The 229,273-nt window shown below is 55.5% G+C and carries 214 protein-coding genes, 1 other RNA gene, 2 pseudogenes and 1 riboswitch (1 of these 218 cut by a window edge); of the genes and pseudogenes, 96 read left to right on the forward strand and 121 right to left on the reverse strand.

The annotated features are described in order from the left end of the window. Positions 1-261: 261 nt before the first annotated feature. The 3 genes from purC to dapA form a co-directional block, all read right to left on the reverse strand. A complete protein-coding gene (gene purC / locus OCH02_RS14570; protein WP_261431845.1) occupies positions 262-975 on the reverse strand; it encodes a phosphoribosylaminoimidazolesuccinocarboxamide synthase in 714 nt (237 codons plus the stop codon). Positions 976-1,233: 258 nt separating this feature from the next. Next, positions 1,234-2,286, reverse strand: coding sequence for an outer membrane protein assembly factor BamC (gene bamC, locus OCH02_RS14575; protein ID WP_261431846.1), 1,053 nt, complete (start codon positions 2,284-2,286; stop codon positions 1,234-1,236). Positions 2,287-2,302: 16 nt separating this feature from the next. Next, positions 2,303-3,184, reverse strand: coding sequence for a 4-hydroxy-tetrahydrodipicolinate synthase (dapA, locus tag OCH02_RS14580; RefSeq protein ID WP_135317522.1), 882 nt, complete (start codon positions 3,182-3,184; stop codon positions 2,303-2,305). Positions 3,185-3,294: 110 nt separating this feature from the next. Between dapA and OCH02_RS14585 the strand changes: the two genes are divergently transcribed. Then, on the forward strand, positions 3,295-3,900 hold the full coding sequence (locus OCH02_RS14585) for a glycine cleavage system transcriptional repressor (RefSeq protein WP_206194290.1): 606 nt from the start codon (positions 3,295-3,297) through the stop codon (positions 3,898-3,900). Positions 3,901-3,902: 2 nt separating this feature from the next. Then, positions 3,903-4,367 carry a thioredoxin-dependent thiol peroxidase gene (gene bcp / locus OCH02_RS14590; protein WP_261431847.1) on the forward strand — a complete coding sequence of 155 codons (465 nt, stop codon included), beginning with the start codon at positions 3,903-3,905 and terminating at the stop codon, positions 4,365-4,367. Positions 4,368-4,410: 43 nt separating this feature from the next. Here the strand turns inward: bcp and OCH02_RS14595 are convergent, their stop codons facing one another. Together OCH02_RS14595 and OCH02_RS14600 are read right to left on the reverse strand one after the other, a co-directional pair. Next, complete coding sequence (locus OCH02_RS14595) at positions 4,411-5,481, reverse strand: AI-2E family transporter (protein ID WP_261431848.1); 1,071 nt, start codon at positions 5,479-5,481, stop codon at positions 4,411-4,413. 167 nt (positions 5,482-5,648) lie between these two features. After that, the gene (locus OCH02_RS14600) at positions 5,649-6,266 is read right to left on the reverse strand and encodes a LysE family translocator (protein WP_261431849.1); all 618 of its coding nucleotides are present in this window, start codon (positions 6,264-6,266) and stop codon (positions 5,649-5,651) included. A gap of 193 nt (positions 6,267-6,459) precedes the next feature. On the opposite strand from OCH02_RS14600, the gene OCH02_RS14605 reads away from it, so the two are divergent. Continuing rightward, a complete protein-coding gene (locus OCH02_RS14605) occupies positions 6,460-6,921 on the forward strand; it encodes an Lrp/AsnC family transcriptional regulator (protein WP_174355002.1) in 462 nt (153 codons plus the stop codon). Between the two features lie 38 nt (positions 6,922-6,959). Here OCH02_RS14605 and OCH02_RS14610 read toward each other — a convergent pair whose 3' ends face one another. Further along, positions 6,960-8,168: an NAD(P)/FAD-dependent oxidoreductase gene (locus OCH02_RS14610; protein WP_261431850.1), complete on the reverse strand. Its 1,209-nt coding sequence runs from the start codon at positions 8,166-8,168 to the stop codon at positions 6,960-6,962. A 149-nt stretch (positions 8,169-8,317) separates the two neighbouring features. After that, the gene (locus OCH02_RS14615) at positions 8,318-8,860 is read right to left on the reverse strand and encodes an RrF2 family transcriptional regulator (RefSeq protein ID WP_261153126.1); all 543 of its coding nucleotides are present in this window, start codon (positions 8,858-8,860) and stop codon (positions 8,318-8,320) included. 349 nt (positions 8,861-9,209) lie between these two features. Between OCH02_RS14615 and OCH02_RS14620 the strand changes: the two genes are divergently transcribed. The 4 genes from OCH02_RS14620 to OCH02_RS14635 all read left to right on the forward strand — a co-directional run bounded on the left by OCH02_RS14620 (position 9,210) and on the right by OCH02_RS14635 (position 12,020). After that, complete coding sequence (locus tag OCH02_RS14620) at positions 9,210-10,673, forward strand: tetratricopeptide repeat protein (RefSeq protein WP_261431852.1); 1,464 nt, start codon at positions 9,210-9,212, stop codon at positions 10,671-10,673. 20 nt (positions 10,674-10,693) lie between these two features. After that, positions 10,694-11,047, forward strand: a complete 354-nt coding sequence (gene arsC / locus OCH02_RS14625; protein WP_261431853.1) for an arsenate reductase (glutaredoxin) — start codon at positions 10,694-10,696, stop codon at positions 11,045-11,047. Positions 11,048-11,238: 191 nt separating this feature from the next. After that, on the forward strand, positions 11,239-11,484 hold the full coding sequence (locus tag OCH02_RS14630; protein WP_261153128.1) for a hypothetical protein: 246 nt from the start codon (positions 11,239-11,241) through the stop codon (positions 11,482-11,484). Next, on the forward strand, positions 11,481-12,020 hold the full coding sequence (locus OCH02_RS14635) for a helix-turn-helix transcriptional regulator (RefSeq protein WP_261431854.1): 540 nt from the start codon (positions 11,481-11,483) through the stop codon (positions 12,018-12,020). The genes OCH02_RS14630 and OCH02_RS14635 overlap by 4 nt, the downstream gene beginning before the upstream one ends. A gap of 6 nt (positions 12,021-12,026) precedes the next feature. On the opposite strand, the gene hda is transcribed toward OCH02_RS14635, so the two are convergent. Beyond that, positions 12,027-12,728, reverse strand: coding sequence for a DnaA inactivator Hda (hda, locus tag OCH02_RS14640; RefSeq protein WP_026142482.1), 702 nt, complete (start codon positions 12,726-12,728; stop codon positions 12,027-12,029). A 229-nt stretch (positions 12,729-12,957) separates the two neighbouring features. On the opposite strand from hda, the gene OCH02_RS14645 reads away from it, so the two are divergent. Together OCH02_RS14645 and OCH02_RS14650 are read left to right on the forward strand one after the other, a co-directional pair. Next, on the forward strand, positions 12,958-13,473 hold the full coding sequence (locus OCH02_RS14645) for an E3 ubiquitin--protein ligase (RefSeq protein ID WP_261431855.1): 516 nt from the start codon (positions 12,958-12,960) through the stop codon (positions 13,471-13,473). Positions 13,474-13,502: 29 nt separating this feature from the next. Further along, positions 13,503-13,751, forward strand: coding sequence for a GlsB/YeaQ/YmgE family stress response membrane protein (locus OCH02_RS14650; protein ID WP_002487967.1), 249 nt, complete (start codon positions 13,503-13,505; stop codon positions 13,749-13,751). A 50-nt stretch (positions 13,752-13,801) separates the two neighbouring features. Here OCH02_RS14650 and uraA read toward each other — a convergent pair whose 3' ends face one another. Together uraA and upp are read right to left on the reverse strand one after the other, a co-directional pair. After that, entirely contained in the window at positions 13,802-15,094 is a 1,293-nt protein-coding gene (gene uraA / locus OCH02_RS14655) for a uracil permease (RefSeq protein WP_261431856.1), read from the reverse strand. A gap of 121 nt (positions 15,095-15,215) precedes the next feature. Next, positions 15,216-15,842 carry a uracil phosphoribosyltransferase gene (gene upp / locus OCH02_RS14660; protein ID WP_017893631.1) on the reverse strand — a complete coding sequence of 209 codons (627 nt, stop codon included), beginning with the start codon at positions 15,840-15,842 and terminating at the stop codon, positions 15,216-15,218. Between the two features lie 255 nt (positions 15,843-16,097). Between upp and purM the strand changes: the two genes are divergently transcribed. Then, the gene (gene purM / locus OCH02_RS14665; RefSeq protein WP_115184932.1) at positions 16,098-17,135 is read left to right on the forward strand and encodes a phosphoribosylformylglycinamidine cyclo-ligase; all 1,038 of its coding nucleotides are present in this window, start codon (positions 16,098-16,100) and stop codon (positions 17,133-17,135) included. Further along, positions 17,135-17,773 carry a phosphoribosylglycinamide formyltransferase gene (gene purN, locus OCH02_RS14670; protein ID WP_261131476.1) on the forward strand — a complete coding sequence of 213 codons (639 nt, stop codon included), beginning with the start codon at positions 17,135-17,137 and terminating at the stop codon, positions 17,771-17,773. The genes purM and purN overlap by 1 nt, the downstream gene beginning before the upstream one ends. Before the next feature lie 50 nt (positions 17,774-17,823). Here purN and OCH02_RS14675 read toward each other — a convergent pair whose 3' ends face one another. Together OCH02_RS14675 and OCH02_RS14680 are read right to left on the reverse strand one after the other, a co-directional pair. Next, positions 17,824-18,093 carry a type II toxin-antitoxin system RelE/ParE family toxin gene (locus OCH02_RS14675; protein WP_112362990.1) on the reverse strand — a complete coding sequence of 90 codons (270 nt, stop codon included), beginning with the start codon at positions 18,091-18,093 and terminating at the stop codon, positions 17,824-17,826. A gap of 3 nt (positions 18,094-18,096) precedes the next feature. Then, positions 18,097-18,291 carry a hypothetical protein gene (locus OCH02_RS14680; protein ID WP_012146238.1) on the reverse strand — a complete coding sequence of 65 codons (195 nt, stop codon included), beginning with the start codon at positions 18,289-18,291 and terminating at the stop codon, positions 18,097-18,099. A 144-nt stretch (positions 18,292-18,435) separates the two neighbouring features. On the opposite strand from OCH02_RS14680, the gene speG reads away from it, so the two are divergent. After that, positions 18,436-18,990, forward strand: a complete 555-nt coding sequence (speG, locus tag OCH02_RS14685; RefSeq protein ID WP_012146239.1) for a spermidine N1-acetyltransferase — start codon at positions 18,436-18,438, stop codon at positions 18,988-18,990. 78 nt (positions 18,991-19,068) lie between these two features. Here speG and pstB read toward each other — a convergent pair whose 3' ends face one another. Genes pstB through OCH02_RS14700 form a run of 3 tightly spaced genes read right to left on the reverse strand, consistent with a single transcriptional unit; the run spans position 19,069 to position 23,733 of the window. Further along, positions 19,069-19,881 (reverse strand): phosphate ABC transporter ATP-binding protein PstB, encoded by an 813-nt coding sequence (pstB, locus tag OCH02_RS14690; RefSeq protein ID WP_261431857.1) that lies wholly within the window; start codon positions 19,879-19,881, stop codon positions 19,069-19,071. Between the two features lie 28 nt (positions 19,882-19,909). Continuing rightward, positions 19,910-21,562, reverse strand: a complete 1,653-nt coding sequence (gene pstA, locus OCH02_RS14695; protein ID WP_261431858.1) for a phosphate ABC transporter permease PstA — start codon at positions 21,560-21,562, stop codon at positions 19,910-19,912. Beyond that, a complete protein-coding gene (locus OCH02_RS14700; RefSeq protein WP_261431859.1) occupies positions 21,559-23,733 on the reverse strand; it encodes an ABC transporter permease subunit in 2,175 nt (724 codons plus the stop codon). Before OCH02_RS14700 ends, pstA begins: the two co-directional genes overlap by 4 nt. 394 nt (positions 23,734-24,127) lie before the next feature. Between OCH02_RS14700 and ppk1 the strand changes: the two genes are divergently transcribed. Both ppk1 and ppx read left to right on the forward strand, forming a co-directional pair. Then, positions 24,128-26,191 carry a polyphosphate kinase 1 gene (gene ppk1 / locus OCH02_RS14705; RefSeq protein ID WP_261431860.1) on the forward strand — a complete coding sequence of 688 codons (2,064 nt, stop codon included), beginning with the start codon at positions 24,128-24,130 and terminating at the stop codon, positions 26,189-26,191. 10 nt (positions 26,192-26,201) lie between these two features. Continuing rightward, the gene (ppx, locus tag OCH02_RS14710; RefSeq protein ID WP_261431861.1) at positions 26,202-27,752 is read left to right on the forward strand and encodes an exopolyphosphatase; all 1,551 of its coding nucleotides are present in this window, start codon (positions 26,202-26,204) and stop codon (positions 27,750-27,752) included. A gap of 33 nt (positions 27,753-27,785) precedes the next feature. On the opposite strand, the gene OCH02_RS14715 is transcribed toward ppx, so the two are convergent. After that, positions 27,786-30,005 (reverse strand): EAL domain-containing protein, encoded by a 2,220-nt coding sequence (locus OCH02_RS14715; protein ID WP_261431862.1) that lies wholly within the window; start codon positions 30,003-30,005, stop codon positions 27,786-27,788. A gap of 397 nt (positions 30,006-30,402) precedes the next feature. Between OCH02_RS14715 and OCH02_RS14720 the strand changes: the two genes are divergently transcribed. The 4 genes from OCH02_RS14720 (at position 30,403) to OCH02_RS14735 (ending at position 35,582) form a co-directional block, all read left to right on the forward strand. Next, the gene (locus OCH02_RS14720; RefSeq protein ID WP_261093131.1) at positions 30,403-30,582 is read left to right on the forward strand and encodes a YfgG family protein; all 180 of its coding nucleotides are present in this window, start codon (positions 30,403-30,405) and stop codon (positions 30,580-30,582) included. A 189-nt stretch (positions 30,583-30,771) separates the two neighbouring features. Then, positions 30,772-32,205: a magnesium transporter gene (mgtE, locus tag OCH02_RS14725; protein ID WP_261431863.1), complete on the forward strand. Its 1,434-nt coding sequence runs from the start codon at positions 30,772-30,774 to the stop codon at positions 32,203-32,205. 162 nt (positions 32,206-32,367) lie between these two features. Continuing rightward, positions 32,368-34,941 carry a diguanylate cyclase gene (locus OCH02_RS14730; protein WP_261431864.1) on the forward strand — a complete coding sequence of 858 codons (2,574 nt, stop codon included), beginning with the start codon at positions 32,368-32,370 and terminating at the stop codon, positions 34,939-34,941. 290 nt (positions 34,942-35,231) lie between these two features. Further along, a complete protein-coding gene (locus OCH02_RS14735; RefSeq protein WP_261431865.1) occupies positions 35,232-35,582 on the forward strand; it encodes a DNA-binding protein in 351 nt (116 codons plus the stop codon). A 5-nt stretch (positions 35,583-35,587) separates the two neighbouring features. On the opposite strand, the gene alkA is transcribed toward OCH02_RS14735, so the two are convergent. After that, a complete protein-coding gene (gene alkA, locus OCH02_RS14740; protein WP_261431866.1) occupies positions 35,588-37,084 on the reverse strand; it encodes a DNA-3-methyladenine glycosylase 2 in 1,497 nt (498 codons plus the stop codon). Between the two features lie 166 nt (positions 37,085-37,250). Between alkA and yegD the strand changes: the two genes are divergently transcribed. From yegD to OCH02_RS14755, 3 genes are all read left to right on the forward strand, one after another. Next, on the forward strand, positions 37,251-38,603 hold the full coding sequence (yegD, locus tag OCH02_RS14745) for a molecular chaperone (protein WP_261431867.1): 1,353 nt from the start codon (positions 37,251-37,253) through the stop codon (positions 38,601-38,603). Between the two features lie 153 nt (positions 38,604-38,756). Next, positions 38,757-39,320, forward strand: a complete 564-nt coding sequence (locus OCH02_RS14750; protein WP_261431868.1) for a GNAT family N-acetyltransferase — start codon at positions 38,757-38,759, stop codon at positions 39,318-39,320. Then, a complete protein-coding gene (locus OCH02_RS14755) occupies positions 39,314-39,823 on the forward strand; it encodes an AAA family ATPase (protein WP_261431869.1) in 510 nt (169 codons plus the stop codon). Before OCH02_RS14750 ends, OCH02_RS14755 begins: the two co-directional genes overlap by 7 nt. Before the next feature lie 5 nt (positions 39,824-39,828). Here OCH02_RS14755 and OCH02_RS14760 read toward each other — a convergent pair whose 3' ends face one another. After that, complete coding sequence (locus tag OCH02_RS14760) at positions 39,829-40,782, reverse strand: aldo/keto reductase (RefSeq protein WP_261431870.1); 954 nt, start codon at positions 40,780-40,782, stop codon at positions 39,829-39,831. A 270-nt stretch (positions 40,783-41,052) separates the two neighbouring features. Here OCH02_RS14760 and OCH02_RS14765 point away from each other — a divergent pair, with 270 nt between their 5' ends. The 6 genes from OCH02_RS14765 to baeR are packed head-to-tail and all read left to right on the forward strand — an operon-like array spanning position 41,053 to position 52,017. Beyond that, entirely contained in the window at positions 41,053-42,282 is a 1,230-nt protein-coding gene (locus OCH02_RS14765; RefSeq protein ID WP_261431871.1) for an MdtA/MuxA family multidrug efflux RND transporter periplasmic adaptor subunit, read from the forward strand. After that, positions 42,282-45,401: an MdtB/MuxB family multidrug efflux RND transporter permease subunit gene (locus tag OCH02_RS14770; RefSeq protein WP_261431872.1), complete on the forward strand. Its 3,120-nt coding sequence runs from the start codon at positions 42,282-42,284 to the stop codon at positions 45,399-45,401. Before OCH02_RS14765 ends, OCH02_RS14770 begins: the two co-directional genes overlap by 1 nt. Then, positions 45,398-48,478: a multidrug efflux RND transporter permease subunit MdtC gene (gene mdtC, locus OCH02_RS14775; protein ID WP_261431873.1), complete on the forward strand. Its 3,081-nt coding sequence runs from the start codon at positions 45,398-45,400 to the stop codon at positions 48,476-48,478. The genes OCH02_RS14770 and mdtC overlap by 4 nt, the downstream gene beginning before the upstream one ends. Before the next feature lie 10 nt (positions 48,479-48,488). Further along, the gene (locus OCH02_RS14780) at positions 48,489-49,919 is read left to right on the forward strand and encodes an MFS transporter (protein WP_261431874.1); all 1,431 of its coding nucleotides are present in this window, start codon (positions 48,489-48,491) and stop codon (positions 49,917-49,919) included. Next, positions 49,919-51,301: a two-component system sensor histidine kinase BaeS gene (baeS, locus tag OCH02_RS14785; RefSeq protein WP_261431875.1), complete on the forward strand. Its 1,383-nt coding sequence runs from the start codon at positions 49,919-49,921 to the stop codon at positions 51,299-51,301. Before OCH02_RS14780 ends, baeS begins: the two co-directional genes overlap by 1 nt. Then, a complete protein-coding gene (gene baeR / locus OCH02_RS14790; protein ID WP_041418654.1) occupies positions 51,301-52,017 on the forward strand; it encodes a two-component system response regulator BaeR in 717 nt (238 codons plus the stop codon). Before baeS ends, baeR begins: the two co-directional genes overlap by 1 nt. On the opposite strand, the gene OCH02_RS14795 is transcribed toward baeR, so the two are convergent. Continuing rightward, complete coding sequence (locus OCH02_RS14795) at positions 52,014-52,400, reverse strand: type II toxin-antitoxin system VapC family toxin (RefSeq protein WP_261431877.1); 387 nt, start codon at positions 52,398-52,400, stop codon at positions 52,014-52,016. The genes baeR and OCH02_RS14795 overlap by 4 nt on opposite strands. Before the next feature lie 2 nt (positions 52,401-52,402). Further along, positions 52,403-52,666, reverse strand: a complete 264-nt coding sequence (locus OCH02_RS14800; RefSeq protein WP_261431878.1) for an antitoxin — start codon at positions 52,664-52,666, stop codon at positions 52,403-52,405. A 352-nt stretch (positions 52,667-53,018) separates the two neighbouring features. On the opposite strand from OCH02_RS14800, the gene OCH02_RS14805 reads away from it, so the two are divergent. From OCH02_RS14805 to gutQ, 16 genes are all read left to right on the forward strand, one after another. Beyond that, positions 53,019-53,357 (forward strand): YegP family protein, encoded by a 339-nt coding sequence (locus OCH02_RS14805; RefSeq protein ID WP_261153149.1) that lies wholly within the window; start codon positions 53,019-53,021, stop codon positions 53,355-53,357. Between the two features lie 301 nt (positions 53,358-53,658). Beyond that, entirely contained in the window at positions 53,659-55,011 is a 1,353-nt protein-coding gene (yegQ, locus tag OCH02_RS14810; RefSeq protein ID WP_261431880.1) for a tRNA 5-hydroxyuridine modification protein YegQ, read from the forward strand. A gap of 488 nt (positions 55,012-55,499) precedes the next feature. Next, the gene (yegS, locus tag OCH02_RS14815; RefSeq protein WP_261431881.1) at positions 55,500-56,417 is read left to right on the forward strand and encodes a lipid kinase YegS; all 918 of its coding nucleotides are present in this window, start codon (positions 55,500-55,502) and stop codon (positions 56,415-56,417) included. 180 nt (positions 56,418-56,597) lie between these two features. After that, positions 56,598-57,812, forward strand: a complete 1,215-nt coding sequence (manD, locus tag OCH02_RS14820; RefSeq protein ID WP_261431882.1) for a D-mannonate dehydratase ManD — start codon at positions 56,598-56,600, stop codon at positions 57,810-57,812. A 14-nt stretch (positions 57,813-57,826) separates the two neighbouring features. Further along, positions 57,827-58,843 (forward strand): Zn-dependent oxidoreductase, encoded by a 1,017-nt coding sequence (locus OCH02_RS14825; protein WP_261432032.1) that lies wholly within the window; start codon positions 57,827-57,829, stop codon positions 58,841-58,843. Between the two features lie 88 nt (positions 58,844-58,931). After that, complete coding sequence (locus tag OCH02_RS14830) at positions 58,932-60,221, forward strand: MFS transporter (protein ID WP_012146274.1); 1,290 nt, start codon at positions 58,932-58,934, stop codon at positions 60,219-60,221. A 58-nt stretch (positions 60,222-60,279) separates the two neighbouring features. Next, the gene (locus OCH02_RS14835) at positions 60,280-61,752 is read left to right on the forward strand and encodes a mannitol dehydrogenase family protein (RefSeq protein ID WP_261431883.1); all 1,473 of its coding nucleotides are present in this window, start codon (positions 60,280-60,282) and stop codon (positions 61,750-61,752) included. 128 nt (positions 61,753-61,880) lie between these two features. Beyond that, complete coding sequence (locus OCH02_RS14840; protein ID WP_261431884.1) at positions 61,881-62,567, forward strand: GntR family transcriptional regulator; 687 nt, start codon at positions 61,881-61,883, stop codon at positions 62,565-62,567. A gap of 213 nt (positions 62,568-62,780) precedes the next feature. Continuing rightward, positions 62,781-63,830: a class I fructose-bisphosphate aldolase gene (fbaB, locus tag OCH02_RS14845; protein WP_261431885.1), complete on the forward strand. Its 1,050-nt coding sequence runs from the start codon at positions 62,781-62,783 to the stop codon at positions 63,828-63,830. A 265-nt stretch (positions 63,831-64,095) separates the two neighbouring features. Then, positions 64,096-64,644, forward strand: a complete 549-nt coding sequence (locus tag OCH02_RS14850; protein WP_261431887.1) for a PTS glucitol/sorbitol transporter subunit IIC — start codon at positions 64,096-64,098, stop codon at positions 64,642-64,644. A 15-nt stretch (positions 64,645-64,659) separates the two neighbouring features. After that, on the forward strand, positions 64,660-65,640 hold the full coding sequence (locus tag OCH02_RS14855) for a PTS glucitol/sorbitol transporter subunit IIB (RefSeq protein WP_012146278.1): 981 nt from the start codon (positions 64,660-64,662) through the stop codon (positions 65,638-65,640). A gap of 22 nt (positions 65,641-65,662) precedes the next feature. Then, complete coding sequence (srlB, locus tag OCH02_RS14860; protein ID WP_261431888.1) at positions 65,663-66,025, forward strand: PTS glucitol/sorbitol transporter subunit IIA; 363 nt, start codon at positions 65,663-65,665, stop codon at positions 66,023-66,025. 10 nt (positions 66,026-66,035) lie between these two features. Beyond that, positions 66,036-66,815, forward strand: a complete 780-nt coding sequence (srlD, locus tag OCH02_RS14865) for a sorbitol-6-phosphate dehydrogenase (RefSeq protein WP_261431889.1) — start codon at positions 66,036-66,038, stop codon at positions 66,813-66,815. A 52-nt stretch (positions 66,816-66,867) separates the two neighbouring features. Next, positions 66,868-67,224 (forward strand): transcriptional regulator GutM, encoded by a 357-nt coding sequence (gene gutM, locus OCH02_RS14870; protein WP_261431890.1) that lies wholly within the window; start codon positions 66,868-66,870, stop codon positions 67,222-67,224. Between the two features lie 83 nt (positions 67,225-67,307). After that, positions 67,308-68,081, forward strand: coding sequence for a DNA-binding transcriptional repressor (locus OCH02_RS14875; protein WP_012146282.1), 774 nt, complete (start codon positions 67,308-67,310; stop codon positions 68,079-68,081). Further along, the gene (gene gutQ, locus OCH02_RS14880) at positions 68,074-69,045 is read left to right on the forward strand and encodes an arabinose-5-phosphate isomerase GutQ (protein ID WP_261431891.1); all 972 of its coding nucleotides are present in this window, start codon (positions 68,074-68,076) and stop codon (positions 69,043-69,045) included. The genes OCH02_RS14875 and gutQ overlap by 8 nt, the downstream gene beginning before the upstream one ends. An 86-nt stretch (positions 69,046-69,131) precedes the next feature. Here the strand turns inward: gutQ and OCH02_RS14885 are convergent, their stop codons facing one another. From OCH02_RS14885 to thiM, 3 genes are all read right to left on the reverse strand, one after another. Continuing rightward, entirely contained in the window at positions 69,132-69,590 is a 459-nt protein-coding gene (locus tag OCH02_RS14885) for an inhibitor of vertebrate lysozyme family protein (RefSeq protein WP_261431893.1), read from the reverse strand. Between the two features lie 86 nt (positions 69,591-69,676). Further along, the gene (gene thiD / locus OCH02_RS14890; RefSeq protein ID WP_261431894.1) at positions 69,677-70,477 is read right to left on the reverse strand and encodes a bifunctional hydroxymethylpyrimidine kinase/phosphomethylpyrimidine kinase; all 801 of its coding nucleotides are present in this window, start codon (positions 70,475-70,477) and stop codon (positions 69,677-69,679) included. After that, positions 70,474-71,268, reverse strand: a complete 795-nt coding sequence (thiM, locus tag OCH02_RS14895; protein WP_261431895.1) for a hydroxyethylthiazole kinase — start codon at positions 71,266-71,268, stop codon at positions 70,474-70,476. Before thiM ends, thiD begins: the two co-directional genes overlap by 4 nt. 36 nt (positions 71,269-71,304) lie before the next feature. Next, positions 71,305-71,396, reverse strand: a riboswitch (TPP riboswitch). A 67-nt stretch (positions 71,397-71,463) separates the two neighbouring features. Here thiM and OCH02_RS14900 point away from each other — a divergent pair. Then, on the forward strand, positions 71,464-71,904 hold the full coding sequence (locus OCH02_RS14900) for a GNAT family N-acetyltransferase (RefSeq protein WP_261431896.1): 441 nt from the start codon (positions 71,464-71,466) through the stop codon (positions 71,902-71,904). Between the two features lie 270 nt (positions 71,905-72,174). Here the strand turns inward: OCH02_RS14900 and OCH02_RS14905 are convergent, their stop codons facing one another. The 5 genes from OCH02_RS14905 to OCH02_RS14920 form a co-directional block, all read right to left on the reverse strand. Then, a complete protein-coding gene (locus OCH02_RS14905) occupies positions 72,175-72,582 on the reverse strand; it encodes a putative T6SS immunity periplasmic lipoprotein (protein ID WP_261431897.1) in 408 nt (135 codons plus the stop codon). A gap of 204 nt (positions 72,583-72,786) precedes the next feature. Continuing rightward, on the reverse strand, positions 72,787-72,939 hold the full coding sequence (locus tag OCH02_RS14910) for a hypothetical protein (RefSeq protein WP_261431898.1): 153 nt from the start codon (positions 72,937-72,939) through the stop codon (positions 72,787-72,789). Between the two features lie 306 nt (positions 72,940-73,245). Further along, entirely contained in the window at positions 73,246-73,368 is a 123-nt protein-coding gene (locus OCH02_RS25440; RefSeq protein WP_315899222.1) for a glycoside hydrolase family 68 protein, read from the reverse strand. 72 nt (positions 73,369-73,440) lie between these two features. After that, positions 73,441-73,626, reverse strand: a complete 186-nt coding sequence (locus OCH02_RS25490) for a glycoside hydrolase family 68 protein (RefSeq protein WP_410001259.1) — start codon at positions 73,624-73,626, stop codon at positions 73,441-73,443. A 165-nt stretch (positions 73,627-73,791) separates the two neighbouring features. Further along, complete coding sequence (locus OCH02_RS14920; protein WP_261431899.1) at positions 73,792-75,033, reverse strand: MFS transporter; 1,242 nt, start codon at positions 75,031-75,033, stop codon at positions 73,792-73,794. Between the two features lie 95 nt (positions 75,034-75,128). Here OCH02_RS14920 and OCH02_RS14925 point away from each other — a divergent pair, with 95 nt between their 5' ends. Beyond that, positions 75,129-75,578 carry a winged helix-turn-helix transcriptional regulator gene (locus tag OCH02_RS14925; RefSeq protein ID WP_261431900.1) on the forward strand — a complete coding sequence of 150 codons (450 nt, stop codon included), beginning with the start codon at positions 75,129-75,131 and terminating at the stop codon, positions 75,576-75,578. A gap of 30 nt (positions 75,579-75,608) precedes the next feature. Here the strand turns inward: OCH02_RS14925 and OCH02_RS14930 are convergent, their stop codons facing one another. Beyond that, positions 75,609-75,917: a YcgJ family protein gene (locus tag OCH02_RS14930; RefSeq protein WP_261432033.1), complete on the reverse strand. Its 309-nt coding sequence runs from the start codon at positions 75,915-75,917 to the stop codon at positions 75,609-75,611. A 198-nt stretch (positions 75,918-76,115) separates the two neighbouring features. Between OCH02_RS14930 and rluF the strand changes: the two genes are divergently transcribed. Then, complete coding sequence (rluF, locus tag OCH02_RS14935; protein WP_261431901.1) at positions 76,116-76,871, forward strand: 23S rRNA pseudouridine(2604) synthase RluF; 756 nt, start codon at positions 76,116-76,118, stop codon at positions 76,869-76,871. Between the two features lie 180 nt (positions 76,872-77,051). Here the strand turns inward: rluF and OCH02_RS14940 are convergent, their stop codons facing one another. From OCH02_RS14940 to OCH02_RS14960, 4 genes are all read right to left on the reverse strand, one after another. After that, the gene (locus tag OCH02_RS14940; RefSeq protein WP_261431902.1) at positions 77,052-77,510 is read right to left on the reverse strand and encodes a DUF943 family protein; all 459 of its coding nucleotides are present in this window, start codon (positions 77,508-77,510) and stop codon (positions 77,052-77,054) included. Continuing rightward, entirely contained in the window at positions 77,500-78,306 is an 807-nt protein-coding gene (locus tag OCH02_RS14945; protein WP_261431904.1) for a DUF3289 family protein, read from the reverse strand. Before OCH02_RS14945 ends, OCH02_RS14940 begins: the two co-directional genes overlap by 11 nt. Positions 78,307-78,634: 328 nt before the next feature. Further along, a complete protein-coding gene (locus OCH02_RS14955) occupies positions 78,635-81,640 on the reverse strand; it encodes an autotransporter domain-containing protein (RefSeq protein ID WP_261431906.1) in 3,006 nt (1,001 codons plus the stop codon). A 217-nt stretch (positions 81,641-81,857) separates the two neighbouring features. Then, complete coding sequence (locus tag OCH02_RS14960; RefSeq protein ID WP_012146296.1) at positions 81,858-82,172, reverse strand: hypothetical protein; 315 nt, start codon at positions 82,170-82,172, stop codon at positions 81,858-81,860. A 177-nt stretch (positions 82,173-82,349) separates the two neighbouring features. Between OCH02_RS14960 and OCH02_RS14965 the strand changes: the two genes are divergently transcribed. Together OCH02_RS14965 and OCH02_RS14970 are read left to right on the forward strand one after the other, a co-directional pair. After that, positions 82,350-82,982 (forward strand): response regulator transcription factor, encoded by a 633-nt coding sequence (locus tag OCH02_RS14965; protein ID WP_261431907.1) that lies wholly within the window; start codon positions 82,350-82,352, stop codon positions 82,980-82,982. Next, entirely contained in the window at positions 82,979-84,763 is a 1,785-nt protein-coding gene (locus OCH02_RS14970) for an ATP-binding protein (protein ID WP_261431908.1), read from the forward strand. Before OCH02_RS14965 ends, OCH02_RS14970 begins: the two co-directional genes overlap by 4 nt. Positions 84,764-84,838: 75 nt before the next feature. Here the strand turns inward: OCH02_RS14970 and OCH02_RS14975 are convergent, their stop codons facing one another. Beyond that, entirely contained in the window at positions 84,839-85,672 is an 834-nt protein-coding gene (locus OCH02_RS14975) for an enoyl-CoA hydratase/isomerase family protein (RefSeq protein WP_261431910.1), read from the reverse strand. 126 nt (positions 85,673-85,798) lie between these two features. Here OCH02_RS14975 and OCH02_RS14980 point away from each other — a divergent pair, with 126 nt between their 5' ends. Further along, entirely contained in the window at positions 85,799-86,173 is a 375-nt protein-coding gene (locus OCH02_RS14980) for a winged helix-turn-helix transcriptional regulator (RefSeq protein WP_261431911.1), read from the forward strand. Positions 86,174-86,184: 11 nt separating this feature from the next. Here OCH02_RS14980 and OCH02_RS14985 read toward each other — a convergent pair whose 3' ends face one another. The 3 genes from OCH02_RS14985 to guaB all read right to left on the reverse strand — a co-directional run bounded on the left by OCH02_RS14985 (position 86,185) and on the right by guaB (position 90,118). Beyond that, complete coding sequence (locus OCH02_RS14985; protein ID WP_261431913.1) at positions 86,185-86,724, reverse strand: GNAT family N-acetyltransferase; 540 nt, start codon at positions 86,722-86,724, stop codon at positions 86,185-86,187. Positions 86,725-86,900: 176 nt separating this feature from the next. Continuing rightward, positions 86,901-88,478: a glutamine-hydrolyzing GMP synthase gene (guaA, locus tag OCH02_RS14990; RefSeq protein ID WP_261431914.1), complete on the reverse strand. Its 1,578-nt coding sequence runs from the start codon at positions 88,476-88,478 to the stop codon at positions 86,901-86,903. 176 nt (positions 88,479-88,654) lie between these two features. Continuing rightward, positions 88,655-90,118: an IMP dehydrogenase gene (gene guaB / locus OCH02_RS14995; protein ID WP_261096590.1), complete on the reverse strand. Its 1,464-nt coding sequence runs from the start codon at positions 90,116-90,118 to the stop codon at positions 88,655-88,657. 170 nt (positions 90,119-90,288) lie between these two features. On the opposite strand from guaB, the gene xseA reads away from it, so the two are divergent. Then, positions 90,289-91,680 carry an exodeoxyribonuclease VII large subunit gene (xseA, locus tag OCH02_RS15000; RefSeq protein WP_261431915.1) on the forward strand — a complete coding sequence of 464 codons (1,392 nt, stop codon included), beginning with the start codon at positions 90,289-90,291 and terminating at the stop codon, positions 91,678-91,680. A 116-nt stretch (positions 91,681-91,796) separates the two neighbouring features. On the opposite strand, the gene OCH02_RS15005 is transcribed toward xseA, so the two are convergent. Continuing rightward, positions 91,797-94,163, reverse strand: a complete 2,367-nt coding sequence (locus OCH02_RS15005) for a glycoside hydrolase family 31 protein (RefSeq protein ID WP_261431916.1) — start codon at positions 94,161-94,163, stop codon at positions 91,797-91,799. Positions 94,164-94,174: 11 nt separating this feature from the next. Beyond that, positions 94,175-95,482 (reverse strand): MFS transporter, encoded by a 1,308-nt coding sequence (locus OCH02_RS15010; RefSeq protein WP_012146307.1) that lies wholly within the window; start codon positions 95,480-95,482, stop codon positions 94,175-94,177. Between the two features lie 365 nt (positions 95,483-95,847). Between OCH02_RS15010 and OCH02_RS15015 the strand changes: the two genes are divergently transcribed. From OCH02_RS15015 to OCH02_RS15025, 3 genes are read left to right on the forward strand one after another with little or no spacing between them, the layout of a single operon-like run. Continuing rightward, a complete protein-coding gene (locus tag OCH02_RS15015; protein WP_261431917.1) occupies positions 95,848-96,930 on the forward strand; it encodes a LacI family DNA-binding transcriptional regulator in 1,083 nt (360 codons plus the stop codon). A gap of 41 nt (positions 96,931-96,971) precedes the next feature. Beyond that, the gene (locus OCH02_RS15020; protein WP_261431918.1) at positions 96,972-97,997 is read left to right on the forward strand and encodes a M4 family metallopeptidase; all 1,026 of its coding nucleotides are present in this window, start codon (positions 96,972-96,974) and stop codon (positions 97,995-97,997) included. Further along, on the forward strand, positions 97,997-98,338 hold the full coding sequence (locus tag OCH02_RS15025) for a protealysin inhibitor emfourin (RefSeq protein WP_261431919.1): 342 nt from the start codon (positions 97,997-97,999) through the stop codon (positions 98,336-98,338). Before OCH02_RS15020 ends, OCH02_RS15025 begins: the two co-directional genes overlap by 1 nt. Positions 98,339-98,342: 4 nt before the next feature. On the opposite strand, the gene OCH02_RS15030 is transcribed toward OCH02_RS15025, so the two are convergent. From OCH02_RS15030 to OCH02_RS15090, 13 genes are all read right to left on the reverse strand, one after another. Next, positions 98,343-98,564, reverse strand: a complete 222-nt coding sequence (locus OCH02_RS15030; RefSeq protein WP_261431920.1) for a zinc ribbon domain-containing protein — start codon at positions 98,562-98,564, stop codon at positions 98,343-98,345. A gap of 13 nt (positions 98,565-98,577) precedes the next feature. Beyond that, entirely contained in the window at positions 98,578-99,534 is a 957-nt protein-coding gene (locus OCH02_RS15035) for an AEC family transporter (RefSeq protein WP_261431921.1), read from the reverse strand. Positions 99,535-99,635: 101 nt separating this feature from the next. Next, positions 99,636-101,120: a ribosome biogenesis GTPase Der gene (der, locus tag OCH02_RS15040; RefSeq protein ID WP_012146313.1), complete on the reverse strand. Its 1,485-nt coding sequence runs from the start codon at positions 101,118-101,120 to the stop codon at positions 99,636-99,638. Between the two features lie 255 nt (positions 101,121-101,375). Beyond that, a complete protein-coding gene (bamB, locus tag OCH02_RS15045) occupies positions 101,376-102,557 on the reverse strand; it encodes an outer membrane protein assembly factor BamB (RefSeq protein ID WP_261431922.1) in 1,182 nt (393 codons plus the stop codon). 11 nt (positions 102,558-102,568) lie between these two features. Next, the gene (locus tag OCH02_RS15050; RefSeq protein ID WP_261431923.1) at positions 102,569-103,189 is read right to left on the reverse strand and encodes a YfgM family protein; all 621 of its coding nucleotides are present in this window, start codon (positions 103,187-103,189) and stop codon (positions 102,569-102,571) included. 13 nt (positions 103,190-103,202) lie between these two features. Continuing rightward, entirely contained in the window at positions 103,203-104,477 is a 1,275-nt protein-coding gene (gene hisS / locus OCH02_RS15055; protein ID WP_261431924.1) for a histidine--tRNA ligase, read from the reverse strand. A gap of 138 nt (positions 104,478-104,615) precedes the next feature. Continuing rightward, positions 104,616-105,737 (reverse strand): flavodoxin-dependent (E)-4-hydroxy-3-methylbut-2-enyl-diphosphate synthase, encoded by a 1,122-nt coding sequence (ispG, locus tag OCH02_RS15060; RefSeq protein WP_012146317.1) that lies wholly within the window; start codon positions 105,735-105,737, stop codon positions 104,616-104,618. A gap of 47 nt (positions 105,738-105,784) precedes the next feature. Next, positions 105,785-106,756, reverse strand: coding sequence for a cytoskeleton protein RodZ (rodZ, locus tag OCH02_RS15065; protein WP_261431925.1), 972 nt, complete (start codon positions 106,754-106,756; stop codon positions 105,785-105,787). Then, positions 106,746-107,495, reverse strand: a complete 750-nt coding sequence (gene pilW, locus OCH02_RS15070; protein WP_261431926.1) for a type IV pilus biogenesis/stability protein PilW — start codon at positions 107,493-107,495, stop codon at positions 106,746-106,748. The genes rodZ and pilW overlap by 11 nt, the downstream gene beginning before the upstream one ends. Positions 107,496-107,582: 87 nt before the next feature. Beyond that, a complete protein-coding gene (locus OCH02_RS15075) occupies positions 107,583-108,779 on the reverse strand; it encodes a bifunctional tRNA (adenosine(37)-C2)-methyltransferase TrmG/ribosomal RNA large subunit methyltransferase RlmN (RefSeq protein WP_012146320.1) in 1,197 nt (398 codons plus the stop codon). A 366-nt stretch (positions 108,780-109,145) separates the two neighbouring features. Further along, positions 109,146-109,571 (reverse strand): nucleoside-diphosphate kinase, encoded by a 426-nt coding sequence (gene ndk / locus OCH02_RS15080; protein WP_085118257.1) that lies wholly within the window; start codon positions 109,569-109,571, stop codon positions 109,146-109,148. 181 nt (positions 109,572-109,752) lie between these two features. Further along, on the reverse strand, positions 109,753-112,077 hold the full coding sequence (pbpC, locus tag OCH02_RS15085; RefSeq protein WP_261431927.1) for a peptidoglycan glycosyltransferase PbpC: 2,325 nt from the start codon (positions 112,075-112,077) through the stop codon (positions 109,753-109,755). Positions 112,078-112,138: 61 nt separating this feature from the next. Next, entirely contained in the window at positions 112,139-117,130 is a 4,992-nt protein-coding gene (locus tag OCH02_RS15090) for an alpha-2-macroglobulin family protein (protein ID WP_261431928.1), read from the reverse strand. 150 nt (positions 117,131-117,280) lie between these two features. Here OCH02_RS15090 and OCH02_RS15095 point away from each other — a divergent pair, with 150 nt between their 5' ends. The 3 genes from OCH02_RS15095 (at position 117,281) to OCH02_RS15105 (ending at position 121,061) form a co-directional block, all read left to right on the forward strand. Continuing rightward, positions 117,281-118,318: a LacI family DNA-binding transcriptional regulator gene (locus OCH02_RS15095; protein ID WP_261431929.1), complete on the forward strand. Its 1,038-nt coding sequence runs from the start codon at positions 117,281-117,283 to the stop codon at positions 118,316-118,318. A 123-nt stretch (positions 118,319-118,441) separates the two neighbouring features. Beyond that, positions 118,442-119,881 (forward strand): Na+/H+ antiporter NhaC, encoded by a 1,440-nt coding sequence (gene nhaC / locus OCH02_RS15100; protein ID WP_261431930.1) that lies wholly within the window; start codon positions 118,442-118,444, stop codon positions 119,879-119,881. A gap of 1 nt (position 119,882) precedes the next feature. Further along, positions 119,883-121,061, forward strand: coding sequence for a MalY/PatB family protein (locus OCH02_RS15105; protein ID WP_261431931.1), 1,179 nt, complete (start codon positions 119,883-119,885; stop codon positions 121,059-121,061). 176 nt (positions 121,062-121,237) lie between these two features. Here OCH02_RS15105 and sseB read toward each other — a convergent pair whose 3' ends face one another. From sseB to trmJ, 11 genes are all read right to left on the reverse strand, one after another. After that, entirely contained in the window at positions 121,238-122,068 is an 831-nt protein-coding gene (gene sseB / locus OCH02_RS15110; protein WP_261431932.1) for an enhanced serine sensitivity protein SseB, read from the reverse strand. Positions 122,069-122,157: 89 nt separating this feature from the next. Then, positions 122,158-123,453 carry an aminopeptidase PepB gene (gene pepB / locus OCH02_RS15115; RefSeq protein ID WP_261431933.1) on the reverse strand — a complete coding sequence of 432 codons (1,296 nt, stop codon included), beginning with the start codon at positions 123,451-123,453 and terminating at the stop codon, positions 122,158-122,160. Positions 123,454-123,536: 83 nt separating this feature from the next. Continuing rightward, the gene (gene iscX / locus OCH02_RS15120; RefSeq protein WP_012146329.1) at positions 123,537-123,737 is read right to left on the reverse strand and encodes a Fe-S cluster assembly protein IscX; all 201 of its coding nucleotides are present in this window, start codon (positions 123,735-123,737) and stop codon (positions 123,537-123,539) included. A 13-nt stretch (positions 123,738-123,750) separates the two neighbouring features. After that, positions 123,751-124,086, reverse strand: a complete 336-nt coding sequence (gene fdx / locus OCH02_RS15125) for an ISC system 2Fe-2S type ferredoxin (protein ID WP_085118276.1) — start codon at positions 124,084-124,086, stop codon at positions 123,751-123,753. 2 nt (positions 124,087-124,088) lie between these two features. Continuing rightward, positions 124,089-125,939, reverse strand: coding sequence for a Fe-S protein assembly chaperone HscA (gene hscA / locus OCH02_RS15130; RefSeq protein ID WP_261431934.1), 1,851 nt, complete (start codon positions 125,937-125,939; stop codon positions 124,089-124,091). A 27-nt stretch (positions 125,940-125,966) separates the two neighbouring features. Continuing rightward, positions 125,967-126,488, reverse strand: coding sequence for a co-chaperone HscB (gene hscB, locus OCH02_RS15135; protein ID WP_261431935.1), 522 nt, complete (start codon positions 126,486-126,488; stop codon positions 125,967-125,969). A gap of 63 nt (positions 126,489-126,551) precedes the next feature. Beyond that, a complete protein-coding gene (gene iscA / locus OCH02_RS15140) occupies positions 126,552-126,875 on the reverse strand; it encodes an iron-sulfur cluster assembly protein IscA (RefSeq protein ID WP_012146332.1) in 324 nt (107 codons plus the stop codon). Between the two features lie 55 nt (positions 126,876-126,930). Next, a complete protein-coding gene (gene iscU / locus OCH02_RS15145) occupies positions 126,931-127,317 on the reverse strand; it encodes a Fe-S cluster assembly scaffold IscU (RefSeq protein ID WP_012146333.1) in 387 nt (128 codons plus the stop codon). A gap of 24 nt (positions 127,318-127,341) precedes the next feature. Beyond that, positions 127,342-128,556, reverse strand: coding sequence for an IscS subfamily cysteine desulfurase (locus tag OCH02_RS15150; protein WP_012146334.1), 1,215 nt, complete (start codon positions 128,554-128,556; stop codon positions 127,342-127,344). 54 nt (positions 128,557-128,610) lie between these two features. Then, positions 128,611-129,105, reverse strand: coding sequence for a Fe-S cluster assembly transcriptional regulator IscR (iscR, locus tag OCH02_RS15155; protein ID WP_012146335.1), 495 nt, complete (start codon positions 129,103-129,105; stop codon positions 128,611-128,613). Between the two features lie 194 nt (positions 129,106-129,299). Next, a complete protein-coding gene (trmJ, locus tag OCH02_RS15160; protein ID WP_261431936.1) occupies positions 129,300-130,034 on the reverse strand; it encodes a tRNA (cytosine(32)/uridine(32)-2'-O)-methyltransferase TrmJ in 735 nt (244 codons plus the stop codon). A 119-nt stretch (positions 130,035-130,153) separates the two neighbouring features. Between trmJ and suhB the strand changes: the two genes are divergently transcribed. Beyond that, positions 130,154-130,957 carry an inositol-1-monophosphatase gene (suhB, locus tag OCH02_RS15165; protein WP_012146337.1) on the forward strand — a complete coding sequence of 268 codons (804 nt, stop codon included), beginning with the start codon at positions 130,154-130,156 and terminating at the stop codon, positions 130,955-130,957. Positions 130,958-131,021: 64 nt separating this feature from the next. Here the strand turns inward: suhB and OCH02_RS15170 are convergent, their stop codons facing one another. Continuing rightward, entirely contained in the window at positions 131,022-132,044 is a 1,023-nt protein-coding gene (locus OCH02_RS15170) for a nickel/cobalt transporter (protein WP_261431937.1), read from the reverse strand. Next, positions 132,035-132,703: a DUF1007 family protein gene (locus OCH02_RS15175; protein WP_261431938.1), complete on the reverse strand. Its 669-nt coding sequence runs from the start codon at positions 132,701-132,703 to the stop codon at positions 132,035-132,037. Before OCH02_RS15175 ends, OCH02_RS15170 begins: the two co-directional genes overlap by 10 nt. A gap of 144 nt (positions 132,704-132,847) precedes the next feature. Between OCH02_RS15175 and csiE the strand changes: the two genes are divergently transcribed. Then, complete coding sequence (gene csiE / locus OCH02_RS15180; RefSeq protein WP_261431939.1) at positions 132,848-134,113, forward strand: stationary phase inducible protein CsiE; 1,266 nt, start codon at positions 132,848-132,850, stop codon at positions 134,111-134,113. On the opposite strand, the gene OCH02_RS15185 is transcribed toward csiE, so the two are convergent. From OCH02_RS15185 to glyA, 3 genes and pseudogenes are all read right to left on the reverse strand, one after another. Beyond that, entirely contained in the window at positions 134,110-135,261 is a 1,152-nt protein-coding gene (locus OCH02_RS15185; RefSeq protein WP_261431940.1) for a 3-phenylpropionate MFS transporter, read from the reverse strand. The two genes, csiE and OCH02_RS15185, sit on opposite strands and share 4 nt — an antisense overlap. 171 nt (positions 135,262-135,432) lie before the next feature. Continuing rightward, positions 135,433-135,858 (reverse strand): annotated as a pseudogene (locus tag OCH02_RS15190) (Na+ dependent nucleoside transporter N-terminal domain-containing protein); the annotation flags it as partial. A 66-nt stretch (positions 135,859-135,924) separates the two neighbouring features. After that, positions 135,925-137,178, reverse strand: a complete 1,254-nt coding sequence (gene glyA / locus OCH02_RS15195; protein ID WP_099062681.1) for a serine hydroxymethyltransferase — start codon at positions 137,176-137,178, stop codon at positions 135,925-135,927. Between the two features lie 373 nt (positions 137,179-137,551). Between glyA and hmpA the strand changes: the two genes are divergently transcribed. Further along, positions 137,552-138,742, forward strand: a complete 1,191-nt coding sequence (gene hmpA / locus OCH02_RS15200; RefSeq protein ID WP_261431942.1) for an NO-inducible flavohemoprotein — start codon at positions 137,552-137,554, stop codon at positions 138,740-138,742. A 168-nt stretch (positions 138,743-138,910) separates the two neighbouring features. Here hmpA and OCH02_RS15205 read toward each other — a convergent pair whose 3' ends face one another. The 15 genes from OCH02_RS15205 to purL form a co-directional block, all read right to left on the reverse strand. Continuing rightward, on the reverse strand, positions 138,911-140,098 hold the full coding sequence (locus OCH02_RS15205) for a cytochrome c (protein ID WP_261431943.1): 1,188 nt from the start codon (positions 140,096-140,098) through the stop codon (positions 138,911-138,913). Next, positions 140,095-142,005 carry an NAD(P)-binding protein gene (locus tag OCH02_RS15210; protein ID WP_261431944.1) on the reverse strand — a complete coding sequence of 637 codons (1,911 nt, stop codon included), beginning with the start codon at positions 142,003-142,005 and terminating at the stop codon, positions 140,095-140,097. Before OCH02_RS15210 ends, OCH02_RS15205 begins: the two co-directional genes overlap by 4 nt. 86 nt (positions 142,006-142,091) lie before the next feature. Beyond that, positions 142,092-143,516: an aminobutyraldehyde dehydrogenase gene (gene patD / locus OCH02_RS15215; RefSeq protein WP_261431945.1), complete on the reverse strand. Its 1,425-nt coding sequence runs from the start codon at positions 143,514-143,516 to the stop codon at positions 142,092-142,094. Positions 143,517-143,687: 171 nt separating this feature from the next. Further along, entirely contained in the window at positions 143,688-144,494 is an 807-nt protein-coding gene (locus OCH02_RS15220; RefSeq protein WP_012146350.1) for an ABC transporter permease, read from the reverse strand. Further along, on the reverse strand, positions 144,484-145,422 hold the full coding sequence (locus OCH02_RS15225) for an ABC transporter permease (protein ID WP_370452814.1): 939 nt from the start codon (positions 145,420-145,422) through the stop codon (positions 144,484-144,486). The genes OCH02_RS15220 and OCH02_RS15225 overlap by 11 nt, the downstream gene beginning before the upstream one ends. A 7-nt stretch (positions 145,423-145,429) precedes the next feature. Next, positions 145,430-146,458 (reverse strand): ABC transporter ATP-binding protein, encoded by a 1,029-nt coding sequence (locus OCH02_RS15230; protein ID WP_261431946.1) that lies wholly within the window; start codon positions 146,456-146,458, stop codon positions 145,430-145,432. Between the two features lie 195 nt (positions 146,459-146,653). Further along, complete coding sequence (ydcS, locus tag OCH02_RS15235; RefSeq protein ID WP_261431948.1) at positions 146,654-147,808, reverse strand: putative ABC transporter substrate-binding protein YdcS; 1,155 nt, start codon at positions 147,806-147,808, stop codon at positions 146,654-146,656. A 118-nt stretch (positions 147,809-147,926) separates the two neighbouring features. Then, complete coding sequence (locus OCH02_RS15240) at positions 147,927-149,390, reverse strand: gamma-aminobutyraldehyde dehydrogenase (RefSeq protein ID WP_261431949.1); 1,464 nt, start codon at positions 149,388-149,390, stop codon at positions 147,927-147,929. Between the two features lie 115 nt (positions 149,391-149,505). After that, positions 149,506-150,429, reverse strand: a complete 924-nt coding sequence (locus OCH02_RS15245) for a LysR substrate-binding domain-containing protein (protein WP_012146355.1) — start codon at positions 150,427-150,429, stop codon at positions 149,506-149,508. A gap of 426 nt (positions 150,430-150,855) precedes the next feature. Beyond that, positions 150,856-151,194: a nitrogen regulatory protein P-II gene (glnB, locus tag OCH02_RS15250; protein ID WP_261431950.1), complete on the reverse strand. Its 339-nt coding sequence runs from the start codon at positions 151,192-151,194 to the stop codon at positions 150,856-150,858. Between the two features lie 157 nt (positions 151,195-151,351). Beyond that, entirely contained in the window at positions 151,352-152,974 is a 1,623-nt protein-coding gene (locus tag OCH02_RS15255) for an NAD+ synthase (RefSeq protein WP_261431951.1), read from the reverse strand. Positions 152,975-153,103: 129 nt separating this feature from the next. Continuing rightward, the gene (glrR, locus tag OCH02_RS15260) at positions 153,104-154,441 is read right to left on the reverse strand and encodes a two-component system response regulator GlrR (protein ID WP_012146357.1); all 1,338 of its coding nucleotides are present in this window, start codon (positions 154,439-154,441) and stop codon (positions 153,104-153,106) included. Next, positions 154,438-155,310 (reverse strand): two-component system QseEF-associated lipoprotein QseG, encoded by an 873-nt coding sequence (gene qseG, locus OCH02_RS15265; RefSeq protein ID WP_261431952.1) that lies wholly within the window; start codon positions 155,308-155,310, stop codon positions 154,438-154,440. Before qseG ends, glrR begins: the two co-directional genes overlap by 4 nt. Before the next feature lie 2 nt (positions 155,311-155,312). After that, complete coding sequence (locus OCH02_RS15270; protein ID WP_261431954.1) at positions 155,313-156,749, reverse strand: sensor histidine kinase; 1,437 nt, start codon at positions 156,747-156,749, stop codon at positions 155,313-155,315. Positions 156,750-157,546: 797 nt separating this feature from the next. Beyond that, the gene (gene purL, locus OCH02_RS15275; RefSeq protein WP_261431955.1) at positions 157,547-161,437 is read right to left on the reverse strand and encodes a phosphoribosylformylglycinamidine synthase; all 3,891 of its coding nucleotides are present in this window, start codon (positions 161,435-161,437) and stop codon (positions 157,547-157,549) included. A 279-nt stretch (positions 161,438-161,716) separates the two neighbouring features. On the opposite strand from purL, the gene mltF reads away from it, so the two are divergent. After that, entirely contained in the window at positions 161,717-163,177 is a 1,461-nt protein-coding gene (gene mltF, locus OCH02_RS15280) for a membrane-bound lytic murein transglycosylase MltF (RefSeq protein WP_261431956.1), read from the forward strand. On the opposite strand, the gene tadA is transcribed toward mltF, so the two are convergent. Continuing rightward, positions 163,178-163,723: a tRNA adenosine(34) deaminase TadA gene (gene tadA, locus OCH02_RS15285; RefSeq protein ID WP_410001261.1), complete on the reverse strand. Its 546-nt coding sequence runs from the start codon at positions 163,721-163,723 to the stop codon at positions 163,178-163,180. Positions 163,724-163,799: 76 nt separating this feature from the next. Here tadA and OCH02_RS15290 point away from each other — a divergent pair, with 76 nt between their 5' ends. Both OCH02_RS15290 and yiaY read left to right on the forward strand, forming a co-directional pair. Next, the gene (locus OCH02_RS15290; protein WP_261431959.1) at positions 163,800-164,852 is read left to right on the forward strand and encodes a DUF2157 domain-containing protein; all 1,053 of its coding nucleotides are present in this window, start codon (positions 163,800-163,802) and stop codon (positions 164,850-164,852) included. A 147-nt stretch (positions 164,853-164,999) separates the two neighbouring features. After that, complete coding sequence (gene yiaY / locus OCH02_RS15295; protein ID WP_261431960.1) at positions 165,000-166,151, forward strand: L-threonine dehydrogenase; 1,152 nt, start codon at positions 165,000-165,002, stop codon at positions 166,149-166,151. Between the two features lie 150 nt (positions 166,152-166,301). Here the strand turns inward: yiaY and yfhb are convergent, their stop codons facing one another. From yfhb to murQ, 3 genes are read right to left on the reverse strand one after another with little or no spacing between them, the layout of a single operon-like run. Beyond that, a complete protein-coding gene (gene yfhb / locus OCH02_RS15300) occupies positions 166,302-166,958 on the reverse strand; it encodes a phosphatidylglycerophosphatase C (protein WP_261431961.1) in 657 nt (218 codons plus the stop codon). A 3-nt stretch (positions 166,959-166,961) separates the two neighbouring features. Further along, positions 166,962-168,329: a PTS transporter subunit EIIC gene (locus OCH02_RS15305; protein WP_261431962.1), complete on the reverse strand. Its 1,368-nt coding sequence runs from the start codon at positions 168,327-168,329 to the stop codon at positions 166,962-166,964. Between the two features lie 19 nt (positions 168,330-168,348). Continuing rightward, the gene (murQ, locus tag OCH02_RS15310; RefSeq protein WP_261431963.1) at positions 168,349-169,242 is read right to left on the reverse strand and encodes an N-acetylmuramic acid 6-phosphate etherase; all 894 of its coding nucleotides are present in this window, start codon (positions 169,240-169,242) and stop codon (positions 168,349-168,351) included. Between the two features lie 174 nt (positions 169,243-169,416). On the opposite strand from murQ, the gene OCH02_RS15315 reads away from it, so the two are divergent. The 3 genes from OCH02_RS15315 to OCH02_RS15325 all read left to right on the forward strand — a co-directional run bounded on the left by OCH02_RS15315 (position 169,417) and on the right by OCH02_RS15325 (position 172,308). After that, positions 169,417-170,265: a MurR/RpiR family transcriptional regulator gene (locus OCH02_RS15315; RefSeq protein WP_261093226.1), complete on the forward strand. Its 849-nt coding sequence runs from the start codon at positions 169,417-169,419 to the stop codon at positions 170,263-170,265. Between the two features lie 135 nt (positions 170,266-170,400). Next, positions 170,401-171,939 (forward strand): phosphoethanolamine transferase, encoded by a 1,539-nt coding sequence (locus OCH02_RS15320; RefSeq protein WP_261431964.1) that lies wholly within the window; start codon positions 170,401-170,403, stop codon positions 171,937-171,939. 108 nt (positions 171,940-172,047) lie between these two features. After that, complete coding sequence (locus OCH02_RS15325; RefSeq protein ID WP_261431965.1) at positions 172,048-172,308, forward strand: YfhL family 4Fe-4S dicluster ferredoxin; 261 nt, start codon at positions 172,048-172,050, stop codon at positions 172,306-172,308. Positions 172,309-172,523: 215 nt separating this feature from the next. Here the strand turns inward: OCH02_RS15325 and acpS are convergent, their stop codons facing one another. From acpS to lepA, 7 genes are all read right to left on the reverse strand, one after another. Then, a complete protein-coding gene (gene acpS, locus OCH02_RS15330; RefSeq protein ID WP_017893718.1) occupies positions 172,524-172,904 on the reverse strand; it encodes a holo-ACP synthase in 381 nt (126 codons plus the stop codon). Next, positions 172,904-173,635 (reverse strand): pyridoxine 5'-phosphate synthase, encoded by a 732-nt coding sequence (gene pdxJ / locus OCH02_RS15335; RefSeq protein ID WP_261431966.1) that lies wholly within the window; start codon positions 173,633-173,635, stop codon positions 172,904-172,906. The genes acpS and pdxJ overlap by 1 nt, the downstream gene beginning before the upstream one ends. A gap of 71 nt (positions 173,636-173,706) precedes the next feature. Next, a complete protein-coding gene (recO, locus tag OCH02_RS15340) occupies positions 173,707-174,438 on the reverse strand; it encodes a DNA repair protein RecO (RefSeq protein ID WP_012146373.1) in 732 nt (243 codons plus the stop codon). Positions 174,439-174,446: 8 nt separating this feature from the next. Then, on the reverse strand, positions 174,447-175,355 hold the full coding sequence (gene era / locus OCH02_RS15345) for a GTPase Era (RefSeq protein ID WP_112348586.1): 909 nt from the start codon (positions 175,353-175,355) through the stop codon (positions 174,447-174,449). Further along, complete coding sequence (gene rnc / locus OCH02_RS15350) at positions 175,352-176,032, reverse strand: ribonuclease III (protein WP_012146375.1); 681 nt, start codon at positions 176,030-176,032, stop codon at positions 175,352-175,354. Before rnc ends, era begins: the two co-directional genes overlap by 4 nt. Positions 176,033-176,339: 307 nt before the next feature. Beyond that, positions 176,340-177,317 (reverse strand): signal peptidase I, encoded by a 978-nt coding sequence (gene lepB / locus OCH02_RS15355; RefSeq protein ID WP_261093229.1) that lies wholly within the window; start codon positions 177,315-177,317, stop codon positions 176,340-176,342. A 36-nt stretch (positions 177,318-177,353) separates the two neighbouring features. After that, complete coding sequence (gene lepA, locus OCH02_RS15360; RefSeq protein ID WP_012146377.1) at positions 177,354-179,150, reverse strand: translation elongation factor 4; 1,797 nt, start codon at positions 179,148-179,150, stop codon at positions 177,354-177,356. A gap of 542 nt (positions 179,151-179,692) precedes the next feature. Here lepA and OCH02_RS15365 point away from each other — a divergent pair. After that, the gene (locus OCH02_RS15365; protein ID WP_261431968.1) at positions 179,693-180,532 is read left to right on the forward strand and encodes a hypothetical protein; all 840 of its coding nucleotides are present in this window, start codon (positions 179,693-179,695) and stop codon (positions 180,530-180,532) included. On the opposite strand, the gene rseC is transcribed toward OCH02_RS15365, so the two are convergent. From rseC to rpoE, 4 genes are read right to left on the reverse strand one after another with little or no spacing between them, the layout of a single operon-like run. Continuing rightward, on the reverse strand, positions 180,529-181,005 hold the full coding sequence (gene rseC, locus OCH02_RS15370; protein WP_041418661.1) for a SoxR-reducing system protein RseC: 477 nt from the start codon (positions 181,003-181,005) through the stop codon (positions 180,529-180,531). The genes OCH02_RS15365 and rseC overlap by 4 nt on opposite strands. After that, positions 181,002-181,961 carry a sigma-E factor regulatory protein RseB gene (gene rseB / locus OCH02_RS15375; protein WP_017893725.1) on the reverse strand — a complete coding sequence of 320 codons (960 nt, stop codon included), beginning with the start codon at positions 181,959-181,961 and terminating at the stop codon, positions 181,002-181,004. Before rseB ends, rseC begins: the two co-directional genes overlap by 4 nt. Next, a complete protein-coding gene (rseA, locus tag OCH02_RS15380) occupies positions 181,961-182,614 on the reverse strand; it encodes an anti-sigma-E factor RseA (RefSeq protein ID WP_012146381.1) in 654 nt (217 codons plus the stop codon). The genes rseB and rseA overlap by 1 nt, the downstream gene beginning before the upstream one ends. A 30-nt stretch (positions 182,615-182,644) precedes the next feature. Next, positions 182,645-183,220: an RNA polymerase sigma factor RpoE gene (gene rpoE / locus OCH02_RS15385; RefSeq protein WP_012146382.1), complete on the reverse strand. Its 576-nt coding sequence runs from the start codon at positions 183,218-183,220 to the stop codon at positions 182,645-182,647. 213 nt (positions 183,221-183,433) lie between these two features. On the opposite strand from rpoE, the gene nadB reads away from it, so the two are divergent. Beyond that, positions 183,434-185,035, forward strand: coding sequence for an L-aspartate oxidase (nadB, locus tag OCH02_RS15390; protein ID WP_261431969.1), 1,602 nt, complete (start codon positions 183,434-183,436; stop codon positions 185,033-185,035). 39 nt (positions 185,036-185,074) lie between these two features. Here the strand turns inward: nadB and trmN are convergent, their stop codons facing one another. Beyond that, on the reverse strand, positions 185,075-185,857 hold the full coding sequence (gene trmN, locus OCH02_RS15395) for a tRNA(1)(Val) (adenine(37)-N(6))-methyltransferase TrmN (protein ID WP_261431971.1): 783 nt from the start codon (positions 185,855-185,857) through the stop codon (positions 185,075-185,077). Between the two features lie 99 nt (positions 185,858-185,956). On the opposite strand from trmN, the gene srmB reads away from it, so the two are divergent. Next, on the forward strand, positions 185,957-187,282 hold the full coding sequence (gene srmB / locus OCH02_RS15400; protein WP_153859338.1) for an ATP-dependent RNA helicase SrmB: 1,326 nt from the start codon (positions 185,957-185,959) through the stop codon (positions 187,280-187,282). A 59-nt stretch (positions 187,283-187,341) separates the two neighbouring features. Here the strand turns inward: srmB and OCH02_RS15405 are convergent, their stop codons facing one another. From OCH02_RS15405 to grcA, 3 genes are all read right to left on the reverse strand, one after another. Next, on the reverse strand, positions 187,342-188,097 hold the full coding sequence (locus tag OCH02_RS15405; protein ID WP_261431972.1) for an ankyrin repeat domain-containing protein: 756 nt from the start codon (positions 188,095-188,097) through the stop codon (positions 187,342-187,344). Continuing rightward, entirely contained in the window at positions 188,090-189,052 is a 963-nt protein-coding gene (locus tag OCH02_RS15410; RefSeq protein ID WP_261431974.1) for a phospholipase, read from the reverse strand. The genes OCH02_RS15405 and OCH02_RS15410 overlap by 8 nt, the downstream gene beginning before the upstream one ends. 186 nt (positions 189,053-189,238) lie before the next feature. Then, the gene (gene grcA / locus OCH02_RS15415) at positions 189,239-189,622 is read right to left on the reverse strand and encodes an autonomous glycyl radical cofactor GrcA (RefSeq protein WP_012146388.1); all 384 of its coding nucleotides are present in this window, start codon (positions 189,620-189,622) and stop codon (positions 189,239-189,241) included. 346 nt (positions 189,623-189,968) lie between these two features. Between grcA and ung the strand changes: the two genes are divergently transcribed. Further along, positions 189,969-190,652 carry a uracil-DNA glycosylase gene (gene ung / locus OCH02_RS15420; RefSeq protein ID WP_012146389.1) on the forward strand — a complete coding sequence of 228 codons (684 nt, stop codon included), beginning with the start codon at positions 189,969-189,971 and terminating at the stop codon, positions 190,650-190,652. 50 nt (positions 190,653-190,702) lie between these two features. Here the strand turns inward: ung and grpE are convergent, their stop codons facing one another. Continuing rightward, entirely contained in the window at positions 190,703-191,275 is a 573-nt protein-coding gene (gene grpE / locus OCH02_RS15425) for a nucleotide exchange factor GrpE (protein ID WP_017893731.1), read from the reverse strand. A gap of 124 nt (positions 191,276-191,399) precedes the next feature. On the opposite strand from grpE, the gene nadK reads away from it, so the two are divergent. From nadK to bamE, 3 genes are all read left to right on the forward strand, one after another. Continuing rightward, positions 191,400-192,278: an NAD(+) kinase gene (gene nadK / locus OCH02_RS15430; RefSeq protein ID WP_261431976.1), complete on the forward strand. Its 879-nt coding sequence runs from the start codon at positions 191,400-191,402 to the stop codon at positions 192,276-192,278. Positions 192,279-192,364: 86 nt separating this feature from the next. Further along, positions 192,365-194,026, forward strand: a complete 1,662-nt coding sequence (gene recN / locus OCH02_RS15435; RefSeq protein ID WP_261431977.1) for a DNA repair protein RecN — start codon at positions 192,365-192,367, stop codon at positions 194,024-194,026. Positions 194,027-194,264: 238 nt separating this feature from the next. After that, a complete protein-coding gene (bamE, locus tag OCH02_RS15440; protein ID WP_012146393.1) occupies positions 194,265-194,603 on the forward strand; it encodes an outer membrane protein assembly factor BamE in 339 nt (112 codons plus the stop codon). Between the two features lie 114 nt (positions 194,604-194,717). Here bamE and OCH02_RS15445 read toward each other — a convergent pair whose 3' ends face one another. Further along, positions 194,718-195,002: an RnfH family protein gene (locus tag OCH02_RS15445; protein WP_153859333.1), complete on the reverse strand. Its 285-nt coding sequence runs from the start codon at positions 195,000-195,002 to the stop codon at positions 194,718-194,720. Beyond that, positions 194,995-195,429, reverse strand: a complete 435-nt coding sequence (locus OCH02_RS15450; RefSeq protein WP_012146395.1) for a type II toxin-antitoxin system RatA family toxin — start codon at positions 195,427-195,429, stop codon at positions 194,995-194,997. Before OCH02_RS15450 ends, OCH02_RS15445 begins: the two co-directional genes overlap by 8 nt. 161 nt (positions 195,430-195,590) lie before the next feature. On the opposite strand from OCH02_RS15450, the gene smpB reads away from it, so the two are divergent. The 3 genes from smpB to OCH02_RS15465 all read left to right on the forward strand — a co-directional run bounded on the left by smpB (position 195,591) and on the right by OCH02_RS15465 (position 197,889). Continuing rightward, on the forward strand, positions 195,591-196,073 hold the full coding sequence (smpB, locus tag OCH02_RS15455; RefSeq protein WP_085118380.1) for an SsrA-binding protein SmpB: 483 nt from the start codon (positions 195,591-195,593) through the stop codon (positions 196,071-196,073). A 49-nt stretch (positions 196,074-196,122) separates the two neighbouring features. Then, positions 196,123-196,503, forward strand: a transfer-messenger RNA (tmRNA) gene (ssrA, locus tag OCH02_RS15460). A gap of 192 nt (positions 196,504-196,695) precedes the next feature. After that, entirely contained in the window at positions 196,696-197,889 is a 1,194-nt protein-coding gene (locus OCH02_RS15465) for an integrase domain-containing protein (RefSeq protein WP_261431978.1), read from the forward strand. A 4-nt stretch (positions 197,890-197,893) separates the two neighbouring features. On the opposite strand, the gene OCH02_RS15470 is transcribed toward OCH02_RS15465, so the two are convergent. The 4 genes from OCH02_RS15470 to OCH02_RS15485 form a co-directional block, all read right to left on the reverse strand. After that, on the reverse strand, positions 197,894-198,742 hold the full coding sequence (locus OCH02_RS15470; protein ID WP_261431979.1) for an HNH endonuclease: 849 nt from the start codon (positions 198,740-198,742) through the stop codon (positions 197,894-197,896). 1 nt (position 198,743) lies between these two features. Next, a complete protein-coding gene (locus OCH02_RS15475) occupies positions 198,744-200,390 on the reverse strand; it encodes an AAA family ATPase (protein ID WP_261431980.1) in 1,647 nt (548 codons plus the stop codon). Between the two features lie 624 nt (positions 200,391-201,014). After that, a complete protein-coding gene (locus OCH02_RS15480) occupies positions 201,015-201,269 on the reverse strand; it encodes an ogr/Delta-like zinc finger family protein (RefSeq protein ID WP_261431981.1) in 255 nt (84 codons plus the stop codon). Beyond that, positions 201,266-202,048 (reverse strand): NAD-dependent aldehyde dehydrogenase, encoded by a 783-nt coding sequence (locus OCH02_RS15485; RefSeq protein ID WP_261431982.1) that lies wholly within the window; start codon positions 202,046-202,048, stop codon positions 201,266-201,268. Before OCH02_RS15485 ends, OCH02_RS15480 begins: the two co-directional genes overlap by 4 nt. A 488-nt stretch (positions 202,049-202,536) precedes the next feature. Between OCH02_RS15485 and OCH02_RS15490 the strand changes: the two genes are divergently transcribed. The 7 genes from OCH02_RS15490 (at position 202,537) to OCH02_RS15520 (ending at position 207,680) form a co-directional block, all read left to right on the forward strand. Continuing rightward, the gene (locus tag OCH02_RS15490; protein WP_261414191.1) at positions 202,537-202,797 is read left to right on the forward strand and encodes a helix-turn-helix transcriptional regulator; all 261 of its coding nucleotides are present in this window, start codon (positions 202,537-202,539) and stop codon (positions 202,795-202,797) included. Then, positions 202,794-203,039: a hypothetical protein gene (locus OCH02_RS15495; protein WP_261414190.1), complete on the forward strand. Its 246-nt coding sequence runs from the start codon at positions 202,794-202,796 to the stop codon at positions 203,037-203,039. The genes OCH02_RS15490 and OCH02_RS15495 overlap by 4 nt, the downstream gene beginning before the upstream one ends. A gap of 5 nt (positions 203,040-203,044) precedes the next feature. Continuing rightward, complete coding sequence (locus tag OCH02_RS15500) at positions 203,045-203,590, forward strand: host cell division inhibitor Icd-like protein (protein ID WP_261431983.1); 546 nt, start codon at positions 203,045-203,047, stop codon at positions 203,588-203,590. Then, positions 203,587-203,850, forward strand: coding sequence for a hypothetical protein (locus OCH02_RS15505; RefSeq protein ID WP_046374790.1), 264 nt, complete (start codon positions 203,587-203,589; stop codon positions 203,848-203,850). The genes OCH02_RS15500 and OCH02_RS15505 overlap by 4 nt, the downstream gene beginning before the upstream one ends. Beyond that, entirely contained in the window at positions 203,847-204,185 is a 339-nt protein-coding gene (locus tag OCH02_RS15510) for a DUF5375 family protein (RefSeq protein WP_107227513.1), read from the forward strand. Before OCH02_RS15505 ends, OCH02_RS15510 begins: the two co-directional genes overlap by 4 nt. Before the next feature lie 12 nt (positions 204,186-204,197). Next, positions 204,198-206,531, forward strand: coding sequence for a primase-helicase zinc-binding domain-containing protein (locus tag OCH02_RS15515; RefSeq protein ID WP_261431984.1), 2,334 nt, complete (start codon positions 204,198-204,200; stop codon positions 206,529-206,531). Between the two features lie 453 nt (positions 206,532-206,984). Continuing rightward, positions 206,985-207,680, forward strand: a complete 696-nt coding sequence (locus OCH02_RS15520) for a hypothetical protein (RefSeq protein ID WP_261431985.1) — start codon at positions 206,985-206,987, stop codon at positions 207,678-207,680. Positions 207,681-207,925: 245 nt separating this feature from the next. Here the strand turns inward: OCH02_RS15520 and OCH02_RS15525 are convergent, their stop codons facing one another. Genes OCH02_RS15525 through OCH02_RS15535 form a run of 3 tightly spaced genes read right to left on the reverse strand, consistent with a single transcriptional unit; the run spans position 207,926 to position 210,113 of the window. Further along, positions 207,926-209,062 (reverse strand): HlyD family secretion protein, encoded by a 1,137-nt coding sequence (locus OCH02_RS15525; RefSeq protein WP_261431987.1) that lies wholly within the window; start codon positions 209,060-209,062, stop codon positions 207,926-207,928. A 9-nt stretch (positions 209,063-209,071) separates the two neighbouring features. Further along, positions 209,072-209,419 carry a DUF3302 domain-containing protein gene (locus OCH02_RS15530; protein ID WP_174354879.1) on the reverse strand — a complete coding sequence of 116 codons (348 nt, stop codon included), beginning with the start codon at positions 209,417-209,419 and terminating at the stop codon, positions 209,072-209,074. 40 nt (positions 209,420-209,459) lie between these two features. Continuing rightward, a complete protein-coding gene (locus OCH02_RS15535) occupies positions 209,460-210,113 on the reverse strand; it encodes a DUF3313 domain-containing protein (RefSeq protein WP_261431988.1) in 654 nt (217 codons plus the stop codon). Between the two features lie 125 nt (positions 210,114-210,238). On the opposite strand from OCH02_RS15535, the gene OCH02_RS15540 reads away from it, so the two are divergent. Beyond that, a complete protein-coding gene (locus OCH02_RS15540) occupies positions 210,239-211,186 on the forward strand; it encodes a LysR family transcriptional regulator (protein WP_261431989.1) in 948 nt (315 codons plus the stop codon). Between the two features lie 14 nt (positions 211,187-211,200). On the opposite strand, the gene OCH02_RS15545 is transcribed toward OCH02_RS15540, so the two are convergent. Next, on the reverse strand, positions 211,201-212,109 hold the full coding sequence (locus OCH02_RS15545) for a LysR family transcriptional regulator (RefSeq protein ID WP_261431990.1): 909 nt from the start codon (positions 212,107-212,109) through the stop codon (positions 211,201-211,203). A 110-nt stretch (positions 212,110-212,219) separates the two neighbouring features. On the opposite strand from OCH02_RS15545, the gene OCH02_RS15550 reads away from it, so the two are divergent. After that, positions 212,220-213,083, forward strand: coding sequence for an aldo/keto reductase family oxidoreductase (locus OCH02_RS15550; RefSeq protein ID WP_261431992.1), 864 nt, complete (start codon positions 212,220-212,222; stop codon positions 213,081-213,083). A gap of 106 nt (positions 213,084-213,189) precedes the next feature. Beyond that, entirely contained in the window at positions 213,190-213,924 is a 735-nt protein-coding gene (locus OCH02_RS15555; protein WP_261431993.1) for a class I SAM-dependent methyltransferase, read from the forward strand. An 80-nt stretch (positions 213,925-214,004) separates the two neighbouring features. Here the strand turns inward: OCH02_RS15555 and OCH02_RS15560 are convergent, their stop codons facing one another. Then, complete coding sequence (locus OCH02_RS15560) at positions 214,005-214,283, reverse strand: GNAT family N-acetyltransferase (RefSeq protein ID WP_261431994.1); 279 nt, start codon at positions 214,281-214,283, stop codon at positions 214,005-214,007. Positions 214,284-214,589: 306 nt separating this feature from the next. Here OCH02_RS15560 and OCH02_RS15565 point away from each other — a divergent pair, with 306 nt between their 5' ends. Next, on the forward strand, positions 214,590-215,003 hold the full coding sequence (locus OCH02_RS15565) for a DoxX family protein (protein ID WP_261108191.1): 414 nt from the start codon (positions 214,590-214,592) through the stop codon (positions 215,001-215,003). A 47-nt stretch (positions 215,004-215,050) separates the two neighbouring features. Here OCH02_RS15565 and smrA read toward each other — a convergent pair whose 3' ends face one another. Next, entirely contained in the window at positions 215,051-215,623 is a 573-nt protein-coding gene (gene smrA / locus OCH02_RS15570) for a DNA endonuclease SmrA (RefSeq protein ID WP_261431995.1), read from the reverse strand. Positions 215,624-215,795: 172 nt separating this feature from the next. On the opposite strand from smrA, the gene OCH02_RS15575 reads away from it, so the two are divergent. Both OCH02_RS15575 and OCH02_RS15580 read left to right on the forward strand, forming a co-directional pair. Further along, positions 215,796-216,134 carry an MbeD/MobD family mobilization/exclusion protein gene (locus tag OCH02_RS15575; RefSeq protein WP_012146414.1) on the forward strand — a complete coding sequence of 113 codons (339 nt, stop codon included), beginning with the start codon at positions 215,796-215,798 and terminating at the stop codon, positions 216,132-216,134. A gap of 66 nt (positions 216,135-216,200) precedes the next feature. Beyond that, positions 216,201-216,647, forward strand: a complete 447-nt coding sequence (locus tag OCH02_RS15580; RefSeq protein ID WP_012146415.1) for a DUF1198 family protein — start codon at positions 216,201-216,203, stop codon at positions 216,645-216,647. Between the two features lie 29 nt (positions 216,648-216,676). Here the strand turns inward: OCH02_RS15580 and OCH02_RS15585 are convergent, their stop codons facing one another. From OCH02_RS15585 to OCH02_RS15595, 3 genes and pseudogenes are all read right to left on the reverse strand, one after another. Then, positions 216,677-217,015 carry a DUF2002 family protein gene (locus tag OCH02_RS15585; protein WP_012146416.1) on the reverse strand — a complete coding sequence of 113 codons (339 nt, stop codon included), beginning with the start codon at positions 217,013-217,015 and terminating at the stop codon, positions 216,677-216,679. Positions 217,016-217,117: 102 nt separating this feature from the next. Next, a pseudogene (locus OCH02_RS15590) lies at positions 217,118-218,318 on the reverse strand (MFS transporter). Positions 218,319-218,413: 95 nt separating this feature from the next. After that, the gene (locus OCH02_RS15595) at positions 218,414-219,427 is read right to left on the reverse strand and encodes an AraC family transcriptional regulator (RefSeq protein WP_315899220.1); all 1,014 of its coding nucleotides are present in this window, start codon (positions 219,425-219,427) and stop codon (positions 218,414-218,416) included. A 129-nt stretch (positions 219,428-219,556) separates the two neighbouring features. Between OCH02_RS15595 and OCH02_RS15600 the strand changes: the two genes are divergently transcribed. Beyond that, a complete protein-coding gene (locus OCH02_RS15600) occupies positions 219,557-220,597 on the forward strand; it encodes an alpha/beta hydrolase family protein (RefSeq protein WP_261431997.1) in 1,041 nt (346 codons plus the stop codon). Here OCH02_RS15600 and OCH02_RS15605 read toward each other — a convergent pair. After that, complete coding sequence (locus OCH02_RS15605; RefSeq protein ID WP_261431998.1) at positions 220,557-221,453, reverse strand: LysR family transcriptional regulator; 897 nt, start codon at positions 221,451-221,453, stop codon at positions 220,557-220,559. The two genes, OCH02_RS15600 and OCH02_RS15605, sit on opposite strands and share 41 nt — an antisense overlap. A gap of 106 nt (positions 221,454-221,559) precedes the next feature. Between OCH02_RS15605 and OCH02_RS15610 the strand changes: the two genes are divergently transcribed. Together OCH02_RS15610 and OCH02_RS15615 are read left to right on the forward strand one after the other, a co-directional pair. Beyond that, a complete protein-coding gene (locus tag OCH02_RS15610; protein WP_261431999.1) occupies positions 221,560-222,939 on the forward strand; it encodes an MFS transporter in 1,380 nt (459 codons plus the stop codon). Further along, the gene (locus OCH02_RS15615; RefSeq protein ID WP_261432000.1) at positions 222,939-223,319 is read left to right on the forward strand and encodes a DUF4440 domain-containing protein; all 381 of its coding nucleotides are present in this window, start codon (positions 222,939-222,941) and stop codon (positions 223,317-223,319) included. Before OCH02_RS15610 ends, OCH02_RS15615 begins: the two co-directional genes overlap by 1 nt. 183 nt (positions 223,320-223,502) lie before the next feature. Here the strand turns inward: OCH02_RS15615 and asr are convergent, their stop codons facing one another. After that, a complete protein-coding gene (gene asr, locus OCH02_RS15620) occupies positions 223,503-223,970 on the reverse strand; it encodes an acid resistance repetitive basic protein Asr (protein WP_261432001.1) in 468 nt (155 codons plus the stop codon). 218 nt (positions 223,971-224,188) lie between these two features. Here asr and OCH02_RS15625 point away from each other — a divergent pair, with 218 nt between their 5' ends. Further along, positions 224,189-224,497: a YqjD family protein gene (locus OCH02_RS15625; protein WP_037422211.1), complete on the forward strand. Its 309-nt coding sequence runs from the start codon at positions 224,189-224,191 to the stop codon at positions 224,495-224,497. Between the two features lie 63 nt (positions 224,498-224,560). Here OCH02_RS15625 and OCH02_RS15630 read toward each other — a convergent pair whose 3' ends face one another. After that, positions 224,561-225,994: a PLP-dependent aminotransferase family protein gene (locus OCH02_RS15630; protein WP_261432002.1), complete on the reverse strand. Its 1,434-nt coding sequence runs from the start codon at positions 225,992-225,994 to the stop codon at positions 224,561-224,563. A 96-nt stretch (positions 225,995-226,090) separates the two neighbouring features. Between OCH02_RS15630 and OCH02_RS15635 the strand changes: the two genes are divergently transcribed. The 4 genes from OCH02_RS15635 to nrdE form a co-directional block, all read left to right on the forward strand. Further along, positions 226,091-226,522 (forward strand): carboxymuconolactone decarboxylase family protein, encoded by a 432-nt coding sequence (locus OCH02_RS15635; protein WP_261432003.1) that lies wholly within the window; start codon positions 226,091-226,093, stop codon positions 226,520-226,522. A gap of 281 nt (positions 226,523-226,803) precedes the next feature. Further along, positions 226,804-227,040 (forward strand): glutaredoxin-like protein NrdH, encoded by a 237-nt coding sequence (gene nrdH / locus OCH02_RS15640; protein WP_261432004.1) that lies wholly within the window; start codon positions 226,804-226,806, stop codon positions 227,038-227,040. Between the two features lie 8 nt (positions 227,041-227,048). Next, complete coding sequence (gene nrdI, locus OCH02_RS15645; RefSeq protein WP_017893761.1) at positions 227,049-227,453, forward strand: class Ib ribonucleoside-diphosphate reductase assembly flavoprotein NrdI; 405 nt, start codon at positions 227,049-227,051, stop codon at positions 227,451-227,453. Next, a protein-coding gene (gene nrdE, locus OCH02_RS15650) for a class 1b ribonucleoside-diphosphate reductase subunit alpha (RefSeq protein WP_261432005.1) crosses the window boundary here: on the forward strand, positions 227,435-229,273 show its 5' portion. Its footprint extends 306 nt past the window's final position; the window shows 1,839 of its 2,145 coding nt (coding positions 1-1,839); it begins with the start codon at positions 227,435-227,437; its stop codon lies off the right edge, out of view. Before nrdI ends, nrdE begins: the two co-directional genes overlap by 19 nt.

The following is a 229,273-nucleotide window of genomic DNA, read 5'->3' on the forward strand; positions in this document are numbered from 1 at the left end:
CTGTTGGTCGGAAAAACGCTTCTTCATGGGGATGTCCTCATGTGGCTTATGAAGACATTACTAACATCGGGGTGTACTAATCAACTGGGAGCAGGTCATAAACTCCAGATTAGGTTTTTGTCATGTTACGTTGATCATTATAAATGCTCAGCGGCAAAGGAAATGTAGAATTTTTCTGGAAATGCAGGCAAACGGGAATAGAAGGCGGGGAAAGCAAGGATAATGACGGGGCCGGTGAGACCCCGTATAGCGAGAAAACGCTTAGTCGAGTTTGACGCCGATGCGGCGAGCCACTTCTTCGTAGGCTTCAATCAGGCCACCCAGGCTCTGGCGGAAGCGGTCTTTGTCCATCTTGTCCAGGGTGTTTTTGTCCCACAGGCGGCTACCATCCGGCGAGAACTCATCGCCCAGCACCACTTCGCCGTTGAACAAGCCAAACTCCAGCTTGAAGTCGACCAGGATCAGGCCTGCGTCGTCAAACAGCTTGCTCAACACGTCGTTGGCCTGGTAGCTCAGCTCACGCATGCGTGCCAGATGCTCTTTGCTCACCCAACCAAAGGTTTCGCAGTAGGATTCGTTGACCATGGGATCGTGCATTTCATCGTTTTTCAGGAACAGGTCAAACAGCGGTGGGTTCAGTACCAAGCCTTCTTCAATGCCCAAACGTTTCACCAGTGAACCGGCGGCGCGGTTGCGGATCACACACTCTACCGGCACCATGTCCAACTTCTTCACCAGCACTTCGTTGTCGGACAGCAGGCGTTCCATTTGCGTCGGGATGCCGGCTTCTTCGAGTTTACTCATGATGAAATGGTTGAACTTGTTGTTTACCATGCCTTTGCGATCAAACTGCTCAATGCGCTGACCATCCAGTGCTGACGTATCATTGCGGAATTCCAACACCAGCAGATCAGGATTTTCAGTGGTGTAGACGGTTTTTGCCTTTCCGCGATACAGCTCAGCTATTTTTTGCATCTGACTTACTCCAATAAAAGAATACCCTTCATCTTTCAAACGACAGCGTTGTTGGCTGCGTGCCCTCACTCCAGTCACTTACTAAAGTAAGCTCCTGAAGATTCACGCACTTGCCGCCTAGCTGTCGCTTGAAATCTATTGGGTATGAAATTTATACGATTAATTCTTTAACAACACACATGAGTGTATTGTGCCAAATCCGCGACGCAAACGATACCGTATTGAACAAAGAAAAAAGGGGCCGTAGCCCCTTTTCGATTATTTAACGCTGGTTTTACTGAATGCTGACTGGAATGCCGCAACCAAGCCGTCGTTTTGCGACTGGGTCAATGGCTTCCCTTTAGGATCGATAAATTGCAGGCTGGTACGGTTGTTCAAGTCACCCACCTGCAGTTTGTAATCGCCTTCTTTCAGTTCAGGATCCTTGACGCCCAACGCATCCCAGTCACTGCTGCTCGGGGCTTTGTAGGTCACGGCAACGGTACCCTGCGGACGGCTGCGGTCACCCACTTTCATCCCCAGTTTTTCCAATGCCGGCGGCAGGCGATCCCACACCACGGTGTACGGGCCACGCACGACCAACATTGGCAGACCGGTATCATCCGCGCTGCTCTGCACGTCCAGCGCACCGAAACGGTTGGCCGACTGGTTGCTCGCCAGGTTGTCCTGCTTGTCCAGGCCTTCGACGATGGTGTTCATCATCATGCCGTTGTAGCGCTGCACTTCGGACGGGTCGGTCACCTGCTCGGTTTTGCCCTGCTGCTGCAGGCCGACGGTTTTCACGACCAGCGCCTGCTGGTAACCCTGCTGCTGTACGCTGATCTGGTAGCGGCCTTCGTACTGGTTGTCTTCATCCAGACGGTTCCACTTCACCCAGTCGGTGGTCAGGGTCTGAGTAGCGTCCTGACGTGAGGCGATCGCAATGTTTTTCGCTTGCAGCATACCGGTAACGCGTGACCACAGGTTCTGGTTCTGCGGGCTGTTTTCAAGCAGCAACGTACCGCTGTCGCCGGCATATTGCGCGCGTGAGCCGCTCAGCAATGCCAGTGGCTGTACCGGCGGACGAATATCCAGTTGCTTGCCGACGCCGCCTTTCAGCGTGGTAGCCGGAACATCATAATTACCGCTCTGCACCGGCAGGATCATACCTGCAGGTGCGTTCAGTGGCTTGAGCACCGACGCGTCGAGGTAAGACTCATCGCCGCTAACCTGGCGTTTGTAGCGTTGGTCGGTGGTACAACCGACCAGCATCATAACCAGCGAAATACCCACGACTTTTGCTACCGTCGACTTTTGCAATGAATAAACCATCAAATTTCCCTTAGAGTTACAGCAAACCGGCGCTTTTCAACGCGCGTTCAACGATCGGACGGGCAGCGTCGGTCAACGGCGTCATAGGCAGACGCATCGTATCGGTTGCCATCAATCCCAATGCCTTACAGGCCCATTTCACCGGGATTGGGTTTGCTTCTACAAACAAATCCTGATGCAACGGCATCAAGCGTTGATTTAAGCGGCGTGCCTCAGCAAAGTTGCCCTGTGCTGCCAGCGCGCAAAGTTGCGCCATTTCACGTGCTGCCACGTTGGCCGTCACGGAAATCACGCCCTTGCCACCCAGTTGCATGAAATCCAGTCCGCTGGCGTCATCGCCGCTCAGCAAAATGAAATCTTCATCATCAACCAGCACTTGGATCTGACTTACACGACTTAAGTTCCCTGTTGCCTCTTTAACAGCAACAATATTCTTGATTTTTGCCAAGCGCGCAATCGTCGGCGGCAGCATGTCACACCCGGTGCGAGAAGGCACGTTATAGAGGATTTGTGGCAGTGCGGTGCTTTCGGCGATGGCCTTGAAGTGCTGATACAGCCCTTCCTGAGTCGGTTTATTGTAGTAAGGCGTGACCGTCAGGCAACCCACTACGCCGCTATTTTCGAAGCGCTGGGTCAGCGAAATGGCTTCGGCGGTGGCGTTGGCACCGGTACCGGCAATCACCGGAATACGGCCTGCAGCCAGTTCCAGCGTCTGCAATACCACGTCAACGTGCTCGTCATGGGCAAGCGTTGCAGACTCGCCGGTAGTCCCTACGGAAACGATGGCCGCAGTTCCACTGGCTACATGATAATCAATCAATTTTTTTAGGCTCGCGCGATCGACAGCACCTGTGTCGTCCATCGGCGTAACCAGTGCAACTATACTTCCCGTAAACATTGGCCGTCCCCTCCACAAACAAGTCACTCATGGTACTTTTGCTGCCTATCCAAAAGCAAGCAAACAACGGTGTTGTAAGCGCTTGGCAGGCGGTTTTTTTTATGTTTACCATGGTAACCCCATTGTGCACGACAGGAAGCTCCATTTTGCCTAAGCCAGATGAACACTATCTCGTGATTACCGCGCTCGGTACCGACCGCCCCGGGATCGTCAATGCCATCACCCGCCACGTCAGCAGTTGCGGATGCAATATCGAAGATAGCCGTCTGGCCATGCTGGGTGAGGAGTTCACGTTCATCATGCTGCTTTCCGGCAGTTGGAACGCCATTACCCTGATTGAATCTACCCTGCCGCAAAAAGGGGCGGAGCTGGAACTGCTGATTGTGATGAAGCGCACCAACTCGCACGAAAGGCCGCCGATGCCGGCCACGGTGTGGGTGCAGGTTGAGGTGAAAGACTCGCCACATATCATTGAGCGTTTTACCGATCTGTTCCACTCCAGCCAGATGAACATTGCCGAACTGGTGTCGCGCACCCAACCGGCAGAAAGCGACCTGCCGCCCCAGCTTCATATCCAGATTACTGCACACAGCCCTGGCAACGCCGATGCATCAAATATTGAGCAAGCCTTTCATCGCCTATGTACAGAACTGAAAGCACAAGGCAGTATTAGCGTTGTGAACTATCCACAGCATGATGAGAAAGATGGAGAGTAGTGATGACCCCATTGAAAGCCGGTGACACAGCGCCAAACTTTAGTTTGCCTGACCAGGACGGTGAGGAAATTAATCTGGCCGACTTCCAGGGACAACGAGTACTGGTTTATTTTTATCCCAAGGCGATGACGCCGGGCTGTACCGTACAGGCCTGCGGTTTGCGGGATAACATGGATGAACTGAAAAAAGCAGGTGTCGAAGTTCTGGGCATCAGCTCGGATAAACCAGAGAAGCTGTCGCGTTTTGCCGAGAAAGAGTTGTTAAACTTCACCTTGTTATCTGATGAGGATCACCAGGTAGCACAGCAGTTCGGCGTTTGGGGTGAGAAAACCTTTATGGGCAAAACCTATGATGGTATTCACCGCATCAGCTTCCTGCTCGACGGCAAAGGCAAGGTTGAAAAAGTGTTTGATGATTTCAAGACCACCAATCATCACGACATCGTTCTGAGCTATCTGCAGCAATAATTGAACCGAAGCGCAGCGGCCTGCTGCGCTTCGGTTTTCCCGCTTATTCCGCTTCCGTTTCCACTCGCAGTTCGTCCGGCCAGGCGTGGATCACCGCCTTTACCAAGGTCGCCAGCGGGATAGCGAAGAACACGCCCCAGAAACCCCACAATCCGCCGAAAATGATCACCGACAGAATAATCACCAGCGGATGCAGGTTAACCGCCTCAGAGAACAGAATCGGCACCAGCAGATTCCCATCCAGCCCCTGCACCACCAGATAGGCGACGATCAGCGTCCAGAAATCGGCACCGACACCCCATTGGAACATCGCCACTACCACCACCGGAATGGTCACCAGCACCGCACCGATATAGGGGATCAGCACCGAGACACCGACCAGCACCGCCAGCAGCAGCGAATAACGCATATCCAGCACAACGAACACCAGATAGGTCGCTACGCCGACGATCACCATCTCCAGCACCTTGCCGCGAATATAGTTGGTGATTTGCTGATTCATCTCGATCCACACCTGCCCGGCCAGCCCGCGATTACGCGGCAACACCCGGCGCACCGCGTTGAGCATCTGCTCTTTGTCCTTCAGCAGGAAGAACATCATCATCGGCACCAGGATCAGGTAAATCGCCAGGGTCAGCAGCCCGACCAGGGAGGCCAGTGAGAATTTCACTACCGACTCGCCCATGCCCGACAGGCGTCCACGCAGGTTTTCCGCCATCATATCGATGATGCCGGCATCCACCAGCGCCGGATAACGCTTCGGCAGCGTTGCGGCAAAGTTATAGAACTGATTGAGCATACCCGGCAGATCGGTCATCAGGTTGATGCCCTGCTGCCAGGCGGTTGGCGCCACCACAAACACCAGCAGCATCGCGATGCCGGCAAACATGATCATCACCATGCTCGCCGCCCAGTTACGCGAGCAACCGATACGCTGCAGGCGCGCGGTCGGCCACTCCAGCAGGTACGCCAGCACTATCGCCACCAGCAGCGGGGTCAGAATGCCATGCAGAAAATAGAGGATGAGGAAGCCGGCAACCAGGATCACCAACAGCGCGATGGCCTGCGGATCGGTAAAACGACGACGGTACCACTGTAATAACATCTCCAGCATCAGAGAGTGCTCCTAGAGGTTTGACTGGCAGGCATTGCGGTTCCTGTGGTGGGATATTTTTTAACTTATTGCTCCCCCGGTACGAACCGGGGTTCAAGCGTATCGTTGTACCATGCCGGCCATTTGCCATCCAGCTATCACTGTCGAATCGTTCTAAATATTCGCCCTCATTTAAGCGCCTGCTCAGCTAACAGGACAACGGCGATGAGGGTCATCGCGATACCGGAGATGCGGCTGACCACCCGCGCCGCCTGCGGGCGCGTCTGCAATACTGACTGCGAGCCATAACCCACCAGCAGATAAACCAGCCCACAACTGACCAGATGCAGCAGGCCGAGTGCCAGGATCTGCGTCGGAATCGACCAAACGGCATGTGGATCGGTGAATTGCGGCAACAGGGCCAGAAATAACAGAAAGACCTTTGGATTCATGCCACTGATGCAAACTCCTTTACCCGCCCAGCGCATCCATGAATCTGAACTCTGTTTTTCAGCGGAATTGGGGACCGGTGGATTCAACAGCAAATTGATACCTATCCACAGCAGGTAGGCTGCCCCCACGACGGTGAGCACCGTCAGGATCAGCGGGTTACCGGCAACCAATACGCCGACACCGGCCGCCACAATCACAATGGCCAGCAGATGCCCCAACAATAATCCGGTGACTGCCGGTACTACCACCCTGCCGCGTATGCCTGCCGATATCACGTATGCCCAATCCATACCCGGCGTGATGACAAACAGAATCGAGACGGCCCAGAAGGCCGCAAAAATGGCCGGCGTCATGGCAGATTGCTCCACTGCCGAGGTTGCTCTGTTATACGTATTTTCACCTGACTTTCCTCATCACAGGGCCTGCAAACCGCGTTAATTGCGATCGGCCACGGCCACTTAATTATTGGAAAGAATATCTTTAGGCCGTTAAAATGTGCTGCCAATTACTTGCCTGAAAACTACAAATTCGGGGAAATTATTCCAAATGGATAAGATAGACCGCAAAATTCTTGCTGAACTACAAACGGATGGGCGACTTTCTGTCACCGAACTGGCCGAACGTGTCGGGCTTAGCGTTTCGCCCTGCCACCGCCGGGTGAAGGCTCTGGAAGAATCAGGGGTGATCAGGGGCTATCGCGCCCAGCTCGAACCCACCAGCCTGGGGTTTAACTTTTCCGCATTGGTTTTCGTCACCATGAGAGAAGGCGATCGCCACGCCGTCGCCGCCTTTGAGGATGCGATGATCGATATTCCTCAGGTGGTGCAGGCGCAAAGGCTGTTCGGTGATCCCGATTACCTGCTGCATGTGATCTCCCGCGATCTGCCCGCTTTCCAGCAGCTGTATGACGAGAAGCTCTCCGCCCTGCCCGGCGTTCAGCGCCTCAGTTCCACACTGGTAATGAAAACCGTGGTGCCTGAGCGCTCTTTTTTACCCTTGGGAAAATAACAACGGGAGCGTTTCCGCTCCCGTTGGACACTTAAGCCTTAAGGCACAATCACAAAGTCTGGATTGGCGACGGCAAACAACGCATCGCGATCTGCTGCCGGTGGGTAGATCCACTGGGTGTTGATTTCCTGTTTGATCTTTTTGCCCTCTGCGCGTGTAAAGCGCACCTGGCGATCCCAACCTTCAGTGTAGAGCGCACCCCAGGCACCGAGATCGAGGCAGGTCACGTATTTGGGTTGACTGTAAGGGTGCAGCGGCAACCCCACCAGTTCCGCTGCGGCATTGTGCCCGGCGACGCGCCCCAGGCTCATCGCATGCTGGCAGGTCATCAGATTATGGTTGCCCAATGCGTCGCTCGCCGCCTTGACCGTATCTCCGGTAACGAAAACGCCAGCCGCCGCCGGCGCATGCAGGAAGGCGTCGCCGACAATGCGTCCGGAGCCGTCACGCTCGCCCGGAATGTGCTCGACCAACGGATTTGCCCGTACACCGGCAGCCAATATCACCGTGTTGGCTGCAATACGCTCACCGCTCGACAAAGTAACGCTGTCGGCATCGATCGCCGTAACGCGCATCCCGGCCCGTGATTCCACACCGCATTCTTCCAACGCTTGGCGGATCACAATGCCAGGTTCAGCCCCCATACCCGCCCCCACTTCTGCCGCAGTATCGACAATCACCACGCGGATATCAGCTTCACTGCCCAAAATTGTACGCAGGCGCATTGGCATTTCGGATGCGCTTTCCAGCCCGGTGAGTCCACCGCCAACCACCACCACGGTGTTACGCGCCGGCGTTTCCGGTTGTGCCGCCAAGGCCTTCAAATGAGCATCCAGTCTTTGCGCGCTTTGCAGCGTATCCACATTGAACCCGTGCTCGGCGAAACCGGCAACCGGTGGAACAGCAAGCTGGCTACCGGTCGCCAGCACCAGGCGGTCATAATCCAACCGGATCTTTTGCCCCTCGGCACGGGTTACCCCCAGCGTCTGGTTTTCGCTGTCTATCTGCTCAACCAAACCGGCCAAATGGCGAACGCCAATAGCGGCAAGCTGTGCCGAGATATCCGGGCTCATGTTCTCCAGCACGGCTTCATACAACCTTGGGCGAATGGTGACATTCGGTGTCGGCGAAACCATCGTGACGTCGATCTCCCCTTCCTTACCAGCCAGCGCTATCGCTCGCATGGCAGAAACTGCAGCCCAAAAACCCGCAAAACCAGAACCGGCGATCACTATTTTTTGCGTCATGGAATAACTCCTTCCTACAGGTTTAATCAGATGCCCGTACTATTTTCCAGGCGAGTGGCGCCGTCCCGCCACCTGTCAAAAGGGTGCAGAAGGGCTACCGCCTGTGGCACACAGGCGGGAAAAAAAGAATAAGAGAAATTGCTGAGACGTTATTTAGGCTTGGTGCGGGCCGGTTTGCCGCTGCGGGTGGTACGCTCGCTCATCCGTTCATCCATCCACAGGTTGACCTCACCAAAGAATCCCTCTGGCGCCTTGCGCCCGAAACGCGTGGCGACTGCCCCCAGAGTTTGTACCGCCAGTGCATCACGCATGGCCTTTTCGGCCTGCAACATCACCGCATGGATCGCACACTTGCCGGACACCGCCCAGTCGGGTGGGCTGTCGTCAAACACCGCGCAACGGCCACGCACCTCCTGGCAATCGAACAACGGCTTGTGCCCTTCAATGGCATCAATGACCTCCAGGAAAGTGATCTCATCAGCCGGGCGGGCCAGCCGATAGCCACCGCGCACGCCTTCGCTCGCAGCGACGATCCCCGCTTTCTCCAGCTTGGGGAAAATTTTGGCCAGGAAACTCGGTGAGATCCCCTGCAGTTCGGCAAGTTCACGACTGCTGAGAGCACGCTGATTATCGCCGACTAACCAAAGCAGGCAGTGGATGCCGTATTCAACGCTGGTAGTGATGTAAGCCATATTGGGTTTGAGGTGCACCTATGAATTCAATAACACAGACTATATTAGTCCACGTTTATCCTGTCAATAAAAACACAGACAAACATTGTCTGTGTTTTTATCTGGCGACCCGAATGGCAATATTGAGAAATGAAAAATAAAGCATTTCTGGCCGAATATTGCCGAACAGAAGTTTCATTGTCGCATCCGGCTGACTATGATGTTAACTGCCAACAGGCCGCCGCAACGCGTGCATTTTTGTGAGCTAACACGCTTTCGCACTGATTGTTTTGGCGAGTCCGGCAGGGAACAAGAACTCTTAGGTGATGCTGACGTCTTAGAAATGACTATTTAAGGGAAAAGCCAGACTATGACCACCCGGTTGACCAAAACAGCGATTGCAGTACTGTTGCTTGGCACGCTCAACGCCACGGCGCCGGTGCTGGCGGAAACCCAGGATCAACTGCCGGATATGGGCACCTCTGCGGGCGGTACCCTAAGCATTGGCCAGGAAATGGCGATGGGCGATTTCTACGTGCGTCAGCTTCGCGCCAGCGCACCGCTGATCAATGACCCGTTGCTGACTCAATATATTAACCAGTTGGGCAACCGGCTGGTAGCAAGCGCCTATTCGGTGCGTACGCCATTCCATTTCTATCTGGTGCGTAACGACGAAATCAACGCCTTCGCCTTTTTCGGTGGCAACGTAGTGTTGCACTCTGCCCTGTTCCGCGAAACCGACAACGAAAGCCAACTGGCTTCGGTGCTGGCGCATGAAATCTCGCACGTGACCCAACGGCACCTGGCACGAGCGATGGAAGACCAGCAACGCAATGCCCCGCTGACCTGGGTCGGCGCCCTCGGTTCAATCCTGCTGGCGATGGCTAACCCTACAATGGGCATGGCGGCGCTCAGCGGTACCCTGGCCGGTACCCAGCAGGGCATGATCAGCTTTACCCAGTCAAACGAACAGGAAGCCGACCGCATCGGCATTCAGGTATTGCAACGTGCCGGATTTGATCCGGAAGCCATGCCTGACTTCTTGCAGAAACTGTCTGACCAGTCGCGCTACGCGTCAAAACCACCGGAAATGCTGTTGACCCACCCATTGCCTGACAGCCGCCTGTCTGACGCACGCAACCGCGCCAACCAGATGCCCAAGCATCTGGTGCAGTCCACCCAGGATTACCTGATGGCCAAAGTGCGTTCTTTGGGGATGTACAGTTCCGAAGGTTACGGGCTGCGCGAAGAACTGCTTGATACCTACAGCAAAGGCAATATCCGTGAACAGACCGCTGCCAAGTATGGCCGCGCCATTTTGTTCTATGAGGCGAAGAAATATGACGACGCCCGTAACATCATTCAGCCACTGCTGACGCAAGATCCAAAAAACGTCTGGCTGCTCGACCTGATGACCGACATCGACCTCGGCCAAAAACGTGCGCCGCAGGCCATCGCCCGCCTGCAGGCCGCCAATGCGGCCCAAAGCAACAATCCGGTGCTGCAGCTCAACCTGGCTAACGCCTATGTTGAAGGCAACCAGCCGGCTCAGGCATCCAAAATTCTTAACCGTTATACCTTCGCCCACCCTGACGATCCCAATGCCTGGGATCTGCTGGCCCAGGCCAGCGCCGCGCAGGGGTTGCGCGATGAAGAACTTTCCGCCCGCGCTGAAAGCCTGGCGTTAACCGGCCGTCTCGATCAGGCCATCGGCCTGCTCAGCAATGCCAGCTCATTGCAAAAACTCGGCAGTCTGAAACAGGCGCGCTATGATGCGCGCATCGACCAATTGCGCCAGTTGCAGGAGCGTTTCCGCCAGTACCAGCGCAGCTGATTTTGAAAAGGATGAGTTAATTGAAAAACGTCACTATTTACCACAACCCGCGCTGCTCCAAGAGCCGCGAAACCCTGGCGCTGCTGGAACAGCATGGCGTAACCCCTGAAGTGGTGCTGTACCTGGAGACGCCACCGTCGGTGGAGCAGTTGAAAAAACTGTTGAAGGAACTGGGTTTTAGCTCGGCACGCGAACTGATGCGCAAGAAAGAAGATCTGTACAAGGAATTGAAACTGGCGGATGAAAGCCTGAGCGAAGCCCAGTTGTTAGCGGCGATGGTGGCGAATCCGAAGCTGATCGAACGCCCTATTGTGGTTAACGGCAACAAGGCGCGTATCGGCCGACCGCCTGAGCAGGTGCTGGAGATTCTGTAAACTGGTATCCGCCCCTATTGACCTCGATTATGAAAATAGCCCTTATCAGGGCTATTTTTAATTGATTGTTATATAAATACTTTTCATTATCCCGTCTCACTCTGGCTGATATCATCACTCTGGTGTGTTGTTTTAATGCACAACCACCGTTGACATACGTCAACACCCTCAATAACATCTATCGGTGGGTGATGAAAAACCATCCTAACAAACATATTCAGGCAGCATTAGCCTATGCAATTTCACGAGGTTGGTTATTTCACGCCAGCAATGGACACGCGTTTGGTCGCCTCCATTGCGCTCTTCCCAACCATAGAGAACATATGATGAGTATCTGGTCTACTCCAAAAAATCCGGAGCAACATGCCAAACAGATACGCCGTAAAGTCGATCAATGCCTGGCTCTGTCCAATAAGGATAAAAGAGGTTCACGATGACACTTTTTAATTTCTCATTGACGCTCGCCGGTGTCACCTCAGAAACCTCTGGTTTAGAAGATGCTCTATATGCCAGTGGTTGTGACGACGGGTTGATTTGTTTTTATGGTAAATCGGTCTACATAGAGTTCGATCGGGAAAGCGACAGCTTCACCCACGCCATTCTCAGTGCCATTAAGGATATCGAATCCGCCGGCATCGGTGCCCAGGCAATGTCGGTCGATTCATATCTGGTAGGACTAAGCGACATTGCGCAGCTCACCGGCATGTCCCGGCAGGCTATCGCTATGCTGAAAGACGGCACTCGCGGTTCTGGCGATTTTCCCTCTCCTATCCAAAGACTCAAAGGGGCCTCCCCATTATGGAACTGGCGCAGTGTTGCTGCCTGGCTGGCAAACAAGGGTAAATTGGGGCAAGAACTGGCGGATAACGCGCAATGTCTGGAGAATATCAATCTGGCGTTGCAGCTCCGAGCCAGCAAACAACGCAGCCAGATCGAAAGCTACGTCAGCTTACTGGAACACGGCAAAAATTAAGCCTGGTTACAGCCCCAGGATCTCTTTCACAAACGGGATGGTCAGCTTGCGCTGGGCAGTGATGGAGGCATGATCGAGTTGATCCAACGTCATAAACAGCGTGCGCATTTCACGATCCAGGCGTTTGAGCAGGAAACGCCCCACGTCTTCCGGCAATTCAAAACCGCGCAGCTTGCCGCGTAGTTGCAACGCCAGCAATTTCTCTTCATCCGACAGCGGCTGTAACTTATAAATTTGCCCCCAGTCCAGGCGTGAAGCCAGATCGGGCAAATGGAGATTCAATTGGCGTGGCGGGCGATCGCCGGTAATAAACAGGCGCGTACGGCCGGTTTCCAGAATGCGGTTGTAGAGATTGAAGATGGCCATTTCCCATTCTTCGTCACCGGCAATGCATTCGATATTATCGATACACACCAGCGCCAATTGCTCCATGCCATCCAATACTTCAGGCACGAAATAGGCTCGCTTATCCAGCGGCACATAGCCTACGGCCTCGCCGCGCAGCGAGAGCTCCGCGCAGGACGCATGCAACAGGTGGCTGCGCCCACCGCCCTCGCGTGACCAGAAATAAATATAGCTGCCATGTTCCTGACGAACGGCAGACTGGATCGCGCTCAATAGGGATGGGTTCTCCCCCGGATAAAAACTGGCAAAAGTTTCATCATCGGGAAGATAAAGTGGCAGTGAAAGCTGTGCCGGCGTATTCAGAAAAGCACCTCAACCAAAACTGGCAGGAAAACGCGCTCAGTCTACCACAGAACATGGGCGCTGTTGAACCGGCAGGATTTTATGCCGCAATAGTGAACAAAGGTGCCTGGGAAAGCCAAATGCCGCCCGGACAGAGTGGGTGAAATTTGTATTTTATCCAAGACTTATCCTAGTATAGAAAGGCGGAAACGCAGTTACCATCAACAAGGTTTCTACAAGGATATAGACGATGAAAGTATGGAATAAAGTGCTTTTGGCCTCACTCATTGGGCTAGTGCTTGCCGGCTGTGATGACTCATCCAAGGTCGACGCCAATCTTGAAAAAGCCAAAGACAGCGCAGAGCAAATGAAAGACGCCGCCCAGAAAAAAGCGGACGATCTGACCGATAAAGCCGCAGCCGTAGCCAAGGACATCAAGAAAGAGGCCACCACTCAGGCTGACCAGCTTAAAGACAAGGCCTCGGCGATTAAAGACGATGCCAGCAAGCAGGCGGATGCCATCACCAATGATGCCAAAGCCAAGGCCGATGCCATCAAGGACGACGCCAGCAAACAAAGCCAGCAGTTGGTCGATCAGGCCAAAGCCATTAAGAACGACGCCATTAATGGTGCCAACGATCTGAGTGAACAAGCCAAAGCGAAAACCGAAGCGATTAAAAACAGCGCCGAAAATAAAGCGGAAGAATTAAAAAACGATGCCGATGCTGCAGGGACCAACAATACCCAGCCGGCAAAGCAACAGTAATCAGTAAATAGCCAACAAAGGAGCAGCCAATGGGAATTATTTCCTGGATTATCTTCGGCCTGATCGCCGGTATTTTAGCCAAGTGGATCATGCCAGGAAAAGACGGGGGCGGTTTTATCCTGACCGTCGTGTTGGGTATTGTCGGTGCTGTGGTAGGGGGTTATATCAGCACCTTCTTTGGCTACGGCAGAGTGGACGGTTTCAACTTCGGCAGTTTCGTGGTGGCCGTTATCGGGGCCATCGTGGTGCTGTTTGTTTACCGTAAAATCCGCAGCTAATTCCTGGCACATGACTAAAACGGGCAGCTCATGGGCTGCCCGTTTTTTATTCATTTTTTCTGTTCGGCGGGTTCATCCGGCTCTTCGATCACAACCTCTTCCTTGCGGTACAGGCTGATTACCTTAAACAGCAGGCTGAGACCGATGCCAACAATGGTCGCCAACGCCATGCCTTTCAGCTCGGCGGCACCGATATGCACCTTGGCACCGCTGACGCCGATAATCAGGATCACCGACGTCAGGATCAGGTTCTGTGCCTTGTTGTAATCCACCTTGGATTCAATCAACACGCGAATACCGGACGCGCCGATTACCCCGTACAACAGCAGGGATACGCCGCCCATTACCGGCACCGGCACCGCCTGAATGGCCGCCGCCAACTTACCAACGCAAGAAAGCAGGATCGCCAGAACCGCCGCACCGCCGATCACCCAGGTGCTGTAAACCTTGGTGATGGCCATCACGCCGATATTCTCACCGTAAGTGGTGTTGGGCGTTGATCCGAAGAAGCCGGAGATCACCGTCGAGATGCCGTTGGCAAACATGGAACGGTGCAAACCAGGGTCACGCAGCAGGTCTTTTTTCACGATATTGGCCGTCACCACCAGATGACCGACGTGCTCGGCGATCACCACCAGCGCCGCGGGCAGGATGGTAAAGATGGCAAACCATTCAAAACGTGGCGTGTAGAAAGTCGGCAGTGCAAACCAATGTGCTTCACGGATCGGGGTTAAATCCACCACGCCCATAAAGAACGACAGCGCATAGCCGACCAGCACGCCAATCAGGATCGGGATAATCGCCAGAAAACCACGGAACAGCACCGAGCCGAGGATCGTCACGCCCAGCGTCACCAGCGAAATGGTTACGGTCGTGGTATCCGCACTGACGCCATCGGCTGGCAACAGGCCGGCCATATTGGCCGCTACACCCGCCAGTTCCAGACCTATAACCGCAACAATAGCCCCCATCGCCGCCGGTGGGAATATCACGTCCAGCCAGCCGGTACCGGCCTTTTTGACCAGCAGCCCCACCAGGCAGAACAGCACCCCACACATGATGAAACCACCCAACGCCACTTCATAACCCAAAGGCAGCAGCAACAATACCGGGGAAATAAAGGCAAAGCTGGAACCGAGATAGGCGGGGATCTTGCCCTTGCAGATAAACAGGTACAGCAGCGTGCCGATGCCGTTAAACAGCAACACCGTCGCCGGGTTGATCTTGAACAGGATAGGCACCAGCACGGTAGCGCCAAACATGGCGAACAGATGCTGGAAGCTGAGCGGAATGGTCTGCAGTAGCGGCGGGCGTTCACTGACGCCGATGACGCGACGTGTCATGGGGTTATCCTCTAATAATTTTTACCCGATGGATTTCAAATTGCTGCCAGGCGGCAAACTAACAACGCCGTGGCTTGAAAGACGAAGAGCATAAAAAAGCCGACTCATCGTCGGCTCACTTTTATTTGGTACCAAATATCTTATCGCCTGCATCACCCAGGCCCGGCACGATGTAACCCTTGTCATTCAGGCATTGATCGATAGAAGCGGTGTAGAGTTCGACGTCCGGGTGCGCTTTCTCCAGCGCAGCAATACCTTCCGGTGCTGCGACCAGTACCAGCACCTTGATGCTGTTGCAGCCGGCTTTCTTCAGCAGATCGATAGTGGCGATCATCGAGCCACCGGTCGCCAGCATCGGGTCAACCACCAGCGCCAGACGCTCTTCGATGTTGGAAACCAGCTTTTGGAAATAAGGTACCGGCTCCAGGGTTTCTTCGTCACGGTAAACGCCAACCACGCTGATGCGCGCGCTAGGGACGTTTTCCAATACCCCTTCCATCATGCCCAGACCGGCACGCAGGATGGGTACGACGGTAATTTTTTTCCCTTTAATCTGGTCAATTTCAACCGGACCACACCAGCCATCGATGGTCACTTTCTCTGTTTCCAGATCGGCGGTCGCTTCATAGGTCAGCAAACTACCCACTTCCGAAGCCAGCTCACGGAAGCGTTTGGTGCTGATGTCATTTTCACGCATCAGACCAAGCTTGTGTTTCACCAGCGGGTGTTTCACCTCAACGATCTTCATCATTTTTCTCCTATTAAGGTGGTTGACGGCCAAAAAAATCGCCGGATTATACCTCCTTTTGCCGACTGCGCCACCCACAATAGCCCGATCGGGATCAACAAAAGATTGAATAACAGTATAGATGACGAAAAAGCGGAGCTGGTTCACAAGCCACTCGCAAACGTTTGCCTGCGCTGTTAGAATTGCCGCGCCTTAGTCCGGAAACAATGCCGGATGCACAGTTTTCAAACCGCAAACCGTCGTGGGGATCGCGCAGTGACCGACAAAACCTCTCTCAGCTATAAAGACGCAGGTGTCGATATCGATGCTGGCAATGCATTGGTAGACCGCATCAAAGGTGTAGTTAAACAGACCCGCCGCCCTGAAGTGATGGGTGGTCTGGGCGGTTTTGGCGCCCTGTGTGCGTTGCCGCAGAAATACCGCGAGCCGATACTGGTTTCCGGTACCGACGGCGTAGGCACCAAGCTGCGTCTGGCGATGGACCTGAAACGACACGACACCATCGGCATCGATCTGGTTGCAATGTGTGTGAACGACTTGGTGGTACAGGGCGCTGAGCCGCTGTTCTTCCTGGATTACTTCGCGACCGGTAAACTGGACGTGGACACCGCGGCCAGCGTGATCACCGGTATCGCCGAGGGCTGCAAGCAGTCCGGTTGTGCGCTGGTCGGCGGTGAAACCGCCGAAATGCCGGGCATGTATCATGGCGAAGATTACGATGTGGCCGGCTTTTGCGTCGGCGTGGTCGAGAAATCCGAAATCATCGACGGCAGCAAGGTTCAGTCCGGCGATGCCCTGATCGCCCTCGGCGCTTCCGGCCCGCATTCCAACGGCTACTCGCTGGTGCGCAAAATCCTGGAAGTCAGCAACACCGATCCAACCACTACCGTTCTGGAAGGCCAACCACTGGCTGATCATCTGCTGGCACCGACCAAAATTTATGTGAAATCCGTCCTGGAGCTGATCGAGAAGATCGACGTGCACGCTATCGCTCACCTGACCGGCGGCGGCTTCTGGGAAAACATCCCACGCGTACTGCCGGAAGGCATGCAGGCGGTGATCGACGAATCCAGCTGGCAGTGGCCAGCCGTCTTCAACTGGCTGCAGCAAACCGGTAACGTCAGCCGTCACGAAATGTACCGCACCTTTAACTGTGGCGTGGGCATGGTGATCGCACTGCCGGAAGAATCGGTTGAATCCGCCATCGCATTGTTGACCGCAGCCGGTGAAAAAGCGTGGAAGATCGGTAAACTGACCGCCTCTTCTGACGAACAACAAGTGGTCATCAACTGATGAAAAAGATCGTGGTGTTGGTCTCCGGCCAGGGGAGTAATCTCCAGGCGCTGATTGATGCCTGCCAGCAGGGCCGGATTGCCGCCGAAATTGTGGCGGTATTCAGCAACCGGGCGCAGGCTTATGGCCTGCAACGTGCGCAAGCGGCAGACATTGCCGCCCATGCGCTGGATGCCAAGGCCTATGCCGACCGTGCGGCGTTTGACGTCGCACTGGCAGAGGCCATTGACCAGTATCAACCGGACTTGGTGGTGCTGGCGGGTTATATGCGCATTCTCAGCCCGCAGTTCGTGCAGCACTTTGCCGGACGCATGCTGAACATTCACCCTTCCCTGCTACCAAAATACCCTGGGTTGCACACCCACCGGCAAGCCATCGACAACGGTGACAGCGAACACGGCACCTCGGTGCACTTCGTGACCGAACAGCTCGACGGCGGCCCGGTCATTTTGCAAGCCAAGGTGCCGATCTTCCCCGGTGACGAGGAGGATGAGGTAGTCGAACGAGTGCAAACACAGGAACACCTGATTTACCCGCTGGTGGTGAACTGGTTTGTCGAAGGTCGGTTGGCGATGCGTGATGACGCGGCCTGGCTCGATGACAAGCGCCTGCCCGAACAAGGGCATGCGGCGGACTAAAATGCATCTTGAGTTTCTTCAAACCCTGGCTTTCAGCCGGGGTTTTTTATTCACGGATATTCCCGCTTGGCGTGAATAACACTAAGAACTTCTATATGCCCGATGATTCTATATACAATCAGGTAGTTGGGATGGACGACAATTTCACGCGTATTATCTACCCTACCCAAACGATGCATTAAGGGGTTTAACGGCAGAGAAAGTACCACCGCTTCGATTTCGTGCTGCAATTTTCGCGCAGCCCGCGGATTTCTGTCATCAATATAATCAATAATGCTCCATAGCTCTTCCTGAGCTTCACTGCTCCATTCTATCCGCATTGATCATCCCATTTTGCGCAATTTTTTCTTTGCTGCTAAACGAGCTTGCAGTTCAGTCATCACCTGTTCGTGCGGAATTCTTGGCTGCTCACTGTTAATGGCTGATTCAACCTTGGCCCGATACCACCGATCGTAGCTCTCTGTTTGTTCGGCCGAACCCAGCACCGGCAAGGTAGAAAGTGGAGGTTTTATCGCCATGGAATACGTCCTCTCTGAGTTGTCTATATTTCAGGCAGTATAACGGCTTTGTTTACGAAAAAATACGCGACTCAGGCCTTCATCCTGACCATAATGTATTGTGCAGTATTATCATTGGTACCCTCCACGACATAAGGAACCCCCATGTCCAGCCCTACCAACGTCAAGCTACGCCCACTGGAACGGGATGATTTGACGTTCGTCCACCAGATGGACAACAACGCCAGCGTGATGCGCTATTGGTTCGAAGAACCTTACGAAGCCTTTGTTGAGCTTTCCGACCTGTACGACAAGCACATCCACGACCAGAGCGAACGCCGCTTTATTATCGAACACCAGGGCGCCAAAGTCGGGCTGGTGGAACTGGTGGAGATCGACCACATCCACCGCCGCGCAGAATTCCAGATCATTATTGATCCGACTCATCAGGGTAAAGGTTACGCCACTATCGCCGCCAAGCTGGCGATGGATTACGGTTTCTCGGTGCTGAACCTGTACAAGCTGTACCTGATCGTCGACAAAGAAAATCCGAAGGCGATCCACATTTATAGCAAGCTGGGCTTCGAGGTAGAAGGTGAGCTGATTGACGAATTTTTCGTTAATGGCGAATACCGCACCGTACTGCGCATGTGTATTTTCCAGCCACAGTACATGGCCAAGTTCAAAACCGCTGCCAGCGATAAGCCGCTGGTGAAGTAAGCAAAAAACCCGCGAAAGCGGGTTTTTAACTGAATGAAGGCCTGGAGGCTATTTCACCGACAGAAAGCGCTAACGCCCTTAACCATAGCGCCCGGTAATGTAATCCTCGGTACGGCGCTGGCGCGGCGAGGTGAAAATGTCGTCGGTATCGTTGTATTCCACCAATCGGCCCTGGTGAATAAACGCCGTGTAATCGGATACTCGCGCCGCCTGTTGCATGTTGTGGGTCACCAGCACCACGCTGTAGTGCTGTTTCAGCGCGGAAATCAGCTCTTCAATGGTTAGCGTGGAGATAGGATCCAGCGCCGAGGTCGGTTCATCGAGCAGCAGCACTTCCGGTTCGATAGCGATTGCCCGCGCAATCACCAACCTCTGCTGTTGGCCGCTGGAAAGGCGAAACGCGTTCTCGCGCAGCCGGTCTTTTACCTCGTGCCACAGCGCTGCGGCACGCAGCGAACGTTCCACCGCTTCATCAAGGATGCGTCGATCGCGTACGCCCTGCAGTCGCAGGCCGTAAACCACGTTTTCATAAATCGATTTTGGGAAGGGATTTGGCCGCTGGAACACCATGCCGACCCGCCGCCTTAGCGCCGCAACGTCGATCTGCGTCCCGGAGATGCCCTGGCCGTTAAGTTGTAATTCGCCTTCAATCCGGCAGTTGTCCACCAAATCATTCATGCGGTTGAAACATCGCAACAGCGTCGATTTACCACAGCCGGATGGGCCGATCAGTGCAGTCACCCGATGTTTCGGGATACGCAGTGAAATATCGTGCAGTACCTGCTTCTCACCATAAAACAGCTTGAGATCCTTTACCGACAACGCGGTATCTTCATCACCAAGATGCTGGACATCCAGCCGGGGCAAACTGCCTGGCGTCATCAAACCCATTGGGCACTCTCCAGCAATAGCTTCATTGTTACTGCGACCATGCTTTGTACCGCTCCCTTAGCGAATGTCGGATGCCCATCGCCGCCAGATTCAACCCCACCACAATCGCCACTAACAGGAAGGCGGTGGCAAACACCAGCGGCCGTGCGGCTTCTACGCTCGGACTCTGGAAGGCCATATCGTAAATCTGGAAGCTCAGGTGCATAAACTTCCGCTCCAGATGCAGATACGGGAAAATATCATCCACCGGCAGCACCGGCACGGATTTCACCACGCCCACCAGCATCAACGGCGCGGTTTCCCCGGCGGCGCGCGCTACCGCAAGGATCAACCCCGTCATCATCGCGGGTGCTGCCATGGGTAAAACAATGCGCCACAGCGTTTCCGCCCGACTGGCCCCCAAAGCCAACGACCCCTGACGCAGAGAGGCTGGAATACGCGACAATCCCTCTTCGGTGGCGACAATCACCACCGGCAACGTCAATAGCGCCAGCGTCAATGCCGCCCACAACACGCCCGGCGTGCCAAAGGTCGGGTTGGGCAGCGCTTCCGGGAAGAACAGCTGATCGAGCGTGCCGCCAATCATATAAACAAAGAAGCCCAGACCAAACACCCCGTAGACAATCGAGGGTACGCCAGCCAGATTCACCACCGCAATACGGATCAGCCGTGTAAGCAAATTATTACCGGCGTACTCGTGCAGATAAACCGCGGCAATGACGCCGAACGGCATCACCACAATCGACATCAGGATCACCATCAGCACCGTGCCAAAAATGGCCGGGAATACGCCGCCTTCGGTATTGGCCTCGCGTGGGCTGTCACTAAGGAATTTCTTTACCTGCTCGCCCCAGTGCACCAGCTTCTGCGTGGTATTCATCGCATTGGGATACCAGGCATCGCGCACCTGGCTGAGCGCAATAGTATGAACCTGGCCGTGCATATCACGCAGCAGCAGCGCATCACGGTGACGATCGCGGTTCAAACCTTCCAGTCGGTCAGACAACAACCGATACTGACGTTGCAGCTCCAGTCTCTCAGCGTTGATGGACGCCTGCGCACGGGCGTCGAGCTTATCGTCATGCAGCAGGCTTTTCTCCCGCAGCCGCAACGCATCAAACCGTTGATTGATACGCGCCATATCACGGAACTGAATATCATGCGCCTGACGTGAAAGCGCGGCAATTTGCGGCAAACGCTGCAACAGCGCCTGGCTGAGATTACGCCCGGTCAACGGCTGGCCGTCCTCCAGCATGCCCGCCAGATAACCATAAGCGGTGCCATTGCTGTTGCGTTCCAGTACCAGCAAATTGCGCGGCGTGCTTTGGCTCAGAATGTCACCGGCCAGCAGCGTGCGGAAGTCCTGCCCTTCGCTGTCACGATTACCCACTTTGATCAGATAGCGTTCAAAACTCTGCGCATCTCCTGGCGGCAAGGCAACCCCGGACTCCTGCAATTGACGGCGCGGAATACTCTGCTGTTGGTACAGTTCGCCAATCATGATCACCGATCCTGCGCCGCTCTGATTGAGTTCAAACTGGTAGACCGGGCTGGGCCAGAAATAGCGCATCCCCTGCCCGGCCAGCAGCAGCATAATGCCGATCAACGCCAGCAGGCTGACGGCCACCGATCCGGCTGTCAGCCAGATCCACGGCGAGCCGCTCTTGGCCCAAAGCCTCATGGCGCCTCCTGATTCAGGGTATAGCGTTCACGCAGGCGCAGACGGATAGCCTCCGCCAGCGTGTTGAAGACAAAGGTGAAAATAAACAGCACCAGTGCGGTCAGGAACAGGACCCGGTAATGACTGCTGTCGGCCACCGCCTCCGGCATTTCGATAGCGATATTGGCCGCCAGGGCGCGCAAGCCCTGGAACAGGCTACCGTCGATCACTGGCGTATTGCCGGTCGCCATCAGCACAATCATGGTTTCACCTACAGCACGGCCAAAGCCTATCATCAGCGCCGAAAAAATACCGGCGCTGGCTGAAGGCAACACCACTCGCATCACGGTTTGCCATTGGGTCGCACCCAACGCCAGCGATCCCTGGCTCAGGGTAGCCGGTACGCTGAACAAGGCGTCTTCCGCCAGTGAGAAGATGATAGGTACCAGTGCGAAGCCCATTGCCACACCCACCACCAGTGCATTGCGCTGGTCGTAATCATCACCCAGCCAAAAATGCAGCGGCTCGCCAAACAGTTTTACCTCCAGCCACGGCCCCACGCTGAACGCCAGCCAGACGGTCAGTATTATCAGCGGCAGCAGGACCAGCAGATCCATGCCCGGCGGCAAGCGGCGCGGTGCCAGCTTGTTCACCAGAGCGCCGCAGGCCAGCACCACCGCCGCCAACAACAGCGGCAGTGACAGCACCGCAAACAGATAATGTTCAATCACCGGCGCCAACCAGATACCGGCCACCAGCCCAATCACCACCGTTGGCAGTGCGCCCATCACCTCGATCGCCGGCTTGATCACCCGTCGCAGTCCGGCCGACATGAAATAGGCGGTATAAATAGCCCCGGCCAATGCCAGTGGAATGGCAAACAGCATGGCGTAAGCCGCCGCCTTAAAGGTTCCAAAAATGACCGGCATCAGGCTGAACTTGGCCTGATAGCTGTCCTCCCCGGAGGTGGATTGCCACACATAGGCCGGTTCGGGGTAATTCTCATACCACACCTTGTGCCACAGCGAGCGCCAGGTGACGTCGGGATAAGGGTTCTCAATCGGATAATGCTGCCAGCCCTGCGTCGTTTCCAGCAGCAGGCCGTCACCCCGTGGAGCAAACGCCATCTGTTGCACCCCGGTGCTCAACCTGCCATTCAGCAACGGCTGCGGCTGAATGCTGGAGAACAGCGAGAAACCACCGTCGGGCCTCAGGGTAGCGAACACCCGACGATAAGGCTCGGCCACCAGCAAATCCCGTGGCTCGGACTGGTGGTCAAAATGCTGCACCGGCGTCAGTTGCCAGCGCTGCCCTTTTTCAACATCAAACCATTCACGCAAGCTAGCGTCAGCCGCTTCGATCAATAACGCACTGCCACCGGGCAAGGCCGTCAGTTGATAGGGAGTGCGATCGCCGAGGATGCGAGTTTCTTTAAGCTGTAACTGGGTGTCGTTAATTTGATAACGCGCCAGTCGATTACCCGACAGCAGATACAATTGACGGCCGTCCGGCGTCAGCACCAACTGTTGCACCGCGCTCTCCAGCGGGCTTTCACTCAGCTGCGGCGCCTGGTCGCTGCCAAAACGGCCAAACACCAAACGTTGGTCTTCGGTAACCCCGGCCAGCAAATACTGGCCGTGCCGCGCTTCGGACAGAGCCAACAACGCCAGGGGGCGCCCCTGTTTATCCAGCGCCAATGGGCGTTGCCCCAGTGGGAACAGCCACTGGGGTGCAGAGGTGCTCGCGGCGGCAAAATCCGCACTGGCAACAATAAAGCGACCATCGGCCTGCGCCAAGGCAAACAGGTCACGTTCCCCGGCCGCCTGGGTCAGCAACGTCGGTTTGGCCAGCAATGACTGCTGCGTCAGCGGAGAGCCGGCCCCGGCGGAGTCCTGCGGCGTCAGCCGGTAAAACTGCCCCAGCCCCTGCGTGTCAATGCGATAGCCGATACGCTGCTGCACATCCATGCCCAGCGCCAGCGCAGGCGCTGTGGCGCTAATCGGTAGCGGCTTTGCCTGCCCTATGGTCGCCGGTTTAAACAGTGGCAGCACCGCAAACAGCAGGTAAACGAAGATCAGCATTAACGTCATCAGCACCAGCAGCCCGCTGACGGTCACGGCCGCCTGCACGCTACGGTCGATGCGCGCACGCAGCCGATCCCGGGGATGTTGGTTTACCGTAGTCTGTGCCATGTCTCTCGCTGTCGCTGATATAAGCAGGCTTGCGCCATAGAATAACCGGGCATCTTATGTCAGTTTTATGACGTTTGCATGACAAAGTTGCCCACCGCGTGCGGCGAACTTTAGGCTACACATAAGCATTATTAATCACATATATTGCTGAAAAATGATGATAAACCCGATCACATCTATAAAAATAAAGCATGAAATGCGCCATTTTATGCCAGTTGGTAATGGCGCAGGGTCCCAACGCCGCAGAAAATATTTTTACGCTTTGAAATGCGTCGCGCCAGGGTAATGGATATGTTGGACTTTCCTGTCAATCTCTCGCAATAATGATGAAGGACACTGAAGCGGCATCCGGGCTGCGTCCCGGATCCTTTTCTAAAATTGAACTGGAGTGGCAATGGGTCAGGAAAAGCTCTACATCGAAAAAGAACTAAGCTGGTTATCCTTTAATGAACGCGTATTGCAGGAAGCCGCAGATAAGAGCAATCCCCTGATTGAGCGCATGCGTTTTCTGGGCATTTACTCCAATAACCTTGACGAGTTCTATAAGGTCCGCTTTGCCGATCTCAAACGACGTATCCTGATCAGCGAAGAACAAGGCTCTGGCGGCGCTTCACGTCATCTGCTGAAAAAGATCCAGGCCAAGGTATTAAAAACCGATCAAGAATTCGACAGCCTGTATAACGATTTGCTGCTGGAGATGGCGCGTAATCAGATCTTCCTGATCAACGAACGTCAGGTGTCGGAGAACCAGCAAATCTGGCTGCGACAATACTTCAAGCAGCATCTGCGTCAGCACATCACGCCCATCCTGATCAATCACGAAACCAACCTGGTGCAGTTCCTGAAAGACGATTACACCTATCTGGCGGTGGAGATTATTCGCGGCACACGCATCGATTATGCGCTGCTGGAGATCCCGTCCGACAAGGTGCCGCGCTTCGTCAACCTGCCGCCGGAAGCTCCGCGCCGTCGTAAACCGATGATCCTGCTGGACAACATTCTGCGCTACTGTCTGGACGATATTTTCAAAGGCTTCTTCGACTACGACGCGCTCAATGCCTATTCGATGAAAATGACCCGCGACGCAGAATACGACCTGGTCACTGAGATGGAATCGAGCCTGCTGGAACTGATGTCCTCCAGCCTGAAACAGCGCCTGACCGCCGAGCCGGTACGTTTTGTTTATCAGCGTGACATGCCGAATGAAATGGTGGAATTGCTGCGCGGCAAACTGGGTATCTCCAACTACGATTCGGTGATCGCCGGCGGCCGCTATCATAACTTTAAAGACTTTATCGGCTTCCCGAACGTCGGCAAGGCCAATCTGGTCAACAAACCGCTGCCGCGCCTGCGCCATACCTGGTTCGAAAAGTTCCGCAACGGTTTTGACGCCATCCGTGAACAGGACGTACTGCTTTACTACCCGTACCACACCTTTGAGCACGTGCTGGAACTGGTACGTCAGGCGTCGTTTGACCCCAGCGTGCTGGCGATAAAAATCAATATTTACCGCGTGGCGAAAGACTCGCGCATTATCGAATCGATGATCCACGCAGCCCACAACGGCAAGAAAGTCACGGTGGTGGTAGAGCTGCAGGCACGTTTTGATGAAGAGGCCAACATCCACTGGGCCAAGCGCCTGACTGAAGCCGGCGTGCACGTTATCTTCTCTGCTCCGGGCCTGAAAATCCACGCCAAACTGTTCCTGATCTCACGCCGTGAAGGCGATGAGATTGTGCGCTATGCTCATATCGGTACCGGCAACTTTAACGAGAAAACCGCACGTATTTATACCGACTATTCATTGCTGACCGCCGACTCACGCATCACCAACGAAGTGCGTCGGGTGTTTAACTTTATCGAAAACCCGTACCGGCCGGTCACCTTCGACAACCTGATGGTGTCGCCGCAGAACTCGCGCCTGAAGCTGTATGAGTTGATCGACCGGGAAATTGCCAATGCCGAAGCCGGGTTTCCCGCTGGCATTATGCTGAAAATCAACAATCTGGTGGATAAAGGGCTGGTAGATCGGCTATATACCGCATCCGGCGCCGGTGTAAAAATCCGCCTGTTGGTGCGAGGTATGTGTTCTTTGATTCCCAACCTGCCGGGGATCAGTGACAATATTCAAGTAATCAGCATCGTCGACCGCTATCTGGAACACGATCGGGTTTACGTTTTCGAAAACAAAGGTGACAAACTGGTTTATCTGTCCTCTGCCGACTGGATGACCCGTAACATAGATTACCGCATCGAAGTCGCGGTCTCGCTGCTGGATCCAACGCTGAAACAACGGGTTCTGGATATTCTGGAAATCCTGTTCAGCGACACGGTCAAGGCACGTTACCTCGATAAAGAACTGAGCAACCAGTACGTACCGCGCGGCAATCGCCGTAAAGTCCGTTCTCAGGTTGCCATTTACGAGTATTTAAAAGCTCTGGAACAACCAGGACAGTAGGCCAGCAACTATGCCGCTAAAAAGCACTGCAACAAACAAACCGCAGGAAATTGCTGCCATCGACCTCGGGTCGAACAGCTTCCATATGGTGATTGCCCGCGTCGTCAACGGCGCTTTACAGGTATTGGGCCGTTTAAAACAACGGGTCCACCTCGCCGATGGATTGGACAGCAACAATGTGCTCAGTGAAGAGGCAATAGAACGTGGACTGGCCTGCCTGGCGCTGTTTGCCGAACGGCTGCAGGGTTTCCCGGCGGATAACGTCACCATCGTCGGTACTCATACCCTGCGTCAGGCCGTTAACGCGGAAGTATTTCTCAAACGTGCCGCTAAAGTGATCCCCTACCCGATTGAAATCATCGCCGGGCAGGAAGAAGCCCGTCTGATCTTCATGGGCGTGGAACACACCCAGCCGGAAAAAGGCCGCAAGCTGGTGATCGATATCGGCGGCGGCTCCACTGAGCTGGTGATCGGCGAAGACTTTGAGCCGCTGCTGGCAGAAAGCCGCCGCATGGGCTGCGTCAGCTTTGCTCAGCAGTTTTTCCCAGGCGGTGAAATCAGCAAAAACAATTTCAAGCGTGCGCGCCTGGCAGCGGCACAGAAGCTGGAAACCCTGGCCTGGCAGTATCGCATCCAGGGGTGGCAATACGCATTGGGTGCCTCCGGTACCATCAAGGCCGCGCACGAAGTGCTGGTGGAGATGGGCGAAAAAGATGGCCTGATCACCCTGGAACGCCTGGAAATGCTGGCGGAACAGGTATTGCAGTTTAAAAGCTTCAGTTCGCTGAGCCTGCCGGGGCTGTCGGAAGATCGTCAGTCGGTGTTTGTACCGGGTCTGGCGATCCTGTGCGGCGTGTTCGACGCACTGGCAATCCGCGATCTGCGCCTTTCCGACGGCGCACTGCGCGAAGGCGTGCTGTACGAGATGGAGGGCCGTTTCCGCCATCAGGATATCCGCAGCCGTACCGCCAAAAGCCTGGCCGATCACTACAATATCGATCGTGAGCAGGCCAAGCGAGTGCTGGAAACCACCGAACTGCTGTACGCCCAGTGGATGGCGCAAAACACCAAGCTGGCAAATCCGCAGTTGGAAGCGCTGCTGAAATGGGCCGCCATGCTGCATGAGGTAGGGCTGAGCATCAACCACAGCGGCATGCATCGCCACTCGGCCTATATTCTGCAAAACACCAACCTGCCTGGCTTTAATCAGGAGCAGCAGTTGCTGCTGGCGGCGCTGGTGCGTTTCCACCGCAAGGGCATCAAGCTGGAAGAACTGCCACGACTGAACCTGTTCAAGAAAAAGCACTACCTGCCATTGATCCAACTGCTGCGTTTGAGCACCCTGCTCAACAACCAGCGTCAGTCGACCACCACACCCGAGACGCTGCGCCTGAGTACCGATGACAATCACTGGACGCTGCGTTTCCCGGCCGGTTATCTGGGGTTAAACAACCTGGTACAACTGGATCTTGAACGTGAGCAGGCCTACTGGAATGACGTCGTCGGCTGGAAGCTGATTTGCGAAGAAGAAGATACCCAAAACGAGCAACGCTCTGCCTGAGTCTTTCGCCCCCTGCCTGCCAGGGGGCAACACTCAACGCGATGTCGGTAACAGCGCCACCAAGGGCTGTGGCTCGCCGATGAAATAGCCCTGCATATAATCCACGCCAACCCCTTTCAGCGCGACCAACTGCTCCATGCTTTCCACATATTCCGCCACTATCGCCAGTCGCTTCATGCGTGCAACCTTGCAGATAGACGTTATGACCTGGAAATCCACCGGATTGGTCAGCATGTCACGCACGAAACTACCGTCGATTTTCAACATGTCGACCGGCAGCATCTTCAGCCGATCGTAGCTGGCATAGCCGGTACCGAAGTCATCCAGCGCAATGCGACACCCCATCTCACGCAGTGCCTGCAAGTTGGCCCCGGCGTAGGCCGTATCCTGCAACAGGTGCGATTCGGTCACTTCCAGCGTCAGTTGGTATGGCTCAATCTGGTACTGCTCCAGCAGGCTGTTGACATCGTGGCGTAGCATTGGCCGGCACAGCGAAGAAGGTGACAGATTAACTGCAAAGCGCACACTGGGCAGTTCGGCACGGTACTGATCCATAAATTTCAGCGTATTGCGCAATACCCACAGGTCCAGCCGATAGGCCAGACCGAATTCATGTGCCACCGGCAGGAAATCATTAGGCGATATGATCTCTCCGCACGCGTCGCGCATGCGCAGCAGAATTTCATGATATCGGTCACCGCGCAGGCCCACGATCGGCTGCGCCATCAGAATGAACCCATCGTTATCCAGCGAATGCTGTACGCCATGCAGTAGCGCAACCTTGCGTTTGATCTCCTCCTGCACCCATTGGCCACCGTTTTGCACACTCTCCGGTTTACCGCTGGTCAATGATACTTCAGCCAACGAGCTGAGTTCCCCCAGCAGAAGGTAGAGATGTTCGAAATCGGCATTCACGCTGCAATAGCCTAATCCCAACGGGGGATGGAGCGGCAAACCGTTCCATATCAGACGGAATTTCTCCAGCGCGCGGTAAATCTGCAAAACTTTTTCTTCGCTGTCTTCGCCATCCACCCGCAGCAACAGGTCATAACCCGGCAGATGATAAACGCCCTCGCCGGCGGCCAGTACCTGATGCAGCAACGCCGCCAACTGCTGTTTGAAACGAATGCGCAATTGCAAGCCATAGTTGCGGCTCAGCAAATCCAGCTCACTAACGCGCAGGAAACACAGCGTTGAGGGTAATGACTGGGCCAGATCGCGCTTGAGGGCCCGCAGGTTAGGCAATCCGATCAACGGATCTTGCAGCGCAGCGCTTTGCGCCCTGGCATGGCTTAATCGCTGGCGGGTATTGAGCGCCGACATCAGGTAAATGCACAGGGTAAACACCACCATCATCGAAGAGATGACCGCCAGGTTATGCAATAAATTGTCGTGCTGTGCATAACCGGGATAATGGAAAAACAGCACCAGCAGAGTGGAAGACCAGATAATACAGTTGAATTGGTAGCCAAAGCGCATCGCGCCATACAGCATCACCGGCAGCAGCAATATCAGGCCATACCCCCCCAGCAGCAGAGGGTTGGCGTTTTTGGCGTAGTAAGACAGCAAGGCCACCATGCTGATCAGCACCAGCAACCACAGAGACAACTCTTTTTTATCGGCCATGGGGGCCATTTCGCGGCCAAAACGTCGCCACAGCGTCAGCGCGAACCTGGGCTTGTTCAAAAGACGCAACATAAAGTAAAACAGCGGCATAGCGGACAGGCAACCCAACAGCAGCGCCTGAAAATTGACCAGAGCCAACAAATAATCACTATCGCCGGGCATCATCCCCAGTTCGTCGGGCAATTGGGCCAGAGCGACCAGCAGTTTCAGGCCGAAGACAAACAGCAACGCCGGCAGCACCACCAGCCAGATCAACCTCGCTTTGACCAATGCCGGTACGCCGGGGGCCGCACACCAACGACGCTGAGTCTGGCTGCGATAGCCCAACCAGCACAGGATCAGACAAAGCAGGTACAACGAGGTAACCAATATGCCGCTCTCCAGCCCCAGTCGGCTCGCGTATCGCAACATGATGGCAAGGGTAATGCCCGGCAGCGCCCGCCAGTCGTAGACCATCAACAACGCAATGCAGGCCGCCAGTGGCAGATACAGCAGATAGACTTTGCCCTCGGGCAACATAATGCGCGGTGACAGCCAACCGGCGAACGGGATCAACATCAAGCCCCAGATGAGGGGATAACCCCACCAGCGCTCGCGTAAATGCTTCCAGAATATTGGCTTAACCATAAAAGTAACGAGTCCGTCAGGGCGCAATTCCATTCGCGCGTTCAGGTAATAAGGCAGGTTCCTTTACGTACCTCTATCCATTCATGAGGCAAAGTAAAAGTAACATATGCGACAGGAGAATGAGGTGGAATTTTATGCGCCAGGGTCTGCAAGGGTTTGACTGCGATCAATCAAGAAGGAAAAGTTGGGTAAAAATGTGTAAGCCTATTTTGGGTATTATCTTAAGCCTATGATCTAACAGACAAACTAAAACTCTTGCTAAACATAAGTGAAATATCGACGGTACCGACTGGAAATAAATGGACAATATTTGTCATCGATAGCTAAAATTCCGTTTACAATTTATCGGCTTTCACCGTCGTTGAATGACACAGGAAACCGGCACGCCGGGTGATATATGCGTAAAAAAACCACCGGACAGATGACAAAAATAGTGCTGTTTGTCAGCTTTATCATTTTGGTTGGCCGTCTGCTGTATGCAGCGGTGGTCGCAGTACCCCATCATCAGGAAAAAAAGCTCGCCCCTTATCAAACTACCACCGAAACAGGCGGCGAAAACCAGGACACTTCTCCCTGATTTCAAAAACCCACGCTGCTCTGCAGGGCTTGCGAATAGTTAAGCAGCCTGCCGATGTTTCGGCATGCCAGGCCCCTTACTTATTCCTCAGCTTCTGCTGCCATTTCATAAAAATGACGTCTGCATTCACTAAGCTCTTTGTTGTTCAGAGCCTGTCTGTAAAGACCCTGAGTGCCAGTAAGGAATATCATGTCAGCCGCAACGCATAATGTTAAAAAAGTCGCTGAGCACCGCCAGCGCATTCTTTCTCTGCTGTTAAATAACAAAGACCTGGTCGACGGTATTCTCGGCCGACCGGGTGACGAAAACGCCCTTAGCAAAAGCGAACTGCTCAACCAGACCGCTGAAATTACCGGCCTGCTGGACGATATGCATGCCGCCGATTTGGCTGACTTGCTCGAAGCGCTGCCGCAGGACGAACGTCTGGCGTTGTGGCGGCTGGTAGGTAACGCCAAGCGCGGCCAGGCGCTGGTGGAAGTCGCCGAACCGGTGTGGGACAGCCTGATCGAAGAAATGAGCGATAAAGACCTGCTCAAAGCAATCAAAACGCTGGACGTTGATGAACAGGCCTATCTGGCGCAATACCTGCCGCGTAACCTGATGGGGCGCCTGCTGACCTCGATGGAACCGGAGCAGCGAGCCCAGGTGCGCGAGATGATCCACTACGGCAAGGACACCGTCGGCTGGATGATGGATTTTGAACTGGTCACAGTGCGCCCGGACGTCACCCTCGGCGCGGTGCATCGCTTCCTGCGCCTGCGCAAAACCATACCGGCGGCCACCGATAAACTCTTTGTCACCGATCGTAAAAATACCCTGCTCGGCGAGTTGCCGCTCACTGCGGTGCTGCTCAATGATCCGGAAACACAAGTGCAGGCGGTGATGGACAGCGATCCCACCCGTTTTCTGCCGGAAGAAAAAGCCGAGGCCGCGGCCAGTGCGTTCGAACGTTATGACCTGATCAGCGCCCCGGTGGTCGATGCCAAAGGCAAGCTGATGGGCCGCCTGACGATTGAAGAGATCGTCGACGTGGTCAACGAGGAAAGCGACAGCAACCTGCGACGCATGGGGGGCTTAAGCCCGGAAGAAGACGTGTTTGCCCCGGTCAGCAAAGCGGTGAAAACCCGCTGGGCCTGGCTGGCGATCAACCTGTGTACCGCATTTATCGCGTCACGCGTTATCGGCCTGTTTGAACACACCATTTCACAACTGGTGGCGCTGGCGGCATTGATGCCAATCGTCGCCGGTATCGGTGGCAACACCGGTAACCAGACCATTACCATGATCGTCCGCGCGTTGGCACTGCATCAAATCGAAGTCGGCAATATCTCCCGCCTGATGTTCAGGGAGCTGGGGGTCGCCATCATCAACGGCGTGGTCTGGGGCGGTATCATGGGCATAGTCACCTGGTTGTTATATGGTGACTGGGCGATGGGCGGCGTAATGACGCTGGCGATGATCCTCAACCTGCTGGTTGCCGCACTAATGGGGGTGGTGATCCCGATGGCCATGCTAAAAATGGGACGCGATCCGGCGGTCGGTTCCAGCGTCTTGATTACCGCGCTGACCGACACCGGCGGCTTCTTTATCTTCCTCGGTCTGGCCACCCTCTTCCTGCTCTAACCTCTGATGGCCGGCGGTTACGCCGGCTTTTACAACATCTCACTAAAGCCGCCTGATTCAGTAGGCTTTATTGCCGTGCTGTACTACCCTTTGGCAATGAACTTTCCACCTCATCCGCGTCATGACGTCGTTCAGTGACAGAGGCCAGCGTTAAGGTTGTCTATGGATATTAGCGCACCGAATCATCTGACCACGCGCAAGGGCGCACTGCTGACGCATACGTTGCTGGCAACCCCAGTGGTTTTCCTGTTGGCGGTGCTCTGCCTGACACTGTCCAGTGAGTCCAGCCACTTTACCCCGCTGTGGTTCCCCACCGCCGCCATCATCACGGTGCTGTATCGCCACCCGCCGCACCAATGGGGCTTGCCATTGCTGGCCAGCGGCGTCGCCATCGTCACTGCCAGCACGTTGCTGTACGGTTTTAGCTGGCTACCGGTAAAACTGTCGCTGATCAACCTGCTGGAAGCCACATCCTGTACTTTGTTGCTGCGCCGTATGCTGTTGCCGGACGATCCGTTGGATAGCCTGGCCAGTTGGCTGAAATTTGTGGTTTGCGCCGTGATTTTCACCCCCTTGTTCAGCGCCTTGCTGGCCGCCTGGTGGGTCCCTGCCCCCGGACAAAGCTTCTGGCAACCGTTCAACACCTGGTTTATTTCAGAAGCCATTGGCGTGCTGTCACTAACGCCCATTGGGCTGGTGTACCGCCGCCGCATGCTGGAGCAATTGAACCTATTTCCCATGTTGCTGGTGCTGATGGCATCGCTGGTTTTTTGTTATCTGGCGCTGACCTATCTGCCCTTTCCGTTTACCTTCGTCATTCTTCCGTTACTGTGGGCGGCAATTGCCCTGCCACGGCTGGAAGCCTTTACCATCTGCTTTTGCACCGCGCTGATGATCACCGTGATGATCTCATTCGGGCTGTTGCATTTTCGTGCTCCCACCACACTGCTTAGCGACATTGGAATCTATCTGCCAATTCTGTTGATTCTGATCCCGGCGCATTCAATGACGATGGTAATGCACGCCTTCCGGGTAGAGAAACAGCATATCGTCGAGAGCGAAACCCGTTTTCGTAATGCGCTGGAGTATTCTGCCATCGGCATGGCGTTGGTGTCGCCACAGGGGAAATGGCTGCAGGTCAACCAGGCATTGTGCACGCTGTTGGGGTATACCCCGGAAGCATTACGCCGCCTGACGTTTCAGGAAATCACCCACCCGGACGATCTGAATGCCGACCTGGTGCAATTGCGTGACCTGCTCGACGGCCATATCAGCAGCTACACCCTTGAAAAGCGCTATATCCGCAGTGACGGCGAACATGTCTGGACGCTGCTGGCGGTATCGATGGTGCGCGATGCTGAAGGCCTGCCGCTGTATTTTATTTCACAGGTGGAAGACATCAGCGAACTGAAACGCACCGCGGCGGAAAATCATCGTCTGGTTGAACGCATCACCCTGGCCAATCAGGTCGGGGGGATCGGCGTTTGGGAGTGGATGATGGATGGCGAAGAACTCATCTGGGACAAGCGCATGTTTGAACTTTATGACCTCAGCCCAGATCAGAAACCGACGCTGTCACTCTGGCGGACGCGATTGCTGCCGGAAGATCGCGAGCGTACCGACCATGAAATGTCCTCTTTGCTGGACCAGCCACGGCCGTTTGTCCTGGAATTCCGGCTACTCACTCGTCAGGGAGAAGTGCGTCATATCCGCGGCCAGGGCAACGTCATTCTTGACGGTCAGGGCAAGGCGTTGCGCATGATCGGCACCAACATCGACATGACGGAAGTACGCAACCTGACCGAAGCGCTGCACCAGGAAAAAGAGCGTCTGCACATCACCCTCGACGCCATCGGTGAAGGCGTGATCTCCACCAACGACGCGATGCAGATTACCTTTATGAACCCGGTGGCCGAACAGATGTGTGGCTGGCCGCTGAGCCTGGCGGTCGGCATGCCCATTGCCGGGGTGATACGCATGACCCACGGCAAAGATGGCCCGGAAGTCGAAAACCCGGTTCAGTGCTGCTTACAGGAAAATCGCCAACTTTCAGCGGATTATGCCCTGGTGCTACACAGCCGTGATGGTCGCCACTTCGACATTCAGCAGTCGGTATCACCGCTGAAAACCCTCAATGATGAAGTGATGGGTGCGGTGATGGTACTGCAAGATGTCACCGCCTCTCGCGAACTGATGCGAAAACTGAGTTACAACGCCTCTCACGATGCCCTGACCACCCTGCCAAATCGAGTCAGCTTTGAGACACGGCTAAAAAACGCCATCACCGACGTCGCCGGGCAGCAACGACAGCATGCCCTGGTGTTCCTCGATCTTGACCGTTTCAAAGCGGTCAATGACAGTGCCGGTCATGCGGCAGGCGATGCGTTGCTGAGGGATATCGCACAACTGATGCAACACCACCTGCGCCACAACGATTGTCTGGCAAGGCTCGGGGGCGATGAGTTTGGATTAATCCTGTTTGACTGCCCGTGCGAGCAGGCCAAGTCCCTGATACAGCAGTTGGTAAACCATATCAGTCAGCATCCGTTCTATTGGGAGGGCAAGATTTATCACGTGGGCGCCAGCGCCGGCATCACCCTTATCGATAGCGACAGCGGTAAAAGCAGTGAACTGCTGGCACAGGCTGACATCGCCTGTTATACCGCCAAGCATCAGGGCCGTGGGCTGGTCTATTTGTACCAAGCGCACCCTGACGCGCCACATCACAGAAACTAGCACCAGGGCCTGCCAGTGGCACTGGAACCCCCGTTGAGGCAATGACTCATTGCGGGGGTTATTGCGGCATTCGCGAATCCCCTTTATCCAACACAGCTCTCCTGCCTTTCGAACCCTGGCGTCATTGGCCACATGATCCCTATCACATTTTTTTTGCTTAGCCTGCCTGAAGTTAATGGTATAACTAACGAGTTAAAGTTAATCGTTTAAACAAAACCTCGATACGGAAATCAGCACGCGCGTTAATTTCCACCCCCCTCTTTAAACGTGATTGCTCAGGGATAATGGCTATGAAAAACGAGTGGTTTGCCGCCAGAGAGCTGACCGGCATTGCAGGACTGCCCTCCTCGCCACAGGGAATCAACTTGATGGCCCGCCGTGAAGGTTGGATCAGTCGCCGCCGAAAAGGCGTACAGGGCAAAGCGGTGGAATACCACATTAACAGCCTGCCGATCGGCACACGCAACCTGCTGATGCTGCAAGAAGATCCCGCAGAATATCAGGTTGAACGCCAGGATCCGCTGGCGGTATGGGTTGAGTATTACTATCACCTGAGCGAAAGCGAACGCGAGAAGGTACTGACGTTCCTGATGCGTGAAGGGATCGACAGCCTGCTAGCGCGCATTGCCGCCGAAGAGTAATACGGCTAGCCGTCAGTGTCCGTTGACGGTACCCAGCCATCGTTATGCCACAGATGCAGCGTGGCGTAAGAGCGCCACGGCCGCCAGCGTTCGGCATAGTTTTCAATCTGGCGTGGCGTCATCCCCGGAAAGCGCTGTTTGATCAGGTAATCCCCTGTCAGAAACACGTCCGGCCATGACCAGGCACGCATGGCGATATAACTGGCCGTCCAACTGCCAATCCCCGGCAACGCCGTCAGTGCCTTGATCCCCTGCTCAATATCCAGCACGTTTTCCAACTGCAGCCGCCCTTCGGTGAGCGCCCGTGCGATGGCGATAATCGCCGCTGCGCGTTTCAGTTGCACCCCCATCGGGCGTAACTCTTCGGGTTGCAGTTGTGCTATCTGTTCGGCCTTGGGAAACACATGAGTAATGCCGGCATAAGGCTGTTCCAGCGGCGTTCCCCAGCGTTCCACCATGCGCCCGGCAAAGGTCGCCGCCATCTTGACGCTGACCAATTGCCCGAGCACCGCCCGGGTCGCCTGTTCAAAACTGTTGACGCAGCCGGGCAACCGCAGGCCCGGCGCATCGGCGGCAAGCTGCCCCAAAGCCTGGACGATCAGATCTGGCGCCGCGTCCAGATCAAACAGCTGGCGGATGCGACGCAGCACTTCCGTGGTCACCCGACTGAGGGCCGGGGCAATCTCCACCCGCACTCGATTGTGGCTCTCTTCCGGCTGCACGCTGACCCAGCCGTGATAATCAATGCCGCCCTGGGTGATGGCGATCGCCCGCAGATACTGTTGCCCTTCCACCTTTTCCACCCCGCTCACCGCACGGGTTTGCAAAAAACTCAGCATACGCGGCCAGTCATAGGGCGGCCGGTAACCCAGATGAAATACCAGCCCGCTGGCGACGGTGCGTTCATTGCGGCCGCTGCTGCTGCGCAGCGCCGAGGGGATCAGCCGGTAGCGCGCCTTGAACAGTTCGTTAAAGCGTCGCAGGCTGCCGAAACCGGCGGCGAACGCCACCTCACTCAGTGGCATATCAGTATCCGCCAACAGCCGTTTGGCCTGTAACAGCCGGTGCGATTGGGCATAATCAATCGGCGAGGCGCCAAACTGATCGGCAAAAATGCGCCGCAGGTGGCGATCGGAAATGCCCAACCGCACGGCCAGTTGCTCGCAGCTGTGCTCCGACAGATACCCTTGTTCAATCAGCTGCACCGCCACCTGGGCATAGCGATTACCCAGATCAATCAACGCCAGCCCCGGCGCCAATTCCGGCCGACACTTCAGACAAGGGCGAAACCCGGCCAGCTCCGCCGCCGCCGCGCTCGGGTAAAAGGTGCAATTCTCAATTTTCGGCGTGCGGGCACTGCACACCGGGCGGCAATAAATGCCGGTCGAAGAAACGCCGACGAAAAAGCGGCCATCGAATTTGCGATCGCGCGCACTCAGTGCCTGATACAACGCCTGCTGTTGATTTTTCATGGCCACGCTCGGGGTCAGTTTTTTGTTCATTATGCGACTCGGCTGATACGCTGACGTGCGGGATTCGGACATTAAGTTAAGCACGCGCTCCCGTTCGCCGCTAAAATTTTCGTCAGTTATGCGCTCGCACGTTGCCCGAGGGGCAAGTCTCGGGTAAAGTCGCCCCCCTTCATCGGCATGGGGAGTGAGAAAAGACATGTTTATTGGATTCGATTACGGAACGGCCAACTGTTCCGTTGCAGTGATGCGTGATAACGGCCCCGAGCTGCTGACGTTGGAAAACAACGACCCCTATCTGCCGTCGATGCTGTGCGCACCGACGCGTGAAGCCGTGAGCGAGTGCCTGCACCGTCACTGGCAGGTGCCGACCGGCAGCGAAGAGAATCAGCAACTGCTGCGCCGGGCGATCAACTACAACCGTGAAGAAGACATCCCGGTCGCCAGCAACAGCGTACTGTTCGGCCTGCAGGCGCTGGCACACTACGTTGAAGATCCGGAAGAGGTGTATTTTGTTCGCTCACCGAAATCCTTCCTCGGTGCCAATGGCCTGAAGCCACAGCAGATCGCGCTGTTTGAAGATCTGGTGTGTGCCATGATGTTCCACATCAAGCGGCAGGCGGAAAACGTTCTGCAGGACAGCATCAGTCAGGCGGTCATCGGTCGCCCGATCAACTTCCAGGGCATGGGCGGTGAAGATGCCAACCAGCAGGCGCAGGGCATTTTGCAGCGCGCAGCCGAGCGTGCCGGGTTCAAAGACATTGAATTCCAGTTCGAGCCGGTCGCGGCAGGCCTGGACTTCGAAGCCACGCTGACCGAAGAGAAAACCGTGCTGGTGGTAGACATCGGCGGCGGTACCACCGACTGCTCGGTGCTGCTGATGGGGCCGCAATGGCGTGACCGCGCCGATCGCCAGCAAAGCCTGTTGGGGCACAGCGGTTGCCGCGTGGGCGGTAACGATTTGGATATCATGCTGGCATTCAAACAGTTGATGCCACTGTTCGGCATGGGCGGCGAAACCGGCAAGGGCATCGCCCTGCCCGCGCTGCCATACTGGAACGCCGTCGCCACCAACGACGTACCGGCGCAAAACGACTTTTACAGCGTCGCCAACGGCCGCATGCTGCGCGATCTAATCCGCGATGCCGCCGAGCCGGAAAAGGTCAAACGCCTGCTGAAAGTTCACCAGCAACGTCTGAGCTACCGTTTGGTACGCGCGGCAGAGGAGAGTAAAATCGCCTTGTCTGCGCAGCAAAACATCAGCGCACCGCTGGCTTTCGTCCAAGCTGATTTGGCGGAAACCATCAGCCAGGATCAGCTTGCCGAGGCTATTTCGCAGCCTCTGCTGCGCATTCAGGAGCAGGTCAGCGCCGCACTGGCCAGCAGCCAGACCGCGCCACAGGTGATTTATCTCACCGGCGGCAGTGCACGTTCACCGCTGCTGCGCGCCGCGCTGCAACAGCAGTTGCCGGGCATTCCTATCGTCGGAGGCAACGATTTCGGCTCGGTCACCGCCGGGCTGGCACGCTGGGCGCAAACGCTGTTCCGTTAATGGCTTTAGACTGCTGACAAACCCGCACAGGGCTATACAGTAGGGGTCGAACCCATGTTCGACCCGATTTACCCCATTGATTATGCTATTGGGCGCAGCATGCAGCGCCCCTACCATGAAACCGCGAAGCACTTGGTTATTGGAGGAAAGTCGATGAGCGCTATACCCTCTCTCGAAAGCGACCGCTTGCTGTTGCGCACCTGGCGCGACCAAGATCTGCCTGCATTCACCGCACTCAATGCCGATCCACAGGTGATGCGTTATTTCCCCGCCCCGCTGACAGCCGAACAAAGCCACGCGCAGGCTGACAAAATTCGTCAATTCATGCAGCAAAACGGTTGGGGTTTGTGGGCAGTGGAAGAAAAAGACGGCGCGCCTTTTATCGGTTTTGTCGGGTTGGCGATCCCGGCGGACGATCTGCCCTGCTCTCCCTGCGTAGAAATCGGCTGGCGGTTAGCGGCAACGCACTGGGGCAAAGGTTATGCCTCTGAGGCCGCCGGTGCCGCACTGTGCTACGCCTTCGAACAGCTGGATTTAGCTGAAGTCGTGTCTTTTACCGCCGAAAACAACGGGCCATCACGCCGGGTAATGGAGCGCATTGGCATGACGTCCCACGGCGAGAGTTTCCTGCATCCCCGACTGCCGCAGGGCCATCCGCTGCAAAAACATGTCCTGTATCGGCTGACACAACAAACCTGGCGGGAGCAACAATGCTGATCGTTTTTTCCGGCCTGCCGGGCAGCGGTAAAACTACACTGGCGCGGGCGCTGGCTAGCGCATTACCCGCAATGCATCTGCGAATCGATACCCTTGAACAAGCAATCCGCAACAGCGGAGCTTTGGCCAATGACATTGGCCCGGCGGGATATTTTGCCGCTTATGGCGTCGCCGAAGATAACCTGCGCCTGGGTCACACCGTGATTGCCGACTCAGTCAATCCGCTGCCCGTCACGCGTGAGGACTGGCATAGCGTTGCACTACGGGCCGGCACTGCCTGCCTGGATATTGAAGTGGTCTGTTCCAACCGCACGGAACACCGCCGACGAGTCGAGACCCGCGACGGTGATATTGCCGGGTTACGGTTGCCCAATTGGGAAAGTGTCACCGCCCATGATTACACGCCCTGGAGCACACCGGTGGTGTCGATTGATACCGCTGGGCGCACCGTTGAAGCCTGCCTGGCGCAGTTGCTGTCATTGATTAACACCGTCCGCAGCTAACCCGATTACCAGGCGCTGGCCTGGTTCAGAGTGCCGATATCCTCGGCATCCAACCGCAGTCGGGTGGCGCTAACCAGCTCATCCAACTGCTTTAACGACGTGGCACTGACGATCGGTGCAGTAATGCTGGGCCGCGTTATCAGCCAGGCCAGTGAAACCTGCGCCGGTGAGGTATGATGTTTCGCCGCAACGCTATCCAACGCCGTCAGAATTTTTAAACCGCGCGGATTAAGATATTGCGCAATCACTCTGTCACCACGCTGACTCTTGCCAATATCTTGCTCGCTGCGGTATTTGCCGGTCAGGAAACCGCTGGCCAGCGAGAAGAAGTTAATCACCCCCAGGCCATGGCGCTGCGCCACCGCTTCCAATCCTTGCTCGTAACCTTCTCGCGCATACAGATTATATTCCGGCTGCAGGGTTTCGTAACGCGCCAACCCTTCCCGTTCGCTGACGTTCAGTGCCTCTTCCAGACGATCGGCCTGATAGTTGGAAGCGCCTATCGCTCGCACCTTGCCGGCCTTGATCAACGCATCAAACGCCGCCAGGGTTTCCGCCAGCGGCGTATCCCGGTCGTCATCATGGGATTGATAAAGGTCGATATAGTCGGTCTGCAAACGGCGCAGTGAATCCTCCACCGCCTGCTGGATATAGCGCGGCGACAGCCCCTGTTTGCCTTCGCCCATCGGCTTGCCCACCTTGGTGGCAATAATTACCCGATCGCGCTTGCCGGTTTTTTTCAGCCATTGCCCAATGGTCGTCTCCGACTCGCCCCCCTGATTGCCCGGTGCCCAGCTGGAATACACGTCGGCGGTATCGATGAAATTGAGCTGGTTCTCCACCAGCGCATCCAGCAGGCTAAATGAGGTTTCGCGATCGGCAGTCCAACCAAACACGTTACCGCCGAAGGTCAATGCCGGTACTTTAATGCCGGAACGGCCCAGTTCTCTGTTGCTCATTGTATGCTCCAAGGGAATTAATGATTCGCAGGGTAATTATTAGCGCCAAACCGAGAAATAGGCCAAAACGTATTGGCTATAAGCCGGATTAAGTCTCTTATAAGGCAGGCATGCACAAATCTGCAACTTATTAGGACAATGCTGACGCTTACTCCATATTTCCTTCATTTTTATGCCGTCTTGACTGGCTAAACTAGTATTCTGTAAGGAGTGTAACTTTTTTGGCAATGAGTGCCCGCACGCCTGCCTTTTGGAGAGATTTTCGCCACCATGAATGCAAAAAACCCACGTCGTTCACTGATACTGCGCCTGCTGGTGGTGGTCATTGTGGCAATTGCCGCCACGCTGATTTGGCGTCACTTCAGCGCTTCACAACCCGCGCCGGGTGCCCGCCAAGCAGCGAGTGGCAAGGCGGCCGGTGGCCGACGCGGGGCACCGATGTCACCGGTGCAGGCGGCCACCGTCACACAGCAGACGGTACCACGCTATCTTTCCGGGCTGGGCACCGCGACCGCCGCCAACACCGTGACCGTCACCAGCCGGGTTGACGGCCAACTGATGGCAGTCCACTTTACCGAAGGTCAACAGGTCAAGGCCGGCGATTTACTGGTTGAAATCGACCCACGCCCGTTTGAAGTGCAACTGACCCAGGCGTTGGGGCAACTGGCCAAAGACCAGGCCACGCTCGCTAACGCCCGGCGCGATTTGGCGCGTTACCAACAACTGGCCAAAACCAATCTGGTTTCTCGCCAGGATCTGGATACCCAATTGTCCTTGGTGCAACAGACTGAAGGGGCGATCAAAGCCGACCAGGGCACGGTCGACAGCGCCAAACTGCAAATCACCTACAGCCGCATCACCGCGCCGATCGACGGTCGCGTCGGCCTGAAACTGGTGGATGTCGGCAATTACATCACCAGCGGCAGCACTACCGGCATTGTAGTGATCACCCAAACTCACCCTATCGACGTAGTGTTTACCCTGCCGGAAGCCAATATCAGCGACTTGCTCAAAGCGCAAAAAGCCGGCCCGGTCAGCGTCGAAGCCTGGGATCGCACCAACCAAAATCAACTGGCAACCGGTTCATTGCTGAGCCTGGATAACCAAATCGACACCACCACCGGCACCATCAAACTCAAGGCTCGTTTCACCAACGAGGACGATGCGCTGTTTCCCAACCAGTTTGTGAATGCACGCCTGAAGGTGGCGACGCTGCACGATGCCATGGTCATCCCACCCGCGGCGCTGCAAATGGGCAACGAAGGCAACTTCGTCTGGACCCTGAGTGAAGAGAACAAAGTCAACAAACACCTGGTCACCACCGGCATGCAGGATAGCCAACAGGTGGTGATCACCGCCGGCCTGAACGCCGGCGATCGGGTGGTCACCGACGGTATTGATCGCCTGACTGAAGGCATGCAGGTAGAAGTAGTGACGCCGCAGACGGCTCCGGCAGCGGCTAAGCCGAGCCAACCATCGCACGCTCAGGGGAAATCCTGATGCAGGTGATGCCACCTAACCCCGGCGGCGGCCCATCCCGCCTGTTTATTCTGCGCCCGGTCGCGACCACGCTGTTGATGGTGGCGATCCTGCTGGCGGGGATTATCGGTTATCGCGCCCTGCCGGTTTCCGCCCTGCCGGAAGTCGATTACCCGACCATACAGGTGGTCACGCTGTACCCCGGTGCCAGCCCGGACGTGGTCACTTCGGCCATCACCGCTCCGCTGGAGCGCCAGTTTGGCCAGATGTCCGGTCTGAAACAGATGGCATCGCAAAGCTCCGGCGGCGCTTCGGTGGTGACACTGCAATTCCAGCTTGAGCTACCGCTCGACGTCGCCGAACAGGAAGTGCAGGCGGCGATCAACTCCGCCACCAACCTGTTACCCAGCGATCTGCCCTACCCGCCGATTTACAGCAAGGTTAACCCTGCCGATCCGCCGATCCTGACGCTGGCCGTGACTTCATCCGCCATGCCGATGACTCAGGTGGAAGACATGGTGGAAACCCGCGTGGCGCAGAAAATTTCCCAGGTCACCGGCGTCGGGCTGGTCACCCTCTCCGGCGGCCAGCGGCCGGCGGTGCGCGTAAAACTTAATGCCGCGGCCGTTGCCGCCTACGGCCTGGACAGCGAAACCATCCGCACCGCCATCAGCAATGCCAACGTCAACTCCGCCAAAGGCAGCCTGGATGGCCCGACGCGCTCGGTCACGCTGTCCGCCAATGACCAGATGAAGTCTGCTGACGATTACCGCCAACTGATTGTCGCCTATCAGAACGGTGCGGCGATCCGCCTGCAAGATATCGCCACCATCGAACAAGGCGCAGAAAATACCCGGCTGGCTGCCTGGGCCAACAAACAACCGGCCATTGTGCTGAACATCCAGCGCCAGCCGGGGGTGAACGTGATCACCACCGCCGACAGCATCCGCGAGATGCTGCCCCAGTTGATCAAGAGCCTGCCAAAATCGGTCGACGTCAAGGTACTGACCGATCGCACCACCACCATCCGCGCCTCGGTCAGCGACGTGCAGTTCGAACTGTTGCTGGCGGTGGCGCTGGTGGTGATGGTGATTTACGTATTCTTGCGCAACGTGCCGGCCACCATTATTCCTAGCGTGGCGGTACCGCTGTCGTTGATCGGTACCTTTGCCGCCATGTACTTCCTGGGCTTCTCAATTAACAACCTGACGCTGATGGCTTTGACCATCGCCACCGGGTTTGTCGTCGATGACGCCATCGTGGTGATCGAGAACATTTCGCGCTATATCGAAAAGGGCGAGAAACCGCTCGACGCGGCGTTGAAAGGGGCCGGTGAAATCGGCTTCACCATCATTTCACTGACCTTCTCACTGGTGGCGGTGCTGATCCCGCTGCTGTTTATGGGCGATATCGTCGGCCGACTGTTCCGCGAGTTTGCGGTAACGCTGGCAGTGGCGATTTTGATTTCCGCCGTGGTTTCGCTGACGCTGACGCCGATGATGTGCGCGCGCATGCTGAGCCACGAGTCGTTGCGTAAGCAGAACCGTTTTTCCGCCGCCTCCGAGCGTTTCTTTGATCGGGTTATCGCCCGCTACGGCAAATGGCTGAAGACGGTGCTCAACCACCCGTGGCTGACCCTGGGCGTGGCATTCAGCACGCTGGTGCTTACCGTCTTGCTGTACCTGCTGATCCCGAAAGGCTTCTTCCCGGTGCAGGACAACGGCATTATTCAGGGCACGCTGGAGGCACCGCAGTCGGTGTCGTTCAGCAATATGGCCGAACGCCAACAGCAGGTGGCGGCAGAAATTCTTAAAGATCCGGCGGTGGAAAGCCTGACGTCGTTTGTTGGCGTCGACGGCACCAACGCCACGCTCAACAGCGGCCGGTTGCAGATCAACCTCAAGCCCTTAAGCGAACGCAGCGAGCGTATTCCGGCCATCATCACCCGTCTGCAGCAGATGAGTACCCAGTTCCCCGGCGTGAAGCTGTATCTGCAGCCGGTACAGGATTTGACTATCGATACTCAGGTCAGCCGCACCCAGTACCAGTTCACCCTGCAGGCGATGTCGCTGGACGATCTTAGCCTGTGGGTACCGCAGTTGATGGCGGAACTGAAACAAACGCCGCAGTTGGCGGACGTGACCAGCAACTGGCAAGATCAGGGCCTGGTGGCCTATGTCAACGTCGATCGCGATTCGGCCTCTCGCCTCGGCATCAGCATGAGCGACGTGGATAATGCGCTGTACAACGCCTTCGGTCAGCGGTTGATCTCCACCATTTACACCCAGGCCAACCAGTACCGCGTGGTGCTGGAACATGACGTCAGCACTACGCCAGGGCTGGCGGCGCTGAATGATATCCGCCTGACCAGCAGCAACGGCACCATAGTGCCACTGAGCACCATCGCCAAAATTGAACAGCGCTTCGGGCCGCTGTCGGTTAACCATCTGGATCAGTTCCCGGCGGCCACCATCTCCTTCAACGTCGCGGGCAATTATTCGCTCGGTGAAGCGGTCGATGCCATCACCCTGGTGGAAAAAAACCTCAACCTGCCGAAAGACATCACCACCCAATTCCAGGGCGCGACGCTGGCGTTCCAGGCAGCGCTGGGCGGCACCCTGTGGCTGATCCTGGCGGCGGTGGTGGCAATGTATATTGTGTTGGGCGTGCTGTATGAGAGCTTTATTCACCCGGTAACTATTCTCTCTACCCTGCCCACCGCCGGAGTAGGCGCCTTGCTGGCGCTGATGATGGCCGGCAGCGAGCTGGACGTGATTGCCATTATCGGCATCATCCTGCTGATCGGCATCGTGAAGAAAAACGCCATCATGATGATCGACTTCGCACTGGCCGCCGAGCGGGAACAGGGCATGACGCCGTATGACGCGATTTATCAGGCCTGCCTGCTGCGTTTCAGGCCGATCCTGATGACCACGCTGGCCGCGTTGCTGGGCGCACTGCCGCTGATGCTCAGCACCGGCGTCGGCGCGGAGCTGCGCCATCCACTCGGGGTTTGTATGGTCGGCGGACTGGTGATGAGCCAGATCCTGACGCTGTTCACCACGCCGGTTATCTACCTGCTGTTTGACAAGCTGGCGCGTAATACTCGTCACCAGCCGGATGCGCAGGAGCTGCCGTGAAATTCTTCGCCCTGTTCATCTACCGGCCGGTCGCCACTACGCTGCTGACATTGGCCATCGCCATCAGCGGCGTGATCAGCTTCAGCCTGCTGCCGGTCTCGCCGTTGCCGCAGGTCGACTATCCGGTGATTTCGATCAGCGCTTCGCTGCCGGGTGCCGATCCGGAGACCATGGCCTCGTCGGTGGCAACGCCGCTGGAACGCGCACTGGGCCGGATTGCCGGGGTCAATGAGATGACCTCGATGAGCTCGCTGGGCAGCACCAGGGTGATTCTGCAGTTCGATCTCGATCGTGATATCAACGGGGCCGCGCGTGATGTACAGGCAGCGATTAACGCCGCACAAAGCCTGTTGCCCACCGGTATGCCAAGCCGCCCCAGCTACCGTAAGGTCAACCCGTCCGATGCACCGATCATGATCCTGACGCTGACCTCGGATACCTACAGTCAGGGTCAGCTTTATGACTTCGCCTCTACCCAATTGGCGCAGAAAATCGCCCAGACCGAAGGGGTAGGTGACGTTTCGGTCGGCGGCAGCTCATTGCCTGCGGTGCGGGTCGAACTCAACCCGAGCGCCCTGTTCAATCAGGGGATATCGCTTGACGCCGTACGCAAGACCATCAGCAATGCCAACGTGCGCAGGCCACAGGGCGCGGTAGAAAACCAGCAGCAACGCTGGCAGCTCCAGGCCAATGACGAGCTGAAAACCGCCAATGCCTATCGGCCGCTGATTATCCACTACAATAACGGCTCGGCGGTGCGCCTAAGCGACGTGGCCGAAGTCAATGACTCGGTACAGGATGTGCGCAACGCCGGGATGACCAATGCCAAGCCGGCGATCATTCTGGCCATCAGCCGGGCGCCGGACGCCAATATCATTGAAACCGTCGATCGGATCCGCGCCGAACTGCCCACACTGCAAGACAATATTCCGGCATCGATCCAATTGAATATCGCCCAGGATCGCTCACCGACCATCCGCGCCTCACTGGCCGAGGTCGAGCAGTCGCTGGTGATTGCCATCGGGCTGGTGATCCTGGTGGTGTTCATCTTCCTGCGTTCCGGCCGCGCTACGCTGATCCCGGCGGTAGCGGTGCCGGTCTCGCTGATCGGCTCCTTCACCGCCATGTATCTGTGCGGCTTTAGTCTGAATAACCTGTCGCTGATGGCGCTGACCATCGCTACCGGCTTCGTGGTCGACGACGCTATCGTGGTGCTGGAGAATATTTCTCGCCACATCGAGGCCGGCATGAAACCCATTAATGCGGCGCTGGTCGGGGTGCGTGAAGTGGGCTTCACCGTGCTGTCGATGAGCGTCTCTCTGGTGGCGGTGTTTATTCCGCTGCTGCTGATGGAAGGCCTGCCCGGCCGCCTGTTCCGCGAGTTTGCCGTCACCCTGTCGGTGTCGATCGGGCTGTCGCTGATAATCTCGCTGACGCTGACCCCGATGATGTGCGCCTACCTGCTGCGCCACCAGCCGCCGCGCTCGCAGCGGCGAGTACGCGGCTTCGGTAAAATGCTGTTGGCGCTGCAAAAGGGTTATGGCCGTTCGCTGAGCTGGGTACTCGGCCACTCGCGCTGGGTGCTGGCGGTGTTTTTAGCCACCATCGCGCTCAACGTGTGGCTGTACGTCAGTATTCCAAAAACCTTTTTCCCGGAACAGGATACCGGCCGGCTGATGGGCTTTATCCAGGCCGATCAGAGCATTTCCTTCCAGGCTATGCGCGTTAAGCTGGAAGATTTCATGAAAATCGTGCGTGAAGATCCGGATGTGGAAAACGTCACCGGTTTCACCGGCGGCTCACGCACCAACAGCGGCTCGATGTTTATCTCGTTGAAACCCCTGTCGGTGCGCAGTGATGACGCGCAGAAAGTGATCGCCCGCCTGCGCGCCAAATTGGCCAAAGAGCCGGGTGCCAGCCTGTTTCTGATGGCGGTGCAGGATATTCGCGTCGGTGGACGACAGGCTAATGCCAGCTACCAATACACACTGCTGGCAGATGACCTCGCCGCACTTCGCGAGTGGGAACCGAAAATCCGCACTGCGCTGGCCGCCTTGCCGGAGCTGGCCGACGTCAACTCCGATCAGCAGGACAAAGGCTCGGAAATGGACCTGGTTTACGATAGAGAAACCATGGCCCGGCTGGGGATTTCGGTTTCAGACGCCAATAACCTGCTGAATAACGCCTTCGGCCAGCGCCAGATTTCGACCATCTACCAGCCGCTCAATCAGTACAAGGTGGTCATGGAAGTCGCACCGCCCTATACCCAGGACGTCAGTTCGCTGGACAAGATGTTCGTGATCAACAAGGACGGCAAGGCGATCCCGCTGTCCTACTTCGCCCGTTGGCGACCTGCCAATGCACCGCTGTCGGTCAACCATCAGGGGTTGTCGGCCGCCTCGACCATCTCGTTTAACCTGCCGGATGGCGGCAGCCTGTCTGACGCCACCGCCGCCGTAGAGCGCACCATGACGGCGCTCGGTGTCCCGGCCACGGTACGAGGTGCCTTTGCCGGTACTGCTCAGGTATTCCAGGAAACGCTGAAATCCCAACTGTTGCTGATCGCCGCCGCCATCGCCACGGTGTATATCGTGCTCGGCATCCTCTATGAAAGCTATATTCACCCGCTGACCATCCTGTCCACCCTGCCCTCTGCCGGGGTCGGCGCACTGCTGGCACTGGAGCTGTTCGGCGCGCCGTTCAGCCTGATTGCGCTGATTGGCATTATGCTGCTGATCGGCATTGTGAAGAAAAACGCCATCATGATGGTCGACTTTGCCCTGGATGCACAACGCAACGGCGGTATCAGCGCACATGACGCCATTTTCCAGGCTTGCCTGCTGCGTTTCAGGCCGATCATGATGACCACACTGGCGGCACTTTTTGGCGCACTGCCATTGGTGTTGAGCCACGGCGACGGCGCAGAGTTACGTCAACCGCTCGGCATCACCATCGTGGGTGGCCTGATCGTCAGCCAATTGCTGACGCTCTACACCACCCCGGTGGTTTACCTGTATTTTGACCGGCTGCAGATGAAATTCCGTCGCGGCAAGAAACTGGATCCTTTGCCCCAATAATGGCTGATTGATGCTGATAAAACACACCGCCTCAGTACAGTGGCAACTCTGGATTGTGGCATTCGGCTTTTTTATGCAGACGCTGGATACCACCATCGTCAACACCGCCCTGCCGTCGATGGCCGTCAGCCTGGGGGAGAACCCGTTGCGCATGCAGTCGGTGATCGTCTCCTATGTGCTGACGGTGGCGGTCATGTTGCCTGCCAGCGGCTGGCTGGCGGATCGGGTTGGCGTTCAGCGCGTCTTCTTCAGCGCTATCGTGCTGTTCACGCTGGGGTCGATCCTGTGTGCCCGCTCAGAAACGCTGAACGAACTGATCGCCTCGCGCGTGGTGCAGGGTATCGGCGGTGCAATGATGGTGCCGGTCGGCCGGTTGACGGTGATGAAAATTGTCCCACGCGAACAGTATATGGCGGCGATGACCTTCGTCACCCTGCCCGGCCAAATCGGCCCGCTGATGGGGCCAGCGCTGGGTGGTTTTTTGGTGCAGTACGCCAGCTGGCACTGGATTTTCCTGATCAATATTCCGGTGGGGATCGCCGGGGCCATCGCCACGCTGCTGCTGATGCCCAACTACCGCATGCAGACCCGGCGCTTCGACATCAGCGGCTTTATCCTGCTGGCAATCGGTATGGCGACGCTGACGCTGGCGCTTGACGGCCACAAAGGCATGGGGCTGTCCGCTACCGCCATCGCCGGGCTGGTGGTGGCCGGCGTAGCGGCGCTGGCCGGTTACTGGTGGCATGCTCAGGGCAACAGCCGGGCCCTGTTCTCGCTACGGTTGTTCAAAACCCGGACCTATAAGGTTGGGCTAACGGCCAGCCTGCTGGGTCGTATCGGCAGCGGCATGCTGCCGTTTATGACGCCGCTGTTTATGCAGGTCGGGATGGGCTTTTCCCCGTTCCACGCCGGGCTGATGATGATCCCGATGATCATCGGCAGCATGGGGATGAAACGCATCGTGGTGCGGGTGGTAAACCGTTTCGGTTACCGCAACGTGCTGGTGGCCGCAACGCTGATGCTGGCGCTGATCAGCCTGAGCTTCCCGCTGGTCGCCATGCTCGGCTGGATCTGGCTGCTGCCGGTGGTGCTGTTCTTCCAGGGCATGGTCAACTCGCTGCGCTTCTCGGCGATGAATACCCTGACGCTGAAAGATTTACCGGACCGGCTGGCCAGCAGCGGCAACAGCCTGCTGTCAATGGTGATGCAACTGTCGATGAGCCTCGGCGTCAGCATCGCCGGTATTCTGATCGGCAGCTTCGCCCATCACCAGGTGGTCACCGACAGCCCGGCTATCCACAGCGCGTTTATTTACAGCTACTGCTGCATGGCGTTAATCATCGCCCTGCCCGCGCTGGCCTTTGCCCGCGTCCCGGCCGATACCACCACTAACCGTACGCTGACCAAAGAGCCGGGCACCGGCTCCACGAGGTTGCAATAATGAAAATAGGCATTACCGGTAAACTGTTCATGGCGATTTTCGCCACCTGCATGCTGGTGTTAATCACCATGCACTGGGGTGTGCGTGTCAGCTTCGAGCGCGGGTTTATCGACTACATCAAGAACAGTAACGAGCAGCGCATCAACATGCTGAGTGAAGCGCTTGAAGAACAGTACAGCCGCCACGGCAACTGGATCTTCCTGCGCAATAACGACCAGGTGATTTATCAGATCATGCGTTCGTTCGAACAAAACAGCGGCAGCAGCCATAATCTGCCGCCCAAGGGCTGGCGTACCCAGTTCTGGGTGGTCGACAGCCAGTTTAACCGGCTGGTGGGGCATTCCGGCCCGCTGCCAAAGGAAGGCCCGCGTCATCCCATCCGCTACAACAATGAAATTGTCGGCTGGGTGATCACCACCCCGGTTGAGAGATTGACGCGCAATACCGACATCAACTTCGACCAACAGCAAAGACGCACCAGTTGGATGATTGTCGCCCTCTCTACCCTGTTGGCAGCAGCGGTGACCTGGCTGATGTCGCGCGGATTACTGGCACCGGTCAAACGCCTGGTAGCAGGTACCCATCGGCTGGCGGCGGGGGATTTCAGCACCCGTGTGGTGGTCAGTAGCCAGGATGAACTGGGCCGGCTGGCGCAGGACTTTAACCAACTCGCCACCTCACTGGAAAAAAATGAACAGATGCGGCGCGCCGTGATGGCCGACGTCTCGCACGAATTACGTACCCCGCTGGCGGTGTTGCGCGGCGAACTTGAAGCCTTGCAAGACGGCGTGCGCCAACCCACCCCGGCCTCGCTCAGCTCATTGCTGGCGGAGGTCACCACCCTGACCAAGCTGGTGGACGACCTGCACCAGCTGTCGTTATCCGATCTCGGCGCGCTCGCCTACCGTAAATCACCGGTCGATTGCGTGCACCTGCTGCAAGTTGCGGTCGCCAGCTTCCGCGACCGGTTCCGCGCCAAAGGGCTGGAAATCGTGACCCTGTTGCCTGAAAAGGCACCGCTGTTTGGCGATCCAGACAGGCTTAATCAGCTGTTTAACAACCTGCTGGAGAACAGTCTGCGTTATACCGACGCCGGCGGAAAGCTGGAAATCGGTGCAGAGCCGTTGCCGGGGAGCCTGCGGATTTACTGGCAGGACAGCGCGCCGGGCGTCAATGACGAGCAACTGGCGCGCATTTTCGAACGCTTCTACCGTACCGAAGGTTCGCGTAATCGTGCCAGCGGGGGCTCCGGACTGGGGCTGTCGATCTGTCAAAACATCGTGGAAGCCCACAACGGGAAAATCTACGCACAGCACTCGCCTTTGGGCGGCGTGCGGATTACTGTAGAATTCGCCACCCCGGTAATGAATAAGGCGTCATGATGGAAACCCAGAATCAACCGTTGCAAATTATGATTGTTGAAGATGAACCCAAGCTTGGCCAACTGCTGGTGGACTACCTGCAGGCTGCGGGATACGCCACGCATTGGCTGACCAATGGCAGCGAGGTGGTGCCGGCGGTACATGCCCATTCCCCTGCCTTGATCCTGCTGGATCTGATGCTGCCGGGCAGCGACGGGTTGACGGTTTGCCGCGAGTTGCGCCGCTTTACCGATATTCCGGTGGTGATGGTGACGGCAAAAATCGAGGAGATCGATCGCCTGCTGGGGCTGGAGATCGGCGCAGATGATTACATCTGCAAACCTTACAGCCCGCGTGAAGTGGTCGCCCGGGTGAAAACCATTCTGCGTCGTTGCTACCGCCCGTTGGACAATACGCAGGAAGAAACCCAGCTTCACATTGATGAACCGCGCTTTCAGGCGAGTTATCAGGGCCAGATGCTGGATCTCACCCCCGCCGAATTCCGCCTGCTGAAAACGCTGGCCAGCCAGCCGGGCAACGTGTTCTCACGCGAACAACTGCTGAATAATCTGTATGACGACTACCGGGTCGTCACCGACCGTACCATCGACAGCCATATCAAAAACCTGCGGCGCAAGCTGGAACTGATCGACGGCGAGAAGTCCTTTATCCGTTCGGTGTACGGCGTGGGCTATCGCTGGGAAGCCGAGCCTTGCCGGCTGGTGAATGGGCTTTAAGTCCAGTCTTCCACTGCCAGGCCTGGCACCATGGTGAACGCCTTATCGTTAGTCACGATCGTCGCACCGCGGCTCTGCGCGTGTGCGGCGATAAGCTGATCCAAAGCCCCCATCGCCCGCCCGTTTTTCGTCATCTCCGCCCGCATAGTGCCATAGCAATGCGCGGCTTCACTGTCCCAGGCATAGACCGTCACGGAATCAAGGAATGCCGCAACCGTCGCTTTCAGCGTCAGACTCTGCCGTTTGGCGACGCCATAGCGCAATTCAGCCTCGGTAATGCTGGAAATGCAGACCGCAGAAGGCGGGATCTTTTCCATTAAGCCGAGCAGACGAGGGTGCCGGCGAAAGAGCTGGCTGACCGTATTGGTATCAAACATATACATGCTTATTCTTCCCCGGCAAAGGGATCGCGGGTGGCCATCCCCTGCTGACGATCCTCCGCGGTCAGGAAGTCCTGCGGTACCTGCGTTTGTGCGATCATTTGCAGCAGCGGAGCCCAGCTATCAGGTTTCGCCGGATATTTCGATAAAATCACGTTTCCCTCCCGATCGCGGCGGATATACACGCGATCTGTATCGAATTCGAATTCCACGGGTAATCTCACCGCCTGATTTCTGCCGTTTTTAAACAGCTTCGCGATCCTTTCCATTTTCATCTCCTCTGACAGGCATAGGCCTAAGCATATGCCTGTTGAGCTTCGATGCCAAGATGCTGTGCTTATTTTTTAACCGCCATTTGCACAGCGGGCCAACCTTAGCGCGTCATCGCCGCCGGTGAAATACTGCCTTGGCAATAATGCGGCACGCTGCGCAAGCTTTCAGCATCACAATCTGCCATTAGCTACTCGTGCTACAGCACTTTTCGCTGGCTGAAACTCAACGCCGGCGCAAAAAAATCGCCTGTTTTTTGCGCTATGGTGCGCAAGTCAGGTTTATTAGCCGCCCAATTTCAAGCTATTGGCTACACTTACATCACTTATCGGAACCCACAGGAGAGGAACCATGGCAATCGGTCACTATGAGCTGAAAAAAGCAAAAAATGGACAGTACCACTTCAACCTGAAAGCCAGTAATGGCGAAATCATTCTGGCCAGTGAGATGTACGCCAGCAAGGCCTCGGCGGAGAATGGCATTGCCTCGGTGCAAACCAATTCCCCCCACGAAGCGCAATATGAACTCAAGCACAGCACCAGCAATCAGCCTTACTTTGTGCTGAAGGCCAAAAACCATCAGGTGATCGGCGTCAGCGAAATGTACAGCTCTGAAGCTGCTGCAAAAAACGGCATTCAGTCGGTAATCAAAAACGGCCCGAACACCGACGTGCGCGATTTGAGCGCATAACATCATCTGAGCGACGCGCGATGGCCGCCATCGCGCGTTTTTCTTATGACCAGGATCAATCTCCCTGTAATAAATCCGGTTACCTGCTGATTTCTTACCGCTCTGCCGCTACAATCCCCCGCTTTTACTGCGCCATTTGGGGCGCGTTATACCCACTGGCTTTCATACGGCAGCTAGGCGGCTAGTTCGTGAGTCTCCAAGAGCTTGGTAAACCAAGTGGCTGGGGTGAACGAATGCAGCCAACAACGCTGCAGTTAGAAAGACAGAGGTATACTGACCTGAAATCAGACCGAGACTCATTATGTTTACACCGGAACTCCTCTCCCCGGCGGGGACGCTGAAAAACATGCGTTACGCCTTTGCCTATGGCGCGGACGCCGTTTATGCCGGCCAACCGCGTTACAGCCTGCGGGTGCGCAATAACGAATTCAATCACGAGAATCTGGCGCAGGGGATTAACGAAGCCCACGCGCTGGGGAAAAAATTCTATGTGGTGGTGAATATCGCCCCGCACAACGCCAAGCTGAAAACCTTCCTGCGCGATCTTAAACCGGTGATCGACATGGGCCCGGACGCGCTGATCATGTCCGATCCAGGCCTGATCATGATGGTGCGCGACGCCTTCCCGCAGATGGACATTCATTTGTCGGTACAGGCGAACGCGGTTAACTGGGCGACGGTGAAATTCTGGCAGCAAATGGGGCTGACGCGAGTGATCCTGTCGCGTGAGCTGTCGCTGGAGGAGATCGCCGAGATCCGCACCCAGGTACCGGAGATGGAACTGGAAATCTTCGTCCACGGTGCCCTGTGCATGGCCTACTCCGGCCGCTGCCTGTTGTCCGGTTATATCAACAAACGCGATCCTAATCAGGGCACCTGCACCAACGCCTGCCGCTGGCAGTACAAAGCGGAAGAAGGCAAAGAGGACGAGACCGGCAACATCGTGCATATGCACGAGCCGATCCCGGTACAGACCATAGAGCCGACGCTGGGCATCGGTGCGCCGACCGACAAAGTGTTTATGCTGTCCGAAGCGCAAAAACCGGATGAGTACATGAGCGCCTTTGAAGACGAACACGGCACCTACATCATGAACTCGAAGGATTTACGCGCCATCCAGCATGTGGAACGTCTGACTCAGCTCGGCGTGCATTCGCTGAAAATCGAAGGCCGTACCAAATCCTTCTACTATTGCGCGCGCACCGCACAAGTCTATCGCCGCGCCATCGACGACGCCGTCGCGGGCAAGCCATTCGATCCGACCCTGCTCACCACGCTGGAAGGACTGGCCCACCGGGGTTACACCGAAGGCTTCCTGCGTCGCCATGTGCACGAAGCCCAGCAAAACTACGATTACGGTTCCTCACTGTCTGAACGCCAGCAGTTTGTCGGTGAATTCACCGGCGTCCGCCGTGAAGGTTGGGCAGAAGTGGATGTGAAAAACAAGTTCATGGTCGGCGATAGTGTTGAGATGATGACTCCGGGCGGTAACGTCTTGTTTACCCTGGAGAGCATGCAAAATAAGAAAGGTGAAGCGATCGACGTGGCACCGGGCAACGGGCATATCGTTTATTTGCCAATTCCGTCAGATATCGATCTCAATTACGCATTGCTGATCCGAAATTTGCCGGATACCAATAGTCCTGCGGTGTAAAAATTCCGCCCGCTATCTTTTAATGCTGGTTTTTGGCAAATATTAGAATTAGATCACATCAATTAGTGCGCAGCTTGGTTAACATCAGGCTGCTTAAAACTAAGAACGAAAAATATTTGCATAGCAATACTAGGAACCACCTCCTTAGCCGGTCCAATCTCCCTTGGACTGGCTTTTTCTTTGGTTTCAGCTCACGATTCCTTATAGCCTCGCTAATATAACGCTCCCTTATTCAAATCGTCATGTTATCCACTTTTAATAATCTGCCGTTCTTCTGATGATATAAAAATAATGCGGCAGCAATTAATTAATCCATTAACAATAATCGCTAACTTATCGACCTCGCATATCTCAAACTACGTCAATTATGCAGGAATAATCTCTGCCAGACGGCAACCCGCCAGAATTAACTGAATATTCTGATGGATTGCCACTGATGGGTAGTTTATCGTTGCCCACTATCTGTTAACAGCCGGGAGATATTGGGAATGCATCCACCAGCACCAGCGCTGCTTATCATCAACGGCAAAGGCGCCGGCAACGAAGAGGTTCGTCTTGCAGTACAGAATCTGCGGGATGAAGGCCAAACCCTGCACGTTCGCGTCACCTGGGAGCAGGGAGACGCCGCGCGCTATGCTCAGGAAGCCTGTCGGCTTGGGGTGGCCACGCTGATTGCCGGTGGTGGCGATGGCACCATCAATGAGGTGGCAGCTGCATTGGCAGCGTTACCGGCTGACAGCCGGCCGGCATTAGGCATTTTGCCGCTGGGTACTGCCAACGACTTCGCCGTGGCCTGCAATATCCCGCTGATGCCGGAGCTGGCGCTGCGGTTGGCGGTGAAAGGCCGTGCAGTCCCGATAGACCTGGCGAAAGTTAACGATCATCGCTATTTCATCAATATGGCAACCGGCGGTTTTGGCACCCGCATCACCACCGAAACGCCGGAAAAACTGAAGGCCGCGTTGGGCGGCGTGTCCTATTTTATTCACGGCTTGCTACGCATGGACACGCTCAAAGCCGATCGCTGCGAGATCCGCGGTCCGGATTTCCATTGGTCCGGTGACGCGTTGGTGATTGGTATCGGTAATGGCAAGCAGGCCGGAGGCGGACAGCAATTATGTCCGGATGCACTGATCAACGATGGCCTGCTGCAACTACGGCTGTTAATCGCTGACGAACTGTTACCGACACTGATCGCCAGCCTGTTTAACGATGAAGAAAACAAAAACGTGATCGGTGCTGCCCTGCCGTGGCTGGAAATCGATGCGCCCCATGAAATGACCTTTAATCTCGACGGCGAACCGCTTAAAGGCAGGCATTTCCGCATTGAAGTGCTGCCGAACGCCATCGAATGCCGCCTGCCCCCCAACTGCGAGCTGCTTGGGCAAACCCAGTCTCCCCAATAACCCCTTAATCCAGGGCTCGGCCCGTGCGCTGAGCTCCTGTTGATCTTCTGTTCTCTCCCCTCCTATCCGCGACAAAATGTGATCTTCTCCGGCAAATCCATTACATCATACTTGTATGGTAGTCTGTTTATGGCGTATTTTTCGTTCATTATGATGACCCGTGGGAACAGGATTAGACGTATGAAGATTATCAACGCAGAGGTTTTTGTGACCTGCCCTGGCAGGAATTTTGTCACGCTGAAGTTAACCACTGACGAAGGGATTACCGGTATCGGCGATGCCACCCTCAATGGCCGCGAGCTGCCGGTAGCCTCCTATTTGAAAGATCACGTTTGCCCGCAGTTGATTGGTCGTGATGCCCACCAGATCGAAGACATCTGGCAGTTCTTCTATAAAGGTGCTTACTGGCGGCGCGGTCCGGTCACCATGTCAGCTATCTCCGCCGTAGACATGGCGCTATGGGATATCAAGGGCAAAGCCGCCAACATGCCGCTGTATCAGTTACTGGGCGGCGCATCGCGCACCGGCGTAATGGTTTACTGCCACACCACCGGCCACTCCATCGACGAAGTGCTCGACGACTACGCCAAGCATAAAGAGTTGGGCTTTAAAGCCATTCGCGCCCAGTGCGGCGTACCGGGCATGAAAACCACCTACGGCATGGCCAAAGGTAAAGGGCTGGCTTACGAACCTGCCACCAAGGGCAACTGGCCGGAAGAACAGCTGTGGTCAACGGAAAAATACCTCGATTTCACCCCCAAACTGTTCGAAGCGGTGCGCAATCGCTTTGGTTTTGATGAACACTTGCTGCACGACATGCACCACCGGTTGACGCCAATCGAGGCGGCACGCTTCGGTAAAAGCGTTGAGCAGTACCGCCTGTTCTGGATGGAAGATCCAACGCCTGCGGAGAATCAGGAATGCTTCCGCTTGATCCGCCAGCACACCGTCACGCCGATCGCCGTCGGCGAAGTGTTCAACAGCATCTGGGACTGCAAACAGCTGATTGAAGAGCAGCTGATCGACTATATCCGCACCACACTGACCCACGCCGGCGGCATTACCGGCATGCGCCGTATCGCCGATTTTGCTTCGCTGTATCAGGTGCGTACCGGGTCACACGGGCCATCCGATCTGTCGCCAATCTGTATGGCTGCGGCGCTGCACTTTGATCTGTGGGTGCCGAACTTCGGCGTCCAGGAATACATGGGTTACTCCGAACAAATGCTCGAAGTGTTCCCACATAGCTGGAGCTTTAACGACGGCTATATGCACCCAGGCAACAAACCAGGGCTGGGCATTGAGTTCGACGAAAAACTGGCCGCCCGTTATCCGTACGAACCGGCTTATCTGCCGGTCGCGCGCCTGGAGGATGGCACCCTATGGAACTGGTAACAGGAGAAAGCGCCATGCAAAGCGTGGTCATTGAACAGCCCGGCCTGCTGGCCATCCAGCAGCGCCCCCTGCCACAGCCGGCGGCCAGCGAAGTACGGGTAAAGGTTAAATTTGCCGGTATCTGTGGTTCTGATGTGCATATTTACCATGGGCATAACCCGTTCGCCCGCTACCCACGAGTGATCGGCCACGAGTTTTTTGGCGTGATTGATCAGGTCGGCAGCGATGTCAGTCCGCTGCGGCTCGGCGAACGCGTTTCGGTCGATCCGGTCGTCAGCTGCGGCCATTGCTATCCTTGCTCCATCGGTCGTCCCAATGTCTGCACCGAGCTGCAAGTGATCGGTGTGCATCGCGATGGCGGTTTCAGTGACTATGCCTGTGCCCCGGCGCGCAACGCCTACCGCATTCCGGACAGCATCAGCGATCGTCACGCCGCCATGGTCGAACCCTTCACCATTGCCGCCAATATCACCGCGCATCTACAGCCCAATGCCAATGATATTGCACTGATCTACGGTGCCGGGCCAATGGGGCTGACGGTGATCCAAACGCTGAAAGGCGTCTACGGCGTGAAGCAGGTGATCGTCACCGATCGCATCAGGGAACGACTGGTGATGGCACAGGAAAACGGCGCCGACTGGACGTTCAACAATGCCGAAGCGTCATTGCCCGCCGAGCTGGAACGACGCGGTATCCGCCCGACGTTGATCGTCGACGCCGCCTGCCATCCGGCCATTTTGCAAGAGGCTATCAATCTGGCGTCCCCGGCAGCGCGCATCGGCATCATGGGGTTCTCCGGCGATGCCTGCACCATTACTCAACAAAGTATCACCAGTAAAGAGCTGTCAATTTTCTCCTCGCGCCTCAACAGCGCACGCTTCCCACAGGTGATCGATTGGATGGCCAGCGGGAAAATCGACCCGCAGAAACTCATTACTCACTGCGTGCCGGCCAACGAGGTTGAACAGGCGATGCTGATGTTCGAAAAAGATCAGCGCACCTGCTGCAAGGTGTTGCTGCAATTTGACTGATTGATTTACCAGGGCTGAGGGCGGCAGGAAAGCGCCCTCTACAACCACGAAACTTCGCGATTAAAACAACATTAAGTGGAGTGCATTTATGTTTAAAAACCTGCGTTGGACCATCGTATTCCTGTTGTTTATGGTTTACATGATCAACTACCTCGACCGCGTCGCGCTGTCGATTACCGTACCGATGATCGAGAAGGATCTGATGTTGAATGCCGAGCAGTTCGGCATCATCTTTGGCAGCTTCTTCTTCGGTTACGCCATCTTTAACTTTATCGGCGGGCTGGCGGTAGACAAATTCGGCCCGACGTTGGTACTCGGCATCGCCGTCGGCCTGTGGTCTATCTTCTGCGGCATGACGGCATTAGCCACCGGTTTCTATTCCATGCTGATCCTGCGCGTACTGTTCGGCATGGCCGAAGGGCCGATCTGCGCCTCCGCCAATAAAATGATCAACGGCTGGTTCCCGAAGAAACAGGCGGCGACCGCGATGGGCCTGCTCAGCGCCGGTTCCCCTTTGGGCGGTGCCGTGGCTGGGCCGATCGTCGGTTATCTGGCGTTGGCGTTCGGCTGGCGGCCGGCGTTTATGATCATCTGCTCGATCGGCATCGTCTGGATGCTGGTGTGGTTCTTCGTGGTCGCGGATAACCCGGCGAAAAGCAAACGCGTCAGCGATAAAGAGCTGGCGCTGATTAACCAGATGAAGGAAGAAACCCACAGTGCCGAAGAAGAGCTGAGCAATGCCGCTCACGGGCTGGGTTACTACCTGAAGCAGCCGATCATCCTGGTCACTGCATTCGCCTTCTTCTGCTACAACTACATCCTGTTCTTCTTCCTGAGTTGGTTCCCATCGTACCTGGTGCAGGCGCATAACCTGAACATCAAGGAAATGAGCCTAACCACCATGATCCCATGGATTGTCGGCTTTGTCGGGTTGGCGCTCGGCGGCTATATCTCCGACAAGATTTTCAATATCACCGGCAAGCTGTTGCTGTCACGCAAGATCGTGCTGGTCACCAGCCTGCTGGCGGCGGCTGTCTGCGTGGCACTGGCGGGTACCGTCAGCAGCGTGGTACCTGCGGTCATGCTGATGTCGGTATCGATCTTCTTCCTGTACATCACCGGGGCGATTTACTGGGCCATTATCCAGGACGTGGTGCATAAATCCCGGGTCGGTGGCGCCAGCGGCTTTATCCATCTGGTCGGCAGCGTTTCCGGCATCATTGGCCCGGTGGTGACCGGCTACATTGTGCAAAACACCGGCAAGTTCGACAGCGCCTTTATGCTGGCGGGCGGCGTGGCCGCGCTCGGGGCGGTGCTGGTATTGCTGGTGATCAAAGCGCCGCGCAATAGCGTGCAGCCGCAAATATCAAAACCCTAACGCATCCGGGGCGGCTGACGTCGCCCCGTTTTCTGCCCCCACCTTCAGGAATTCCAGCATGACACTTTCCAGCAACAGCCTGCTGCCGGCGGCAGTTGCGCAGCCGGGTTACGCACGCGAAAAGATTAAACCGCGCATCGTGCACCTTGGCTTTGGCGCGTTTTTTCGTGCGCATCAGGCGGTTTACGCCGAACAACTGGCTAACGAGCACGCCAGCGACTGGGGTTACTGCGTCATCAGCATGCACAACGGCCGGCAAAAAATCGCCGACCTGCAGCAGCAGAATTTGTTGTACACGGTCGCCGAAATGGACAACGACGGCTGGCGCGCTCAGGCGATCGGCGTTGTCAGGCAGGCGTTGCACCTGCAGGTTGACGGACTGGACGCCGTGCTCGAGGCCATGACACAGCCGGAGGTGGCCATCGTTTCGCTGACCATCAGTGAGAAAGGCTACTGTTACCAGCCTGCCAGCGGCCAGTTACTGGCGGAACATCCTGATATTCAGCATGACATCGCCAACCCGCTGCAGCCGCAATCCGCCCCCGGTCTGATCCTGGCTGCACTGCGGCGGCGGCGGGAACGGGGGCTGCCAGGGTTTGCCGTGATGTCCTGCGACAACATGCCGGCCAACGGCCAGGTAACCCGCAACGTGCTCAGCCAGTTGGCACAGCGGCAAGATGTGGAACTGGCCGCGTGGGTCGAACAACAGGTCGCGTTTCCTTCAACCATGGTCGACCGCATTGTCCCGGCTGTCACGGCGGAAACACGGCAACACATCGAGGCTTTACTCGGTGGCATCGCCGATCCGGTTGCTGTCGCCTGTGAGCCCTTCCGCCAATGGGTGATCGAAGATAACTTTCCGCAGGGACGCCCGGCGTGGGAAAAAGCCGGGGTCGAACTGGTCAGCGACGTGCTGCCCTACGAAGAAATGAAGCTGCGGATGCTCAACGGCAGCCATTCGTTTCTCGCTTATCTGGGCTATTTGGCCGGTTATACGCATATCAGCGACTGCATGCAGGACGACTATTTCGTCAAAGCGGCGCGGCACCTGATGCTGGCGGAGCAAGCACCGACGCTGCAGGTCCACGACATGAATTTGACGCAATACGCCGACTCACTACTGGCCCGTTACCGCAATGCCGCGCTAAAGCACCGAACCTGGCAGATCGCCATGGACGGCACGCAAAAACTGCCGCAGCGCCTGCTGGACGCCATTCGTTGGCATCTGGCGCACGGCAGCGATTTCAGCTGTCTGGCTTTAGGCGTCGCCGGTTGGATGCGTTACGTTAGCGGCAAGGATGAACAGGGCCGGACGATTGAGATCAGCGATCCTTTAAGTGAACGCCTTGCCGATTTGGTCGGCAACAGCCGCGAAGGCCCGCAGCGGGTGCTGGCTCTGCTGCAGCTCGATACGGTGTTTGGCCGCGATCTTCCTGACAGTCCGCGGTTCGTCAGTGCCGTAACCGATGCCTATCTGGCGCTGTTGGCGCAGGGTGCCAAAGAGAGTGTGGCCAGACTACTGCCCGTTTGATCTGGATAAAACGCTGGGTGGATCCACTCAGCGTTCGCCTGGCTACATTAAGAATTATCCGACGCAACAGCAAGATAATCTGCTAGTATGGTGGCATCCAAATCCAAGCCAGATGACCGATCGTCACCATGTCTGAATCCTACAATCTCACCAATAGCCTCCCGGTTAATCAGCAGATCTACCGTTTCCTGCGTAAGGATATCGTCGACTGCACTATTCCCCCCGGCACGCTGTTGTCAGAGAAAGAGATCTCCACCCGCTTTAGCGTTTCACGCCAACCGGTGCGTGAAGCCTTTATCAAGCTGGCGGAGGCCGGATTGGTGCAGATCTTGCCGCAGCGCGGGACTTTCGTGATGAAAATTTCCGCCAAACGGGTGGCCGACGGGCGTTTTATCCGTCAGGCGGTGGAGTGCGCAATTGTGCGCCGTGCGGCGGAACGCATCACCCAGGAACAGCTGATGACGCTGGAGCATAATTTGCACCGTCAGGAGCTGGCGGCACAGAACAAGCAGACGCGTGAGTTTTTGGCGCTGGACGATGAATTTCACCAGTTGCTCACCCAGTTTGCCGAATGCCCGTTAGCCTGGGAGACCATAGAAACCATCAAGGCCACCATGGACAGGGTGCGTTTTCTCAGCCTGAGCGAGGTCTCTCCGCCGGAAAGTCTGCTGCAGCAACATTACCGCATTTTTGCCGCGCTGAAGGCGCAGGATGCCGATGCCGCCGAGCGTGCCATCCATGAGCACCTGCAAGAGATGATCTACTCCATTACCCCCATCTCTTTGCAAAATACCGCGTGGTTCGACGCCGAATAGTCAAGCTCTGACCTTCCAGGGGGCGATCGCCCCCCGCTATTTGGCTTTGCAAATGGCATTTCCTCTCAATCGCATCTATTGTTTCTCCTTGCTATCAGGATTTCATTACTCTCGTTTTTACAGCTTCAATCACTGCTTTTTACTACGCGGGCAACCATTCATACCTTACTGTTTTTGCTGCCGGTGTATTAGGAAGCTCATCAGGAGTCAATCATGACTGATATTGCGCAATTGTTAGGAAAGGAAGCGGAAGACCTGTTGCAACACCGCTGTGCCACCATCCCTGCTGAGAATCTGTACCTGCCGGGCGCCGACTTTGTCGACCGGATCATGATCGATAACAACCGACCCAACACCGTCCTGCGTTCGATGCAAAGCCTGCTTAACCACGGCCGCCTGGCCGGCACCGGTTACCTGTCGATTCTGCCGGTTGACCAGGGGATTGAGCACTCCGCCGGCGCATCTTTCGCCGCCAACCCGCTGTATTTTGATCCGAAAAATATCGTCGAACTGGCCATTGAGGCCGGTTGTAACTGCGTCGCCTCCACTTATGGCGTGCTGGCTTCGGTATCGCGCCGCTATGCCCACAAAATCCCGTTTCTGGTCAAACTGAACCACAACGAAACCCTGAGCTATCCGACCCAGTATGACCAAACCCTGTATGCCAGCGTCGAGCAGGCTTTCAATATGGGCGCGGTCGCGGTCGGTGCTACCATTTACTTTGGTTCCGAGCAGTCGCGCCGCCAAATTGAGGAAATCTCAAGCGCCTTCGAGCGCGCCCACGAACTGGGCATGGTCACCGTACTGTGGGCCTATCTGCGTAACCCGGCATTTAACAAAGACGGGGTCGATTACCATTCCAGCGCCGATCTCACCGGCCAGGCCAACCATATTGCCGCCACTATCGGTGCCGATATCGTTAAGCAGAAAATGGCGGAAAACAACGGCGGTTATCGCGCGGTGAAATTCGGTTATACCGACGACCGCGTCTACAGCAAGCTGACTACCGACCACCCTATCGATCTGGTTCGTTACCAGTTAGCCAACTGCTATATGGGCCGTGCCGGGTTGATCAACTCCGGTGGTGCCGCCGGTGAAAACGACCTGCAGGAATCGGTGCGCACCGCGGTCATCAACAAGCGTGCAGGCGGCATGGGTCTGATTTTGGGGCGTAAAGCGTTCAAGAAATCGATGAAAGAAGGTGTCGCGCTGATCAATGCCGTTCAGGACACCTATCTGGATAAGAAAGTCACCATCGCCTGATCCCGTCACTCGCAAAACCTGTTAGCCCAGCCCGGTTCGCCGGGCTTTTTTATGCCCTTAATCTGCTGCCATTTTCCTCCTTGCCTAACGGCTACCGCGCTTTTATCTTATTTTTCTTTCATAATTAACTTTCACAATAAAATATTTATCTTTCAAACTGTGATCTATTTAAAACAAATCAATCCGCAAAGTGATTAGTGTAAGGCCCATGGCGACAGAGCCAGCGTTAGCTCCAGGCCATACCTTCCATCTCAGGAGAACAATAATGATTGAGCTAATCACCCACGGCGCCGAAGGGTTTATCGGCCTGTTTCAGAAAGGTGGTGAAGTGTTTGTCGGCATGGTGACCGGCATTTTACCTTTGTTAATCAGCCTGTTGGTTATTATGAACGCGTTGATCAAATTTGTTGGCCAGGAACGTATCGAACGCTTGGCGCAGCGCTGCGCGGGGAACCCGGTTTCACGCTATCTGCTGCTGCCGCTGATCGGCACCTTTGTGTTTTGCAACCCGATGACCCTCAGCCTCGGCCGCTTTATGCCCGAGAAATACAAACCCAGCTACTACGCGGCGGCGTCCTACAGCTGCCACTCGATGAATGGCCTGTTTCCGCATATCAACCCCGGCGAACTGTTCGTTTACCTCGGTATCGCCAGCGGGCTGACTACCCTCGGCCTGCCGCTGGGGCCGCTGGCGGTGAGTTATTTCCTGGTCGGGTTGTTCACCAACTTTTTCCGCGGTTGGGTCACCGATCTCACCACCAGCCTGTTCGAACGCAAGATGGGCATCCGCCTGGACCGTCAGGTACAACTTTAATCCGTGGAGTTCAGCATGAGTGCTTTTATCCGTATTGAGAAAGGCGATAGCGGCTGGGGTGGCCCGTTGCAGTTACCGATAGAGCCGGGGAAAAAAGTGGTGTACATCACTGCCGGTACCCGCCCGTCGATCGTCGACCGGCTTAGCGAACTGACCGGCTGGCCGGCCGTCGATGGCTTTAAGGAAGGTGAACCACCGGCGGAAGAGATTGGCGTGATGGTCATTGACTGTGGCGGCACCCTGCGCTGCGGTCTGTACCCCAAACGCCGTATTCCGACGGTCAATATCCACGCCACCGGTCAATCCGGCCCGCTGGCGAAATTTATCCTCGAGGATATTTACGTTTCCGGGGTACGCGACAGCAATATCAGCCGGGTTGAATCGGCAACAGAGACGGCGCAAGCGGCCCCCGCGCCACAACCCAAGGGGCGGGATTACGACACCAGTAAAAAAATCACTGAGCAGAGTGACGGCCTGTTGGCAAAAGTCGGCATGGGCATGGGCTCGGTGGTGGCGGTGTTCTTTCAGTCTGGTCGCGACACCATCGACACGGTACTGAAAACCATTCTGCCGTTTATGGCATTCGTCTCGGCGCTGATCGGCATCATCATGGCCTCCGGCCTGGGGGATTTTATTGCCCACGGTCTGACGCCATTGGCCAGCAGCCCGATTGGCCTGGTAACGCTGGCGCTGATTTGTTCCTTCCCGCTGCTGTCGCCGTTCCTCGGCCCTGGCGCGGTGATAGCTCAAGTGATAGGCGTGCTGGTCGGGGTACAAATTGGCCTGGGCCATATTCCCCCCCAGTTGGCGCTGCCTGCGCTCTTTGCGATTAACGCGCAGGCCGCCTGTGACTTTATCCCGGTGGGGCTGTCTCTGGCGGAAGCCAAGCAGGACACGGTGCGGGTCGGTGTACCTTCGGTGTTGGTCGGACGTTTCCTGACCGGCGCACCTACGGTGCTGATCGCCTGGGCCGCCTCAGCCTTCATCTACCAATAACTTTTACTGCCAGGGGCTAGCCATGAACACCATTTTCCAAACCACCATCACCCAGATTGGCGACAGTGCTCGCGAGGCACTGCTGGACGACATGCTGATCACCTTCCGTGAAGGGGCACCGGCAGATATCGAAGAGTTTTGCTTCATCCATCGGCACGGCAATACCCTCGGCGAACTGCAGGCTGGCGGCTGGATGGAGTTGGCGGAGCAGCGTTATCCCATTACCGCCGTTGGTGACGTCGCCAACCAAAACCTGCGTGAACTGGGCCACCTTACCGTGCGTTTCGACGGGGAAAATCAGGCCGAATTTCCCGGTTCTATCCACGTGGCCGGTACCACGCCGGTTGATATCCCGTTAGGCAGTACGCTGAAATTTATCGCATAAGGAGTAGACCATGTCTGAAGTAGCTGTTGTGATTGGCGGAGGCCAAACATTAGGTGCATTTTTGTGCCTGGGACTGGCGCAGGCGGGTTACCGCGTGGCGGTAGCCGATTTAAACGCGGATAACGCCCGCCAGGTGGCGCAGCAGATTAACCACCAATACGGCGCTGGCATCGCGCAGGGTTTCCAGGCCGATGCCACCGATGAACAAAGCGTCATGGCCCTGGCGGCGGCAGTGGATAAAAAATTTGGCCAGGTCAATCTGTTGGTGTACAGCGCCGGTATCGCCAAGGCCGCACCGATCATCGATTTTCCATTAGGGGATTTTGATCGCTCGCTGCAGGTCAATCTGGTGGGGTATTTCCTCTGTGCTCGTGAGTTTTCCCGCCTGATGATCCGTGACGGCCTTGCCGGGCGAATCATTCAGATCAACTCCAAGTCCGGCAAGGTTGGTAGCAAACACAACTCGGGCTACAGCGCAGCCAAGTTCGGCGGTGTTGGGCTGACTCAGTCACTGGCGCTCGATCTGGCGGAATACGGAATTACCGTGCATTCACTGATGCTCGGCAACCTGCTGAAGTCACCCATGTTCCAGTCGCTACTGCCGCAGTACGCACAAAAACTGGGGATCGCGCCGGATGAAGTTGAAAAATATTACACCGATAAGGTGCCGTTGAAACGCGGTTGTGATTACCAGGACGTGCTGAATACCCTGCTGTTTTACGCCAGCGATAAAGCGTCTTATTGCACGGGGCAGTCGATCAACATTACCGGCGGTCAGGTGATGTTCTGATTGAGTTTTGGTTCCCTCTCCGTCTGGAGAGGGAAGATACACAGGAGATACTATGACCCAGGCATTAATCATCTTCGCCGTGCTGGCCTGGCTGCTGCAAATCGCGCTCGGATGGTGGCAGCTCCAGCGTTTCAACCGTGCCTTCGACCGCCTGTGCCAATTGGGCCGCGTCGGTGTCGGACGTTCCAGCGGGCGCTTTCGGCCACGGGTGGTGCTGGCGCTGGCCTTCGATGCAGAACGGCGAGTGTGCGGCAGCATGTTGATGCGCGGCCTGACCATTTTTGCCCAACCGCGGCCAATCGACCGGTTGCATGGCCTGCACCAGAGCGATCTGCACCCGGATGTGATCTTCCCCGAGGATCGTGCATGCCAGACAGCACTATCGTTAGCGATTGCCCCTAAATCATGATATTTTCACATTAAAAGACATTACCTTTCATGTTGAATTATTCATTAAAGGGAAATGCTCAACTCTTGTGAACAGGACGGGCTATGAAACCAAAGCAGCGACAGGCCGCTATCCTTGAATATCTGCAGCGACATGGCAAAACGGCAGTGGATGCCCTGGCGGTACATTTTGCCACCACCGGCACCACCATTCGTAAAGATCTCACCCTCTTGGAAGACGAAGGCGAGGTGATCCGCACCTACGGCGGCGTGGTACTCAGCCGCGACGATGGGGACCAGCCCATCGACCGAAAAACGCATATCAACACCGAAAAGAAACGCCAGATCGCCTACGCCGCCATCAAGTTGATCAACGACGGTGACTCGCTGATATTCGATGCCGGCAGTACGGTACTGCAAATGGTCCCGCATCTGGCGCAGTTCAATAACATCACGGTAATGACCAACAGCCTGCACATCGTCAATGCGCTGGTGGAGCTGGATAACGACCAGACCATCCTGATGCCCGGCGGCACCTATCGCAAAAAATCGGCGTCCTTCCACGGCAGTCTGGCGGAGTCGGCTTTCCAGCAGTTCAGCTTTGATAAGCTGTTTATCGGTGCAGACGGCGTGGATCTCAATGCCGGTGTCACCACCTTTAACGAAGTGCATAACGTCAGCAAGGCGATGTGCGAAGCCGCCAGCCGCATTATCCTGCTGGTGGATTCGTCAAAATTCGGCCGCAAAAGCCCCAATGTGGTTTGCGATCTGAGCGCCGTCGATACGTTGATCACCGATAAAAACATCAACCCGGATTATCTCGCCGCGCTGCAAGCGAAAGGCATCAATATCCTTCTGGTAGGAGATTCTGATGAGTAATAGTGCCGCCCTGCTGGCCTTTGCCCGCGAAACGCTGGAAATTGAACTGGCCGAAGCACAACGCCTGCTGGCACGACTGGACGACAACTTCGTCTGTGCCTGCGAACTGCTGCTGAACTGCCGCGGCAAGGCGGTGATTTCCGGCATCGGTAAATCCGGCCATATCGGTAAAAAAATTGCCGCCTCGCTGGCCAGTACCGGCACCCCGTCATTCTTCGTGCACCCGGCGGAAGCGCTGCACGGCGATCTCGGTATGATCGGTGCCGACGACGTGGTGGTGTTCATCTCCTACTCGGGCCGTGCCAAAGAGCTGGATCTGATCCTGCCGCTGCTGGCGGAAAATAACATCCCGGTGATCGCCATTACCGGCGGCAAAGAGTCACCGCTGGCCCAGGCGGCGGCCTGCGTGCTGGACATCAGCGTTGAACGTGAGGCATGCCCGATGGGGCTGGCACCGACCTCCAGCGCGGTCAATACGCTGATGATGGGCGATGCACTGGCGATGGCACTGATGCGTCAACGCGGTTTCAACGCCGAAGACTTTGCTCGTTCGCATCCGGGCGGCAGTCTGGGCGCACGCCTGCTGAACCGGGTACATCACCTGATGCGCACCGGCGATCGCCTGCCGCAGGTCGGTGAAAGCGCCAACGTTATGGAAGCGATGCTGGAACTGAGCCGTACCGGGTTGGGACTGGTGCCAGTGTGCGACGCACAGCAGAAAGTGGTAGGGGTGTTTACCGACGGCGACCTGCGTCGCTGGCTGGTGAAAGGCAATAGCCTGCAGGATGCGTTAAGTCCGGCGATCACCCGCCCCGGCTACCGTTTACCGGAACAATGGCGCGCCGGAGAAGCACTGGAAGCGTTGCACGAACAGCACATCAGCGCTGCGCCGGTGGTCAATCTTGAGGGGGTGTTGGTGGGTGCCATCAACCTGCACGACCTGCATCAGGCCGGTATCGGCTGACCGCATTAACTAATGCTTGCCCATGGCGGCAATAATATTGTCCCCTCTCCTTAGGGAGAGGGGATACGTACGACGCTAAAGTCCGCTTATTTCCAGTCCGGATTATTCTCGAACTGTTGTTTCAACAGCGCCTTCATGTCCTCGTCCGGCTTGCCCAGCCATTGGTATTTAGCGTATTTCTTCGGATGATCAATCGCTTCCGGCTTATTCGCCACTTCGACGCGTACCGCCCAGGCCTGCGACTTGTCTTCTTTAAACGCCACCATCATAAAGTTGTTGGCGCAATCGTGGGGTTTACAGATATTACCCACCAGATAGTTTTGCCCCTTCCAGCTCAGGCTTTGCGCCGGGGTTGAGGTCCCAATCCCTTTGCGCGCCCAGCCCGGCAAACGGGCATGCCCCTTCACCATGTTCTGCCAACTGGTCTGATAGCCAGGCTGCTGGATCACATCGGAAGTCGTGACGATCTGCTGGGCAAAGCCACCCACGCTGAAGCTGAGCAATGCGCCGAAGATGGCGCCGCGAAGTGCGTTTTGTCCTGTCATGGCCTTCTCCCTTGATAAAATTTAATCGCACCCGGCCAATACCGGGCCTGGATCTAGTCAGACCACAAGGGTAGCAAAAAGTTGGCTCACCACCAGGCGTGAAAATGATGTACCGGCCCGATGCCGTGCCCCACTTCCAGCGTATCGGCCTGCTGCAAGGCTTTTTGCAGATAATCCTTGGCGGCAGCCACCGTGCCTGCCCAGTCGTCGTGACGCGGACGCAGGGCGGCCAATGCGGCAGACAGCGTGCAGCCGGTGCCGTGCGTATGGCGGGTCGCTACGCGCGGCGCGGTAAAGCGTTGCTCCAGTCCCGCACTGAACAGCCAGTCCGGGCTTTCGCTTTCGCTAAGATGGCCGCCCTTCATCAATACCGCCTGGCAACCCATCGCCAACAGTGCCCGCCCCTGTTCACGCATCTGGCGTTCATTTTCCGCCGGGGCGCATTCCAGCAGGGCCGCCGCCTCCGGCAGGTTCGGCGTGATGATCGACACCAGCGGCAGCAGCTCGCGACGAATCGATTCCACCGCCTCCGGCGCCAGCAGAGGATCGCCGCTTTTCGCCAGCATCACCGTATCCAGCACCACAAACGACGGCTGATAGTGACGTAAACGCTCCGCGACCGCCTGCACAATGTCGGCGTTGGCCAACATGCCAATCTTGGTGCTGTCGATACGCAGATCGCTGAACACGGAATCAAGCTGGGCGGCGACAAAAGCCGGTTCGATGTTATACACCGACTGCACGCCGCGGGTATTTTGCGCCACCAGCGCGGTGATCGCTGAGGCACCGTAGGCCCCCAGCGCGGAGAAGGCTTTCAGGTCGGCCTGGATCCCGGCCCCCCCGCTCGGATCGGTACCGGCGATGGTCAACGCGTTAATCCGTTTCATTGCAGATCCTCCGGGCGCAGTTGGTACAGCGCGTCGAGGAATGCCGGGGTAAAACTGCCCGGCCCGGCGGCGCGGTGCGTGGCCATCTCACCGCAAAGTGACATCACCCGGCAGGCAGTCGCCACGTTGTCCAGGCGATCGCCCGGCAGGCTGCAAAATGCCGCCACCACGGCCGAAAGTGCGCAACCGGTACCCACCACTCGCGTCATCAGCACGTCGCCCCCGGCAACCGCCCAGTCACGCTGGCCGTCGGTGATGTAATCCACCACGCCGGTCACCGCCACCACCGCCCCGCTGAGACAAGCCAGCTCCCGCGCCGCCGGTAACGCCGCCAGTGAATCGTCAGCGCTGTCGACGCCGCGGCCACTCGCCTGCAGGCCACTCAGCGCCATGATTTCAGAAGCGTTGCCGCGGATTGCCGCCGGCTTTTCGCCCAGCAAATCTTGGGCAAAGGCGGTGCGATACGCCAGCCCGCCGACGGCGACCGGATCCAGCGCCCAGGGCGTGCCTGCCGCATTGGCGGCTTCTACAGCTGCCAGCATGGATTCGGCCCGCGAGGCATTGAGCGTGCCGATATTGACCAGCAAGGCATCCGCCAGCTGGCTGAACTGCGCCGCTTCGGTCGGCTCCACCACCATTGCCGGGGAAGCGCCGAGCGCCAGCAACACGTTTGCCGTTAGCTCCTGCACCACGTCGTTGGTCAGGCAATGAATCAATGGAGGTTGGCGTTTAAATTGGGTTAAACAGGCCGCGGCGCGGGCGCCGGGTAAAACATCAGGTCGAGCGAGCATATTCCTCCCAACCGGCGTTCAAGAAGGCGGGTACCGGTTGGGGCACCGAGACTTCCCTACGCTGGCATAATCCAGATCAGGTAATACGGGTAAAATCTCAGCCCCTAGAGGCACCCCGAGTCAGAGGGCCATTATTGGGGTTGCCGCCGGTGAGGTCAATCGCGCTATAGTGGCAAAAAACAAAAAGGAGCCGCCATGCGAATAAGAAAATACCAAGAGGCCGACCGTCCGTTCCTGCGCACCCTGTATCTGGCATCGCGCAAGGCGGCATTTCCCTGGCGTAATACCGAAGATTACCGACTGGAAGATTTCGATCGCTCGACGCTGGGCGAGGATATTTGGATTGCGGAAGAAAACGGCAAGCGGCTGGGGTTCGTTTCGATTTATCGTCAGGATAACTTTATTCACAATCTGTATGTCGACCCTCAGCTGCCGCCCCTGGGCGTCGGCAGCGCGCTGTTGCAGGCAGCAGAGCAGACGTTTACCGCCACCGGCTCGCTGAAATGTCTGGTCAAGAATGAGAAGGCGCTGGCCTTTTACCACAAACACGGCTGGCGGACGATCGCTACCGGCAATGACGGCGCGGAAGACTATTACCTGATGCACTCGCCTAAAAAACAGCCTCATCCACGGTGAGCCAAACCTGAAAAGGCCAGGCATCGTCAGGCCAGAGGTTAACGACAAAATACGGGTTTTGTTTCATGAGCAGAGCGCGGGCCATACCCCAGCATGAGGCATTTAGTTGGTTTGCGACGTAAGCAGACTCAAGGGCCTGAAATCTGAAATTGTGTTGTTGACCTCATCCTGGAAGTCTCAAAAAGTGCGTGGGACGAAAGTGGGTGTGCTTACAAGAAAGTGCCCTACTTTTACAAAATTTTTTGTGCGAAAGGATGACTCTCGAAGAATTTAGTTAATATCTACCGCTTTTAACTCCCCTTTATCCATCCATAAAGAAAACGTCACACTATAAGCCCTTCCATTTTTCACAGTATTATTTTTACTTATACGTATTGAATTAATAGAAAATATATATGACTTACCGTATTCAAATTTAAAACCAAAATTAGGAGCGCATTCATTTGGATATAATTTGGGTGCATTTTCCATAGTGAAGGTTTTATCTAACGCATTCAGACCATTACCAACCTCACTAATATTTAACGAAGATATGTTTTCTCCTTCAGAATCTGGCGATGTAACACAAACACTATTCCCGACTGTAGTTACATTAGCCCTATGATTTTCTGGTCGGGGATCGTTTAGGTGACAAGATGTTGTAAGTAAAACGGGAATAAATGCGCTCATAACTTTCATCAGTTCGCTCCTTCTATAAAATTGATGGCGGTAGTATTTTTCTATATAGAGCTAAGGTGTTTCCATCTACCTTCCCTTGAAACCCGGCCTGCCGGCCAATTTCGCTCTTTAAACCATTTATAAAAAAATGTTGATTAGATTTTGATGATAAAGAAAAATCCTTAAGGTACGTTTCTTTTCTGAAATACATTTCACCGTTTGGTGTCATTCCAACAAAATTTCCCTGCAACCCAAATGGGAGATAGCTTTCACAATGAACCCATACTTTATTCCATTGAATTTAATTGAATTACCAAAAACTGTTTTTGCTAAATCCCCCCCTAAAGTTAAGAGGCGCAATGAACTTTCCGTTTCCATAAATAATCCTTTGTGAGAGCATAAACATCAGCATAGTGAGTGAATGATAAATTCAGGGTTAAAAATACTCAACAGAGGGCTCGTTTTTAGGAATTATGCCCGCATTCATAAAAAATTCCTGATTCGTTATCGCTATTACCATCACGTTATTGATCTTCTTATCAAGATCAGGCTAAGCCGTCTGACTGTATTTTTTGCTCTCCAAGTAACTGAATAACGTCATCCGCTGTGAGCCGCTCCAAAGGCCGCAGGTTACCCTTGCAAAACGATATCCTGCATCGCAGGGATATAACCGTAATCATATACCTAGCGTACAAAAGAACGGTCGCCTTCCAGCTCAATCCGCACCGTTGGCACCTCAGTCCCGCCGATACGGTAATCCTGGCCAACGGTCGGCACGCTGTCGATAAACGACGCCACCAAACCCATTTGGCATCACGCAGTGCGAATACGTCTGGAAAGACTGTTCCGGCGGGTTACCCAGCACCAGACCTGATGTGTTCATCGGCGTGTAAAGCTTGTCAGACTATCGTTGACGAAACCGTATACCCCATCCCGCCCGGTCAACCCTTCGGCATAGGTGAATTTATGGCTGATGGTGAACAGGTAATACTTGCCGTCCTGGAACACATAGTGCGGGCGTTCGGTCTGATCGTTAACACCTACCTCCCTGACCAGCGGCGGCAAAATCTCCCACTCGCCACCGCCAGACCGACGTACCCCACTTGGAAACGTGCGCCGCCCACATCTTTATAACCCGGCGGCACCAGCTCCAACTCGTCCGGCCCCACCACATGCGAGCCGCGATCGCCGGCTACGCAGTTGCTGTGCGACGAGCCGGGGTTCCGGCCGTCATTGCTCAACCGACGCGTCTAAGGCCGGCATTGCACGCAGCGTCAGCCCCCAGAACAACAAGGCCACCAGGCTGACACTCGCCCCCAGCCAACACACGCCAGACCAGCCCGCCAGGGCGAATACGTGGGTGCTGGCAAAGGCACCCAGCCCGCTGCCCACCGCGTAGAACAGCATGTAGCAGCCGACTAACCGGCTATGAGACTGCGGATGTGCGCTGAAAATCAGGCTCTGATTCAACACGTGAATGGCCTGTCCGGCCAGATCGAGCAGCACAATGCCCATAATCAGCCATCCCAGCCCGTAACTCAGCAGGCCGAGCGGCAACCAGGCCAGTAGCAACAGCAACAGACAGATACCTGTTGCCACCTGCCCCAGGCCGCGATCGGCCAGATGTCCGGCACGTACTGCCGCCAGCGCCCCCACCGCCCCCACCAGACCAAAGGCCCCAATCACCGAATGTGAAAAATTAAACGGCGCCTGGCTGAGTGGCAGCACCAGGGCACTCCAAAAAATGCTGAATGCCGCAAACATCAGCAGCGCCAGCATGCCGCGGATCTGCAGCGTGCGATCGCGCCACAGCAACGTCAGCATTGATCGCAACAGCGCCGGATAACTGAGCGTTGAAGGCGCTGTGTGGGAGACGGGCAACAGACGTGCTAGTACCGGCAACAGGACCAAGGTTACCGCCGCCGAGAAAAAGTAAACCGCTCGCCAGCCACCGATGTCCGCCAGTGCGCCGGAAAGCGTACGCGCCAATAACAACCCGAGAACCACCCCGCCTTGCGCAGCGCCGACTACGCGACCACGCTCATGCGGCGCTGCCAATGTAGCGGCGAAGGCGACCAATCCCTGGGTCATGGCGGTACCCAGTAATCCCACCAGCAGCATGCCGAACAGTAATAACAGACTGCTGTTCGCCCAGCCGACCACACAAAGTGCGGCAATCAGCAGCAGTTGCTGAACCGCCAGCAACCGATGACGATTAATCCGATCGCCCAACGGCACCACCAGCAACAATGCCAATGCACAGCCTAACTGAGTGACGGTGATCACCATGCCCACCGACGCCAGGCTGATATGAAAATCCTGAGCAATGGCGTCCAGCAAAGGTTGAGCGTAATACACATTCGCCACGCTAAAGGCACTGGCCCCCGCCAGCAATAACACCAGCGATGCAGGCAGGCGACTCAGCGCTCTGCCCTGCGAGGCACAAATTGGATCCAGCGTTTTATCACTCATCGTTCGCTCCAAAGTGGTTTCATTATTAAACCCAATGAACTTTACGCACGGAGGTTTTATAATGCAACCAGATATCGCTACAGGAATGGAAAGCCATGAAACGTAAAAGTCTGGAAGATGCACTGTGCCCGGTGGCACGTACGCTGGATGTGATTGGTGACTGGTGGTCGCTGCTGATTGTGCGCGATGCCTTCGACGGCGTGCGCCGTTTCAGCGAATTTCAAAAGGGACTGGGGATGGCGAAGAATATCCTCTCCACCCGGCTACGCACCCTGGTGGCGCACGGCATTCTGGAGATTGCCCCCGCCTCGGACGGCAGTGCCTATCAGGAATATATTCTCACCGACAAGGGGCGCGCCTTGTTCCCGGTTATCGTCGGCCTGCGCCAGTGGGGGGAGGATTATCTGTTTGACGCACAAGAGGCAAGATCAACGCTGGTAGAAAGCGATAGCGGCCAGCCGATCCCGCGTATGACGCCAACCGGCAGCACCGGGCAAACTCTTACCCCGCTGAATACATTGGTGGTGAAGGTGGACGAGGCCTGACGGACCTTTAGCCAGCCGCATGTTGGGCTATTAGTGGCCGAAAAGCAGCTCGGTGTATTTCCTGGAAACGGCGCCGGTGCGTTTACCGCCTTCGCCGTAGTAACGATCCGCGCGGCACAGTCGCTCTTTGACATCGCAGAAAATGCCATTGGCAAAGGTGAATTCGGTCGGGTCGAAGTCACCTTGCGAAGACAGTTTGCTGGCGACTTTCTTGCCGAGATACTTTTCGGTCAATGGGCGGGAAATGCCATCGGTGCCATTCGCACAGGCATAACGGTCGCACAACACGCCTGATGCCGGTGACTTGAGGGATGAGTTTTGCTTCGCCTGCGCAGGCATCACGGATGCGGCAAGCAGCAGGGTCAGTGAGAACGAAAGTGCTATTTTATTCAATGAGTCAGCCTCGTTTAATGGCAGAGCGCCCGTTATTTGGAGCACTATACTGCCATGAAAAACAGGCCTTTGACGATGTGCAATTTTAAGCAATCTTCGCAATGCCCTCCGGGTGATGTATAGTCCGCGTTTTACGGGGACACCATGCCAACTCAATCATCCATTCGCCTGAATAAATACATTAGCGACAGCGGTATCTGTTCCCGCCGTCAGGCCGATCGCTATATCAAACTGGGTAAGGTTTTTATCAACGATAACCTGGCCGCAGTGGGTGCGCCGGTATTTATTGGCGATGTTGTGAGTGTTAACGGGCAGCAGATAGCGCCGCGTGATGATGCAGATCTGGTGCTGATCGCGCTGAATAAACCTGTGGGCATCATCACCAGCATGGGCAAACACGTACCGAACAACATCGGTGATTTCGTTAACCACAGCCAGCGCACCTTCCCCATTGGCCGCCTGGATAAAGATTCTCAGGGGCTGATTTTTCTGACCAACCGCGGTGAACTGGTCAATAAAATCCTGCGCGCCGGCAATGATCACCAAAAAGAGTACCTGGTCACCGTCGACAAACCGCTGACCGATGCGTTTATTCAGGGCATGGGCGCGGGCGTGCCGATATTGGGCAAAGTGACCCATAAATGCCAGGTGGCGCAGGAAACTGCGCAGGTGTTTCGCATTACGCTGGTGCAGGGGCTTAACCGCCAAATCCGCCGTATGTGTAAATACTTTGGCTATCAAGTCACCCGACTTGAGCGCGTGCGCATCATGAACATCAGTCTGGAAGGATTAGCGCTGGGCGAATGGCGGGACTTGACCGAGGATGAACGAACCGTGTTATTTAAGCTGCTTGAGCACTCTTCGTCCGAAGAGCCTTGCCTTGCGGCATTGCTGCCATAGGCCCTCACATTGTTCGTCATGTAGGATCTGCGCCTATTTGAAATATCGCCATGAAGCAGCCTGCGGACCAGTGATACCGCCGTACACCATCACGCCACCTACCAAGCAGCGACGAAATGGCGACGTGCTTTTATATAAACCGGCCGGGTAGAATAACGCCCAGAATTTAACGGGGGAAGGTTAATGACTATTTACTAGCTCTAGTTTATTATCAGGCGTTTGGACATAAAACTTCCCATCAAGGCTTATAAAAACCTTCTTGTTAGTATTACCATTGATAATCATCGATATATTATTATAGATACATTTCTTATTGCTTTTTACATCGTTAAAACAATGATAGTCATCAACACTCCCATCATTGCTACCTGTTGGAAGCTCTACGTAACCACCGAAATTCATTATAGCAACGGTAAAATGACTTTTATCTTTGATAATAGAATACCCATTCTGAAGCATAGCCTTATTATCGTTCCACCAAGAAATTTTACCTTCGGTAGTCAGTGGAAGATTTTCAACATAAACCGACGCGCCATCAACCCTTACAATACTCGCAGGCCTTACCATCACCCAGGCCAACCAAATAATAGCAATCAAGATTGCGATTACAGCGATCTTAAATTTATATTTACGAAACATTGTTCTCACCTGTCAGTGTTATTTTCGCGCCGAAATTGGTGAAGAACGGTTTGTATGCAAATTTTTCATACCGCTGAAGCACAAACCAAATTCTAAAGAAACTAATAGAATTAAATTTCAACTTCCCAATGTCATCTTTGTCCAGACCAAAATGGTCTTGAGCCTTATATTTAACGACAGCAGTGTAGCTGTTACCCTGAAAAACAAGCGACTCGATACTTATCTCTGTACTGTTAATATCATGGACCGTTACTCCCAGCCCATTAACAGAATCTTTCCAACGAACATATTTCGGCAAGCGGCTTTGTGACAACTGAAGAGAGAATGCTTCTTTATTCAACTCATAAGAATTAAAGTCAAAAGTATCCAGGACGTTTTTAATTCGAACAAGCGTGCTATTTTCAGATTTATCGCTTAGTATAAGTTTCTTATAGGCTTGATCCATTTGAACATCATAGTAAGCAACACCGTTATTATACTGCATATGATTGAACAGCTTAGCGATCACCCCCTGATAAGCCCCTATGAAAGAAAAATATCTTGATGATGACCTCAATTCATCAAAAAGCATTGAAACCACTTTTTCTTTGCTGGCCGCCGGGATGTTTCTTGTTAACGGGTGATCGTACGGGGCTTTATAAGTACTCCAGTTTATATGCGTTGATATCTGTTCTAAATGGTAACATTGCTTCAAAGTACGTTCATTCATATCCCCGCATTGCATATCATCCGCTAAACGGTCATTAAAAGGTTTCTTGCCAGTAAAAATCGTTAACGCCCTTGTTAATCCACGCATCCTAAACCAGTCCCTTATTCGTGTTTTTCCTGTGTATTTATCGTACAGCTTACCTTATCAGCGTGATTTCCGAAAATGTCAAAATCTATGAGTATTTTCAATTATCCATAACCTAGATAAATGTAATCCATACCCCGCTGGGTTAGCGTTGGGCGAATGGCGGGACTTGACCGAGGATGAACGAACCGCGTTATTTAAGCTGTTTGAGCACTCTTCGTCCGAAGAGCCTTGCCTTGCGGCACAGGAGCGCCGAAGCTGAGATATCGCCAGGCAACATCCCGTTGCCCAGCGACATCTCGATACCACAGAAACCTAATTACTCAGTAAATCAGAATGACCATCGGATGTTGGCATTAACGGCATTAACCTGGGTATCAGAACCGTATTGCCCCTGATAGCCGAGATCCAGGCTAGTGGATCGCGACAGCTTCACGCTCACCCCAACGTCCGCCACCATCAGGTTGTCATCAACCGCGGTGCCCTGCGTAGTAAAGGCATCGCTGCCGGCAAAGGCCATACGCGAAGAGGTAGTTTTATCGCCGTAGGCATGTTGCCAACCCAATGAGCCGTAAAGACTGACGTTCTGCGGCAGTTCAACCGTACCGCGCACGCCCAACGTGGAATAGAAGGTATTCATCGTTTCATTACGCACGCTAAGCGCTGCGGCACCGCCACTTTCTTCGAAGTTATCAGTATGCAGACGGATATAGCTCAGATTGACGAAGGGCTCAAGGTTCGCGTCCGACTGCCCAAAACGGTAGCCCGCTTCGGTGAACGCCAGCAGCGAGTCGGCATCATAGTCTGCCTTAAGCCGATCCGAGTAATTACCGAAGTTAACGTTGCGCTCATTTTCCAGTCGGTGCCAGGTGTAACCCAAAGCGCCACGTAACGAGAAGGCGCCTTGCTGCCCTGCGGCATACAGACCGAGGTGATAATTATCGCTGTCGGACTTGGAGCGGCGGCTATCGACATCATAATCACCGCGGCTATAACCAAAATATCCACCAACGCGTACACTGCTATCCGCTAATTTATGGTCTGCCCCCAGCAGGAAACCGCTGGTGTTGCCATCGAGTTTTCCGACGTTGTCGTTACCGCTGTTTCTTGCCCATGAGCCAAACGTCTGCCCCCACACGCCACTGTTTTCGGCCTGCGCCGGTTGAACCAGCGTCATCGCCAATGGCGGAACGGGCAACGTATCGTTATCAAAAGCGCGCAACATGCGCTGATTGAGCACATTGAACAGCATGGTGCTGCCGGCAATCAGGTTAGATTGGATGGAGGGATAGACCTCACCAGAAAGTTGATTGAATGCCTCACGAGCTTCAGGCGCACTCAATAACAACAGTGAGTTGTACAGGGCCAATGAAGGGCCGCCTTGCGCCAGAGTCGAGAGCGCCCCCGCGGTATTCCATTGGTTGTCGGTTTGTGCCACCGTTTGGAAAATACCGGGCTTGCCGCTGCCTTCTCCCGGATTCTCACCACCTGGGTTTTCCCCCCCCGGATTCTCGCCGCCTGGGTTTTCGCCACCTGGGTTTTCCCCACCTGGATTTTCACCGCCTGGGTTCTCGCCGCCGCCTTTCTGCGCAATCGTCAGATCCACGGCGTTAGCCTCGTGTTTGAGCGCCACATCCAGAAACGCAGATTTTGAGACCGCTTCGGCGAACTGCCCGTCAATTCCCCCTTCCGAGGTTAAAATACGGTAGCTTTGGCCGGTCTGATAGCTGGTTTGCGGGTCCAGCGCAGTCACCTGCACCTTCGCTTGCTCGCTGATAGTGGTTTTACCCGTAACCTCCAGTTTGTCACTGCGGCCATCACCGGCGATATCGACGTCGTAGAAAGATTCACCAATGAAATTCAGATAGCGTTTCAGCGTCAGAGTACCAATATTCCCGTCGCCGGGAGAAATATGACCACCGGACTGAATTTCTGTCTGGCCTAAAGTGCCATTACCGCCCAACGTGCCGCCGGATTTGATTGACGCAGCACTGCTGTAACCCAGACCATTGCTGACGTCGGAACCGGCTGTCGCATTAAGAATCAACGTACCGCCATTCTCGGCACTCAGGGTCTGCACGTCGAAAGGACTGTCTTCTGGCTGCGTATTGATATCGCTGTTAATGATGATTTTGCCGCCACGGGCGGTTACGTTCGCCTTGAGCTGGGTAAGATCTCCGCTCAGCGTCGTCCGCCCGGCGGTGTTGATCACTTCACCTTCACCAACCATCTTATTGCGGAAATCGTAGTTGTCGGAGGTATGGTTAAAATACACATAGCTACCGAATAACCCACCGCGCAGATTGACCACCGTTTGGGCATCGAGGGTACCCGCGCCGCCCGCCGCACCGAGCGTGGGTTCGGTCAGACCGGTGCCGGTATCCATATTGCCGCGGCTGCCGATGATTAGCGCGCCCCTGTTCGAACCTGAGCCGGTATCGCCCAACCGCAGCTCGTTAGCCCCGGCGGAGAATGTTCCGCCGTCCACCAGCGACAGCACACCGTTGCCATAGTCCCCCACGTTGACGCTGCCGGCACTGGTAAAGCGCGAGTTCTCACCGGCGATATAAAGTTCGGCAGTTTTGCGCGAGCCAGAAACGCCGGCAATTTCCGCGCTGCCGACGTTAATCACGCCGCCATTGAGCACGTCCACATCGCCGTTGGCCGTGAGCGTTTGGCTGATATTCCACTGCGAATTTTTGCCCGTCACCGTGGCTTTGGGATTCAGCTTGTCGGCCTCATCAGGCTTGAATCCGCTGTCTATTCTGGCAGCGGCCGTGGTTGTCACCACCCCACCATCCTCAATCAACAGGGTGGAACGCGCGCCTTGCCCAAAGCCGATGCCAAGCCTGTCGCTGGTCACCCTGGAACCGGCACCTTTGACATTCAAATGGCTGTCGTAACCTCCGGTGGTGCCGACGATAATTTCTTTCGCACTGGCCAGCCCGCCATCTTCAACCCGCAATGTCCCCTGGCCGAGATTTAAACTGCCCCGCAGAACATTTTGATCGTTTACGGCGCTCAATACCGCGTTCGGTCCTCTGACCGTGACCAGGCTTTCATAAATTTTGCCGTCTGAGCGGGTGCCGATATTGATGTTATAGCCGCCGACCTGGCCATTATCTATCAACAGGCTTCCACTTTGATTGCGACCGACGTAAACATTCCCGCTGTAGGCCAAGGGTTCTGTTACTTTGGATTCACCATCGAATATGACATCGTCGGCCCGAGCCATATCGGCAGATCCCATCAATAGCAATGGCGCGGAAAAAAGTGCGAGGTAAATTTTGGAAAGCGGTTTTCTTACCGCTAAATGATGCGATATTTTATCTTTCATGTTTTCTCTCCGGCCTAATTAACTTAGAGCCATCAAAATTATTATTTATATGAAAAATTCAATGTATTAGAGGGTGTAGAGTGCGTAATGCCGCAAACACAAACTGATTATCATCGAGACGCAAGCTTATTGCCCCCCAGCGCTAACGCCTCGATGCCAAACTTATTGGGCTTGCGGATCAATACTGATTTCCCCCTCGGCTCACGCCCACAGGAGATTATTTATGCGTGACAACCGGGGTACAGCTCGGGGCGGTCAGCGATGGCGCAGATCCTAAAAACCCTGGCATCATCATCGAAGAGCAGTCGAAAATACGCCCTTTTTCAGTGGTGGCGCGGTAAGTGAGTTTCTGTCCACCCAGTGCGTCGGGTTGGGCGCCGTTAACATTGGTCACGGTAATTTCGTCTGATGAACCCAGACCCAGCATTTTAGCCGTTTCCGCCTGCAGCAAAGGTATTGCCTGATCGGTTTTCAACGTTGAACAACCGGCGACCAGTAAAGTCACGGCCAGAGCGATAAATGGTTTCTTCATAAATTATCCTTTTCAACCAAACAGATCCAAACGCTGAATGGTTCTATGTTTTACCTTATCCAAATCCCCGCATAATATATTTCTCTTTCCTAAACGAAAAAACCCTCCTAAAGTAGGGAGGGTGGATAATAAAAGATTACCGGAACCATCCGATACGTTTATGCGAAGGAGATAGCTTTGGGACAGGAGTATGCACTGGTCGTTGATGATCATCCTTTGGTGGCAAGCGGCATCGCCAATTTTCTTAATACGCATTGTCGATTTAAACATGTCCACATGGCGACCAACGAAGATCATTGCTATCGCCACATTATGCTAAATGGCCCTCCTCGTTTAATGGTTATAGATTTTTGGCTATCCAATGGCACGGCGCTTAAATTACTCAAAGAGGTGAATGAACGTTATTCACAGGTTCGTTTACTGGTGGTCAGTGGCGACGACAACAATGAAATATGGCAAAAGGTGCGAGAAGCCGGTGGTCATGGTTTCGTTCTTAAAAATGAATCGCCTGAATTATTCGCCAAAGCCGTAGCCACACTCACCGATAATCGACTATGGTTTCCTCAGGATAATGCGATGGGCGTAGTCTCCGTCCAAAAGCATTTGCAAAATTTAAATTTAACACCGCGACAGGTTGAAGTGCTTGCAATGATGCTGCGTGGTTTTCCTAATAAAAGAATAGCCTCGCAACTTTCTATTTCAGAACCCACAGTCAAAGAACACATCAGTAATATTCTGAAAAAGATAGGTGTGAATAGTCGGGTGGAAGCGATCACCCTGCTCCACGGCAGATCGGGATCATTACAATGAAGTTACTTCAATCTTTACAAGATGATGGTATTTCTCCCCGTGCGCAAATCCGTCTGCTGGACAATACCTTTATACGCCTGGTATTTAGCTTCAGCGCAGTGCCCTTTGTTGGTATTCCGTTCGCTATTTGGATTTATTTACTGGGTGAAAACCTATGGCCGATTACCCTCTGGATCGTCTTATATTTGTTCTGCGCCGTCGCCATCAGGTTATGGCATCGCAGCTATAAAAAAGAAACAATAAAAAAAGATGCGGACGTTATTCTTCGGCGCTGGCTACCTCATATCAATAAAGTTGCCTTCGTTCATGGACTGGGTATTTCTTCGTTATATATAATCACGCCGCAGATAAACAATTTTGACTTTTTCTTATTATTGAACATCAGTATCGCGGCTATCGTTGCGGCCAACGCAACACATTTAACGCCAGTCATTAGCACCTTTACCCTGTTTTTCTTTTCCTGCTGGAGCATACTGAATATTGGCATCATCTGGCGATTAAACGATGTCATGCTTATTGTGCTGATGCTTAACCTGCTTTATGGGTTCGCCATCTACCGCCACGCATTGAGCTCCCATAAATTTTTTATCCAGCAAGCCCGCCTTGAAGAGGAAAGCTCCCGTCTTGCGGAGCAATTCAGGCAGGCCAAAGAAGAAGCGGAGCAGGCCTTATTGGATAAAAACCAATTTCTTACTACTGCCAGTCATGATTTGCGTCAACCGGTGCACGCCATGGGTTTTTTGATCGAAGCCATTATCCATAAAAACCGCGATGTTACGCTCATCCCCCAGCTATTGGATCTGCAGCAAAGTGTACGATCCGTGCATCTTATGTTTAATTCCCTACTCGATCTCAGCAAGATTGAATCCGGCAACGTCAGCACAGCCACTACCCATGTAGATATGGGTACCCTGCTCGATTCGGTGATTACCCTGTTTCGTGAAGAGGCGAATAGTCGGAAATTGTCATTGCGGACCTGGCGGCCTAAGCGACGAATTCTCGTGGTGGGCGATCAGCTACTCATCAGGCAATCACTGATTAACCTGATACAAAATGCACTGCGTTATACGCAAAAAGGGGGCGTGCTGATAGCCATCCGCCCGCAGGGGAGTGAATGTCTGTTCGAGGTATGGGATACCGGCGTTGGCATCGCCGACGAAGAAAAAGGCAAAGTTTTTTCCCCCTATTATCGCCCTGAGCTGGCGTGGAAAATCGACAGTGCCGGCCATGGATTAGGGCTGGCGGTAGTGGCACGCTGCGCCAAACTGATGAAGGTGAAATACGGCATGCACTCCGTTGAAGGCAAGGGTTCCCGTTTTTGGATGCGCTTTGCCCTTTACAACGGAGAATGCGAGCTACCAGAAAGCACAAACAGTTACTCAAATGCCATTACGCCCATCCGCTATGCGCCGCTGTACGGTTCCTGCCTGGTGGTGGACGATGACCCGCTGGTGACTTCCGCCTGGTCAAGTTTAATGAGTACCTGGGGCCTTACCGTACGCTGTGCGGCCTGTGCAGAGGAGGCGTTTGCGATTATCGATGAAGGCTTCAGCCCTTTTGCCGTGCTGTGCGATCAACGGCTCCGCTCTGGCGAGAGCGGGTTCGATATATTAAAAGCGCTGTTTGAACGCCTGCCGGATACCAGCGGTGCCATGGTCAGCGGAGAATTTAACTCACCCACTTTGCAAGAGGCCGAGCAGGAAGGTTATCTGGTACTGCGAAAACCGCTGGAACCCGCGAAACTCTATGCATTGCTGTCGCAATGGGCAGCCGCCAGTTAGCCGGTAGGCTTTATACGGTGAACCCATGCCGGAATTCCGTTTCCGCATGGGTCCGATTTCAGGAGTGGCATTCCTTTAGATCTCGAGGCCGCGCAGCAGGCCTTCAAGGTTGCGCTCGCCAATCCGGGTCTGTGCACCTGCCTTCAATCCGCCCCGAATGAGTTTTTCTGCTGTGGGCCGTGCGAACAGCCCAGCCCAGGCAGCGTGCTCACGATAAAAGCCTTCCCGCAGATCTGGTGCAGGCATCGCCTGTTTGGCTGCCGCGATAACGCCTTCGGGCAATGCCGCGATGTTGCGAGCCAACCGATCGACGAAATCATCAAGTTCGGCAGCAGGTAATGCGCGATTGATCCATCCGTAACCTTCCGCCGTAGCGGCGTCGATCGGCTCGGCACCCAGGATCACTTCAAGCGCGCGACCGCGCGTCATCCGGCTGGTCAGATACTGGGTAGCACCACCGCCGGGCGTGATGCCCATCAAGGCCTCACACTGGGCAAGCCCCGCCAGCCCATCGGCAGCAAACGCCATATCTGCCGCCGCAACAAACTCGGCACCACCGCCGCGTGCCAACCCGGCAAGCTTGACTATCGTGACCTGCGGCTGCTCCCGCAGAAGCTCGCCGAAAGCCTGAAACGGATTAAGGCCTTCAGGCGCATGGCGTGCAAGCTCATCGAAAGCGTGCGGCTCATCGATTAAGGTCATGTCGACATGAGCAATAAAAAACTCGGGATTTGCGCTCTGGAATACCAACACTCGCGTGTCCGAATCATCACGAACAGCCACAAGAAAGCGGCTGATCTCCGACATCAAAGACACATCAAGAACATTGACCGGGGGATTGTCGATCGTAATCGTCGATACGCCATGGTCATGGGAAATACTCAGCCTGCCGAAATCTGTATCTGTCATGTCAATTTCCTGGGTGGTGGGGAAGAAAGTGGCACCGGGTTTGGGTGCTGTTCACCGCATGGTATACTTTGCATACCTAGGGTCAATTACGCACTTTAAACATCCCAGGGATGCTGGAGGATACCGATGAACGAGACAGATCCTGTCTACCGGGCCGACTGCCCAAGCCGAATCATTCTCGACCAGATCGCAGATAAATGGTCGATGATGGTGCTGGAAGTGCTTCGCGAGCCACGGCGTTTCAACGCGATTAAGCGCCGTCTTGACGGCGTCACGCAGCGCGTACTGACCCAGACGCTGCGTAAGCTTGAGCGCAACGGCATGGTTAAACGCAGGGTTCTGGATGGGCGAGTACTGGGCGTCGAATATTCACTGACCCCACTCGGCCAATCGTTACAGGAGCCGTTTGCAATCCTGTTCAATTGGACGCTGGGGAATATGGAGACGATTCAGGACTGCCAGAGAAAATATGATGAGCAAAGCCAACAGGTTGAAAATTGAGGTTGGCAGCCTCAATTCCCTGCGCGATTAATGGCCGCGTACATCCAATAATCTCGGGCCTGCCCGCGCACGCGGCGGTATTGCCTGATTAAACCTTCGCGCTGCATGCCCACCCGCTCCAGGACGGCAATGGACAATATGTTGCTATCAAGAACGGTAGCCTGGACACGCTGAAGGCCCAAAACGGTGTGCGCCCACTGAATAACGGCACTCGCCGCCTCAGTCGCCAAACCCCGGCCACAGTGGCTCGGGTCAAGATCGTAGGCAATTTCCGCCCGGCCATGATCGCGGGATATTTCGTTCAACCCTACCGTACCGAGCAAGCTGTCACTCGGACCCACAATGGCCCAACGAAGCGAGTCTTTGCCTTCGGCATAGTCAGCAACCAACTTTTCGAGGTTGGTCGGGCCGACATCCCCCCAACTGGTATGTTCAAGCACGCCAGGTTTACTCAAATACGCCGACCACGCATAAATATCGTCTAATCTCAGCGGCCTTAATGACGCGTAAAGCTCTTCAGGTAGTGGTATTCGTGTTGGCAATGTCGTCATAGCACCTCCTCCAAACCAGTCACTGATGCAAAGATATAAGGTACTGTGGTTTAGATGCGTTGTGAACTTACGCCAGGTAATTCCATAAAATTCTTTTACTCCAAAAAAAATCCCGCAGTTACGCGGGATTAGATGTGATTGCTGTTATTTAGCGCCAGCCTAAACCGGCAACCAAATCATTCCCACTCAATGGTAGCCGGTGGCTTGCCGCTGATGTCATAAACTACACGGGAAATGCCGTTCACTTCGTTGATGATGCGGTTGGAGACGCGGCCGAGGAAATCATACGGCAGGTGCGCCCAATGCGCGGTCATAAAATCGATGGTTTCCACTGCGCGCAGTGAAACAACCCAGTCGTATTTACGGCCATCGCCCATCACGCCCACCGAGCGTACCGGCAGGAATACGGTGAATGCCTGGCTGACCTTGTTGTACAAATCGGCCTTGTGCAGTTCTTCGATGAAGATAGCATCGGCGCGGCGCAGCAGGTCGCAATACTCTTTCTTCACTTCACCCAGCACGCGTACGCCCAGACCTGGCCCCGGGAACGGGTGGCGGAACAGCATGTCGTATGGCAGGCCCAGTTCCAGGCCAATTTTGCGCACTTCGTCTTTGAACAGCTCTTTCAGCGGTTCGACCAGGCCCAGCTTCATCTCTTTCGGCAGGCCACCCACGTTGTGGTGCGACTTGATCACGTGCGCTTTGCCGGTGGCAGAAGCCGCGGATTCGATCACGTCCGGGTAGATGGTGCCCTGCGCCAGCCATTTCACGTCAGCCTGTTTGCAAGCTTCTTCGTCGAACAGCTCAACGAACACGCGACCAATGATTTTGCGCTTGGCTTCCGGCTCGTCAACACCGGCCAGCGCGGTCAGGAAGCGGTCTTCCGCCGCCACGTGAACAATGTTCAGGCCGAAGTGGTCACCAAACATTTCCAGTACCTGGTCGGCTTCGTTCAGGCGCAGCAGGCCGTTGTCGACAAACACGCAGGTCAGGCGTTTGCCGATGGCGCGGTGCAACAGCATGGCGGTAACGGAAGAGTCTACGCCGCCGGACAGACCGAGGATCACGTGATCTTCACCGACCTGCTGACGAATACGCTCTACCGCATCTTCAATGATGGTGGCCGGAGTCCACAGGGCTTCACACTGGCAGATATCCAGCACGAAACGCTCCAGCATGCGCTGACCCTGACGGGTGTGGGTCACTTCCGGGTGGAACTGCACGCCGTAGAAGCGTTTTTCTTCGTTGGCCATAATGGCAAACGGGCAGGTATCGGTGCTGGCAACGGTCACGAAGTCAGCCGGGATAGCGGTCACTTTGTCGCCGTGGCTCATCCACACGTCCAGCAGCGGCTTGCCGGCCGGGCTCAGGGCGTCTTCGATGTCGCGCACCAATGCGCTTTCAGTGGTGATTTCCACCTGGGCATAACCGAATTCACGCTCGTTGGAACCTTCTACCTGGCCCCCCAACTGCATCGCCATGGTCTGCATGCCGTAGCATACGCCCAGCACCGGGACACCGGCGGTGAACACGTATTCTGGCGCGCGCGGGCTGTTGGCTTCGGTGGTGCTTTCCGGGCCGCCGGACAGGATGATGCCGCTTGGATTGAATTCGCGGATTTGCTCTTCGCTAACGTCCCAGGCCCACAGCTCACAGTAAACGCCGATTTCGCGCACGCGGCGTGCTACCAGTTGAGTGTATTGCGAACCAAAATCCAGAATAAGGATGCGATGCTTATGGATATTTTTTGTCATGTGAGGCGAATTCCAGCAACAGAGAAAAAGGAAAATCTAAATCGTTAGGACGGTTTCAGTCGGCGAGGCCAAACAGTTGGTTGTCGCCCGCAGCACAGCATGCACAGTTGACATAAAGTCAATGAGCAATGCGAGCAGCGGACGGCGAACAAATGCGCCGGCCGCAGCCCCTGAAATTAACCCATGCGGTAGTTCGGTGACTCTTTGGTGATGGTCACGTCATGCACGTGGCTTTCCTGAATGCCGGCGCCGCTGATGCGCACAAATTCAGCCTTGGTGCGCAGTTCGTCGATGGTGCCGCAACCGGTCAGGCCCATGCAAGAGCGCAGACCGCCCATTTGCTGGTGAACGATGGCTTTCAGCATGCCTTTGTAAGCCACGCGGCCTTCGATACCTTCAGGCACCAGTTTGTCGGCGGCGTTGTCGGTCTGGAAGTAACGGTCGGAAGAGCCTTTGGACATCGCGCCCAGTGAACCCATACCGCGATAGGATTTGAACGAACGGCCCTGATACAGCTCGATTTCGCCCGGAGATTCTTCGGTACCCGCCAGCATGGAGCCGACCATCACACAGGATGCACCCGCCGCGATAGCTTTGGCGATGTCACCGGAGAAACGGATGCCGCCGTCGGCGATAACCGGGATACCGGTGCCTTCCAGCGCTTCAACCGCGTCGGCGATAGCGGTGATCTGTGGGACGCCAACGCCGGTCACGATACGCGTGGTACAGATGGAGCCAGGGCCGATACCCACTTTCACTGCGCTAACGCCGGCATCAGCCAGCGCTTTGGCGCCTGAAGCGGTCGCGACGTTACCACCAACGATCTGCAGGTCCGGGTATTTGGCGCGGGTTTCACGGATACGCTGCAATACGCCTTCGGAATGGCCGTGGGAGGAGTCGATCAGCAGGACGTCAACGCCGGCAGCGACCAGCGCATCAACGCGCTCTTCGTTACCTGCACCGGCGCCAACCGCAGCGCCAACGCGCAGACGGCCATGCTCGTCTTTACAGGCGTTTGGCTTGCGTTCGGCTTTTTGGAAGTCTTTGACGGTGATCATGCCCAGCAGATGGAACTGGTCGTCGACCACCAGCGCTTTCTCAACGCGTTTTTCGTGCATTCTCTGCAGCACGACTTCACGCGCTTCACCCTCTTTCACCGTAACCAGGCGCTCTTTCGGCGTCATCACGGCGGTAACAGGCTGGTTCAGATCGGTAACGAAGCGGACGTCACGGCCGGTAATGATGCCGACCAGTTCGTTTTCTTCGGTCACTACCGGGTAGCCGGCAAAGCCGTTACGCGCGGTCAGTTCTTTCACTTCTTTCAGGGTGGTGGTCGGTGTTACGGCCTGTGGGTCAGTGACCACGCCGCTTTCATGTTTTTTCACGCGGCGGACTTCTTCAGCCTGACGCTCGATGGACATGTTTTTGTGGATGAAGCCTAAACCGCCTTCCTGCGCCAGCGCGATAGCCAGATTGGCTTCGGTAACGGTATCCATGGCTGCGGACAGCATAGGGATGTTCAGGTGGATGGTTTTGGTCAATTGGGTGCCGAGCTCAGCGGTATTAGGCAGAACCGTAGAGTGAGCTGGAACCAGGAGAACGTCGTCGAATGTCAGTGCTTCTTTTGCGATGCGTAGCATGGGCAATATCTCACCAGAGTGGGCTGTGAAAAAGATAAAATATTGCCGCGGCATTATACAGAGCGTAATCGGTTGCCTCCAGCACTTTCTCACAAAAACTCTTGATTACCTTTTTCAGCCATGTAGTATCGACCAATTAAGTGCTTGTTTTGAAATTTGATCTGGGTCACATGTCGCTACCTGTTTCGCCGTCTATTTTTACCGTAAGCCGCCTGAATCAGACGGTTCGACAGCTGCTGGAAATGGAAATGGGCCAGATTTGGCTCTCCGCCGAGATTTCCAACTTCTCCCAGCCCTCTTCCGGCCACTGGTATTTCACGCTGAAAGACGATCGCGCTCAGGTCCGTTGCGCGATGTTCCGCAACACTAACCGCCGTACCACTTTCCGTCCGCAGAATGGCCAACAGGTCCTGGTTCGCGCCAGTATTACGCTGTATGAACCCCGCGGCGACTACCAGCTGATTGCCGAAAGCATGCAGCCTGCCGGTGACGGCCTGTTGCAACAGCAGTTCGACCAGTTGAAACAGCGCCTGAGCGCCGAAGGCCTGTTCGACCAACAGTTCAAGCAACCCTTGCCCAGCCCGGCCAAACGCGTCGGGGTTATTACCTCCGCCAGCGGTGCGGCACTGCACGATGTGTTGCAGGTGCTGCAACGGCGTGATCCTTCACTGCCTATCATTATTTACCCCACGTCGGTGCAGGGTGCAGAAGCGCCATTGCAGATTGTGCGTGCCATCGAAACGGCTAACCGCCGCGACGAGTGTGACGTGCTGATCGTCGGCCGTGGTGGCGGTTCGCTGGAAGATCTGTGGAGTTTTAATGACGAACGCGTGGCGCGGGCAATTTTCGCCAGCCGCATTCCGATCGTCAGCGCCGTCGGCCATGAAACCGACGTCACCATTGCCGACTTTATCGCCGACCTGCGTGCGCCAACCCCTTCAGCCGCCGCCGAGCTGGTCAGCCGCAATCAGCTGGAGCTGCTGCGCCAGTTGCAGTCCCAGCAGCAGCGGATGGAAATGGCGATGGATTACTATCTGGCCCAGCGCCAGCAACAGTTCACCCGCATCAACCACCGTTTGCAGCAACAGCATCCGCATCTGCGCCTGGCGCGTCAGCAGACGCTGTTGTTCAAACTGCAGCGCCGGTTGGAAGACGGCATGCAGAACCAACTGCGTGTGTCCTCACGCCGCAGCGAGCGGGCGCAACAGCGCTTGGCGCAGATGCAGCCGCAGGCACGGATCCATCGCTATCAGCAGCGCGTGCAGCAGCAGGAATACCGACTGCAACAGGCGCTGGATCGGCAGCTCAACGCCTGGCGTCAGCGCTTTGGCGTGGCCTGTAGCCAGCTCGAGGCGGTCAGCCCGCTGGCAACGCTGGCGCGCGGCTACAGCGTGACGCAAACCCCTCGCGGCGAACTGCTGAAAACCACCAAGCAGGCTCAGGTCGGTGAACTGCTGAAAACCCGTCTGCAGGATGGCTGGGTGGAAAGCGAGGTGAAAACCATCACCGTCACCAAGAAGCCGCGCAAAAAACGCGCGGCCGAATCTACCCGTCATAATTGAAGCCGCATCTGTGTTGGCTTCACCCGCTCACCCGAATCACTTACCTGAGTAAGCTCGTCGGGATGAACGTTCTCGCCGCCTTGATGCCACTCCAATTATTTAGGGTATAACTTTTACTACTCCAGCGTAAAACTGCTGCCCGGCACGCCGTTAATCCACAGTTCTCGCGTCTCTCCAGTTGGCAAACTGCAGGCCAACGTCTGCCATGCCGGTTTAAAGCGGCCCTCGGTGGTGATGTTCAGCGTGATGCGCTGATTGTCACTGAGCATCTCCCAGCGCAGCCACAGCGCGTCGCCCTGCTGCCAGCCATAACTTTCCCCGTCGTCTTCGAATAACAGCCCAGAAGCGCTGCCACAGCCTTTTAGCGGAAAGAGTTTAAGCTCGCGCCGATTGTCGGCCGCCACATCAACATGCGCCAAGCGGGATGACAACGGCAATGCTGCACCGGCACGTACCAGCAGCGGCAAGCGCTCCAGCGGGGCCTCCAGCACCACCGTCTGACCGCCACTGAACCATTGGCCGCTGTAGAAGCAATACCAGCCATCGCCGTTATCCGGTAAGTATACCGGCCGCTGGCGTTGTCCCTGCTCCACTACGCTGGCCACCAGCAGATCGCGACCCATCATAAAATCATCGGTTTCTTTCAGGGTCTGCTCGTCATGCTCATGGTCGAGGAAGGTCGGGCGCAGCATCGGCTCGTCGTCGGCACTGGCCTGCCACAACAGGGTGTAGAAATACGGCATCAGCCGGTAACGCAGATTAATCGCCTCGCGCACCGCCGGGGTGGCGGCCGGATACATCCAGGGTTCGTTAACCGTGGCGTCGTCATTCCAGGAGTGAATGGTAAAACGCGGATGCATCACGCCGTTTTGCACCCAGCGCACCAGGAGTTCGGCGTCCGGCTTGTCACCGGAAAAACCGCCGACGTCGTGTCCCAGGTTATACAGGCCGGACAGACTCATGCCCAACCCCATGCGGATGTTGTAACGCAATGTCTGCCAGTTGGTGCGGTTATCGCCGCTCCAGGTCTGCACATAACGCTGCATGCCGGCACACCCGGAGCGCGAGATCAGGTAAGGCCGCAGCGCGGGAGCAAAGCGTTGCTGAGCCTCCATTGAAGCGCGCATCATCAGTAGCGGCATCACCGGGCGAATGTGCTTGATGGCGATAGGCGTGCCGAAACCGTGGCAACGCGCTTCTCCGTCCCACACTTCGTATTCGTTATTGTCATTCCAGGTGGAATCGATGCCCATCTCCAGCAGCTGCTGCGTCACGCCCTGCTGCCACCATTGCACCGCCGCCGGGTTGGTGAAGTCGAGGTGCGAGCCTTCGTCATCCCAAAAGCTGGAGCGCTCCGGCCGGTCACTTTCGGAATCCCGGATAAACAGCCCCTGATCCGCCGCCTGCTGATACTGCGGATGATCCTGCAACAGGCACGGCTTGATGTTGGCCGCCAGCTTTAACCCGGCATCATGAAACGCCTGACTCAGCTGTTTGGGCTGCGGCACCTTGTCGTAGTTCCAGTTGAATACATAGCGCTTGTTGCCGATCGAGGTATAACCCGACGACAGCTGGAAGGAGTCGCAGGGAATATCATGCTGGCGACAGAGCTGAATAAACTGCTGTAGCTGCTGCTGGGCGTCCGGCGCATCGGTGTAATGCATGGTAGAACCGCTGTAGCCCAGGCTCCATTTCGGTCCAAAGTGAGTCTTGCCGGTCAGGCGTACAAACGCCTTGGTCACGTCCAGCACCTTAGGGCCGAGGAACAGGTAATAATCCAGATCCCCCGCTTCGGCCTGATAGCGGCGATAGGCCAGATGGTAGTTGTCGATCTCATTGCCCAGATCCAGCCAGCAACTGCTCAGGTTGTCGTAAAACAGCCCGAAACTGGCCTCTTCCCCGCGGGTGATGGTGAAAGGAATGTGCTTGTACAGCGGATCGGTGCTGGCGGCGTTGTAACCCATCGCGTCCAGGTTGCGCATTTCAAAGCGGCGACCGCTGCGCTCCAAATCACCGGCCTTCTCACCCAGGCCATAGTACCGCTCGCGAGCCTGACGCCGCTGATAGTGGGCCACGCCGTCGCCGTGCGGATTCAGCAGGTAAGCGCTTGTTGGCCGATCGGCGGCCAGCGGACGCCATTCACCGGCGGCGTTGCAGTGCTCCCACTCCAGCCACAGCGGCTGATGCACGGTAACGCGCAGTGCAGACGTCGTCACCACCAGCCGATCCTCATGTTGCTGCAGCTGATAACCCGGCAGGCCGAAGCCGGCCACGCTCAAGCGGTCACGCCCTTCCCAGGGCACATCCGTCTGCGGCGCAATGCTCCAGGTGCGATCCAGCGCCAACTCGCCATTGCGCTTAATCAACACGCGGAACAGGCTGTTTTCCAGTACGTACAGGCAGAACAGGTGACGTTCGTCGACCAGCAGCTCAATGCGATCGGCATACTGACCGGCCAACGTCCAGTTTTTTAAGGTTTTCATAGGCATCCAACTTAACTATTGAGTGTTTTTTTACCGCCGCGTTCGGCGATCAAGGCAATCAGGAATACGGCGCCGATCAGGTCGAAGAAGCCCATGGCGATAAACAGCGGGTTGAAACCGACGGTATCGGAGACCGCGCCGATCAGCAGCGTGAACAGGAAGCTGGCGATCCAGGCGCTGGAGCCGCGCATGCCGTTGACCGTCGCTACCTGATTTTTATCGAATGATTCCACCACCAGCGCACTGAGCATGCAGGAGATCACCTGATGGCCGAAACCGCCGATCGAGATCAGGGCGATCGCCACATAGGGATCTTTGGTGATCGCGACGAACGCCAGCGAGACCATCATGAATGCACCGGTGACCGAGCTGGCAACCACCGAGTTGACGCGGCTGCAGCCAAACCATTTACGGTACAAAGTGGTGAGATAGCCGCTGGCGACACTGCCGATGTCCGCCGCCAAAAACGGCAGCCAGGCAAACATGGCGATGTGTTTTAAATCCATGCCGCGTTCGGTGGCCAAATACAGCGGTACCCAGAAACTGAATACCGCCCAGGCCGGCTCGGCGAGAAAGGCCGGAATGGCAATGCCGTAGAACTTTTTGTTGCGGCAGAGAATGGCCAGCGACTTGAGGAAAGGCAGTCGGGGTAACTCCGGCTCGTTGTCTTCGCGGATCAGATCCAGCTCCTGCTGGCTCAGATTGGGGTGCTGCTGCGGCGAGTGGTAGAACCGCCACCACAGCACCACCCAGAGCAACGCCAGCGCGCCGGAAAACAGGAAAGCGCCCTGCCAGCCAAAGGAGACGTGGGCAATAACGATGATCGGCGGGGCCAGCATGGCACCAATAGAAAACCCGACGCCTGCCCAACCGGCAGCGATGGGCCGTTCCTTTTTCGGGAACCAGTCGGAAATCGCCTTGGCGTTGGCCGGCGTGGCCGCCGCTTCTGCCCCGCCCATAAAGAAGCGCAGGATCGCCAACTGCACCCAGGTGCCAGCCCCGGCATGCATCATGCAAACCACTGCCCAGATGCTGGCGCAGATCAGGAACCCCATCTTCAGGCCAATCACATCAATCAACCAGCCGCAGATCGGCTGAAACACCGTATAGGCCAGTTGGAACGACGCCACCACCCAGGAATACTGTTCGGTGGTCATGTTCAGGCTGGTTTTCAGCTCAGGCGCCAGGATGCCCAGCGAGTTACGAGTGATGTAGTTAACCGTGACACCCAGCAGAAACAGCGCCAGCATCCACCAGCGCAGTGATTTAAATTTACGCCGGCCGCTGTCGACGACCCTTTGATTAATTTCCACACTCATCTGTCTTCTCTCCACGACGGCTGCCCGGTGACACAGCGCGCTTTTTGGTAGGGTACGTTTGGTTGGCGAAGGTATGGGTGGTGTTAAATTGCATTATGCTTCCCAGAAGCAGGCGCCTGACCTTCACAACCACATGATTTATTTTCATTTTATTTATAATTCAGCCCGTCAATTGGACTGATAAATCTATAAAGTTGGCATACCAATTCAGACTAGCCAGCCGGAAGCGTGAGCGAAACGTGGTTTTTTGCAAAAACTTTCATACAAAGGATAAAAGCTCGCCATAATGGCCGCCGAAGCCTGACAGTACGCTGAAAAAATGCAGTGAAAATATTTTCATTGCCAAATTTGAAGGAGATCACAGAATGAACGGAAAGCTGAAAATACAGGAGATCGCCCACCAAACCGGGTTGTCGATCAGCACCGTTTCACGCGTTTTAGCCGGCAAATCCAATACCAGTGCCGAAGCCCGCCAGAAGGTGCTGGCCTGCGCCCAACAGAACGGCATTCTGCAAGGGATTTCCAGCGGTCGACTGATGCTGAACAGCGTGATGGTCTTCGCGCCACAACGCGCCTTTGACGTACGTACCGATATTTTTTACTACAAGGTTATTCAGGGCATCACCGCTGCGCTGGCAGAACATGAGGTGCGTATTCGCTATTGCGGGCTTGAAGAACTGCACAGTGACGGCGCGCTGTTTCTGGAAAAGATGAGCGATCCGCAGACCCAGGCGGCGCTGATTATCGGTATCGATGATGAGCATATCCACCAGTTAGCCGCCGATCTGAATAAACCCTGCGTGCTGATTAACTGCAGCGACCGGCAGATGCGGCTCGATAGCGTGTCACCCGATCATCAACTGATTGGTGAATTCTCCGCCAATTACCTGTTTCAGCAGGGACACAGCCATATTCTGAACCTGCAGTGCCTGCGTCGGCACACCATGGAGCTGCGGCTGGCGGGCATCAAGCAAGCCTATGCGCGGCACAACATCGCCTTTGACGAGGGTCGCCATCTGGTCACCACCTCCGGTTTCGGTAGCGAAGAGGCTGAACAGGCGCTCACCACCTTTATCAACCGGGTCAGTCAGCGCTCGCAGCTGCCGACGGCCATTCTTGCCGGTGGCGACTATATGGCGGTCGGTGCGGTCAAGGCACTCAACAAATTGCAGTTGAGTGTACCAGGCGATATTTCGGTGATGAGCACCGACGGTTTTAATCTGGCAGAAATTCATGACGTGCCGCTCACCTCGGTACAGGTGCCGCGCGACGAGTTGGGCTATGAGGCAATTCAACTCCTGCAACGCCGCATGCTGCGCGCCGATGCGCCCCCGTGCAACCTGCTGCTGCACGGCAAGCTGGCGGTCCGCGCCTCGGTCAAACGCGTCAGCCCCCATAAAACCAGCCCGGCGGTCAGCACTCACGATCACCGTCTTTACGATGTCTGAACTACACTTAGTGGCGGAATCTTTATTCAAGGAGAGCCACTATGCCGACCCTGACAGCGCGTTCGGTCATTCCCCCTTATATGCTGCGTCGGATCATTGAGCACGGCAGCCTGCCGCAGCGCGACTGCGCATTGCATACTCTGAATCACGTTCAAAGCCTGCTCGGCAACAAGCCGTTGCGCGCCCCCGGGGCAAAAACCTCGACCGGAGGTGAAGTTATCCGCGATATTTTTGATGCCGAAAACGGCACCCAACTGCCGGGTAAACAGGTGCGTAATGAGGGCCAGGCCAGTAATCATGACGTGGCGGTGGATGAAGCCTATGACTATCTCGGCGTCACCTACGATTTCTTCTGGCAGGCGTTCAAACGCAACTCGCTGGACAACCGGGGCCTGCCGCTGACCGGCAGCGTGCATTACGGCAAGGAATACCAGAACGCCTTTTGGAACGGCCAGCAAATGGTCTTCGGCGACGGTGACGGCGAAATCTTTAACCGCTTTACCATTGCCATCGACGTAGTCGGCCACGAACTGGCACACGGCGTCACCGAAAGTGAAGCCGGATTAATTTACTTCCAACAGGCCGGTGCGCTGAATGAGTCGCTGTCTGACGTATTGGGTTCTTTGGTCAAGCAGTTCCACCTCAAGCAAACCGCGGATAAGGCCGACTGGCTGATTGGCGAAGGCCTGCTGGCAAAAGGTATCAACGGCAAGGGCCTGCGTTCGATGTCGGCACCCGGTACCGCCTACGACGATCCGCTGCTGGGGAAAGATCCGCAGCCGGCCGACATGAAAGACTACATTCAGACCAAAGAGGATAACGGCGGTGTTCACCTCAACTCCGGCATTCCCAACCGCGCCTTCTATCTGGCGGCCAGCGCTCTGGGCGGCTTTGCCTGGGAGAAAGCCGGTTACATCTGGTACGACACGCTTTGCGACAAGGCACTGCCGCAGGACGCTGACTTCGCCACCTTTGCCCGTACCACGGTGAAACATGCCAAACAGCGCTTCGACAGTACAACGGCGGATAAGGTACAGCAGGCCTGGCATCAGGTAGGGGTCGAGTAATGAAACCCTTGCCGGCACTCAATCAGGACACGGTCATTGAGCTGGCGCGTGAAGGCGGCTTCGCCTTTATTCCCAAACTGGCGGGCCAGCGGCGCATTGCGCTGGCCGACATTACGCCAGAGCAACGGCAGCGCCTGAATCAACTGTTGAACCAGACGCTGCCCTACGCCCAGGAAGAGGGGCAACCGGACTCGCCCGGCTGCGGTGACCAACGTTATTTTCGCGTGCAGATCAGCTATTACAGTCAGGCTCTATGCAGTGAAATCGTGCTGTTGATCCCGGAAACCAGCGCCCCGCAGGCGTTGGTCGACCTGTGGAAAACCGGTCAGGTGGATGAGTGAATGCTTACAACGGCTGATAACTGAATAGCACCCGCTTTTTGGATACCAGCCCGTGGCCGTTCTGGCACAGGTAGTCCACCGCGCCGCAGGCCTTGAGCGCTTGTAACGGCTGCCCGCAATCCGGGCAGTGGGCCAACTGCTGATAATCGCTGTTACAGGCGGTGCAATGGTAGTGACCATTCACCCACTCCATCGTTTGATCGCATTGCGGACACTGCGCTTCCATCGTCACTCCCTGGTTAAATCACGCCCCATGAGCGTAAGAAATAGATGCCCAACGCGGTAGTGAAAAACGAGCCAACGGTGGTGATGGCGATAATATTCGCCGCCAGCGTGGCATTGCCCCCCATCGCACGCGTCATCACATAGCTGCCAGAAGCCGTTGGCGTAGCCGAGAACAGGAAGATAATCCCCAACGCCGCGCCGTGAAAACCGCACAGCCAGCCACCCAGCGTCATTATCACTGGCACGACAAACAACTTGGCCGAAGAGGACAGCGCCGCCACGTTGGACGAGCGAAACATGGCGCGCAGATCCAAACTGGCCCCGGTGCACAGCAACGCCAGCGGCAACGACAGTGCCGAGATATAGCTGCCCGTCTGCCGGATCACCTGAGGTATCCCCAGACCGGTCTGCGCATAAGCCAGTCCGCACACCAGGCCAATAATCAGCGGATTGCTGACAATACTGCGCAACAGTGACAGACGGCTGATCCTCTTGCCCTGTCCGCCCTGCAGGCTGCGCGTGAGGGTAATCACCGACAGCACGTTAAACAGGATCACCGTCACCGTCAGGTACAGCGACCCTAATGCCACGCCCTCACTGCCGTAAGCGGTCATGGCATAGGCCAGGCCGACAATGGCGGTATTGGCACGGAAGCCGCCCTGCACAAAGACACCGCGCTCACGCGGCTCTTTAACCAGCCAGACGGCGGCCACTTCCAGCAACAAAAAGGTGGCGAGAGTGCCGATAGCGCCGAAGATCACCAGCGGCAGGTTACCCAACAGCTGTGGGTGGTTGGTAGCAATGCTGAAGAACAACAAACAGGGCAGCGCCAGGTTAAACACCAGTTTGGTGGCGCCGTCGATAAAACGGTCGTCCATCAAGCGCCAGTGGCGCAGCAATATGCCCAGCAACATCATTAACAGATTGGGTACGGTGACGTTGAATGCAAAACTCCAGGTTTCCCAGGACATGATGTTCCTTCAGGCTAACGGCGGTAATAGTCAGATAATAAAACGATTTCGATCCAATAAAAAAGGGCGCGGTAGTCATACCGCGCCCCTAATACTGATTATTAGCCTTTCTTCAGGTGGCTCATCAGGCGTTTACGCTTGCGCATCTGGTTCGGCGTCAGCAGGTTGCGCTTGCCGGCGAACGGGTTCTCACCCTCTTTGAACTGGATGCGGATTGGCGTACCCATTACCTTCAGAGAACGACGGAAGTAGTTCATCAGGTAGCGTTTGTACGAATCGGACAGATCGGTCACCTGGTTGCCGTGGATCACCACAATCGGCGGGTTATATCCACCGGCGTGCGCATATTTCAGCTTCACGCGGCGGCCACGTACCAACGGCGGTTGGTGATCGTCGGCAGCCATCTGCATGATTTTGGTCAGCATTGAGGTGTTCACGCGACGGGTCGCACACTCGTAAGCTTCCAGTACCGACACGAACAAGTTGCCAACGCCGCTACCATGCAGGGCAGAGATAAAGTGAATGCGGGCGAAATCGACAAAGCCCAGACGCAGATCGAGCATCTCTTTCACGTGATCGCGATCTTCCTCGCTCATGCCGTCCCACTTGTTGACCACAATCACCAGTGAGCGCCCACTATTGAGGATAAAGCCGAGCAGCGAGAGATCCTGATCGGAAATGCCTTCGCGTGCATCCACCACCAGCAACACCACGTTGGCGTCTTCGATCGCCTGCAGGGTTTTGATTACCGAGAACTTCTCTACGGTTTCCGTCACCTTGCCGCGCTTACGTACCCCGGCGGTGTCGATCAGCACGTATTCGCGCTCGTCGCGGACCATCGGGATATAGATGCTGTCACGGGTAGTACCCGGCATGTCGTATACCACGACACGATCTTCGCCGAGGATGCGGTTAGTCAGTGTGGACTTACCTACGTTAGGACGACCCACGATAGCCAGCTTGATTGGCAGATCCTGCGGATTGAAGTCGTCTTCCGGCTCTTCTTCTGCGCCTTCGAGGGTTTCACCTTCTTGCTCGGCCCAATAAGCGGCGTTAGCCTCTTCTTCGGTCAGCTCGACTTCTTCCGGCTTTTCACCGACAAACGGCACCAGTACGTGCTCGATCAACTGCGCTACGCCACGACCGTGGGAAGCCGCGATCGGATGCACGTCGCCCAGGCCCAACGAATAGAAATCGGCGGCGGCCATGTCTGGATCCATACCGTCGGTTTTGTTGGCGACCAGGAAGGTGGCTTTCTGACGGTTACGCAGATGCTGGGCAATGCCCAGATCGGCCGGCATCAGACCGGCGCGAGCATCGACCATAAACAGCACGATGTCTGCTTCTTCGATCGCCAGCAGTGACTGACCGGCCATGCGTGTTTCAACGCCATCTTCGGTGCCGTCAATGCCCCCGGTATCGACGATAATAAATTCATTACCCTCAACCTCAGCACGACCATACTTGCGGTCTCGCGTTAGCCCGGGGAAATCCGCCACCAGCGCATCGCGCGTATGGGTTAAACGGTTAAACAAGGTGGATTTACCCACATTCGGGCGCCCTACTAGCGCGACGACAGGTATCATTGTGAAGCCTCATTACTTAATAATCAATGCGTTACTACACTATGGATAGACACCAGAAGTGTAGCTTATAAAAATACGAAACGGCCCCTGAACATTCAGGAGCCGTTTTTCCCCTTCATCTTTCGCGCCGCAGCGGCGTTGACTGTGCGCCCTCATCCCAGTCACTTAGTTTACTAAGCTCCTGGGATTCAGCGCGCTTGTCGCCTTACTGCATCCCGAAATCTTTTGGGTACTAAAAGGTTGCGACGATCGGCGTTAGCGGGTGAAAGCGTAAACTTTTCCGCCCTTCGCCTGGATGACCAGCTTGTCGCCAGCTACCACCGGCGCAGACAGGAAGCCGGAGCTATCCACTTCCTGCTGAGCAACAAAACGGCCGTCCGTGGTGTTAATCCAGTGCAGGTAACCTTCAGAGTCACCGGTCACCAGGAAACCATTGTACATCACCGGCGGAGTCAGGTTGCGGTGCAGCAAATCGCTCTGCGTCCAAACGGTCACGCCGCCTTCGGTGCTCAACGCCACCACGCGATCGTTCTGATCGATAAGGTAAATGCGACCTGCATCAACGATAAAGTCGTTCACCGAGCCCAGTTCACGCTTCCACATGATCTGACCGGAACGCAGATCCAGCGCCGTCAGGTTGCCATTGTAACCTAATGCGTAGACAACGCCCTCAACAATCACTGGCGTAGTGTCGACATCGTTCAAACGATCGATTTCGGTCGCGCCGCTCGGCTGGGAAATACGTTGCTGCCAAATCAACTGACCTTGCTGCATCAGCACGGCATTTACGCGACCGTTATCACCGCCAACAATGGCTGCGCCAAAGGCAACGGCCGGTGCGGATTCACCGCGCAACGACAGTGAAGGCATGTCCAGGTTAACCGTCCACTTCACCGCGCCGTCAGATTCGTTCAGCGCCTGCAGCAGGCCGTTGGAGGTGTGGATCAGTACCATACCGTCGCTGATCACCGGACGTGAAATCGCTTCGCCGGCCACCTTGGTCTGCCACGCTACGGTACCGTCTGAGGTATTCAGCGCGTAAACCACGGCTTTCTCACTGCCGACATAAGCCTTGTCGCCCGCGACCGCCATACCGCCCGACAGCAGTGCCGGCAGGTTGCTGGACAAGAAGCCGGTTTTCTCAGAGAGATCAACCTTCCACTTTTCGTTACCGTTATCGGCATCCAGCGCTTTCACGATGCCGTGACGATCGGCGGCGTAAATAGTGTTGTCCTGGAAAGCAGGACGCAGATGAGAATAAAACTCACCAACACCCTCGCCGACCGAGGTACTCCACGCCTTGTTCGGCGTGAACTGATTTTCAACTTTCGGTAGCGGCGACATGGTAACCACGTCTTCTTCACTGTTAAACAGCGAGCAACCACTCAGCAAGGCAACGGAAACCAGTCCGACCAAGAGTGTTTTACGCAATTGCATGGGAATTCCCCTTAGCTGGACAAGTTATTCAATTTCATGCGCAGCAGAACCTGCAGCGCCTGAGAAGCGTTAGACTCAATGCCTTTACTGTAAGCTTCACGTGCACCTTTGGTGTCACCTTTCGCCAACAACACGTCGCCGCGCGTATCTTGCGCCATCGCCGCCCAGCCTTCGCCTTTCACGCCATCCAGCGTTTTCAGCGCGTCATCCAGCTTTTTCTCCTGCAGCTGGACACGTGCCAGACGCAGGTTAATCATCGAAAGCATGTTTTCGTCTTTGGTCTGGCCCTGCGCCAACACCAATTGTTGATCCGCTTTGGCAAACTCATTCTGCTCAACAAAATGCTTCGCCAGCTCCAGGGAGGCCAGCACGCCGTAGCTGTTGCTGTTGGCCTGGGCAAACTTCTCCGCGGCGGCGACATCGTCCGGTTTACCGACAGCCAGACGATCGCTGGCTTCCTGATAAGATTGGGACGCAACCATCATGTTGGAGTTTTCGTGGCTCTGCCAGTAACGCCAGCCGACCAGGGCACCAATTCCGAGCACCACGCCCACTGCCAGCGCTTTGCCATTTTCGGCAAAGAACCGACGCACGGCGTCGACTTGTTCGTTTTCAGTGGTATAGACTTCCACGGTGTCCTTCTCCTTAACCTAACATCAGAGCCAGGCGCACTGCGACTTCGCTTTGCGCCAGCGTTTCTTGTTCACCACTGCGCAGGTCCTTAACCACCACCTGCTGGGCTGCGACTTCGTTCTCACCCAGGATCAAGGCGACGCGCGCGCCCCACTTATCCGCACGGGTGATCTGCTTCTTAAAGTTACCACCGCCGTAGTTGGTCATCAGTTTGAGCTGTGGCGCTGCATCACGCACGCGCTCCGCCAGCTGCATTGCTGCACTCTGAGTACCGGCACCGGAGGAGATCAAATACACGTCAATGGTCGCCGCGGCCTTGAACTCCGGGTTAACCGCCTGAACCAGCAGCACCAGGCGCTCCAGCCCCATAGCGAAACCGACCGCCGGCGTTGCACGCCCGCCCAGTTGCTCAACCAGGCCGTCATAACGACCACCGGCACACACCGTACCCTGAGCACCCAGACTGTTGGTTACCCATTCAAATACCGTACGGTTGTAGTAGTCCAGACCGCGCACCAGGCGCTCATTGATGGTATATGGGATGCCTGCCTGCGCCAAAAGTTCACACAGACCTTCGAAGTGGACTTTGGATTCTTCATCCAGATACTCGGACAGGCGCGGTGCGTCGTTCAACAGCGCCTGCACTTCCGGATTTTTAGAGTCCAGGACGCGCAGCGGGTTGCTGTACATACGGCGTTTGCAATCTTCGTCCAGCTTCTCTTGGTGCTGCTCCAGGAATGCCACCAGAGCATCGCGGTAGTTGGCGCGCGCTTCCAGTGAACCGATGGAGTTCAGTTCCAGCTTAACGTGCTCGGAGATCCCCAGCGCTTTCCACCAGCGGGCGCTCAGCAGGATAAGCTCAGCGTCGATATCCGGGCCCTGCAGACCAAACACTTCGGCCCCCAGTTGGTGGAACTGGCGATAGCGGCCTTTTTGCGGGCGCTCGTAGCGGAACATCGGACCGACGTACCACAGACGCTGCTCCTGATTGTACAGCAGACCATGTTCGATGCCGGCGCGAACGCAACCAGCCGTGCCTTCCGGACGCAGCGTCAGGCTTTCGCCGTTGCGATCGTCGAAGGTATACATCTCTTTTTCCACGACGTCGGTCACTTCGCCGATCGCGCGTTTGAATAACGGGGTCTGCTCTACAATCGGCAAGCGGATTTCGCTGTAACCGTAGCCGCTAAGCACCTGCTTGAGGATGCCTTCAATACGCTGCCATAATGCCGTTTCTTCCGGCAGGTAGTCGTTCATGCCGCGAATGGCTTGAATGTTCTTTGCCACGTGAGTTCTCTGTCCGTTGTCTATAAAAATGAACCCGATTATAGGGACTTTGCCGCCCCGTATTCAACGCGAATACCGAGTTCTGCTCCCGGGTTCATAAACAAGCGGGCTAAAAAGCCCGCCGTATCGGTGTAATGCTTATTTTTCCAGCAGGTTGACCGCGATGCGATTGCTTTCATCCATCATCGACGCCTTGGCGCGGATTTTGGCTTCCAGTTGGTCAATCATCTGCTCGTTGTCGAAACGTTCTTTCTGCCGCACGCCGTCTTCGTAGAAACCGCTCTTTTTATGGCCACCGGTAACGCCCAGCGTGGAAACCAGCGCTTCGCCCGGGCCATTGACCACACAGCCGATAATCGAAATGTCCATCGGCGTGATGATGTCTTCCAGACGCTGTTCCAACGCGTTGACCGTTCCAATAACGTCAAATTCCTGACGTGAACAGGTCGGGCACGCGATAAAGTTAATGCCGCGGGCGCGGATGCGCAGCGATTTCAGAATGTCGAAACCGACCTTAACTTCTTCCACCGGATCGGCTGCCAATGAGATGCGCAGGGTATCGCCAATGCCTTCCGACAGCAGCAGCCCCAAACCAATCGCCGACTTCACTGAGCCACTGCGTGCGCCACCGGCTTCGGTGATGCCCAGATGCAACGGCTGATCGATACGCGCAGCCAACAGACGATAGGATTGCACCGCCAGGAACACATCGGATGCCTTGACGCTCACTTTGAACTGGTCGAAGTTGAGACGATCAAGGATATCAACGTGGCGCATGGCAGATTCGAGCAGCGCTTCCGGCGTAGGTTCGCCGTATTTTTCCTGGATGTCTTTTTCCAGCGAACCACCATTCACCCCGATACGGATTGGGATGTTTTTATCGCGCGCGCAGTCTACGACTGAACGGATACGCGACTCGTTACCGATATTGCCCGGGTTGATGCGCAGGCAGTCTACGCCATACTCAGCAACCTGCAGCGCGATACGGTAATCGAAGTGGATATCGGCGACCAGCGGCACGTTGACCTGCTGCTTGATCAGTTTGAACGCCTCGGCGGCATCCATGGTGGGGACTGAAACGCGGACGATATCAACGCCCACGCGCTCCAGCGCTTTGATCTGATTAACCGTTGCTTCAACATCAGTGGTACGGGTGTTAGTCATCGACTGCACGGCAATCGGCGCACCATCACCAATAGGCACATTGCCGACGTAAATTCGCGTTGATTTTCGACGGATGATGGGCGATTGGTTATGCATTACTTACTCTCCATTGTTGCCCTGACTCAACGACAATGGCCGCGCAATTACTGCGCGGCAACGGTCAGACGAGCAACACGGTTTGACTTAACAAACCGGCTTAAATCAACCGGCTTACCTTGATATTGAATCTGTACTGCGGCCGGTGCGCCAATGGTCAATTTGTACGGCGCAGTACCCGCCAGGCTCAGCTTGCCGCCGCTTTTCTGGCTGCCGCTGTACAACGTTTTACCGTTGGCATCACTCACCTGCAACCAACAATCGGCGGAGAACTCCATAACCAGCGCGTTAGGATCAACAGCCGGGGCAGTCACGCCCGCGTCGGCTGTTGGCAACGGCGCAGTTGGAGCCGCAGGCGTTGTCTCAGGCAGCGTCGTCTGGCTTGGTGAAACCACCGCAGGCTGCTGCGCGGTTGCACCGCCGCTAACGGCCGGAGTCTGAGACTGCTGTGGCGCAGCGCCGGTATCTACCGGCGTGGAACCATTGTCAGCCAGAGGCGCGCTGTTGTCGGCATTGCTGTCGGTCAACGGCACTGACTGGCCTTCATTGTTTTGTGAAAGCTGCGCAGAAGATTGATCGGCCATAGTGACGATCTCTTCCTGCTGGGCCTTGTGGTTTTGCCACCACCAGGCACCGGTCAGGCCAACCACCACGAAAACGATCAACCAGGTGAAGCTCATCAGCCAGCCATCGCGTTTTTTGCGGCGCTTGCCCAATGAGAAACTCTGCATTGGTGCAACTTTCGCGACCTTCAGCGGAGCCTGCTTGGCCAGCATCGGCAGCAGTTCATCCTCTGGCAAACGCACCAGCTTGGCATAGGAACGGATATAACCCCGCACGAAGGTTGAAGCCAAATCTGCGGACAGATTGTCTTCTTCGATATCGCGCACGGTAGACATTTTGAGGCACAGGCGTTCTGCAACGGCCTGTTGACTCAACCCGAGTTGTTCACGGGCCTGACGCAGACGTTCGCCTGTCGTCATTGATACAGTTTTATCTTGGGAGGCTTCAGTATTCATTAGCTAAGAACTGCTGGTACTGTTTGGATTGTGGAAAACTTCGCGATAACTGCTTGCCATAGCGTTGCACGCTATCCTGGCGCCCGGCTAACGCGGCGAAACGAATCTGTAACCATAAGCTGTCGGCGCTAGCCGGCAAAACATGCTGATAACTATCGAGTAAAAGTTGCGACTGTGCGCGCTTCCCTTCTCCAAATTGCTTTTCTGCCTCCACCAACAGTGGAGTGCCTTTGTCCGGATCGATCTTCATCGCACGCGTTAACAAAGTACGTGCTTCATCGTTCTGTCCGGCCTTGAGAAAACAGTAACCTGCGTTTTCCAGGCTGTCGGCAACCTGACCGTAATCCGGTGCTACTGCCGCAGCGCTAAACTGCTGTTGTGCCGGTACATACTGCCCTAAACTGCAAAGAAACGCACCGTAATTATTCAGCACGGTGCCATTGTTCGGCGCAAGTTTGAGCGCTTGCTGATAACGCTGTTCAGCCGCGCTATTTTCGCCCACCCGCTGCTCATAAAGCGCCATGCCCAATTGGGTACGGTAATCCTGTGGGGCAGCGTCTGCCGCTTTCTCCAGATTCTGTCGCGCGGCGGGTAAATCGCCCTGCTTCAGATATTCCAGACCCAGTTGCAAACGCGTCTGGCCCGCTTGCGACTGGGCGTCTTTTTCTTCCGGTGCCGAACCGGAACAGCCGGCCAGTAAACCGGCCGCCAGCAACGTTCCCCACAGAGTCAGCTTCATGCCTGCATTCATTTCCTTGTCAGATGTCACCCAAGTGTCTGATTACATAACAGACTGTAAGATAACAAAAAAATCATGCTATAGGGTTCAGACCGCACGTACGGAGATAGGTTCCCCGGCCATTTTCTTTTTCAGGGTACGCTTGGTACGGTCGATCACTTCACCCGCCAGTTGCCCGCAGGCGGCATCGATATCATCACCACGGGTTTTACGAACAATAGTCGTAAAGCCGTATTCCATCAACACTTTGGAAAAACGATCCACCCGGCTGTTGGAGCTGCGGCCGTAAGGTGCACCCGGGAACGGGTTCCATGGGATCAGGTTGATCTTGCATGGCGTGTCCTTCAGGACTTCTGCCAGCTGGTGTGCGTCGTCGGTGCTGTCGTTGATGTGGTCCAGCATCACGTACTCAACCGTTACCCGCCCCTGGTTGGCATTGGATTTTGCCAGGTAGCGACGTACCGCCGCCAGGAAGGTCTCGATATTGTATTTACGGTTGATCGGTACGATGTCGTCGCGGATCTTGTCGTTCGGCGCATGCAGCGAGATCGCCAGCGCAACGTCGATCATATCACCCAACTTGTCCAGTGCCGGCACCACGCCGGAGGTAGACAGGGTCACGCGACGCTTGGACAGGCCAAAACCGAAGTCGTCCAGCATGATTTCCATTGCCGGTACCACGTTGTTCAGGTTGAGCAACGGCTCCCCCATCCCCATCATCACCACGTTGGTGATCGGACGTTCGCCGGTCACCTTCAGCGCACCGATAATTTTCGCCGCACGCCAAACCTGACCAATGATTTCCGACACGCGCAGGTTGCGGTTAAAGCCTTGCTGAGCGGTCGAACAGAATTTGCACTCCAGTGCACAACCCACCTGGGAGGAGACACACAGGGTTGCACGGTCGCCGTCCGGGATATACACGGTTTCGACCTGCTGATCGCCCACTTTGATCGCCCATTTAATGGTGCCATCGGCTGAGCGTTGTTCTTCAGCCACTTCTGGCGCACGGATCTCGGCGACGCTCTGCAATTTATTGCGCAGGACCTTGTTGATGTCGGTCATCTGCTCAAAGTCATCGCAGCAATAGTGGTACATCCACTTCATGACCTGATCGGCACGGAAGGGTTTCTCGCCCATTTTGGCGAAAAACTCACGCAATTGCTGACGATTCAAATCCAGCAGGTTAATTTTGGCCACAGCCGGTTGTTCCGCGTTAACGGATTGAGTAGTCAGCGAATTATTTTCAGACACGATGTGCTCGGACGTGATGGGTTCTAACATAATTGATCTCTGGCCTCGTTGTTACACGTTACGGCGCGAAAGAGTGGAAAGTAAGTGCGTCGTTCAACCCGCATAAATTGCGGTGACGGCGCTAAAAGCGCGCCCCTGACAAGAAGCCTCATCAGGGGCGCGGCATTGTACAAATTTTAGTAGCAGCTTTCCACGTCTGAAAGACATTCAGGGCATTTTTATTGTTTCAGCCGGTGAATGCCGTATTTCAGCGTAGAGCTCATCCACTTATACCCTATGAATTTCATGTCACAGCTAGGCGCCTAACTCACTCATCCCCAGGCGCTTACTTTAGTAAGTAACTGGGGGGAGTTAGTGCAGGTAACAACGCTGTGGCTTGAAAGGCGACGGGTATTATTAACGTGAGCAGATTTCGCTATCGTTAAAGAAATACGCGATTTCGCGCTGTGCAGATTCTACTGCGTCAGAACCGTGTACGGCATTGGCAGTGAAGCTGTCCGCGTAGTCAGCACGCAGGGTACCGGCCAGAGCGTTGTCCGGGTTGGTCGCGCCCATGATGTCACGGTTACGCTGTACTGCGTTTTCCGCTTCCAGAACCTGAACCACGATCGGGCCAGAGGTCATGAACTCAACCAGGCCATCGAAGAATGGGCGGCCTTTGTGCTCAGCGTAGAAGCCTTCGGCTTGTTCGCGAGTCAGACGCAGCATTTTGGACGCGATGATTTTGAAACCGGCACGCTCAAAGCGAGCATAGATTGCGCCGATGTCGTTGTTAGCTACAGCGTTTGGTTTAATGATAGAAAAGGTACGTTCTACGGTCATGATGGCCTCTGTATAACTTCCAAAACAGGCCGGTCTGCAAACAGGGTGCCGGCCTTCTCAAGTGGCGCAGATTATATGTGCGCTGCCAACGCTTGCCTACGGGAAAATCAACATTTCATTAAAAAATCATTATCTTTATTCTTCACTTTGCGGCCCAGAGCACAGGTTATGAAAACTTACCTTAATCGAGGCTAAATTCGCGCAATGCCACCTGACCACTCTCATCCAGCACGCTGAGCTGATAGCGTCCTGGCTGGGTCAGCGTCTGCAGCAGCGATTCCCCTTCCCCCACCAACTGGCCATTGAGGAACCACCAGCGCTGTCCGCCGCCGCCCTGGACGCTGACCCGCAAATCCAGCGTATTATTGCCCGGCAGGCGACGCAGTATCGCGCCGTCACGTACGCCCAGCATCAACAACGGCGGTGCCTCTTGCTGGTGCAGCGGTGGGCACTGCGGATCGATAGCCGGCAAGCGCTGCGCACGACGCTCCGCCGGAGGCAACCAGGGCTCCAGCGGCGTAGGCCACAGGGACAGCCGACGCGGCGTCGCCCCCGGGCAATCCGCCGCCACCCGCAATCCACGCGCGTTCAACCACATCAGTGGCTGGCTACCCAGCAGGCTTTCCTGACCCGGTGCGGGCAGCGTCGGCGGAATAGTCCCGTCGAGAGTCCAGCTCAGGCGTCTTTGGCGGCAATTGCTGTCACCCGCGGGCAGTGGCTGGCCGCCCGGCCAGCAGATCACCGCACGGCTGACGCTGGCGGGGCGCGGATCGGCCGGGATCCCTTCCCCACGCTGGCGTAAAGAGGTCAGCAGCAGATTATTGACCTGATTGAGCAGGGGTACCGCAGTGGCGAAGCCGAACTGCCCGGCGACCGGAGTACCGTCTGGTCGCCCTACCCAAACGCCTATCGTATAGCGCGCATTAACGCCGATGGCCCAGGCATCGCGGTAGCCGTAACTGGTGCCGGTCTTCCACGCCAGCGGCACACTGGCGGGTAACACGTCATCCGGCAATGGGCGTGCCTCTCCCGCCAAGATTCGCCGTACAATCCAGGCGGCGCCCGGCGACATTAACTGGCGATCGTAGATCCCTTGCTGAGGCGTAAAGCGCAGCGGTGCCACCCGGCCCTGACGAGCCAGCGCGCTGAACCCGGCGACCAACTGATCCAGCCGGGCACCGGCCCCGCCCAGGATCAGCGCCAGGCTAGGTTCAGCGTGTGCCGGCAGCCGCAGTTCAACCCCCACGTTACGGAGATTGGCGGCAAAGCGCTTCGGCCCGTAGGCTTCCAGCAACTGGACCGCCGGCAGGTTAAGTGAACGCGACAACGCTTCACTGGCGCTGACCGGACCGTGGAAACCGGTATCAAAATTACCGGGCCGATAATCCCCAAAACGGCGCGGTACGTCCAGCAACAGCGATTCGGCGTGGATCAAGCCGTCGTCCAACGCCAAACCATACAAAAAGGGTTTTAGCGTCGAGCCCGGCGAACGCCAGGCAGCCACCATGTCGACATGGCCAAAACGGCTGTTATCGTTCAAATCCAGCGAGCCCAGGTAGGCACGTACTTTCATATTGGTATGATCAACCACCAATACGCCGACCGAGGTTTTTTCCGGCAGTTGGCTCTTCCAGCCGCGAGCCAGTTCCTCCAGCCGCCGTTGCAAAGTGGCGTCCAGCGTGGTGGTCACCACCAGTCTACGATTGCCCTGCGTCATCCGCCTCGCCAGTAACGGGGCCAACTGCGGTACCTGGCGCGGGGCCAACCACACCGCTTCCTGCCGGATTTCGGCCACCTGCTGCGCCGGCCAAACCTGATAATACGCCAGGCGTTCCAGCACCTTGTCACGCGCGGCCTGCGCCCGTTCCGGGTAGCGGTCCGGCCGCAAACGGCTGGGAGCCTGCGGCAACACCGCCAGCAGCGCCGCCTCACCACGCGTCAGCGCCGAAGGCGGTTTGCCCAAATACGTCCAGCTGGCCGCGCCAATCCCCTGTAGCGTGCCGCCGTAAGGTGCCCGGTTAAGGTAGATTTCAAGGATTTGATCCTTCGACAGATGCCACTCCAACTGGGCGGTACGCCACACCTGTCGTAACTTGCCGGCCAGTGTACGTGGATGGGGATCAATCAGGCGCGCTACCTGCATCGACAGCGTACTGCCGCCGGAAACGATCTGCCCGTTGCGCAGGTCCTGCCAGGCGGCGCGGGCCAGCGACAGTGGATTGATTCCGGGGTGCCGATAAAACCAACGGTCTTCATAGGTCAGCAGCGCCTGCAAATAATAGGGCGAGACCTGCTGCAGGCTGACCGGATAGCGCCACACGCCGTCACTGTCCGCATAGCGCCACAGCGGAGTACCATCTTCCGCCACCACTACGCGCGCCATCTCGGCATCTTTCAGCGGTAACGGCCACAGCCGATCCGCCAACCACAGCAAAGCGGGCGGCAGTAAAATCGCCAGCAGCCAGATAGCTGCACGGCGACGTAAATGGGTGAGAAGTCGATTCATCAGGAAGGTATCACTCCCTTGTCCCGCCACCGGCTAAATCACCGGGGCGGGACAAGGAGGATCATTTGGCAATTTCAAGCCGCTGTGGCGTCGCGCCCAACGCACGCCAGGCAGGCACATACATCGACTCAACCTGCGGTGCCGGAACCAGATAAGTGCCCGGCGTCACGGCCCGTGCCAGATACAGCAGCGTGGTATGACGGTAGCCGTCAATATTCACCGCCGCCACATAGCGATCGTCACGGAACTCCTGATGTTTGATATCGGCCTGCTGCATGTCCTGCAGCAGTTCGGTCACGCTACTGGCGCTTTCGCCCAGGCTGGCGCTGCTGTCCCCCAGATTTTGGTTCTCCAGCTCCAGCCCGGCCGGCAGCAGATCCACCACCAGCGCGTCCGGCACCTGATTATCGGCCCAGACGTCCAGATGCACCAGGATCAGCTGGCCGCTTTTCAGTTGGGTCAGATCCACGGATTTGCCGTCCAGCCCCAGGAATTCGCGGCGGATATTCAAGACGTTGCTCTGCGGCTGCGGCGCCTGCTGCGGATAACCGACCAAATCGACCCGGCTGTACAGCGTACCGCTGCCGGTATTGGTGAGCTGTAACCCGGTAGCCAACTGCTCAGCAGACAGGTTTTGCGTCAACGCCTGGCCGCCGGACAGGGTCTTGCCCTGCGCCGTTTGTGCCTGCCATGGCGTTTCCGCACTGCCAATCAGATTGCGCGCAGCCAGGAACAGGGCATTGCTCTCCTGCGTAGACAGGTAACGTTCGCCGTTGAGACGTTCCGAGAGCGTCAGCAACCGCTGGTCGCGCTCGGCCGGCAGCAGGTTATTTTCGGTCAGCAGCGCCAGAATCATCGCGTCATCACGCAGCGGGCTGCCGTAATCTTCCAGCCAGTAATCCTTGGCATTGCGCTGCGTTGCCAGCCCTTGCTCAATAGCCTGATTGGCACGCGGCATATCGCCCATCAACTTCAGCGCCACACCAAGTTGCACCAGCGGCAGGCCAGAACGGGCATCGGCGCGGCGTTCAAACAGCTGTCGCAATGCCCCGAGCGGTGCCTGTTGTTGACGCGCCAATACCAATCCGGCATAGGCCTGCACCGCAAAACGGGTGTGGTCCGGGTACTGGGTGGAAGCTACGTCGATCTGGCTGCGGTCCTGCAAATAGCGCTGCAGACGATTGTTGGCCGCCGTCAGCGCATCGGTCGGGACGCTGTAGTTCTGTTCACTGGCACGGAACAAGAAGTCGGTAGCATAGGCCGTCAGCCAGAACTCTTCCTGGCTGTCGCGATTCCACAGACCAAAACCGCCGTTATAACGCTGCATGCTGAGCAAGTGCTCGATACCAACGTCGATACTCTTGCGGCGGCTTTCATCACTACCGGATTTGAGCCCGAGCGCGCTGAGCTGCGCCCGGTTGGTATACAGCGACGGATAAAGCCCGCTGGTCGTCTGCTCCAGGCAGCCGTAAGGATAGGCGTACAGTTCGCTGATATAGCGCGCCAGGTTGATTGGCGGACGGCTGGTCAACAGCAATTGCCCTTCGGTCGTCGTCTGCACCAGCCCGGCGGCGGCATCTGTCGGCAGGCCCCAGCTTTCACCGGCGTGGATCACGCTGGCGAACTGGCGGGTTTGCGCCGGATAAGCCGGCCTTACGCCAATCTTCCAGCTGTGCTGATAGTCCTTGAGCGTTTCCCCCGGCAGCACGAGACCGCTGAGGGTCAGCGCGACCTCGCCCTGACCAAAGCCCGCCAGCGCCTGCACCGGAATTTGTAGCGTGGTACGTTCGCCGTTGGCCAGGCTGACCTGCTGTTCGCCAGGCCCCTGCAGCGCCACTAACCCGCTGGAAGCCAGTTTCACGGTTAATGTCTGCGGCTGACCCGACAGGTTGCTGACATCCAGCGCCAATTGGGTGCTATCGCCCCCGGCCAGGAAACGTGGCGTCGCCAGCTCTGCCACCACCGGTGCGGCCACCACGGTCTTGCCTTCCGCCTTGCCGAAGTCTTCATCACTCCACGCCTGCGCCATCAGCCGTAATTCACCGTTGAAGTCAGGAATGGCAATCTGAATTTCGCCTTCGCCGTTGGCATCCAGCTTAACCGGCTGCGCCTGTTGGGCAACAATGGTGACCGCGGTGATCGGCTTTTTACCGCCGCGTGACAACGCATCTTCGTCATCACCGTCGCCACCGTAGCGCAGGTTTGCCAAACGCCCCTTGCCTTCAATCAGTTGACCATAAACGTCGTACTGATCGGCGCTGTAGCGCTTGCGGCCAAAGAAGGCCTGATACGGATCCGGCGTCGCGTAGTTGGTAATATTGAGGATGCCGCTGTCCACCGCGGAAAGCAGCACGTTGATTTGCCGCGGCGGTTTACCGCTGCTGTGGGCGGCCTTCACTTTCACCGTCAGCATTTGGTTTGGCCGCATACGCGGCGGCGCGTCCAGCTGCAGTGCCAGCTTGCGCCCTTCGTCCACCAGCGGCAGATGCAACAGCCCCACAGCCCGTTTCGGCGTCGACTGCTGTTGCTTGTCACCCGGGCGGATCACCAATGCGCTGAGGTACAGATCGTGGCGTTTCCACTCCTGATTGATTGGCACTTCAACATCAACGCCCTTGGCCGGTACGTCCAGTTCCTGCCACCATAGAGGACCATCGCTGGACTCCACCAGCAGGTAGCCCTTACCGGCGGCCGGCGCTTCGATATGCAGCTTCACTTTCTCGCCCGGTTGGTAGGCCGGTTTGTCCAGCTTCAGCTTCACCTGGTCCGGACGCACCGCCCCGCTGCCGTTAGTGTTGTCCTGCCAGCTGTAACCCGCCCAGAAACGCAGGCTGCTGATCAGATTGTTCTGCGGATCCACCACCTCAATGCGATACGCGCCCCACTCCACCGGGAAACTGACCTTGGTGCTGCCATTGGCGGCGATATTGATCGTCTGTTCCGCCAGCGGCAGATCCTTTTTGTCGTATAACGACTGCCAGCCTTCGCTTTCTGACCACTGCCAGTAGTAGTCGCGACGCTCACGCACCAGACGGGCCTTCAACCCGCTGACCGCCAGTTTTTCACCGGCAGCATTGGCGTAGACAATATCAAACCCGGCCTGGGTGTTTTCATCCACCACCGGCTGGGCCTGGTAGCTGTTGCTACGATAATCATAAATCTGTTGTTTGTTGAACAAAGGCCGAATGCCGGGCAGCGCATCGGCAGGCCAGATCGCCTGTTCGGCGCGGCGCGTCACCGGACGGCCACCGGACTCCAGCAGGCTGGCCTGCAAGATGGCTTTCAACGGCGATTTTACCTCTGCCCAACTGCTGTCCACCGCGACCTGCGCCCTGCCGGCGTTATCCAGCGCCTGATCGAATTCATCCATATTGCGCGACAGGCTTTCTTCCGTCACCGAACCAAACTCATAGCCCGGCAGGCTGCTGACCGCCTCACGCTGCGGCCGCAGGAACACCTGCCCCTGCAGACGGTTACCGGAAGCCGGTGCGCCATAGAGGTAGCGGCCGCTGACGTCGAACACCAGTTGAGCATCAGGGCGCAGCGGGGTTTTCTCGGCGGTAATATCGAGCGCCATGCGTTCCGGCAGGAAATCCTCAACCTTGAAGCTGTAAAGCCGCGGCTGGTTATCGCCCAGATTGAAGCGTAGCGACCAGTTACCGGTCGGCCCGCCTTCAGGGATTTGATACTGATATTGATACAAGCCATCCTGCGGCTGCCAGACAAAGCTGCGCGCGACCTGATCGTCCGGTTTGACGATATCTACCTTCACCGGCTGGGCCGGCAGCGGTTTGCCGTCGGCGTCACGCAGCAGCCCGTTAACGATCAGCGTTTCGCCTGGACGGTACAAATCACGTGGGCCGAAGGCGAAGAATTGCTTGCTGTAGCCTTCCGGCCCGGCAATATCAAACTCAGCCAAATCCAACGCCGGCGTCGACAGATCGATCATGCTGGTCTGGCCCCGTTGGGTGGCCAGCAACAACCGCGCCCTGGCGCTTTTCACCAACTGGGCGTGGCCTTGCTTATCGGTGGTGCCCTGGGTCAGCGTTTGGCCTTTTTCATCCAGCAGGCGCAGTTCAACCGCGCCCAATGCCGCGCCGCCATCCAGAGCCTGGGTAAACACGTCCAGACGGTCGTGATAGCTGTGCAGCGAGACGCCGATATCACTGAGGGTGAACAGGGTCGCCGGGTTGGTATAACCGTAATGCCCGGCCTGTTGCATTACCGCCAGGTAGACACCCGGCTGCTGCAAGGCTTCGATGCCACTCAACGGCAACAGCAGGCGTTCACGCGTATTGCGCTGCGGGTTGAGATCGAAGCGGCCGCTGTAGACCAAATCGGCCATTTTCAGCAGTTCTTCCGACTCCCAACTGGAAAGCGAATTACGGTATTCCCAGTTGGCGAGAAACGCCGGTAAGGCATCGGCCTTCACCCGGAAGAAGTTAACGTCGACGTTATCGACGTTTAACGCCATCACCGGCAGCCCCTGCGCCAGCTTGGTCGGCAACAGCGAGCCTTTGCCGGCAAAGCCGACGCTCGGTTTGATGTCGCGGGTGGTAATAGTCTGTTCTTGCTGCTTGCCCAGTTCGGCACCGTTGACCGCTTTCAGGCTGCCCTCGAGGGTCAGTACCAGCTTGCGGTTGGGCTGCAGATGACGCAGCCGCAGTTCCATCAGGTTATCTGACAGCTCCCAGGCACCGTCGATTTTACCGCTAACGCTGTCGACCAGATGCACTCGCGCAGCGAAATCCTGATTTGGATCCAGCGGCAAAGAAAACGTCAGCACCATGGCACTGGCACCCTCGAGTTGCAGTTCGGAGGCATCAAGCAACGTCAGCGGTTTACCGGCGTCGCGTTTCGCCAATGCCGCCAACGCGGCGGCATCGGGCCGTTTGGCCTGCGTAACGCTGCTCGCCGGTGCATCAGCCTGCGCTGCGGTTGGTTTTTTTCCGCCGTCATCACAGGCGGCCAGCAGCAGCAGGCCCCCCGCCAATGCGATCCCCTGACAAAGCTTCTTGCCTGATGCAAATGCCCCTGAACGGCATGGTTTCATCGTTTAACTCCCTGGCAGCCTTTACGCAACGACACCCGTCGGCGCAATATCCGAATATGGATGAATAATAGCAGCGCTGTTAGCATCAGACCCAGCTCAATTTTTTCCCTTCAACAGAAAGGGTCACCCAAGCCTGAGGCAGGAAATGATATGGCCACAATGAAAGATGTTGCCCGACGGGCAGGCGTGTCGACGGCCACCGTCAGCCGGGTGATCAACAGTACCGCCTATGTGGAGCCGGTCACCCGTGAACGGGTTGAAAAAGCCATGCGCGAGTTTAACTATCACCGCAATGCCGCCGCGCTGGCTCTGGCGAAAAGAAGCGGCAATATGCTGGGGCTGTTGACCGGTAATCTCGACGACCCTTTTTTCTCGCGTCTGGCACGGGGAGTCGAAGATGTCACGCGCAAAGGCGGCGTAAAATTAATGGTCTGCAGCGGCGGCCATCAGGCCGAGCTGGAGAAGAACGGCCTCGATTTTCTGATCAATCAGGGCTGCGAAGCCATCGTGGCACACGTGACCCGGATGAGCGATGCCGACGTATCACGCTACGCCGCCCATACCCCGGCGATGGTGGTGATCAATCGCTATTTGCCTACCATCGCCAACCGCTGTATCTGGCTGGACAACGTCAGCGCCTCTCAGGCCGCCACCCAGATGCTGATTCGGCACGGGCACCGGAATATCGCCTGTATCACGACAGACTTACCCATCGATGACAGAAAACAGCGTCTGGAAGGCTATCGCCGTGCCATGAATGATGCCGGGATCTCGGTGCCGGGTAGCTGGATCATCAGCGTTCCCTTCAATGAGCAAGGGGGCGAATTAGCGGCAGAAAGGATCCTGGCAAGCGACCACCCTTTTACCGCCGCACTGACGTTCAATGACGTGATGGCCGCCGGGATGATGCGAACCTTTCGCCAGCGGCAGATAAAACTGCCGGAGGATATCTCGATTGTCGGCTTTGATGACGTGGCCCTGGCAAAATATCTCCACCCGGCATTGACTACCGTACATTATCCGGTTGAGAAAATGGCACGTCGCGCGGCTAATTTGGCGCTGCAGCTGAACTCTGCTGCCACTGTGGCACCGCAGAATAATATGTTTTCCGCTGAATTGATCCTGCGAGACTCGGTCGCCTCCCTCGAGAAAAACCCCTCAAATCAAGAAAACAAGCCTGAAAAATGAGAGGCGGCGCACATAACGCCTACACATGAAACCGATTACATGGACGGTTGCCCGCGCTCACACCTCATTTAAAACAAATTCATTAGGCTGGCGTCACACCCTCATCCTTAACCGGAGTTGTTAATGAATAACAAAAAGAAACTCAACCTGGGACTGGCGATGCTGCCCATTGTGGCGATGCTATTGCTGCTCATCGTCGGCTACGGCCAGTTTGGGCTGCGGATCGAACCGTTGCTGCTGGTCTCAGCCGCCATTGCCGCCGCACTGGCCTGGTGGCAAGGTTACCGCTGGAACGATATTATCGACTCCATCGTCGCCAAACTGGCCAAGGCAATGCCGGTGATCATGATACTGATCTGCGTCGGCGGGTTGATCGGCACCTGGATGTTCAGCGGCACCATTCCTTACATGGTTTACTGGGGCTTAAAACTGATCAGTCCGCAATATATCCTGATCGCCGCATTCTTTATCACCAGCGTGATCTCTGTTTGTACTGGCACCTCCTGGGGCGCGGCAGGCACCGTGGGTGTCGCACTGATGGGCGTCGCCGCTGGTCTGGATGTTCCCCTGGCCGCCGCCGCCGGGGCCGTGGTTTCCGGCGCCTACTTTGGCGACAAAATCTCTCCGTTGTCTGACTCCACCAACTTCGCCGCCATCGTCGCGGATACCGATCTCTACAGCCATATCCAGCACCTGATGTACACCACAATACCGAGCTTCGTTTTAGCCGCGGTGGTGTATCTGATTGCCGGGCACACCAGCGCCGTCGGCAGCGTAGCCACGCCGGAAAAGGTCACCGAGATCGTGACCGCACTGGAAGGTATGTATCACTTTAACCTGCTGCTGATCCTTCCGCCGGTACTGGTGCTGTGGGGGGCCGTCACCAAGCGACCGGTGATCCCCGTCATGCTGGCAGCCTGTACCCTGGCCATATTCATTGGCGTATTCCTGCAGGGGTTCAACCTGCAGCAAGGCTTAAATGCATTGATGGACGGCTTTAACCTTTCAATGTTCACAGCTCAGGGACACAACATTGCCGGCATCGCCCTCGATGTTCCGCGCCTGCTCAACCGCGGCGGCATGTTCTCGATGATGAGCACTATCCTGCTGGTATTTTGCGCGTTTTCCTTTGCCGGAGCCTTAACGCTGACCGGCGCGCTGACCGTTATCATCAACCGCTTGCTGAAAGTGGTTCATACCACCGGCCAATTGATTGCCGCGACGGTCGCGACCACCATTCTGGTGACCGGTGCCACCAGCGACGGCAAGCTGGCGTTGCTCATTCCTGCCGAGCTGTTTAAAGGCGCTTATCGCCGCATGGGGTTAGACAATAAAAACCTGTCGCGGACCGTAGAAGATGCGGGCACCGTCATCGAACCTTTGATCCCCTGGACCGCCGCAGGCATCTATATGGCAACCACTCTGGGGGTCAGCACGCTGGATTTACTGCCGTGGGCCATCCAATGCTACGCCGCCGTGGTCTTCGCCCTGATTTATGGGTTTACCGGTTTCGGGATTGCCAAAATACAGCCACAGAACGATTTACAGCGTAAGGAAGCCTGACGTGAAACAGACCAATTTTAATCAGATAGTCGACCGCCATCATACCGGCTCGGTGAAATGGGACTTTATCGAGCGCTATCTGCAACTCGATGAAACCGACCTTTTGCCGATGTGGGTCTCTGATTTTGACTTCCAGTGCCCAGCGGAAGTCCGGCAGGCACTGCATGAGCGTGTGGATCACGGCATATTTGGCTACAGCGAGCGTGATGACCCGTATTATCAGGCGGCGATGGATTGGTTTTTGCGCAGGCATAATTTGCCGCTGCAGCGTGAATGGTTCACCTCAATAGAAGGTGTGGTACCCGGCCTGGCGATGCTGATCCAACTGCTCAGCCAGCCTGGCGATCCGGTAGTGATCCAAGGGCCTTACTATGGTTCTTTCGCCAAGATCATCACCATGAACGGCCGAGAAGTCCTCGAAAATCCGTTGAAGAAAAGCGCGCAGGGCTATCAATTTGATTTCGAGCATCTGGAAGCCTGCTTTGAGCAGCGTAAACCCCCGTTGCTGCTGCTGTGTAATCCACATAACCCCACCGGGCGATGCTGGACCCGCAGCGAACTGACACAATTGATGAAGCTATGCAGCCGTCATGGCGTGACGGTGATTTCCGATGAAATCTGGGCTGACCTGACGTTGCCCGGCGAAACCTTTACCTCGGTGCTGCATCTGGATGAAGCCTGGCATGACCAGCTGATTTCGGCGACCTCGGCCAGCAAGAGTTTTGGCTTGTCGTCGCTGCGGATCTCCAATTTCCTGATCCCCAATGCTGGCACCCGCAATGCGTTCATCGAACGCCTCAATGCCCATGGGTTGGATGTCTTTAATGCGCTCTCGATGACTGCCGCAACGGCGGCTTATCAACAGGGGGAAGCCTGGCTTGATGATTTACAAGGTTATCTGGCCGACAACCGGCGTTGGTTTGAGCAGGCATTAGCCTGTACCGCGCCCTGGTGCAAAATGACCCCAGCCGAGGGAACCTACCTTGCCTGGCTGGATTGTCGCGCTTTAGGCCTGGATGATAACGCCCTACAGCAGGCATTGATCCACCAGTCAAAGATTGCCGCCTCGATGGGCATCAGTTTTGGCGAGCAGGGAAAAGGCTTTATTCGCATCAACCTCGGCTGCCCTCGTCAATATCTTGAACAGGCCATCGCGGGGCTCGCCCGGTTAAAACCCTGAACCGCAAAAACAGGCGAATGAAAGGCCCCAAACGGGGTCTTTTTTTGAACGATATCTGGCGAAACTTTTTTTACCAGGATTGACAGTGGGTTGTGTAACATTGTTGTATCCGGCCAGCCTTTCGAGGCTGGCCGCTCTCTTTTGCCTTGATACAGAGAACAACGGCAACAACAGAATTACTGGGTTTTATCGGTTGAAGGAATGATATTGCGCAACCAACTGCCCCAGCGGCGCTGGTAGAAGGGTTGGGTATGGGTGATCAGGTAATGGCTGACGCCGCGTTCCTTTTCCGATACCAGGCAAAAATCCACCGGTTCGTCGTTAGGCGCGGTTTCGCTGGCCACGCTGCCTGCTTCATTGATCAGCGCCTCGACATCACCTTGTTCGCCGTCGACTTCCAACCCGACCAACAGATTGGGTTTTTCGTCGACCGCCTGATCGTGCATCAATGCCAGAAACGCGCGGCGGACCGGCTTGCGCTGGCTGAACAATGTGGTCAAGGCATCGACCATCGCCGATGGATATTCTTCCGGCTGGCCCAACAGGATCTGGGTATCCTTGTCGATATAGCGTTCTGCCGGTTTGCTTACGCCGCCGGTGGCCAGCAGCATAGCCACCTCTTCAGGATAAAACTCTTTGCCGTACTCGGCCTTCGGGTTGAGGAACAGATCCGCACCCTGCGTAATCTCGAATAAGACTCGTGCCGGCATGGCGATGAAGGGCTGTTCATCCTCAACGGCTTTTTGCAGCGCTTCCACCGAGGTGAAAAACGGGATGATACTGCCGCCTTCCTGCTTTTCCCAATGCTGGATATTCACCGGTGTGTCAGCGTTGAGCGTGATGTCTCCGCCGAGTTGCACCTGCTCGCTGTCACCAAGGATCAACACCGTAGCCTCAAGCAGTTCACGGAAGAATGCCGGACGATGGGCCGGCTCCGTCACCGCCAGTTTCAACAGGCGTTCAAGTTCGTTTTCGCCTGCGGCGGCTTCGTGATGGTGAGAACTCATGACAAACTCCAGCAATCAAATAACGGGGCCCAGCATGCTGGGCCCCGAGGATAAACGACATTCTAACGCCCACCTTGGTGGGCATTCAATTATTTGGCTTTGCTCAGCAGCAGGTTGGCCAGGGCACGTACCCCCAAACCGGTTGCGCCAGCGGACCATTGATCTACTGCACCTTTGCGGTAAGTAGCGGAACAGTCAATGTGCAGCCAGCCCTGCTGGTAGTTAGTCACAAAATGCGACAGGAAGGCAGCCGCGGTGCTGGCACCCGCCGTGTAGGCCGGACCGGCTACGTTGTTCAGTTCGGCAAAGTTGGACGGCAGTTGGCTGCGGTGGAATTCAGCCAGCGGCAGACGCCAGAATGGCTCTTGCTCAGCAGCCGCACTGGTCAGCAGCTCTTGCGCCAGAGCGTCATCGAAGCTGAACAGCGCATGGTAGTCGTTACCCACCGCCGTTTTCGCCGCGCCGGTCAGAGTGGCGCAGTCGATGATCAACTGAGGGTTCTGCGCGGACGCATCGATCAGGCCATCAGCCAACACCAGACGCCCTTCCGCATCGGTATTCATCACCTCAACGGTTTTGCCGTTGCGGTAACGGATGATGTCGCCCAATTTGAAAGCATTGCCGCTGACCATGTTATCAGCACAGCACAGGTACAGCTTCACACGCTGTTTCAGGCCGCGTGCCGCCGCCAGCGCCAGTGCGCCGGTAATGGTGGCTGCACCGCCCATATCCGCCTTCATGGAGTCCATAAAGGCGCTTTGTTTCAGGCTGTAGCCACCGGTGTCAAAGGTGATACCTTTGCCCACCAGGCAGGCAAACACCGGCGCTTCCGGGTTACCGGTCGGGTTGAAATCCAGTGCCAACAGCACTGGCGAACGATCCGACCCACGGCCCACGGTGTGAATACCGGCGTAGTTTTGCTCACGCAGATCTTCACCCTTGGTGATACGGTAGCTGACAGCTTCACAACCGATGTCACACATCAGATCAACCGCGCGGGTAGCCAGTTGCTCCGGCCCCAACTCTTCCGCCGACATGTTGATGGTGTCACGCACCCAGTCAACAATCTTCAGGCGCTGTTCCAGCTCTTTGCTTTCCGCTGCCGGCAACTGTGCCCATTCGACGTTGCGTTTGCCTTTCGGCCCACGGAACCCCTGCCAGAATGCCCAGCTGTTTTCCAAATCCCAGCCGTCACCGGCCAGTTTCACATTCTTGATGCCCTGGCCGTCAATCTTACGGGCCGCACGTTGAATGCTACCCAGTTTATCTTTGCCGGTCAGGTGGATAGTCATCCCTTCTGCACCGGTGCTCAGTAGCGCTTTCTCGCCCCAGCGAGCGTCAGCAGGTTGGTTCGACAGCGTTACCAGCATAAATTCAGTTGTCATAGCCTTCTTACTCCGGATTATTCTTTTATTAATCGTGTCGGATACAAAATAAACGGGCCGCCTATGGCAGCCCGTTACGCTATTTACTCCGCTTCATCTAACCAGACCAGCAGAACAGCTTCCAGTATTTTTTCGTTGGAAGCCTGTGGATCGTCGTCAAAATCTTCCAGATCGCAAATCCACTGATGCATGTCGGTAAAACGTACGGTTTTCGGATCGGTATCCGGGTATTGGTCGTACAGGGCTTCGCCGATTTCACGGCTGTCGGTCCACTTCAGTCCCATTTCTATTGTCCTCTTACCCTTCACGCGCGTGGTTGACGGTATAACGCGGCATTTCAACCACCAAATCTTCGTCGGCCACCAGTGCCTGGCAGCTCAGACGGCTTTCCGGCTCCAGACCCCAAGCCTTGTCCAGCATGTCGTCCTCCAGTTCGCTGCTCTCTTCGAGAGAGTCGAAACCTTCGCGCACGATGCAGTGACAGGTGGTGCAGGCGCAGGATTTCTCACAGGCATGCTCAATCTCGATACCGTTGCGCAGCGCAACGTTGAGGATTGACTCCCCGTGTTCGGCTTCCAGTACTGCCCCCTCCGGGCATAAATCTTGATGGGGCAGGAAAACAATTTTAGGCATGATTAAACCTCATCCACAGAATGGCCAGCCAGCGCACGGCGAATGGAAGCATCCATACGGCGCGCGGCAAAATCTTGCGTTTGTGCATCTAATGTTTTAATTGCGGCTTCGATAGCGGCAGGATCGGTGCCCTGCGTCGCCTGTTGCAAAGCTTCTACCGCTGCGGGGATCGCCGTGCTTTCTGCTTCGCTCAGCAATGCGGCGTCGCTGGCCAGTGCGCCCTGCAGGCTTTCCAGCACCCGTGACGCCTCAACCCGCTGTTCCGCCAGCATGCGTGCGCCGACATCGCTCTGCGCATTGGCCATCGAATCTTTGATCATGCCGGCAATTTCGGCGTCGGACAGACCATACGACGGTTTAACCTGAATGGAAGCCTCAACACCGGTGGATTTCTCCATCGCAGTGACGCTCAACAAGCCATCGGCATCCACCTGGAAGGTAACGCGAATATGTGCGCCGCCGGCAGGCAGAGGCGGTAAGCCACGCAGCGAGAAACGCGCCAGCGAGCGGCAATCCTGCACCAATTCGCGCTCGCCCTGCAGCACATGGATCATCATCGCGCTTTGGCCGTCTTTAAACGTAGTGAACTCCTGCGCACGCGCCACCGGAATGGTGGTGTTACGCGGGATCACTTTCTCTACCAAACCGCCCATGGTTTCCAGACCGAGCGAAAGTGGGATCACATCCAGCAGCAGCATGTCGCTATCAGGCTTGTTGCCCACCAAAATGTCCGCCTGGATCGCAGCGCCAATAGCGACCACTTTATCCGGATCGATCGAAGTTAACGGCGTGCGGCCGAAGAACGTGCCAACCTGCTCACGTACCAGAGGCACGCGGGTGGAGCCGCCAACCATGACCACTTCCAGCACTTCTTCGGCACTCACACCCGCGTCTTTCAGCGCGCGGCGGCAGGCCATCAGGGTACGTTTCACCAGAGTGGCGATCAGCGCATCAAACTGTGCCCGGGTCACTTCGCCTTGCCAGCCGGCAATTTCAACGACGGTACTGTCGGCAGCGCTCAGTGCGATTTTGGCCGCAATGGCCGCATCCAGCAGTTGGCGCTGTACACCGTGGTCGCTACGGTCAGCCACACCGGCCTGTTCACGCAACCAGTCGGCCAGCAGATGGTCAAAGTCGTCGCCCCCCAGCGCGGAATCCCCGCCGGTGGCCAACACTTCAAACACCCCACGGCTCAGCCGCAGAATGGAAATATCAAAGGTACCGCCGCCCAGATCGTACACCGCGATAATGCCTTCCTGCCCGGAGTCCAGGCCATAGGCAATCGCCGCCGCCGTCGGTTCGTTCAGCAGACGCAGCACGTGCAGCCCGGCCAGACGCGCAGCGTCTTTGGTGCCCTGGCGTTGTGCATCATCAAAATAAGCAGGAACGGTGATCACTACACCGTCGAGATCCCCTTCCAGTGCGGTTTTCGCCCGCTCGGCAAGGGCTCTGAGGATATCGGCAGAAACCCCTACCGGGTTAACAGCACCGGCAGCGGTCAGCATCATCGGCAAGCCGTTATCACTGGCCTGAAACTGATACGGCAGATTCGGGTAACGCGCAAGTACGTCGGCCAATGAACGGCCCATCATGCGTTTGACTGAGCTGATGGTATTGGCGGGATCCTCTGCTGCCTGCCGGCGCGCATCCCAACCGACACGCAGAGTGTCAGCCTGGTAATGCACTACCGAAGGCAGTAAATCGCGGCCCTCGGCATCGGCCAGCGTTTCCGCCTGCCCGCTGCGCACCGTGGCGACCAGAGAATTGGTGGTGCCTAAATCAATACCGGCAGCCAAACGGCGCTGGTGCGGCGCAGCGCTGAGGCCAGGCTCACTAATTTGTAATAAGGCCATATTGAAGCTTCCACAATCAAAAATGTGTTACTCAAAACCCAGCAGTTTTTCTTCGAGTTGTTCAACCTGTTGCTGGAGTTTGTCCAAAAAGCGCAGCTTACGCACGGTGTCAGCGGCATCAATCCACTGCTGGCTATCGAGTTGCTGAATCATCAGAGCGCTGCGTTGTTTGACCGTCTCGTTCACCCGTGCGCCAAAGCTGGCCAACTGGGTTTCTGCATCTGCTTTGCGCTCAATGGCGTCGAGCTCTTCGCGCAGTTCCAACTGTTCCATCAGGAACGCGGTATCACGCATAGTGTGCTGCTCGTTGCCCAAATCAAAACCGTGCAAAGATAGCATATACTCCGCGCGTTTTAGTGGGTGCTTTAGCGTTTGGTAGGCTTCATTGATAGTCGCTGCCTGTTGCAACGCCATCAGGCGTTCGCGTTCTGGCTGACTTGCAAAACGATCGGGATGGAATTGGCGCTGCAGATCCTGATAGCGAGAGGCAAGCAGGCTGCCGTCCACGGGATAGCGAACTGGCAGCCCGAATAAAGTAAAGTAATCCATAGCGTGCTCTGGGCGTTATCGGATGAAGTTCCCCCGCGCCTGGCGGGGGAGCTCGATGGACTGTCAGACGTTGAAACTTTCGCCGCAGCCACACTCGCTTGAGACATTGGGGTTGTTGAACTTGAAGCCTTCGTTCAGGCCTTCCTTAACGAAATCAAGCTCGGTGCCGTCAAGGTAGACCAGGCTCTTGCCGTCAATGATCACCTTAACGCCTTTGTTTTCAAAAACGATGTCGTCATCGTTCATATCGTCAACAAATTCCAGCACGTACGCCATCCCGGAGCAGCCAGAGGTTCTCACCCCCAGACGCAGGCCAAGGCCTTTGCCACGGTTATTCATAAATGCCTGAACGCGCTGTGCAGCGCTGTCGCTCATGGTAATTGACATCACAACCTCACACTTCAAAGCCCAACCAAGGCCGGGCTAAATGACTCAGAAATAATTACTTGGCGCTATGTTTGCTCTTGTAGTCGGCAATCGCTGCTTTAATGGCGTCTTCGGCCAGGATCGAGCAGTGAATTTTTACCGGCGGTAATTCCAGTTCTTCGGCGATCTGGGTGTTTTTGATCGCTTCGGCCTGATCAAGAGACTTGCCTTTCATCCATTCGGTCACCAGCGAACTGGAGGCGATGGCGGAACCGCAGCCGTAAGTCTTGAAACGGGCGTCTTCAATGATACCTTCATTGTTGACTTTGATCTGCAACTTCATCACGTCGCCACAGGCCGGTGCACCCACCATGCCGCTGCCAACGCTAGGATCTTCGTTGTCGAAAGAACCCACGTTACGCGGGTTTTCATAGTGATCGATTACTTTTTCGCTGTAAGCCATGACCTTGCTCCTGAATCCTGAGAATTAATGATGTGCCCATTCGATGCTATTGATATCCACGCCCTGCTTGAACATGTCCCACAGTGGAGACAAGTCACGCAGACGGCCGATGGATTTACGCACCAGTTGAATGGTGTAATCGATCTCTTCTTCTGTGGTGAAACGCCCCAGAGAGAAACGGATCGAGCTATGTGCCAATTCGTCAGTCATGCCCAACGCGCGCAGCACGTAAGATGGCTCAAGGCTGGCGGAGGTACAGGCAGAACCCGAGGATACGGCCAGGTCTTTCAGCGCCATGATCAGCGACTCGCCTTCAACATAGTTGAAGCTGACGTTCAGGATGTTAGGCACCCCGTTCTCCAGCGAGCCGTTCAGATACACTTCTTCCATATCTTTCACGCCGTTCCACAGACGATCGCGCAGCGTACGCAGACGAGCCATTTCCGACGCCATTTCTTCTTTGGCGATACGGTAGGCTTCGCCCATACCGGCGATCTGATGGACAGGCAGAGTACCGGAACGCATGCCGCGCTCATGGCCACCGCCGTGGATCTGGGCTTCGATACGGATACGTGGCTTACGACGCACGTACAGTGCACCAATGCCTTTCGGGCCATAAATTTTGTGGCCGGAGAATGACATCAGATCAACTTTCAGCTTGCTCAGGTCGATAGGCAGTTTGCCCACGCTCTGGGTAGCATCAACGTGATAAATAATACCGCGCGCACGACACATTTCGCCGATAGCTTCGATATCCTGCACCACGCCGATTTCGTTGTTCACGTGCATGATCGAAACCAGAATGGTGTCTTCACGCATCGCGGCTTCGAGGGCCTGCAGGCTGATAATACCGTTGCTCTGAGGTGCCAGATAGGTCACTTCAAAGCCTTCACGCTCGAGCTGTCGACAGGTGTCCAGCACGGCTTTGTGTTCGGTTTTGCTGGTGATGATGTGCTTGCCTTTCTTTTGATAGAAATTGGCAGCGCCCTTGATCGCCAGGTTGTCGGATTCGGTGGCTCCGGAAGTGAACACGATTTCGCGCGGGTCAGCGCCAACCAGTTCAGCAATTTGGTTACGGGCGATATCTACCGCTTCTTCCGCCTGCCAACCGAAACGGTGGGAACGGGAAGCCGGGTTACCAAAAGTCCCGTCCAGAGTCAAAAATTGCATCATTTTCTCAGCAACGCGCGGATCAACCGGCGTCGTTGCTGAGTAATCCAGATAAATCGGTAATTTCATTGCTCTTGTGCTCCGTACATCACTTCCAAAAACTAAAAAAATATCGCCAGCTGCTTATGCGCGCAGATTAACGTTGATAGTTTCTTGCGGACGACCGTTGGCCGTGCGACGGGTATCGTTGTTTTGACGGTCCGCCACCACCAGCACGTCCTGGTTGTTCACCAGTTCAGCCAGCGTAATGTTGTTCAGGAACCCGCTGATGCGCTCGCTCAGATCGCGCCACAGGGTATGGGTCAGGCAGCGATCGCCACCCTGACAGCCTTCTTTACCCTGGCAACGGGTTGCATCTACCGATTCATCGACAGCAGTAATGACTGCACCTACGGCAATCTCACTCGCGTCTTTGCCCAGCAGATAACCACCGCCCGGTCCACGTACGCTGGCCACCAGGCCATTCTTACGCAGACGGGAGAATAATTGTTCCAGATAAGAGAGCGAGATACCCTGGCGCTCAGAAATATCCGCCAGAGGAACGGGCCCTTCCTGGGAGTGCAATGCCACGTCAAGCATAGCGGTTACGGCATAACGGCCTTTGGATGTCAGTCTCATAGCTAAGTGGTTACCTGTTGGTCAAACATGGCCGAAAGTCTGACATTCCTGAGTAAATCAGTCAACTATTTAACCTAGTAATTTACTCAAGTATTAGCACGTTTTGGACTAAGCCAGATAATATGCATATAAAATACACGTTATAACCTTTAGATAACTAATACTATTACCGCAAGCCGTCATTTCACATCAAATTAATTACCTTGATGTTTGTCCTGTTTCTCGATCGACGTCAGCATACCGCGCAGGATATTCAGCTCTTGAGCTTCCGGCCGCGCACGGGTGAATAAACGACGCAAACGGCTCATGACCTGCCCCGGATGAGAGGGGCGGATAAAGCCACTATGCTGCAGCGTTTGTTCCAGATGCTGATAGAAACGTTCCAGGTCATCCACCAAAGGATACGGCGTCTCTTCCAGTTGCGGTGCACCTACCTGTTGACGATCGAGGTAAGCTACACGCACTTCATACGCCAGAATTTGCACCGCCATCGCCAGATTCAACGAGCTATAATCCGGGTTGGCAGGGATGGCGACATGATAATGGCACTTTTGCAGCTCATCATTGGTCAGGCCGACACGTTCACGGCCGAACACCAGCGCTACCGGAGCATGTTCACCTTCGTGCACGGCGCGTACGCCGCATTCACGCGGTTCCAGCATCGGCCACGGCAAGGTTCGTGAACGCGCACTGGTGCCCACGACCAGACTGCAGCCGGCAATGGCGTCATCCAAAGTGTCGACAATAGTGGCGTTGCCGATCACGTCGCTGGCACCAGCGGCCAGGGCGATCGCCTGAGAATCAGGTTTTATCAGCGGATTAACCAGATAAAGGTTGGTTAATCCCATGGTTTTCATGGCTCTGGCGGTCGAGCCCATGTTACCGGTATGAGAGGTTTCTACCAGAACAATGCGGATGTTATGCAGCATACAAACTCTGAGCGTAGCGGAAAATCACAGCAGCTTAACACAGCCGTAGGCATTTTGCCGAACACCTGCTATACTTCGCGCCGTTTCCTGTTCTTTAACATCCTAGTTGGAAGATACCCATGCATCCGATGCTGACGATCGCCGTGCGCGCTGCGCGCAAGGCCGGTAACCTGATTGCCAAAAACTACGAAACCCCGGACGCTGTAGAAGCGAGCCAGAAAGGGACCAATGACTTTGTCACTAACGTCGATCGTGATGCAGAGCATCTGATCATCGACGTCATTCGCAAGTCCTATCCGCAACATACTATTGTTACCGAAGAACGCGGCGAGTTGGTCGGCGAAGATAAAGACGTACAATGGGTGATCGATCCACTGGATGGCACATCAAACTTCATCAAACGTTTCCCACACTTCTCAGTTTCCATCGCCGTACGCATTAAAGGCCGTACTGAAGTGGCTGTGGTTTACGATCCAATGCGTAACGAACTGTTCACCGCTACTCGCGGCCAGGGCGCACAGCTCAACGGTTACCGTCTGCGCGGCACCAATGCCAAAGATCTCGATGGCACCATTCTGGCGACCGGCTTCCCGTTCAAGGTCAAGCAGCACGCAACGCCATACATTAATGTGGTTGGCAAACTGTTCACTCAGTGTGCCGACTTCCGTCGTACCGGTTCTGCCGCGCTGGATCTGGCCTATGTGGCCGCCGGCCGCGTTGACGGTTTCTTCGAAATTGGCCTGAAGCCATGGGATTTCGCCGCAGGTGAACTGCTGGTGCGTGAATCCGGCGGCCTGGTGACCGACTTTGTTGGCGGCCACAACCACTTCAGTTCCGGCAACGTGGTAGCCGGCAACCCGCGCGTAGTTAAAGCCATGCTTTCCACCATGCGTGAAGAACTGAGTGAAGCGCTGAAGCGTTAATATCGCGAAGCGAATGAATAAAGAAAAAGCGCTGCAATTTATTGCAGCGCTTTTTTTATGCCTGTCAGCGGGAGAAAGGCCGGATGCCGCCGATAAACTCCGACTGGGCGCTGAGATACAATAACAAGCCGGCGAACAGCAGAATCAGGCCACCGGCCAGCGCCAGAGAACCCCAGGCGACTGCGCTCCAGGCCGCAGGTGCGCGTGATTGGCTGAGACGTACCGCCAATCGGCGACTGTAATGCACCAATAAGGCCAACAAGGAGATGGTCACTGAGGTGCCCAGCGCCATGGCCAACGCCGAGAAAACGCCCCAGATAAACACGCCAATCACCTTGGAAAACAACAACACCAGTATTGCGCCCGAGCAGGGCCGCATTCCCATCGCCAACACGATGGCGGTCTGCGTACGCCAGTCGCTGCCGGCCTGCAGTTCGCTGTCGCTCGGCATATGACGATGACCACAGCCGCAATGCTCACTATGAACGTGATCCGCCGGCAGCGGTTGCAGGCTGTTAATACGTAGCGCCGGAGATGGACGCATAGCCTTCACCGCATAATACAAACGCTTCAGCGCTCGCCAGCTCAGCAACACCCCGAGCAGCATCACCAGAATAAAACTGCCTTTCTCCAGCCAGAAACTGCTCTGGTGCAGTTGCCGAGACGACAGTTGCAGTACCACCAGCATCAACGTCACCAGCGCGATTGCCACCACTCCCTGCACCAACGACGCGGCAAAGGTCAGTTTCAGGCTGCTTTTCAACCGCGCCGGATGGGTGGCCAGGTAGGTGGCAATCACCACTTTACCGTGGCCGGGGCCAAGGGCGTGCAGCACGCCATAACTCAGGCTGAACAACATCAGCGCCAGTCCGGCCTGTTGCGGTGCCGCTTTTACCTGCTGCAACAGACCCGCCAGCTGCAGGTGCAGCCCTCTCTGCCACACCACGCTTTGCATCAGTAATTGCGGCCAATAGTGCCACGCCAGCTGTGCGCCCAGCATCAGCAACGCTGCAAACAGCAGCAGCGGCCACAGGCTGAAAGCCCAGTGTCGCTTACGCGCCCGGTGCTGGCTGAGATTTATTGACATTGCAAGCTAACCCGCTGGGCGAACTGTTGTCCCAGCGCCATATCTTCGCCGGGTGAATCGTTTTTATCGAGGGACAATGCATAAGCCTGTAAAGAGGAGTCCGGTTTGGGCGTCATCAGTTTGAATTTGCACTGCGAAGCCATCTCCGGCGGCAGATGCAGTGCCGTTTTATCTTTATAAGTCATATCGACAAAATAGGTGGGATCGTAGGTGGCGATCTCAAACGGCTTACCTGCCAGCGGCTGCGGCTCTGCCAGTGGCAGTACAAACTCCAGTACCGCCTGATGCCCCTGGCGTGACAGGTGGTATTCCGTTGGCAGATTCAGGTATTTCACTGGCTTGCCGTCACGATAGACATCCGTGAAATAGTGCTGCCCCAGAACATTGGCCATCACTTGCGCCGCCAGCTTTTTCCACACTTCCGAGTCGTTTTTGGCATTTTCCGCATCGTACAGCAGATCTGCCGAGGTGATTTCATCCATAACCCAAACCATTTTCAAGCCAACCAGATGTTGATCCTTCGCCACAAAGGTGGTGTTCATATCAATAAAGCTGTGCGGGTGAGCAACAGCGCCGGCGCTCAATAGCATAAAAAAACCGGCCAAAACAAAGCGTAACTTCATCATCAAACGATACTCATTATTGTTATAAAGTAACATAAATGGTTCTTCAACCGCCGCGATCCCGCCCAATATTTGTGACGAAAGTTGTAAGCCGAAGTAAAACCGGGTGCCGTTGCCGCGCCGCGCATCACCTTTTGCTATGCTTATTCATAATTTAAACGTTACCTGCCCGAAGGTGATATGAGCCTGGACACTGCCCCCGTGCCTGAGCTCTCCGGTCAACAACGACGCTGCCATCTGTTATTGATGTTGTATGCGCCGGTGCCCGCAGTACAACTGGAGACTATCAGCCAAATTAATGGCGTTCCCCCCCCGGTTACCCGGCAAGATATAGCCGAGGTTGCCAGTGAAATCCAGCGTTTCCACCATCTGGAGATCGACGGTAACCCCGACGAGGGTTACCGGATCAGGGGCAGCGCACTCAATCAACGCCTCTGCCTGCTCCATTGGCTGCGCAGAGCCCTGCGCTGTAGCCCGGAATTTATCGATCAACATTTTTCCCGCTGGTTGCAACAAGCTCTGGGGCAAAGCACCGACCTGACACCACAGCTGGAACAGTGCATCAGCGAGTACGAAGCGCAGATCAACCGAAGCTTTGATCAACGCGATCGCCAGTTCCTGCAGCATTACCTGCGCTACTGCGCATGGGAAAACCAACGCCAGCGGCACCCAACATTCAGCCCCGCACAACGCGACTGGCTGCATCAGAAACCGGAACATCAGGCGACCGGCTTGCTGCATCAATCATTGAATCAGCTATTTGCCCTGCCCCCCGAAACCAGTGAAAGCGATTTTTTGGTGCTGATGTTTACCATGCTGAAAAATCACAGCTATCACAGCAGTGACTCAGCAGAAGATCTGCGATTGATGGCGGCGATTGAAAATATGGTCGAGCGCTTCCAACAGATTTCCGGCATGACTTTCAGCAGTAAGGAGGATTTGATCAGCCAGCTGTTCGCCCATCTGGCCCCCGCGGTAGAACGCTGTCGCTTTGAGATTGGTATCGATAACACGCTGCTGGAGGAGGTTGAACGCAAGTATCCGCGCCTGATGCGTACCGCTCAGGAGGCTTTGGCCCCGCTCGAACAGGAATACGGTATTCATTTCTCCAGCGAGGAAGCCGGGCTGGTCGCCATCAGTTTCGGTGCCTGGTTGATGCAGGGTAATGCGTTGCAGGAAAAGCAGGTGTTATTGCTGACGCTGGACAACCCGCAGTTGGAAGAGGAAGTGGAATATCAGATCCGCGAATTAACGCTGCTGCCACTGAATATCAAGTATTTGCCGCTGCGCGATTATCTGCATTCTGGCGCGCCGCAGGGCGTCACCTTGGTGATCACCCCTTATGCCACAGAGCATGCCGAGCCGCAGCCGCCGCTGATTTATACCGAATTACCCTTAGCGCGCCAGCAACGCAAAGTTATCCGTGCGCTGCTGGAAACCTCTTAACGGTTGCTGCTGACCATAACGGCCGGCGGCCGGATAAACAACACCGGCAACACCACTGCCGCCATCACCCAGAACACCCCACCTTGCAGATGTTCGAACAGGAAACCGGCGATCACCGTCATAATCGCAATGCCGCCGCCCATCGCCAGCGCCGAATAAACCGCCTGCAGCCGGATCACTTCCGGCCCCTTGCGTGCGGCAATAAAACGCATCGCGGCCAGGTGGCAAACGGTAAAGGTGCCACAGTGCAGAATTTGGATCACCAGCAGCCACCCCAACTCGGTGCTACTGGCCATCAGGCTCCAGCGCAGAATCCCGCAGCAGGCAGAAAGCAGCAGCAGATTACGCGCATTCCAGCGACGAAACAGGAAATTACTGCTGGCAAAAATAATCACTTCTGCCACCACACCCAGCGACCACAAGTAACCAATGGTCGAAGCCGAGTAGCCCGCCTCCTGCCAGTAGATAGAACCGAAACTGTAATAACCGGCATGCGCGCCCTGCAACAGCGTTACGCATAGCAGGAAGCGCCAGACTGGCCCCTCCTTAAGCATCGCCCACAGAGAACGCTCGGTTTCGCTGTGAGTGCGCGCTTCCCCCTGCGGCATCACGCTCGGTTTCAGCATCATGCCCAACAGCATCGCCAGTATGCTGACTATCAGGCTGTAGAGGATAGCGTTATGGCCCCAGACAGAAACCATCTGCCCGGTCAGCGCCGAACCAATAACAAATGCCAGCGAGCCCCATAACCTGACCCGGCCGTAATCCATGGTGATTTGCTTTTGCCAGGTGCCGGCCAATGCATCGGTCAACGGGACCAGCGGCGAAAAGAACAGGTTAAAGCCTGCGATCACCAGCATCAGCCAGCCCCAGCCGTTGCCGAAACAGAACCCGATGGCAAACGCCAGCGTCAGCAACGCTAACAGGCGCAATGCCGTCACCAGATGAGCGGGATCTTTTACCCGGGGAGCAATCAACAAACTACCGAGGAAGCGCGCAACCAGACCGGCGCCGAGCAGAATACCGATGGTTTCAGGCGGTATGCCCTCACCTTTTAACCAAACGCCCCAAAAGGGTAAGAAGATGCCGTAAGAAAAGAAGTAGGTGAAATAACTGAGAGCTAGCCAACGCGTAGATTGCAGAACCATGATCCCTCCGGTGTGAGGGCGATACTTTGACAGAGCTCACACTGGCTAGCAATGTGCATTCACCATCGAGGGAGTAGACTGCTAGGCAGTTCACAGTTTAGCGCCATAATCAGGGCACAGCTTGCCGCAACCCTGATTATGGAGAGGCGGCTAGTGAACCCAACACACGTATTTATAAACGATAACGTTCTCTGACAGCCCCAGCAATAATGCGCTGACGGCATTAAAAGACGCCAGCCTGCCCATGCCATTGTCTTTGGATAATACCCTCCCCCATATAATTATTGGCAATAAATTGACGTTATGAATAATACCGAACAACGCAGAAATAAAAAAATCGGGCATAACACAATGAGAAAGAAAAATGCCAACCCTTACGCTCGCATTCCGCCGAATAAAAAAATCAGTGCCTTCACCGACAAACAGCATCAAGCCGTTAAACACCGTAGAGGTCAGTGCGGTAAATCCGCTGCCAATATCAGAACGAAGGAACAGCCAGGCCAGTAATACTTCTAACACCACCAGCTGAATAATATAGCGGACTTTAATTAACTTTCGGTTATGGCTTATCAACAAGGCCATTACCGTCACTAACAGATAAAAAAAAGCCGGTCACCCAAGTGACCGGCCTGACGCCTCAGCGTTTTTTACCCGTAATGGAAATTATGCGTAAACCGGCAGACGGGCGCAGATATCCAGAACTTTCTTCTTGGTGCGTTCAATGGTGGCTTCATCGTTGATGTTGTCCAACACGTCGCAGATCCAGCCGGCCAGTTCACGCACATCAGCTTCTTTGAAGCCGCGACGGGTCACTGCCGGAGTACCGATACGTACACCGGAGGTGACGAACGGGCTCTTGGGATCGTTTGGCACGCTGTTTTTGTTCACGGTGATGTTGGCGCGCCCCAGGGCAGCATCAGCTTCTTTACCGGTCAGGTTCTTATCAACCAGATCCAGCAGGAACAGATGGTTATGGGTGCCGCCGGAAACCACTTTATAGCCGCGTTGCAGAACCACTTCCACCATAGCTTTGGCGTTATCGGCCACTTGCTGCTGGTAAATTTTGAACTCAGGCTCCATGGCTTCTTTCAGCGCCACCGCTTTACCGGCGATCACGTGCATTAGCGGGCCGCCCTGGCCGCCTGGGAACACGGCGGAGTTCAGCTTTTTATACAGATCTTCATCACCGCCTTTCGCCAGGATCAGGCCGCCGCGCGGACCTGCCAGGGTTTTGTGGGTGGTGGTGGTCACGATATGTGCGTGAGGGACCGGGTTCGGATAAACGCCGGCGGCGATCAGACCCGCCACGTGCGCCATGTCAACGAACAGGTAAGCGCCGATGCTGTCGGCGATTTCGCGCATTTTTGCCCAATCAACGATACCGGAGAAGGCAGAGAAGCCGCCGATGATCATTTTTGGTTTATGAGTCTGTGCCTGTTTAGCCAGATCTTCATAGTCGATTTGGCCTTTTTCGTCGATGCCGTAAGGCACCACGTTATACAGTTTGCCAGACAGGTTAACCGGAGAACCGTGGGTCAGGTGGCCGCCGTGCGCCAGGTTCATCCCCAGAATGGTATCGCCCGGCTGCAGCAGCGCGGTATAAACAGCGAAGTTCGCCTGGGAGCCGGAGTGCGGCTGTACGTTGGCGTAATCTGCACCGAACAGCTCTTTGGCACGGTCGATCGCCAGTTGCTCAACGATATCCACATATTCGCAGCCGCCGTAATAACGCTTCCCTGGATAACCTTCAGCGTATTTGTTGGTCAACTGGGAACCCTGAGCCTGCATCACGCGTGGGCTGGTGTAGTTCTCAGATGCAATCAGCTCAATGTGCTCTTCCTGGCGCACCACTTCTTGCTCCATTGCACGCCACAGTTCGGCATCGTAATCAGCAATGTTCATTTCACGCTTTAACATCCGGCTTCTCCTGACTTAAATCGGCTAACTAAAAAATCACCAAATAACCACCCGGTTGGGTTCTGGCCCACAGTGTAAACTGTTTCGCCCCACTGAGGATAGGTCTTGACAGAGGTTTTTACGCAAACGATTGGCATTAGACGCAGCAAGGCTTTGATCCGATAGAACACCCCATTCGACAATGGACTTTTACTCATACTGAGCATGCGGTTTTTTCATGTTCTGTGAGCGAGATCGTCGCTTAACAACCCCGTAACAAAAACAAGGGTATTTACAGCCAGGGCAGAAACCGTTAGGATGCGTTAAAACTTAAAGATGCATTTTAAATGCATCATTTGAATATTCCAATAATGATCGACCAAGGAGCGCTGCCATGCTGGATAGCCAAACCATCGCCACCGTAAAATCTACCATTCCTTTGCTGGCCGCTACCGGGCCGAAACTGACTGCCCATTTCTACGATCGCATGTTCGAACACAATCCAGAGTTAAAAGACGTGTTCAATATGAACAACCAGAGCAATGGCGATCAGCGCCAGGCGCTGTTCGACGCGATCTGTGCCTACGCCGCGAATATCGAAAATCTGGCGGCATTGCTGCCTGCCGTAGAGCGTATTGCCAACAAACACACCAGCCTGAATATTCAACCGGATCAATACCAAATTGTTGGCGGTCATCTGCTGGCCACATTGGACGAAATGTTCAGCCCGGGTCAGGAAGTGCTGGATGCCTGGGGCAAAGCTTACGGCGTATTGGCGGATGTGTTTATCCAGCGCGAAAGCCAGATTTATCAGGCCAGTGAAACCGCCGACGGTGGCTGGCGTGACCTGCGTGCATTCCGCATCGTCAAAAAACAGCCACAGAGCGAGGTGATTTGCAGCTTCGTGTTGGCACCGGTTGACGGTGGCAAAGTGATCGACTTCAAACCGGGTCAATACCTGGCGGTCTACATCAAGCACGACAGCATGGAAAACCAGGAGATTCGCCAATACTCACTGACCACCTCACCTAATGGCGAGTACTACCGCATTGCGGTAAAACGTGAAGATCAGGGCAAGGTATCGAACTTCCTTCACCAGCAAGCCAAAGAAGGCGACGTGATTTATCTCGCTCCGCCGCACGGGGATTTCTTCCTCGAAGCGCAGCCAGAAACCCCGGTGGCACTGATTTCCGCCGGTGTCGGCCAGACGCCAATGCTCGGCATGCTCAACACCCTGCACGATAACCAGCATCCTGCGGACGTACACTGGCTGCACGCAGCGGAAAACGGCAGCGTTCACGCCTTTGCCGATGAAGTGGCGGATATTGCCGGCCGCATGCCGAATCTGAGCCGTCACGTGTGGTACAACCAACCGGGTGCCAATGATGTGGAAGGCCGCGACTACCAGAGCCGTGGCCTGATGAACCTCAGTGCCCTGCGCGAAACGCTCAGTACGCCGCAGATGCATTACTACTTCTGTGGGCCGCTGCCCTTTATGCAACACGTAGGAAAACAGTTGCTGGAGATGGGCGTCAGCGCCGATCGTATCCACTACGAATGCTTCGGCCCACATAAGGTGATGTAATTGAAAGGGGCGCGGCCTGGTGCCGCGCCCTCGCCCTATACTCTAAATAATTGGAGTTGCATCGCGACGGCAACTAAGTGCATCCCCAGGAGCGTACAAATAGTACGTGACTGGGGTAAACGCAGGCAGCCAACAAGGAGGCAGCTTCAAGTATGACGAGTATTATTGTTATTTCTCCGCCAGCTTACGCGTCTCTTTTACCTGCTGCGCCGTGACCGGTGTCGCCTGGTTGCCCCAGCTTCCCCGTAAATAACTCATCAGATCGGCCGCCTGTTGATCGCCCAAGGTCCAGGCGTAACCCGGCATGGCGATCGCCGTGGCATGTTGGGTGATTGGCGTATGTGCTCCTTCCAGCACCACGCGCAGCGCGGTTAGCGGGTTCTCCGCCGTGACCGTTGCGTTACCGGCCAATGCCGGAATGGTGTTGTCGCTGCCCTCGCCCTTATTGCCATGGCAGGTTGAACAGTACATGGCATAGGTGCGTTGCCCCGCTTGCCAGTTGTCGACCGCCATGGCTACGGGTTTCTCCGCCGGCGGTTTTTCTGCCGCCAGACTGTGCAGATAGGTCGCAATGGCGTTCAAATCACCGTCGGTCAGATATTGCGTACTGTGGCTAACCACCTCCCCCATCGGCCCTGCGACCGCCGCATGTTGGCTACGTCCGGTTTTCAGCAAGGCCACGACTTCGTCCTGCTGCAGCCCGCGTATTCCTGAAGCGTACCACCCGTCCAGCTCGGCTCCGCTCAGGAAGGCTGGATCTTTGCTGTCCAGCCCTTTCTCCTGCATCGCCCAACCGCGTGGCGTGTGGCAACTGCCGCAGTGCCCTGCCCCTTGCACCAAATAGGCGCCACGGTTCCATTCAGCGCTCTGGCCCGCGTCCGGCAGGTAAGGCGTATCCTCATGGAACAGTTGGTTCCATATTGCCAGCGGCCAACGCATCGACAACGGCCAACTGATATCACTGGCGCGATTGGCGGTGTTCTGCGCCGGGACTTCCTTCATCAGATAGTCGTACAACGCGCGCATATCTTCCGCGTTCATTTTGGCGTATGAGGTGTACGGCATCGCCGGATACAATCGATGGCCATCTTTGGCAATCCCCTGGCGCATCGCACGGTCAAACTCGTCAAAAGAATAGGCACCGATACCCTGCTGCTTGTCCGGCGTAATGTTGGTAGCGTAGATATTGCCCAATGGGGTCGGGAACTTCATGCCACCGGCAAACAAAGCGCCGCCCGGTGCGGTATGGCAGGCGGTGCAGTCACCGGCTTTGGCCACGTATTCCCCAGCCGACATCGCCTGTGCCGAACCGCCCACCGCCAGTAAGGTCAGTAAATACAGTGAACGCATGCTCATGCTCCCTCCTTGGCGGTAACATGGCCGAAGGCCAGTTCATTAACCGCTCGCCATGCCTGGTCGATCGCCGAGTTGGCGTACGGGCTCCAGTCTGAATCCGAGTTGGCAATCACAATTTTGCCGATCGGCTGGCGTGCCGTCGCAATGATTTTCTTCGCTTCGTCCTCGTCGTCAAACAGTCCGTTGAGGAAGTAAGAATAGCCGTGCGACCAGCGGTTAACGGTGATCGCCTCGATATCACGCTGATGGTCGAAACCGGCGGAGCCGAGCATGCCCTGCAGCTGTTCGCGGATCATCTGCTCATGCACTTCAAACGGCGTCCCTAACAGCAAGGCGCGACCTTTGCGCGACTGTTCGCGCGGGCTCAGCCCACTGCCCGCCAGCGTCGGCACATACACCATGTGCAGGCCAATCGGCTGGTTCGGATCGCGCGGATGCTGGTAGCCGCCCATGCTCACCGGATAATCCAGCTTCACGCGGCAATAAGGCGCTGTCGGCGAGTAAACCTCATGCACGCCCAGTTTAATAAACGACTGCCAGTTGCGGATCACCACTTTGCTGTACACCAGCGGCGACTTGACGTTCTGCTTCAGCGCCTGTTGCTGCTCAGCCGGCATTTCCGGCACCAGATACGGGATCATCATGTTGTACCCGGCCATCACTACCTGTTCGGCGCGCACCTTGGTCATTTTCTCGCCGGTCATATAGGTCACCTCAACCTTGTCGCCGACGTTGGCCGCGTGCAACCCGGTGCTGTTCAACCGCAGTTTTACCGGTGACTCCGCCCGGTCGAGCTGGCTGTAGTCGAACTTCGCCAGCACGATGTCATTCATGTCTTTGCCACCCGGTGAGACTGCCGGGATCAAATGGCGCACCATTAAGCGCGTCAGCGTGGCGTTGCCGTCCGGGAAGTGGAACACGTAAGGATCGTCGAGATCCGCCTGAGACTCTTCATCCAGCGGCGGCAGGTTCATACCGTTCAGGCCAGGTAGATCGCAGATACGTGCATCGCTGCAAGAGGTGGCATCAATACCCACCGCCTGGAAGTCACTGGTGGTTTGTTGGAAATAGCGGATCGCCATTTCGCTCAGGCCAACCTTGTCACGCAGGAATTCGGTATAGCTGTGCTTGTCGAGCCATTCGCTTTTTTGTTCCTGGCTCATCCCCGGCAGATAATCTTTATCCACGGTGTGCAGCACAATCAGCGCCTGACGATCGCTTTCCGGCAGAGGGAAATCACCGATAAAGGCTTCGTAGGAACGGCCGTTGAGGCGGTCATGGGGGATATCATCCGCCACCATGCGACCCGGATCCCCGCTCACCACTTTGTCGACGCCGAAGTTTTTGCGATCGAAATAGACGCCACGGCTCAGATTCAGATCCGGGTAAAAGGTTTTATCGAAAGCCTTTTCCAGATTGTCGATGCTGACGCCCAGCTTTTGCAACAGCCCCATCGCCACCGGGCTGAAGTTGGAACGCGGCGACTGCAGCGACTCGCTGCCGCCATAGCCGAGGATGGTGCCGTTCTCACTGCTGAACTCATTGCGCTTGGCGTGGCCACCGAAGTCGTCATGGTTATCAATCAGCAAAATACGCTGCTGAGGCCCCTTCATTTGCTGCCAGAAGCAGGCGGCCGCCAGCCCGCTGATACCGGCACCGACCACCACCAGATCGAACTCTTCCGTCGCCGGGATACTGGCAAAATCAAAGGCCTTGCCGTCACGCCCCAGTTGATGCGCATGCTCAAACGAACCGGGATGGTTGCCGCGCAGCCCGGTCAGCGTCGGTGGATAATAGAGGGTTTGATTGGCGGTTTGCGGCGATGCACGCAGGATCTGCATCGGCGTTAACCCGGCGGCGATAGTGATCGCCACCCCATTAAGAAAATCGCGTCTGGTGATGCCCATAATTGGCTTCCTTCTATTTTTATTATCATCAGACCGGCCGGAGCCGGTCTGAAAGCTGCGTTATTTTGCAGATAAAACCTGATAAATCAATGTTTAAACATCACATGGCGGATAGCGGTGTAATCCTCCAGGCCATACATCGACATATCCTTGCCGTAGCCGGACAACTTTTGGCCACCGTGCGGCATCTCGCTCACCAACATGAAATGGGTATTCACCCAGGTGCAGCCGTATTGCAAACGGGCGCTCAGGCGGTGTGCCCGGCCTACGTCGCGTGTCCACAGGGAAGACGCCAGCCCGTAGTCAGACTCGTTGGCCCAGGCCAGCACCTGCGCCTCATCGTCGAACGGCGTGACGGTCACCACCGGCCCAAACACTTCACGCTGCACGATTTCATCCTCCTGGCGAGCACCGGCCAACAGCGTCGGCTGGAAATAGTAGCCAGGGCCGTTAACCCGCTCACCACCGGTTACCACCTGCACGTGCGGCAGCGCCTTGGCCCGCTCGACAAAACCGACCACCCGCTCCAGATGCTGAGCGGTAATCAACGGGCCCAGTTCGCTACTTTGGTCTTCCGGTGGGCCGATCTTCAGGCTGGCGATGGCCTCGCCCAACGCCTTCACCAACTGCGGATAGATCCCCTTCTGCGCATAAATGCGGCAGGCAGCGGTACAGTCCTGACCGGCGTTGTAGAAACCAAAGCTGCGGATCCCTTCCACCACCTGTTGCAGGTCGGCGTCGTCAAACACCAGCACCGGCGCCTTGCCCCCCAGCTCCATATGGGTGCGTTTAATTCCGGATGCGGTATGGCCAATAATATGTTCGCCGGTGGCAATTGATCCGGTCAGGGATACCATCCGTACTTTGTTATGGCCGGTCAGCCTGTCACCGACGCTGGCGCCACGGCCAAACAGGACGTTGAGCACGCCTGGTGGGAACAGCCCGGCGGCCAGTTCAGCCAGCTTGAAGGTGGTCAGCGGTGTTTGTTCCGACGGCTTAAGCACCACGCAATTGCCCGCCGCCAGGGCCGGAGCCAGCTTCCACGCCGCCATCATCAGCGGGTAGTTCCAGGGGGCAATCGAGGCGACGACGCCCAGGGGATCACGGCGGATCATCGAGGTGTGTCCAGCCAGATATTCACCGGCCGCCAGCCCGCTCAAACAGCGGCTGGCCCCGGCGAAAAAGCGAAAGACGTCAGCCACACCCGGCAGCTCATCATTCAGCACGCAGTGATAGGGTTTGCCGCAGTTGATAGATTCCAGGCGGGCAAAGGTTTCCGCATGGCTGTCGATCAAATCCGCCAGCTTCAGCAGATGTTCAGCACGCTCCTTCGGCGTGGTCTGCCCCCAGTGTTCAAATGCGGCGTCTGCTGCCAGCACCGCCTGATCGACCTGCTCTGCACTGGCTTCAGCCACCTGTACCACTACCTCTCCGGTTGCCGGGTTATACACCGGCAACAACGCGCCCTGGCCGGTAACCAGTTGGCCGTTAATCAACAGTTGGCTTTGCATATAGACGAACCCCTCAGTTATTTATTTTTAGCGACATGATCCCTTTCCCCAATGGATTTCAAGTTGCAGCTAGGCGGCAAGAGCGTAAATCCCCCGGAGCTTATACAAAATAAGTGACTGGGGTTTAACTCGCAGCCAACAACGCTGCAGCTTGAAAGACGAAGGGGGAAGCTATTTGCCACTGCCGGCGACGCTTTCGCCACCCTTGGTCAGGTAATAGGCCCCCAAAATCGGGATCATGGTCAGCAACATCACCGACAGCGCCACCACGTTGGTGATCGGCACATCGCGCGGGCGACCGAGCTGATTCAGCAACCACAGCGGCAGCGTGCGCTCATGCCCGGCGGTAAAGGTGGTGACAATGATTTCATCAAACGACAGCGCGAACGCCAGCATGCCACCGGCCAGCAATGCAGAACCCAGGTTGGGCAACATCACGTAGCGGAAGGTTTGCCAACCGTCGGCACCGAGATCCATGGAAGCCTCAATCAGGCTATGGGAAGTCCGGCGGAAACGGGCGATGACGTTGTTGAACACGATCACCACGCAGAAGGTGGCATGACCGATCACGATGGTCAGTACTCCCGGCTCGATATTCAGCGCCTTGAACGCCGCCAGCAGCGCCAGACCGGTAACAATGCCCGGCAGCGCGATCGGTAACAGCAGCAGCAGTGAAATGCTGTCCTTACCAAAGAAATCACGCCGGTACAGCGCCGCCGCCGCCAGGGTGCCCAGTACCAGCGCCACCGCCGTCGCCAGCGCAGCAATCTGCGCGGAAAGCAGCATCGCATCGATAATGTCCTGACGACCGGCAGCGACGCTAAACCAATGTAACGTAAAGCCCTTCGGCGGGAAGCTAAACGCCGCGTCCTCGGTGTTGAAGGCGTAGATGGCGATAATCGCCAGCGGGAAATGCAGGAAAATCAGACCGCCCCAGGCGGCCAGTTTCAGCCCTAATGGCGCGCGCTCAGAGTGCATCGAAGGCCCCCAGACGTTTCACAATGGAAAGATAAATCGCGATCAACACAATCGGCACCAGGGTAAAGGCCGCGGCCATCGGCATATTGCCGATCGCCCCTTGTTGGGCGTACACCATGCTGCCGATGAAATAGCCCGGAGGCCCCACCAGCTGCGGCACAATAAAGTCTCCCAGCGTCAGTGAGAAGGTGAAGATCGACCCGGCGGCAATGCCCGGCACCGCCAGCGGCAGGATCACGTAACGGAAAGTCTGCGACGGACGTGCGCCCAAATCCGCCGAAGCATGCAGCAACGAAGGCGGCAGGCGTTCCAGCGCCGCCTGGATCGGCAGGATCATGAACGGTAACCAGATATAAACAAACACCAGAAAACGCCCCAGCCCGGAGGTCGACAGGGTATTGCCCCCAACGCCCGGCACGGTCAGAATTGCCGCCAACACCGGCTCCAGCCCCAAATGTTGCAGGAACCACTGCGCCACACCATCCTTTGCCAGCAGCAGCGTCCAGGCGTAGGCCTTGACGATATAGCTGGCCCACATCGGCATCATCACCGCGATATAGAAGAACGCCTTGACGCGGCCACTGGTGTAACGCGCCATGTAGTAGGCAATCGGGAACGCCAACACCGCACTGGCCAGCGACACCAGTACCGCCATAGTCAATGTGCGCAGGATGATGTCGTAGTTGGCCGGGTTGAACAGCGCCCGCAGGTTATCGAAGGTCAGATCCGGCGTCACCGTCATGGTGAAGTCGTCGAAGGTATAAAACCCCTGCCACAGCAGCGTCAGTAATGAGCCAAGGTACACCGCGCCGAACCACAACAGCGGCGGAACCAATAACAGCAGCAGGTACAACGTCGGCCGGCGGTAGAGAAAGGTCGACAGGGTGCGCAAGGTACCGCGGCGCGGCGCGGGATAGTCGATGCTCATCTCCATCTCACCTCTCCTCCAGCAGTGGCACCATCGCCTCACGTGACCAGCAGGCAGTGACCGGCTGACCGATCAGGTGCTGCTGCCCGGCGGCGTGCCACTGAGGATTCGCCTCGCTGACCAGCAGTTTCTCACCGCTGCTCAACGCAATTTCGTAGCGTGTGGCCGCGCCCTGATAATGGATCTCTTGCAGCAACCCCTGCACCTGGATTTCACCCTGCGCAGCACCGGCCTGATCCATTAGGCGAATATGCTCTGGGCGGATCGAGAAGGTGGCTGTCTGGCCGAGCAAGCGCTGCGCCAGCTCGCTGCGCACCACGTTAGAGGTGCCGACAAACTCGGCAACAAACGGCGTTTTCGGCCGCATGTACAGCTCACGCGGCGCATCCACCTGCTCGATTCGCCCGTTGTTGAACACTGCCACCCGGTCAGACATCGACAAGGCTTCGCTCTGATCGTGGGTGACGAAAATAAAGGTGATCCCCAGTTGGCGCTGCAGCTTTTTCAATTCGCCCTGCATCTGTTCACGCAGCTTGAGATCCAGCGCGCCCAGCGGTTCATCCAGCAACAGCACCCGTGGTCGGTTCACCAGCGCGCGGGCCAGTGCGACACGTTGACGCTGGCCACCGGAAAGATGTGCCGGTTTACGCTCGGCCACAAACCCCAGCGCCACGCTGTCCAGCGCTTCCTGTGCCCGCACCAGCCGTTCACGTTTGGCGACGCCCTTCACCATCAATCCGTAGGCGACGTTTTCCAGTACCGACATGTGTGGGAACAGGGCGTAATCCTGGAATACGGTATTCACGTCGCGCTGATACGGCGGCAGGTTGGCCGCCTCCTGGCCGTGAATGCGGATCGAACCGGCACTGAGTTGTTCAAAACCGGCGATCAGCCGCAGGCAGGTGGTTTTGCCCGAACCGGAAGGCCCAAGCATGGAGAAGAATTCCCCGTCCTGTATCTCGATAGAAACCCGGTCCACGGCACGAACGTCGCCGAAGCTCCGCGAAACATCGATAAATTGCACGGCAATGGTCATGATCTACACTCCAACAAATCAAATGATTTCGGCGAGTTTGGCGACACCCCGTAACCTGGACAGACTTATCCGCAAAATAATTCGAGTTGCTTCGCGGCGGCAACCAAACGTATCCCCAGAAGCGTACAAGTAGTACGTGACTGGGGGTACGTGCGGGCAGCCAACAAAGAGGCTGCTCGAAGTATGAAGGGGATATTAACGACCACCCATGATGGCGATATAGTCCTGAGTCCAGCGGCTGTATGGCACGAATTTGCCACCCTGTGCCTGCGGCGTTTTCCAGAAGGCAATCTTGTCAAACTGGTTGAAGCCGTTGGTTTCACAACCTTTGTCGCCCAGTAAAGTGCTGGCCTTGCAGCCCGCCGGTGATGCCGGTACCGAACCAAACCAGGCGGCAACGTCGCCCTGCACTTTCGGCTCCAGCGACCAGTTCATCCACAGGTAAGCACAGTTCGGATGCTTGGCATCGGCGTGCAGCATGGTGGTATCCGCCCAACCGGTAACCCCCTCTTTCGGGAACACGGTGCCAATCGGCTGGCCTTCCCCTTTCAGCGCATTGGCCTGATACGGCCAGGCGCTGGAGGCCACCACGCCTTCGTTTTTGAAATCGCTCATCTGCACCGAGGTGTCATGCCAGTAGCGGTGGATCAACGCATGCTGGGTGCGCAACAGCTTCAAGGCGGCCTGATACTGCTCTTCGTTCAGTTGGTACGGGTCACTGATGCCAAGCTGCGGTTGCGTGGCCTTCAGGAACAGCGCCGCATCGGCGATGTAAATCGGCCCGTCGTAGGCCTGCACCCGGCCCTGATTGCTCTTGCCGTCCGGCAGGTTCTGTTGCTGGAACACCACCGCCCAGCTGTCTGGCGGCGTCGGGAAGGTTTTGGTGTTGTACATCAGCAGGTTTGGCCCCCACTGATAAGGCGTGCCATAGGTTTTGCCAGCCACGGTGTACCAGGCACCGTTCAGCAGACGCGGATCGATGTTTTTCCAGTTGGGGATCAGCGCCGGATTGATTGGCTGCACCCGTTTACCGAAGATCAATCGCAGCGAGGCGTCGCCGGAAGCGGTGACCAGGTCATAGCCCCCCTTGGCCATCAGGCTGACCATTTCATCGGAGGTGGCGGCGGTTTTCACATTCACCGCACAGCTGGTTTGCTTTTCAAACTGGCTGACCCAGTCATAGTTTTTATCGGACTGGCCACGCTCGATATAGCCCGGCCAGGCGATGATATCCAGGCGCCCCTCGCCTTTGCCCAGCGCCTGCGGCAAGTCGGCCGCCTGAGCCAGACCGCAAAGCACGGTGAAACAGAGTGCGGAAACTGTGGTGGTGACTGCGGTCGTTTTTCCCATCGTAATTACCCCTGTGTTGCGTATCCGTGTGCGGCAGGGAACGGCTGCCGCCCTGGTTTGATTTTATTTACCCTATGAATTTCAAGTTGCAGCTTGAAAGGTGACGGGTATGCTGCCATTAGAAGCTGGCTTTAAACTTCGCCATTACGTGCCTGACTACGCTGTAGTCCTGCAGTGAATCACTGGAAAGATCTTTGCCATAGCCGGAGCGTTTCAGGCCCCCGTGTGGCATCTCACTCGCCAGGGTGAAATGGGTGTTGATCCAGGTGCTGCCGTATTGCAGATGCGCGGCGATATGCAGCGCCCGATCGATATTCTGCGTCCAGACCGACGAGGCCAGGCCGTATTCGGAATCGTTGGCCCAGTTGACCGCCTGCTCCAGATGTTCGAAGCGGGTGACGCTCACCACCGGGCCGAACACCTCGCGCTGGACGATTTCGTCGCTTTGCAGGCAGCCGGCCAGCAGCGTGGGTTGGTAATAGAAGCCAGGGCCGGAGTGCGCGGCGGCACCGGTGATCAATTCAATATGCGGCTGACTGAGCGCCCGCTCGACAAAGCTGGCAACGCGATCGCGCTGGCGGCTGCTGATCAGCGGGCCGATTTCGTTATCTTCATCGCGTTTGCGAGCAAAACGCAGGCTGGCCACCGCCTCACCCAACGCGTCCACCAGCTTCGGATAGATCCCCGCTTGCGCGTAGATGCGGCAGGCTGCGGTGCAGTCTTGCCCGGCGTTGTAATAGCCGTAGGTACGGATGCTGTTGACCACTTCATCCAGATCGGCGTCGTCACAGACAATCACCGGGGCCTTGCCACCCAGTTCGAGATGCGTGCGTTTGACGCTTTTCGCCGCGGCCTGCAGAATTTTTTGCCCGGTGACAATATCGCCGGTCACCGAGACCAAACGCACCTGCGGATGCCCGACCAGATGACTGCCGACCCCTTCTCCGCCGCCATAGATGATATTCAGCACGCCCGGCGGCAGGATGTCCTGCAGTGCAGGCACCAGCGCAAGAATGGTCAGCGGAGTATGTTCGGAAGGTTTGAAAACAACGGTGTTGCCCGCCGCCAGCGCCGGTGCGATCTTCCACGCCGCCATCATCAGTGGGTAGTTCCACGGCGCAATCGAGGCCACCACGCCGATCGGGTCGCGGCGGATCATCGAAGTGTGTCCTTCAATATATTCACCGGCCAGTTGCCCCTGCTGGGTTCGCACCGCGCCGGCAAAGAAACGAAACACGTCGACGGCCGCCGGCAGGTCATCATTGAGGGCCTGATGCAACGGCTTGCCGCAGTTGAGCGCCTCCAGACCGGCCAGGCGCGGGGCCTGCCGTTCGATGGCGTCGGCAATGCGCAGCAGAATAGCAGCACGGTAGGCCGGCGTGGTGCGCGACCAGTGGCCGAAAGCCTGCTGTGCCGCTTTGACCGCACTGCCAACCTGTGCCGATGAGGCTTCGGTGATGGAAACCAGCGTTTCGCCATTGGCGGGATTAACGATGCACTCTTGCTGGCCTTCGCCTTCGACCGACTGACCGTTAATGAATTGCTGACAGGATAAACCTGAAAGGAGGTGCACATCTGCCATCGCGTATCGCCTCTAAGTGACCAAAACGTTAACTAAATGTGAATAAGTTAGTTTCAATCAGACTAAGCGAGCATCAGGCAGCCAACAAATTCTAAATACTGAACGCCGCGTTCGATTAAATCGAATGCTTCAGCCCGGCAGCATGCATATTGCCATTCTCACGGGCAATGGTGAGAAATGGCGTGACCAGTTCCGGCCGCGCGCTGCCGCGTCGCCAGGCCAGGCCGATATCCAGCGGCTCCAGCAGATCCACCAGCTTGCGGGCCTCAATCATGTTGCCCTCCAGCGACCAGGCGCGATAGGCCATGTCCGGCAGAATTGAGACGCCCATACCTGCCGCTACCAGGCTGCGCACCGCCTCCGTCGAACCGGTTTTCATGGCGATCTCCGGTTTCACTCCGGCACGCGCCCAGATACGCCGCGCATGCACGTCCATTTCGTCGGCATTCAGCTGGATCAGCGGCAGCTTCGCCACATCCGCCAACCCGATACTTTCATGATCCAGCAACGGATGCAGTGGCGGTAGCCACAGACGATACGGCGAGTGCATCAGCACTTCGGTCTGTAGCGCATCACGATCCTCAATATTCGACAGTATCAGTACGCCGATATCGATCTCCCCGCTCACCAGCAGGTGTTCAATATAAGGACGCTCATCTTCAATCATCTGAATGGTGACATTGGGATAGGCTGATTTAAACCGCTTGAGTAGCTCGACCAAAAAGTACCCGGCTACCAGGCTGGTCACGCCAATGGTCAGCTTGCCGGTCAGGCTTTCGGTGCCCAGTTGCAGGCTGCGCTTGGCATTGTCCACCGTGGCGAGGATCAGATAAGACTGGCGGAGAAATTGATGTCCCTGATGCGTAAGGTTCATGCCCTTGGCGTGGCGATCAAACAACCGTACGCCGATGTCGGTCTCCAGTTGCTGGATGGCCAGCGTCAGCGAGGATTGTGAAACAAACACCGCCTGGGCGGCGGCGGAGATCGATCCGGTTTCCGCCACCGCAATGAAGTGGCGGATTTGGCGCAGCGTCATCATCCCCATCGCCTTTCAAGCCGCTGCGTTGTTGTCCGCGTGCGCTTACCCCAGTCACTTACTGAAGTAAGCTTCTGGGGATGCACGCCCTTGCCGCCTAGCCGCAGCTTGAAATTCATTGGGGATCGCCTTAATCAAAATAGTTGAATTGAGTTGAGTGTAGATGCCGCGCGGAAAGCGATCGGTAAAACTATCAAAAATGCGACAGCCTTCGCTTTTTTAGAATGCTCACAACAGGAATGACTGCAAAAGAAGGAGGAGTCGGCAGGAGCAGAACAGCAGATGGCAGATACAACAAGGGCGCAGTATTAAACCGCGCCCCCAAGCGACTGATAAAGCCTGTTATTAGGGAGAGCGTGCCGAAGGGGTCGTAGCAGCTTTAGCTGCCGGAGCGCCCCTCGGTGCGCTAGGCCCGAGTATCTCAATAAATTAGATCGCTTCTTCGTCCTGCTCGCCGGTACGGATACGCACTACGCGCGCCACGTCGAAGACAAAGATTTTGCCGTCGCCGATTTTGCCGGTTTGAGCGGTCTGCATGATGGTCTCGACGCAGGTATCGACGATATCGTCGGCCACCACGATCTCAATTTTCACCTTTGACAGAAAATCGACCATGTACTCCGCGCCACGGTACAGCTCGGTGTGGCCCTTCTGGCGGCCGAAGCCTTTCACTTCGGTGACGGTCATCCCGGTAATGCCAACCTCAGCCAGCGCTTCACGAACATCATCCAGTTTGAACGGCTTGATAATGGCGTCGATCTTTTTCATCTTGTTTCCTCGCACCTATTCACTAGGCTATTTTTCTTGTCATTTTGCGCCCGGGCAGTACTCGGGATCCTCACGTACTACGTGTACGCTCCGGGCCCTGCGTGCTGTCCGAACCCAAACTAACGGCGACAATAACGCCTATTGAATAGGCACTTAATTACCAATTTTTGCGGCCAAAGCCGGATGTGATTGGGTAGCGGCGGTCTTTGCCGAAATTGCGGGCGGTGATGCGCGGCCCAACGGCGGCCTGACGCCGTTTGTATTCGTTGATATCCACCAGACGGATAACCTTGCGCACGATCGCCTCGTCGAAGCCTTCGGCGACCAGATCGGCAACCGACTTATCGCGTTCGACGTAACCTTCCAAAATAGCATCCAGAATGTCGTACGGCGGCAGGCTGTCCTGATCGAGCTGATCCGGTGCCAGCTCGGCGGACGGTGGACGATCGATAACCCGCTGCGGGATCACGTAAGATGCGGTATTGCGGTATTCGGACAGCTTGAACACCAGCGTTTTCGGTACGTCTTTCAGCACGTCGAAGCCACCTGCCATATCACCATACAGCGTGGCGTAACCAACGGCCATCTCGCTTTTGTTGCCGGTAGTCAGCACGATGCTGCGGCGCTTGTTGGACAGCGCCATCAACACCACGCCACGGCAGCGTGCCTGCAGGTTTTCTTCGGTAGTATCGCGTTCGGTACCAGCAAACATGGGCGTCAACTGGCCCATAAAGGCGTCGAACATAGGTTCAATAGAGACGATATCGAATTCAATGCCGAGGATTTCCGCCTCTTCTTTGGCGTCGGCGATGCTGATATCCGCGGTGTAGCGGAACGGCATCATCAGCGCCTGCACTTTATCTTTGCCCAATGCATCGACGGCAATCGCCAACGTCAGCGCCGAATCAATCCCGCCAGATAACCCCAGCACCGCGCCCTTAAAGCCGTTTTTAGTGACGTAATCGCGCACCGCCAACACCAGGGCTTCGTACACCTGCGCCAACTGTGGCAGCTCGGCGGCCGGTGCAGTCATTGGCACCACCTCCAGCTCATTGAGCTCAAGCAGGGTCACCTGCTCAGCAAACGCCGTCAGCCGATGGGTCATATTGCCGGCCGCATCGAACACCTTCGAACAGCCGTCGAAAATCAGCTCATCCTGCCCGCCAATCTGGTTCAGATACACCAGCGGCAGATGGGTACGTTGGCAATGGCCGGCCATCAGCGTCTTGCGGATATACGGCTTTTCGCGATTGTACGGCGAAGCATTGATCGACAAAATCATTTCGGCACCGGCCGCCTTGGCGGCATCGACCGGCCCAGGGAACCACAGATCTTCGCAAATCAGCAGGCCCAATTGATAGCCTTTCAGCTCAACCACGCAGGTTTCGCTACCGGCCTGGAAGTAGCGTTTCTCATCGAAAACGCCGTAGTTCGGCAACTGCTGCTTGAAGTAACGCGCCAGTAACTGCCCTTCAGAGAATAGCGACAGCGCATTATACAGCTTGTCGCCTTCGCGCCACGGATGACCAACCAGAATGGCAACCTCGGCAGAGGCCTGCTGCAAACGCTGCAGCTGTGCGTCACAGCGCTGATAAAAATCGTTGCGGTACAGCAGGTCTTCCGGCGGATAGCCGGAGAGCGCCAACTCGGTGAACATGACCAGATCGGCTCCCGCCTTCTGCTGCTCTTGCACGGTTTGCAACATGCGTTCGGTGTTGCCTTCAATGTCACCGACCAGCAGATTTAGCTGGGCCAGTGCGATGGAAAGTGATCTGCTCATTGTTTCGGATCCCGCTTAATACGTTCCATGGTGCTCTGTGTTGGGCCACGCCACAAACTAGAGAACGGAGTGTAAATCATTCCGCCGCATTTGTTGAGAACCTGCGTGCGCAGGCTACGGCGGAAAACATCATTCTTTAAAATCGTTGGCGTCCAGTTCATGGCGCGACAACAACTTATAAAACTCGGTACGGTTGCGGCCTGCCATGCGCGCGGCCTGGGTCACGTTACCCTTGGTGATCTGCAACAGCTTGCGCAAATAGTGCAATTCAAACTGATTGCGGGCCTCGACAAAGGTCGGCAAGGCGGTATTTTCCCCTTCCAACGCCTGCTCAACCAGCGCTTCACTGATCACCGGCGCGGAGGTCAGGGCCACACACTGCTCGATCACGTTCACCAGTTGGCGCACGTTGCCCGGCCAGGTGGCGGTCATCAGGCGTTTCATGGCGTCCGTTGAGAAGCTGCGGACAAAGGGTTTGTGGCGCTTGGCCGATTCGCGCAGCAGATGATTGGCCAGCAGCGGGATATCCTCGGCACGCTCATTCAACGCCGGGATCTTCAGGTTCACCACGTTCAGGCGGTAGTACAAATCCTCGCGGAATTCGTTTTTCGCCATCGCCTTTTGCAGATCGCGGTGGGTGGCGGAAATGATGCGGACGTCAATGTCCAGATCGCGGTTGCTGCCCAGCGGGCGCACCTTGCGCTCCTGCAACACGCGCAGCAGCTTAACCTGCAGCGAAAGCGGCATATCGCCGATCTCATCGAGGAACAGCGTGCCGCCGGCTGCCGCCTGGAACAGCCCTTCGCGACTGCTGACCGCGCCGGTAAAGGCCCCTTTGGCATGGCCAAACAGCTCGGACTCCAGCAGTTGCTCCGGCAATGCACCGCAGTTAATGGCGATAAACGCCTTTTTGCCACGAGGGCTGGCACCGTGGATCGCCTGCGCCAACACCTCTTTACCGGTGCCGCTATGGCCGTTAATCAATACGCTGACATCAGACTGCGCCACCATTTTTGCCTGCTCCAGCAGGCGCAGCATAATCGGGCTGCGGGTGACGATGTCTTCACGCCAACTGTCGTCACCTGCCGGCAGTGACAGCGACAGGGCATCGTCGATGGCTTTATACAGCGCATCACGATCCACCGGTTTGGTCAGGAAGCTGAACACCCCTTGCTGGGTAGCCGCCACCGCGTCCGGGATCGAGCCATGGGCGGTGAGGATGATCACCGGCATGCCGGGCTGATGCTTTTGGATTTCGGCAAACAGCGCCATGCCGTCCATTTCATCCATCCGCAGGTCGCTGATCACCAGATCAATCTTCTCACGCCCTAACAGGCGCAACGCTTCCTGGCCGCTTTCGGCGGTGGTGACATGAAAACCTTCGCTGGTCAGGCGCATCCCCAGCAGCTTAAGCAGGCTGGGGTCGTCGTCAACCAATAACAAATTGGCCGGTTTGCGTGCGGTCATTGCGCGTGAGACTCCTTGTTAGCGGGGGGCGGCGCGTAGGTATCTTCCGGCTCCACCGGCAAAGCGGTACCCTTCTCAGGTTCAGCATCCAATTCTGCAGCCTTGGCCGGCGCGACTTTCTTGCCCGTGGCGTCGGTTTTTTGCTGCGTTCCGCTGTTGTCCGGGATGTCACTCTGCATCTGCTTGCGCGAAGAGAGCTGGCGTTCGATATCGGTCAGGTTTTCCAGCTTGCGCGAAGTGTCCTGCAACTGCGCCTGTAAGTGCACCTGGCTCTGACGCAGCGCATCTATCTGGCTGTCGGAGCTTTCCTGCAGGTGCTGATAGCGCGCCTTTTCATCAAACAGGGTTATCTGCAGTACCTGCTGTTGACGCCACAGCTGCAACAGCGGGCGCAGTGAGCTTGGGAACTCCATGCGGTAACTGTTCAGGCGGTCGATCATCTGGCGACGTTCGCCCGAGGTCGGCTCGGCACTGGCCAACAGGATACTTTGTTTGAAAATGCCGTCCCAACTGTTGCCGGGCAGGGTTTTCGCCAGCGCACGCGCCTGGGTTGAACCGATGCGATCGGCGCAGTCCATGGCTCGCAGCCAGTAAAGTGAGTTATTCAACGCATCTTTTTCGTCGAGCGGCCACAGGCTGTCGCATGCAGCGATGCGATAATCCACCACTTTGGTATCCGGGATCGCTTCCTGCTGCGGCTGATTCAGGCCACCGCTGACCGCACGATCGACGCAACCCGCCAACAAAAACGGCATAAAAAGAACGCTGCCTAAAAAGGAAAATCGACGCTTGCCGAGCGGCGTGCCCTGTGTGGCACGCGGTGAACGTTCGGTCTGCGAGAGACGAAGGCGTTTAGACCATGTGTACATTATTATTCATTCTCGGCGGTTAATGGCAATTCAATACGGAAGCAGACGTCTGTGCCGGCGACGTCAACCAACTGCAGTTCGCCACGCATGCGGCGGATACAATCCTGCGCAATGCTCAGCCCCAGACCGCTTCCTTTAACTGCCCCTTTTCGCTGGTGACTACCCTGGAAAAAAGGCTCAAAAATCATGGTTCTCTCGGCTTCGGGGATCGGCGTGCCGCTGTTGGCGACATCAATCTGCACCCGTTGCCCAACCTGACGGCTGCGGATCCAAATGTTACCGGATTCCTTGCCGTAGTGCACCGCATTGGAGTAGAGATTATCCAGCACGCGCATTAATAGCGTAGGCTCTGCCCAGCATATTTCCGCATCCAATTGGATCTCGGTGCGGATCAATTTTGCCCGGGCCGGCAAACTGTGTGCCGCCACCACCATTTCGACCATCTCTTCCAGCTCGACATTCTCATGCTCTGCCGGGCCATCGGCCAGTTTGCGGTTGTAATCCAGCAGTTGTTCAATCAGTTGCTGCAGGTGGCGACTGCTGCCGTCGAGAATGGTCACCACCTCTTTTTGATCGGAGGTCAACGGACCGGCCACTTCGTCCGCCAGCAGCTCGGTACCCTCACGCATGCTGGCCAGCGGCGTCTTCAACTCATGCGAGATATGGCGCAGAAACTCATGGCGCTGCGACTCGAGCCACGCCAGACGCTCACTCAACCAAATAATGCGCTGAGCCAGCGAACGCAGTTCACGCGGCCCTTTGAAGGTGTCGGTACTGCCCAATGCTCGCCCTTCACCCAGACGGTTGATCATTCGCTCTACCGCTTTTACCGGGCCGATAATCATCCGGGTGAATAACACCACCAGCATCACGCTGACCAGGAACAGCATCAATGCCTGCCAGCCGAAGAACTGACCGCGCTCGGCAATCGCCTGCTGTAATTGCTGGCCACGAGAGAACACCACGGCGCGCGTGGCCTGCACCATTTCGGCATTGGAACGCGAGAATGACTCCAGCAACGCCGAAGCCTGTGCGTCCGGGCCGCTGCTCTGACATTTAATCGCCGCAAGCTGGGTCAGCAGATCGCGCAAGGTTTGATAATAGCGTTCATCCGGCAGGATCGGCGCGTGGGCATCGAGCATCTGCGAATATTGTTTGCGCTGGTTTTGGTACAACCGCGCCAGGGTGGGATCCACCAGTACGCAATACTGGCGGTAACTGCGTTCCATTTCCAGCGCCACGCTGGTCATTGCCTCACTGCGTCGCGCATCCACCAACGTGGTGCGGTTGATGTCTGCCGCCTGCGCGCTGAGGTGATCCAGGCTCTGGTAAGCCTGATAGGCCAGCACCAGCAGTGGCAGCAGCACCAGCAGGAACGCCATCAGCACCAGTTGGCGCAGCGAGCGGGGAAATAAACGCCATCTTTTCAACGAAATCATCTCACTGTCTCTAGTTGCTTTGATGCTAACCGAGTCGCCGATGAGAGGAAAGCCCGGCGTTCAGCGCAGCGTCAGGAAAATACCGGCAAGTGGGCCTTGGGCAGAAGTTTGCGTTTGGATCTGTTGATAATGAGAGAGGGATAAACAGGACTTTGGCGATTTGACGCTGGGGCAGGACTGCCCCATCGCAAGAATGTGTGGATGCCCTTGAATCTCGTCCCCAGGGTGATGTAGCACCAGGCTGGCATCGAATGGGACGAATAGCATCCGTAAGTATCCGAAATTGATGAACACTCATCACAGTTGGATACAGGCGGTGCCTCACTCCACGTGTCGCCCGATGCTTGATAAAGCGCTTGCGCGTCTGTTATCGGTTTGGTTGGACGATAGGCACCATTTCTTTGGCATCATTCGGAGGCTTATGAGGCAACTATTCCGTCTAAATACGGGGCCGTCATAAATAGTTGAATGAGCAACTGAGCAGAATAATGCACTTAGCGTGCCAACTTTTCAAGTTATTTATAACCAGTTGAAATTAATAAATAAAAAATAAAAACGTCGCCGAATTTATAACATAGGCAGCCTGTCCGGAGAAGAAAAAAACGCCACCCTGTCGCCAAAAACCGACAACTTAAGCCAATTAATTTTCTGACATTATAAATCAATTAGTTAGATGTCTCCTTTTAGAGACAATGGAAATAGCCCCTGTCGCAAAATACCGACAGTCATCGGCGCAGGCAGAACAATAAAAAGGGGCGCAATCTCTTGCGCCCCTCAGGTTACCGCTAAATGCTCGCTTAGCCCAGTTGCTTGCGGGCGTTGCGGAACATGCGCATCCACGGGCTGTCTTCGCCCCACTCTTCCGGATGCCATGAGTTGCTGACGGTGCGGAATACCCGCTCTGGATGCGGCATCATCACCGTCGCGCGGCCATTGCTGCTGGTCACTGCGGTGATCCCGTTCGGTGAACCGTTCGGGTTGGCTGGGTAGGTTTCCGTGACCTGACCGGCATTATCGACAAAGCGCAACGCCACCAGGTTATGGTGCTCCAGCGCCGCCAGATGTGCAGCATCGCGCACCTCGACGTGCCCTTCACCGTGCGAGACGGCGATCGGCATGCGTGAACCCGCCATGCCCTGCATGAACAGCGACGGGCTGGCCGCCACTTCCACCAGGCTGAAGCGCGCTTCAAAACGATCTGACAGATTACGTACGAAACGCGGCCAGTGTTCGGCCCCTGGGATCAGGTCGCGCAGGTTCGACATCATTTGACAACCGTTACACACGCCCAACGCCAGGGTTTGCGGACGGTGGAAGAAGGATTCGAACTCGTCACGCACGCGATCGTTGAACAGAATCGACTTCGCCCAGCCTTCACCGGCGCCCAGTACGTCACCGTACGAGAAGCCACCACAGGCCACCAGCGTATGGAAGTCCTGCAGGTCACGACGGCCTTCCAGCAAATCGCTCATATGCACGTCTACCGCATCAAAACCGGCGCGATGGAAGGCTGCCGCCATCTCTACGTGGGAGTTAACCCCCTGCTCACGCAGCACCGCCACTTTAGGCCGTGCGCCTTTGGCGATGTATGGCGCGGCAATGTCTTCTTCCGGAGCAAAGCTCAGTTTGACGTTCAGGCCAGGATCGCGGTCATCCTGCTTGGCCTGGTGCTCCTGATCGGCACATGCCGGATTATCGCGCAGGCGCTGCATCTGCCAGGTGGTTTCCGCCCACCAGGTGCGCAGCGTCGCGCGGCTTTCGCTGTATACCGTTTTGTCGCCCTGTGTGATCACAAAGCGATCGCCGGCCTGCACGCTGCCGATGTGATGAACATTATCCGTCAGGCCGTGCTGAGCAAATACCTGTTGTACCGCTGCAAGTTGGTCGGCAGTGACCTGGATCACTGCGCCCAACTCTTCGGTGAACAGCGCAGCCAGCGCGTCGTCGCCCAACGCTTTGATATCCACCTGCACGCCGCAGTGGCCGGCAAATGCCATTTCCGCCAATGTGACCAGCAGGCCGCCGTCGGACCGGTCGTGGTAAGCCAGCAGCGCGCGATCGGCCACCAACTGCTGCATGGCATTGAAGAAGCCTGCCAACTGCTCAACGTTACGCACGTCGGCCGGTTTGTCGCCCAGTTGACGATAAACCTGCGCCAGCGCAGTAGCACCCAGCGCGTTATGCCCGTTGCCCAGATCGATCAGCAACAGTGCGCTATCGCCCTTGTCGGTTCGCAGCTGTGGCGTCACGGTGTGGCGGACATCTTCTACGCGAGCGAAACCGGTGATAACCAGAGACAACGGCGACGTCATTTCGCGCTGTTCGTTGCCTTCCTGCCAGCGGGTTTTCATCGACATTGAGTCTTTGCCCACTGGAATAGTGATACCCAGCGCCGGACAAAGTTCTTCGCCCACCGCTTTCACCGCTTCATACAGACCGGCGTCTTCACCCGGGTGACCGGCTGCCGCCATCCAGTTAGCGGAAAGCTTCACGCGTTTGAGCGAACCGATTTCGGTCGCTGCCAGGTTGGTCAGCGCTTCCCCGACCGCCAGACGGCCAGAAGCGGCGAAGTCCAGCAGGGCCACCGGCGCACGTTCGCCGATCGACATCGCTTCACCGTAATAACTGTCCAGGCTGGCAGTGGTAACCGCGCAGTCGGCGACCGGGATCTGCCACGGGCCGACCATCTGATCGCGTGCCACCATACCGGTCACGGTACGGTCACCGATGGTGATCAGGAAGGTTTTCTCTGCAACCGCCGGCAAATGCAACACGCGGTTGACCGCATCATTCAGGGTGATCTCGTCACGCAGCAGCGGCTGACCTTTGGCCTGCAGACGGGTCACGTCACGCGTCATCTTCGGCGTTTTGCCCAGCAGCACGTCCAGCGGCATGTCGATTGGCTGGTTGTCGAAATGGCTGTCGGAAAGCAGCAGATGCTGTTCTTCGGTGGCTTCACCGATCACCGCATAAGGCGCGCGCTCACGGCGGCAAATCTCGTCAAACTGCGCCATCTGTGCCGGTGCAATCGCCATCACATAACGTTCCTGCGATTCATTACACCAGACTTCCAGCGGGCTCATGCCCGGCTCGTCGTTCAGAATATCGCGCAGTTCGAAACGACCACCGCGGCCACCGTCGCTGACCAGTTCAGGCATGGCGTTGGACAAGCCACCGGCGCCGACATCGTGGATAAACAGAATCGGGTTTTGTTCGCCCAACTGCCAGCAGCGGTCAATCACTTCCTGGCAACGACGTTCCATTTCCGGGTTATCGCGCTGTACCGAAGCGAAATCCAGATCGGCATCAGACTGGCCGGAGGCCATAGATGATGCCGCGCCGCCGCCCAGACCGATATTCATCGCCGGGCCGCCCAGCACCACCAGTTTGGCACCGACGGTGATTTCAGCTTTTTGTACGTGGTTGGCACGGATGTTACCGATACCGCCCGCCAGCATGATCGGCTTGTGGTAGCCGCGCAGTTCCACGCCGTTATGGCTGTTGACCTGCTCTTCATAGGTACGGAAGTAACCCACCAGCGCCGGGCGGCCGAATTCGTTGTTGAACGCCGCGCCGCCCAATGGGCCGTCGGTCATGATGTCCAGTGCCGTCACAATGCGGTCTGGCTTGCCGAAATCCTGCTCCCAAGGCTGTTCAAAGCCGGGAATACGCAGGTTGGAAACCGAGAAGCCCACCAGACCGGCCTTGGGTTTGGCACCGCGCCCGGTCGCGCCTTCGTCACGGATCTCACCGCCAGAGCCGGTAGCGGCACCCGGCCATGGGGAGATAGCCGTTGGGTGGTTATGGGTTTCCACCTTCATCAGGATATGAGTGTCTTCCTGATGGTAGTCATACCGGCCGCTTTCCGGTGCGGCGAAGAACCGACCGACCTGCGAGCCTTCCATCACCGCCGCATTGTCTTTATAAGCCGACAGCACGTAATCCGGCGTCTGTTCGAAGGTATTTTTGATCATTTTGAACAGCGACTTCGGTTGCTGTTCGCCGTCGATGACCCAATCGGCGTTGAAGATTTTATGGCGGCAGTGCTCGGAGTTGGCCTGCGCGAACATGTAGAGTTCGATATCCGTCGGGTTGCGCCCCAGACCGGTAAAGGCATTCAGCAGATAGTCGATTTCATCCTCGGCCAGTGCCAGACCCAGCTTGAGGTTGGCCTGCTCCAGCGCGCTGCGCCCTTCCCCCAGCATATCGACAGTCTGGTAAGGTGCCGGCTGATGCTGAGCGAACAGTTGCTCCGCCTGTTGCAGGCTGCTGAAGACGGTTTCCATCATGCGGTCGTGCAACAATACGGCAAGTTGCTGCCATTGGGCTTCGGTCAGCGCCTCTGCCTTGACGTAGAACGCCAGGCCGCGCTCCAGCCGCAATACCTGCTTCAAACCGCAGTTATGAGCGATATCACTGGCTTTGGAAGACCACGGAGAAATGGTACCCGGACGCGGCGTCACCAACAGCAGGCGGCCTTCAGGGGCATGTTCGGCGAGAGAGGGGCCATACTTGAGCAGCCGCGCGAGCTTGGCGTGCTCTTCGGTATTTAGCGGTGCGCTAACATCAGCAAAGTGGACGTACTCGGCGTAAATATCACTGACCGGGAGGTGAGCGTCCTGGCAGCGGGACAGCAGTTTGGTAACACGAAAAGCCGACAAAGCGGGCGAACCACGCAGTATTTCCATAATCAAAGTTCTCTCGTCTTCGAAGCAACTGACTTCAGCACTTCATTGGGCGCAACAGGGGGAAAACGCGCGCCATTATAGAGAATCTACGTCGCCGACGAAACCGTTTGCGTAGCTATTATTGATAAAAGCTCTCCGCCCCCTCGAATTGTCATAACGTGTCAATAAAGTTGCACGCTGGCGTTTTGTTGCGCAAAATGCCCCGGCACTGGTGATTTAACCATAAGAAAAGACGGGTTTGCGCTCGGCAGTGCATGTGTGCCACCACTGGATAACTATTTGAAACGCCTTAAAATAAACTACATTCTAATCGGTGTTGTTACCTTGCTTCTGGCGCTCGCCCTGTGGCCCAATATTACCTGGCGCGGCGGTCAGGGCGGGCAACTCGAAGAGATCAAATCGCGCGGAGAGTTGCGTATCAGTACGCTAAACTCGCCGTTGACCTATTTCACCACCAAGCAGGGGCCAAGCGGTCTCGACTACGAGTTGGCGAAACGCTTTGCTAACTACCTGGGCGTGAAACTGGTGGTGATCCCGCACAAAAACATTAATGACCTGTTTGACGATTTGGACGATGACGATGCCGACCTGTTGGCCGCCGGCCTGATCTACAATCAGGATCGCCTCAGCCGCGCGCGCACCGGGCCGGCTTATTATTCCGTTTCCCAACAGTTGGTTTATCGCCTGGGTACTGCCCGGCCGAAAACCTTTGCTGATATTAAAGGCAAACTGGCGGTGGCCTCCGGCTCGGCACACGTCAGCACCCTGAAACAGCTCAAACAAAGTAAATTCCCGGATCTCAGTTGGGAAGCCTCCAGCGATCTCACCTCGAAAGAGCTGTTGGAGCAGGTGGCCGACGGCAAGCTGGATTACACCCTCGGCGATTCCGTTACTATCGCACTGCTGCAACGCATCCACCCGCAATTAGCGGTAGCCTTCGACGTCACCGATGAAGAACCGGTTACCTGGTATTTGAAACGTGGCAGCGACGACAGCCTGTATGCGGCGATGCTGGACTTCTACAGCCAGATGGTTGATGACGGCACCCTGGCGCGGCTGGAAGAGAAGTACCTCGGCCACGTCGGCAGTTTCGATTATGTCGACACCAAGACCTTTCTGTCTGCCATCGATTCGGTACTGCCGACCTTCCGCTCGCTGTTCGAAAAATATGCCAGCGAGATCGACTGGAAGCTGCTGGCGGCCATTGCCTATCAGGAATCACACTGGAATCCGCAGGCAACCTCACCGACCGGCGTGCGTGGCCTGATGATGCTGACACGAGCCACAGCCGACGGCCTGGGGGTTAACGATCGTCTCGATCCCGAGGAAAGTATTCAGGGCGGTGCCCTCTACCTGCAAAGGCTGATGGCCAAGGTGCCCGACAGCGTGCCGGAAGATGAGCGTATCTGGTTCTCACTGGCGGCCTACAACATGGGCTGGGGCCATATGCTCGATGCCCGTAAGCTGACCAAAATGCAAAAAGGCAATCCGGACAGCTGGGTCGACGTCAAACAGCGTCTGCCGATGCTCAGCCAGAAACGTTACTACCCGCAATTAACCTACGGCTATGCGCGTGGACGCGAAGCCTATAACTACGTGGAAAACATTCGCCGTTATCAGGTCAGCCTGGTGGGTTATTTGCAGGAAAAAGAGAGAAAGGCGGCACAGGAAGCGGCCGAACAGGCTGACCTGGGGAAAGGTTATCCGGCCGTTACGCCGGAACTGGCACTTAATTTCTGATTATTCCGGCTTGTTATCCACATCGCTGCGCTGCGCTTGTTTCAACGCCTTTTGCTGCTCACGGCGCATACGGAAGAAGTTGCTCAGCGTGGCGGCGCACTCCTCGGCCAGCACGCCGGACAGGATCTCCACCTGATGATTCATGCCAGGGTGGCGCAAAATATCCACCAGCGACCCTGCCGCACCGGTTTTAACATCGGCCGCACCGTACACCAACCGGCGAATACGGCTGTGCACCATAGCACCGGCACACATCACACAGGGTTCCAGGGTCACATACAGGGTCGCATTCAGCAGACGGTAGTTCTGTAGCACTGCCCCGCCCTGCCGTAACGCCATGATCTCCGCATGCGCCGTCGGATCGTGGCGGCCAATCGGTCGGTTCCAACCTTCGCCAATCACCTGATTATCCAGCACCAGCAGTGCCCCTACCGGCACTTCACCCTCTTCCTGCGCACGCAGGGCCAACTGCAATGCCTGACGCATCCAGTACTCATCATTATATTCAGTCATTGCATCATTCCTCGTGCACTTTGCGGCGGGCATTATACACAGTACCCCCTTTTGTCGCAGCCACTCGACTATACTGGCCGAATAACGGTGCTTTTCAGGGACAGGGAACATGAAATTCAATAAAAAGAATGCTGCCGTGGTGCGTAAAGCACTGGATGGTTGGGTGGGTGAAGGCGCGCTGACCCCACAACAACAGCAACAGTTGCTGCTGCATGTCGAAGTGCAGCCCTTCGACTGGCGACGACTGGCGCGTTTCGCATTTCTCGCCGCGCTGGCTTCGCTGGTGATAGCCATCAGCAGCCTGTTCGCCGACAGCGAGCTGCTTTACCGCTTGAGCGAACTGTTCCGCTTCGACGCACCGGTGCGCATGATGATAGCAGCCATACTGGCTACCCTTTGCTATATCTGGGCGCTGCGTCGTCGTCGTCGCCATCCGGAAAAACGCTACGGTAATGAGGCAGCGCTGTTCGTCGCCGTGCTGTTTACCGCCAGTGCCCTGTGGCAGATGGGCGTCTGGCTCGATAACGGCAGCGGCCGGGTTTCACTGCTGCTGATATTCGCCGCCCTATTATATGGCGTGATTGGCTGGTTCAGCCGCTCTGGGCTGGTGTGGTGGTTTGCCCTGCTGTCACTCGGCAACGCCTTCGGCGCCGAAACCGGTTATATGTCCGGCTGGGGAGCTTATTGGCTGGGCATGAGTTTCCCGATGCGCTTTATCGCCTTCGGAATGGTCCTGATCGCCGCAGCCTTGCTGTTACGACCGCTGCTCGCCAGCCGCGGGCTGGAACGAGTTTCCCTGGCGATGGGTTTGTTGTATCTGTTTATTGCCCTGTGGTTGCTGTCAATCTTTGGCAACTATGGTGACCTCGACAGTTGGTACAACGCGCGTCAAATAGAGCTGTTGCACTGGAGCCTGTTGTTCGGCCTGGCCGCCGTCGGCTGCATTTGGCTGGGGCTAAAACGTGACGACGGCATGCTGCGCGGGTTCGGCCTGACTTTCCTTGGCATTAACCTCTATACCCGCTTTTTCGAGTTTTTCTGGGGCACGATGCCAAAGGCGATTTTCTTTGTGCTGCTCGGCCTGAGCCTGTGGGCGTTAGGGCACTATGCAGAAAAGATATGGCAACTGGGCCGCAAACCGCACGACCTGACCGATGATTAACATCAGGCCACGTCTGCAGCGCAGCAGACAGCAGGGTGGTTTAAAAGACAACGGGTATACCGCGAAATTGCGATAGATCATAAACGCTTAATAATTAGCGTAGTAATGTTTGAGGCAAGCAATAAAGCTTTTATCAAGGAGTGAGTTATGGCTGCCTCAACTTTCTTTATCCCTTCCGTCAATATGATTGGTTCCGGCTGTCTGGACGAAGCGGCAAAGACCATGAAACAACAGGGACTGCGCCACGCATTGATCGTGACCGACAAAGTGCTGAATAACATTGGCGTGGTCGCCCAGGTGCAACAGTTGCTCGCCGCACAACAGATTGAAAGCTGCGTTTATGACGGCACCCATCCTAACCCGACTACCCTTAACGTGAAACAGGGCCTGGCCCTGCTGCAAGAACACCACTGCGATTGCGTAGTTTCTCTCGGCGGCGGCTCGCCACACGACTGCGCCAAAGGTATCGCGCTGGTCGCAACCAACGGCGGGGAGATCAAGGATTATGAAGGTGTCGATCGCTCTGCCAAACCGCAACTGCCGATGATCGCCATCAACACCACCGCCGGCACCGCCTCCGAAATGACCCGTTTTTGCATCATTACCGATGAAGCACGCCACATCAAAATGGCGATTGTCGATAAACACGTCACCCCAATCCTGTCGGTCAACGATCCGCACCTGATGGCCGGCATGCCAAAAGGACTGACCGCCGCCACCGGGATGGATGCATTAACCCACGCGATTGAAGCCTATGTTTCCAGCGCCGCCAATCCAATTACCGACGCCTGCGCGCTGAAAGCCGTCACCATGATTGCCGAATCGCTGCGCGACGCGGTCGCCGACGGCAGCAATATGCAGGCGCGCGAAAACATGGCCTACGCCCAGTTCCTGGCAGGAATGGCCTTCAACAACGCTTCTCTCGGTTATGTGCACGCCATGGCGCACCAACTTGGCGGTTTCTACGATCTGCCGCATGGGGTATGTAACGCGGTGCTGCTGCCACATGTGCAGGAGTTCAACGCCCGGGTTTGCGCGCCACGGTTAAAAGACATCGCCGTCGCCATGGGGCTGGATGTGAAGCATCTTAACGATCCGCAGGGCGCTGCTGCCTGTATCGCCGCCATTCGTTTGCTGGCGAAAGACGTCGGCATCCCGGCTGGGCTGCTCGATTTAAAAGTGAAAGAACAGGATTTCGCTACGCTGGCGGCCAACGCGTTGAAAGATGCTTGCGGTTTCACCAACCCGATACAAGCCACCCACGAACAGATTGTCGCTATCTTCCGCGCGGCAATGTAATCCATTAAAAACAGTAAAGGGCGGATATCCGCCCTTATACTTCGTTAAAGCCAGTTATTAGGGAGAGCGCCCCTCGGTGCGCTAGGCCCGAGTATCTCCGTCTAACCAACAGCTTTATGATTAAACCAAGGGCGGATATCCGCCCTTTAGTTATTCCAACTGCTGCAGCTCACCCAGCTTACTGACCCGCCAGCGGTGCTCGCAGAAATACAGCAAAGGGTTATCCTGCTTGCTGTCACTGTAGCCGCTGTATAGCTTTAGCGGCGCACCGAGACGCTGTTCCAACTGAGTCACCTTCTGTACGCCCAGGCAACGCAGAGCCAGCACCCAACCGCCGTAACGCCGTACAATACGGCTGCCCACCAGATGGACCTGCGGCAGAAAAGCAGAGTCCTGATACACCTGTTCCACCAGACGCTCCGGCGAACCGGTGATCAGCCATACCTGCGCATCATGCGCTTCGAGGTACTGGCGCAGACGCATTTGCACCACCGGGAAAGCGGTCACCTTATCGCGGAAATAGCTGACAAAGCGCTGTTCCAGCGCCTTTAAGCGGGCCTCCGAGCGACCAAAGGTAATCGACCACAGCAGCACGCTCATCGGCCAGCGGGCGGCACGGCCCATCACCAACAGCGTCAGCCCGACGACCGGCAACAACGGTACCACCAGCAACAGATTCAATGGCAGATGGCGCAACAAGAAACGCAAGAAACTGCCAAACATGTCTTCCTGATGCAGCGTGCCGTCCAGATCAAAGAACACCACACGGCGGCCTTCCGCGGCCTGTTGGCTCTGTTTCTCGCTCAAGCGCTACTCCTCAGGATCGTTGAATCCCATTATCCAGGTGAAAATAAATCCAGCGGCAATGGTAATCACCAGACCCGTCAGATACAACATCACCTTACCCGAGACAATGGTTAACGCCAAAGGTAAACCCGAGATACCGAAGGTGATCACCGTCGCTACTTTCCAGTAGCTGATCAGCGCCCCACCCACAGCACCGCCGAGACACGCGGCGATAAAGGGCCTCCCCAGCGGCAAGGTCACCCCGAAAATCAACGGTTCGCCAATGCCGAGAATACCGACCGGCAATGCCCCCTTGATCACCTTTTTCAGCCGTGCATTACGGGTTTTCATTAATACGGCCAGCGCAGCCCCGACCTGACCGACACCCGCCATCGCCAAAATCGGCAACAGGGGGTTGGAACCCTGTGCCTGCACCAGTTCGACGTGGATCGGCACCAGCCCCTGATGTAAACCGGACAACACCAATGGCAGGAACAGCCCGGACAGCACTGCGCCCACCAGCAGGCCCCCTTTGTCGATCGCCAGGTTAGCGCCGTGGGCGATGGCATCCGAAATATAGCCGCCCAGCGGCTGCAGGATCACAATCGCCAACGATGCGGTCACCAGGGTGGTGATCAGCGGATTGAGGATCAGCTCGATCGACTCCGGCAGCCAATTACGCAGGCGTTTTTCAACCCAGCACATCAACGCCACCACCAGCAACACCGCAATGACCCCACCGCGCCCAGGCTGCAACGCCTCACCGAACAGGGTGATTTGCGCCAACGCCGGGCTGGAAAGGATACCGGCCATGACGCCGCCCATCGCCTGAGAACCGCCAAACACCCTGGCGGCGTTAACCCCGACCAGAATATTCATGATGGCGAACACTGCGCTGCCAAAAATCGCCAGCAGTCCCAGCACGTTGGGGTAATTTAGCGCCAGTTCGCCGGCAATATCCGGCCGTTTCAGCAGGTTGATGATGCCGGTAATCAGGCCGGAGGCGATGAACGCCGGTATCAATGGAATAAAAACATCGGCCAACTTTTTCAGCGCACCGCTCATTGGCGCAGCATACTTTTGTTTGGCTTGTGCCTTGTTACGGGCGACATGATCTCCGCTGGCCACGGCAACCGGTGCGCCGGTGAGCAGTGAACGCATGGCATCGACCACCTTGGCGGCGGCACCCGGCCCGACGATAAACTGGTGCTGTTCACCCTGTTTGATATAGCCTTTAACGCCCGGTAACTGCTTGAGCGCCGTCAGGTCAAGGCGTTGCTCGTCGTTAACCTCGACACGCACTCGTGTCATGCAGTTCTCCAGCCGGAGGATATTTTCCTCGCCACCAATGCCTGCCAGAATCTGTGTCGCCAGTGCCGTTGTCTTGTCCATCGCCCGCCCCAGGTATGGTTTAGCGCGTCAATGCCGCGCGCAAATAGCCGTCATGCTGTTGTAAGCGCTGCTGCGCCTCTTCAGCGTCGATGCCGGCCAGAATCATCAGGATTGCCGGTTTGACTTCAAAACCGGTCTGCGTCAGCGCCGCTTCAGCCTGACTGCGCTCGGCACCGGTGGCTTCCACCACAATGCGGCAGGCGCGATCCACCAGTTTTACGTTGGTGGCCTTCACGTCCACCATCAGGTTTTCATAGACTTTACCCAGTTTGACCATCGCACCGGTCGACAGCATGTTCAGCACCAGTTTCTGCGCGGTGCCGGACTTCAAACGCGTCGAACCTGTCAGGGCTTCCGGCCCCACCACCGGTGAGATTGCCACCTGCGCCTCATGGGCGATCGGCGAATCCGGGTTACAGGAAATCGCCGCCGTCGGACAGCCCAATTGGCGTGCATAGCGCAGCGCACCAATGACATAAGGTGTGCGCCCGGATGCTGCCAGCCCCACCACCATGTCGGTGGCGACCAAATCCAGTGCGACGAGGTCAGCCTCGCCCAGCGCCGCATCATCCTCCGCGCCTTCCACCGCTTTGAGCAGTGCGCCCGGGCCACCGGCAATCAGCCCGATCACCATGCCATGCGGCACGCCGAAGGTCGGCGGACATTCGGAAGCATCCAACACCCCAAGGCGGCCACTGGTGCCGGCCCCCAGATAAATCAGCCGCCCACCGGCCTTCAATGCCGCGGCCGCCAGATCCACCGCTTGTGCGATGGCCGGCAATACTTTTTCAATTGCCTCAGGGACTTTGCGGTCTTCCTGGTTAAAGCAGCTCACCATCTCCAGCGTCGACATCTCATCGAGTCCCATGGTGGCCGGATTGCGGGTTTCGGATACTAATGCGCCCAAGTTCATTTTTTCACCTTTGAATTTTTAATTCACAAACTGAAACCATTATTTGAATATTTTATTCAACAAAGCGAGCGCTTTTTGCTATTTTAGAGACTGGCTCACAAAAAATTTTCACTGCGCGTTTTCGCCATCGTCGTGGCAGAATAGCGTCTGGTTTCCAGGGATATATCAATATCAATGAGTACCCTTCTTCGTATTCGCCAGATGTATCCAACGCTGGCCCAAAATGATCGCAAGCTGGCGGACTTTCTGCTGCATAACGCCGAACAGGCGCGCCATCTCAGCTCGCAAAAGCTGGCCCAACTGGCTGGCATCAGTCAGTCGAGCGTGGTGAAGTTTGCTCAGAAGATGGGTTACAAAGGCTTCCCGGCACTAAAACTGGCGCTGAGCGAAACCCTGGCCCAACCGCAAGCAGAGCCCGTAGTTACAGTACATAATCAGATCCTCAGCAGTGATGCCTTGAAAACCGTCGGTGAAAAACTGTTGGTTGAAAAGCAGGCAGCGCTGCGCGCCACGCTGGACATCAATAGTGAGGAACGCCTGCACCAGGCACTGGAAATGTTGCGTCAGGCTCGAAGGGTTATTTTGCTGGGGATTGGGGCTTCCGGTCTGGTTGCCAAAGACTTCTCCTATAAGTTACTTAAAATTGGCGTGATGGCAGTAGCCGAGCAGGATATGCACGTCCAGTTGGCAACGGTTCAGGCGCTGGACAAGCGGGATTTGCTGTTGGCCATTTCGTTCAGCGGTGAACGACGGGAGATCAACCTGGCGGCGGAAGAAGCCCGCCTGGCCGGCGCTAAAGTACTGGCGTTGACCAGCTTCTCACCGAACGGCCTGCAGCAACGTGCCGACCACTGTTTATACACCATCGCCGAAGAGCCCAACACCCGCAGCGCGGCTATCTCTTCCAGCACCGCTCAATATGCCCTCACCGATCTGCTGTTTATGGCCTTAATTCAGCACGATCTTGATCATGCGCGCGATAGAATAAAACACAGCGAACAATTAGTGAAAAAACTCGTCTGAGTCGTATAATGCCCAGGCCACAAATACCAGGATAAAAAAACACATCTAAAAATAGATGTGTGTGGCGTTTATTGTTTAAATTCCGCCCGGAATTTAAACAGGCATGGACAGCAAGATATTGATAATCGAGTTATTATGAAAACACACACAGCAATTTTAAATAAAACTCACATAATCGCAACATCTCCCGCGACCCGCCATTTTTTGCTTTTTGTTGTCGCTTCGTTGATATTAATAAAAGCTATGGGTTATGGCGGTGCCAAAGGGATTGATATCCTGTTTATTACACTTAGCCTGTTATTATTATCTGCAATCCCCCTCACTCGATATTTTGTGGTTATTCCCTATATCCTATTCTGTGCCATTTATGCCCCCATCGGCGTGATCTACGGCCCACCTTCCGTTCCCGTGGTGTCGGCCCTGTTTCAAACCAACCGGGCGGAAGCCGTCGAATTTCTGCACGCTATACCTGCCGGTTGTTATCTGTTGCCCAGTGCCACACTGCTCACGTTGTTTATTCTTGCTCGCTATAGCTGGCAGCGGTCGCTTCCGGTAAAAAAAACATTGCCATTTTTGGTGGTTTTTATCGTTTTGCTGTTCGCCAGAATACTCAGTGGGGGAGTGGAAAATCTTAAATTAGTGAATTTCTTTTCATCGCTAATTTCTTCATACCAAAGCTACAACCAACAAATGGCAGAAATTGAAGCCAGTACTTTGGCCCACCCTAATTGGGTAGTTGACGCAGGAAATAGCAACCAATCTAACTACGTGATAATCGTTGGCGAAAGCATGCGCAGAGACTATATGTCATTATTCGGTTATCCGACGTCAACCACCCCTTTCCTGGATAAAGTAAACGGAACCTTTTACAGCAATTATATTTCCACTGCACCGAACACGTTCGAATCTTTGCCCAGGACCCTGGCATTGAGCGAGGGGGAAAAAAGTCGTATTGCAAATAACATTATTACGCTGGCGAAAGCTGCTGGGTTACACACTCATTGGTTTTCCAATCAAGGTTTGATTGGCCAATTTGATTCACCGGTTTCCAAAATAGCCATGTTCAGTGATGAACGCCGCTTCCTGAAAAAAGGGGATTTCCAGTCACGTAATACCGATGATGATGAGCTATTACCCCTGCTTCGAGACGCATTGGCTAAAAATGGTCTGGGAAATCTGTATGTTCTGCATATCATGGGATCTCACTCAGACTTTTGCGAACGCCTCGGTGACGAACTTCCCGTTTTCACCAGTGATAACGCTGAGCTAGCTTGTTATCTGTCAACCTACCGCAAGACAGACCGTTTCATCGAGCATGCTTATCAGATGCTGCAAGCGACACACTCCCCATTTAAATTAATCTATTTCTCTGACCACGGTCTTTCCCACCGAGAAATTGACGGTAAACTTTACCTGCGCCATGGCGGCAATAATCGGCAGAATTATGAAGCGCCGCTGCTGGTGCTTTCTGATTCAGACCAACAACGGGCCCTTGTTGAGGATCCGCACAGTGCCTTTGACTTTCTCAGTCTGTTTGCCCAACAGGCGGGGATTACCATTACCCGGCCACAATTGTCTTCAGCGGTAACGGCACAAGGTAATAGGCATGTCTTCAATGGTCAGGAAATGGTTGATTTTGATCAGTTGGCCAACGACCCGCCGGAGTTACTATGACGGCCCGGTTAAGCACATCTGCTGCTACAGGTGAAAAAACGCCCGGAAAAATGGGTTTTATGATAGATTGCGCGCCTGTTCGTGTGCACCGATTAAAAGATAACTGACATGGCACTGCTGATTACCAAGAAATGCATCAACTGCGATATGTGCGAGCCCGAATGCCCAAATCAGGCCATTTCGATGGGTGATAATATCTACCAGATCGATACCAATCGCTGCACCGAATGCGTCGGCCATTATGATGTTCCCACCTGCCAGCAGGTGTGCCCAATCGATAACACTATTGTGGTTGATCCGCAGCACAACGAAACCAACGAACAGCTGTGGGACAAGTTTGTGGTGCTGCACCACGCCGACCGACTCTGACCACGCAGTCAGATCAACAAGGGCGCCGACAGGCGCCCTCAGACTACTGACAAAACCCGTTATTAGGGAGAGCGTGCCGAAGGGGTCGTAGCGGCTTGCCCGCCGGAGCGCCCCTCGGTGCGCTAGGCCCGGGTATCTCGGATTAGAAGACCACTTTGTCATCAAACCCAAGGGCGCCTACAGGCGCCCTTGGGTTTTGTAGCCGGATAAACCCATTACCCTTCGATAATCACCGTGGCACAGGCATAGCGGCGTTCATCCGCCAGCGAAACATGAATCGAGGTCACCCCCATTTCCTGTGCCAGTTCGGCGGCGCGAGCATGCAGGCGGATATTCGGCTTGCCGAGACCATCGTTGAACACTTCAAACTGATTAAACGCCAGCCCGTTGCGGATACCGGTGCCAAACGCCTTGGCGACGGCTTCTTTCACCGCAAACCGCTTGGCCAGAAAGCGTACCGGCTGCTGATGCTGCTGATACAGCTCCCATTCAGCCTCGCTCAGCACGCGGCGCGCCAGACGATCGCCACTGCGCTCAACGACCGCTTCGATGCGCGCCATTTCGACAATGTCGGTACCCAGCCCCAGCACCGCCATTAGCGACGCGCTTCGCGCATCAGTAACTTCATGTCTGTCACTGCGGTAGGTAACCCACACATCACTGCCTGGCCGATAATGGCATGACCGATATTCAGCTCATGCATTTCCGGTAGGGCCGCGATCGGCTGAACGTTATGGTAAGTCAGGCCGTGGCCGGCGTTGACCTTCAGGCCTTTCTCTGCGGCATAGGTCGCGGCAACAGCAATGCGGTGCAGCTCGGCTTTCACCGCCAGTTCGCCTTCGGCTTCCGCGTAGGCACCGGTATGAATTTCGATATAAGGAGCGCCCACTGCAACCGCCGCATCGATCTGACGATGGTCCGGATCGATAAACAGCGAAACCAGAATGCCAGCCTTCGCCAGACGCTCAACCGCGATGGCCATCTTGTCTTGCTGCCCGGCGACGTCCAGTCCGCCTTCGGTGGTTACTTCTTCACGTTTTTCCGGTACCAGGCAACAAAAGTGCGGCTTCAGCTCAATGGCGATATCCAGCATTTCATCGGTCACGGCCATTTCCAGATTCATGCGCGTCTGGATGGTCTGGCGCAAAATGCGAACGTCGCGATCGGTGATATGACGGCGGTCCTCACGCAGGTGTACGGTGATCCCGTCGGCCCCTGCCTGCTCGGCAATAAATGCCGCCTGAACCGGATCCGGATATTGGGTTCCGCGCGCGTTACGTAACGTGGCGATGTGATCGATATTGACGCCCAACAGCAAATCAGCCATGACAACCCTCTAAAAACGATTTTCAGTGGCCGTAGTTTACACCCGGGGACAGTGCTGCAAAAGGGAAAAGGTCAGGCGTCATCGACCGGTGGATCCGGCTGTTTACGGACAAACTGACGAAACAATTCTCGGCTCTTCAGTGGTTTGCCCCCCAGGTAGGGTTTGAGCGCCATGCGGGTGAAACGTTTGGCGGCGCGCAAGGTTTGCACATCCGGAAACTGTCGCTCTGCCAACGCACGCAGCTCACGGCCGGTGAAGCTGTAATGGTCCACCACCAGGCTGGCGATAAAGCCTTTTTCCTCGCGGTAACGATAGGTCATGCCGTCGTCCACCGGCAGACCACTACCGGCACAGTGCAGGAAATCCAGGCCGTAGCCCAGGTGATTGAGCAAAGCCAATTCGAACTGACGTAGCGCCTGCTCCGGCGAAACATCTTCTGCCGCCAGCGCCTGCAAACATTGCAGATAATCGAAGAATAATACCGAATAATTGGCTTCTTGCTCCAGTACCCGTGACAGCAGTTCATTCACGTATAGGCCGCTGTAGAGCATCATGCCGCTAAGGGGTAAGCCGAGAGAGACCGCTTCGGCGCTACGCAGCGTTTTGACTTCGCCACGACCGCCCCAGCGTACCAGCAGAGGAGTAAAGGGTTGCAAGCAACCCTTTAAATTGGAACGGCGGCTGCGCGCGCCTTTTGCCAACAAACGCACCCGCCCATGACCTTCGGTAAACATATCCAGCATCAGGCTGGTTTCACTGTACGGTCGCCCATGCAGGACGAAAGCGCGCTCCCAGCCGTCCATTGGAGGGTTTATTTCAGGTCGTCGGTATAGCCCAGGCTACGCAACGCACGTTCGTCGTCCGCCCAGCCCGATTTCACTTTCACCCACAGTTCCAGATGCACTTTGGTTTCAAACATCTGTTCCATATCCTGGCGGGCTTCGATACCGATGGTTTTGATCTTGGCACCTTTGTTGCCGATGACCATTTTCTTTTGGCCTTCGCGCTCAACCAGGATCAGCCCGTGGACGTTGTAACCGCCACGTTCATTCGGTACAAATTGTTCGATCTCAACCGTCACGGAGTAAGGCAGTTCTTCACCCAGGAAACGCATCAGCTTTTCACGGATAATTTCCGATGCCATAAAGCGCTGGGAACGGTCGGTGATGTAATCGTCCGGGAAGTGGTGTTCCGCTTCCGGCAGTACCTTGCGCGCGATAGCCGCGATGGTATCCACGTTCATCCCTTTTTCGGCAGAAATCGGCACTACGTCGAGGAAGTTCATCTGCTGGCTGAGGAACGCAATGTGCGGCAACAGCTTGGATTTGTCGGTGACGTTGTCGACCTTGTTGATCGCCAGCAGCACCGGGGATTTCAGACTACGCAGCTTGTTGACCACCATTTCATCGTCGGCGGTCCAGTTGGTCCCTTCCACAACGAAGATCACCAGCTCGACGTCGCCGATTGAGCTGCTGGCCGCGCGGTTCATCAAACGGTTGATGGCGCGTTTTTCTTCGATATGCAGACCCGGGGTGTCGACGTAGATGGCCTGATAGGCGCCATCGGTGTCGATACCCATAATGCGGTGACGGGTCGTCTGTGGTTTACGCGAGGTGATGGAGACTTTTTGCCCCAGCAGTTGGTTCAACAACGTGGACTTGCCCACGTTGGGGCGACCGACTATCGCAATAAAACCACAGTATTGTTTCTCTTCGCTCATTCAAGCTCCAGCTTTATTAACGCCTGTTCCGCTGCCGCTTGTTCGGCTTTACGGCGGCTTGAGCCGGTTCCCACTACGGGTTCGCTCAAACCACTCACCTGACAGTGGATAGTAAATTCCTGATCGTGCGCCTCACCGCGAACCTGCACCACCAGATAAGAAGGTAACGGCAGATGACGCCCCTGCAAAAACTCCTGCAAACGGGTTTTTGGGTCTTTCTGCTTATCACCGGGGCTGATTTCGTCCAACCGGCTGCGATACCAGTCCAAAATCAGTCGTTCAACAGTTTGGATGTCGCTATCCAGGAACACGCCGCCAATCAAGGCTTCCACCGTATCCGCCAGGATTGATTCGCGGCGGAATCCACCACTTTTCAACTCACCCGGGCCAAGACGCAGACATTCGCCCAGATCAAACTCACGCCCCATCTCTGCCAGCGTATTACCGCGCACCAGCGTGGCGCGCATACGGCTCATATCGCCCTCGTCTACGCGAGGAAAACGCTGGAACAGCGCATTGGCAATGACAAAACTGAGAATGGAGTCACCCAGAAACTCAAGACGTTCATTGTGTTTACTGCTGGCGCTACGGTGAGTTAACGCTTGCAGTAAGAGCTCCTGCTGTTGAAAAGTGTAGCCCAGCTTCCGCTGTAGCCTATTTATTACGATGGGGTTCATGAGTTACCAATAGATCAAGAATGCGTCAAAAACTTGCAGCATACGGAACAGGCCTGCTTTGCCGAAAGCCAATCCAAAGCTGTTTCGTTTGCAGTGGCCCCCAACAGGGAGCCAACTTTTTATCGCTCGAGCCGGTATTCTACAACGAGTGGAAATATAATGCTGCGTTAATATACCCGTCGCCTTTCGAACTATAGCGTTGTTACCTGCACTCGCTCCCCCCAGTTACTTACTTGTGTAAGCGCCTGGGGATGAGCGAGCTGGTCGCCTAGCTACAGCTTGAAATTCATAGGGTAGAAACACTGGATTAATGAATTCCACCGATGCGGCTAAATCTTACGCCGGTAGGCCATTCGCCTTCCTGCTTTTCAAAACTCATCCAGATAGCCGTGGCCTTACCTACCAGATTTTTCTCCGGTACGAAGCCCCAATAGCGGCTGTCGGCGCTGTTGTCGCGGTTGTCACCCATCATGAAGTAATGACCCGCCGGCACAACCCACTCCGCCAACTGTTTACCCGGCTGCTGATAGTAAGCGCCTACCTGATCCTGCGTGCCCGGCACGGTCAGAATATGGTGAGAAACATTACCCAGCGTTTCCTGACGTTCACGCAGGCGGATGCCGCCCTGCGGCACGTTCTCACTCAGCGGGATCTGGTAGAAACCATTGCTGGCCTCACCCATGCCGCTGCGGCTGAACAGCTGCACAAAGTCACTTGGCTGCGCATCGTTATAAGTCACTGCCAATGCGGTGTCGCATGACTGACCGCTATTACACGAAGGCTGAACGGTCACGCGCTTATTGATCGGATCATAACTCACACGGTCGCCAGGCAGGCCAACCACGCGCTTGATATAATCGAGTTTCGGATCCAGCGGATATTTAAATACCGCAATATCACCGCGTTTTGGATGACCGGTTTCAATTAGCGTGGTCTGGGTAATAGGATCTTTAATGCCGTAGGCATATTTTTCCACCAGAATAAAATCGCCAATCAACAACGTCGGCATCATGGAACCGGACGGGATCTGGAAAGGTTCGTAAATAAACGAACGCACCACAAAGACCAGCAGCAATACCGGGAAAACCGATGCGCCGGTTTCAATCCAACCCGGTTGTTTCGCCACTTTTGCCAGCGTTTTATCGTCTACGGCGCCCGCAGTCTGTGCATTCACCGCCGCAATCTTCGCTCGGCGGGCCGGCGCCCATCTAAAGCGCTCAAAGGCCCAGATGATCCCGGTCACCAAGGTGGCCAGTGCCAGGATCAGGGCAAACATATTCGCCATGCAAACTCCCTAGTTTCGCGACGTTATCGCTGTTACTTACTTGTCCTTGCCAACGTGCAGAATGGCCAGGAACGCTTCTTGTGGCAACTCGACGTTACCCACCTGCTTCATGCGTTTCTTACCGTCTTTCTGCTTCTGCAGCAGCTTCTTCTTACGGCTGACGTCACCGCCGTAGCATTTAGCCAAAACGTTTTTACGCAGCTGTTTCACCGTCGCACGCGCGATGATATGAGTACCGATAGCGGCCTGGATGGCAATATCGAACTGCTGGCGTGGGATCAGCTCTTTCATCTTCTCTACCAGCTCACGGCCACGGTACTGCGAATTGTCGCGGTGAGTGATCAGCGCCAGCGCATCCACGCGCTCGTTGTTGATCAACACGTCGACGCGCACCATGTCAGAGGTCTGGAAGCGTTTGAAGTTGTAATCCAGCGACGCGTAACCGCGCGAGGTAGATTTCAGACGGTCGAAGAAGTCGAGTACCACTTCCGCCATAGGAATTTCGTAAGTCAGCGCAACCTGGTTACCGTGGTAAACCATGTTGGTCTGCACACCGCGTTTCTCGATGCACAGAGTGATCACGTTACCCAGGAATTCCTGCGGCATCAGCATGTGACATTCAGCGATCGGTTCACGCAGTTCTTCGATGTTATTCAGTGGCGGCAACTTGGAAGGGCTATCAACGTAGATAGTCTCTTTGCTGGTGGTTTCCACTTCATACACTACCGTTGGTGCGGTGGTGATCAGTTCCAGATCGTATTCACGCTCCAGACGTTCCTGAATGATCTCCATGTGCAACAGGCCGAGGAAGCCACAGCGGAAGCCGAAGCCCAGCGCGGTGGAGCTCTCTGGCTCGTAGAACAGAGAAGCGTCGTTCAGGCTCAGCTTGCCCAGCGCATCGCGGAAGGATTCATAGTCGTCGGAGCTGATCGGGAACAGGCCCGCGTAAACCTGCGGCTTCACTTTTTTGAAGCCTGGCAAGGCTTTGTCCGCCGGTTGGCGAGCCAGTGTCAGGGTATCGCCCACCGGTGCGCCAAGGATGTCTTTAATTGCACAGACCAACCAGCCCACTTCACCACAGTTCAACACGTCGCGATCAACACGTTTCGGGGTGAAGATACCCAGACGATCGGCATTATAAGTTTGGCCGGTGCTCATGACCTTGATCTTGTCGCCCTTGCGCATGGTGCCATTCTTGACGCGCACCAGGGAAACTACGCCCAGGTAGTTATCGAACCAGGAGTCGATGATCAATGCCTGCAGTGGCGCTTCCGGATCGCCTGCCGGCCCCGGAATATCACGCACCAGGCGTTCGAGCACTTCGGGTACGCCAACGCCGGTTTTGGCCGAGCAACGCACCGCATCGGTAGCGTCGATGCCAACGATGTCTTCAATTTCCTGCGCGGCACGATCGGGATCGGCAGCCGGCAAGTCAATTTTGTTCAGTACCGGCACCACTTCCAGATTCATATCCAGCGCGGTATAGCAGTTGGCCAGCGTCTGGGCTTCTACGCCCTGCCCGGCATCGACCACCAGCAGTGCGCCTTCACAGGCGGCCAGTGAACGGGAAACTTCGTAGGAGAAGTCAACGTGTCCAGGCGTGTCGATAAAGTTGAGCTGGTAGGTTTGGCCATCTTGCGCCTTATAATCCAGCGTCACGCTCTGCGCTTTAATGGTAATGCCACGCTCGCGCTCAAGATCCATAGAATCGAGCACCTGCGCGGCCATTTCACGTTCGGTCAAGCCACCGCAAATTTGGATAATACGGTCGGACAGCGTCGACTTACCGTGGTCAATGTGGGCAATAATGGAGAAATTTCGTATATGCTTCATTATAAAAGTTTTTCTGCCTTGGTATTTCTGAATTACTCGCCTATAGAAACCCGCATGGACCTAAAGCGACAGTGAATGGGTTCGGCCGTCTTGCGCCTGAATCGCAGCATTCTACATGCCACAACACTGAAAACCTAGCGATCGGTGCAGTGAAGGCATTCTATTATGTACACTTTAATGTTACAGAGCGCCCCGGGTTATGAAAGCGGATGTTAACAAAGCCCGACGTGGTCAATAGGCTAAGTTATAACAATCTTTCCCTCCCATCTTGCCTCGCCAGCCGCTGACAGGATTAGGCATTAATACATAACCGCCAATAACGCAATAAACCCTCTCCTAATTCTGGATAAAATAATATTCGGATCAACATCTTAGAATTGCACTTTGCTCCCCGGGCTTTAGGAAAAACCCGATGTACGCTCGCCGGCTGCTCCTATAGAAATGAGGGTGAACACCGCGATAAAACATAATTCAGGGCACTACATCGGCATGCCCACCGGGGTTCACCAGCATATCTCTGCGTGTTGATTGGAAGGTGCATAATGATCGATAAAGGGCAAATGCTGAGCCGGCACGATTTTTCAAAGGTCAATTGGGGCATTCTCGCAGCGGCAGCGCTGCTGTTAACTCTCGGTGCGGCACTGCTGTTACTGCCGCTGCTGAGCAACATGGATGAAAATGAGGTACTGACCTTACTGCAAACCGGCGCAGCGACTATTGTACTCGGCTGTATCCTGCTGGCACTGCGCCATTACCTGCGGCCAGCATTGACCTATCGCCTGTACGAACATGGTGTTCGGGTGATTAACCCGCATAGCCATAAAGAACGATTCATCCCCTTTGAAAAAATTGGTGATATTTATCGTTTTCGCGGCGGTCGTTTGTTTGGGGGAGTCTTAGATGTAATGGCATTTCGCGCGTCAGCCGATCAACCCTGGTGTCCGGTGTTCAGCAATGTTTCCCACTCCTTGCGGCTGGCAGATACCATTATCGCTCAGCAGATCCAACAGCGTGGACCACAGGCGTTGAATGCACTGTATCAGGGGGAAATATTATCGTTTCACTATCTCAGTTGCGGCGCTCGCTGGCTGAGTCAATTGCTGCCTGGCCATCGGAAAGGACAATCAGCCCAAACGTTGAGCCTGAGCTCAACGGCACTGATCACCGCTCAGGGGTCTATCCCGATTGAGCAGATCCGCGAACTGGAAAACAATCCGCAGCGCGGCACCATTCGCCTGTTGGATAATCAGGGCAATGCGTTATTTACTATCGGCTATTTTTCGCTGCTCAGCGCCGATCTGTTTATCGCGCTGCTGGAGCATATGATCTACACCCGCATCACCGCCTACCATAACCCGGCGATGACGCGGCAGCAGTTTTAATGCAGAGGCTGGTTTTCCGTTTGCAGGCGCATGGCACCAGGCGGTAAACCAATTTGCAGAACGATCGGTTGGTAATTTGCCTGTTCACCGAGGCGATGTGCCAGACTGCGCGCCAGCATAAAGGCCGCGACACCGCCGAGCAGTGCGCCAAGCGCGGCAGAAGCATCGGTACCCAGCCAGTATTGCAACAGGCTGCCCCCCAGCATCATGCCCAGTAGCGGTGTCAGATAAACCAGCATTGCTGAGCGCAGCAGGCTGCCTTCCGCAATGCCCACCTCAACCCGCTGACCCGGCTCAAGCGGCTGCTCGATATGCACCTGCAACTGGTGTTCGGTTTCCGGCACCAGTTCATTCAACGCCCGCGCGCCACAGCCAGAACGGGCAGTACAACTGCCACATCCGGCTTTCGGCTCACAGCGCAGCAGCGCCACGCCCTGTTGCCACGAAACGACCGTGGCCCACTCTTTCATCATTGTGGTGACACCTTGAAGGAAATGCTGTCAGCGATACGCTTGGCCGTTGCCGGCGGCAGTTCGCCCACGATAGTGATCTCATTTCCGTTGCGGACTTCGGTTTGGATAGTACGACGCCCCTGGCGATAATATTGCTGGCCGGCACCGCTGCCCGCTGGGCTGACGTTGACCGAGAAACTGAACAAGCCGTCGCTGTAGAGCCGCGACTCAACAGGTTCGGTCACATTCGGCAATTTGCGGCGGTTACGTGCGACTTCATCGACGCCAGCCGGTAACCAGCCCGTACTCCAGCTCAGCTTGATTTTATCTACCGCCGGAAGCGACAGCAAGGGGGGCAAATTAGCCTTGATCAACCCCTGCATCGCGCCTTGTACTTGCGACCCGACGACAAACGAAATCACCCGGTATTGCTCAAGCGTTTCGCCATCGCGGTCGATCAAATCCACCCGCAGTGGCAGCTTGGTGGCTTCATCCATCCAGACAATATAGCTATAGCGTGAACCATCGCGAGCAACCACGCGGATCACTTCGCATGGCCGATCGGAAATACGGGTGCTGCCGACGGAGATGAAATCGTAATACTTCGCCAGACGGTCAAAATCAGCATAAACAATGGCCGGCAACGCATCGACGATGTGATCGCCGGACAGCGTAAAGGGTTCCAGGCCGGGTTCGAAGTAGCTAATTCCGCCGCCCCGTTGCAACACTTCACGGCGCGGGCCGTCCATATGCAGTAATTGGCCGAGCGGCTGCTGGTCAATCACCGCATGACGATAGCGCAGCGATTCGATCCCCTGCTTGCTGATGCTGATATAGGCGAGTTCATAATTGAGCGAACGGCTGGCACTGCTCATCTGTTGTAACAACGCCCCGGACGCAGAGGGCTGCGCCGGGGCGATGTTTGAGTAGAGCAGGCTGCCCGTCAATAGACAGACGGAGAACCAAATTTGCTTCATTACTGCTGTTGCATTCCTAAAGACTGAGTTCCGGGTACCTGAACGGCAGCCTGTTGTGGGGTGCTTTGCTCAAGCTGCAGCTGATCAGAATGCAAACGACGTTGCAACTCATAATCTTGCAGCATAGCGTTAATGCGTTTGCGTTGTTCCTGCACCTGCTGCTGTTGACCGCTGCCAGTGGAGAAACTGTCTGCCGGCACGCCAAGGCTGACCGGTGACGCCTGCCCCATGATCGGCAGGGTATTAAACGCCGGCGATTCAGCAGCGCCAGATTGTGCAGCCGGTTGATTGTATTGCTGTACGCCTACAATCACCGCCAGCGACACGCAGGCCGCCATACCAATCTGTGTGATCTGGCTGGCCCAAGGGCGGACTTTGTGCCAGAACGGCATTTTCTGCCAGGTGTGAGGTTGCGGCTGAGATTCCGGAACTGCAGAAGGAACCAGACGTGCAGGTTCTTTCTCAAGTGCAGCAGCAACACGATCTGCGATATCGAGATGCATGACTTGTCCGATATCACCCCGTAGTGTGTCACGTATCAGGTGATAGCTCTGCCAGCTTTGTTGAAGCGCCCTGTCTTTAGACAACGAACTCAGCAGCTCGCTGTCGAGCGATTCCCCATCCATCAGAGCGGAAAGCTTTTCTTTCTGCATGCCTAAGTACCCTTCCTGTGTCCGCCATTGCTAACGTTGAATCAGCGGTTGAACTTTATTATCGATAGCCTCCCTGGCGCGGAAAATACGCGAGCGTACGGTTCCTACCGGGCAATCCATGATGGCAGCTATCTCTTCGTAGCTTAGACCATCCAGCTCCCGCAGGGTAATCGCCATGCGAAGATCCTCAGGGAGAGACTCAATGGTACGGAAAACTATCTGTCTCAGTTCTTCTGACAACATTAAGTTCTCAGGGTTCGAAATTTCTTTCAGTGCACCCGCACTTTCGTAATTTTCGGCATCGTTGGCATCCACATCGCTGGATGGCGGACGACGACCCTGAGCCACCAAATAATTTTTTGCCGTATTCACAGCAATTCGATACAACCAGGTATAGAAAGCGCTATCCCCACGGAATGATTCCAGTGCGCGATAGGCTTTAATAAACGACTCCTGTACCACATCAGGCACATCGCCCTGCGGTACATAACGGGAAACGAGACTCGCCACTTTATGCTGGTAACGAATCACCAGTAAGTTAAACGATTTCTGATCGCCCTTTTGGACCCGCTCAACCAGAACTTGATCCGTTAACTGCTCGCTCATCCGAGGTAAACTCTCCCCAAATCCGTCTCCACGCGTAAAATTGTACTGCCAGCCATACATTATTTTCCTGAGCAAGCACTCGCTTGGAGTTCATACAGAACACGAAGTTCCGTATTGCCATTGTTTTTTATGTTGATGTCACCCATCCGTGGCTTTTGCCCGGACAATTAGGCTAACATGAATTTCACTCTTCTTCTGCACACATCATACGCTATGCAACCATCATCTGAACATGTTAGCGATGTACTGATCGTCGGTAGTGGTGCTGCCGGCCTGTCACTGGCGCTGCGCCTGGCGCAGCATTGCAAGGTTACCGTACTCAGCAAAGGGCCGCTCAACGAAGGCGCCACATTTTATGCCCAAGGCGGGATCGCCGCGGTTTTCGATGAAACGGACAGCATTGCCTCACACGTAGATGACACTTTGATTGCCGGAGCCGGCCTGTGCGATAAAGACGCCGTTGAGTTTATCGCCGGCAATGCGCGCCACTGCGTGCAATGGTTGATCGATCAGGGGGTATTGTTCGACACCGAGGTTAACGCTCAGGGCGAAGCCCATTACCACCTGACCCGGGAAGGGGGGCACAGCCACCGCCGTATCCTGCATGCCGCTGATGCTACAGGTAAAGAAGTAGAGACTACCCTGGTGGGGAAAGCAAGTAACCACCCGAATATTTGCGTGATGGAACGCCGTAATGCGGTCGATCTGATCACCTCGAACAAAATCGGCCTTCCGGGTACTCGCCGCGTGGTTGGCGCCTATGTGTGGAACCGCGAGCTGGAGCAGGTAGAAACCTACCGCGCCAAAACAGTGGTACTGGCTACCGGCGGTGCAGCCAAGGTGTATCAATACACCACCAACCCGGATATTTCATCCGGCGACGGTATCGCTATGGCCTGGCGCGCAGGTTGCCGGGTCGCCAATCTGGAGTTCAATCAGTTCCACCCGACGTGCCTGTTCCATCCGCAGGCGCGTAACTTCCTGCTGACCGAAGCGTTGCGCGGTGAAGGTGCCTATCTGAAGCGCCCGGACGGCAGCCGCTTTATGCCCGATTTTGACCCTCGCGGCGAACTGGCACCGCGGGACGTAGTCGCGCGGGCCATCGACCACGAAATGAAACGTCTGGGTGCGGACTGCATGTATCTGGACATCAGCCATAAACCAGCTGAATTCATTACCCAGCATTTCCCGATGATCCATGAAAAACTGCTGACGCTGGGCTTTGACCTCACCCGCCAGCCGATCCCTATCGTCCCTGCCGCGCACTATACCTGCGGCGGCGTGATGGTCGATCAGCATGGTTGTACCGACCTTGACGGGCTGTATGCCATCGGCGAAGTCAGCTATACCGGCCTGCACGGTGCTAACCGCATGGCATCCAACTCACTGCTGGAATGTCTGGTCTACGGTTGGTCTGCGGCGGAAGATATCATGATGCGTCTGCCGTTTATCACGCTGGCGAAACAGCTACCGCAGTGGGATGAAAGCCGGGTTGACGACGCCGACGAACGAGTGGTGATCCAACATAACTGGCATGAATTGCGATTGTTTATGTGGGACTACGTAGGGATCGTCCGCACCACCAAACGGCTGGAGCGAGCGCTGCGCCGCATCAATACCTTGCAGGCAGAAATCGACGAGTACTACGCCAACTTCCGCATCTCCAACAACCTGCTGGAACTGCGCAATCTGGTGCAGGTGGCGGAGCTTATCGTCCGCAGCGCCATGGAACGCAAGGAAAGCCGTGGGTTGCACTATACGCTGGACTATCCGGATCTGCTGCCGGAAGCGCTGCCGACCATTCTGCAGCCCTAATAATACCGTCAGGGCGCCTGACCATGGCGCCCTTTTATCTCAGTAAAACAAATAGAAATCGGTAATCAGACGGCGAAATTCATCGGTGTAACTGCCATCGGCCAACTTAATCGCCAGCTTCTGTTCGGTTGTCTCTTCCGCAGGCTGACGCGTCAGGGCTAACAATACCCGGTGCAACGGCGTATCGGCGCGATCGCTGACATTTAGCCGCTGCGCAGTATGCCAGCCACGGCGCTGTGCATTAGTTTCGAACGCTTCACCAATGTCATGCGGCAGCACTACGCAAAAGGTCCCCTGCGGGGCGATTAACTGTTCCGCACTAGCCAGCAGGGCATCGTGGGTCAGGGTTTCGGTATAACGTGCGTTGTGACGCGCCTGGTCACGACAGGCGACCGCAGGCTCGAAATACGGTGGGTTGCTGACGATCAGGTCATATTGACCGGCATGATGCTGGGCAAAATGGTGAATATCCTGCGCATGCACCTGAATGCGCGGCGACCAAGGGGATTCCAGTACGTTGTCATGCGCCTGTGCAGCGGCGGCCTCATCCAGCTCTACAGCATCAATCTGCACGTTCTCGGCTGTACGCTGCGCCAGCATCAGCGCGATCAATCCGCTGCCGCTGCCGATATCCAGCACCCGTTGTGGCTGTGCCAGGGGAGCCCATGCACCGAGCAACACGCCGTCGGTACCCACTTTCATTGCACAGCGATCGTGAGCAACAAAAAATTGCTTAAAGGTAAAACCGCCGCGACGCGGAGTAAAATTCGCTTTCGATTGAGTGCTCACAATAACCACCTGAATACAAAACTGGCGTAGCATAAGGCAATCTGATTTTTGGGAAAAGAGATGCTTTCCGCTTAAATAGGTGAAGAACGCGGCCAACCCGTCTATAATCGGCGCCCCAAGTAGAGGTAGACCATGACAGTAACCAATTTTTCCGAGCTCGAACTCGATGAACGCCTGATAAACGCCCTGCGTGATAAAGGCTACGAACGCCCAACCGCCATTCAAGCCGAGGCGATCCCGCCTGCGATGGATGGGCGCGACGTATTGGGTTCGGCGCCGACCGGCACCGGCAAGACCGCTGCATTTTTGCTGCCGGTATTGCAACATCTGCTCGACTTCCCACGCAAGAAGTCCGGCCCACCGCGCGTACTGATCCTGACCCCGACACGCGAGCTGGCGATGCAGGTAGCCGATCAGGCACGTGAACTGGCTGCTCATACTTCGCTGGATATCGCTACCATCACCGGTGGCGTCGCCTATATGAACCACGCGGAAGTCTTCAGCGAAAACCAGGACGTGGTTGTTGCCACGACCGGTCGTCTGCTGCAGTACATTAAAGAAGAAAACTTCGACTGCCGCGCGGTAGAAACGCTGATCCTCGATGAAGCCGACCGCATGCTCGACATGGGCTTCGCGCAGGACATCGAAACCATTTCCGCCGAAACCCGCTGGCGTAACCAGACCCTGCTGTTCTCCGCGACGCTGGAAGGCGATGCCATCCGCGAATTCGCCGAACGCATTCTGAAAGAGCCGGTAGAAGTCGAAGCTGACCCGTCACGCCGTGAGCGCAAAAAGATCCTGCAGTGGTACTACCGCGCCGACGACGTGGTGCATAAAACCGCCCTGTTGGTGCATTTGCTGCAACAACCGGACGTGCAGAAATCCGTGATCTTCGTGCGTAAGCGTGAGCGCGTGCATGAGCTGGCAGCCTGGCTGCGCGAGGCGGGCATCAACACCTGTTACCTCGAAGGCGAAATGGTGCAGGCCAAGCGTAACGAAGCGGTAAAACGCATGATGGATGGCCGCGTCAACGTGCTGGTCGCCACCGACGTTGCTGCCCGTGGCCTGGATATCCTGGATATCACCCACGTGTTCAACTTCGACATGCCGCGCACGGCGGATACCTACCTGCACCGCATCGGCCGTACCGGTCGTGCCGGGCGTAAAGGCACCGCGATCTCGCTGGTTGAGGCACACGACCACCTGCTGTTAGGCAAAGTGGGCCGTTACCTGAACGAGCCGCTGAAAGCGCGGGTGATCGAAGAACTGCGTCCGTCAACCAAAGTGCCGAGCGAAAAAAGCAACGGCAAGCCTTCCAAGAAGGTGATTGCCAAACGCGCAGCCGACAAAGAAAAGAACAAAGAAAAAGCCAAGGTGAAAGTACGTCATCGCGATGCGAAAAACGTGGGTAAACGTCGCCAGCCAAAGGCCAAACCTGAGAGCAACGGCGCGAAGTAATGCTGCCGTAGTGAATAAAAACCGCCTCCATTAACCTGAAGGCGGTTTTTTATTCCCGCTTACTGCTGCGCATAATGCGTTGCCTGCTGATGGGCTTTCAGCCAGGCATTGAGTTGTCGATACCCCTCGCGCATGTCTTCACTCTGCAACGACGTTGGCGTTTGTGAGAAATAGAACTGAAAGGCCATCCCCTGCTGATTGCGGGCCTTGGCATCCGCCCCTGCCTGCAACAGCATCAGCGCCAACTGTGGCGCGTTGGTTTTTGCCGCGACATGCAAAGGCGTATCGCCGAGCCGATCGCTCAACGTGACATCCGCCCCGGAGACCAACAGTAACCGCAGTTGCTCTTCCCGTCCGGCCAACACGGCAATCGCCAAGGGTGTGGCACCGGTTACCGCATTACGTGGATTAACCGCTACCCCCTGCTCCAGCAACAGCCGCAAATACTGCGGGTCCTGCACCGCCGCCGCGGTATGCAGCGCGCTGTTGCCATCCAGCCCCGGAATGGAAGCATCAGCCCCCAGCTCCAGCAGTAAGGCCAGACTTTGCGGTTGTTGCGCCAGTATTGCCCATTGCAGCAAAGTAACCTGACGGTCACCCTGCTCGCTCAGACGCCCCTGCGTGGCCTGTTCGGCAATACCCTGTATATCACCGCGCGCTACCGCCTGGGCCAGCGCCACATTGCCGCGCCCGTTGAAGGGAGAGTTTTCCTGATTCATCTGTTGCTCCTTAGCCATCATCAGCAAACCGGCGATCGCAACCAACGCCAGCATGGCGATCATTAACGTCTGCCGCACGCGCCGCCTGTCAGGCATTGGCCTTGATCTCCCATGGCTTTTGCTCCGCCATCGAACTGATGACCTTATCGATTCCGTGTGCAGTCAGGCTGCGATCCACATGTTTGCTCGGCCGCCAGTCATCGATACCGCTCAGAGTATCGTTATTGGCCAACGTGATTTTATGCCCGATAGCGTCCGGGATCAGCGAAGTGGATTCCTGAGTGCCAGTCAACATGTCGTATTGTTCGCTGTAACGGCGAATACCCCCTGCTTGCGCATCTTGTTTCGCCGCTGCCGGATCGATCCCCATACGGTTCAACGTGTAATCGGACACGCCTGCGGCGTTAAAAGTCACCGCCACCGTGCCGGTCGCCAGTGCCGCCGTTGCTGCCAGCCCACCGCCAAGCGAATGACCGGCAATCACCAATGCCTCGCCAAACGCCGCTTTGGCGCTTTTGGCAACCGCGACCGCCTGATTGTACTGCACATCATCATAGCCGGTCGCCTGACGCACATTGCTCAACCAGTCACGCATATCATTGGTGCCGGCAAAGGCCAAGACATACTGCTGATTATCGCTGTAGATCCCGGCCTGGAAACCCGATGCCGAGTCATGCAGGCTGGCGGGATCTATGCCTGCGCCGAGCAAGGCATTGTCGTTCAAGCGGGTGAAACCGCCAACGCCCTGACTGGCGGTGTTGTAAACGTCCTTGGCCAGTAACGCCAGCGTATAGTCCCCTTGCTGTGACTGTTGCCCACGCGTCACGCCCTGACTGGCAACCACCGGCGCAGCGGCCGACATATCGCTCACCAGCGTATTAAGCAGATTCTGGGCATTCAGACTGTTTGGGGAAAGCGTGGCCGCAGGGGCTCTAGCCGCTGGGGGCTCAATCGGCGGTGGCGAATTCAGGGGTTGCGGTACCGCACGGGCCACCGGGGGGTGAATGGCCGCAGGGCTGACCGCAGAGGTAAAACTCAAAGACATACTCATGCCGACTCCTTGTCGATAGACTTATCTATGCCGCACCCAAATGAGTGCTGCTGTAGCTATCGGCAGGTCGGAGCAGTTCTGTAATGCGAGCGATTATCTTTACGAGGAATGTGATCAGGATTCACTTTCTGGCGGGTACAGCAATGAAAAAGGGAGCCGAAGCTCCCTCATTAATCACGCGGACGATTACAGGCTTTCTGTAAAAGTACGTGTAATCACGTCACGTTGCTGTTCTGGCGTCAGCGAGTTGAAACGCACCGCATAACCGGACACGCGAATGGTTAATTGCGGATATTTTTCCGGATGCTTAACCGCATCTTCCAGCGTTTCGCGGCGCAGGACGTTCACGTTCAGGTGCTGCCCCCCTTCCACGCGCACGGTAGATTGCATTTCCAGCGGCACTTCACGGTACTCGATCTGGCCCAGTTCGCTGACCGGAACGACCTGATCTTCCGCATAGTTGGCTTTCGCACAAACACAGCGAGCTTCGGATTTTTCATCGTCCAGCAGCCAGAAAGAGTTCACCAGCGCCTGGTCGTTCGCTTTAGTGATTTGAATACCAGTAATCATGTTGTTGCCTCCGTACAAGGGCGAAAAATTCTACTTCGAGAAAAAACCCAATGTTGGTTTCGGCCATTTGGTAAAACCATTGTTGTCTTGTTGTTCTGTATACCAGTCTGACCGGGGCAATTCTTTGATTAAAATCAATTTCCACGGGGTACCCACACGCCTTAAAGGGGCAAGTTTATGTTTTATGTCAATTTTCCCCGCAGGACACCTCGCAATTATTTTTGTAAATTTTCAACATTATTTGCATGAACCGAAAAGACGCCAGGATAAAAGCGGGTTTCACTGAGTGACGCTAAACGGTAAGCTATGCCCAGTGAATTGTTAACGAAAACAAAGGAGAGCGTTTATGTCCACCTCCCTCACCTGGCATGATGTCATCGGCAAGGAGAAAGAGCAGCCCTATTTTCATGAAACGCTTGCCTTTGTTGCCGCTGAACGTCAGGCCGGTAAGACCATTTACCCACCGCAAAAAGACGTGTTCAACGCCTTTCGTTATACCGAACTGGCAGACGTGAAGGTGGTGATCCTCGGTCAGGATCCCTATCACGGCCCGAATCAGGCCCATGGCCTGTCTTTCTCTGTGTTGCCTGGCGTGCCAGCTCCCCCTTCGCTGGTGAATATGTATAAAGAGCTGGCGACGGATATCCCGGGTTTTGAACGCCCAAGCCACGGATGCCTGCAAAGCTGGGCGGAACAGGGCGTGCTGCTGCTGAACACGGTGCTGACGGTTGAAGGTGGCCAAGCGCATTCACACGCAAAGCTGGGCTGGGAAACCTTTACCGACAAGGTGATTGCCGCGCTGAATGAAAACCGCGAAGGCGTGGTGTTTCTGCTGTGGGGCGCACACGCCCAGAAGAAAGGCAATTTTATCGACAGCAACCGCCACCACGTGCTGAAAGCGCCGCACCCTTCACCGCTTTCCGCCCACCGGGGTTTCCTCGGCTGCCGCCACTTCTCGCAGGCCAACCAGCTGCTGGTGCAACAGGGGTTGCAACCTATCGACTGGCTGCCGCAACTGCCGCAGAGCTGATTCAGACGTAAAAAAGGCACCCGAGGGTGCCTTTTCTTTACTTAATTCGCTTAAGCCTTGGCTTTGGAAACCGCGACCATCGCCGGGCGCAGCAGACGGCCATTCAGCGTATAGCCTTTTTGCATCACCATCATTACGTGATTTGGCTGGTGATCGGCCGATTCCATCAGGCTCATCGCCTGGTGTACTTCCGGGTTGAACGGTACGTTAGTGTCGCCAACGATTTCGATACCGTATTTACGCACTACGTCCTGCAGGGACTTCAGCGTCAGCTCGATACCTTCGATCATCGCCGTCAGTTCCGGATTGTTTTTATCCGCCAGATCCAACGCACGCTCCAGGTTATCCAACACCGGCAGCAGGTCACCGGAGAATTTCTCCAGAGCAAACTTGTGCGCTTTTTCAATATCCAGCTCGGTGCGGCGGCGGACGTTTTCCATTTCCGCTTTGGCACGCAGCAGGCTGTCGCGTTCATGCTGCTGGGCTTCGGCCAGTTGAGCTTCCAGCTCAGCAATGCGCTCATCCCGCAGATCGACGCCCTCAGCCGCTTCCGGCAAGACTTCCTGCTGTTCCATTTCTTCCGAGACTTGCTCGTTTGGCGTCTTCTGTTCTTTACTACTCATGAATATCTCCGCGTTTTAGCATTAATCTCGCAACTTGGCTTATTATGGGGATCAAAACCGGGGTTTCAAGTCAACCGGTCACAATGTGGGGCATAAACTGGTCCCGGTGAGGAAAATCACAACAATGAATAAAAAATTCGCCTGTATTGGCATTGTTGGCCACCCGCGTCACCCTTCGGCGCTGGCAACGCATGAGATGTTATTTCACTGGCTGGTCGCCCGAGGCTATTCGGTGATGGTTGAACGGCAGATAGCCCAGGATTTGGGGCTGAAAGACGCCGTCACCGGTAGCCTGGCAGATATTGGCCAAAAGGCCGACCTGGCCGTAGTGGTCGGTGGCGACGGTAATATGCTGGGCGCAGCGCGCGTGCTGGCTCGTTACGATATTAAAGTTATCGGTGTTAACCGCGGAAATCTCGGTTTCCTGACCGATCTTGATCCCGACAACGCATTGCAGCAATTGGCCGACGTGCTGGAAGGCGAATATATCGATGAGCAGCGCTTCCTGCTGGAAACCATCGTACACAAGGAAAACCAGCAGTGCCGCATCAGCACCGCTATCAACGAAGTGGTGTTGCACCCTGGTAAAGTGGCGCACATGATTGAGTTCGAAGTGTATATCGACGATCGCTTCGCCTTCTCACAACGCTCTGACGGCCTGATCATCGCCACCCCGACCGGTTCGACCGCCTATTCGCTCTCTGCCGGCGGGCCGATCCTGACACCGTCGCTGGAAGCCATCGCGCTGGTGCCGATGTTCCCGCACACCCTTTCAGCCCGCCCGTTGGTGATCAACGGCAACAGCACTATCCGGCTGAAGTTTTCGCAGATTGGCAGCGATCTGGAAATCAGCTGCGACAGCCAAATAGCTTTGCCTATTCAGGAAGGTGAAGAGGTATTGATACGCCGTAGTGATTTTCATTTGAATCTTATTCATCCAAAGGACTACAGCTATTTCAATACGTTAAGCACCAAGCTGGGTTGGTCAAAAAAATTATTCTAAAAACTGCACCAGCCTCTTTACTGTATATAAAACCAGTCTATACTGTATGAAACTACAGTTATGTGTTTATACACAGGAAGGTTCCCATGCTGGCGCAATTGACCATCAGCAATTTTGCTATCGTTCGTGAGTTGGAAATTGATTTTCAACCGGGTATGACGGCGATTACCGGTGAAACCGGCGCCGGTAAATCGATCGCCATCGACGCGTTGGGGCTGTGCCTCGGTAATCGCGCCGATGGTAACGTCGTCCGGCTGGGAGCCGCCCGTGCCGATATCTGCGCCCGTTTCTCACTGGCGGACACCCCTTCTGCACGACAATGGCTTGAGCAGAACCAGCTGGACGACAGCAATGAGTGCCTGCTGCGCCGGGTGATCAACGCAGATGGCCGTTCCCGCGGCTTTATCAATGGCACCGCCGTACCGCTTTCGCAACTGCGCGAACTCGGCCAGCGGCTGATTCAAATCCATGGCCAGCATGCCCACCAGTTGTTGCTCAAGCCTGAACACCAAAAACAACTGCTCGACGCCTACGCCGACGAACCCGCCCTGCTGACGCAAATGCAACAGGCTTACCAGCGCTGGCACCAAAGCTGCCGCGAACTGGCACATCACCAGCAACAGTCCATCGAACGCGACGCACGCAAACAGCTGCTGCAATACCAATTGAAAGAGCTGAACGAGTTTGCGCCGCAGGCCGGTGAGTTTGAACAAATCGACAATGAATTCAAACGTCTGGCCAACAGCGGCCAGTTGCTGACCATCAGCCAGCAAACCCTGCAACTACTGGCCGATAACGAAGAAAGTAATATGCTGAGCCAGCTCTATACCGCCAAACACCTGCTGCTTGAGCTGGTGGGCATGGATGACAAGCTCAGTGGCCTGCTGGATATGCTGGAAGAGGCATCGATCCAAATTAGTGAAGCCAGCGATGAACTGCGCCACTACGCCGATCGTATGGATCTGGATCCAAATCGCCTGCAAGAACTCGAGCAGCGCCTGTCGCGGCAAATCAACCTGGCGCGTAAACATCACGTCGCGCCAGAAGAGCTGCCGCAATTGCACCAGCAAATGCTGGATGAACAACAGCTGCTGTCACAACAAGAAAATGACCACGAACACCTGACCGAGGCGGTCACGTTGCATCATCAGCAAGCGCTGTTGTTGGCAGAGCAACTGCATCAGAAACGCCAGCATTATGCCGCTGAGCTGACCACGTTGATTACCGACAGCATGCAGGCACTCTCCATGCCGCACGGTAAATTCAACATCGACGTGCGCTTCGAACCGCAATATTTGAGTGCTGAAGGCGCGACCCGCACCGAGTTCTGCGTTTCCACCAACCCGGGCCAACCGCTGCAGGCCTTGGCGAAAGTGGCCTCTGGCGGCGAACTGTCGCGCATCGCGCTGGCAATCCAGGTGATTACCGCCCGCAAGATGGAAACGCCGGCGCTGATTTTCGACGAAGTGGACGTTGGTATCAGCGGCCCAACCGCCGCCATTGTCGGTCGCCTGCTGCGCCAGTTGGGGGAATCTACCCAGGTTATGTGCGTCACTCACTTGCCGCAGGTAGCCGGTTGTGGTCATCAGCATCTGTTTGTCAGCAAACAGACCGACGGCACGGAAACCGAAACCCAGATGTCGCCACTGGATAAACGCGCTCGCTTGCAAGAATTGGCGCGCCTTTTGGGCGGCAGTGAAGTCACCCGAAATACCCTGGCAAACGCGAAAGAACTGCTTGCTGCATAGAAAAGCTCAACTTTTTCACTTTCCTGAGGTCTGACTTTGGCGCTGTTTACTCAATAGATTTCAAGCTGTAGCAAGGCGGCAACTCAGTGAATCCCCAGGAGCTTAGATAACTAAGTGACTGGGGTGAGAGTAGGAAGCCAACACAGCTACAACTTGAAAGATGAAGGGTATAAGGGTTTCCAACGGCTGCAAGGTCTATTATCATCGGCATCCTATGCCCTAAAGGAATGTGATTACTATGCGCTGTAAAACGCTGACTGCCGCCGCTGTGGTTCTTGTGATGCTGACTGCAGGCTGTTCTACTTTTGAGAAGGTGGTTTACCGGCCTGACATCAACCAAGGGAACTACCTGACGTCAACCGACGTAGCTAAAATTCAAAAAGGTATGACCCAGCAACAGGTCGCTTATACATTGGGCACCCCAATGCTGCAGGACCCGTTCGGTACTCAGACGTGGTTCTATGTGTTCCGTCAGCAACCTGGTCATGAAAATATCACCCAGCAAACCCTGACGCTGACCTTCAACAGCGCGGGTGTCTTGACCGATATTCAGAACAAGCCGGCGCTGACCAAGTAATCCGCGCAGGAACTATCGTCCGGCCCGTGAGGGACGCGTCAAGTTCTTCATGACAGTACCAGGCTGCAACTCGGAAGATAAAATTCTGATAAAAAATAAGGCGCTCTTAGCGCCTTATTTTTTTGCCTTCTCTGCCCGTTGACGGCGCAGCTCTTTGGGATCGGCAATCAATGGGCGATAAATTTCCACCCGGTCGCCATCGTTGAGCACATCTGCCAACTTGGCCGGTCGGCTATAGATGCCCACCTTGTTACTTTGCAGATCAATGTCACCACGCAGCTCCAGCAGCCCGGAGGCGACAATCGCCTGCTCAACGCTGCTGCCCTCCGCCAGAGTGACATTGCGCAGATACTGACGCTCCGGCAAGGCGTAAACCACCTCGACCCGTATCTCAGACACTGTAGACCTCTTTCGCCCGCTGGGTGAATGCCTGCACCATGTTACCTGCCAGCTCTTTAAACACCTTGCCGAACGCCAACTCGATCAGTTTGTTGGTAAATTCAAAATCAAGGTGCAGCTCAACCTTGCAGGCTTCCGGGCTGAGCGGCGTAAAGTGCCAGCCCCCCATCAAGGAGCGGAACGGACCATCAACCAGTTGCATATTGATGCTTTGGTTATCCAGCAGCGTGTTGCGCGTGGTAAAAGTTTTACTGATACCGGCTTTGGCAACATCTACTGCAGCGGTCATTTCATTGTTGGACGCGTTAATCACCCGGCTACCGGTACAACCTGGCAGAAAATCGGGATAAGAATGAACATCGTTAACCAACTGATACATCTGCTCGGCGCTGAATGGCACTAACGCAGATCGACTGATCTGGGGCATATCATTTCCTGTGAGACACAAAACATACAAATCATACCATTTATCTATCGGCAAACAAAAAATCTGCTATGCAACACAGAGGCCAAAAATGCGAAAAATTGCGCAGGTGCTGAGCGGGAAAGGATTTCTTTCGCTGACGCATCCAGTATAATGAACACACTATGACAAAGAAAAAAGCACACAAACCCGGCTCTGCCACCATTGCGCAAAACAAGCGTGCGCGTTTCGAATACGCCATTGAGGAAGAATTCGAAGCGGGCCTGTCTCTGCAAGGGTGGGAAGTCAAATCGCTGCGTGCCGGCAAAGCCAACATCAGTGATAGCTACGTGACCTTCCGCGATGGTGAAGCCTACCTGTTTGGTGCCACTGTCTCACCGCTCAACGTAGCTTCTACGCATGTGGTCTGCGATCCGACACGTACCCGTAAACTTCTGCTGAAAAAACGTGAGTTGGACTCACTCCTCGGCCGTGTAAACCGTGACGGTTACACCGTGGTTGCCTTGTCCATGTATTGGAAAAATGCCTGGGCCAAGATCAAAATCGGCGTAGCCAAAGGCAAGAAAGAACACGATAAGCGCGATGACATCAAAGATCGTGAATGGCAGACGGCGAAATCCCGTATCATGAAGCACGCCAACCGATAAGCCTCTGGCTTAACGGGTAAAACTTCTGTTATACTGCGCGACGTAACTTGGGGCTGATTCTGGATTCGACGGGATTGTGAGGCCTTAGGAGCATGCCGAGGGGCGGTTTGCCTCGTTAAAAGCCGCAAAAAAAATAATTGCAAACGACTCGCAATTCGAATCTGCTGCTTTAGCAGCTTAATCAGCCTAAGAAACTGAAGATTCCCTCTCTCCCTAGCCTCCGCTCTTAGGACGGGGATCAAGAGAGGTCAAACCCAAAAGAGATCGCGTGGATGTCCTGCCTGGGGCTGAAGCGTTAAACCCAATCAGGCTAGTTTGTTAGTGGCGTGTCCATCCGCAGCTGACCGGCGAATGTGAAGATTGGACTAAGCATGTAGTGCCGACGGTGTAGTAATTCCGGACGGGGGTTCAAATCCCCCCAGCTCCACCAAATGATGATCCGGGTATTACCAGATAAGTCCGGAGAAGTACGGAAAGCCCGCATCCCACCTAGGTTTGCGGGCTTTTTTGTGTCTGTGGTAGTCCGAGAGCATCCAGCTAAATCCGGGATTTATTGGTATACGTTTAGGTATACGTTAAAATGTATGCCATAAACGTATACCAATTATGGAAGAACCCTTGCATGGCGCGGACTACACGCCCCCTCACACATACCGAAGTACAAAAAGCCAAAGCCATAGAGAAAGACCTTACCCTGCATGATGGTGACGGCCTGTTCCTGTTAGTCAAAACCAGCGGCAAGAAATTATGGCGTTTCCGCTATCTCCGTCCCGGCACAAGTTCACGAACTATGGTTAGCCTTGGTGCCTACCCTGCCCTATCACTTGCTGATGCCCGGCAAATGCGTGCCGAAAAGCTCGCGATACTGGCGAGAGGCATTGATCCGCAGGCTAAAGAGGCAGAAGAAGCGGAACAGAAACAGGTAGCCCAAGAAAGCATTTTCCTGAACGTGGCAAAACAGTGGTTCGCGTTGAAACAGGCCAGCGTCAGTGTTAAGCATGCTGAAGACATCTGGCGTTCTCTTGAAAAAGACATACTGCCATCTATCGAGAATGTTCCGGTTCAAGACATCAAAGCGCGTTTGCTGATCCAAGTGCTGGAGCCTATCAAAGCCCGTGGTGCATTAGAGACAGTTCGCCGATTAGTGCAGCGTATTAACGAAATCATGATCTACGCCGTCAATACCGGGTTGATTGATGCTAACCCTGCCTCTGGTATTGGTAACGCATTCGAACGGCCTAAGAAACAACATATGCCGACCATACGGCCTGAAGAACTGCCTAAGCTGATGCGTACAATCTCGATGAGCAATCTATCAATCCCAACCCGCTGCTTGCTTGAATGGCAGTTGCTGACGCTGATTCGCCCAGCTGAAGCATCTGCAACAGCATGGGCCGAGATCGATATTGAGAAACGTGAGTGGCGTATCCCGGCAGAACGCATGAAGGCTAAGCGTGATCATATAGTTCCTCTTTCTGACCAAGCATTAGATATACTGGAAATTATGCAGCCTATCAGCGGCAGGCGTGAACATGTATTCCCTAGCCGTAATGACCCTCGTAAACCGATGAATAGCCAGACAGCGAATGCTGCGTTAAAACGTATCGGATATGGCGGTAAGCTTGTCGCCCATGGGCTACGTTCTATAGCAAGTACAACTCTTAACGAAAATGGATTTAATCCTGATGTTATTGAAGCAGCCCTTTCACATAGCGATAAAAACGAAGTCAGGCGTGCTTATAATCGCTCTATTTATCTATCGCAAAGAATCGATTTAATGATTTGGTGGGGCCAATTCGTGTCTCCCCACCAATAACTATTTATTCCAAAGGAGTTCCTAATGCTGTTATAAAACCAGCATTTAGAAACTCCTCATTATCAGACAAACTATCCATTAATGCTCTTTTCCAATGATTCAAACCAAATCTACGTGTATAATCATCTCTTATTTTTTTTAGTGAAACCCTCAACCCATCGATTCCGGATGATTCATACGTTAATTCAAAAGAAGTATACATACTACCTAAAAAGTCATTCGCCTCAGTTCCAAGTCTCTTGTTTAGGTCTATTTTATTTATTTGAAAACAAAGTGAGTCATAGATATTTTGGCTCATGCCACCCACCTTTATGATTTCGAAACTTATAGACAGCGCACCATTATTAATCTCAGTTGATGCAGTAAAAAATATCTCATCGGGCTGTTCAAAATAATACACATGTAAAAAACCAACATCACTTTGAAGTACAGAAGTTCTTTTTTTATTATTGCATTTATGACAGGTCGGTATTAAGTTGCTTGAAAGAATAGCAAGGCACTTATATTTTGATTCTGGTAAATAGTGATCTAGGTCGGTAGTAGCCCCTATGCCACATAGAGGACATTTCTTAGCGCTTAGAAATAATCTTGAACGCAGATCTGAAAGGCGACCTGACTCTTGAACTTCGGAATAGGCATCCTTCAGCGCTTGCTTGGTTTCTTCACTAAGCCCGTCACCTTTGAGTGATTCACATGGCAAACCTTTATTCTCGTGATATATATCATATATACCGTCAATTATATCTAATTCGCCTTCAATTAATTGATACTTTGCTTCTCCGCTTTTATAAGTCAATGCAGTTATTATTTCTTCTTTCCTATTGGAATCATCAGGCAAGGTTAAAGTCCACATATCACTTCTCCTTAATAGCCAACTTAGACATAATATAAGCCCGAGCCTGAATACTAAGTCCTTCATCAAAACATTTTTCAATCATATCCAATGCATTATTACTGTCACGGTACTCCATTACAAGCTTATCTAATTCATTGTGATAATCAGTAACTTGTGTAGTTAAAGAAAAAACAGACGATGTGATAGCCCCAATATTTTCTCCAAAAGTTTCAATGTCAGGCCTCTGAAAATCAATAAAATTACCACTTCTAGATATAACGTTTACATTCTTACTCAATGTTTCTTGTACAACAACAGGTGAGTGTGTAGCCACGATGGAAAAAGCATCAACTTTATTCAGAATTATTCTTAAAGCACTCATTAAAACTGCAAGAAGTGGAGGGTGTAAATGCGTTTCAGGTTCATCAAATAATATCAGGCATCTTTTATCCGCATGAAGAATTATATGCAGCATCGAGTGAAGTACAAACTTATGGCCTGTACTTAGGCCATGAAAATAATCTTTCGCATTCATGATGAAATCATCTTTAATAAGATCATCGACTATTGATGATAATGATGCCTCCTCTCTTAATTTATTTATGGTCAACATAAATATTTCTTTTTTATTCTCATCACTATAAACAATATTAAATGCTTTGCAAAACTCATCACTAAGCACCTCAAGTGGTTTTAGTACTGTATTTTCCTGCCTATCCACTGAAATATATTTTTCATCGTCATTCTCAAAATTAAAACCACTCAAAACAGAATCTAATTCCGCACACACATCTCTTACCCCGCAATATATATACCTCCCCCTACCTTCCTCAAGGTCATTTTTTAACTGAAGTTTTTCTTTATATGTAACACCAGGTATTTGGAAGCTATCGAATGCGCTGTATGACAAATTAATCACCTTAGGAAAACCCAATCCTTCAGGAAGAATCTCCCCTATATTTTTAATTACCTCTTCTTTTCTATCCTGCGTTGAAGAATATGCAACCTTTGAGAGCCTCGCTAATGTTGTACTCTTCCCAGAACCATTTCGCCCGACTATAACTGACATTCGACACGGCAATTTTTCCGTTTCAAAAAAACCATATTGGGTTGAATCAAAATAAATATATAAAGGATTTACCATTCCTGAATGAGAAAATGTAAGCTTCTCACTTATACTTGGTATCGATGAAAATTGATTTTTGATAATAAAAATCGGGAGGGTAAATATATCATCGTCAACCTTTAGATCTCTCATAACTGATTCATGCCATACTTTCTCCTCCTTAAACCCCTGAGACTGATAATCAAAAAGATTAATATCTCGTAAAAAAAACAAAATTTCATTACATATACTAGCTTTTAACTCAGATAGTCGACCATAATAATCTAATGATTGACCAATAGAACAAAACTCGTCACCTAAACTATCTAATTCCCCAACACCTATCATGAAAGAATAGTCATTGGGTTGACCTTTTTTTATTATTTTAACAGCACCGGCATATTCAATACTTTCCGATTTAGTTATCTTCTTTGTTAAATACAAATGATATTTAGTTACAAAGCTATAATCATTCCAATCGTCTTGTTGTAATATCAAATCATAGACATCATTATTATCTGGAACACTTTTCCTCGATGGGGCTGTTACTAAAACTTTCATCCTTACTCCTATAGTAGCTATACACTTCTTTAGTGATTTACTGTCTTCTTCGGCTCATTTCAAGCTCAATATGCTTAATAGCCGGCGTACGTAATACTATTCTCGCCTCGTCTGCCCCGCGACCTATCTCGCTCTTTGTGTTTGAGTATAGGTTCAATCCCCCCGTCAATTCTGGCTTGAATGAAATACATCGTACATTTCTTATATGTAGTTTCATGCAGCTTTAAAGTATCCCAATCATGCATCAAAAAGAAACATACTCTAAGACCTGTCACGGTACAATAACGCCTACACCCTGCTGAGTTAAATTGCAAAAAAAACAGATGGCTCAGCGACAAGCTGACACAGTAAACGAAAAGTTGCTCAAACCTCTGCGCGCGCAATACTCCCTCGCCTACGCGCTCTGACTTTATCATGCACATTTCATGCATGACACAGAGGCCCTGTAAGCCCTTGTGGTGCGGGGTTTCGGCTGTTTTGAGGGGCTGGGAATTAATGCAAAATCATGCACCCTATGCATGCACGCGCAGTTTGAGGCAGGCTAGCCAGAAAAAAGGCTGCTTTCGAGCTTGTGGAACGGTAAAGCCCCGCAGCAAAATCAGTATTGCAGCGGGGCCAGTTCAATCAATGAAGTGTTTGGTTTCGGCTATAACGGCGGTAACGGTTTAATGTCCTTTGTTCCGGCGGCGGTAAATCATCACCGGTCACCGTTTCCGCTTGAATGGGCTGACATAAAATCTTATCGACGCTTTCCACTGTTTTAAACGTACAGGAACACACGATGTTTTGGCACTGATAATAGGCCTCTTTCGTTTGTTCGGTCACATAACGGCTAGTACGGGTATAAGACGAATGGGTACACAGCGGGCAACGCATCATGATGCTGCCCCTTTCTGCTGCAATCGCTGGCGTTTTTCCTTCAGTTCCAAGGCAACCTGCATGCGTCTGGCAGGGCTGCGTTTCAGCTCTGGCAATACGCCGGTTTCTGCCGGTATCGTCAGACCAATATCTTTGAGTACCGGGTGGTCGATATTTTGCTGTGCTATGGCAAGGTGAATACGACCCTGTAGTGTTCCCAGTAGCTGTTGTTCAATCATTTTCATCGGGTCGGTTCCATAGACACCGTAAGCCTGCTTCGCCAGCGCGCAAGCCTTGATAACTTCGGGACTGATAAGCGCTGTGCTCAATGCATCGACTGCCTGACACATAATATGATTTGCAAAGGCCGTGAGTGCAGCTTCGTGCGAAGCCATCATTTTTGGGGCCGACTCGCCGCAACTGAGGTGAAGCTGCATTTTGTCCAGCTCCATTTCCTCAACCAGACTGTCGAACTCTTTCGCCAGCTCCCGTTTGGAAATCCGGCTGTGGTGTTGTGCTTGCAGCTCTGGGGTCATTTCCCCACGCAGTTTCCGAAACAGGATGCGCCACTGGCTTTCTGCCTCATGACTTTCCACTTCCGTGTCTTTCTTCTGTTGATGACAGCGGGCGATCCCCGTAATGACGTCCGTCAGTGCCTGATAGTTTTTGTCGTGGGCGGCGCGGGCATCACGGAGGGCTTGCAGCTTGTCGTTGATGTGCTGGGGTAATGCAGTTGTGCTCATGGGGTTATCTCCGGTGTCAGTCAATGTGAGGCTATTCTGCTGACTGCCGTACAACATCGCCATTCATCCCGGTTGGACTGTCCGCAGGACAACAGCCCCAAAATCTGACGAGAAAACCACCAACGAAGTTTTAGTTCTTATAAAAACTATTCACTACTGTTCACTTTAATAAAAAAGGTAGATAAATCAGTAAATAAAGTAGTGAACAGTTTATCTAAAACTCGTCACCAAGTGTTCACTACTATTCACTCGGCTAAAAACAGCCTTTTTTCTGGCTAGCTGGCATTTAGTGTTTTTATCTATTTATTCGCTGAACACCAATCGATATTACTGGTAAGTGGAGTTGTCATTAATTGTCATAGATTGTCAATATAGGGCAATAAAGGGCAATACACCCATTCGATTGAAAAACAAGCAAAAAAGCTCGGGCACCACACAACATCCCCTTGTTGCCACCCCGCAAAATATTCTCATAATAGGGCGCTACCAGACGAACCCACACAGCGCCGGTGAGATCCCACCGGGCATAAACGAGGTAGCATTCCATGCTTGCAGTTGCCACACAGACCCCTTCCACACTCTCGCCCGTCCCGGTGGATTACACGCCACGCGATCGCTTCATTCGCCTGCCGGAAGTGCTGTACACCACCGGGCTGTCACGCTCTACCGTGTACGAGATGATGACCCGCCATCAGTTCCCGGCCCAAATTTCCCTTGGCGGTAAAACCGTCGCATGGCTCGAATCAGAAGTCGAAAACTGGATGGCTGAACGCATCGCCAACCGTCATCAGGGGGTCGCAGAATGATGCGGTTAACGCTCGGCCGACAGAGCTTTACCCTGAACGACAACGACGCACTGTTTGTGGCGGAAGCCATCCTGTTGCAACGCAAACAGCCGGATATTGCCTTGCCGGAACACCGCAGCGATAAGCACGGCGTGATCCGCCTGGCCAGCAGCCAGGCCGAGCCGCGTCTTTTCCGTGCCGGGTCGGTGCCGCTGACCAGCGCCGCCGCCGTTACCGGCCACGACCAGCTTACCGACTGTTGATCACTATGCGATCGATTGAACATCCGGGGGTGTCTTACCGCTTGCCCCCGCGTCCGGCCCTGCGCTATAGTCCCCCCGCTGTCGCACAATCGGCAGCCGGGCGTAGGAACCCGTGTTACTTATTGGCGACACAACACGCGCCATGCGTGTTTTTTTATGTCGTGGCCTTAGTGCGCTCATTTTTTGCACAGTGGTTTCTATGCTACTGTGGCTATCAAACAATGGTGGCTCAGGCGGGGCAGCCTTCGGGCTGGCCGGTTTCCAATAAGGCCGGTATTCCTACCCCCGTCTGGGCTACCACCCATAAGCGTAGGAACTTCGGTGGTAGCAATAACCAAAACTTATTGGAGGCTGCCACCATGGCTACTATCCTCACCCCGACTCATCCTGAATTCTGTTTCCTGTTTGCGGCCATTCGCCGTACTGCCCTGACGGCAACCCCGTGCATGCTGCGCACCGTGGCGGATTCCGAGCACAGCGCCCGCCGCCTGCTGGCGCGTGACTACATTTTGTCGTTTGCGGGCCGTCTGCCCGTACAGGGGGTGGCATGAATACGCTGGCTGCCCGTTTCCACAGTGAAACCTTCTATCCTATTCCGCATGCTGATTTCCTGCGTCTTCAGCACGCACATTCTACCGGCGTGCTGTTCCTCGACATGCTGGACACGCTCGAATCGACCGGTCAGCGCCCAGACGCCGCTCAAAAAGCCGCTTTCGCGTCTGTCATAGCGGTGCTCACTGACCAGCTCGGGCAGGTCGTCAAAACCTGTGACTCCCACATTCTCGCCAGCATGGAGGCTTCCGCCGCATGAACACCCCACAGTCTTGTTTACCCGTTGAAGTCCGTACCGCCGTTTACCGCCGTGCATTGGCCCATGCCTATCTCGATACCTGCGCGTTTTACCGGGTGAACCCCGGCTATACGCTGGATGAGCTGCAAATGGCGATTGCGATGGACATTGAGGGCTACTTTGTTCGCCAGCACGGCGCGGAGGTGGGCATGGATATGGCGTGTACCATGCTCAGTGACATGGTGCAGCCGGATATTCTGGTGGCGCCGCCGCGCCTGACCACGCTCGGCCAAAAGATGATGGATGAGCTGTGCTGTGGCCGGATGGCCGTCACCTGTAACACCACCGTGCACTGAGGGAGCAAAACAATGACCACATTAAGCGTTTCTCACACCTCACGTGCTGCTACCGGTCACTGGCCGATCTTGCTCCCCGCGCTGGGCATTCACATTACGGCAGGGGGCCGGGCGCAGCCCTGCCCGGTCTGCGGCGGCAAAGACCGCTTTCGCTTTGATAATCTGCAGGGACGTGGCACATGGTTTTGTAACCAGTGCGGCGGTGGCGATGGCCTGAATCTGGTCGAAAAAGCACTGGCCGTGACCACCAAAGAGGCCGCCGTGAAGGTGGCCGGGGTATTGGGTGAACCGTCGGGCAATACATCGCCGGAGCACAATCCCCAGCAGGAACAGCAGGACAAAGCACAGGCGCGAAATAACGCGGCGCAGCAGGCCAGACAACTGCTCGCCAGCGCCCGACAGCAGGCCGGGAATGCCTATCTGACCGCCAAGGGCTGGCCGGATACTGACGCCCTGACATTACAGGGGCCGTCACTGCGTGTCGGCGGCATCACTTACCAGCCCGGCGACCTGCTGTTGCCCCTGACCAACAGCACCGGGGAGGTGGTCAACGTCCAGTTAATTAATGGCGCAGGCGACAAGCGCACGCTGGCCGGGGGACAGGTGAAAAACGCCTGCCATTTCCTGCCCGGGAAAGATAATGCCGTTATCTGGCTGACCGAGGGCTACGCCACCGGCCTGACCGTGCACCACCTGACCGGGGAAAGTGTCTGTGTTGCCCTTAGCGCCAATATCCTGCCCGCGATGGCGCAGCAGTTGCGCACCCACTACCCTGACGCGTTGTTGCTGCTGGCGGCCGATAATGACGAGAACGGCACCGGGCAAACCCGCGCCGCCGAAGCCGCCCAACTGAGCGGCGGCAAACCGGCGCTACCACCAGAGGTGGGGGATTGGAACGACGTATACCTGCAACAGGGCAAGCTGGCTGCGCTTGCGCAGTTGACGGCCTTTAGCCAGCCCAAGCAACCCAGCCCGTTTGATACGCTCAGCGATGCCGACCTGAAAGCCATGAGCGCCAGTGAAAAGGCCGAACTGCTGGCGGAGCACTACCAGCACCTGTTGGCCGTGCCACCGGTCGGTGAAGACCTGTGCCGCTATGAAAACGGCGCATGGCAGGTGTTACCGTACCGGGTACTCAGCCGCGAGATTGCCGCGCTGTTCCAGAAAATCCGCGCCCCGTTCTCAGCGGCGGGGATCAACAGCATTCTGGACACGCTCCGGCTGATGGTGCCGCAAATGGGCACGCCGGCACGGCACCTGATTGGTTTCCGTAACGGGGTGTTTGATACCACCACCGGGCAATTCAGCGCACACCAGAAAACGCACTGGCTACGAACCGTCAACAGCGTGGATTACACACCGCCCAAGGCCGGGGAAAATCTGGCCGACCACGCCCCGTATTTTTGGCGCTGGCTGACCCGCGCCGCTGGGCAACAACCCGACAAGCAGGCGCGTATTCTCGCCGCGCTGTTTATGGTGCTGGCGAACCGCTATGACTGGCAACTGTTCCTTGAAGTCACCGGCCCCGGCGGCAGTGGCAAAAGCGTGATGGCCGCGATAGCCAGCCTGCTGGCGGGGAAAGACAACACCACCTCGGCCACCATTGATACGCTGGAATCTTCACGGGAACGCGCCTCCGTGGTCGGGTTCTCGCTGATTATCCTGCCTGACCAAGAGAAATGGAGCGGTGACGGGGCGGGTATCAAAGCGATCACCGGCGGCGATGCGGTGGCTATCGACCCAAAATACCGGGATGCCTACTCCACGCACATTCCGGCGGTGATTCTGGCGGTGAATAACAACCCGATGCAGTTCAGTGACCGCAGCGGCGGTGTGTCCCGTCGCCGGGTGATCCTGCCGTTCCCGGAGGTGATACCGGCCAATGAGCGTGACCCGCAGTTGCTGGCAAAAATTACCGGCGAGCTGGCAGTGATAGTGCGCCACCTGATGCAGCGCTTTGCCGTGCCCAATGACGCCCGAGCATTGCTCGAAGCGCAACAGAACTCGGGGGAAGCGCTGGAGATTAAACGCAGTGCCGATCCGCTGGTCGATTTCTGCGGCTACCTGCTGGCAGTCAATACGCCTGACGGTCTGTATATCGGTAATGCCAACATTACCCCGGCGAACCCGCGTAAATACCTGTATCACGCGTACCTCTCTTACATGGAAGCCCGGGGGCACAAGTACCCATTGAATCTGACCGCGTTCGGGCGTGCCGTGCCGCAAACGCTGCGTGAGTATGAAATAGCGCTGTTGAAACGCAAGACCAATCAGGGGATGCAAACCAACCTGATATTAAGCGAAGACTGTGAAGCCGACTGGCTGCCCAAATGTGAAATGCGCTAAGCGAATAGCGTCACGATCGTTTCTGCCGATCAATACGCGGTTATTGATCTGCCGAACCCATTGGACGCTGTTGTGCGGGGCCGCTTATAGTCGTCCTGTACAAACCGCATACACCCAACACCGGGGAACCCCGTAGCGGTGACTACTCAGGCCTGCGTTGCAGGCCTTTTCTTTGTCTAAAACCTCTCCCTGCTGCTCATCCACTGTGCAAACAATCACCGAATTAGGTCGGTATTTTGCATTTTTGGGTCTTACTGTTCACTGCAAGTGACCAGTAAGAGCAAACTCGTCACCGACTAATCACTGGTTAATCTATTGTTTTTAAACAATTAAAACCAAAAGTGAACAGTGTGACCAGTTTTTCTATAAATCTTTTTTTCTGAGAAAGATGACGGATTGGATCTATCATGGGGCAGAGCCAAAAACAGACTTATTTAAGGGATAACCGCTAAGATGGAAACGACCAAGAAAATAATTTTGGAAGGATTAGAACGGCATGATTTAAGCGAACTACCCGGCCGCCCTTATGATTGTTCCTTCGAATTGTTAGCAGCCAAGCCAGCAAGAAAGCGCTTAATCATGGTTGGGTTCAATGGTTCATCTGCGGATGACGGTTTTACAAATGCTGAAGCAGTGATAAACGGCTTTAATTCACCTTGTTTCTCTAATGTTCAGGCCGGTACTGAAGGTGAATGGGGTATCAAACATTTGGCAAACCGCCTGCAATCAGTCCCTGAGCAGCTAGGCTTTAGATGGCAAGATACTGTCTATACCAATGCACTACTCATGTGTTCTAAAGATGCCCTGTCGCTCAAAAAAAGTGCTCAAGAGAGCGCGATTGGCAGTTTGGATCGACTGATTGAAAAATCGATGAGTTTCTTTGAAAACGTTACCGTCCCCCTGTGCAAACCTGAGCTAATTATTGCTTACAGTAACGGAATGAACTCTCACTCAGCAGCTCGCTTGCTATTAAAAGCATTCGGCGATGGCGATGAACCCGAGTACATAAGCCGAAACCGCTACTACTCCACGTTCTGCTTTACGGCACGGTTTAAGCAATTCGATGTGCCTGTGGTAGGTATCCGCCACATGTCGCGCTTCAAACCTGATGTGCAGCTCATCAAACAAGCATGGGAAAAAAAGCGCTAATTGGTGATACCAGATTCTAGAATCCCCCTCTAAATCGGTGTCACTTTCCCGCATTGGTATACGCTTAGGTATATCCCACAAGTCTGAACTCAATTTTTATCAATAATTACAACAAACTAATCTAGTTATTCAGATTCCCCCAGCCCAAATAGGTCACCGGTGATACCAGATAGATCCGGTGGCAATAACGAAAAAGCCCGCAATTCACGTTGCGGGCTTTTTTGAGCCTGTAAAACAGATAACGGCTAGTGATCCAAATACAGGTAGTGCATCCAGCTGGTCATGCGCAGCAGGACTTTGCGCATAATGGAAAGATGCTCAAAGTGCTCGGTATACACCGCAGTCTGCGCCGTCACGCCATCGGGCAGTTTGTCGAGTTCCTTGCTGGGGGCCAGATCAATCATCACGTAAACCCCTTCCTGTTGGGCGCCGACATTTAACCCCTGCAATGCCCCGCTGGCTTGGTAGCTGCCGTCCGGTACCACCGGCAATACCCGCGTCACCGAGCCACCATAAACTTTGCCCGGCAAACCGTTAAATACCACCTCGGCTTTATCGCCCTCGGTTAAACGCAGGATCGAGTTTTGCCGGAATACCGCCACCACCTGCCGTTTTTGCTGCGGAATAAAAATCATCACCGGCTTGAAAGGTAAACGCACTGCGGTGGTGCCCGGCCTCGCCAGTACCTGGGTAACATAACCGTCGCTGGGTGCGCGAATAGTGGTTTGTTCCAGGTTATAAGTGGCCTCTGCGATTTGTGACTTCAGGCTGGCGATATGGGCATCTTCACCGTTGTAGTGGCCCGAAAGCTGCTCCCTCGCCTGCTGATGCTGAGCCCTGGCGGCCTGCAGCGAGGCGGATTGCGCCTGGTATTGTTGCTGCGCATGGCTGATGTCTTGCTCAGAAAAAGGGTTGACCGCCATGGTCGCGCCTTTGGCGTAGCGCTGATAATCTTTGCGGGCACGCTCATACTCGGCATTTACCCGCTGAACATTCGCGGCAGACTCACTCAATGTTGCCTGGCGTCCGCGTACATCCGCCTGCGCACCGGCAAGCTCCGCCTGCAATTTGTTGAGCCGGGCGCGGTAGCGGGTATCATCAAGGCGAAACAGAACGTCCCCTTTGCGCAGTAACACGTTGGTTTTATCGGTCACTTCAACAATCATTCCCGAGACCTGCGGGACGATCGGCACGGATATCGCGATCTTCTGCGCCCGGTAGGTATAAGGATGGTTGTAATTCATGCCCAGGATTAAAGCACCCACAATGAAAATACCGCCAAGCACCGCCGTCGGCACCGTCCATTTATTGACCGGAATACGGAACAGTTTGAATACGCCGTAGCTCAGCGCAACGTAGCTGAGAATAATTAAGAGATCCATACTGTTTGCTTAACCTTTATTGGACGACGAGCTTTGATCTGCAACCTGCGTCTGCATACGCTGCAATTCACTTTCGAGCCGATTAATCCGCGCCTGCAACACATCAGGTTGCTCAGCTTTATCGCTCATTCCCCAGCCCCGCTCTGGGCGGTATAAGGTCGCCCAAATCCATAACAGTGGCCAAATGGCATGCAGAGTAAACAGGCTAACCCAGCCCGCCACATGAATGGCATCCTGATGCGGGTGCTGCCGTTTCTTGGCCAGCAAATAAGGAATATCGTGAATAATAATCACGCCGTAAAACAGAATTAAAAAAACGGCGATCAATACGCCTAAAGCGAAGTAATCTAGGAACATGCAACACCCTGGTTAATAAGGCTAAACTAATTGCCGACGTCTATGACGTCTTATATTCTTTAATATCATTGGCAATGGTATCTATGGCATTTTTCACATCGGCCACTTTTAACTGCGATTTTTCATTATTCAGGTTCTCTCCGGACGCCTTCCTCACCACTTTGATTACCGGCTGGTTGGTTGAGGCGTCAATAAACTCACCTTCCATATAAACGGCGCTTTCCATGGTGCGGTGGCCGGTTACACTTTGCGTTGCGGCAACCAGTAGCGTAATCGGCAGTACCTCATACACCTGTAGCCCCTTCTTCTGCGTGTCGATCGCCGTGATAGCCCCACGGAAAATCAGCGTGTTTTCACGCGGAACATCCTCCAGGATAAAATGCGACCCCATAGCTTGCTTGAACTGCCTGTTGGTGTAACTGAGAATATTATCAAGCGCCTGCTGACTCACCATCTCGCTAGGTTTTGGCCGTGGGAAAAAGATCATCGGCTGGTAAACCAGATATTTATATTTGGAAAAATCAACGTTCTTATCCTTCCAATATAATACATCCTTACCGGAGGCCGATTGGCTCTTGGTAATATCATTATAATTAGGCAGAAACGTCGAGTATTTCTCTTTTTCAGTGACCGATGATGAGCAGGCGGTCAATGTTAACGCCACGGGTAAAATTATCGCGCAGGTTTTTTTCATTATAATCTTCCATGTCAATTTTAATGCATAGCAAATAATTGACCAAAAGAATACCCGCCGGTCAGTGATAAGTCATATGACAATACCGGCAAAAATGTATATCATTTTTGATATACAAACTCAAAATGGCTCACCGCGTGAAAGCAAAAGACTTCAGGTTCGACGAACTCAGGATCGTTCGCACCATCGCCGAAACCGCCAGCGTCAGTAAGGCGGCACAGCTGCTGGATATGCCGCAATCCAATGTGTCGCGCACCCTGACGGCGTTGGAACGGCGACTTGGCCTGGAGATATTTCTACGCAGCCCACGAACGCTGTCTTTGACCGAGTTTGGTGAACAGTTTTTACGTCGCGCCACACTGCTATTAGATGAGCATAACGACCTGCTCGATATGTCCGGTACCTATAAACAAAGCCTGAACGGCATGGTGACCCTGGGTGCGCCGATCGGTATTCACTCCTTCCTGACCCGTTATCTGCTGCCGCCCCTGCTGCGTGGATCTCCCGAACTGATCGTCGATTTAGTCACCCGCAACCCGGATGAACGCGAGAAAAAATACGGTGCGGTTTTTGATAGCGACTGCGACCTGCTGATTAGCATCTTCCAGCCGCAGAATGAAAGCCTGATCGCCCGGCCATTGACCCGTTTTCGCGTCGGGCTGTTTGCATCGCCGGATTATATTGCCAGCTCACCGCTTATCGAGCCGACGGAGCTGGCGCAACATCGTTGTATTACCCTGCGAGTGTTGGGCGGCAGCCGCAATACCTGGAGCTTTTACAACCCGCAGGGCCAGTTGGTCGATGTGGCGGTCAACGGCTCCAGTATCTGTGACAATATCTTGCCGGCGATCGAGCTGGCCAAGCAGGGGTTGGGCATTGTCTATGCCCCCTATTACTCGGTGGCTTCCGCACTGGAGTCAGGTTCACTGCTGCCCTGCATTGAGCGCGAACGCTGCATCGATATGCAGGCTTACCTCATTTACCGTCAACGCGGCGTGCTCCCCCACCGGGTGCAGGTGATGATGGACAGCATCATGAATACCATCAAAATACATGAGTATCGATTGGTCTAACCCCGCCGGCTCAGTCAGCCGTGGTCCTGCGCCTGCTTGATAAAATCGATAAATGCCTGCAACGGCGCGGGTATAAATCTTCGGTCGGAATAATAGAGATAGGGCCCGGAAAACTGCGGCCACCAGCTCTCGAGCACCGGCTCCAAATCCCCCCGGGTCAAATAAGGCCTTAACCAGTCCTCAAATAAGTAGATAATCCCCACGCCAGCCACGGCAGCCTCTATGGCCAGATCGGTAGCGCCTCCCGCCTGTACCGTCAGCGGTCCCTCAGGGTGAATAACCCGTTTATCCCCCTGCCTTTCAAACTCCCAGGGATAGGTTTTACCACTGGGGAAACGCCCTTGCAGGCAAGCATGAGTGAACAGATCCTGCGGATGTTCAGGCCGCCCACAGCGATCAAGATAATCCGGCGCAGCAGCAGCGGCAAAGCGTTGTATTCTCGGACCGATAGGCACCGCGATCATATCCTTTTCCAGCCGCTCTTCATAACGGATACCGGCGTCGCAGCCCGCAGCCAGTACATCGACAAAACTTTCGTCCGTCTGCACCTCCAGCTTGATCTCCGGATAGGCAGCGAGAAATGCCGGGATCAGCGCAGGCAACACCAGCCGCGCCACGCTGGTCGGCACATTCAGCTTCAGCGAACCGGCGGGCTTATCGCGAAAACCATTGACCACATCGAGCGCCCCCTGCACTTCAGCCAGTGCCGGTCCCAGCCTTTTCAGCAGGCCATAACCGGCGGCGGTGGCCGTGACGCTGCGCGTGGTGCGATTGAACAGCCTGACACCGAGTTGTTTCTCCAGGCGACGAATGGCGTCGCTAACGCCGGAGGCGCTGCGCCCCAGGGTTCTGGCACCTTCACGGAATCCCCCCGTACGTGCCACGGCGAGAAAGGCATGTAAATCATCTAAATCGGTGTTCATTGTCCGTTTCCCCGTACAACCCGTCCACTGCCCCGCTACTTATCACCGTCGGCGGCAACGCTTATTATAAATAGACGCGGTAGCCCCGCTTACCCTCTAGGAGACTGGTTATGTTCAATCGCGATCAACACAACACCTTCAACCTCGGCGATCGAAACGTCAAGCGACTTGGCTACGGTGCCATGCAACTGGCCGGTCCGGGCGTGTTTGGGCCGCCCAAAGATCCTGATGCCGCACTGGCGATACTGCGCGAAGCGGTAGCCTCTGGCGTTAACCATATAGACACCAGCGACTTCTACGGCCCGCACGTCACTAACCAACTGATTAAATCCGCGCTGGCGCCTTACCCGGACGACCTGACTCTGGTCACCAAAATCGGGGCGCGACGGGGAACCGATGCCTCATGGCTGCCTGCGTTTTCCGCCGAAGAGTTGACCCGTGCAGTGCATGACAACCTGCGCAATCTTGGTCTTGAGACGCTGGATGTGGTTAACCTGAGAATTATGTTCAGTGCCCATGGCCCGGCAGAGGGGTCTATCGAAGCACCTTTAGCCGCATTAGCTGAGCTGCAGCAACAGGGTCTGGTGAGGCACATTGGCCTGAGTAATGTCACCCCGACTCAGGTCGCTCAGGCGCGTAGTATTTGCCGTATTGTCTGCGTGCAAAATCACTACAACCTGATCAACCGCAGCGATGACGCCCTGATTGATAGCTTGGCGCGTGAAGGCATTGCCTACGTGCCATTTTTCCCACTCGGTGGCTTTAGTCCAATCCAGTCGTCGGCCTTATCCGAAATCGCTCAACGCCTCGGGGCCACACCGTTACAAACCGCCCTGGCCTGGCTGTATCACCGTTCGCCCAATATTCTGCTGATACCAGGCACTTCTTCCGTCAACCACCTGCGAGAAAATCTCGCGGTACCTGACTTACCCTGGACAGAAGAGATTGCCCAAGCGCTGGACGCCATTGCCTGACAGCAAGCTGACCACCTTATTTGATATGGAAATCAGTGGGATGTGCGGATAACATGACGACGCTGCCTAAATATACGGCAGCGGTTTAACTCAAACAGGAGTCGTTATGACACAAAATATTTATGACAATCAGGCCTTTTTCGACGGCTATGCCCAGCTCAGCCGCTCGGTGCACGGGCTGGACGGCGCGCCGGAGTGGCCGACCATCCGCAGCATCCTGCCGGATTTACACGGCAAGCAGGTGGTCGATCTGGGCTGTGGTTATGGCTGGTTCTGCCGCAGCGCGCGTGAACAGGGCGCCGCCAGGGTTCTCGGCCTGGATCTGTCGGAGAAAATGCTCAACAAGGCCCGGGCGCTGACGCAAGACGCCAGCATCGCATATCACCAGCAGGACCTGGAACAGCTTCAACTGCCAACGGCCTCTTTTGATCTGGCCTACAGTTCGCTGACGCTGCACTACATCGAAGATCTGGCGCGATTGTTCGCCACGGTTTATCAGGCGCTGGTGCCGGGTGGGCAATTTATCTTCACCGCTGAACACCCGATCTATACCGCGCCAAAGCATCAAGGCTGGCAGGTAGACGAAAACGGGCAAAAATCCTGGCCGGTCAACGGTTATCAGCAGGAAGGTCAACGGATTTCAAACTGGTTGGCGGAAGGGGTTATCAAGCAACACCGCATGCTCGGCAGTTACGTGAACTTGCTGGTGCAGCAAGGGTTCGTCGTGAGTTATCTCAATGAATGGGGCCCTTCGGCACAGCAAATCGCAGAAAACCCCGCGCTGGACGAAGAGAAAGAACGCCCGATGATTTTTATTCTGGCCGCCCATAAACCCGCATAGTTATCCCCTGCCACAGTAAATCCTTAACACATCCAATATTGGGGAGGCTGCCTCCCCCAAAGTCACCTATGACCCAGCCTTCAGGCACGGATATCCTGATATTCCGGCGTGGTGTCAAACTCATGTTTGGCGAACGGGCACAGCGGAATAATTTTACGGTTTTCCGTCCGCATTTTCGCCACCACCAGCGCCACCAGTTTTTTACCGACGCCCTGACCTTTCAATACCTCATCCACCCAGGTGTGATCGATAATGGTTAATTTTTCGCCGCTCGGCACAAAGGATATCTCGGCGATCATTTTTCCCTGCAGATCGTTTATATAGAAACGTTTCTCGTCTGACAAAATTTCAAGATCCATAAATTTATCCCATTTTAAAAATACATAAATTTATACCCTATAGCTTTCAAGCTGCAGCTAGGCGCCCAGCTCGCTCATCCCCAGGCGCTTACAAAAGTTAAGTAACTGGGGTGAGCGACAAATCTGTCGGGAACAGATTTGAACGCTGCTTGCAGCGGCCCTGAAAGGGCAAGGACCATGGATGGGCCTTGTAAGCAGGTAACAACGCTGCAGCTTGAAAGATGACGGGTCTAGAACAAACCTGATATTAGTCTATTATTTAAACAGTAATACAACATAATTGTGACAGTGGCTGAGGAGTTCAAAATGGGTGAAAGCTCAAAAGACGGCGTTATTCTGCTATCTCGAATCTTGTTGATGATCCTGTTTATCATTTTTGGCTGGATGAAGCTGACCAGCTTTGGCGCAACCGTGACGGCAATGGAGGGTTATGGTACGCCAATGCCGTATTTGGCGGCGATTATCGCCGTGGTGGTTGAGTTCTTTTTTGGCATCGCGCTTATTCTCGGATTATTTACCCGGCCTATTGCGGTTATTTTTGCCGTCTATGTCCTCGGCACCGCTTTTATCGGTCACCCGTTCTGGAAAATGACCGGCATGGAAATGATGGGCAACGAAATAAACTTCTTTAAAAATATCAGCATTATCGGCGGGCTGCTGTTGCTGGCGGTCACCGGTGCCGGGCGTTATTCGTTGGACCATAAATTCTTTAATAAATAGCCTATTCCAGCCGGCGGCAACGCTGCCGGCTGTTCCTCCGCAATACCCTAACGGCTGCGCTTGGCATGGCGCTCGAAATTATCCGCCCTGGCCTGCGCTGATTTACGCAGCGTGACATAGCAAGCACCTTCGCCGCCGTCACGCGGCAGCGCCCGGCAAAAAGCCTGCACCTGTTCAAACTGTGCCAGCCATTTGGCGAGATAGCTGCGAATGATATTGGCATGGCTCTCTTCTTCACGCCCACGTCCGTGAATAATCAGCAGCGAACGCAGGTTTTGCTTTTCTGCCAGCAAAATAAAGCGGAACAGCGCCTGCCGCGCAGCCTCCACCGATTGTTTCAGCAGGTTCAGGCTGGCCTGCGGCGGATAGCGGCCATGGCTCAGCTTGTCCAGTACCCCCTGCTGAATGCCCTCGCCTTTGTATTCCAGCGGGACTTCGCAAGGGATCAGGTCGAGAAAGCCGGTGCTGAGAAAGTTTTCCTGCCGCAGCGCCTGCGCCTCGCGCCGCGCACTTTTATCCATCGTCTCCTGCGGTTTAAGGTACAGGGTCTCGGCGGCGCTGGATAACGGGATGACATCCGCCATCGCCTGTTCAAAAAAGTCTTTGTCCTGGTTGCTCATCTTTCTGCCACTCTCAGACGGGGCCTTTAATGCCGCGGATGAAGATGATTGTAAGACGGCGTGCCCCGGTTGCAAGCCGGGAATTTTCCGCAATTGTCGTCAACGGGTGAGGTTCTGTGCAGTTTTCGTTATACTGCTAAACCATTATTGAGTGCCGCAAAGGATCGATCCCATGAAAATGCGCGAGCTGGAAACCCAGTTTCAAAATGCCATGAGCGAGTTGCAGGCCAGCTTCGAAAAGCAGCACCGTGAATGGCAGCACAGCTATCAGGCACTGCAGCAGTTGCTGGAAGAGGCTAAACAGCGCGAAGTCGCATTGCGTATGCAAAATGAGCAGCTGGTGCGCAAGCTGAGCACCGCCAGTTCCGTGCCGGAACAGCACGCGTTAGTGAAGCAAATCAAAATGTTGGGCGCCCATCTGGACGCGCTGGCCAAGGATGCTGCCACCTTTAACCACCACCTGCGTCATCAACAGCGGGCTGCCGACAATTTCAGCGGCGAACAGCGTTGACACCGGGCGCTGTCACGCAGCGCCTCCTGCCAAATACTGGCGCAATGAGAGTGTAATAAATCATAAATGACCTGGATCATCATCGCTGCCCTGATCGTTGTATTTATTATTGGTTACCGCATTCTGACTTCCGATACTCGCAAAGCCATCGACTCTCTGGCCCACCTGCTGAAAGTCAAACCGATGCTGATTGAATCCATGATTCAGGAGATGGGCAGCCGCAATAGCCAGACTTTTATCCGCGTGCTGAACAACGGTTACACCGAAGAGATGCACCAGGCAGCCTATTTGCTGTTTATCTATCTGACCTTTATCAAACAGGCGGATGACCACCAGATAGCTCTGTGGCGGGAAACGCTGATACGCGCCGGGCTATCGCCGGAGTTGCATGCCGAACACACCGAGGCCGCGCTGTTTTATTTTGCCGATCTGGATATCGACGCTTTCGAACTGGCGCAGTTTCGCCGCGCTTACAATGAGCGTTTTAATCAGGAAGCGATTGCGAACTGGTAAGAATGTGTCCCCCGCAGGCGGGGGAAGCATTACTGGAACATGCTGTAGATATAGCGCGAAAGCGCATCACGCGAGCTGAAGCCGTGGGGAATACCGTAACGCGCACTCGGGGCATCGCTGCTTAAATCCAGGGGAAACTCAAGGTACTGATTGCTGATGCGCACCGGCGAGGTCGGCGTGGCAAAATGCACGCTTTTCTCTTTTAGCGCCGGGTGGATCACCAACGCGGTTCTGCCCATCCGCGCTTCACGATTCACATACACGTAGTGCTCACCCTTGCGGTAACCATAAGACTGGTCGGTGACATAATCACGCTCAAAGCCAGTATTCTCCAACACTCTAGCCACTTCATCCGGCCGTAAATACATCGATTTCTCCTCTCGTTCTGGACCGCTGAGCGACCTTACCGTAATCATGAGATGAAACAATAAATTTTTCGGTATGGATGTGGGTTTAGGAATAATCCTTAATTATGGTTTTTGTCGGTTTTGCAGCAGTAAGCGCAGCGTCAAAAGCACGCCCAGAAACACTATCAGCGCCGCCGCCAGATAGATTGATGGTACGCCCATGCGGCTCATCAGCAGACCGGCCAACGGCCCGGTGATCCCGAGCGCCAGATCGAGAAACGCCGAGTAGGTGCCCAGCGCGGTGCCCTGATTCTGTTGCGGCACCTGTTTCACCGCCTCCACGCCCAGTGCCGGGAACACCAGAGAGAAACCGGCCCCCGCCAACAAAGCCCCGGCCTGCACCATCAGCGGATCGACGGCCTGCCAAATCATCAACAACCCGATAATCTCGATCAGGAACGACACCAGCGTGACTTTCAAGCCGCCGTGGCGATTAATCGTCTGGCTAAATATCAGGCGGATGCCGACAAAGGCAACGCTGAACAGCGTCAGTGAGAACGCGGCCCCACTCCAGCCCTTATCAGCATAGTAGAGGGTGATGAAAGTGGCGATCACGCCAAAACCTACGGTCCCCATCGCCAGCCCGAGACCGTAAGCCCAAATACGGCCAAACACGGCCAAACACGGCGCTAAAGGCAATGCGCTTACCGGCGACGATCGTCACATTGGGCTTGGCGCTCGCCAGCCACAGCGAAACCGCGACGGCCAGCACAATCAGCGCCGCCACCCCGGCCAATCCCCAATGTTGGTTGAGATAAACACCCAGTGGCGCTCCGGCCGCCATCGCACCGTATGTCGCCACCCCATTCCATGAGATCACCCGGGCGGTATGCAACGGCCCCACCAGGCCAATGCCCCACAGCGTGGAACCGGTGCTGGCAAAGCTTTCGCCGACGCCAAGAAACACCCGGCCGACGCATAGCAGAATTAAACTCAGCAGCGGCTGGCCGCTGAACCAAAAAGCCGCGGCGTAAAACAGGCCGCTTGCGCCGCAGCAGGCCAGGCCGAATAGCACCACCTTTTTCGGCCCGAGTTGATCGGCATAGCGTCCGGCATGCGGGCGGCTAAACAAGGTAGCGAAATACTGGGCGCTGATAATCAAACCGGCCAGTACCGAGTTGTAGCCCAGGTCGTTATGCACAAACCCAGGCAGCACCGCCAACGGCAAGCCGATGGTCAGGTAACAAACGAAGGTGAACATCACGACCGACAAAATACGTTTATTCAGTTGGAGATGGTTTTCTTTGGAACTGACTGCGGTCATCGAGGGCGGCTCGCATCAAATCGGGGTAAGCAACAGCGTTCAGCATACCCGGTCGGGGGTCGATCATAAATCTGCGAGTTATAACCAATTATTATTTAACTTAACTTTTGCTGCCTGCGCCATTCACTCGGATTAACACTATAAATACGCAAAAATTCGCGGTTAAAGTTCGATTTGGTGGTAAACCCGGCCCTTTGCATGATATCGGTCACCGGATCATCACTGGCAAGTAACCACTGCGCCGCCTGGTGGACACGCAGCTGATTCACATATTGCGACACATTCATGCCCGTATGGCGGTTGATCGCCTGTGAAACCCGCCGCGTCGGCAAACCGACCTTGCGCGCCAATCGGGCCAGATTCAGCTCTGGCTCCAGATAAAGATCGTCCTGCCGCAGCCGCTGTTGTACCCGCTCAAACCACTCGGCCAGTTGCTCTTCGTCTTCGGTAACCGCCGGCGTCGGCTCCGGCAGCGGCTCCACCGGGTTATCCAAAGGGCGGCTACGGGACAGCACCAGGTAAAGGCTCAAGGCCACCAGCAGGTTAACGATGGTCGCCAGCACGCCTGCTTGCCGCCCCTCGAACAGTGAGAAATCAAGTGCAATCACCCCTTCGGCCAGCGCGATGGCTATCAACAGCATGCCCAGGCCGCGCCACAACCGGTAACTGAGCCAGCTTTCCGCCAGCGCCACCTGTTGTAAGCCGTTCTCACCGCGCCGCAACGCGTACAGCAGTGCCATGCCGTAACCCAGATAAACACTAACAATCAGGGTATCCAGCCAGAAAGGCGCGATCAGACTGGCTAACAGCGTCAGACCCAGCGGCGTCAGGTGCCCGAGTTCACGCCAGCGAAGCCGGCCCTGGGTACTGACCAAAAAGGCCAGATAGGTCAACGCAGGGATCGCCACCGCGCCGAACGGTTGCAACCGGTTGAATTGCGTCACGCCATAGCCGTAGCGGACACCCACCAGCAGACTTTGCCAGGCACATAACAGCAGCAAGAGTTGGAAAACCCAAAGCTGCGCCCGCGGTCGTCCCAAGCGGTACAACAGCCCCAGGCACAGCAAACCAAACAGAAAAGTGAGCGGAATAAGTGGCATTATCGGCATCTTGTTGTGTTCACACAGAACCGGCAGTGTACTGTCAAAACAATCATTTAACGACCCGGATCGCGATCGAGGTCGCCGGATGGCGCCGCCAATGCCACCCTCGCAAGGTCAACATTTTGAGGAGTGGAAATGAACAGAGCGTTATTGTTGTGGATACTGCTGTGCGGCGTTGCCAGCGCGACCCCTTATCAGGTCGCCACCCGCGATGAAGTCTTTCAGGCCGGTTCACGTTCGTTGAACAGCCGAATTTACTACCCCACCACCGAGACCCATCAACAAAGTGTCATCGGGGCGAATCCGGTCTTTACCGGTATCAACAGCCAACCGGATGCCGTTGTGGCCAGTGGACGTTTCCCGCTGATCGTTATCAGCCACGGCAGCGGCGGCAATAACGCCAGTCAGGCCTGGCTGGCGGCGGCATTAGCTCAACAAGGAATCATTGTCGTGGCGGCCAACCACCCCGGCAGTACCACCGGCAACTCTGTCCCGGCGCTCTCCGCCGAATTGTGGTTACAGACCGAAGATATTTCTGCCTTGATCAGCGCCATCACCGCCGCTCCCCAGTGGGATAACGTCATTAATCGTCAGATGATTGGCGTTATCGGTCACTCCAAGGGGGGTTACAGTGCCATTGCCGCCATCGGCGGGCGAGTCCGGCTGGCCGATTTCATCAGCGGCTGCCGACAGGCCCCGCAGTCACCCAACTGCCAGTTTTATACCCAGGCCAAGGTTGATTTAGGCGCGCTCTCCGCCCGGCAATTTGATGCAGACTATACCGACCCGCGCATCCGCTTCGTCGTCGCCCTCGATCCCGGCATGGTGCCTTACCTGTTGCCTGCCAGCCTGCGTCGGCTCAGCGCCCCTTTATTGGTCATCGAACCTCAACGTTTCGAACCAGACAGCCGGCTACCCGGCCTTGGCGGTGCCGCACTGGCCAAAGACGCTGGCCAGCAACCGATTGATGCTCTACGGCTGTCGAAGGGTAACCATTTCGATTTTATTCCGCTGTGTCAGCCGAATGGCCGTCAAATTCTGGCCGCAGAGGAGAAAGACGCAGCGGTGTTATGCGCTTCATCCAATACGCAGCGTGAATGGGTACATCAGCAAACGCTGGCAGCCATAATGACATTTATTCGCCCGTGGCTACCCGCGCCCGCAGGAAATCAATAAACGCCCGCACCTTTTCCGGCACGTGACGCGTGTTTGGATACAGTGCATAAATGCTTTGTGTCGGGAATTGATGGTCTGCCAGCAGCCGGCACAGCTTGCCTTCAGCAATGGCGGGCCGCACCAGCCATTCTGGCAGCAATGCCACCCCGGCACCGTGCAGGGCAAAAGCCAGCAGTGCGGCGGCGCTGTCCCCCATCAGTGTGGCAGCGTCTTCAACCTTGAACAGCACCGCCTGCCGTTCTGGGGTAATCACCTGCCAGTTTAAGGGGGAACTTAGTCGGCTGTGGGCTACCCACTGCGCCTGTGCAAGTTGCGCCAGCGAGCCAACAGGATGACGGGCCAGATACGCCGGTGAGGCGACCGGCAGGATGGCAAAGCTGTCGAGCCGCGCTGCGTGGTGACTGGAGTCCGCCAGTTGCCCCAGCCGGATAGCCACGTCGAAGCGCTCCGAAATCAAATCGGCATGATAAGAAGAAGAAACGTGCTGAATGCGCAAACGCGGATGCAACTGGGAAAATGCCGCCAGCGCCGGTACCACCACCTGTGCGCCGTATTCCGGCGTGGTGGTGATACGCAATACCCCGCTCAGGCCGTGGTGATCGCGGCGCACGTCATCCAGCACATTCTCCGCGTCTTGCAGTAGCCGCAGGCAGCGTTGATAAAAGCGTTCACCGGCATCGGTCAACGCCAGCCGCCGGGTACTGCGCACCAGCAACGAGACGCCCAACTCGCTTTCCAACTGTTTGACATTGAAACTGACTACCGCCTTGGTTTGCCCCAAAGCCACCGCGGCGGCGGTGAAGCTGCCCGCATCCACCACCGCCACAAAGATCGCCAAACGCTGCAGGTTAAGCATAGTGTTTCCCGTTATTGTCAAAATTATTTTGACAGTGTAATCGTTCGCAGCCGATTTATCCGCAGTTTCCCACCCGCTACACTGCGGGCCTTCAACCGGAGGCCCCATGCCCTATCGCATCAAAGTCGCAATCGTCTATCTGCTCGGATTTTTTGTCGATCTGATCAACATGTTTATCGCCAATGTCGCTTACCCGTCGATCGGCCATGCGCTGCAGGCTTCGGTCGGTGAACTGGCCTGGGTCAGTAACGGTTATATTCTCGGCCTGACGCTGGTGATCCCGCTCAGCGCCTGGCTGGCACAGCGCATTGGCGGACGACGAGTATTCTTGTTGTCGCTGACGCTGTTTATGCTGGCGACGACCGCAGCGGGCTACGCCAGCTCAATTGGCGAGTTGATTGGTTGGCGGGTGCTGCAAGGTATGGGGGGTGGTTTGCTGATCCCTATCGGCCAAACGCTGACCTATCAACTGTATCGCAGCCACGAACGCGCCGGGCTTTCCGCCGCCATTATGCTGGTCGGTCTGCTGGCACCGGCGCTGTCACCGGCGCTGGGCGGGTTGATTGTCGACAGTCTTGACTGGCGCTGGGTGTTCTTCGCCAACCTGCCGCTGGCGGCGCTGGCGTTGCTGCTGGCCGCGCTGTGGTTACGCCCGCAGGCAGCGGATACGCAGCCCAGACCGCTCGATCTCAATGGGCTGCTCAGCGCCTGCGCTGCCCTGACGTTAATCCTGCTGGGGCTGACCCGGCTGGGTGAAACCGATGGCCTGCTTCAGGGCCTGATGTTGTTGGCTGCCGGGGCACTGATGCTGGCCTATTACCTGCGACGCAGCCTGCGCATTGCCCAACCGCTGCTGAATTTGCGGCTGATGCAGGATCCGTTGCTGCGTACTTCAATGATGATTTATCAATGCATTCCCGGCCTGTTTATCGGCGTCAGCCTGGTCGCCATGCTGTATCTGCAAAATCAATTGGGCATGCACGCCGCACAGGTCGGCAGCCTGATGCTGCCCTGGTCGCTGGCCTCGTTTTTGGCCATCACGCTGACCGGCAAGAAATTTAACCGCCTTGGCCCACGACCACTGTTTATCGCCGGTTGCTTGCTGCAGGGGCTGGGCATTCTGGCGCTGTCGCAAATTACCCATGCCGGGGATCATCAATTGCAGCTGGCAGCCTTCGCCCTGATGGGCTTTGGCGGCAGCCTGTGCAGCAGCACCGCGCAAAGCAGCGCTTTCCTGCAGATTGCCGATGAGCAACTGGCGGATGCCAGCGCACTGTGGAATATCAATCGACAGCTCAGCTTTTGCCTGGGGGTCGCCCTGCTCAGCCTGCTGCTGAATCTGCTGCTTGGGCATTTTTCACCCGCCGTCGCTTACCAAAGCTGTTTTTACCTGGCCGCCGCCAGCACGCTGATCCCACTGCTGCTGTGTCTGCGCATCGCTAACCGCGCCATCGTGCGCCGTCTTAATACACCACAGGAAAACTGATGAACCGCTATTTTACCGAAGTGATCGACGCTCATGTCGCCATTGAAAACTGGCTGGAGAAAGGTGCAGGGGAAGAGCAGGCCTTATTGGCACGTTTTGACCCGGCGTTCACCATGATCGCGCTAAACGGCAGTCGGCTGGATTTCGCCGCACTGAGCGCCTTTTTCCACGCGCATCGCGCCGCTAAACCTGGGCTGGAAATTACTATTGAAGAGATGACATTGGTGGCCGAATGGCCGACCGGTGCGGTGGTCAGCTACCGTGAAAAGCAAATGCTGCCTGGACAGGCGGCAACGCTACGCAACTCCACCGTGGTATTCGAGCAGACCCAAACCGGGCTGGGTTGGCGGCACCTGCATGAAACTACGCTGGCGCAGTAATCAGAGAAAGCCGTCGGCCAGGAACAGCTCCCAGGCGACAATCAGCCCACACAGGGTAACGGCGCTGAAAATCACTTCGAATAAATAACGATTGATCATCATGAGCTAGCCCTCAAAAGAAAACACCCGGCAAAACCGGGTGTTTAAATATTGTCTGGATGCTGCGCTACCCGCAGACTTTACTTATTTAGCAGCTGGAGCTGCTTTTTTGGTCGCTTTGTGGTGCTTTTTAGCGGCCTGAGCTTTCTGCACTGGCGCTTTTTTGTGGTGTTTTTTAGCGGCCTGAGCTTTCTGAGCTGGGGCTTTTTTGCTTACTTTGTGGTGAGTTTTAGCAGCCTGGGCTTTCTGGGCTGGGGCTTTAGCGGCCGCTTTGTGGTGCTTTTTAGCGGCCTGAGCTTTCTGCACGGCGGCTTTTTTGTGGTGTTTTTTAGCAGCCTGAGCTTTCTGGGCTGGGGCTTTTTTGGTTGCCTTGTGATGCGTTTTCTTATGATGAGTGGCTTTAGCAGGAGCCTTCTCAGCAGCGGCTGCCGGTGCAGCTTTAGTCATGGTTGCAGCTGGAGCCGCAGCTGCCGGAGCTACTGCATCAGCAGCGAAAGCAACAGAAGACAGACCCATGGTAGCAGCAACGATCAGGGCTAATACTTTTTTCATCTTTAATTCCTCAGAGTGTTTTTTCAGTAAGCCCCGTTGGGCCGTTGAGCAGATACTAGAGGAATCGATGAGCCGCTTCCGTGAGTGATTGGTTTCGCCGAGTAACCAAATGTACAGCGGCAGTATGACCATCGGACAGGCCGTTTTTTTCCGTGATCGCCAACACATTTTAAATAATGGTCTACACTTAAAAGACATGTGTCGAAACGGAGAATCGAATGTTTAAGAGATCAGAAAAAGTAGAACGCGACATCGATCAAGACGTCACCCTACTGGCGGATACGCTGGATGAGGTGCTACGCGAATCCGGTGACAAGACCAAGGAGGAACTGAAAGAGCTGCACAGCAAGGCAAAAGGCGTATTGCGCGATGCCCGTGCGCGCTTCAATGGCTCCAGTAATTTGACACAGCACGCCCGTGATGCCGTCGAACAAGCCGACAGCTACGTGCGCGATAAACCTTGGCAGGGCGTTGGGATCGGGGCCGCTGTCGGCATCGTCCTTGGCGTGCTGCTGGCCCGGCGTTAACACCCCTTGCAGTCATAAAGATAAAACAGATGTGCGTCTGGCCCACGGGAAACCGTGGGCCGTTTAATTTCTGGCTTTGAACAATTCAGCCAATCTGGCCACCGCACGCTCCGTCTCGGTCTGCTGAGTAAAGTTGGCAAACCCCATCAGCAAGCCAGTACCTGTAGGTTCTGTGATCCGCCAGTCCGATAGCGCCTGCACCGACAACCCGCACCGCCAGGCGTCCTGCGCCAAGCGCCGATCCTGTCCATCCTGTTTAAAACGAGCCAATAACTGAATGCCACCGTCCTGCGACGCCACCGTCAAATAGTCGCTCAACTGTTGTTCCAGCGCCTGCGCCAGCCAAGCTCTGCGCTGGCGGTAGATTGGCCGCATGCGCTTCAAATGACGATAGAAATGCCCCTGTTCAATAAAGTCCGCCACGCTGGCCTGTAACAGCGGCGGGCAACCGCAGCCGCGCAGCCGACTGCCGTGCCCAAAGGCTTCCACCTGCCCTGCCGGTACCACTAAATACGCCAGACGCAATGCTGGAAACAGCGTTTTGCTGAAGGTTCCGGCGTAAAGCACCCGCCCCTGACGATCGAGACTTTTCAGCGGTGGCAATGGTCTGCCGTGGTAACGAACCTCACTGTCATAGTCATCTTCAATCACCCATGCTGCCTGCTGTTGCGCCCATTCCAGCAATGCCATACGCCGCGCCAGACTCAGCGAGACCCCCAACGGACTTTGGTGAGTCGGCGTCAGCACCGCCATCCGTGCCTGAGGTGCCCTGGCCATACCGCTGGCAATGTTCATGCCCTGTTCATCAACCGGCACCGCCACCGGCCGCATGCCTGCGGCTTGAAACAGCGGCAGCGTCACCGGATAGCCGGGATCTTCCAGCCATACCTGATCGTCCGGCTTGAGCAGGGTACCGATCACCAGTTCCAGCAGCGCCTGATACCCTGCGCAGATAAACACCTGTTCCGGTCGGCAACTGATGCCGCGCGAAAGCTGTAAATAATTGACAATCGCCGCACGCAGTTCAGGCAATCCCTGCGTTGAAGGATGGGCCAGAGCGGCCAGTGGGCTGGTGCGTAACTGGCGGCCGACAATCCGCTGCCACAGTGCGCGAGGAAAGGCATCCAACGCCGGCAGCCCCAGTTGAAACGGCTGCGTGGCGCCGTTCGGATGCAGCGGATTTGCCGTCACCGTTGGCAAAGGCTCCACCGCCAGCGCCGCACGCACCGACAGGTTCTGCAACTGTGGCGAAACATAGGTTCCCGCCTGCCCCCGACTTTGCAGAAAACCTTCGGCAATCAGCTGAGCGTAAGCACTTTCTACCGTCGCGCGCGCCACGCCCAGATCGCTCGCCAGTCCACGAACAGAAGGCAGCCGACTGCCCGCCTGCAGAGTTCCCTGCGCAATGGCATCTTTAATTCGCAGATAAATCTGCCGGTACAGCGGGTCGGCAAGCCGACTGTCCAGCCGCAAGGAGGTAAGAAACTGACGCATCATGGCCCGGTTAAATAATCATTTTATGGCCCTATAGCATAGTCCATATCATCGCTAAAGTAGCGTCATGTTCCTGTTATTCGCTCACCGAGGTTGACCATGATTAAGCAACGTTTGAACTATTCCGCACTCTCACCCGCGCCGTACAAAAGCATGGTGAGCGCCCTGATGGCGCTGGAGAAAGGCGCGCTGGATAAAGCGACGATTGAACTGATGTTCATGCGTGTTTCGCAGATCAACGGCTGTGCCTTCTGCCTGGATATGCACGGCAAAACGCTACGAGAAAGCGGCGTCAATAACGCCAAACTGGACCAGTTGGCAGGCTGGCGCGTCAGCCATGAATTCAGTGAGCGCGAGCGTGCGGCACTGGAATGGGCAGAGTCCGTCACCCTGATCGCCAAGACTGGCGCACCGGACAGCGCATTTGAAGCACTGCAGGTGCACTTCAGCGACGTGGAAATTGCCGATTTGACCTTCGCCATCAGCATCATGAACGCCTTTAACCGCCTGGCCATCAGCATGCGTCAGTGATAAGACCGCACTTCCCCTCTCGCGGCGAGAGGGGGTTTCCGTCAATAACCCTCTGCAAAAAATATTTACCCACCGCTTTTCCAGCCCCGCTGCGCCCTGCGCGAAATTTCCACCAAAACACCATATATAGCGTGGTTGATAAATTAAATATCTACATATAGTATTTAAGCCATCAACCGCAGCGACAATATCGCGGTCGATAGCGCCGTCAGAAACGCCGTTCAATGCTCCGTTCTCTGGCCTTTCCGCCTTTCCTTCAGCTTAAAGGGTAAATGCGAATCATGAGCATTATTATTTACAGCAAACCGGACTGTGTCCAGTGCAACGCCACCTATCGCGCATTCGATAAACAAGGGATGGACTATCAGGTGATCGACCTCACCCAGGATCAGCAGGCGCTGAGCCATGTCAAATCCCTTGGCTATCAGCAGGTTCCGGTGATTATCGCCGGTGACGATCACTGGTCCGGTTTCCGCCCGGACAAAATTGGCGCGCTGGCTCACGCCCTGGTGCCTTGAGGCCGACCATGAACCCGCTGGTCTATTTCTCCAGTAGCTCGGAGAACACCCACAGGTTCGTTGAAAAGCTGGGCTTGCCGGCGATGCGCATACCGATCGCCGGTGCCCGCAGCAAACTGTTGATGGAAACACCCTATATTTTGATCGTGCCCAGCTATGGCGGCGGCAGCGCCGTGGGAGCCGTGCCGATCCAGGTGATCCGCTTTCTCAACGATCCGCAGAATCGCGCCTTCCTGCGCGGCGTCATTGCCGCCGGGAATACCAATTTCGGTGCAGCGTACGGCATTGCCGGCGATATCATCGCCAAAAAATGTCAGGTGCCTTTTCTTTACCGCTTTGAACTGCTCGGCACCACACAAGACGTTGCAAACGTTCGACAGGGAGTAACCGCATTTTGGCAACGACAGAACTGACCAGGCCCGCCACCAGCGCGCTGGATTACCATTCGCTCAACGCGATGCTCAATCTTTATGATGCCGAAGGTCGCATCCAGTTTGACAAGGATCGGCTGGCGGCGCGGCACTACTTCCTGCAGCACGTCAATCAGAACACCGTGTTCTTCCACAACCTGGAAGAAAAGCTGCGTTATTTGGTGGAAGAAGGCTATTACGAGCAAAGCGTGTTGGCGCAATACGATTTCGCCTTTATCAAGCAGCTGTTCCAGCAGGCCTACGCGAAAAAATTCCGCTTCGAAACCTTTCTGGGTGCCTTCAAGTACTACACCAGTTACACGCTGAAAACCTTTGACGGCAAACGCTACCTGGAACGCTATGAAGACCGGGTGTGCATGGTCGCCATGCGGCTTGCCGCAGGCGATACCGCACTGGCGCAGGATTTGGTAGAAGAAATGATTTCCGGTCGCTTCCAGCCGGCAACGCCAACCTTCCTCAACTGCGGCAAGCAGCAGCGCGGCGAACTGGTTTCCTGTTTCCTGCTGCGCATTGAAGACAACATGGAGTCGATTGGCCGGGCGGTGAATTCTGCGCTGCAACTGTCGAAGCGTGGCGGCGGCGTGGCATTTTTGCTGACCAACATCCGTGAAGTCGGCGCGCCGATCAAACGCATTGAGAACCAGTCCTCCGGCGTGATCCCAATCATGAAAATGCTGGAAGATGCCTTCTCTTACGCCAACCAGCTGGGCGCACGCCAGGGGGCCGGAGCGGTCTATCTCAATGCTCACCACCCGGATATTCTGCGCTTCCTCGACACCAAGCGCGAAAATGCCGACGAAAAGATCCGCATCAAAACGCTGTCGCTCGGCGTGGTGATCCCGGATATCACCTTCGAACTGGCGAAAAATAATGAAGAGATGTACCTGTTCTCACCGTATGACGTCGAGCAGGTGTATGGCGTGCCCTTCTCGGAAATCAGCGTCAGCGAGAAATACCGCGAAATGGTGGATGACAAGCGCATCCGCAAATCACGCATCAATGCGCGCGAGTTCTTCCAGGTGCTGGCGGAGATCCAATTCGAATCTGGTTACCCGTACATGATGTTTGAAGATACCGTCAATCGTGAGAACCCGATCGCCGGACGCATCAATATGAGTAACCTGTGCTCGGAGATTTTGCAGGTTAACCGCGCCAGCACTTACCACGATGACCTGAGCTATGACCAGGTGGGCAAGGATATCTCCTGCAACCTCGGCTCGCTGAATATCGCCAAAACCATGGATGCGCCGGACTTCGGCAAAGCCGTCGGCACCGCGATCCGCGCGCTGACGGCCGTGGCGGACATGAGCGACATTCGTTCGGTGCCGTCGATCGCCGAAGGCAATCGCAGCTCGCACGCCATCGGTCTGGGCCAGATGAACCTGCATGGCTATTTGGCACGCGAACGCATCTTCTACGGCTCTGCAGAAGGCATCGACTTCACCAATATCTATTTCTATACCGTCGCTTACCACGCCATTCGCGCCTCTAACCAGTTGGCTATCGAACGCGGCAGCGTCTTTGGCGGCTTTGAGGATTCCACCTACGCCTCCGGTGAGTATTTCAACAAATACACCGAACGGGATTGGCTGCCGCAGACCGAACGGGTTCGCGCCCTGTTCGCCGACGCCAATATCGCCATTCCTGGCCGTGAAGAGTGGCTGGCGCTGCGCCAGTCAGTGATTGAGCACGGGCTGTATAACCAGAACCTGCAGGCGGTGCCACCGACCGGTTCCATCTCCTACATCAATAATTCGACCTCCAGCATCCATCCGATCGTGTCACGCATCGAGATCCGCAAA

It is taken from the genome of Serratia quinivorans, assembly GCF_946227985.1.
GTDB classification, from domain to species: Bacteria; Pseudomonadota; Gammaproteobacteria; order Enterobacterales; family Enterobacteriaceae; genus Serratia; species Serratia quinivorans_A.

Bases quoted from the DNA above. Each gene is read 5' to 3' on its own strand.
- xseA (WP_261431915.1), top strand. From the start codon at position 90,289: ATGTCGCTACCTGTTTCGCCGTCTATTTTTACCGTAAGCCGCCTGAAT.
- iscA (WP_012146332.1), bottom strand. From the start codon at position 126,875: ATGTCAATTACCATGAGCGACAGCGCTGCACAGCGCGTTCAGGCATTT.
- OCH02_RS15615 (WP_261432000.1), top strand. From the start codon at position 222,939: ATGAACCGCTATTTTACCGAAGTGATCGACGCTCATGTCGCCATTGAA.
- glyA (WP_099062681.1), bottom strand. From the start codon at position 137,178: ATGTTAAAGCGTGAAATGAACATTGCTGATTACGATGCCGAACTGTGG.
- OCH02_RS14975 (WP_261431910.1), bottom strand. From the start codon at position 85,672: ATGACAGATACAGATTTCGGCAGGCTGAGTATTTCCCATGACCATGGC.
- OCH02_RS15485 (WP_261431982.1), bottom strand. From the start codon at position 202,048: ATGTTGTACGGCAGTCAGCAGAATAGCCTCACATTGACTGACACCGGA.
- pilW (WP_261431926.1), bottom strand. From the start codon at position 107,495: ATGAAGCTGACTCTGTGGGGAACGTTGCTGGCGGCCGGTTTACTGGCC.
- OCH02_RS14980 (WP_261431911.1), top strand. From the start codon at position 85,799: ATGAACGAGACAGATCCTGTCTACCGGGCCGACTGCCCAAGCCGAATC.
- OCH02_RS14585 (WP_206194290.1), top strand. From the start codon at position 3,295: ATGGTAACCCCATTGTGCACGACAGGAAGCTCCATTTTGCCTAAGCCA.
- iscX (WP_012146329.1), bottom strand. From the start codon at position 123,737: ATGGGACTGAAGTGGACCGACAGCCGTGAAATCGGCGAAGCCCTGTAC.
- trmJ (WP_261431936.1), bottom strand. From the start codon at position 130,034: ATGCTGCATAACATCCGCATTGTTCTGGTAGAAACCTCTCATACCGGT.
- bamC (WP_261431846.1), bottom strand. From the start codon at position 2,286: ATGGTTTATTCATTGCAAAAGTCGACGGTAGCAAAAGTCGTGGGTATT.
- uraA (WP_261431856.1), bottom strand. From the start codon at position 15,094: ATGACACGTCGCGTCATCGGCGTCAGTGAACGCCCGCCGCTACTGCAG.
- suhB (WP_012146337.1), top strand. From the start codon at position 130,154: ATGCATCCGATGCTGACGATCGCCGTGCGCGCTGCGCGCAAGGCCGGT.
- OCH02_RS15270 (WP_261431954.1), bottom strand. From the start codon at position 156,749: ATGATTTCGTTGAAAAGATGGCGTTTATTTCCCCGCTCGCTGCGCCAA.
- OCH02_RS15255 (WP_261431951.1), bottom strand. From the start codon at position 152,974: ATGAGCAGATCACTTTCCATCGCACTGGCCCAGCTAAATCTGCTGGTC.
- OCH02_RS15240 (WP_261431949.1), bottom strand. From the start codon at position 149,390: ATGGCAGATGTGCACCTCCTTTCAGGTTTATCCTGTCAGCAATTCATT.
- thiM (WP_261431895.1), bottom strand. From the start codon at position 71,268: ATGCTCGCTCGACCTGATGTTTTACCCGGCGCCCGCGCCGCGGCCTGT.
- OCH02_RS15585 (WP_012146416.1), bottom strand. From the start codon at position 217,015: ATGTATTTACGGCCGGATGAAGTGGCTAGAGTGTTGGAGAATACTGGC.
- OCH02_RS15365 (WP_261431968.1), top strand. From the start codon at position 179,693: ATGATCGATAAAGGGCAAATGCTGAGCCGGCACGATTTTTCAAAGGTC.
- OCH02_RS15020 (WP_261431918.1), top strand. From the start codon at position 96,972: ATGCCGACCCTGACAGCGCGTTCGGTCATTCCCCCTTATATGCTGCGT.
- OCH02_RS15290 (WP_261431959.1), top strand. From the start codon at position 163,800: ATGAAATTCAATAAAAAGAATGCTGCCGTGGTGCGTAAAGCACTGGAT.
- OCH02_RS14985 (WP_261431913.1), bottom strand. From the start codon at position 86,724: ATGACGACATTGCCAACACGAATACCACTACCTGAAGAGCTTTACGCG.
- OCH02_RS15560 (WP_261431994.1), bottom strand. From the start codon at position 214,283: ATGGATCTTGAAATTTTGTCAGACGAGAAACGTTTCTATATAAACGAT.
- OCH02_RS14680 (WP_012146238.1), bottom strand. From the start codon at position 18,291: ATGGCGATAAAACCTCCACTTTCTACCTTGCCGGTGCTGGGTTCGGCC.
- OCH02_RS14735 (WP_261431865.1), top strand. From the start codon at position 35,232: ATGAAAAACGAGTGGTTTGCCGCCAGAGAGCTGACCGGCATTGCAGGA.
- yegQ (WP_261431880.1), top strand. From the start codon at position 53,659: ATGTTTACACCGGAACTCCTCTCCCCGGCGGGGACGCTGAAAAACATG.
- yiaY (WP_261431960.1), top strand. From the start codon at position 165,000: ATGGCTGCCTCAACTTTCTTTATCCCTTCCGTCAATATGATTGGTTCC.
- nadK (WP_261431976.1), top strand. From the start codon at position 191,400: ATGAATAAAAAATTCGCCTGTATTGGCATTGTTGGCCACCCGCGTCAC.
- lepB (WP_261093229.1), bottom strand. From the start codon at position 177,317: ATGGCGAATATGTTTGCCCTGATCCTGGCACTGGCCACCTTGGTGACC.
- OCH02_RS14645 (WP_261431855.1), top strand. From the start codon at position 12,958: ATGAAAGTATGGAATAAAGTGCTTTTGGCCTCACTCATTGGGCTAGTG.
- OCH02_RS15245 (WP_012146355.1), bottom strand. From the start codon at position 150,429: ATGATGACGCTGCGCCAAATCCGCCACTTCATTGCGGTGGCGGAAACC.
- OCH02_RS15315 (WP_261093226.1), top strand. From the start codon at position 169,417: ATGAGTACCCTTCTTCGTATTCGCCAGATGTATCCAACGCTGGCCCAA.
- OCH02_RS15550 (WP_261431992.1), top strand. From the start codon at position 212,220: ATGTTCAATCGCGATCAACACAACACCTTCAACCTCGGCGATCGAAAC.
- OCH02_RS15015 (WP_261431917.1), top strand. From the start codon at position 95,848: ATGAACGGAAAGCTGAAAATACAGGAGATCGCCCACCAAACCGGGTTG.
- OCH02_RS15555 (WP_261431993.1), top strand. From the start codon at position 213,190: ATGACACAAAATATTTATGACAATCAGGCCTTTTTCGACGGCTATGCC.
- OCH02_RS15320 (WP_261431964.1), top strand. From the start codon at position 170,401: ATGAAAACACACACAGCAATTTTAAATAAAACTCACATAATCGCAACA.
- OCH02_RS15465 (WP_261431978.1), top strand. From the start codon at position 196,696: ATGGCGCGGACTACACGCCCCCTCACACATACCGAAGTACAAAAAGCC.
- pbpC (WP_261431927.1), bottom strand. From the start codon at position 112,077: ATGAATCGACTTCTCACCCATTTACGTCGCCGTGCAGCTATCTGGCTG.
- rpoE (WP_012146382.1), bottom strand. From the start codon at position 183,220: ATGAGCGAGCAGTTAACGGATCAAGTTCTGGTTGAGCGGGTCCAAAAG.
- OCH02_RS14940 (WP_261431902.1), bottom strand. From the start codon at position 77,510: ATGTTTCGTAAATATAAATTTAAGATCGCTGTAATCGCAATCTTGATT.
- OCH02_RS15505 (WP_046374790.1), top strand. From the start codon at position 203,587: ATGAATACGCTGGCTGCCCGTTTCCACAGTGAAACCTTCTATCCTATT.
- OCH02_RS15580 (WP_012146415.1), top strand. From the start codon at position 216,201: ATGACCTGGATCATCATCGCTGCCCTGATCGTTGTATTTATTATTGGT.
- OCH02_RS14765 (WP_261431871.1), top strand. From the start codon at position 41,053: ATGAATGCAAAAAACCCACGTCGTTCACTGATACTGCGCCTGCTGGTG.
- sseB (WP_261431932.1), bottom strand. From the start codon at position 122,068: ATGAGTTCTCACCATCACGAAGCCGCCGCAGGCGAAAACGAACTTGAA.
- tadA (WP_410001261.1), bottom strand. From the start codon at position 163,723: ATGCCCGCCGCAAAGTGCACGAGGAATGATGCAATGACTGAATATAAT.
- OCH02_RS15530 (WP_174354879.1), bottom strand. From the start codon at position 209,419: ATGTTCCTAGATTACTTCGCTTTAGGCGTATTGATCGCCGTTTTTTTA.
- pepB (WP_261431933.1), bottom strand. From the start codon at position 123,453: ATGACAACTGAATTTATGCTGGTAACGCTGTCGAACCAACCTGCTGAC.
- OCH02_RS15535 (WP_261431988.1), bottom strand. From the start codon at position 210,113: ATGAAAAAAACCTGCGCGATAATTTTACCCGTGGCGTTAACATTGACC.
- rluF (WP_261431901.1), top strand. From the start codon at position 76,116: ATGCCAACTCAATCATCCATTCGCCTGAATAAATACATTAGCGACAGC.
- OCH02_RS15230 (WP_261431946.1), bottom strand. From the start codon at position 146,458: ATGACCATTGCCGTGCAATTTATCGATGTTTCGCGGAGCTTCGGCGAC.
- hmpA (WP_261431942.1), top strand. From the start codon at position 137,552: ATGCTGGATAGCCAAACCATCGCCACCGTAAAATCTACCATTCCTTTG.
- gutM (WP_261431890.1), top strand. From the start codon at position 66,868: ATGACCCAGGCATTAATCATCTTCGCCGTGCTGGCCTGGCTGCTGCAA.
- OCH02_RS14830 (WP_012146274.1), top strand. From the start codon at position 58,932: ATGTTTAAAAACCTGCGTTGGACCATCGTATTCCTGTTGTTTATGGTT.
- OCH02_RS14805 (WP_261153149.1), top strand. From the start codon at position 53,019: ATGGCAATCGGTCACTATGAGCTGAAAAAAGCAAAAAATGGACAGTAC.
- nhaC (WP_261431930.1), top strand. From the start codon at position 118,442: ATGAATAACAAAAAGAAACTCAACCTGGGACTGGCGATGCTGCCCATT.
- OCH02_RS14750 (WP_261431868.1), top strand. From the start codon at position 38,757: ATGAGCGCTATACCCTCTCTCGAAAGCGACCGCTTGCTGTTGCGCACC.
- OCH02_RS15470 (WP_261431979.1), bottom strand. From the start codon at position 198,742: ATGTGGACTTTAACCTTGCCTGATGATTCCAATAGGAAAGAAGAAATA.
- OCH02_RS15305 (WP_261431962.1), bottom strand. From the start codon at position 168,329: ATGGACAAGACAACGGCACTGGCGACACAGATTCTGGCAGGCATTGGT.
- OCH02_RS15185 (WP_261431940.1), bottom strand. From the start codon at position 135,261: ATGGTTCTGCAATCTACGCGTTGGCTAGCTCTCAGTTATTTCACCTAC.
- gutQ (WP_261431891.1), top strand. From the start codon at position 68,074: ATGAGTAATAGTGCCGCCCTGCTGGCCTTTGCCCGCGAAACGCTGGAA.
- OCH02_RS14780 (WP_261431874.1), top strand. From the start codon at position 48,489: ATGCTGATAAAACACACCGCCTCAGTACAGTGGCAACTCTGGATTGTG.
- yegD (WP_261431867.1), top strand. From the start codon at position 37,251: ATGTTTATTGGATTCGATTACGGAACGGCCAACTGTTCCGTTGCAGTG.
- OCH02_RS14715 (WP_261431862.1), bottom strand. From the start codon at position 30,005: ATGGTTAAGCCAATATTCTGGAAGCATTTACGCGAGCGCTGGTGGGGT.
- OCH02_RS14595 (WP_261431848.1), bottom strand. From the start codon at position 5,481: ATGCTGGAGATGTTATTACAGTGGTACCGTCGTCGTTTTACCGATCCG.
- OCH02_RS14835 (WP_261431883.1), top strand. From the start codon at position 60,280: ATGACACTTTCCAGCAACAGCCTGCTGCCGGCGGCAGTTGCGCAGCCG.
- patD (WP_261431945.1), bottom strand. From the start codon at position 143,516: ATGCAAAGCCAACTGTTGATTAACGGCCAACTGGTTACCGGCCAGGGC.
- OCH02_RS15610 (WP_261431999.1), top strand. From the start codon at position 221,560: ATGCCCTATCGCATCAAAGTCGCAATCGTCTATCTGCTCGGATTTTTT.
- OCH02_RS14960 (WP_012146296.1), bottom strand. From the start codon at position 82,172: ATGAAGAAACCATTTATCGCTCTGGCCGTGACTTTACTGGTCGCCGGT.
- OCH02_RS14855 (WP_012146278.1), top strand. From the start codon at position 64,660: ATGAGTGCTTTTATCCGTATTGAGAAAGGCGATAGCGGCTGGGGTGGC.
- OCH02_RS15600 (WP_261431997.1), top strand. From the start codon at position 219,557: ATGAACAGAGCGTTATTGTTGTGGATACTGCTGTGCGGCGTTGCCAGC.
- OCH02_RS14875 (WP_012146282.1), top strand. From the start codon at position 67,308: ATGAAACCAAAGCAGCGACAGGCCGCTATCCTTGAATATCTGCAGCGA.
- OCH02_RS15220 (WP_012146350.1), bottom strand. From the start codon at position 144,494: ATGCACTCTGAGCGCGCGCCATTAGGGCTGAAACTGGCCGCCTGGGGC.
- OCH02_RS15515 (WP_261431984.1), top strand. From the start codon at position 204,198: ATGACCACATTAAGCGTTTCTCACACCTCACGTGCTGCTACCGGTCAC.
- recO (WP_012146373.1), bottom strand. From the start codon at position 174,438: ATGGACGGCTGGGAGCGCGCTTTCGTCCTGCATGGGCGACCGTACAGT.
- OCH02_RS15630 (WP_261432002.1), bottom strand. From the start codon at position 225,994: ATGATGCGTCAGTTTCTTACCTCCTTGCGGCTGGACAGTCGGCTTGCC.
- OCH02_RS14970 (WP_261431908.1), top strand. From the start codon at position 82,979: ATGAAGTTACTTCAATCTTTACAAGATGATGGTATTTCTCCCCGTGCG.
- grcA (WP_012146388.1), bottom strand. From the start codon at position 189,622: ATGATTACTGGTATTCAAATCACTAAAGCGAACGACCAGGCGCTGGTG.
- OCH02_RS14620 (WP_261431852.1), top strand. From the start codon at position 9,210: ATGACCACCCGGTTGACCAAAACAGCGATTGCAGTACTGTTGCTTGGC.
- alkA (WP_261431866.1), bottom strand. From the start codon at position 37,084: ATGAACAAAAAACTGACCCCGAGCGTGGCCATGAAAAATCAACAGCAG.
- srmB (WP_153859338.1), top strand. From the start codon at position 185,957: ATGACAGTAACCAATTTTTCCGAGCTCGAACTCGATGAACGCCTGATA.
- pstA (WP_261431858.1), bottom strand. From the start codon at position 21,562: ATGAGGCTTTGGGCCAAGAGCGGCTCGCCGTGGATCTGGCTGACAGCC.
- OCH02_RS14825 (WP_261432032.1), top strand. From the start codon at position 57,827: ATGCAAAGCGTGGTCATTGAACAGCCCGGCCTGCTGGCCATCCAGCAG.
- OCH02_RS14650 (WP_002487967.1), top strand. From the start codon at position 13,503: ATGGGAATTATTTCCTGGATTATCTTCGGCCTGATCGCCGGTATTTTA.
- OCH02_RS15475 (WP_261431980.1), bottom strand. From the start codon at position 200,390: ATGAAAGTTTTAGTAACAGCCCCATCGAGGAAAAGTGTTCCAGATAAT.
- OCH02_RS15205 (WP_261431943.1), bottom strand. From the start codon at position 140,098: ATGAGCATGCGTTCACTGTATTTACTGACCTTACTGGCGGTGGGCGGT.
- purC (WP_261431845.1), bottom strand. From the start codon at position 975: ATGCAAAAAATAGCTGAGCTGTATCGCGGAAAGGCAAAAACCGTCTAC.
- iscU (WP_012146333.1), bottom strand. From the start codon at position 127,317: ATGGCTTACAGCGAAAAAGTAATCGATCACTATGAAAACCCGCGTAAC.
- OCH02_RS14800 (WP_261431878.1), bottom strand. From the start codon at position 52,666: ATGGAAAGGATCGCGAAGCTGTTTAAAAACGGCAGAAATCAGGCGGTG.
- pdxJ (WP_261431966.1), bottom strand. From the start codon at position 173,635: ATGGCTGATTTGCTGTTGGGCGTCAATATCGATCACATCGCCACGTTA.
- bcp (WP_261431847.1), top strand. From the start codon at position 3,903: ATGACCCCATTGAAAGCCGGTGACACAGCGCCAAACTTTAGTTTGCCT.
- OCH02_RS14885 (WP_261431893.1), bottom strand. From the start codon at position 69,590: ATGACAGGACAAAACGCACTTCGCGGCGCCATCTTCGGCGCATTGCTC.
- OCH02_RS14930 (WP_261432033.1), bottom strand. From the start codon at position 75,917: ATGCCTGCGCAGGCGAAGCAAAACTCATCCCTCAAGTCACCGGCATCA.
- OCH02_RS14610 (WP_261431850.1), bottom strand. From the start codon at position 8,168: ATGACGCAAAAAATAGTGATCGCCGGTTCTGGTTTTGCGGGTTTTTGG.
- nrdH (WP_261432004.1), top strand. From the start codon at position 226,804: ATGAGCATTATTATTTACAGCAAACCGGACTGTGTCCAGTGCAACGCC.
- murQ (WP_261431963.1), bottom strand. From the start codon at position 169,242: ATGAACTTGGGCGCATTAGTATCCGAAACCCGCAATCCGGCCACCATG.
- OCH02_RS15010 (WP_012146307.1), bottom strand. From the start codon at position 95,482: ATGAGTGTGGAAATTAATCAAAGGGTCGTCGACAGCGGCCGGCGTAAA.
- OCH02_RS14840 (WP_261431884.1), top strand. From the start codon at position 61,881: ATGTCTGAATCCTACAATCTCACCAATAGCCTCCCGGTTAATCAGCAG.
- OCH02_RS15595 (WP_315899220.1), bottom strand. From the start codon at position 219,427: ATGCCGATAATGCCACTTATTCCGCTCACTTTTCTGTTTGGTTTGCTG.
- glnB (WP_261431950.1), bottom strand. From the start codon at position 151,194: ATGAAAAAGATCGACGCCATTATCAAGCCGTTCAAACTGGATGATGTT.
- speG (WP_012146239.1), top strand. From the start codon at position 18,436: ATGTCCAGCCCTACCAACGTCAAGCTACGCCCACTGGAACGGGATGAT.
- upp (WP_017893631.1), bottom strand. From the start codon at position 15,842: ATGAAGATCGTTGAGGTGAAACACCCGCTGGTGAAACACAAGCTTGGT.
- OCH02_RS14630 (WP_261153128.1), top strand. From the start codon at position 11,239: ATGAAAAACCATCCTAACAAACATATTCAGGCAGCATTAGCCTATGCA.
- OCH02_RS14910 (WP_261431898.1), bottom strand. From the start codon at position 72,939: ATGGAAACGGAAAGTTCATTGCGCCTCTTAACTTTAGGGGGGGATTTA.
- rodZ (WP_261431925.1), bottom strand. From the start codon at position 106,756: ATGAATACTGAAGCCTCCCAAGATAAAACTGTATCAATGACGACAGGC.
- guaB (WP_261096590.1), bottom strand. From the start codon at position 90,118: ATGCTACGCATCGCAAAAGAAGCACTGACATTCGACGACGTTCTCCTG.
- OCH02_RS25440 (WP_315899222.1), bottom strand. From the start codon at position 73,368: ATGGGTTTGGTGGCGTCGTTTATCGACAGCGTGCCGACCGTTGGCCAG.
- OCH02_RS14945 (WP_261431904.1), bottom strand. From the start codon at position 78,306: ATGCGTGGATTAACAAGGGCGTTAACGATTTTTACTGGCAAGAAACCT.
- OCH02_RS15150 (WP_012146334.1), bottom strand. From the start codon at position 128,556: ATGAAATTACCGATTTATCTGGATTACTCAGCAACGACGCCGGTTGAT.
- manD (WP_261431882.1), top strand. From the start codon at position 56,598: ATGAAGATTATCAACGCAGAGGTTTTTGTGACCTGCCCTGGCAGGAAT.
- OCH02_RS15490 (WP_261414191.1), top strand. From the start codon at position 202,537: ATGCTTGCAGTTGCCACACAGACCCCTTCCACACTCTCGCCCGTCCCG.
- trmN (WP_261431971.1), bottom strand. From the start codon at position 185,857: ATGCTACGCCAGTTTTGTATTCAGGTGGTTATTGTGAGCACTCAATCG.
- ydcS (WP_261431948.1), bottom strand. From the start codon at position 147,808: ATGGGAAAAACGACCGCAGTCACCACCACAGTTTCCGCACTCTGTTTC.
- OCH02_RS15210 (WP_261431944.1), bottom strand. From the start codon at position 142,005: ATGGGCATCACCAGACGCGATTTTCTTAATGGGGTGGCGATCACTATC.
- OCH02_RS15450 (WP_012146395.1), bottom strand. From the start codon at position 195,429: ATGCCCCAGATCAGTCGATCTGCGTTAGTGCCATTCAGCGCCGAGCAG.
- csiE (WP_261431939.1), top strand. From the start codon at position 132,848: ATGAGCCTGGACACTGCCCCCGTGCCTGAGCTCTCCGGTCAACAACGA.
- OCH02_RS14925 (WP_261431900.1), top strand. From the start codon at position 75,129: ATGAAACGTAAAAGTCTGGAAGATGCACTGTGCCCGGTGGCACGTACG.
- rseC (WP_041418661.1), bottom strand. From the start codon at position 181,005: ATGATGAAAGAGTGGGCCACGGTCGTTTCGTGGCAACAGGGCGTGGCG.
- srlB (WP_261431888.1), top strand. From the start codon at position 65,663: ATGAACACCATTTTCCAAACCACCATCACCCAGATTGGCGACAGTGCT.
- qseG (WP_261431952.1), bottom strand. From the start codon at position 155,310: ATGTACACATGGTCTAAACGCCTTCGTCTCTCGCAGACCGAACGTTCA.
- OCH02_RS14760 (WP_261431870.1), bottom strand. From the start codon at position 40,782: ATGAGCAACAGAGAACTGGGCCGTTCCGGCATTAAAGTACCGGCATTG.
- OCH02_RS15075 (WP_012146320.1), bottom strand. From the start codon at position 108,779: ATGTTAGAACCCATCACGTCCGAGCACATCGTGTCTGAAAATAATTCG.
- mgtE (WP_261431863.1), top strand. From the start codon at position 30,772: ATGTCAGCCGCAACGCATAATGTTAAAAAAGTCGCTGAGCACCGCCAG.
- OCH02_RS15520 (WP_261431985.1), top strand. From the start codon at position 206,985: ATGGAAACGACCAAGAAAATAATTTTGGAAGGATTAGAACGGCATGAT.
- purL (WP_261431955.1), bottom strand. From the start codon at position 161,437: ATGGAAATACTGCGTGGTTCGCCCGCTTTGTCGGCTTTTCGTGTTACC.
- baeR (WP_041418654.1), top strand. From the start codon at position 51,301: ATGGAAACCCAGAATCAACCGTTGCAAATTATGATTGTTGAAGATGAA.
- OCH02_RS14900 (WP_261431896.1), top strand. From the start codon at position 71,464: ATGCGAATAAGAAAATACCAAGAGGCCGACCGTCCGTTCCTGCGCACC.
- OCH02_RS15605 (WP_261431998.1), bottom strand. From the start codon at position 221,453: ATGCTTAACCTGCAGCGTTTGGCGATCTTTGTGGCGGTGGTGGATGCG.
- nadB (WP_261431969.1), top strand. From the start codon at position 183,434: ATGCAACCATCATCTGAACATGTTAGCGATGTACTGATCGTCGGTAGT.
- OCH02_RS14615 (WP_261153126.1), bottom strand. From the start codon at position 8,860: ATGGCTTACATCACTACCAGCGTTGAATACGGCATCCACTGCCTGCTT.
- OCH02_RS14850 (WP_261431887.1), top strand. From the start codon at position 64,096: ATGATTGAGCTAATCACCCACGGCGCCGAAGGGTTTATCGGCCTGTTT.
- OCH02_RS14605 (WP_174355002.1), top strand. From the start codon at position 6,460: ATGGATAAGATAGACCGCAAAATTCTTGCTGAACTACAAACGGATGGG.
- OCH02_RS15030 (WP_261431920.1), bottom strand. From the start codon at position 98,564: ATGGAAGCGCAGTGTCCGCAATGCGATCAAACGATGGAGTGGGTGAAT.
- bamE (WP_012146393.1), top strand. From the start codon at position 194,265: ATGCGCTGTAAAACGCTGACTGCCGCCGCTGTGGTTCTTGTGATGCTG.
- purN (WP_261131476.1), top strand. From the start codon at position 17,135: ATGAAAAAGATCGTGGTGTTGGTCTCCGGCCAGGGGAGTAATCTCCAG.
- der (WP_012146313.1), bottom strand. From the start codon at position 101,120: ATGATACCTGTCGTCGCGCTAGTAGGGCGCCCGAATGTGGGTAAATCC.
- ung (WP_012146389.1), top strand. From the start codon at position 189,969: ATGTCCACCTCCCTCACCTGGCATGATGTCATCGGCAAGGAGAAAGAG.
- ppk1 (WP_261431860.1), top strand. From the start codon at position 24,128: ATGGGTCAGGAAAAGCTCTACATCGAAAAAGAACTAAGCTGGTTATCC.
- grpE (WP_017893731.1), bottom strand. From the start codon at position 191,275: ATGAGTAGTAAAGAACAGAAGACGCCAAACGAGCAAGTCTCGGAAGAA.
- OCH02_RS14955 (WP_261431906.1), bottom strand. From the start codon at position 81,640: ATGAAAGATAAAATATCGCATCATTTAGCGGTAAGAAAACCGCTTTCC.
- OCH02_RS15525 (WP_261431987.1), bottom strand. From the start codon at position 209,062: ATGGATCTCTTAATTATTCTCAGCTACGTTGCGCTGAGCTACGGCGTA.
- fdx (WP_085118276.1), bottom strand. From the start codon at position 124,086: ATGCCTAAAATTGTTTTCCTGCCCCATCAAGATTTATGCCCGGAGGGG.
- OCH02_RS15025 (WP_261431919.1), top strand. From the start codon at position 97,997: ATGAAACCCTTGCCGGCACTCAATCAGGACACGGTCATTGAGCTGGCG.
- ppx (WP_261431861.1), top strand. From the start codon at position 26,202: ATGCCGCTAAAAAGCACTGCAACAAACAAACCGCAGGAAATTGCTGCC.
- OCH02_RS15500 (WP_261431983.1), top strand. From the start codon at position 203,045: ATGCGATCGATTGAACATCCGGGGGTGTCTTACCGCTTGCCCCCGCGT.
- OCH02_RS15005 (WP_261431916.1), bottom strand. From the start codon at position 94,163: ATGAAAACCTTAAAAAACTGGACGTTGGCCGGTCAGTATGCCGATCGC.
- OCH02_RS15170 (WP_261431937.1), bottom strand. From the start codon at position 132,044: ATGTCAATAAATCTCAGCCAGCACCGGGCGCGTAAGCGACACTGGGCT.
- OCH02_RS15410 (WP_261431974.1), bottom strand. From the start codon at position 189,052: ATGAGTATGTCTTTGAGTTTTACCTCTGCGGTCAGCCCTGCGGCCATT.
- OCH02_RS14770 (WP_261431872.1), top strand. From the start codon at position 42,282: ATGCAGGTGATGCCACCTAACCCCGGCGGCGGCCCATCCCGCCTGTTT.
- fbaB (WP_261431885.1), top strand. From the start codon at position 62,781: ATGACTGATATTGCGCAATTGTTAGGAAAGGAAGCGGAAGACCTGTTG.
- dapA (WP_135317522.1), bottom strand. From the start codon at position 3,184: ATGTTTACGGGAAGTATAGTTGCACTGGTTACGCCGATGGACGACACA.
- OCH02_RS14600 (WP_261431849.1), bottom strand. From the start codon at position 6,266: ATGACGCCGGCCATTTTTGCGGCCTTCTGGGCCGTCTCGATTCTGTTT.
- OCH02_RS15405 (WP_261431972.1), bottom strand. From the start codon at position 188,097: ATGCCTGACAGGCGGCGCGTGCGGCAGACGTTAATGATCGCCATGCTG.
- OCH02_RS15575 (WP_012146414.1), top strand. From the start codon at position 215,796: ATGAAAATGCGCGAGCTGGAAACCCAGTTTCAAAATGCCATGAGCGAG.
- OCH02_RS15565 (WP_261108191.1), top strand. From the start codon at position 214,590: ATGGGTGAAAGCTCAAAAGACGGCGTTATTCTGCTATCTCGAATCTTG.
- recN (WP_261431977.1), top strand. From the start codon at position 192,365: ATGCTGGCGCAATTGACCATCAGCAATTTTGCTATCGTTCGTGAGTTG.
- OCH02_RS14675 (WP_112362990.1), bottom strand. From the start codon at position 18,093: ATGCGGATAGAATGGAGCAGTGAAGCTCAGGAAGAGCTATGGAGCATT.
- baeS (WP_261431875.1), top strand. From the start codon at position 49,919: ATGAAAATAGGCATTACCGGTAAACTGTTCATGGCGATTTTCGCCACC.
- hscA (WP_261431934.1), bottom strand. From the start codon at position 125,939: ATGGCCTTATTACAAATTAGTGAGCCTGGCCTCAGCGCTGCGCCGCAC.
- asr (WP_261432001.1), bottom strand. From the start codon at position 223,970: ATGAAAAAAGTATTAGCCCTGATCGTTGCTGCTACCATGGGTCTGTCT.
- era (WP_112348586.1), bottom strand. From the start codon at position 175,355: ATGAGCGAAGAGAAACAATACTGTGGTTTTATTGCGATAGTCGGTCGC.
- OCH02_RS14700 (WP_261431859.1), bottom strand. From the start codon at position 23,733: ATGGCACAGACTACGGTAAACCAACATCCCCGGGATCGGCTGCGTGCG.
- ndk (WP_085118257.1), bottom strand. From the start codon at position 109,571: ATGACCGTAGAACGTACCTTTTCTATCATTAAACCAAACGCTGTAGCT.
- OCH02_RS14635 (WP_261431854.1), top strand. From the start codon at position 11,481: ATGACACTTTTTAATTTCTCATTGACGCTCGCCGGTGTCACCTCAGAA.
- glrR (WP_012146357.1), bottom strand. From the start codon at position 154,441: ATGACCGCACGCAAACCGGCCAATTTGTTATTGGTTGACGACGACCCC.
- smrA (WP_261431995.1), bottom strand. From the start codon at position 215,623: ATGAGCAACCAGGACAAAGACTTTTTTGAACAGGCGATGGCGGATGTC.
- rseA (WP_012146381.1), bottom strand. From the start codon at position 182,614: ATGCAGAAAGAAAAGCTTTCCGCTCTGATGGATGGGGAATCGCTCGAC.
- srlD (WP_261431889.1), top strand. From the start codon at position 66,036: ATGTCTGAAGTAGCTGTTGTGATTGGCGGAGGCCAAACATTAGGTGCA.
- OCH02_RS15625 (WP_037422211.1), top strand. From the start codon at position 224,189: ATGTTTAAGAGATCAGAAAAAGTAGAACGCGACATCGATCAAGACGTC.
- OCH02_RS15090 (WP_261431928.1), bottom strand. From the start codon at position 117,130: ATGAAACCATGCCGTTCAGGGGCATTTGCATCAGGCAAGAAGCTTTGT.
- OCH02_RS14795 (WP_261431877.1), bottom strand. From the start codon at position 52,400: ATGTATATGTTTGATACCAATACGGTCAGCCAGCTCTTTCGCCGGCAC.
- iscR (WP_012146335.1), bottom strand. From the start codon at position 129,105: ATGAGACTGACATCCAAAGGCCGTTATGCCGTAACCGCTATGCTTGAC.
- yegS (WP_261431881.1), top strand. From the start codon at position 55,500: ATGCATCCACCAGCACCAGCGCTGCTTATCATCAACGGCAAAGGCGCC.
- rnc (WP_012146375.1), bottom strand. From the start codon at position 176,032: ATGAACCCCATCGTAATAAATAGGCTACAGCGGAAGCTGGGCTACACT.
- OCH02_RS15325 (WP_261431965.1), top strand. From the start codon at position 172,048: ATGGCACTGCTGATTACCAAGAAATGCATCAACTGCGATATGTGCGAG.
- OCH02_RS15635 (WP_261432003.1), top strand. From the start codon at position 226,091: ATGATTAAGCAACGTTTGAACTATTCCGCACTCTCACCCGCGCCGTAC.
- hscB (WP_261431935.1), bottom strand. From the start codon at position 126,488: ATGGATTACTTTACTTTATTCGGGCTGCCAGTTCGCTATCCCGTGGAC.
- pstB (WP_261431857.1), bottom strand. From the start codon at position 19,881: ATGGGTTTGATGACGCCAGGCAGTTTGCCCCGGCTGGATGTCCAGCAT.
- OCH02_RS15035 (WP_261431921.1), bottom strand. From the start codon at position 99,534: ATGTCCTGGGAAACCTGGAGTTTTGCATTCAACGTCACCGTACCCAAT.
- lepA (WP_012146377.1), bottom strand. From the start codon at position 179,150: ATGAAGCATATACGAAATTTCTCCATTATTGCCCACATTGACCACGGT.
- acpS (WP_017893718.1), bottom strand. From the start codon at position 172,904: ATGGCGGTGCTGGGGCTGGGTACCGACATTGTCGAAATGGCGCGCATC.
- OCH02_RS14905 (WP_261431897.1), bottom strand. From the start codon at position 72,582: ATGAAAGTTATGAGCGCATTTATTCCCGTTTTACTTACAACATCTTGT.
- nrdI (WP_017893761.1), top strand. From the start codon at position 227,049: ATGAACCCGCTGGTCTATTTCTCCAGTAGCTCGGAGAACACCCACAGG.
- guaA (WP_261431914.1), bottom strand. From the start codon at position 88,478: ATGACAAAAAATATCCATAAGCATCGCATCCTTATTCTGGATTTTGGT.
- OCH02_RS14730 (WP_261431864.1), top strand. From the start codon at position 32,368: ATGGATATTAGCGCACCGAATCATCTGACCACGCGCAAGGGCGCACTG.
- OCH02_RS15545 (WP_261431990.1), bottom strand. From the start codon at position 212,109: ATGAACACCGATTTAGATGATTTACATGCCTTTCTCGCCGTGGCACGT.
- OCH02_RS15510 (WP_107227513.1), top strand. From the start codon at position 203,847: ATGAACACCCCACAGTCTTGTTTACCCGTTGAAGTCCGTACCGCCGTT.
- bamB (WP_261431922.1), bottom strand. From the start codon at position 102,557: ATGCAATTGCGTAAAACACTCTTGGTCGGACTGGTTTCCGTTGCCTTG.
- rseB (WP_017893725.1), bottom strand. From the start codon at position 181,961: ATGAAGCAAATTTGGTTCTCCGTCTGTCTATTGACGGGCAGCCTGCTC.
- OCH02_RS14720 (WP_261093131.1), top strand. From the start codon at position 30,403: ATGCGTAAAAAAACCACCGGACAGATGACAAAAATAGTGCTGTTTGTC.
- OCH02_RS15225 (WP_370452814.1), bottom strand. From the start codon at position 145,422: ATGAGCATCGACTATCCCGCGCCGCGCCGCGGTACCTTGCGCACCCTG.
- OCH02_RS15540 (WP_261431989.1), top strand. From the start codon at position 210,239: ATGGCTCACCGCGTGAAAGCAAAAGACTTCAGGTTCGACGAACTCAGG.
- OCH02_RS15095 (WP_261431929.1), top strand. From the start codon at position 117,281: ATGGCCACAATGAAAGATGTTGCCCGACGGGCAGGCGTGTCGACGGCC.
- OCH02_RS14755 (WP_261431869.1), top strand. From the start codon at position 39,314: ATGCTGATCGTTTTTTCCGGCCTGCCGGGCAGCGGTAAAACTACACTG.
- OCH02_RS15175 (WP_261431938.1), bottom strand. From the start codon at position 132,703: ATGTTACTTTATAACAATAATGAGTATCGTTTGATGATGAAGTTACGC.
- ispG (WP_012146317.1), bottom strand. From the start codon at position 105,737: ATGCATAACCAATCGCCCATCATCCGTCGAAAATCAACGCGAATTTAC.
- smpB (WP_085118380.1), top strand. From the start codon at position 195,591: ATGACAAAGAAAAAAGCACACAAACCCGGCTCTGCCACCATTGCGCAA.
- OCH02_RS15495 (WP_261414190.1), top strand. From the start codon at position 202,794: ATGATGCGGTTAACGCTCGGCCGACAGAGCTTTACCCTGAACGACAAC.
- OCH02_RS14920 (WP_261431899.1), bottom strand. From the start codon at position 75,033: ATGAGTGATAAAACGCTGGATCCAATTTGTGCCTCGCAGGGCAGAGCG.
- thiD (WP_261431894.1), bottom strand. From the start codon at position 70,477: ATGAAACGGATTAACGCGTTGACCATCGCCGGTACCGATCCGAGCGGG.
- OCH02_RS15480 (WP_261431981.1), bottom strand. From the start codon at position 201,269: ATGATGCGTTGCCCGCTGTGTACCCATTCGTCTTATACCCGTACTAGC.